The 222,716-nt window shown below is 61.0% G+C and carries 218 protein-coding genes, 1 tRNA gene, 1 rRNA gene and 5 pseudogenes (1 of these 225 running past the window's edge); 122 read left to right on the top strand and 103 right to left on the bottom strand.

Annotated elements, in window-relative coordinates; genetic code table 11:
• Positions 1 to 69: 69 nt before the first annotated feature.
• From rrf to CHEJ32_RS0105550, 5 genes are all read left to right on the top strand, one after another.
• Positions 70 to 184 (top strand): 5S ribosomal RNA (gene rrf / locus CHEJ32_RS0105525).
• Between the two features lie 142 nt (positions 185 to 326).
• Positions 327 to 403, top strand: a tRNA-Met gene (locus CHEJ32_RS0105530).
• Between the two features lie 318 nt (positions 404 to 721).
• A complete protein-coding gene (locus CHEJ32_RS27895; protein ID WP_028032972.1) occupies positions 722 to 1,141 on the top strand; it encodes a transposase in 420 nt (139 codons plus the stop codon).
• Complete coding sequence (tnpB, locus tag CHEJ32_RS0105545; protein WP_028032973.1) at positions 1,138 to 1,482, top strand: IS66 family insertion sequence element accessory protein TnpB; 345 nt, start codon at positions 1,138 to 1,140, stop codon at positions 1,480 to 1,482. The genes CHEJ32_RS27895 and tnpB overlap by 4 nt, the downstream gene beginning before the upstream one ends.
• A gap of 70 nt (positions 1,483 to 1,552) precedes the next feature.
• Positions 1,553 to 3,175 (top strand): IS66 family transposase, encoded by a 1,623-nt coding sequence (locus CHEJ32_RS0105550; RefSeq protein WP_028032974.1) that lies wholly within the window; start codon positions 1,553 to 1,555, stop codon positions 3,173 to 3,175.
• On the opposite strand, the gene CHEJ32_RS27665 is transcribed toward CHEJ32_RS0105550, so the two are convergent.
• The 8 genes from CHEJ32_RS27665 to CHEJ32_RS0105585 form a co-directional block, all read right to left on the bottom strand.
• Positions 3,163 to 3,549 carry a hypothetical protein gene (locus CHEJ32_RS27665; RefSeq protein ID WP_051469491.1) on the bottom strand — a complete coding sequence of 129 codons (387 nt, stop codon included), beginning with the start codon at positions 3,547 to 3,549 and terminating at the stop codon, positions 3,163 to 3,165. The two genes, CHEJ32_RS0105550 and CHEJ32_RS27665, sit on opposite strands and share 13 nt — an antisense overlap.
• A gap of 31 nt (positions 3,550 to 3,580) precedes the next feature.
• The gene (locus CHEJ32_RS23980) at positions 3,581 to 4,624 is read right to left on the bottom strand and encodes a recombinase family protein (protein WP_051469492.1); all 1,044 of its coding nucleotides are present in this window, start codon (positions 4,622 to 4,624) and stop codon (positions 3,581 to 3,583) included.
• A gap of 21 nt (positions 4,625 to 4,645) precedes the next feature.
• Positions 4,646 to 4,873: a hypothetical protein gene (locus tag CHEJ32_RS0105560; protein ID WP_028032975.1), complete on the bottom strand. Its 228-nt coding sequence runs from the start codon at positions 4,871 to 4,873 to the stop codon at positions 4,646 to 4,648.
• A 469-nt stretch (positions 4,874 to 5,342) separates the two neighbouring features.
• A complete protein-coding gene (locus CHEJ32_RS27040; protein ID WP_156936621.1) occupies positions 5,343 to 5,585 on the bottom strand; it encodes a hypothetical protein in 243 nt (80 codons plus the stop codon).
• A 273-nt stretch (positions 5,586 to 5,858) separates the two neighbouring features.
• Positions 5,859 to 7,379 carry an aldehyde dehydrogenase (NADP(+)) gene (locus CHEJ32_RS0105570; protein ID WP_028032976.1) on the bottom strand — a complete coding sequence of 507 codons (1,521 nt, stop codon included), beginning with the start codon at positions 7,377 to 7,379 and terminating at the stop codon, positions 5,859 to 5,861.
• A gap of 54 nt (positions 7,380 to 7,433) precedes the next feature.
• The gene (locus tag CHEJ32_RS0105575) at positions 7,434 to 8,336 is read right to left on the bottom strand and encodes a 2-hydroxyacid dehydrogenase (protein ID WP_051469493.1); all 903 of its coding nucleotides are present in this window, start codon (positions 8,334 to 8,336) and stop codon (positions 7,434 to 7,436) included.
• A gap of 87 nt (positions 8,337 to 8,423) precedes the next feature.
• Complete coding sequence (locus tag CHEJ32_RS0105580; RefSeq protein ID WP_305803854.1) at positions 8,424 to 10,208, bottom strand: IlvD/Edd family dehydratase; 1,785 nt, start codon at positions 10,206 to 10,208, stop codon at positions 8,424 to 8,426.
• A gap of 218 nt (positions 10,209 to 10,426) precedes the next feature.
• Entirely contained in the window at positions 10,427 to 11,218 is a 792-nt protein-coding gene (locus tag CHEJ32_RS0105585; RefSeq protein WP_028032979.1) for an IclR family transcriptional regulator, read from the bottom strand.
• A 216-nt stretch (positions 11,219 to 11,434) separates the two neighbouring features.
• On the opposite strand from CHEJ32_RS0105585, the gene CHEJ32_RS26600 reads away from it, so the two are divergent.
• From CHEJ32_RS26600 to araD1, 4 genes are all read left to right on the top strand, one after another.
• Positions 11,435 to 11,581 (top strand): DUF1330 domain-containing protein, encoded by a 147-nt coding sequence (locus tag CHEJ32_RS26600; RefSeq protein WP_084032690.1) that lies wholly within the window; start codon positions 11,435 to 11,437, stop codon positions 11,579 to 11,581.
• The gene (locus tag CHEJ32_RS27670) at positions 11,545 to 11,727 is read left to right on the top strand and encodes a hypothetical protein (RefSeq protein ID WP_051469495.1); all 183 of its coding nucleotides are present in this window, start codon (positions 11,545 to 11,547) and stop codon (positions 11,725 to 11,727) included. Before CHEJ32_RS26600 ends, CHEJ32_RS27670 begins: the two co-directional genes overlap by 37 nt.
• On the top strand, positions 11,724 to 12,236 hold the full coding sequence (dctP, locus tag CHEJ32_RS23985) for a TRAP transporter substrate-binding protein DctP (RefSeq protein ID WP_051469496.1): 513 nt from the start codon (positions 11,724 to 11,726) through the stop codon (positions 12,234 to 12,236). Before CHEJ32_RS27670 ends, dctP begins: the two co-directional genes overlap by 4 nt.
• A 109-nt stretch (positions 12,237 to 12,345) precedes the next feature.
• A complete protein-coding gene (gene araD1, locus CHEJ32_RS0105595) occupies positions 12,346 to 13,344 on the top strand; it encodes an AraD1 family protein (RefSeq protein WP_028032980.1) in 999 nt (332 codons plus the stop codon).
• 30 nt (positions 13,345 to 13,374) lie between these two features.
• Here araD1 and CHEJ32_RS0105600 read toward each other — a convergent pair whose 3' ends face one another.
• Positions 13,375 to 14,121, bottom strand: coding sequence for an SDR family oxidoreductase (locus CHEJ32_RS0105600; RefSeq protein WP_028032981.1), 747 nt, complete (start codon positions 14,119 to 14,121; stop codon positions 13,375 to 13,377).
• Positions 14,122 to 14,192: 71 nt separating this feature from the next.
• On the bottom strand, positions 14,193 to 15,317 hold the full coding sequence (locus CHEJ32_RS0105605; RefSeq protein ID WP_028032982.1) for an iron-containing alcohol dehydrogenase: 1,125 nt from the start codon (positions 15,315 to 15,317) through the stop codon (positions 14,193 to 14,195).
• 775 nt (positions 15,318 to 16,092) lie between these two features.
• Between CHEJ32_RS0105605 and CHEJ32_RS27050 the strand changes: the two genes are divergently transcribed.
• On the top strand, positions 16,093 to 16,269 hold the full coding sequence (locus CHEJ32_RS27050; RefSeq protein WP_156936622.1) for a hypothetical protein: 177 nt from the start codon (positions 16,093 to 16,095) through the stop codon (positions 16,267 to 16,269).
• Positions 16,270 to 16,577: 308 nt separating this feature from the next.
• Here the strand turns inward: CHEJ32_RS27050 and CHEJ32_RS26605 are convergent.
• The 6 genes and pseudogenes from CHEJ32_RS26605 to CHEJ32_RS0105635 form a co-directional block, all read right to left on the bottom strand.
• Positions 16,578 to 16,860: pseudogene (locus CHEJ32_RS26605) on the bottom strand (transposase); the annotation flags it as partial.
• Between the two features lie 134 nt (positions 16,861 to 16,994).
• Positions 16,995 to 18,488 carry a tripartite tricarboxylate transporter permease gene (locus CHEJ32_RS0105620; protein WP_028032984.1) on the bottom strand — a complete coding sequence of 498 codons (1,494 nt, stop codon included), beginning with the start codon at positions 18,486 to 18,488 and terminating at the stop codon, positions 16,995 to 16,997.
• 13 nt (positions 18,489 to 18,501) lie between these two features.
• Entirely contained in the window at positions 18,502 to 18,972 is a 471-nt protein-coding gene (locus CHEJ32_RS0105625) for a tripartite tricarboxylate transporter TctB family protein (RefSeq protein ID WP_028032985.1), read from the bottom strand.
• Positions 18,973 to 19,044: 72 nt separating this feature from the next.
• On the bottom strand, positions 19,045 to 20,010 hold the full coding sequence (locus CHEJ32_RS0105630; RefSeq protein ID WP_051469497.1) for a tripartite tricarboxylate transporter substrate binding protein: 966 nt from the start codon (positions 20,008 to 20,010) through the stop codon (positions 19,045 to 19,047).
• Positions 20,011 to 20,037: 27 nt separating this feature from the next.
• Entirely contained in the window at positions 20,038 to 20,328 is a 291-nt protein-coding gene (locus CHEJ32_RS27900; protein WP_084032691.1) for an SDR family oxidoreductase, read from the bottom strand.
• Positions 20,329 to 20,373: 45 nt separating this feature from the next.
• Positions 20,374 to 21,501, bottom strand: a complete 1,128-nt coding sequence (locus CHEJ32_RS0105635) for an iron-containing alcohol dehydrogenase (protein ID WP_028032987.1) — start codon at positions 21,499 to 21,501, stop codon at positions 20,374 to 20,376.
• 933 nt (positions 21,502 to 22,434) lie between these two features.
• On the opposite strand from CHEJ32_RS0105635, the gene CHEJ32_RS0105645 reads away from it, so the two are divergent.
• Positions 22,435 to 24,174 (top strand): FAD-dependent oxidoreductase, encoded by a 1,740-nt coding sequence (locus CHEJ32_RS0105645; RefSeq protein WP_034657938.1) that lies wholly within the window; start codon positions 22,435 to 22,437, stop codon positions 24,172 to 24,174.
• A gap of 170 nt (positions 24,175 to 24,344) precedes the next feature.
• Positions 24,345 to 24,530 (top strand): annotated as a pseudogene (locus tag CHEJ32_RS28000) (DUF1028 domain-containing protein); the annotation flags it as partial.
• Positions 24,531 to 24,623: 93 nt separating this feature from the next.
• Here the strand turns inward: CHEJ32_RS28000 and CHEJ32_RS23990 are convergent.
• The 5 genes and pseudogenes from CHEJ32_RS23990 to CHEJ32_RS0105690 all read right to left on the bottom strand — a co-directional run bounded on the left by CHEJ32_RS23990 (position 24,624) and on the right by CHEJ32_RS0105690 (position 29,892).
• Positions 24,624 to 26,050: pseudogene (locus CHEJ32_RS23990) on the bottom strand (aldehyde dehydrogenase family protein).
• Positions 26,051 to 26,064: 14 nt separating this feature from the next.
• Positions 26,065 to 26,313: a hypothetical protein gene (locus tag CHEJ32_RS27675; protein WP_245261016.1), complete on the bottom strand. Its 249-nt coding sequence runs from the start codon at positions 26,311 to 26,313 to the stop codon at positions 26,065 to 26,067.
• A pseudogene (locus tag CHEJ32_RS27680) lies at positions 26,226 to 26,942 on the bottom strand (iron-containing alcohol dehydrogenase). The gene CHEJ32_RS27675 and the pseudogene CHEJ32_RS27680 overlap by 88 nt, the downstream one beginning before the upstream one ends.
• A 379-nt stretch (positions 26,943 to 27,321) precedes the next feature.
• Positions 27,322 to 28,248, bottom strand: a complete 927-nt coding sequence (locus CHEJ32_RS0105685) for a LysR family transcriptional regulator (RefSeq protein ID WP_028032992.1) — start codon at positions 28,246 to 28,248, stop codon at positions 27,322 to 27,324.
• A gap of 516 nt (positions 28,249 to 28,764) precedes the next feature.
• Positions 28,765 to 29,892 carry an iron-containing alcohol dehydrogenase gene (locus tag CHEJ32_RS0105690; RefSeq protein WP_028032993.1) on the bottom strand — a complete coding sequence of 376 codons (1,128 nt, stop codon included), beginning with the start codon at positions 29,890 to 29,892 and terminating at the stop codon, positions 28,765 to 28,767.
• A gap of 682 nt (positions 29,893 to 30,574) precedes the next feature.
• Between CHEJ32_RS0105690 and CHEJ32_RS27685 the strand changes: the two genes are divergently transcribed.
• The 4 genes from CHEJ32_RS27685 (at position 30,575) to CHEJ32_RS0105710 (ending at position 34,032) form a co-directional block, all read left to right on the top strand.
• Positions 30,575 to 30,874: a hypothetical protein gene (locus CHEJ32_RS27685; protein WP_028032994.1), complete on the top strand. Its 300-nt coding sequence runs from the start codon at positions 30,575 to 30,577 to the stop codon at positions 30,872 to 30,874.
• A gap of 841 nt (positions 30,875 to 31,715) precedes the next feature.
• On the top strand, positions 31,716 to 32,705 hold the full coding sequence (locus CHEJ32_RS24005) for a cupin domain-containing protein (protein ID WP_156936623.1): 990 nt from the start codon (positions 31,716 to 31,718) through the stop codon (positions 32,703 to 32,705).
• A gap of 66 nt (positions 32,706 to 32,771) precedes the next feature.
• Positions 32,772 to 32,987: a hypothetical protein gene (locus CHEJ32_RS0105705; RefSeq protein WP_028032995.1), complete on the top strand. Its 216-nt coding sequence runs from the start codon at positions 32,772 to 32,774 to the stop codon at positions 32,985 to 32,987.
• A 49-nt stretch (positions 32,988 to 33,036) separates the two neighbouring features.
• Complete coding sequence (locus CHEJ32_RS0105710) at positions 33,037 to 34,032, top strand: TRAP transporter substrate-binding protein (RefSeq protein WP_028032996.1); 996 nt, start codon at positions 33,037 to 33,039, stop codon at positions 34,030 to 34,032.
• Between the two features lie 548 nt (positions 34,033 to 34,580).
• On the opposite strand, the gene CHEJ32_RS0105715 is transcribed toward CHEJ32_RS0105710, so the two are convergent.
• From CHEJ32_RS0105715 to CHEJ32_RS0105745, 7 genes are all read right to left on the bottom strand, one after another.
• Positions 34,581 to 35,480 (bottom strand): type II secretion system protein GspK, encoded by a 900-nt coding sequence (locus CHEJ32_RS0105715; protein ID WP_156936624.1) that lies wholly within the window; start codon positions 35,478 to 35,480, stop codon positions 34,581 to 34,583.
• Positions 35,481 to 35,550: 70 nt separating this feature from the next.
• The gene (locus tag CHEJ32_RS24010; RefSeq protein WP_084032692.1) at positions 35,551 to 36,111 is read right to left on the bottom strand and encodes an A24 family peptidase; all 561 of its coding nucleotides are present in this window, start codon (positions 36,109 to 36,111) and stop codon (positions 35,551 to 35,553) included.
• Positions 36,108 to 38,138 carry a type II secretion system secretin GspD gene (gspD, locus tag CHEJ32_RS24015; RefSeq protein ID WP_198023824.1) on the bottom strand — a complete coding sequence of 677 codons (2,031 nt, stop codon included), beginning with the start codon at positions 38,136 to 38,138 and terminating at the stop codon, positions 36,108 to 36,110. Before gspD ends, CHEJ32_RS24010 begins: the two co-directional genes overlap by 4 nt.
• 234 nt (positions 38,139 to 38,372) lie before the next feature.
• Positions 38,373 to 38,507, bottom strand: a complete 135-nt coding sequence (locus CHEJ32_RS27905) for a hypothetical protein (RefSeq protein WP_256375656.1) — start codon at positions 38,505 to 38,507, stop codon at positions 38,373 to 38,375.
• A gap of 104 nt (positions 38,508 to 38,611) precedes the next feature.
• Positions 38,612 to 39,889, bottom strand: a complete 1,278-nt coding sequence (locus CHEJ32_RS0105735) for a TRAP transporter large permease (RefSeq protein ID WP_028032998.1) — start codon at positions 39,887 to 39,889, stop codon at positions 38,612 to 38,614.
• On the bottom strand, positions 39,886 to 40,431 hold the full coding sequence (locus tag CHEJ32_RS24020; RefSeq protein ID WP_198023825.1) for a TRAP transporter small permease: 546 nt from the start codon (positions 40,429 to 40,431) through the stop codon (positions 39,886 to 39,888). The genes CHEJ32_RS0105735 and CHEJ32_RS24020 overlap by 4 nt, the downstream gene beginning before the upstream one ends.
• A gap of 223 nt (positions 40,432 to 40,654) precedes the next feature.
• A complete protein-coding gene (locus tag CHEJ32_RS0105745; protein ID WP_028032999.1) occupies positions 40,655 to 40,945 on the bottom strand; it encodes a DUF1330 domain-containing protein in 291 nt (96 codons plus the stop codon).
• Positions 40,946 to 41,156: 211 nt separating this feature from the next.
• Between CHEJ32_RS0105745 and CHEJ32_RS24025 the strand changes: the two genes are divergently transcribed.
• The 5 genes from CHEJ32_RS24025 (at position 41,157) to CHEJ32_RS0105770 (ending at position 45,341) form a co-directional block, all read left to right on the top strand.
• The gene (locus CHEJ32_RS24025; RefSeq protein ID WP_051469504.1) at positions 41,157 to 41,966 is read left to right on the top strand and encodes an IclR family transcriptional regulator; all 810 of its coding nucleotides are present in this window, start codon (positions 41,157 to 41,159) and stop codon (positions 41,964 to 41,966) included.
• Between the two features lie 91 nt (positions 41,967 to 42,057).
• The gene (locus CHEJ32_RS0105755) at positions 42,058 to 42,639 is read left to right on the top strand and encodes a DUF2796 domain-containing protein (RefSeq protein WP_051469505.1); all 582 of its coding nucleotides are present in this window, start codon (positions 42,058 to 42,060) and stop codon (positions 42,637 to 42,639) included.
• A 1-nt stretch (position 42,640) separates the two neighbouring features.
• Positions 42,641 to 43,363: an ATP-binding cassette domain-containing protein gene (locus CHEJ32_RS0105760; RefSeq protein ID WP_028033001.1), complete on the top strand. Its 723-nt coding sequence runs from the start codon at positions 42,641 to 42,643 to the stop codon at positions 43,361 to 43,363.
• Positions 43,360 to 44,616 (top strand): FtsX-like permease family protein, encoded by a 1,257-nt coding sequence (locus CHEJ32_RS0105765; protein ID WP_198023826.1) that lies wholly within the window; start codon positions 43,360 to 43,362, stop codon positions 44,614 to 44,616. Before CHEJ32_RS0105760 ends, CHEJ32_RS0105765 begins: the two co-directional genes overlap by 4 nt.
• The gene (locus CHEJ32_RS0105770; RefSeq protein ID WP_028033003.1) at positions 44,613 to 45,341 is read left to right on the top strand and encodes a DUF3299 domain-containing protein; all 729 of its coding nucleotides are present in this window, start codon (positions 44,613 to 44,615) and stop codon (positions 45,339 to 45,341) included. Before CHEJ32_RS0105765 ends, CHEJ32_RS0105770 begins: the two co-directional genes overlap by 4 nt.
• Before the next feature lie 277 nt (positions 45,342 to 45,618).
• Here the strand turns inward: CHEJ32_RS0105770 and CHEJ32_RS24030 are convergent, their stop codons facing one another.
• Positions 45,619 to 47,304 carry a GspE/PulE family protein gene (locus tag CHEJ32_RS24030; RefSeq protein ID WP_084032694.1) on the bottom strand — a complete coding sequence of 562 codons (1,686 nt, stop codon included), beginning with the start codon at positions 47,302 to 47,304 and terminating at the stop codon, positions 45,619 to 45,621.
• On the bottom strand, positions 47,301 to 47,522 hold the full coding sequence (locus tag CHEJ32_RS0105780; protein ID WP_034657939.1) for a hypothetical protein: 222 nt from the start codon (positions 47,520 to 47,522) through the stop codon (positions 47,301 to 47,303). The genes CHEJ32_RS24030 and CHEJ32_RS0105780 overlap by 4 nt, the downstream gene beginning before the upstream one ends.
• A gap of 197 nt (positions 47,523 to 47,719) precedes the next feature.
• Between CHEJ32_RS0105780 and CHEJ32_RS0105785 the strand changes: the two genes are divergently transcribed.
• The 8 genes from CHEJ32_RS0105785 to CHEJ32_RS0105820 all read left to right on the top strand — a co-directional run bounded on the left by CHEJ32_RS0105785 (position 47,720) and on the right by CHEJ32_RS0105820 (position 53,408).
• Entirely contained in the window at positions 47,720 to 48,787 is a 1,068-nt protein-coding gene (locus tag CHEJ32_RS0105785; RefSeq protein WP_028033005.1) for a PilN domain-containing protein, read from the top strand.
• Complete coding sequence (locus CHEJ32_RS0105790; protein ID WP_028033006.1) at positions 48,784 to 49,392, top strand: GspMb/PilO family protein; 609 nt, start codon at positions 48,784 to 48,786, stop codon at positions 49,390 to 49,392. Before CHEJ32_RS0105785 ends, CHEJ32_RS0105790 begins: the two co-directional genes overlap by 4 nt.
• Positions 49,389 to 49,922 (top strand): hypothetical protein, encoded by a 534-nt coding sequence (locus CHEJ32_RS24035; protein ID WP_034657941.1) that lies wholly within the window; start codon positions 49,389 to 49,391, stop codon positions 49,920 to 49,922. Before CHEJ32_RS0105790 ends, CHEJ32_RS24035 begins: the two co-directional genes overlap by 4 nt.
• 310 nt (positions 49,923 to 50,232) lie before the next feature.
• Entirely contained in the window at positions 50,233 to 51,492 is a 1,260-nt protein-coding gene (locus CHEJ32_RS24040) for a type II secretion system F family protein (protein ID WP_051469507.1), read from the top strand.
• A 9-nt stretch (positions 51,493 to 51,501) separates the two neighbouring features.
• Entirely contained in the window at positions 51,502 to 51,939 is a 438-nt protein-coding gene (gene gspG / locus CHEJ32_RS0105805; protein ID WP_371179788.1) for a type II secretion system major pseudopilin GspG, read from the top strand.
• Positions 51,920 to 52,396: a hypothetical protein gene (locus CHEJ32_RS0105810; protein WP_156936625.1), complete on the top strand. Its 477-nt coding sequence runs from the start codon at positions 51,920 to 51,922 to the stop codon at positions 52,394 to 52,396. The genes gspG and CHEJ32_RS0105810 overlap by 20 nt, the downstream gene beginning before the upstream one ends.
• Complete coding sequence (locus CHEJ32_RS0105815) at positions 52,393 to 52,761, top strand: type II secretion system protein J (RefSeq protein ID WP_028033009.1); 369 nt, start codon at positions 52,393 to 52,395, stop codon at positions 52,759 to 52,761. The genes CHEJ32_RS0105810 and CHEJ32_RS0105815 overlap by 4 nt, the downstream gene beginning before the upstream one ends.
• A complete protein-coding gene (locus CHEJ32_RS0105820; protein ID WP_028033010.1) occupies positions 52,758 to 53,408 on the top strand; it encodes a type II secretion system protein J in 651 nt (216 codons plus the stop codon). Before CHEJ32_RS0105815 ends, CHEJ32_RS0105820 begins: the two co-directional genes overlap by 4 nt.
• Before the next feature lie 387 nt (positions 53,409 to 53,795).
• Here the strand turns inward: CHEJ32_RS0105820 and CHEJ32_RS0105830 are convergent, their stop codons facing one another.
• Genes CHEJ32_RS0105830 through CHEJ32_RS0105850 form a run of 5 tightly spaced genes read right to left on the bottom strand, consistent with a single transcriptional unit; the run spans position 53,796 to position 59,230 of the window.
• Complete coding sequence (locus CHEJ32_RS0105830; protein ID WP_028033011.1) at positions 53,796 to 54,605, bottom strand: IclR family transcriptional regulator; 810 nt, start codon at positions 54,603 to 54,605, stop codon at positions 53,796 to 53,798.
• 12 nt (positions 54,606 to 54,617) lie between these two features.
• Positions 54,618 to 55,601 (bottom strand): NAD(P)H-quinone oxidoreductase, encoded by a 984-nt coding sequence (locus CHEJ32_RS0105835; RefSeq protein WP_028033012.1) that lies wholly within the window; start codon positions 55,599 to 55,601, stop codon positions 54,618 to 54,620.
• A 26-nt stretch (positions 55,602 to 55,627) separates the two neighbouring features.
• Positions 55,628 to 56,914, bottom strand: a complete 1,287-nt coding sequence (locus CHEJ32_RS0105840; protein ID WP_028033013.1) for a 2-hydroxyacyl-CoA dehydratase family protein — start codon at positions 56,912 to 56,914, stop codon at positions 55,628 to 55,630.
• Positions 56,907 to 58,046 carry a 2-hydroxyacyl-CoA dehydratase family protein gene (locus tag CHEJ32_RS0105845; RefSeq protein WP_028033014.1) on the bottom strand — a complete coding sequence of 380 codons (1,140 nt, stop codon included), beginning with the start codon at positions 58,044 to 58,046 and terminating at the stop codon, positions 56,907 to 56,909. The genes CHEJ32_RS0105840 and CHEJ32_RS0105845 overlap by 8 nt, the downstream gene beginning before the upstream one ends.
• Entirely contained in the window at positions 58,043 to 59,230 is a 1,188-nt protein-coding gene (locus CHEJ32_RS0105850) for a CaiB/BaiF CoA-transferase family protein (RefSeq protein WP_198023827.1), read from the bottom strand. The genes CHEJ32_RS0105845 and CHEJ32_RS0105850 overlap by 4 nt, the downstream gene beginning before the upstream one ends.
• 152 nt (positions 59,231 to 59,382) lie before the next feature.
• Here CHEJ32_RS0105850 and CHEJ32_RS24045 point away from each other — a divergent pair, with 152 nt between their 5' ends.
• The 3 genes from CHEJ32_RS24045 to CHEJ32_RS0105865 are packed head-to-tail and all read left to right on the top strand — an operon-like array spanning position 59,383 to position 63,268.
• Positions 59,383 to 60,483, top strand: a complete 1,101-nt coding sequence (locus CHEJ32_RS24045) for an ABC transporter ATP-binding protein (protein ID WP_084032695.1) — start codon at positions 59,383 to 59,385, stop codon at positions 60,481 to 60,483.
• 1 nt (position 60,484) lies between these two features.
• The gene (locus tag CHEJ32_RS0105860) at positions 60,485 to 62,218 is read left to right on the top strand and encodes an iron ABC transporter permease (protein ID WP_028033016.1); all 1,734 of its coding nucleotides are present in this window, start codon (positions 60,485 to 60,487) and stop codon (positions 62,216 to 62,218) included.
• A 45-nt stretch (positions 62,219 to 62,263) separates the two neighbouring features.
• Complete coding sequence (locus CHEJ32_RS0105865) at positions 62,264 to 63,268, top strand: ABC transporter substrate-binding protein (protein WP_084032696.1); 1,005 nt, start codon at positions 62,264 to 62,266, stop codon at positions 63,266 to 63,268.
• 453 nt (positions 63,269 to 63,721) lie between these two features.
• Here CHEJ32_RS0105865 and CHEJ32_RS26625 read toward each other — a convergent pair whose 3' ends face one another.
• Entirely contained in the window at positions 63,722 to 64,264 is a 543-nt protein-coding gene (locus CHEJ32_RS26625; protein ID WP_084032697.1) for a VirK family protein, read from the bottom strand.
• Positions 64,265 to 65,111: 847 nt separating this feature from the next.
• Between CHEJ32_RS26625 and CHEJ32_RS0105875 the strand changes: the two genes are divergently transcribed.
• From CHEJ32_RS0105875 to CHEJ32_RS27690, 9 genes are read left to right on the top strand one after another with little or no spacing between them, the layout of a single operon-like run.
• Positions 65,112 to 66,968: a methanol/ethanol family PQQ-dependent dehydrogenase gene (locus CHEJ32_RS0105875; protein WP_051469508.1), complete on the top strand. Its 1,857-nt coding sequence runs from the start codon at positions 65,112 to 65,114 to the stop codon at positions 66,966 to 66,968.
• Positions 66,931 to 67,815, top strand: a complete 885-nt coding sequence (locus CHEJ32_RS0105880; protein ID WP_245260996.1) for a substrate-binding domain-containing protein — start codon at positions 66,931 to 66,933, stop codon at positions 67,813 to 67,815. The genes CHEJ32_RS0105875 and CHEJ32_RS0105880 overlap by 38 nt, the downstream gene beginning before the upstream one ends.
• Positions 67,812 to 68,351 (top strand): c-type cytochrome, encoded by a 540-nt coding sequence (locus CHEJ32_RS0105885; protein WP_051469509.1) that lies wholly within the window; start codon positions 67,812 to 67,814, stop codon positions 68,349 to 68,351. Before CHEJ32_RS0105880 ends, CHEJ32_RS0105885 begins: the two co-directional genes overlap by 4 nt.
• On the top strand, positions 68,348 to 69,367 hold the full coding sequence (gene coxB, locus CHEJ32_RS0105890) for a cytochrome c oxidase subunit II (RefSeq protein ID WP_028033021.1): 1,020 nt from the start codon (positions 68,348 to 68,350) through the stop codon (positions 69,365 to 69,367). Before CHEJ32_RS0105885 ends, coxB begins: the two co-directional genes overlap by 4 nt.
• Positions 69,364 to 71,289 carry a cytochrome c oxidase subunit I gene (gene ctaD, locus CHEJ32_RS0105895; RefSeq protein WP_028033022.1) on the top strand — a complete coding sequence of 642 codons (1,926 nt, stop codon included), beginning with the start codon at positions 69,364 to 69,366 and terminating at the stop codon, positions 71,287 to 71,289. Before coxB ends, ctaD (CHEJ32_RS0105895) begins: the two co-directional genes overlap by 4 nt.
• Positions 71,286 to 71,888 (top strand): cytochrome c oxidase subunit 3, encoded by a 603-nt coding sequence (locus CHEJ32_RS0105900; protein WP_028033023.1) that lies wholly within the window; start codon positions 71,286 to 71,288, stop codon positions 71,886 to 71,888. Before ctaD (CHEJ32_RS0105895) ends, CHEJ32_RS0105900 begins: the two co-directional genes overlap by 4 nt.
• Positions 71,889 to 72,230 carry a hypothetical protein gene (locus CHEJ32_RS0105905; RefSeq protein WP_028033024.1) on the top strand — a complete coding sequence of 114 codons (342 nt, stop codon included), beginning with the start codon at positions 71,889 to 71,891 and terminating at the stop codon, positions 72,228 to 72,230.
• Positions 72,227 to 73,105: a cytochrome c oxidase assembly protein gene (locus CHEJ32_RS0105910; protein WP_028033025.1), complete on the top strand. Its 879-nt coding sequence runs from the start codon at positions 72,227 to 72,229 to the stop codon at positions 73,103 to 73,105. The genes CHEJ32_RS0105905 and CHEJ32_RS0105910 overlap by 4 nt, the downstream gene beginning before the upstream one ends.
• Complete coding sequence (locus CHEJ32_RS27690; RefSeq protein WP_245260997.1) at positions 73,086 to 73,733, top strand: cytochrome c family protein; 648 nt, start codon at positions 73,086 to 73,088, stop codon at positions 73,731 to 73,733. The genes CHEJ32_RS0105910 and CHEJ32_RS27690 overlap by 20 nt, the downstream gene beginning before the upstream one ends.
• 32 nt (positions 73,734 to 73,765) lie before the next feature.
• On the opposite strand, the gene CHEJ32_RS0105920 is transcribed toward CHEJ32_RS27690, so the two are convergent.
• Positions 73,766 to 74,962, bottom strand: a complete 1,197-nt coding sequence (locus tag CHEJ32_RS0105920; protein WP_028033027.1) for a pyridoxal phosphate-dependent aminotransferase — start codon at positions 74,960 to 74,962, stop codon at positions 73,766 to 73,768.
• A gap of 209 nt (positions 74,963 to 75,171) precedes the next feature.
• Here CHEJ32_RS0105920 and CHEJ32_RS24050 point away from each other — a divergent pair, with 209 nt between their 5' ends.
• From CHEJ32_RS24050 to CHEJ32_RS0105945, 5 genes are all read left to right on the top strand, one after another.
• The gene (locus CHEJ32_RS24050) at positions 75,172 to 75,828 is read left to right on the top strand and encodes a GntR family transcriptional regulator (protein WP_034657948.1); all 657 of its coding nucleotides are present in this window, start codon (positions 75,172 to 75,174) and stop codon (positions 75,826 to 75,828) included.
• 24 nt (positions 75,829 to 75,852) lie between these two features.
• Complete coding sequence (locus tag CHEJ32_RS0105930) at positions 75,853 to 76,956, top strand: LLM class flavin-dependent oxidoreductase (RefSeq protein ID WP_034657950.1); 1,104 nt, start codon at positions 75,853 to 75,855, stop codon at positions 76,954 to 76,956.
• 102 nt (positions 76,957 to 77,058) lie between these two features.
• A complete protein-coding gene (locus CHEJ32_RS0105935) occupies positions 77,059 to 77,754 on the top strand; it encodes an RNA polymerase sigma factor (protein WP_028033029.1) in 696 nt (231 codons plus the stop codon).
• An 86-nt stretch (positions 77,755 to 77,840) separates the two neighbouring features.
• The gene (locus CHEJ32_RS0105940; protein ID WP_028033030.1) at positions 77,841 to 78,365 is read left to right on the top strand and encodes a DUF4142 domain-containing protein; all 525 of its coding nucleotides are present in this window, start codon (positions 77,841 to 77,843) and stop codon (positions 78,363 to 78,365) included.
• Between the two features lie 10 nt (positions 78,366 to 78,375).
• Positions 78,376 to 78,696 (top strand): cupredoxin domain-containing protein, encoded by a 321-nt coding sequence (locus tag CHEJ32_RS0105945; RefSeq protein WP_371179789.1) that lies wholly within the window; start codon positions 78,376 to 78,378, stop codon positions 78,694 to 78,696.
• A 9-nt stretch (positions 78,697 to 78,705) separates the two neighbouring features.
• Here the strand turns inward: CHEJ32_RS0105945 and CHEJ32_RS0105950 are convergent, their stop codons facing one another.
• Positions 78,706 to 79,611 carry an EamA family transporter gene (locus tag CHEJ32_RS0105950; protein ID WP_028033032.1) on the bottom strand — a complete coding sequence of 302 codons (906 nt, stop codon included), beginning with the start codon at positions 79,609 to 79,611 and terminating at the stop codon, positions 78,706 to 78,708.
• A gap of 236 nt (positions 79,612 to 79,847) precedes the next feature.
• Positions 79,848 to 80,954 (bottom strand): 4-hydroxyphenylpyruvate dioxygenase, encoded by a 1,107-nt coding sequence (gene hppD / locus CHEJ32_RS0105955; protein WP_028033033.1) that lies wholly within the window; start codon positions 80,952 to 80,954, stop codon positions 79,848 to 79,850.
• A gap of 112 nt (positions 80,955 to 81,066) precedes the next feature.
• Here hppD and CHEJ32_RS0105960 point away from each other — a divergent pair, with 112 nt between their 5' ends.
• Positions 81,067 to 81,543, top strand: a complete 477-nt coding sequence (locus CHEJ32_RS0105960) for an Lrp/AsnC family transcriptional regulator (RefSeq protein ID WP_034658024.1) — start codon at positions 81,067 to 81,069, stop codon at positions 81,541 to 81,543.
• Between the two features lie 3 nt (positions 81,544 to 81,546).
• Here the strand turns inward: CHEJ32_RS0105960 and CHEJ32_RS0105965 are convergent, their stop codons facing one another.
• Positions 81,547 to 82,005 (bottom strand): MarR family winged helix-turn-helix transcriptional regulator, encoded by a 459-nt coding sequence (locus CHEJ32_RS0105965; RefSeq protein WP_028033035.1) that lies wholly within the window; start codon positions 82,003 to 82,005, stop codon positions 81,547 to 81,549.
• A gap of 71 nt (positions 82,006 to 82,076) precedes the next feature.
• On the opposite strand from CHEJ32_RS0105965, the gene hmgA reads away from it, so the two are divergent.
• Both hmgA and CHEJ32_RS0105975 read left to right on the top strand, forming a co-directional pair.
• Entirely contained in the window at positions 82,077 to 83,390 is a 1,314-nt protein-coding gene (gene hmgA, locus CHEJ32_RS0105970; protein ID WP_028033036.1) for a homogentisate 1,2-dioxygenase, read from the top strand.
• Between the two features lies 1 nt (position 83,391).
• A complete protein-coding gene (locus CHEJ32_RS0105975) occupies positions 83,392 to 84,408 on the top strand; it encodes a fumarylacetoacetate hydrolase family protein (protein WP_028033037.1) in 1,017 nt (338 codons plus the stop codon).
• A gap of 24 nt (positions 84,409 to 84,432) precedes the next feature.
• Here CHEJ32_RS0105975 and maiA read toward each other — a convergent pair whose 3' ends face one another.
• A complete protein-coding gene (gene maiA, locus CHEJ32_RS0105980) occupies positions 84,433 to 85,074 on the bottom strand; it encodes a maleylacetoacetate isomerase (protein ID WP_028033038.1) in 642 nt (213 codons plus the stop codon).
• Positions 85,075 to 85,301: 227 nt separating this feature from the next.
• Between maiA and asnB the strand changes: the two genes are divergently transcribed.
• From asnB to nadE, 4 genes are read left to right on the top strand one after another with little or no spacing between them, the layout of a single operon-like run.
• Entirely contained in the window at positions 85,302 to 87,248 is a 1,947-nt protein-coding gene (asnB, locus tag CHEJ32_RS0105985; RefSeq protein WP_028033039.1) for an asparagine synthase (glutamine-hydrolyzing), read from the top strand.
• 12 nt (positions 87,249 to 87,260) lie between these two features.
• On the top strand, positions 87,261 to 87,533 hold the full coding sequence (locus CHEJ32_RS0105990) for an acyl carrier protein (protein WP_028033040.1): 273 nt from the start codon (positions 87,261 to 87,263) through the stop codon (positions 87,531 to 87,533).
• 22 nt (positions 87,534 to 87,555) lie between these two features.
• On the top strand, positions 87,556 to 89,100 hold the full coding sequence (locus CHEJ32_RS0105995; RefSeq protein ID WP_028033041.1) for a class I adenylate-forming enzyme family protein: 1,545 nt from the start codon (positions 87,556 to 87,558) through the stop codon (positions 89,098 to 89,100).
• Positions 89,097 to 90,089: an NAD(+) synthase gene (nadE, locus tag CHEJ32_RS0106000; RefSeq protein ID WP_028033042.1), complete on the top strand. Its 993-nt coding sequence runs from the start codon at positions 89,097 to 89,099 to the stop codon at positions 90,087 to 90,089. The genes CHEJ32_RS0105995 and nadE overlap by 4 nt, the downstream gene beginning before the upstream one ends.
• Before the next feature lie 33 nt (positions 90,090 to 90,122).
• Here nadE and CHEJ32_RS0106005 read toward each other — a convergent pair whose 3' ends face one another.
• From CHEJ32_RS0106005 to CHEJ32_RS0106045, 9 genes are all read right to left on the bottom strand, one after another.
• A complete protein-coding gene (locus CHEJ32_RS0106005) occupies positions 90,123 to 91,118 on the bottom strand; it encodes a glycosyltransferase family 2 protein (protein ID WP_028033043.1) in 996 nt (331 codons plus the stop codon).
• Positions 91,115 to 91,540: a VanZ family protein gene (locus CHEJ32_RS0106010; protein WP_245260998.1), complete on the bottom strand. Its 426-nt coding sequence runs from the start codon at positions 91,538 to 91,540 to the stop codon at positions 91,115 to 91,117. The genes CHEJ32_RS0106005 and CHEJ32_RS0106010 overlap by 4 nt, the downstream gene beginning before the upstream one ends.
• Positions 91,541 to 91,557: 17 nt before the next feature.
• Positions 91,558 to 92,655, bottom strand: a complete 1,098-nt coding sequence (locus CHEJ32_RS0106015; RefSeq protein WP_028033045.1) for a glycosyltransferase family 4 protein — start codon at positions 92,653 to 92,655, stop codon at positions 91,558 to 91,560.
• A gap of 188 nt (positions 92,656 to 92,843) precedes the next feature.
• Positions 92,844 to 94,109, bottom strand: a complete 1,266-nt coding sequence (locus CHEJ32_RS0106020; RefSeq protein ID WP_034658025.1) for a glycosyltransferase family 4 protein — start codon at positions 94,107 to 94,109, stop codon at positions 92,844 to 92,846.
• A gap of 18 nt (positions 94,110 to 94,127) precedes the next feature.
• Complete coding sequence (locus CHEJ32_RS0106025; RefSeq protein ID WP_028033047.1) at positions 94,128 to 94,892, bottom strand: polysaccharide deacetylase family protein; 765 nt, start codon at positions 94,890 to 94,892, stop codon at positions 94,128 to 94,130.
• 3 nt (positions 94,893 to 94,895) lie between these two features.
• Positions 94,896 to 96,218 (bottom strand): O-antigen ligase, encoded by a 1,323-nt coding sequence (locus CHEJ32_RS0106030; RefSeq protein WP_084032699.1) that lies wholly within the window; start codon positions 96,216 to 96,218, stop codon positions 94,896 to 94,898.
• A 16-nt stretch (positions 96,219 to 96,234) separates the two neighbouring features.
• Positions 96,235 to 97,806, bottom strand: a complete 1,572-nt coding sequence (locus CHEJ32_RS0106035) for a GumC family protein (protein ID WP_028033049.1) — start codon at positions 97,804 to 97,806, stop codon at positions 96,235 to 96,237.
• A gap of 138 nt (positions 97,807 to 97,944) precedes the next feature.
• Positions 97,945 to 99,126 carry a GNAT family N-acetyltransferase gene (locus tag CHEJ32_RS0106040; protein ID WP_245260999.1) on the bottom strand — a complete coding sequence of 394 codons (1,182 nt, stop codon included), beginning with the start codon at positions 99,124 to 99,126 and terminating at the stop codon, positions 97,945 to 97,947.
• Positions 99,123 to 100,436 (bottom strand): lipopolysaccharide biosynthesis protein, encoded by a 1,314-nt coding sequence (locus CHEJ32_RS0106045; protein ID WP_034657961.1) that lies wholly within the window; start codon positions 100,434 to 100,436, stop codon positions 99,123 to 99,125. Before CHEJ32_RS0106045 ends, CHEJ32_RS0106040 begins: the two co-directional genes overlap by 4 nt.
• A 203-nt stretch (positions 100,437 to 100,639) precedes the next feature.
• Here CHEJ32_RS0106045 and CHEJ32_RS24055 point away from each other — a divergent pair, with 203 nt between their 5' ends.
• Positions 100,640 to 101,332 (top strand): HemK/PrmC family methyltransferase, encoded by a 693-nt coding sequence (locus CHEJ32_RS24055; RefSeq protein WP_034657964.1) that lies wholly within the window; start codon positions 100,640 to 100,642, stop codon positions 101,330 to 101,332.
• Entirely contained in the window at positions 101,329 to 102,444 is a 1,116-nt protein-coding gene (locus tag CHEJ32_RS0106055) for a hypothetical protein (protein WP_028033052.1), read from the top strand. Before CHEJ32_RS24055 ends, CHEJ32_RS0106055 begins: the two co-directional genes overlap by 4 nt.
• Before the next feature lie 177 nt (positions 102,445 to 102,621).
• Here the strand turns inward: CHEJ32_RS0106055 and CHEJ32_RS0106060 are convergent, their stop codons facing one another.
• The 4 genes from CHEJ32_RS0106060 to CHEJ32_RS0106075 all read right to left on the bottom strand — a co-directional run bounded on the left by CHEJ32_RS0106060 (position 102,622) and on the right by CHEJ32_RS0106075 (position 106,685).
• Positions 102,622 to 103,419, bottom strand: coding sequence for an ABC transporter ATP-binding protein (locus CHEJ32_RS0106060; RefSeq protein WP_028033053.1), 798 nt, complete (start codon positions 103,417 to 103,419; stop codon positions 102,622 to 102,624).
• On the bottom strand, positions 103,416 to 104,300 hold the full coding sequence (locus CHEJ32_RS0106065; protein WP_028033054.1) for an ABC transporter permease: 885 nt from the start codon (positions 104,298 to 104,300) through the stop codon (positions 103,416 to 103,418). The genes CHEJ32_RS0106060 and CHEJ32_RS0106065 overlap by 4 nt, the downstream gene beginning before the upstream one ends.
• 142 nt (positions 104,301 to 104,442) lie before the next feature.
• Positions 104,443 to 105,396, bottom strand: coding sequence for an ABC transporter substrate-binding protein (locus tag CHEJ32_RS0106070; protein ID WP_028033055.1), 954 nt, complete (start codon positions 105,394 to 105,396; stop codon positions 104,443 to 104,445).
• 155 nt (positions 105,397 to 105,551) lie between these two features.
• Positions 105,552 to 106,685, bottom strand: coding sequence for an anhydro-N-acetylmuramic acid kinase (locus CHEJ32_RS0106075; protein ID WP_028033056.1), 1,134 nt, complete (start codon positions 106,683 to 106,685; stop codon positions 105,552 to 105,554).
• A gap of 250 nt (positions 106,686 to 106,935) precedes the next feature.
• On the opposite strand from CHEJ32_RS0106075, the gene CHEJ32_RS0106080 reads away from it, so the two are divergent.
• The 4 genes from CHEJ32_RS0106080 to CHEJ32_RS0106095 all read left to right on the top strand — a co-directional run bounded on the left by CHEJ32_RS0106080 (position 106,936) and on the right by CHEJ32_RS0106095 (position 110,756).
• Entirely contained in the window at positions 106,936 to 107,826 is an 891-nt protein-coding gene (locus CHEJ32_RS0106080) for an N-acetylmuramic acid 6-phosphate etherase (RefSeq protein ID WP_034658027.1), read from the top strand.
• Between the two features lie 14 nt (positions 107,827 to 107,840).
• Positions 107,841 to 108,869, top strand: a complete 1,029-nt coding sequence (locus CHEJ32_RS0106085; protein ID WP_028033058.1) for an SIS domain-containing protein — start codon at positions 107,841 to 107,843, stop codon at positions 108,867 to 108,869.
• Positions 108,866 to 110,026 (top strand): N-acetylglucosamine-6-phosphate deacetylase, encoded by a 1,161-nt coding sequence (nagA, locus tag CHEJ32_RS0106090; protein ID WP_028033059.1) that lies wholly within the window; start codon positions 108,866 to 108,868, stop codon positions 110,024 to 110,026. Before CHEJ32_RS0106085 ends, nagA begins: the two co-directional genes overlap by 4 nt.
• A gap of 88 nt (positions 110,027 to 110,114) precedes the next feature.
• On the top strand, positions 110,115 to 110,756 hold the full coding sequence (locus tag CHEJ32_RS0106095) for a LysE family translocator (protein WP_028033060.1): 642 nt from the start codon (positions 110,115 to 110,117) through the stop codon (positions 110,754 to 110,756).
• A 15-nt stretch (positions 110,757 to 110,771) separates the two neighbouring features.
• On the opposite strand, the gene rlmN is transcribed toward CHEJ32_RS0106095, so the two are convergent.
• The 5 genes from rlmN to CHEJ32_RS0106120 all read right to left on the bottom strand — a co-directional run bounded on the left by rlmN (position 110,772) and on the right by CHEJ32_RS0106120 (position 117,045).
• Complete coding sequence (rlmN, locus tag CHEJ32_RS0106100; protein ID WP_034657966.1) at positions 110,772 to 112,001, bottom strand: 23S rRNA (adenine(2503)-C(2))-methyltransferase RlmN; 1,230 nt, start codon at positions 111,999 to 112,001, stop codon at positions 110,772 to 110,774.
• Between the two features lie 137 nt (positions 112,002 to 112,138).
• On the bottom strand, positions 112,139 to 113,227 hold the full coding sequence (locus CHEJ32_RS0106105) for an ABC transporter ATP-binding protein (RefSeq protein WP_028033062.1): 1,089 nt from the start codon (positions 113,225 to 113,227) through the stop codon (positions 112,139 to 112,141).
• A 57-nt stretch (positions 113,228 to 113,284) separates the two neighbouring features.
• Entirely contained in the window at positions 113,285 to 114,421 is a 1,137-nt protein-coding gene (locus tag CHEJ32_RS0106110; protein ID WP_028033063.1) for a carbohydrate ABC transporter permease, read from the bottom strand.
• Positions 114,418 to 115,380, bottom strand: a complete 963-nt coding sequence (locus CHEJ32_RS0106115; RefSeq protein WP_034658029.1) for a carbohydrate ABC transporter permease — start codon at positions 115,378 to 115,380, stop codon at positions 114,418 to 114,420. Before CHEJ32_RS0106115 ends, CHEJ32_RS0106110 begins: the two co-directional genes overlap by 4 nt.
• A gap of 306 nt (positions 115,381 to 115,686) precedes the next feature.
• On the bottom strand, positions 115,687 to 117,045 hold the full coding sequence (locus CHEJ32_RS0106120; protein WP_028033065.1) for an ABC transporter substrate-binding protein: 1,359 nt from the start codon (positions 117,043 to 117,045) through the stop codon (positions 115,687 to 115,689).
• 250 nt (positions 117,046 to 117,295) lie between these two features.
• On the opposite strand from CHEJ32_RS0106120, the gene CHEJ32_RS24060 reads away from it, so the two are divergent.
• The 5 genes from CHEJ32_RS24060 to CHEJ32_RS0106145 all read left to right on the top strand — a co-directional run bounded on the left by CHEJ32_RS24060 (position 117,296) and on the right by CHEJ32_RS0106145 (position 123,206).
• Positions 117,296 to 118,396: a LacI family DNA-binding transcriptional regulator gene (locus tag CHEJ32_RS24060; RefSeq protein ID WP_051469510.1), complete on the top strand. Its 1,101-nt coding sequence runs from the start codon at positions 117,296 to 117,298 to the stop codon at positions 118,394 to 118,396.
• An 869-nt stretch (positions 118,397 to 119,265) separates the two neighbouring features.
• On the top strand, positions 119,266 to 120,231 hold the full coding sequence (locus CHEJ32_RS0106130; protein ID WP_028033066.1) for a metal ABC transporter solute-binding protein, Zn/Mn family: 966 nt from the start codon (positions 119,266 to 119,268) through the stop codon (positions 120,229 to 120,231).
• A gap of 11 nt (positions 120,232 to 120,242) precedes the next feature.
• On the top strand, positions 120,243 to 121,064 hold the full coding sequence (locus CHEJ32_RS0106135) for a metal ABC transporter ATP-binding protein (protein ID WP_028033067.1): 822 nt from the start codon (positions 120,243 to 120,245) through the stop codon (positions 121,062 to 121,064).
• The gene (locus tag CHEJ32_RS0106140) at positions 121,061 to 122,290 is read left to right on the top strand and encodes a metal ABC transporter permease (RefSeq protein ID WP_028033068.1); all 1,230 of its coding nucleotides are present in this window, start codon (positions 121,061 to 121,063) and stop codon (positions 122,288 to 122,290) included. Before CHEJ32_RS0106135 ends, CHEJ32_RS0106140 begins: the two co-directional genes overlap by 4 nt.
• Positions 122,280 to 123,206: a metal ABC transporter permease gene (locus CHEJ32_RS0106145; protein WP_028033069.1), complete on the top strand. Its 927-nt coding sequence runs from the start codon at positions 122,280 to 122,282 to the stop codon at positions 123,204 to 123,206. The genes CHEJ32_RS0106140 and CHEJ32_RS0106145 overlap by 11 nt, the downstream gene beginning before the upstream one ends.
• Here the strand turns inward: CHEJ32_RS0106145 and CHEJ32_RS0106150 are convergent.
• On the bottom strand, positions 123,203 to 125,380 hold the full coding sequence (locus tag CHEJ32_RS0106150; RefSeq protein WP_028033070.1) for a heavy metal translocating P-type ATPase: 2,178 nt from the start codon (positions 125,378 to 125,380) through the stop codon (positions 123,203 to 123,205). The two genes, CHEJ32_RS0106145 and CHEJ32_RS0106150, sit on opposite strands and share 4 nt — an antisense overlap.
• 68 nt (positions 125,381 to 125,448) lie before the next feature.
• Between CHEJ32_RS0106150 and CHEJ32_RS0106155 the strand changes: the two genes are divergently transcribed.
• Positions 125,449 to 125,877: a helix-turn-helix domain-containing protein gene (locus tag CHEJ32_RS0106155; RefSeq protein WP_028033071.1), complete on the top strand. Its 429-nt coding sequence runs from the start codon at positions 125,449 to 125,451 to the stop codon at positions 125,875 to 125,877.
• Between the two features lie 535 nt (positions 125,878 to 126,412).
• A complete protein-coding gene (locus CHEJ32_RS0106160; RefSeq protein ID WP_028033072.1) occupies positions 126,413 to 127,321 on the top strand; it encodes a LysR family transcriptional regulator in 909 nt (302 codons plus the stop codon).
• Positions 127,322 to 127,394: 73 nt separating this feature from the next.
• On the opposite strand, the gene CHEJ32_RS0106165 is transcribed toward CHEJ32_RS0106160, so the two are convergent.
• The 3 genes from CHEJ32_RS0106165 to CHEJ32_RS0106175 all read right to left on the bottom strand — a co-directional run bounded on the left by CHEJ32_RS0106165 (position 127,395) and on the right by CHEJ32_RS0106175 (position 130,049).
• Positions 127,395 to 128,408, bottom strand: a complete 1,014-nt coding sequence (locus CHEJ32_RS0106165; RefSeq protein ID WP_028033073.1) for a LacI family DNA-binding transcriptional regulator — start codon at positions 128,406 to 128,408, stop codon at positions 127,395 to 127,397.
• A gap of 84 nt (positions 128,409 to 128,492) precedes the next feature.
• Positions 128,493 to 129,461 carry a DMT family transporter gene (locus tag CHEJ32_RS0106170; RefSeq protein WP_084032702.1) on the bottom strand — a complete coding sequence of 323 codons (969 nt, stop codon included), beginning with the start codon at positions 129,459 to 129,461 and terminating at the stop codon, positions 128,493 to 128,495.
• Positions 129,462 to 129,572: 111 nt separating this feature from the next.
• Positions 129,573 to 130,049, bottom strand: coding sequence for a MarR family winged helix-turn-helix transcriptional regulator (locus CHEJ32_RS0106175; RefSeq protein WP_028033075.1), 477 nt, complete (start codon positions 130,047 to 130,049; stop codon positions 129,573 to 129,575).
• A 172-nt stretch (positions 130,050 to 130,221) separates the two neighbouring features.
• Here CHEJ32_RS0106175 and CHEJ32_RS0106180 point away from each other — a divergent pair, with 172 nt between their 5' ends.
• The 4 genes from CHEJ32_RS0106180 (at position 130,222) to CHEJ32_RS0106195 (ending at position 133,760) form a co-directional block, all read left to right on the top strand.
• Positions 130,222 to 130,962 (top strand): creatininase family protein, encoded by a 741-nt coding sequence (locus CHEJ32_RS0106180; protein WP_028033076.1) that lies wholly within the window; start codon positions 130,222 to 130,224, stop codon positions 130,960 to 130,962.
• Between the two features lie 70 nt (positions 130,963 to 131,032).
• On the top strand, positions 131,033 to 132,097 hold the full coding sequence (locus CHEJ32_RS0106185) for a GTP-binding protein (RefSeq protein WP_028033077.1): 1,065 nt from the start codon (positions 131,033 to 131,035) through the stop codon (positions 132,095 to 132,097).
• A 1-nt stretch (position 132,098) separates the two neighbouring features.
• Complete coding sequence (locus CHEJ32_RS0106190; protein ID WP_028033078.1) at positions 132,099 to 133,073, top strand: WD40 repeat domain-containing protein; 975 nt, start codon at positions 132,099 to 132,101, stop codon at positions 133,071 to 133,073.
• A 66-nt stretch (positions 133,074 to 133,139) separates the two neighbouring features.
• Positions 133,140 to 133,760, top strand: coding sequence for a UdgX family uracil-DNA binding protein (locus tag CHEJ32_RS0106195; RefSeq protein ID WP_028033079.1), 621 nt, complete (start codon positions 133,140 to 133,142; stop codon positions 133,758 to 133,760).
• Between the two features lie 52 nt (positions 133,761 to 133,812).
• Here the strand turns inward: CHEJ32_RS0106195 and CHEJ32_RS0106200 are convergent, their stop codons facing one another.
• From CHEJ32_RS0106200 to CHEJ32_RS0106210, 3 genes are all read right to left on the bottom strand, one after another.
• Positions 133,813 to 135,078 carry a glycerate kinase gene (locus CHEJ32_RS0106200; protein ID WP_028033080.1) on the bottom strand — a complete coding sequence of 422 codons (1,266 nt, stop codon included), beginning with the start codon at positions 135,076 to 135,078 and terminating at the stop codon, positions 133,813 to 133,815.
• 188 nt (positions 135,079 to 135,266) lie between these two features.
• The gene (gene guaD / locus CHEJ32_RS0106205) at positions 135,267 to 136,571 is read right to left on the bottom strand and encodes a guanine deaminase (RefSeq protein ID WP_028033081.1); all 1,305 of its coding nucleotides are present in this window, start codon (positions 136,569 to 136,571) and stop codon (positions 135,267 to 135,269) included.
• A gap of 30 nt (positions 136,572 to 136,601) precedes the next feature.
• Entirely contained in the window at positions 136,602 to 137,816 is a 1,215-nt protein-coding gene (locus CHEJ32_RS0106210; protein WP_028033082.1) for a urate hydroxylase PuuD, read from the bottom strand.
• Between the two features lie 126 nt (positions 137,817 to 137,942).
• Here CHEJ32_RS0106210 and CHEJ32_RS0106215 point away from each other — a divergent pair, with 126 nt between their 5' ends.
• Positions 137,943 to 138,863 carry a LysR family transcriptional regulator gene (locus CHEJ32_RS0106215; RefSeq protein ID WP_028033083.1) on the top strand — a complete coding sequence of 307 codons (921 nt, stop codon included), beginning with the start codon at positions 137,943 to 137,945 and terminating at the stop codon, positions 138,861 to 138,863.
• A gap of 1 nt (position 138,864) precedes the next feature.
• Here CHEJ32_RS0106215 and xdhC read toward each other — a convergent pair whose 3' ends face one another.
• From xdhC to uraH, 4 genes are read right to left on the bottom strand one after another with little or no spacing between them, the layout of a single operon-like run.
• Positions 138,865 to 139,665 carry a xanthine dehydrogenase accessory protein XdhC gene (gene xdhC / locus CHEJ32_RS0106220; RefSeq protein WP_028033084.1) on the bottom strand — a complete coding sequence of 267 codons (801 nt, stop codon included), beginning with the start codon at positions 139,663 to 139,665 and terminating at the stop codon, positions 138,865 to 138,867.
• Between the two features lie 33 nt (positions 139,666 to 139,698).
• Positions 139,699 to 142,044 carry a xanthine dehydrogenase molybdopterin binding subunit gene (gene xdhB / locus CHEJ32_RS0106225; protein WP_028033085.1) on the bottom strand — a complete coding sequence of 782 codons (2,346 nt, stop codon included), beginning with the start codon at positions 142,042 to 142,044 and terminating at the stop codon, positions 139,699 to 139,701.
• A gap of 49 nt (positions 142,045 to 142,093) precedes the next feature.
• On the bottom strand, positions 142,094 to 143,572 hold the full coding sequence (xdhA, locus tag CHEJ32_RS0106230) for a xanthine dehydrogenase small subunit (RefSeq protein ID WP_028033086.1): 1,479 nt from the start codon (positions 143,570 to 143,572) through the stop codon (positions 142,094 to 142,096).
• Between the two features lie 2 nt (positions 143,573 to 143,574).
• Positions 143,575 to 143,940, bottom strand: coding sequence for a hydroxyisourate hydrolase (gene uraH / locus CHEJ32_RS0106235; RefSeq protein WP_028033087.1), 366 nt, complete (start codon positions 143,938 to 143,940; stop codon positions 143,575 to 143,577).
• 193 nt (positions 143,941 to 144,133) lie between these two features.
• Between uraH and puuE the strand changes: the two genes are divergently transcribed.
• From puuE to CHEJ32_RS24065, 6 genes are all read left to right on the top strand, one after another.
• Positions 144,134 to 145,549: an allantoinase PuuE gene (puuE, locus tag CHEJ32_RS0106240; RefSeq protein WP_034658035.1), complete on the top strand. Its 1,416-nt coding sequence runs from the start codon at positions 144,134 to 144,136 to the stop codon at positions 145,547 to 145,549.
• Positions 145,546 to 146,388, top strand: a complete 843-nt coding sequence (locus CHEJ32_RS0106245; protein WP_028033089.1) for a bifunctional allantoicase/(S)-ureidoglycine aminohydrolase — start codon at positions 145,546 to 145,548, stop codon at positions 146,386 to 146,388. The genes puuE and CHEJ32_RS0106245 overlap by 4 nt, the downstream gene beginning before the upstream one ends.
• Positions 146,385 to 146,885, top strand: a complete 501-nt coding sequence (locus CHEJ32_RS0106250; RefSeq protein ID WP_028033090.1) for an ureidoglycolate lyase — start codon at positions 146,385 to 146,387, stop codon at positions 146,883 to 146,885. Before CHEJ32_RS0106245 ends, CHEJ32_RS0106250 begins: the two co-directional genes overlap by 4 nt.
• The gene (locus CHEJ32_RS0106255) at positions 146,882 to 147,478 is read left to right on the top strand and encodes a nucleoside deaminase (protein ID WP_028033091.1); all 597 of its coding nucleotides are present in this window, start codon (positions 146,882 to 146,884) and stop codon (positions 147,476 to 147,478) included. The genes CHEJ32_RS0106250 and CHEJ32_RS0106255 overlap by 4 nt, the downstream gene beginning before the upstream one ends.
• Before the next feature lie 83 nt (positions 147,479 to 147,561).
• On the top strand, positions 147,562 to 147,777 hold the full coding sequence (locus tag CHEJ32_RS0106260) for an antitoxin (protein WP_051469511.1): 216 nt from the start codon (positions 147,562 to 147,564) through the stop codon (positions 147,775 to 147,777).
• A gap of 101 nt (positions 147,778 to 147,878) precedes the next feature.
• A complete protein-coding gene (locus CHEJ32_RS24065) occupies positions 147,879 to 148,202 on the top strand; it encodes a type II toxin-antitoxin system VapC family toxin (protein WP_156936626.1) in 324 nt (107 codons plus the stop codon).
• Here CHEJ32_RS24065 and pcaF read toward each other — a convergent pair.
• Genes pcaF through CHEJ32_RS0106280 form a run of 3 tightly spaced genes read right to left on the bottom strand, consistent with a single transcriptional unit; the run spans position 148,169 to position 151,015 of the window.
• The gene (gene pcaF, locus CHEJ32_RS0106270) at positions 148,169 to 149,374 is read right to left on the bottom strand and encodes a 3-oxoadipyl-CoA thiolase (protein ID WP_028033093.1); all 1,206 of its coding nucleotides are present in this window, start codon (positions 149,372 to 149,374) and stop codon (positions 148,169 to 148,171) included. The two genes, CHEJ32_RS24065 and pcaF, sit on opposite strands and share 34 nt — an antisense overlap.
• A gap of 16 nt (positions 149,375 to 149,390) precedes the next feature.
• Entirely contained in the window at positions 149,391 to 150,161 is a 771-nt protein-coding gene (locus CHEJ32_RS0106275; protein WP_028033094.1) for a CoA-transferase subunit beta, read from the bottom strand.
• Complete coding sequence (locus CHEJ32_RS0106280) at positions 150,158 to 151,015, bottom strand: CoA transferase subunit A (protein ID WP_028033095.1); 858 nt, start codon at positions 151,013 to 151,015, stop codon at positions 150,158 to 150,160. The genes CHEJ32_RS0106275 and CHEJ32_RS0106280 overlap by 4 nt, the downstream gene beginning before the upstream one ends.
• A gap of 79 nt (positions 151,016 to 151,094) precedes the next feature.
• Between CHEJ32_RS0106280 and CHEJ32_RS0106285 the strand changes: the two genes are divergently transcribed.
• Positions 151,095 to 151,868 carry an IclR family transcriptional regulator C-terminal domain-containing protein gene (locus CHEJ32_RS0106285; protein ID WP_028033096.1) on the top strand — a complete coding sequence of 258 codons (774 nt, stop codon included), beginning with the start codon at positions 151,095 to 151,097 and terminating at the stop codon, positions 151,866 to 151,868.
• A 14-nt stretch (positions 151,869 to 151,882) separates the two neighbouring features.
• Here the strand turns inward: CHEJ32_RS0106285 and CHEJ32_RS0106290 are convergent, their stop codons facing one another.
• From CHEJ32_RS0106290 to xylB, 3 genes are all read right to left on the bottom strand, one after another.
• Positions 151,883 to 152,107: a hypothetical protein gene (locus CHEJ32_RS0106290; RefSeq protein ID WP_028033097.1), complete on the bottom strand. Its 225-nt coding sequence runs from the start codon at positions 152,105 to 152,107 to the stop codon at positions 151,883 to 151,885.
• A 284-nt stretch (positions 152,108 to 152,391) separates the two neighbouring features.
• A complete protein-coding gene (gene xylA / locus CHEJ32_RS0106295) occupies positions 152,392 to 153,702 on the bottom strand; it encodes a xylose isomerase (RefSeq protein ID WP_028033098.1) in 1,311 nt (436 codons plus the stop codon).
• On the bottom strand, positions 153,699 to 155,153 hold the full coding sequence (gene xylB / locus CHEJ32_RS0106300; RefSeq protein ID WP_028033099.1) for a xylulokinase: 1,455 nt from the start codon (positions 155,151 to 155,153) through the stop codon (positions 153,699 to 153,701). The genes xylA and xylB overlap by 4 nt, the downstream gene beginning before the upstream one ends.
• A 186-nt stretch (positions 155,154 to 155,339) precedes the next feature.
• On the opposite strand from xylB, the gene CHEJ32_RS0106305 reads away from it, so the two are divergent.
• Entirely contained in the window at positions 155,340 to 156,323 is a 984-nt protein-coding gene (locus tag CHEJ32_RS0106305; RefSeq protein WP_028033100.1) for a 2-hydroxyacid dehydrogenase, read from the top strand.
• Between the two features lie 88 nt (positions 156,324 to 156,411).
• A complete protein-coding gene (locus tag CHEJ32_RS0106310; RefSeq protein ID WP_028033101.1) occupies positions 156,412 to 156,804 on the top strand; it encodes a hypothetical protein in 393 nt (130 codons plus the stop codon).
• 2 nt (positions 156,805 to 156,806) lie between these two features.
• On the opposite strand, the gene CHEJ32_RS0106315 is transcribed toward CHEJ32_RS0106310, so the two are convergent.
• On the bottom strand, positions 156,807 to 157,574 hold the full coding sequence (locus CHEJ32_RS0106315) for a gamma-glutamyl-gamma-aminobutyrate hydrolase family protein (RefSeq protein ID WP_028033102.1): 768 nt from the start codon (positions 157,572 to 157,574) through the stop codon (positions 156,807 to 156,809).
• A gap of 229 nt (positions 157,575 to 157,803) precedes the next feature.
• Between CHEJ32_RS0106315 and CHEJ32_RS0106320 the strand changes: the two genes are divergently transcribed.
• Complete coding sequence (locus tag CHEJ32_RS0106320; RefSeq protein WP_028033103.1) at positions 157,804 to 158,898, top strand: TRAP transporter substrate-binding protein; 1,095 nt, start codon at positions 157,804 to 157,806, stop codon at positions 158,896 to 158,898.
• A gap of 46 nt (positions 158,899 to 158,944) precedes the next feature.
• Here CHEJ32_RS0106320 and CHEJ32_RS0106325 read toward each other — a convergent pair whose 3' ends face one another.
• Genes CHEJ32_RS0106325 through CHEJ32_RS0106335 form a run of 3 tightly spaced genes read right to left on the bottom strand, consistent with a single transcriptional unit; the run spans position 158,945 to position 161,555 of the window.
• The gene (locus CHEJ32_RS0106325; protein ID WP_028033104.1) at positions 158,945 to 159,574 is read right to left on the bottom strand and encodes an exopolysaccharide biosynthesis protein; all 630 of its coding nucleotides are present in this window, start codon (positions 159,572 to 159,574) and stop codon (positions 158,945 to 158,947) included.
• Between the two features lie 32 nt (positions 159,575 to 159,606).
• Positions 159,607 to 160,998, bottom strand: a complete 1,392-nt coding sequence (locus tag CHEJ32_RS0106330) for a TRAP transporter large permease subunit (RefSeq protein ID WP_028033105.1) — start codon at positions 160,996 to 160,998, stop codon at positions 159,607 to 159,609.
• On the bottom strand, positions 160,998 to 161,555 hold the full coding sequence (locus CHEJ32_RS0106335) for a TRAP transporter small permease subunit (RefSeq protein ID WP_028033106.1): 558 nt from the start codon (positions 161,553 to 161,555) through the stop codon (positions 160,998 to 161,000). Before CHEJ32_RS0106335 ends, CHEJ32_RS0106330 begins: the two co-directional genes overlap by 1 nt.
• A gap of 424 nt (positions 161,556 to 161,979) precedes the next feature.
• On the opposite strand from CHEJ32_RS0106335, the gene CHEJ32_RS0106340 reads away from it, so the two are divergent.
• The 9 genes from CHEJ32_RS0106340 to CHEJ32_RS0106380 all read left to right on the top strand — a co-directional run bounded on the left by CHEJ32_RS0106340 (position 161,980) and on the right by CHEJ32_RS0106380 (position 172,938).
• Positions 161,980 to 165,453, top strand: a complete 3,474-nt coding sequence (locus CHEJ32_RS0106340; RefSeq protein ID WP_028033107.1) for an indolepyruvate ferredoxin oxidoreductase family protein — start codon at positions 161,980 to 161,982, stop codon at positions 165,451 to 165,453.
• A gap of 93 nt (positions 165,454 to 165,546) precedes the next feature.
• Entirely contained in the window at positions 165,547 to 167,856 is a 2,310-nt protein-coding gene (locus tag CHEJ32_RS0106345; RefSeq protein WP_028033108.1) for a bifunctional diguanylate cyclase/phosphodiesterase, read from the top strand.
• 265 nt (positions 167,857 to 168,121) lie between these two features.
• Entirely contained in the window at positions 168,122 to 168,751 is a 630-nt protein-coding gene (locus tag CHEJ32_RS0106350; RefSeq protein ID WP_256375659.1) for an acyl-homoserine-lactone synthase, read from the top strand.
• Between the two features lie 73 nt (positions 168,752 to 168,824).
• The gene (locus tag CHEJ32_RS26630) at positions 168,825 to 168,980 is read left to right on the top strand and encodes a DUF3096 domain-containing protein (protein ID WP_084032703.1); all 156 of its coding nucleotides are present in this window, start codon (positions 168,825 to 168,827) and stop codon (positions 168,978 to 168,980) included.
• 170 nt (positions 168,981 to 169,150) lie between these two features.
• On the top strand, positions 169,151 to 169,378 hold the full coding sequence (locus CHEJ32_RS0106360; RefSeq protein WP_028033110.1) for an aa3-type cytochrome c oxidase subunit IV: 228 nt from the start codon (positions 169,151 to 169,153) through the stop codon (positions 169,376 to 169,378).
• A 46-nt stretch (positions 169,379 to 169,424) separates the two neighbouring features.
• Entirely contained in the window at positions 169,425 to 170,744 is a 1,320-nt protein-coding gene (locus CHEJ32_RS0106365; RefSeq protein WP_028033111.1) for a Re/Si-specific NAD(P)(+) transhydrogenase subunit alpha, read from the top strand.
• A complete protein-coding gene (locus CHEJ32_RS0106370; RefSeq protein ID WP_028033112.1) occupies positions 170,744 to 171,169 on the top strand; it encodes an NAD(P) transhydrogenase subunit alpha in 426 nt (141 codons plus the stop codon). Before CHEJ32_RS0106365 ends, CHEJ32_RS0106370 begins: the two co-directional genes overlap by 1 nt.
• A 1-nt stretch (position 171,170) precedes the next feature.
• Entirely contained in the window at positions 171,171 to 172,568 is a 1,398-nt protein-coding gene (locus CHEJ32_RS0106375) for an NAD(P)(+) transhydrogenase (Re/Si-specific) subunit beta (RefSeq protein WP_028033113.1), read from the top strand.
• 130 nt (positions 172,569 to 172,698) lie between these two features.
• Positions 172,699 to 172,938, top strand: coding sequence for a hypothetical protein (locus CHEJ32_RS0106380; protein WP_028033114.1), 240 nt, complete (start codon positions 172,699 to 172,701; stop codon positions 172,936 to 172,938).
• A 25-nt stretch (positions 172,939 to 172,963) separates the two neighbouring features.
• Here CHEJ32_RS0106380 and CHEJ32_RS0106385 read toward each other — a convergent pair whose 3' ends face one another.
• The 4 genes from CHEJ32_RS0106385 to CHEJ32_RS0106400 all read right to left on the bottom strand — a co-directional run bounded on the left by CHEJ32_RS0106385 (position 172,964) and on the right by CHEJ32_RS0106400 (position 175,669).
• Complete coding sequence (locus CHEJ32_RS0106385) at positions 172,964 to 173,452, bottom strand: DUF992 domain-containing protein (RefSeq protein ID WP_028033115.1); 489 nt, start codon at positions 173,450 to 173,452, stop codon at positions 172,964 to 172,966.
• Positions 173,453 to 173,525: 73 nt separating this feature from the next.
• Positions 173,526 to 174,401 (bottom strand): tetratricopeptide repeat protein, encoded by an 876-nt coding sequence (locus CHEJ32_RS0106390; protein ID WP_028033116.1) that lies wholly within the window; start codon positions 174,399 to 174,401, stop codon positions 173,526 to 173,528.
• Between the two features lie 133 nt (positions 174,402 to 174,534).
• Positions 174,535 to 174,762, bottom strand: a complete 228-nt coding sequence (rpsU, locus tag CHEJ32_RS0106395) for a 30S ribosomal protein S21 (RefSeq protein WP_028033117.1) — start codon at positions 174,760 to 174,762, stop codon at positions 174,535 to 174,537.
• Between the two features lie 148 nt (positions 174,763 to 174,910).
• Positions 174,911 to 175,669, bottom strand: coding sequence for an SDR family oxidoreductase (locus tag CHEJ32_RS0106400; RefSeq protein WP_028033118.1), 759 nt, complete (start codon positions 175,667 to 175,669; stop codon positions 174,911 to 174,913).
• Between the two features lie 256 nt (positions 175,670 to 175,925).
• Between CHEJ32_RS0106400 and CHEJ32_RS0106405 the strand changes: the two genes are divergently transcribed.
• Positions 175,926 to 176,234 (top strand): hypothetical protein, encoded by a 309-nt coding sequence (locus tag CHEJ32_RS0106405; protein WP_028033119.1) that lies wholly within the window; start codon positions 175,926 to 175,928, stop codon positions 176,232 to 176,234.
• A 4-nt stretch (positions 176,235 to 176,238) separates the two neighbouring features.
• Here the strand turns inward: CHEJ32_RS0106405 and CHEJ32_RS0106410 are convergent, their stop codons facing one another.
• The 4 genes from CHEJ32_RS0106410 to CHEJ32_RS0106425 all read right to left on the bottom strand — a co-directional run bounded on the left by CHEJ32_RS0106410 (position 176,239) and on the right by CHEJ32_RS0106425 (position 182,095).
• The gene (locus CHEJ32_RS0106410; protein ID WP_028033120.1) at positions 176,239 to 177,015 is read right to left on the bottom strand and encodes an SDR family NAD(P)-dependent oxidoreductase; all 777 of its coding nucleotides are present in this window, start codon (positions 177,013 to 177,015) and stop codon (positions 176,239 to 176,241) included.
• 161 nt (positions 177,016 to 177,176) lie between these two features.
• A complete protein-coding gene (locus CHEJ32_RS0106415) occupies positions 177,177 to 177,635 on the bottom strand; it encodes a MaoC family dehydratase (protein ID WP_034658039.1) in 459 nt (152 codons plus the stop codon).
• 147 nt (positions 177,636 to 177,782) lie between these two features.
• Complete coding sequence (locus tag CHEJ32_RS0106420; protein ID WP_028033122.1) at positions 177,783 to 180,908, bottom strand: efflux RND transporter permease subunit; 3,126 nt, start codon at positions 180,906 to 180,908, stop codon at positions 177,783 to 177,785.
• Between the two features lie 20 nt (positions 180,909 to 180,928).
• On the bottom strand, positions 180,929 to 182,095 hold the full coding sequence (locus CHEJ32_RS0106425; protein WP_028033123.1) for an efflux RND transporter periplasmic adaptor subunit: 1,167 nt from the start codon (positions 182,093 to 182,095) through the stop codon (positions 180,929 to 180,931).
• Positions 182,096 to 182,339: 244 nt separating this feature from the next.
• Here CHEJ32_RS0106425 and CHEJ32_RS24070 point away from each other — a divergent pair, with 244 nt between their 5' ends.
• The 8 genes from CHEJ32_RS24070 (at position 182,340) to CHEJ32_RS24075 (ending at position 189,111) form a co-directional block, all read left to right on the top strand.
• Complete coding sequence (locus CHEJ32_RS24070; protein WP_245261001.1) at positions 182,340 to 182,894, top strand: cytochrome c oxidase assembly protein; 555 nt, start codon at positions 182,340 to 182,342, stop codon at positions 182,892 to 182,894.
• A gap of 2 nt (positions 182,895 to 182,896) precedes the next feature.
• Complete coding sequence (locus CHEJ32_RS0106435) at positions 182,897 to 184,033, top strand: c-type cytochrome (protein WP_034657974.1); 1,137 nt, start codon at positions 182,897 to 182,899, stop codon at positions 184,031 to 184,033.
• A complete protein-coding gene (locus CHEJ32_RS0106440; RefSeq protein WP_051469514.1) occupies positions 184,030 to 185,031 on the top strand; it encodes a cytochrome c oxidase subunit II in 1,002 nt (333 codons plus the stop codon). Before CHEJ32_RS0106435 ends, CHEJ32_RS0106440 begins: the two co-directional genes overlap by 4 nt.
• A gap of 3 nt (positions 185,032 to 185,034) precedes the next feature.
• A complete protein-coding gene (gene ctaD, locus CHEJ32_RS0106445; protein ID WP_028033126.1) occupies positions 185,035 to 187,572 on the top strand; it encodes a cytochrome c oxidase subunit I in 2,538 nt (845 codons plus the stop codon).
• Positions 187,573 to 187,575: 3 nt separating this feature from the next.
• Positions 187,576 to 187,956, top strand: a complete 381-nt coding sequence (locus CHEJ32_RS0106450; protein WP_028033127.1) for a hypothetical protein — start codon at positions 187,576 to 187,578, stop codon at positions 187,954 to 187,956.
• Positions 187,957 to 188,053: 97 nt separating this feature from the next.
• Entirely contained in the window at positions 188,054 to 188,233 is a 180-nt protein-coding gene (locus CHEJ32_RS0106455; protein ID WP_028033128.1) for a hypothetical protein, read from the top strand.
• Between the two features lie 130 nt (positions 188,234 to 188,363).
• Positions 188,364 to 188,801, top strand: a complete 438-nt coding sequence (locus CHEJ32_RS0106460) for a CBS domain-containing protein (protein WP_245261002.1) — start codon at positions 188,364 to 188,366, stop codon at positions 188,799 to 188,801.
• 19 nt (positions 188,802 to 188,820) lie between these two features.
• Positions 188,821 to 189,111, top strand: coding sequence for a hypothetical protein (locus CHEJ32_RS24075; protein WP_034657976.1), 291 nt, complete (start codon positions 188,821 to 188,823; stop codon positions 189,109 to 189,111).
• 2 nt (positions 189,112 to 189,113) lie between these two features.
• On the opposite strand, the gene CHEJ32_RS24080 is transcribed toward CHEJ32_RS24075, so the two are convergent.
• The 6 genes from CHEJ32_RS24080 to CHEJ32_RS0106495 all read right to left on the bottom strand — a co-directional run bounded on the left by CHEJ32_RS24080 (position 189,114) and on the right by CHEJ32_RS0106495 (position 193,863).
• Positions 189,114 to 189,413, bottom strand: a complete 300-nt coding sequence (locus CHEJ32_RS24080; RefSeq protein WP_156936629.1) for a hypothetical protein — start codon at positions 189,411 to 189,413, stop codon at positions 189,114 to 189,116.
• 5 nt (positions 189,414 to 189,418) lie between these two features.
• Positions 189,419 to 190,465: a Gfo/Idh/MocA family protein gene (locus CHEJ32_RS0106475; protein ID WP_028033130.1), complete on the bottom strand. Its 1,047-nt coding sequence runs from the start codon at positions 190,463 to 190,465 to the stop codon at positions 189,419 to 189,421.
• On the bottom strand, positions 190,462 to 191,475 hold the full coding sequence (locus tag CHEJ32_RS0106480; RefSeq protein WP_051469516.1) for a zinc-binding dehydrogenase: 1,014 nt from the start codon (positions 191,473 to 191,475) through the stop codon (positions 190,462 to 190,464). The genes CHEJ32_RS0106475 and CHEJ32_RS0106480 overlap by 4 nt, the downstream gene beginning before the upstream one ends.
• Positions 191,476 to 191,649: 174 nt before the next feature.
• Complete coding sequence (locus CHEJ32_RS0106485) at positions 191,650 to 191,943, bottom strand: hypothetical protein (protein WP_028033132.1); 294 nt, start codon at positions 191,941 to 191,943, stop codon at positions 191,650 to 191,652.
• A 105-nt stretch (positions 191,944 to 192,048) separates the two neighbouring features.
• Positions 192,049 to 193,425, bottom strand: a complete 1,377-nt coding sequence (locus tag CHEJ32_RS0106490) for a UDP-glucose/GDP-mannose dehydrogenase family protein (protein WP_028033133.1) — start codon at positions 193,423 to 193,425, stop codon at positions 192,049 to 192,051.
• Between the two features lie 177 nt (positions 193,426 to 193,602).
• Positions 193,603 to 193,863 (bottom strand): hypothetical protein, encoded by a 261-nt coding sequence (locus CHEJ32_RS0106495; RefSeq protein WP_028033134.1) that lies wholly within the window; start codon positions 193,861 to 193,863, stop codon positions 193,603 to 193,605.
• A 191-nt stretch (positions 193,864 to 194,054) separates the two neighbouring features.
• On the opposite strand from CHEJ32_RS0106495, the gene CHEJ32_RS0106500 reads away from it, so the two are divergent.
• The 7 genes and pseudogenes from CHEJ32_RS0106500 (at position 194,055) to CHEJ32_RS0106530 (ending at position 201,709) form a co-directional block, all read left to right on the top strand.
• Entirely contained in the window at positions 194,055 to 195,164 is a 1,110-nt protein-coding gene (locus CHEJ32_RS0106500; protein WP_028033135.1) for an NAD(P)-dependent oxidoreductase, read from the top strand.
• A gap of 23 nt (positions 195,165 to 195,187) precedes the next feature.
• Positions 195,188 to 196,258, top strand: a pseudogene (locus tag CHEJ32_RS0106505) (NAD-dependent epimerase/dehydratase family protein); the annotation flags it as partial.
• A gap of 2 nt (positions 196,259 to 196,260) precedes the next feature.
• Complete coding sequence (locus CHEJ32_RS0106510) at positions 196,261 to 197,376, top strand: glycosyltransferase family 4 protein (RefSeq protein WP_084032716.1); 1,116 nt, start codon at positions 196,261 to 196,263, stop codon at positions 197,374 to 197,376.
• Positions 197,376 to 198,506, top strand: coding sequence for a glycosyltransferase (locus tag CHEJ32_RS0106515; RefSeq protein ID WP_028033138.1), 1,131 nt, complete (start codon positions 197,376 to 197,378; stop codon positions 198,504 to 198,506). Before CHEJ32_RS0106510 ends, CHEJ32_RS0106515 begins: the two co-directional genes overlap by 1 nt.
• Entirely contained in the window at positions 198,506 to 199,600 is a 1,095-nt protein-coding gene (locus CHEJ32_RS0106520) for a glycosyltransferase (RefSeq protein WP_028033139.1), read from the top strand. Before CHEJ32_RS0106515 ends, CHEJ32_RS0106520 begins: the two co-directional genes overlap by 1 nt.
• On the top strand, positions 199,597 to 200,688 hold the full coding sequence (locus tag CHEJ32_RS0106525) for a glycosyltransferase (RefSeq protein ID WP_028033140.1): 1,092 nt from the start codon (positions 199,597 to 199,599) through the stop codon (positions 200,686 to 200,688). The genes CHEJ32_RS0106520 and CHEJ32_RS0106525 overlap by 4 nt, the downstream gene beginning before the upstream one ends.
• Positions 200,689 to 200,716: 28 nt before the next feature.
• On the top strand, positions 200,717 to 201,709 hold the full coding sequence (locus CHEJ32_RS0106530; RefSeq protein ID WP_028033141.1) for a UDP-glucuronic acid decarboxylase family protein: 993 nt from the start codon (positions 200,717 to 200,719) through the stop codon (positions 201,707 to 201,709).
• Here CHEJ32_RS0106530 and CHEJ32_RS0106535 read toward each other — a convergent pair.
• Positions 201,696 to 201,920, bottom strand: a complete 225-nt coding sequence (locus CHEJ32_RS0106535) for a hypothetical protein (RefSeq protein WP_156936630.1) — start codon at positions 201,918 to 201,920, stop codon at positions 201,696 to 201,698. The two genes, CHEJ32_RS0106530 and CHEJ32_RS0106535, sit on opposite strands and share 14 nt — an antisense overlap.
• A gap of 187 nt (positions 201,921 to 202,107) precedes the next feature.
• Here CHEJ32_RS0106535 and CHEJ32_RS0106545 point away from each other — a divergent pair, with 187 nt between their 5' ends.
• Both CHEJ32_RS0106545 and CHEJ32_RS27360 read left to right on the top strand, forming a co-directional pair.
• Positions 202,108 to 203,184, top strand: coding sequence for a DNA topoisomerase IB (locus tag CHEJ32_RS0106545; protein WP_028033143.1), 1,077 nt, complete (start codon positions 202,108 to 202,110; stop codon positions 203,182 to 203,184).
• Between the two features lie 242 nt (positions 203,185 to 203,426).
• On the top strand, positions 203,427 to 203,597 hold the full coding sequence (locus CHEJ32_RS27360) for a hypothetical protein (protein ID WP_198023829.1): 171 nt from the start codon (positions 203,427 to 203,429) through the stop codon (positions 203,595 to 203,597).
• Here the strand turns inward: CHEJ32_RS27360 and CHEJ32_RS27365 are convergent.
• The 3 genes from CHEJ32_RS27365 to CHEJ32_RS0106570 are packed head-to-tail and all read right to left on the bottom strand — an operon-like array spanning position 203,594 to position 204,477.
• Positions 203,594 to 203,770, bottom strand: coding sequence for a hypothetical protein (locus CHEJ32_RS27365; protein ID WP_198023830.1), 177 nt, complete (start codon positions 203,768 to 203,770; stop codon positions 203,594 to 203,596). The genes CHEJ32_RS27360 and CHEJ32_RS27365 overlap by 4 nt on opposite strands.
• Before the next feature lie 9 nt (positions 203,771 to 203,779).
• Positions 203,780 to 204,082: a hypothetical protein gene (locus tag CHEJ32_RS0106565; RefSeq protein ID WP_156936631.1), complete on the bottom strand. Its 303-nt coding sequence runs from the start codon at positions 204,080 to 204,082 to the stop codon at positions 203,780 to 203,782.
• 11 nt (positions 204,083 to 204,093) lie between these two features.
• A complete protein-coding gene (locus CHEJ32_RS0106570) occupies positions 204,094 to 204,477 on the bottom strand; it encodes a DUF427 domain-containing protein (protein ID WP_028033146.1) in 384 nt (127 codons plus the stop codon).
• Between the two features lie 146 nt (positions 204,478 to 204,623).
• On the opposite strand from CHEJ32_RS0106570, the gene CHEJ32_RS0106575 reads away from it, so the two are divergent.
• The 4 genes from CHEJ32_RS0106575 (at position 204,624) to CHEJ32_RS26150 (ending at position 208,481) form a co-directional block, all read left to right on the top strand.
• Positions 204,624 to 205,208, top strand: coding sequence for an HPF/RaiA family ribosome-associated protein (locus CHEJ32_RS0106575; protein WP_028033147.1), 585 nt, complete (start codon positions 204,624 to 204,626; stop codon positions 205,206 to 205,208).
• A gap of 164 nt (positions 205,209 to 205,372) precedes the next feature.
• Positions 205,373 to 206,173, top strand: a complete 801-nt coding sequence (locus CHEJ32_RS0106580; RefSeq protein ID WP_034658046.1) for a hypothetical protein — start codon at positions 205,373 to 205,375, stop codon at positions 206,171 to 206,173.
• Positions 206,166 to 206,888: a metallophosphoesterase gene (locus tag CHEJ32_RS0106585; protein WP_028033149.1), complete on the top strand. Its 723-nt coding sequence runs from the start codon at positions 206,166 to 206,168 to the stop codon at positions 206,886 to 206,888. The genes CHEJ32_RS0106580 and CHEJ32_RS0106585 overlap by 8 nt, the downstream gene beginning before the upstream one ends.
• Positions 206,889 to 207,122: 234 nt before the next feature.
• Positions 207,123 to 208,481, top strand: coding sequence for a DUF2793 domain-containing protein (locus CHEJ32_RS26150; RefSeq protein WP_051469518.1), 1,359 nt, complete (start codon positions 207,123 to 207,125; stop codon positions 208,479 to 208,481).
• A 119-nt stretch (positions 208,482 to 208,600) separates the two neighbouring features.
• On the opposite strand, the gene rfbD is transcribed toward CHEJ32_RS26150, so the two are convergent.
• From rfbD to rfbA, 4 genes are read right to left on the bottom strand one after another with little or no spacing between them, the layout of a single operon-like run.
• Positions 208,601 to 209,497: a dTDP-4-dehydrorhamnose reductase gene (rfbD, locus tag CHEJ32_RS0106595; protein ID WP_028033150.1), complete on the bottom strand. Its 897-nt coding sequence runs from the start codon at positions 209,495 to 209,497 to the stop codon at positions 208,601 to 208,603.
• Complete coding sequence (gene rfbB, locus CHEJ32_RS0106600) at positions 209,494 to 210,552, bottom strand: dTDP-glucose 4,6-dehydratase (protein WP_028033151.1); 1,059 nt, start codon at positions 210,550 to 210,552, stop codon at positions 209,494 to 209,496. The genes rfbD and rfbB overlap by 4 nt, the downstream gene beginning before the upstream one ends.
• Positions 210,549 to 211,121, bottom strand: a complete 573-nt coding sequence (rfbC, locus tag CHEJ32_RS0106605) for a dTDP-4-dehydrorhamnose 3,5-epimerase (protein WP_028033152.1) — start codon at positions 211,119 to 211,121, stop codon at positions 210,549 to 210,551. Before rfbC ends, rfbB begins: the two co-directional genes overlap by 4 nt.
• Positions 211,114 to 211,995: a glucose-1-phosphate thymidylyltransferase RfbA gene (gene rfbA / locus CHEJ32_RS0106610; RefSeq protein ID WP_028033153.1), complete on the bottom strand. Its 882-nt coding sequence runs from the start codon at positions 211,993 to 211,995 to the stop codon at positions 211,114 to 211,116. Before rfbA ends, rfbC begins: the two co-directional genes overlap by 8 nt.
• 610 nt (positions 211,996 to 212,605) lie before the next feature.
• On the opposite strand from rfbA, the gene CHEJ32_RS0106615 reads away from it, so the two are divergent.
• The 7 genes from CHEJ32_RS0106615 to CHEJ32_RS27055 all read left to right on the top strand — a co-directional run bounded on the left by CHEJ32_RS0106615 (position 212,606) and on the right by CHEJ32_RS27055 (position 218,577).
• On the top strand, positions 212,606 to 213,307 hold the full coding sequence (locus CHEJ32_RS0106615; RefSeq protein ID WP_028033154.1) for a polysaccharide deacetylase family protein: 702 nt from the start codon (positions 212,606 to 212,608) through the stop codon (positions 213,305 to 213,307).
• A complete protein-coding gene (locus CHEJ32_RS0106620; protein ID WP_084032707.1) occupies positions 213,304 to 214,311 on the top strand; it encodes a glycosyltransferase family 2 protein in 1,008 nt (335 codons plus the stop codon). The genes CHEJ32_RS0106615 and CHEJ32_RS0106620 overlap by 4 nt, the downstream gene beginning before the upstream one ends.
• Positions 214,312 to 215,881: 1,570 nt before the next feature.
• On the top strand, positions 215,882 to 216,190 hold the full coding sequence (locus CHEJ32_RS0106635) for a hypothetical protein (RefSeq protein ID WP_028033158.1): 309 nt from the start codon (positions 215,882 to 215,884) through the stop codon (positions 216,188 to 216,190).
• Positions 216,177 to 217,214, top strand: a complete 1,038-nt coding sequence (locus CHEJ32_RS24090) for a type IV secretion system protein (RefSeq protein WP_034657980.1) — start codon at positions 216,177 to 216,179, stop codon at positions 217,212 to 217,214. The genes CHEJ32_RS0106635 and CHEJ32_RS24090 overlap by 14 nt, the downstream gene beginning before the upstream one ends.
• A 358-nt stretch (positions 217,215 to 217,572) precedes the next feature.
• On the top strand, positions 217,573 to 217,941 hold the full coding sequence (locus tag CHEJ32_RS24095) for a mobilization protein (protein WP_034657982.1): 369 nt from the start codon (positions 217,573 to 217,575) through the stop codon (positions 217,939 to 217,941).
• Positions 217,934 to 218,305 carry a hypothetical protein gene (locus CHEJ32_RS0106650; protein ID WP_028033159.1) on the top strand — a complete coding sequence of 124 codons (372 nt, stop codon included), beginning with the start codon at positions 217,934 to 217,936 and terminating at the stop codon, positions 218,303 to 218,305. Before CHEJ32_RS24095 ends, CHEJ32_RS0106650 begins: the two co-directional genes overlap by 8 nt.
• A gap of 116 nt (positions 218,306 to 218,421) precedes the next feature.
• A complete protein-coding gene (locus tag CHEJ32_RS27055; RefSeq protein WP_156936632.1) occupies positions 218,422 to 218,577 on the top strand; it encodes a hypothetical protein in 156 nt (51 codons plus the stop codon).
• 53 nt (positions 218,578 to 218,630) lie between these two features.
• Here the strand turns inward: CHEJ32_RS27055 and CHEJ32_RS26635 are convergent, their stop codons facing one another.
• Positions 218,631 to 218,840, bottom strand: a complete 210-nt coding sequence (locus CHEJ32_RS26635; protein WP_245261003.1) for an antitoxin VbhA family protein — start codon at positions 218,838 to 218,840, stop codon at positions 218,631 to 218,633.
• A gap of 139 nt (positions 218,841 to 218,979) precedes the next feature.
• Here CHEJ32_RS26635 and CHEJ32_RS0106665 point away from each other — a divergent pair, with 139 nt between their 5' ends.
• The 3 genes in view from CHEJ32_RS0106665 to CHEJ32_RS28005 are tightly spaced (at most 20 nt apart) and all read left to right on the top strand, a layout consistent with a single transcriptional unit that may run on beyond the window.
• Positions 218,980 to 220,482 (top strand): DGQHR domain-containing protein, encoded by a 1,503-nt coding sequence (locus CHEJ32_RS0106665; protein WP_028033161.1) that lies wholly within the window; start codon positions 218,980 to 218,982, stop codon positions 220,480 to 220,482.
• A 1-nt stretch (position 220,483) separates the two neighbouring features.
• Complete coding sequence (locus CHEJ32_RS27060) at positions 220,484 to 221,827, top strand: hypothetical protein (protein WP_156936633.1); 1,344 nt, start codon at positions 220,484 to 220,486, stop codon at positions 221,825 to 221,827.
• A gap of 20 nt (positions 221,828 to 221,847) precedes the next feature.
• Positions 221,848 to 222,716 carry the 5' portion of a DNA adenine methylase gene (locus CHEJ32_RS28005; RefSeq protein ID WP_028033162.1) on the top strand. It continues 247 nt past the right edge of the window, so 869 of the gene's 1,116 nt are visible here — the first part of the coding sequence; the start codon lies at positions 221,848 to 221,850; the stop codon falls past the right edge of the window.

A 222,716-nucleotide genomic window follows, 5' to 3' on the forward strand; every position in this document is an offset into this window, starting at 1 on the left:
GACGGCAGAAAGAACTGCTGTTGCCGTACTCGCCAGAACCCAGCTTCTCGAAAACATGCGCTTCGCCGACCTGGTGGTCATGGCGGGGTGGCTGCACCCGTTCCCATTCCGAACACGGCCGTGAAACGCCCCAGCGCCGATGGTACTTCGTCTTAAGACGCGGGAGAGTAGGTCGCTGCCAGGTCTGCAAAACGCATGCTTCTCATCTTCTCTTCACGCTTCCTCCGCCCCGATCGCGGAGAACGGTCCCGGCCGACGCCGAAAACAAGCCAAAACAAGGCCCGTCGGCGCAAAACGCTTCCCGCAGGCAACGCCTGCCATGGTGACGCGGGGTGGAGCAGCCCGGTAGCTCGTCAGGCTCATAACCTGAAGGTCGTAGGTTCAAATCCTACCCCCGCAACCAAACGATTAAGACACTCCCGCGCGAAACCCGCCGGGAGTTTTTGTTTTTGCAGCCTTCTCAACACCTTCCGCACCGAGCCACGCCAGGATCGCGCCAAGCTCGCCGTGCAGCGTCACCTCCATCTCGCCCCACCTGGCACCGGGGATGAGCGTCACGCGCTCGATCAGGGCACGGATCGCCTCCGCCGCCTCGCGCCGATCCTCCGGGTGCCGCAGGGGCGTCCGCTAGCCGCTCGATCGTAAGCGCCAAGCTGACCCCGTGTTTCGCGGGTTGATGAAGGCAGCGACACTCTCGTGATGATTCTCGCGGGAGGTTTGTTTGCAGTCTGCACCCAAGTCCAGACACGGAACGTTTGCAGTCATCGAGGCGGTGCCGAACCGCCTTGATGCCAGCCCTGCTGTCCCTCGCCGTCGCTGGTCGGACGACGCGAAGGCTCGGATACTGGAAGAGGCGATGACGCCGGGAGCGAATGTCTCGGCGGTTGCCCGTGCGCATGACGTGAGCCCGCAGCAGGTGTTTGCATGGCGGCGCAAGGCGATCCGTTCAGGCGCCATTGCTATGTTGCCGGAACGGCCGCTGGCAGAGGCGCAAAGCTTTGCGACGGTGGAGGTGGCGCATGGCGAAGATGATCGCGTGGGCCGCCTGGAGATCGTCATCGGCGATGCGACCATCCGCGTGGTTGCCAATGTGTCGTCAAGCCTTCTGGTCGAGGCGATCCGTGCGTTGCGATCGGCATGATCCCAGCGGGAGCCAAGGTCTATGTGGCAACGCGCCCGGTCGACTTCAGGAAAGGCCCGGACGGCCTGGCGGCACTGGTGCGCGACACCGGCGCCGATCCGTTCTCCGGCGCGCTCTACGTCTTCCGGGCCAAGCGGGCCGACAGGGTGAAGATCGTGTGGTGGGATGGGTCCGGGCTTTGCCTGTTCGCCAAGCGTCTGGACGAGGACAAGTTCCGCTGGCCGCGAGTGGAGAACGGGGTGATCCGCCTAGCTCCGCCGCAACTGATGGCGCTGGTGGAGGGCATGGACTGGACGCGCGTGCGGGCTGAACGAAGACGCCGCCCGACCTCAGCAGGATAGCCCGTGGCGAAGTGACTCAGGCAGCAAAAACCGGTGCCGGAATAGGCCCGGATGTGCTTGTCTCGAGGTCATGACGCGCCATGCTTCGGCTCTTCCCGACGATATCGACACGCTGAAAGCGATGCTGATCGCTGCTGCGGCCCGGGAGGATGAGCTGCAATCACAGGCGGGGCAACTCCAGTCCGAAGCCGCCACCCTCAAAGCCGAGATCGTCCGCATGGCCGCGATCAACGAGCGCGCCGAGGAGCGGATTGCCAATCTGCACATGATCATCAAGCAGCTGGAGCGCGCCCGCTTCGGCCGCAGCTCCGAGAAGCTCGACGGCGACCAGCAGGCCTTCGCCTTCGACGAGGTCCAGACCGGTCTTGGCATGATCGAGGCCGAACTCGCGGCGACCGGGCCGGCTGGCGAGCGCAGGCAGCGCGAAGCTCGTCCGCGCAAGGCGTTCCCGGCGCATCTTGAGCGCGTGGAGATCGTCATCGAGCCCGAGACCGTCGCCTGCGCCTGCGGCGGCTGCCAACCGGTCAGGATCGGCGAGGACGTCTCGGAACGCCTCGACGTGACGCCGGCGAAGTTCCGCGTGATCGTCACCCGCCGCCCCAAATATGGCTGCGCCCAGTGCAAGGAGGGTGTCAGTCAGGCGCCGGCTCCCGCTCACATCGTCGAGGCCGGGATGCCGAGCGATGCGTTGCTCGCCCATGTCGCCGTCTCCAAATATGCCGATGGCCTGCCGCTCTATCGCCAGGAAGGCATCTATGCCCGCGATGGCGTCGAGATCAGCCGCAACACCATGGCCAACTGGATGGGGCATGTCGGCTTCCATCTCGCTCCGCTCGCCGAACGTGTCCTGGCGCTGATCAAGGAGGGCGAGCGGGTCTATGCCGACGAGACGACGCTGCCGACCTTGTCGCCGGGATCGGGCAAGACGAAGACGGCCTGGTTGTGGACCTATGCGCGCGACGATGGACCCTTCGGCGGCCAGGCGCCGCCTATGGTGGCCTATCGGTTCGAGGACAGCCGCGGCGGCGAGAACGTAGAGCGCCATCTCGCCGGCTACACCGGATTGCTCCAGGTCGATGGATGGGGAGCCTACAACCGTCTCGCCGATGCCAGGCGTGCCGATGGCCCACTGACGTTGGCTGCCTGCTGGTCGCATCTGAGGCGCAAGTTCTACGAACTGCACGTGTCCGGCGTCTCGCATGTGGCCAGCGAAACCGTTGAGCGGATGGCCGAGCTATGGAAGGTCGAGGAGCGCATTCGCGGGCAGAGACCTGCGGATCGCCGGGCCGCGCGACAGGAGCAGTCGGCCGCCATCATCGCCGATCTCTGGCCGTTCTGGGAAAAGGAATTGAGCCGCATCTCCGGCAAGTCGAAACTCGCCGAGGCGATCCGCTATGCCAGGAGCCGCCGCGAGGATCTCGAGCGCTTCCTGGACGATGGTCGCCTCGATATCGACTCCAATGCCGTCGAGCGGGCTATCCGGCTCCAGGCCATCACACGCAAGAACGCGCTGTTTGCCGGATCCGGCGGCGGCGGGAAGACATGGGCCACAATCGCGACCCTTCTGCAGACAGCCAAGATGAACGACGTCGATCCCTTCGCCTGGCTGACACTGACTCTCCAGCGCATCGCCGAAGGCTGGCCAAACCGCGATCTCGACCAACTCCTGCCGTTCAACCATCACCACGGCTGAACGGCCTCGGCTGGGCGCTTACGCTCGATCTTGCGCCGGTAGACCTGCGCCACATACGGGTGGATGTCGGGAAGGGGATGCCTGGCAGCCTCGATCTGCTCGCGCAGCATGTCTTGTTTGGCTTCAAGGTCGCGCAGGCGGTCCATCAGCGCGCGCAAGATGCCGCCGCCCTCCATGATGTCGACAATCTCCTTGATCGCACGGTCCACTTTGGTGAGTTCGGCGCGGTCGCGCTCCATGCCGGCGCGCCGCTCGCGGTTCAGCCGGTTGTTCTCCTCGGCATAGGCGCGCAGTGCCGCTTCGGCTGCCTCCGGCGCCATCATCCGCTCCTTCAGTCCCGTGAGCACGCGCTCCTCGAGTGTCTGGCGCGGCATCGTGCGGCCATTCGTGCAGGAGCCGTTGGCGTTATGCGCCGAGCAGACGAAACGGCTCTGGCCGCGCAGCGAGCATGGGCCTCCACCAGACGCCACAATAGACGAGGCCGGAGAGAAGGCTTTTGGCGCGTTGCAGCGCGCTCAGCGGATTGGTGCGGTGATGCTCGCGGACGGCGGCGATGGCGTTGGCGTGCTTCTCGGAGATCTCCTTCTGCTTCGCCTTCACCTTCCGCCAGAGTTCGTCATCGACGATCCTCAGCTCCGGGACCTCCGTCCTGATCCACTTCTCCGGCGGATTGAGGCGCGAAACGCGCTTGCCGGTCGCGGGATCCTTCACATAGCGCTGCCGGTTCCAGACCAGCCGGCCGATATAGAGCTCATTGTTGAGAAGGCCGGTGCCGCGCCGGACATGGCCGCGAATGGTGGTGTTGCTCCATAGCTTTCCGTCAGGGCCGGGGACGCCTTCATCGTTCAGCTTGCGGGCGATCTCGCGCGGCGACATGCCGCCTGCGAAGTCGCGGAAGATGCGGCGGACGATCTCTGCCTCTTCAGACACGATGGCACGGTCGCCACGGATCGGCTCGCCATTGGCATCGTGCCTGTGCACGACGCGATAGCCGTAGCAGATCCCGCCGCCGGACTTGCCGGCCTCGACCCTGCCACGCAGGCCGCGATGCGTCTTCATGGCGAGGTCCTTCAAAAACAGCGCGTTCATCGTGCCCTTGAGGCCGACATGCAGCTCCGAAATCTCACCTTCCGCCAGCGTGACTATGGTCACGCCGGCGAATTTGAGGTGCTTGAAGAGCGTGGCGACGTCCGCCTGGTCGCGGCTGATCCGGTCGAGCGCTTCGGCGACGACGATCTGGAACTGGCCGCATTGCGCGTCGCGCACCAGCTTCTGGATGCCCGGCCGCAGGATTGTGCTTGCTCCTGAGATCGCCGCGTCGTGATAGGATTCGGCGATCTGCCAGCCCTCGCGCGCTGCGTGCTCACGGCAGAGCCGTATCTGGTCCTCGATCGAAGCTTCACGCTGGTTGTCGGAGGAGCAGCGGGCGTAAAGGGCAGCGCGGGTCATGGTCGGGCTTCCTCTTCGTCGTCAACTCGTGTCGTGTGCGCGGTCGCCTGCGTTCATTCCTGGCGGACGCTCCTCCGCGTGCTGAGCCGCCCGGTTGTCATTCGTGGCGTCGAACTGCTCGCGCGCGATGCGGCGGCCGATCAGCCGCGCCAGCGACAGCACGACGCTCCTGATCTTCTCCGTGCGCGTGGCCTTGGTATTGTCGTCAGACCCACCTGTGTCACCTGCCGATTGTATCTCTCCTGCCATTGCGACCTCGCTTTCCGTTTCCCTGAACGGAAATGAAGCCGCCAAACCTGCGTAGGGAAAAGAGCGAAAATCCCGCCATCCCGCAGCGGCCCGCAATGACCTGCGCGTTGCGGTTCGCGGTGACCAGGAAGGGTAGGGCGGGTGAGGAGAGGAGCGCGCTGCTTGCACGGGTGGCCTTGTCTGCCTCCCAAGCCTTCGCCGAACCGGAGGTGGCCGGTCAAGGCTGGCGCGGCAGGCGCCACCGCGAAGCGGCACCGGCCTTGACGGGCCGGCGCCGGTCCGGCCTCCTGAAAGAAAAGCAGACGCTCCCTTGCCGAAACGCATCGCTGTCAGCCGGAAGAGCGCGACCGAACGACAGCGCTCGTCTTCCCCGGCGCATCGCATTGAGGCGCCTGAAGGTGCATAAACACTCGGAACCAGAAGCGGTACTCCTCCCTCCGCCCGTCACAGCGCGCCGACCATCCGTTGTTCACTGGAGCACACGATTACCTACAAGGGCATTCTCGCGGAGATCGACAAGATCCGCCTCCAAGGCTTTGCCGTTGGCCGCCAGCTCATGCATGACGGTCATATATCCATAGCTGCCCCGACCATCGGCAACTTTCCGGGCGCGCGGTTGCAGCCATCGACCTGTCGGCGTCCATGGAGCGCTGGGGCAGGGCGAGGTGATCGCGACGCTGGTTCCAGCAGTGGTGGACGCCGCAAACTTCATCAGCGCGATTTTGAGACACCAAGGCTAGATCCCCCTGTCGCAACCACGGCTTGGGCAGTTTGGAGCCAAAGGCGCTCGGTTGATGCCAGAATTCCTGGTGGCTTGACTCCTTCCAGACCTTCGGCAAGCGTCAATCATCTACTCATGCTGAAGGTCAACGTACCGAGCGCCCGATTGTGCAGGATGGCATAGGGGATCGATACGCTGAACTCGTCGTTCATGGGATCGAACATCGAGAGCCGGAGATCCGTGCGAGCATGGCAATGGACCGGTTCAGGCTCGTCTGAGATCAACCGGCAGCAATTCGTCGGGCATCTGCTGATAGCAGACAGGCCGCAGGAACCGCCGAATGGATAGCGTGCCGACGGATGTGGCGCCGAAGTTCGTCGAAGCGGGGTAGGGGCCCCCGTGCACCATCGCATCGGCCACTTCGACACCCGTCGGGAAACCGTTCGCCAGAACGCGCCCGGCCTTCCGTTCGAGGATCGGCATCAGCCTCCGGGCAAGTCCGAGGTCGCCGTCCGCAAGTTGCAGGGTGCAGGTCAGTTGTCCCACGAGAGACCTCGCCACGGCGATCATCTGTGCAGCGTCGCGCACCTTCAGAACCAGGCCAAGCGGCCCGAAGACTTCCTCGTGGAGATCGGGGTGCGCCAGCCAGGTGTCACCGTCAACCTCATAGAGACCGGGGGTAACGTCGCGCGCGACGCAGGCCGGGCGCAGCAACTCGTGCACGGCGTTCTTCCCGGCAATGTGGGCGAAACCAGCGTCAAAGGCCGCCGCGATGCCGCGGGTAAGCATGGTCTGCGGTCCGATTTCGCCGAGAAGCGAGGTGGCGGTGTTCACGAAGGCCTCGGCGTTGGCGTCTGCGATCATGACGGCAACGCCGGGATTCGTGCAGAACTGGCCTGCGCCTGTGGTCAACGAGGCAACCCAGCCCTTGGCGATCTCGTCTCCCCGCTTTTCCAGTGCGTCCGGGAGGAAGAAGACCGGATTGACGGAGCCCAGCTCACCGAAGAACGGAATGGGCTCGGGACGTGCGGCGCAAAGATCGAACAACGCCCGTCCTCCAGCGAGCGAGCCGGTGAAGCCAACGGCCTTCACAAACGGGTGCTGTACGAGCGCCTGTCCGACCTCGCGATTGCCGCCCTGAATCAATGAGAAGACGCCGGGGTGAAGACCAAGCCTGGTCCGTGCGGCCTGTACCGCATGGCCCACGATCTCGCTCGTGCCGGGATGGGCTGAATGGCCCTTGACGATGACCGGGCAGCCGGCGGCCAGCGCGGCTGCCGTATCGCCACCAGCCGTCGAGAATGCGAGCGGGAAGTTCGAGGCGCCGAAAACGGCCACTGGACCCAGCGGACGCTGGACGAGCTTCAGATCCGGCCGCGGTGCGGGCTGCCGGGAGGGCAGGGCCTCGTCATGGCGGCGATCCAGATATTCGCCATCCAGGATGTGCTTGGCGAAAAGGCGCAACTGGTTGGTCGTCCGCCCGCGCTCGGAGGCGATGCGAGCTGGCGGCAGGCCGGTTTCCTGATGCCCGATTTCAGTGATGTCGTCCGAACGGGCGTCAATCTCTTCGGCAATGGCATTCAGAAAGCGCGCCCGCTCGTCACGGGTCGAGTACCCGTAGGACCAGAAGGCTTCTTCCGCTGCTTCCGCAGCGCGGTTTACGAGCGTCACTGACCCGCTTTGAAACTCGTGCGCCGGACCCACTGCCGGGTCGGAACGGAACGTACCTTCCCCGTCGAGCCAGTCTCCGGAAATTAGGTGCTTTCCAGTCGGTATAAAAGCCATTGCTTGACTCCTCGGGTCATCGTTTTTCTCTAAGGGGGGCAAGCTCGCTGACAACTAGCGTACAGGGGTTATTGCGGCCCCGGTCTCGAACCAGGAGATGATGTTGTTGGCAACAAGCTCGGCCATCCTGGTGCGCGTGTGTTCTGACGCCGATCCGATGTGAGGCGTCAGGACGAGGTTATCGAGGGACAGAAGCTCGTAAGGGACATTCGGCTCGCTCTGGAGGACATCCAGTCCGGCTGCAGCTATCGTTCCCGTCCTCAGTGCGTCGGCCAGGGCGCGTTCATCCACAACAATGCCCCGGCCCATGTTGATGAGAACACCGTTTCCGCCCAGCGCCTTGAGGGTCTCGGCGTTTATGGTGTTCGCGGTGGTTGCTGTTCCCGGGACGATCGAGATGAGGGTGTCGACGGCCCGGGCAAGATCCACCAGCGTCTCGTAGTAGGGATACTGGATCCCCTCGACGGGCCTGCGGCTATGATAGGCGATCGGAAGGCCAAACGCTTCCAGCCTCCTGGCGATCGCGCGGCCGATACGGCCCATCCCATAGATGCCTATGCTGCGGTCGCGCAGCGTGAGGCGTGTCAGGGGGTAGGGTGCCGCCATCCACTTCCCCGACCTGAGATACTGCTCAGCCTTTGACAGCTCGCGAACGACGTTGAGCAGCAGGCCAACCGTGGTATCGGCCACTTCCTCGGTGAGCACGTCGGGTGTGTTGGTTACGACGACATTCTTCTTGTGGGCGTAGTCGGCATCGACCGCTTCGTATCCGACGCCGAAGTTTGCGATGATCTCGAGATTCGGCAACAAGTCTATGAAATGCGCGTCGATCCTGGCGTGGCTGGCCACACCGCGAACCGCCAACCGCTCGCTCTCGGTGAGCTCGGCCAGCCGGCCTTCCTCAATTTCAACGACCCGGAACTGCTGGGCGAGCATGGATTTGGCATGCTCGTGCATCCATCCAGGGATCAGAACTGTTACCGGCTGCCTCTGCACGGCGCCCTCCCCTTTGCGCGTGAACGAGCGGTGGCCCGTTTCCTTACCCTAGTGATTGTCCCTCGGGACGCCCCTGGTTTGCGCGATGCGCTGGTATTTGACGGCGGGCTTGAGCACCGCGCCATCCCCCAGCTGGTCCACCATGGAGCGCTGAATCTCCTGCCAGGGCGTCTGGTGGTCCGGATAGGGGTAGCCGCCATTGGCTTCGAGATCGGCGCGGCGGCGCGCCAGTTCCTCGTCCGAAACCAGCATGTTGGCCGTCCCGGCGCGCAGGTCGATCCGCACGCGGTCGCCCGTCCTCAAGAGCGCCAGCCCACCGCCGGCCGCCGCTTCCGGGGAGGCGTTAAGGATCGAAGGCGAGCCGGACGTGCCGGATTGCCGCCCGTCACCAATGCAGGGAAGCGAATGCACACCCTTCTTGATGAGATAGTCAGGCGGCCGCATGTTGACCACTTCAGCCGCGCCCGGATAGCCGATTGGCCCGGCCCCGCGCATGAAGAGCAGCGTGTGTTCATCTATTTCCAGCGAGGGATCGTCGATGCGGTGGTGGTAGTCCTCGGGGCCGTCGAACACCACCGCCCGGCCCTCGAAGGCATCCGGATCGTCAGGATTGGAGAGATAGCGCTCACGGAACTCGGGGCTGATGACCGAGGTCTTCATGATCGCGTTGTCAAACAGGTTGCCGCGAAGGATGAGGAAGCCTGCCCTCAGCTTCATCGGCGCGTCGAACGGACGGATGACGTCTGTGTCCTCAATGGCCGTCGCGCGGCAATTCTCGCCAATCGTCTTGCCGTTGACCGTGGGCGCGTTCTCGTGGATCAGCCCGTGCTTCATCAGCTCGTTGATGACCGCTGGCACGCCACCAGCGCGGTGATAGTCCTCGCCGAGATACTCGCCGGCGGGCTGGAGGTTGACGAGAAGCGGCACCTCGAAGCCGTGGGTCTGCCAATCGTCAATCGAGAGCTCCACACCCGCATGGCGCGCAATGGCATTGATGTGGATGGGGGCGTTCGTCGACCCGCCAATGGCAGAATTAACCACGATGGCATTGAGGAAATTTTCGCGCGTGAGGATGTCGGAGGGCTTAAGGTCCTCGTGCACCATCTCGACGATGCGCTTGCCGGTGCGCCAGGCCATTGCCGCGCGGTCCTTGTGGGGTGCGGGGATCGCCGCCGAGCCGGGTAGTTGCATGCCCAGCGCTTCGGCCAGCGAATTCATCGTGGTGGCCGTGCCCATAGTGTTGCAATAGCCGACCGAGGGCGCAGACGAGGCAACGAGATCAATGAACTGTTCATAGCCGATCTCGCCGGCCGCCATCATCTCGCGGGCCTTCCAGATGATCGTGCCAGAACCGGTACGCTTGCCGTTGTACCAGCCGTTGAGCATCGGCCCCACCGAAAGCGCAATGGCGGGGATATTGACGGTGGCCGCCGCCATCAGCTGCGCGGGCGTGGTCTTGTCGCAGCCAATCGTCAGCACCACGCCATCAATAGGATAGCCATGGAGCACCTCAACAAGGCCGAGATAGGCAAGGTTGCGATCCAGCCCCGCCGTGGGACGCTTGCCCGTCTCCTGGATCGGGTGGACCGGGAACTCAAAGGGGATGCCGCCGGCCTCGCGGATGCCCTCGCGCACGCGCTGGGCGAGCACCAGGTGGTGGCGATTGCAGGGGGAAAGGTCCGAGCCGGTCTGGGCAATGCCGATGATGGGCTTGCCCGATTGCAGCTCCTCCCGCGTGATGCCGTAGTTCATGTAGCGCTCGAGATAGAGTGCTGTCATGTCCGGGTTCTCGGGATTGTCAAACCAGGCGCGCGAGCGCAGTTTCGTTGCCATAGCCGCATCCATAACGTGGGCAAGTTGTCCACACTTTTAGTAGACGCGTTTGGATGTGCCGTCAAGCATGAGCCGGCCGAGCGGTGTTTTCTACCTGGCAGCAGACAAGCCTACTCCATGGCGCCGGCCGTGTCCGGGCGTAGGTGCTGCCACTTGGGGCTATTGGCAGTCCTCACGCCGACCGGTGCGTAGGGCGCCGCACCGATTGTCCGGGGTAGCTATGGAAGTAGAGAAAGTTCCTTCGAAATGGTGGCCGCAGTGTCCTTGACGAGCTTGGCAAACTGCCGGTGCCTTACCGAGTCATGGCGGTATGTGGGCATGCTCACGCTGACCGTGCCAACCGGCTCGCCATTCCTGTTGTATATCGGGCTGCCAATGCACAGGATATCCGGCTCGTTTTCCTCGTTATCGACCGCATAACCGCGTTCACGGCTCCGGCGAAGTTCTTCCAGCAGGGAGAATGGATCGGTAAACGTGTTGACGGTATGTTTTTTGAGATCAAGCGAGTGCAGGATTTCCTGCAGCTTGTCTTCGGGCAATCCTGATAGCCACGCCTTTCCTACGGAGGTGGAGTGCAGTTCCACCTGCGCGCCAATGCTCGTCTTCATCTGGACGCGGTTGGCGCCCTCGATCTTGTCGATATAGACCATCCGGTCGTTGTTGCTCGGCACCGCCAAGTGCACCACTTCATCTGTGGCATCCCGCAGCGCTACAAGATGACTGCGCGCAATGGTACGGAGATCCGAGCTTTCCCACGTTTTCGACGCGAGGGCCAGAAGGCGAGGCCCGGGCCGATACGTGCCGTCTTCCGCGTTCTGCGTCACGAGGCCCTCGGCCATAAGTGCGGCAACCAGACGATAAATCGTGGCGCGCGGATAGGGCGCCTGCTTTGTCAGCCGGGAAATATCAAGCTGCCCGGGGGCGTCTGCGATAAGCTGCAGTACCGCCATGAACTTCGAAAAAGAAGCTGCTCCCTGCACGTGAGGGGAGCGGTCCGTGGCTTCCTTCAAAACGCTCTTGGGTCGATTCATATCGCCTCTCCAGCCCTTGACAATGAACAGGACCTATCAGTAATCTATCTGTGGACTATTTGCCCACATTGTAGACGGTACTCGCGGGCGTCCGGGCACATGGGTGCGCCGGAATCACTGTGCCAGCGCGACACTAACGGATCGTAGTTGTTCCACAAGTGCTTCGCGTCGGATTGTGATATTTGAGGAGAGCATATGGCCAGGAAGGGCTATTGGGTCGCGATAGTCGATATCGACCACCAAGAGGGATACAAAGATTACATCGCGCTAAACCGCCATGCATTTGAGAAATACGGCGCTGGCCGATGTCGAACCTTGTGGGCGTTGTTCCCGAGTTCATGATCTACGACCTGCCGTTCTTCTACGACAGCTTCGAGGCAGCGGACGCGGTAATGGATGGCTCCGTTGGCGACCATCTGTTCGAGCGCCTCAAGGAGGGGCGGGTATCGTTGGACTGGCCTGGTGGGACAATGGCTTCCTCCACATGACCAACGCAATCCGGCCGATCAATACGATCGAGGACATGACGGGGCTGAATATCCGCATCATTCCGAGCCCGCTGTTCATCGCAACTTTTGAAGCACTTGGGACGAACCCCACGCCGTTTCGCTATCCCGAGCTCCCCGCCGCCCTGGAAAATGGTGAGGTTGACGCGCAGGAGGCGCCGGTTGGTCTCATTTGCACGAGCAGGTTCTACGAAGTTCAGGATCACCTCGCGCTGACGGGCCACGTCTATACTCCGTTCGTCCTGCTGGCGAGTGACCGGTGGTTCAACAGCCTGTCCGATGAAGACAAGGCGCTGGTGCTCGAGGCGGTCGCTGAGACCGAGGAATTCCAGCGCATCCTCTCCCGCAACGACGCAGACCAGCTGACCGGCTTGCTAAGCAGGAGGGGATGGAGATCACCCGTCCGATACCGAAAGCGCTCGCGGTGCTGCGTGAACGGGTCGCCCTGGTGGTCGAGCAGTTCAACGAAACGATTGGTGTCGACCTCGTGAACAAGGCGAGATCCGACATGGCTGCCGCCGCTCAGTAACGTCCTGGAACAAGCATCCCTGCCACGGCCATTCGCTGATTGGTCCTGGCATTTTTTACATGGAGAGTTCAATGCGACTGATACAGTTTGAAAGCCGCGACGCCGGTCGCGCCGTAGGAGTTGTGGAGGATTCCGGGGTTCGCCGGCTTTCCCGGTTTCGCACGGTGAGAGATCTGGCCCTGGCGGCTATCGAAGCGGGGCAGAGCATCGTGGAGCTGGTCAGCGCGCATGTCACGGAGGAGGTCCTGGATTATGAAGCCCTGCTGAGCGAGGGCCGCGTGCTGCCTCCGATGGATCATCCGGATCCTGCGCACTGCATCATTGCCGGCACAGGTCTCACGCATATCGGCAGCGCCGCGTCGCGCGGAAGCATGCACGAGGAAGGGGCCCCGAAGCCGTCGATCGACATGAATGACTCCATGCGGATGTTTGCCTGGGGGCTCAAGGGCGGCAAGCCGGCAGGTGGCGTTGTCGGCGTGCAGCCCGAGTGGTTCTACAAAGGCGACGGCTCAACCGCTGTGCGTCCGGGTGGGGTCATCCCCATTCCGGGTTTTGCGGAGGATACCGGCGATGAGCCGGAAGTTGTCGCGCTCTATGTGGTGGGCAACGATGGCCAGCCCTATCGCGTTGGCTTTGCCATCGGCAATGAGGTCACCGACCACAAGATGGAGAAGAAGAACTACCTGTACCTGGCGCACGCCAAGCTAAGGAACTGCTCCTTTGGCCCGGAGCTTCTGGTTGGCGACCTGCCGCGCGAGGTCAACGGCAGGGTGACCATCAGGCGCGATGGCAAGGTGCTTTGGACCAAGGAATTTGCCACGGGCGAAGAGAACATGTCCCATTCGCTCGACAACCTCGAATACCACCATTTCAAGTATGGGCAGTTCAGGCGGCCAGGGGACGTCCACGTGTTCTTCCTGGGCACCTCGGTGGCATCTTTTGCCGACGGCGTGGAGACCCGGAACGGTGACGTTTTCGAGGTGGACATCCCTGTCCTGGGACGGCCGTTGACCAACGAGATCCGCGAAACGGCCGACACCTTCACAATCGGCCAGGTGAGGGCGCTCTAGAAGAGCTCGCCAGCACGAAAAAAGGGAGGGCTATAGCCCTCCCGCAACCGTAATCAATGTGGCGGTCACGAAACCTGACCCGGGCGATGCCAACCACAGCGCCGCCTGGGCTATGTCGTCGGGCTCGGCAATTCTTCCCATCGGGGTAATCGCGGCAATCCTGGCCGGCCGCTCCGGATTGCCTTCGGTCGTGTGAATTCTGGTGTTGGTCGTGCCGACGCGAATGGCATTCACGCGAATGCCTTCTGGCGCCAGCTCTTTGCCAGCGCCAATTGAGATCGACTCGACCGCGCCCTTGGACGCCGCATAGTGAATGTATTCGTTTGGGCTTCCCAACACGGCCGCAAGGGACGACATGTTCACGATAGTGCCGCCGCTGCCCCCGTGCTTGGTCGACATGCGCCGTGCGGCTTCCTGGATGCAATAGAAGACGCTGAACACGTTGACGCGGAATGTTTTTTCCAGCGCCTCCGGGGAAAGTTCCTCAAGTCTCGAGGCCTTTCCGATTATGCCTGCATTGTTGATGAGGCAGGACAGGCGACCCAATTCTTCGTCGCAACGCCGGAAGAGGAAAGCTATTTCGTCCTTGTCACCAACGTCCGCCTTGACGGCAATCGCCCTCGCGCCGGCGGCCTCGCAGTCCGCTACGACCCCGGCGGCCGCCTCGTCGTCGGAGAGATAGTTTACACAGACATCGTACCCGTTTGCCGCGAAGAGGCACGCGGTTGTGGCTCCGATACCATGGCTTGCGCCCGTTATTAGAACGATAGGTCTCATGATATGCTTTGTCTAACCCCGCTTGATATTGCTGTCTCTAACCCCGCTGGTTGATGGTGGCCGGGAGAGCCCTAGAAAACCGCCTCCAGGATTTCTGCGTAATCCGACCTGCTGAGCGGGAGCGGGTTGGTCCCATGGCTGTGATCGGCGACCGCACGCTCACAGGTCCAGTCAAACACCTCCCTGGTCACGCCAAGTTCGGACAGCCGTGCAGTAATGCCTAGCGAACGGTTGAGCTCGTCGAGAGCGTCTGCCAACATTCCCGGCGCCAATCCGGCAAGCGCTTCGAGGTTCGCGATCTTCCGGCCCGCGGTAGGGTCCTGTGAATTCCAGCGTATCACCGTCGGCATCAAGATCGCATTCAGCGTCCCATGGTGCAACTTTAGGTCCTTGAGGCCGCCAAGCGCATGGCTCAGGGCGTGAACCGCCCCAAGACCCTTCTGGAAGGTCATGCCGCCTTCAAGTGCACCCATCATAAGGTCCGTTCTGGCATCGAGGTCCGCGCCGTTGTTGAACGCGCTGGGAAGCGCACCCCAGATGCGCTTGAACCCATCGAGGGCAATCGCCTCTGCAGGTGGGTTGTAGCGGGGCGACAGATAGGTCTCGATGCAGTGGGAAAGGGCATCCAGGCCGGTGGCAGCTGTGAGGAATGGCGGAAGCCCGAGCGTGAGTTCGGGATCGCAGATTGCCCGTTTTGGGATGAGATGAGGGCTGATGAAGCCCAGCTTCCGCCCATCGTTCAGCGTCAGCAGCGCGGCGCGCCCAACTTCCGACCCGGTCCCTGCCGTCGTTGGCACTGCCACGACCGGTGCGACCGATGGCTTGATCCGGGCGACACCGCCAAGGATCGCCGCATATTGCTCGAGTTCTCCCTCATGAGTGGCCAGCAACGCCACGCCCTTGGCCAGGTCTATTGGGGAGCCTCCCCCGATGGCGACAACGCCATCGCACCTCGCTTCCCGGAACAGGCGCAGCCCGTCCAGTACGGCGGCTTCCGTGGGATTGGAGGGGACGTCAAGGAACCGGGGCGCATGCCGGATCGGTTCCATGCCCCGATCGAGCAATTCCGCTGCCTGGACTCCGTAATCGCTGATGACCAGCGGGGCTCTGATGCCGAGGTCACGCAGCGCGTCCTCCAGTGAGTGGATGGATCCGGCACCGAAATGGATGGTGGTGAGATAATTGATGATGTCCATGGGAAAACTACGTGTTGGGTTTAGTCAGCAGCGAAGTCATCAGGTGAGGCGGGCCAAGCTCCTTCGGTGCGGCCTCCCGATGTCTATCCACAATATGGATATACTGTCCATACGTTCGCCCCTAGTGGAGTTCTTGTCAAGGCGCTCCTTGCCGAAAGAAGCCATCTGGCCCAAGCGAAATCCGCCTTACGGTCAAGATGCATCCCGGTCCTGCATTCCATAATATGGTCAGATTGAGTAAAGCCGCACTGGCACTCTTGGCTGCGGTTGCGATTGGTGTTGGTGCTTCCACTGTCGCCTGCGCACAGGAGCATCCTGTGCTGGCCTGGACGCCGAAGCCGGCTGAGCCAGCGCGCTATATTGCGTGCATCAGCCGCACACGAAGTTAAGCGCAGTGCTGGCGAGCCATGAGGGAGAGGCTACGGGCGGCGTCTCGCTCGTGCGATGGGCCTTTCGGGGTCTTCCGGCCCTTTTGCCATCCCCCGTAAAGTTCGACAGGGCACGACGACAACAGAAGCGCGACCGTGGTGATGTGATCGGCTGTGGCATCGCCTCGTCGTGAAAAACGCAATGCGATCAACGCAAAGCTGTCATTTTCCGGCTGTTTGGCAGATCACCACCAGCCCGACCGCGGAGGCTGCGCCGGCGATGTAGGGCATCGCCAGCCAGAGGTCTGTTCGGCTACAAGCTCGACTGACCGCGCCTTCGACCTCGACAGCACGTGCGGCCTCTTCGCCAGCGACAAGGGCACGGTCGTCGTCGCCTGCGCCGCAAGATGGGCGAACTGCTCTCGGACTACAGCGAGAGCAATTACGACATGTTCGGCGAGCGCCATTCGCTCACCCAGACCGATGGCGTCGTCTATACGCCCGACGCCATGTGGATGGTCGATTGGGGGCTTGAGATCGGCCGCGTGCGCGACGACACGGTGGACGAGGACATCGAACTGTAGCGGGAGGACTTCGACTGCTACGCCCCCGCTGGCCATCGGCTACAAGGACGAGGAGCGCGGCATCAACGCCCGCGTGCGAGGCGAGGTCAGGATCGAGCGCTCCGATGAGGAGACACGCGACCAGAACACCTTCTCTTCGCCGCCGGCCTCGGCTGTAGACCAGCCCCTACTGGCTGCTTCTCGTCTCCATATCGACGCGGTTGTCTCGGACACCGAATCCTGGGAGACCTCCTTTGCCGGCACTGATTATGTCGAGGCCTCGCTCGGCTATGCCTATGGGCCGGTCGACAATGAGCGCCTCAACGCGCTCTCTTCCGGTCAGGCCTCAGAGCTTTCGCTTGATGAGGTTCTGCAGCATCTCACAATCGAGCGTCAGGTCCGCCACGATCTACTTCAGCCGGATATTCTCCTGTTCAAGCTTGCGCAGCCGCTTCATCTCCGACGGCATCATGCCGGCCTTCTTCTTCTTCCAATTGGAGTAGGTCGCCCGGCTATCCCCGTCTTCCGGCAGATCTCCGCCACCCTCATCCCATCTTCACCCTGCTTGATGATGAACGCCTTCTGAGTATCCGTGAACTGCGATGCCTTCATCGCTTCTGCTCCTCTCAGTCAGCGCGACCTTATTCTGTCGACAGAGTTCCACGGTACTGTCCGGTGACGCCATTTGGCCGACATCGAAGTTCGTTGCAATCCTTCTTGAGGCTTCTTGGATCAAGCTTGGCGCATTACTCGCTTACTTCTTCATTTCGGGGTCGAATCCAGGAATATACGATTGATATCCATATGAGGCAGGACAACGCGAACAACGCCAGAGCGATCGGGCGATTGATGAAGTCAATCAGGCTTCCCTGGAATTTAATAAGCGTCGTAATCAGGTTTTCTTCCAAAATAGGCCCGATCACGATCCCCAGAACACATGGCGCTACAGGAAAGTCGTTCTCTTCCATCAGATAACCGACGATACCGAAGATCAGCATAATGGTGACGCCGTAAACAGAATTGTTAGATGCAAACGCTCCGACGATGCAAAAGATCAGGATCAATGGCATCAGCACGGATTTTGATACCCGCAGAATATTCTTTGCAAACTTGATAAGCACCCAGCCGAGCGGGATCATGATCAGGTTGGCCAGGATGAAGATCAGGAATACGGCGTAGATCGTCTGGGGATTGAACAGGAAGAGCGTCGGCCCGGGATTCATGCCCTTGACATACAGCACGCCGACCACGATGGCCGTGATCGTGTCGCCCGGAATGCCGAACACTAATGCCGGGACCCAGGCGCTTGAAAGCGACGCGTTATTCGACGAGGTGGCTTCCACGACGCCTTCCGCATGACCGGTCTCGTACTTTTCCGGTGTGCGGGAGAAGCGTCGACTGATCGCATAGCTGACATACGCGGCTACATCGGAGCCCGCGCCAGGCAAGATGCCGATTACGGTGCCGGTGAGATTGCCGCGCAACATCTGACGCCAATAGGTTTTCAGCATGAATCCCCAATGACGAAAAATATTGCCTACGGTTTTCGGAACCGCTTCCTTTTCACCACCGCCGTTCATCGCGGCCCGCAGCACCATGGAAATGGCAAAGATTCCGATCATAACGGGAATGAAATCGATGCCGCCCAACATGTCGGTCGAGCCAAAGGTAAGACGCGGCACGCCGGCGGGATTATCGAGGCCTACGCTACCAATCGTCAGGCCCATCAACAGGCTCAAAAAGCCTCTTTCTAAACTTCCGGACCCCATGAAGACCGCACAGGTCAGCCCGAGTAGAGCCATCCAGAAATATTCCTGCGAGGAAAAACTCATGGCGAATTCGGCCAGCGACGGCGCGGCGAAGATCAGGACCAGCGTCCCAAAAAGTCCGCCGATTGCTGAAAACAGAACGCAGGCTCCAAGCCCGAGTTCGGCCTGCCCTTTCTGCGTCAACTGGTACGTGTCTTCGACATAGGCAGCTGATGAGGGCGTGCCGGGGATGCGCAACAGCGCGCCGGGAATGTCTCCGGCAAAAATTGCCATGGCCGAGCACGCAACCATCGCGCCAACAGCCGCGACCGGCTCCATGAAAAATGTCAGCGGCACGAGCATGGCGGTGGCCATGGTCGCTGTGAGACCGGGAATCGCTCCCACGAAGAGCCCAAATATGGAAGCAGCGATTACCGCCAGCAACACGTTCCAAGTTGCGACGAGATTTAACGCTTGGATTAAGACGTCCATCGCGCTGTACTCCTTACCAAGGCAGTCGCGGCATGATGCCGATAGGCAGCGACACGAGAAGCATCGTCCTGAAAATGAAGTCACAGGCGAATGCTGCGATCACGGTGAGTATCAAAGCCTTCACCGGGTGAACTTTCAGAATCAGGAACATTGAAAAAATAATGATACTGGCGGTCGGGATAAAACCGAGGCGGCCCGCGAAGTAGATGTAAAAGACGATCAAAAGAACTGTAGCTGCCACGCTCAGCACCGCGCGAACGCTTTTCACCTCGGTTGCCAGATAGACGAACGGTACGCCGCGTTGCCGGATTCCAGTGTAAAGCAGCCTTGCCGAGCAACCGATAATGCCGACCGATATAAGCAGCGGAAATGTCGCCGCCCCATAGTTTTGGCCGGGTATCGAGGGCAGACTGTAGGAATACAAGGCTAGAGAAATGCCCGTCACAAGGAAAATTAGTCCAAGAGCCGCATCGCTAAACCGCATGAGATGAACCTCGATAGCGCCAGAGCTAAAACAGGCCGCAGCACTGCAACGGCCTGTCCAGGAGCCATATCGTTATTTCGCGAGCCCGATGGCTTTCATCGTCTCGCCGAAGCTGGCATCTGTCGTTTCAAGGAATGTTCCGAACTCTTCACCGCCGAGATAGCGCGTGCCGAACCCCTGTGAGCTCATGAACTCCTGGTACTCTTCGCTCTGGTAGACGGCATCGAGAGCGGCAATCAGACGATCCCTGACATCATCTGGAAGGTCTGCCGGCGCCACAATACCGCGCCATGCGCCAAACTGCCAATCCGAACCGGTCTCTTCTTTCAGTGTTGGCACGTCCGGAAACAGTTTCGAGCGTTCGCTGCTCATATAGGCCAGGGATTTCACCCGTCCGGCTTCAATCAGACCGCGCGCTTCAACAAGTGAGGATGGAACGATATGGGTTCCGCCCGACAGCAGTTCCTGAAGACCACTCGCCGCGCCGTCGCTGGGAACCCACGTAACTTTGGAGGGATCTATATCGGCATCATTAAGCAGTCCTGCGATGGCGACATGCCAGCTCGATCCCTGACCGCTTCCCGTTGCGCGGAACGTTCCCGGGGGCGAATCCTTGATTGCCTGAAGCAGGTCGTTGACATTATCAAATTCAGAGTTTGCCGCGACCTGAACGCCTGCCGGGTCCACGTTCATAAGAGCGAGCGGCGTGTAGACGGTGTAGTTCAGATCCGTCAGACCCAACCAATGCATCAAATTGACCTCGGTGGTGGCTAGCCCGATCGTGTATCCATCCGGTTCGGCATCTGCCATGGCCGAATGCCCCACCACGCCCGACCCGCCAGTGCGGTTCACGACGTTTACTGGTTGGCCCAGTTCCTTCTCAAGTCCTACGGCGATAATGCGCGCCACAGCATCCGTACCACCGCCGGCACCCCACGCGACGTATAAGGTGATTGGACGATCAGGAAAGTCGGCCATTGCTGGGAAGGCGGCAGTAGAAAGCAGAACCGCAGCGGCCAAGCTCTTAGCAAATCTCATCTTTTTCTCCTCCAGATAATTTTTAACCTAGACAAAAGCCTCGGGTGACGGTGACTTTTTTATCAGTTTCCCCAATTCTCCCACTTTTCGTTGCCGGCAACCCTGTAACCCGCCTGCGACAGTAATGATTGTACCCGTTGCGAACGCGGATCTTGGCGAGGCGAGCCACAAAGCAGCGCGGGCGATGTCATTCGGCCCGGCTATCTTCCCATAGGGGTATTGCGGCTTGATGCAGACGTCGTAACCCTCAGTAAAAAGCCGTGCGGTTGCGGCACCGATACCGTGGCCTGTCTCCCGTGATGACGGCGATTGGCTCATGAGAATTTTCCGTAAGAGAGTATGGTATGCAACTTGTTCTCTCCGCTACATCACGCTTTCAAGGATCGCGGCATAATCGTCCGCGTTAAGGCTGCGGGGGTTCGTTTGATGACTGTGATCGGCAAGCGCACGCTCGCATGTCAAAGGGAAGACGTTCCGTGTGACGCCCAGATCGGAAAGTTTCGCTGGAATTCCCAGCTCACGGTTCAGCCTATCGAGCGCATCAGCCAATGACGTCCCGGACAGCGAGGCCAGCGCCTCCAGGTGCGCAATCTTTTTCGCGGCAGCAGGCACGTTGGCATTCAGGCGCAGGACCGGCGGCATCAGGATCGCGTTGAGCGTTCCATGATGCAGTTTGAGTTCTTTCAATCCGCCAAGCGCATGACTTAGCGCATGGACCGCGCCGAGCCCTTTCTGGAATGTCAGCCCGCCCTGGAGCGCGCCCATCATCAACTCGGTTCGCGCATGGATATCCGACCCGTTCGAGAATGCCACGGGCAACGCGTTCCAGATGCGAACGAAGCCATCGGTTGCGATCGCCTCCGCAGGCGAGTTGAAGCGCGGTGAAAGATAGGTCTCAATGCAGTGCGACAAGGCATCGAGACCGGTCGCGGCCGTCAGGCTCGGAGGCAGACCGAGCGTCAGCTCCGGGTCACAGATGGCGCGACGGGGAATGATATATGGGCTGATGAAACCCAGCTTGCGGCCGTCGTCCAGCGTAATGAGGGCGGCGCGCCCCACTTCGGATCCGGTTCCGGCCGTCGTAGGCACCGCCACCAACGGTGCCACCGCGCTGGTAATCTTCGGAATGCCACCGAGGATGGCGGCATATTGCTCAAGCCTGCCATTGTGGGTCGCGAGAAGCGCGACACCTTTGGCAAGATCGATCGGTGAGCCGCCTCCGATTGCGACGACACCGTTGCATCCAAACCGGCGATAGACATCCACCGCTGCCATAACGGCGCTTTCGGTGGGGTTTGTCGGAACATCGAGGAAGGTCGGAGCGGAACCGAGAAACTGTATGCTCGGCGTGTCAAGCAGCCCAGCGGCCCTGATGCCATGGTCGCTGATCACCAATGGTCGCGTTACGCCAAGCTCGCCAAGGGCATCCGGTAAGGAACTGAGAGCTCCCGGTCCAAAATTGATCGTGGTGAGATAGTTGATGATGTGCATGTATATTTCCACGTGATGTAATCATTTTGCAGACGTGACGGCCGTTCGAAGCATCCGCTACTGCCGCGGAATCTATCCACAACGACCGCATAGCAACTTCTTCATGGCATTAGATGCAGCCTGCCGCTGAATGTTCGCGGCCAAAGGCACCCGCCACAGCGGAACGTGGCATTTCAAAGCCCACAAGATTTCCTCCCTTTTCGACCACGGCCAACTGAGCACTCGCCCGGTGATTTCCTCCTAACCGCACGAAGATGATCGTTATTGTTCAGCATGTGGTCTATATGTCCATATATGATGGTTGCCTGTCGTGGACGGCTTGTCAACCCGTCCGCGATCAGCAGCCCCATGGCTGGATATCGCGATGCGGCGTTTGCGCGAGCGATCCGAAGGGATTGCGCTTGAAGATGAGCAGCCGTCGCACGTTCGAAGGAACAACATACCGCCATTCGCGCTATCGCATCCTGCATCAATCCATAATGTGAACAGTGTGAGGCCGTTTGCGTAGACAACGCCTGCACGGTTCGGCGAGCCTGCTAAGGGGAGACATTGCGATGAAGGAACGATGCCCTCGGTGACGCCAGGTCGTCTCGATTTCCTGCAATGCCTTGCTCGCCCGGTTGCGTCAACGCGACCTGCTGCGAGGCCTTCAGGATGAGAGCCCGCGCTCGCCCAGCGCGACTAGGAGCGCAGCCGTTTCAGGTGGAGCCTGGAAATGATCGCGTGGAGCGGTCGGTAATGCTTGGGTTGCGTAAATGTTATACCGAGATCACATCTTCTCAGTTGTCGCGCGAGCGAATACCGCAATACTGCGGTCGACCAAGTCTCTACGGCGATCACGATTAATAAGTTTTGCTGTTCAGGCCCAGATCCACAAGCCCGAATGATTGGCCAGGGCTGGGCGTGCGCTGATTTAAACGGGAGGAGAACGTAATGACAGTCAGCCGACGCTCGTTGTTGAAGGCCGGTGCCGGAATCGCCGCCGCAGGGGTGGCCAGCAGCATGTTGCAGCCGAGCATCGCCAATGCCGCCGACCCGCGTGTAGCCGATGTCGTCGTTTTGGGTTGCGGCTCGGCGGGCCTCGCCGCCGCAGTCGCCGCCGCAGAGGCAGGCGCGTCGGTTATTGTCCTCGAGGCGCAACCGCACATTGGGGGACGTGGCATCGTCAGCTCAGGCAACATTCCCCTGGGAGGCGGAACCGCTGCCCAGATGGCGGCCGGCATCGTGGATACGCCAGATCTCCTGTTTCGCGACCTTACCGACTGGTCCATCGTCCAGGCGAACGGCTTTCCGAGCTACCGCTATAACGATCGCGAGGTCATCCGGGCATTTGCCGACATCAACGTCACCATTTACAACTTTCTGGTTCGCCATGGCGTCGTGTGGACGAGAAGCACGCCCGACAATGTCGGCGGCAATGAGGTCGGCAACTCCGTCAACCGCATGATGCACACGGCGATCATGGACTACCCCTCGGTCCGGACCGGCTTGCAGGTACCCGAGAACCAACGGCGCACGACGTCTCAAGGGCCCGGCTTCATATATCCGCTGGAGGCCGCAGCAAAAGCGCGTGGCGTGAGGATCCTGCTGAATCACCGTTTGGAGTCGCTGCACCGTATGCGACAGGGCGTGACCGGGGTCAAAGCCACTTATCAAGGCCGCACCGTTAACATTCAGGCACGCAAGGGCATAGTGATCGCGACCGGCGGCGGAAACGGGAATGTGGAATACCGCCGAATGTTCGACCCACGGCTCACCGCTGAGTACTGCGGCGTCGCTGGCGAGCCCTATTCCTTCCAAGACGCCAGCGGCATACTCGCAGGGCTGAATGTGGGCGCGGCCCTCGCGGGAATGTACAACCAGACCGGAGAGTTCGGCACTAACATCACCAAGCCAACCGCCATCGGAACGCGGTACAACTACTCGTTCCTGCAGTGGGGGCCCAATAGCCCTGTCTTCCACCTTGCGAAAGCTACGGGACTTTCCAACGTCAACTTCCAGAACATTATCCATGTAAACATGATCGGGAAGCGGTTTTACGACGAAACGGGAGGTCAGTTCGGGACGAACAGCGCTCGCTCGGTCAACCCGTACACTCCCAACAGCTACCTGAACGCCAAGAACATCACATACAACCCACAAAACTGGATCAACGCCGCTATGGCTGGAATCGGCGACGGCCACAACGGCGGTGGCCCGATCTGGGCCATCTTCGATGCAGATGCCGTGGCGCGCCAGAGGTGGAATCCGGCGCCCCCCAATGTCGATCCTGACGGATTCTTCTTCCAGGCAAACTCGCTGGAGGAACTCGCACAGAAGATCGTCATGCCGTATCAGCGGGTTCCCATGCCGCCAAGCAACCTGGTCGAGACGGTGGCGCGGTACAACAGCTTTGTTGACGCGGGTGCCGACGCCGACTTCGGCAAACCGACACCTCAATACAAGATCCAGAAGGCGCCCTTCTATGCCGCATGGTCGACGCCGGTGCTCCACGACCCCCGGTCCGGCCTGCGCATCAACGCCGCAAGCCAGGTCCTCGACTTTGCCGGCCAGGTAATTCCCGGCCTCTACGCCGCCGGCGAAGCTGCTGGCGGGTTCAGTCAGCACGGGAACGGTCGAGCTCTCGCTCAGGGCTACATTGCAGGAAGGCACGCAGCTCTCCGTTCCGTATAGCTAGGACTGCAACTCTCTACAACGATCCCGCCAGGCCTCTCGGTCCGGCGGGATTATCTGTTCCTCGGGCCCGAGGCCGTTGATTCCAGCGCGTGCGGCCGGCCATCAGCGCCGTCCAATCACACGGTCATGATTGCGCGTCACCTAGGCACGCACCGGAGTAGCTTCCAGTGCACCCACTCCGACCGCTTCTATCGGCAACATCAGGTTCTCGTATCCCCGGGTGGTCCGGCCACCGCGAGGGCGAGGACCCGGTGGCGCAGGGCAACCGCCTGGTGGGCCCGGAAACCCTGGATGCCACCATGGCCGCATTCGCCAACCATACCGACCGTGACCTGGCCGAGCGGCTGCTGCTCGCCCTGAGGGCCGTGAGTCCACGGGCGCGGACGCCGAGGGCGCCTTGTCGGGCGCCAAGGAGCCTTTTGCTCCACTACTGCGCGCGGAGCAGATCAGGCGGCCGTAAACGCCGTCTTGACCGTCGTGTAGTACTCCGCGGCGTACCGGCCCTGCTCGCGCGGCCCGTAGCTGGAGCCTTTGCGATCGCCGAGGGGCACGTGGTAGTCCACGCCCGCGGTCGGCAGCTTCACCATCACCACACCGGCCTCTACGTGGCGCTTGAAATGCGTCGCGTACTTGTGGGAGGTCGTGGGTAATGCCGGAGCAGAGACCGAACTCGGAGTTATTGGCCACGGCCAGTGCCTCCTCGTCGTTCTTTGCGCGGATGACGCTCACCACGGGGCCGAACACTTCTTCGCGGCTGATGCGCATCGCCGCCGTCGTCTCCGCGAACAGGGCGGGACGCATGTAGTAGCCGAGTGCCCCATCGCCATTTCTGTGGATCGCCTCGCCGCCGTCACCAGCTTGGCGCCTTCGGCCGTGGCGATCGCCACGTATTGGAGGTTCTACGCGAGCTGCTTATCGTCGACCACGGGACCGATGTAGGTGCCCTTCTTGCGCCCGTCGTCGAGCTTCAGCGCCTTCATCTTTTCCGCCATTGCAGCGATGAAGCGGTCGTAGATGCCTTCAGTGACGATCAGCCGCGAGGAGGCCGCCGCGCTGGCCGGTGGAGAAGAAGCCGCTGTTCAACGCCCCGTTCACCGCGACGTCCAGGCAGGCGTTGTCGAGCACCACCATCGGATTCTTGCCGCCCATCTCCAGCTGGAACTTGGCCCCCGCGCGACACAGGCCTGCGGGATGCGATAGCCGGTGGCCACCAAGCCGGTGAAGCTGATCGCGTTGGCGCGTTTGTCGTCCAGCGACATCTGGCCCACTTCGGAGCCGGCGGCCCATCACCGGTTGAACACTTCCGCGGGCAGGCCCACGCGGCGCAGGATATCGGCGATGGTCCAGGCGCTGCCGGGCACGAGATCGGTCGGCGAGCCGGCTTGAGTACCACGGCGTTGCCGCAGGCCAGGGCCGGGGCGGTCTTCCAGGCGAGGAGCGCGATGGGGAAGTTCCAGGGCGTGATCAGGCCCGCGGCGCCTGTAGGCCCGCGGGTGACTTCCACGCCGACGCCTGGGCGCGCGGAAGGCACCACGTCGCACCCGACAGGCAGGGCTTCGCCGGCAAAGAACTCGAAGATGTTGCCGGCCATGCTACCTCGTCGATGGCCTCGGGCATGGTCTTGCCTTCCTTGCGGGCGAGCAGGTCGCCCAGTTCGGCCTTGCGCGCCAGGATCTCGGCGCCGGCGGCGTCGAGGATGTCGAAGCGCTGTTGCGGGTTGGACAGGTCCTAGGCGCTGCGGCGGTGGCCTGCCTGGCCGGGGCCGCGTCGGCTTGTGCGAACTCGCCATTGACGTGCGCGTGTTCAAGGGATTGATGTCGCGGGAGACGCGAGGGCCTTCGACCCACCCGCCGCCGATCAGGTTGTTGAACATAGTGTGCTTGCTTCTTACAGGCTTGCTTCGAGCATCGCTTCGTAATCGGTGTCGATGCAACGCGCGGGTTGGTCCGGTGGCTGTGGTCCTTCAGGGCGCCCCGGACGATGCCGGGGAACATCGCGCGCGTCACGCCCAGTTGGGCCAAGCCTGTCGGCAAGCCGAGCCCGTTCAGTCATGGCGCGCGCGGACGGCCCCACCTGGGCACCCGCAGGCCAGGTCCATCGCCTTGCCATGCGGTCGAGCTTGTCCTCCTCGCGCACCGACGCGGCCGCCTCGTTGAGACGATCACAGTCGGCAGGAACATCGCGTTCAGCGTGCCGTGATACAGCCGCGGATCGATGCCGCCGAGCGATTGGCTCAGGTTGCGCACGCACCCGAGCCCCTTCTGGAACGCCAGCGCGCCTTGCATCGACGCGCTCATCATGTTCAGCCGCGCGTCGCGGTTGCCGGGCTGCCGCGTTGCGCGCTCGATGTGGCGCCAGGCGCGCCGCAGCCCATCGAGAGCGATGCCGTCCGCGGGCGGTTTTGAAGGCGGGCGACAGGAAGGTCTCGATGCAGTGTGCGATCGCATCCATCCCCGTGGCCGCCGTCAGCGGGGCGGTAGGCCCACGGTCAGTGCCGGGGCGCAGATCGCGACCTTGGGCACGACGAAAGGCGAGATCACACCGACCTCGCGGCCATTGTCGAGGATGAGGATCGCCTCCCGGCCCACTTCACTGCCGGTGCCGGCGGTCGTCGGGACGGCGATGACGGGGCCGTGCGGGAGGTGATGCGATCGGCCTCGCCTTCGATCACGGCAAAGCTTTGCAGCGGGGCGTCGTGTGCCGCGCAGACGGGACGCCTTTGACGAGATCGATGGACGAGCCGCCGCCCAAGGCAACGATGCCATTGCGATCGCCCTCCTTGTACGCGCGCGCACCGCCCGCGCACGGCAGCCTCGTTCGGGTTCGGCGGAGTGCCGTCATAGAGGGCAACGGTGTCCGCGTGCGCGAGCGCGTCGAGGGTGTCGATGATGCCGGCCGCCTTCACGCCTGGTCCGTCACGATCAGCGGACGGCGGATGCCTGCCCCTTCGCATTGCTGCCTAGGTGATGGCGCCGAACTCGAACTGGATCTGGGTAATGTCGTTGAGAGAGCCATGGCAATAAGCACTGATTATTGCACACGCGCCGGCCGAGATCACCGCCACAGGGCCGCTTCCGATGCTTTTTTAGGGCGACGCCCTGGCGGGATACAGCGCTGACCGGCGCGGTCGCGCCGACCTGATGCTCAGGACTGGCGATGGACCAATTCGTCGATCAGCAGTTTGGCGGCCGGCGGGACCTGCGCCCCCTTGCGGGTGACGAGCTCATAGGGCTCGCTTCGCGACGTCAGGGCCAGGGGCAGGATGCGCGTCATCTGCCGGTGCGCGAAGAACTGCGCGACTTCGATCGATACCAGGGCTACGAAGGACGGGTTGGCCTGCAGCAGCGCCAGCGTCGCAAAAGCGGAGGTCGTCTCGAGCAGGTGCTGCGGGAACCGGATCCCGCAATCGCGGTATTCGCGTTCGAGCAAGAGCCGCATCGGCATGTTCGCGCGGTATACCACCCATCTGTATGGCGCCAGCTCCTGCAGGGTGAGCTTCTTCGCGTGCCGCAGCGGATGGCCGACGTTCGCGATCACCGCGAGCGTTTCATCCTGCAGCTTCACGCTGTCGTAGACCTGCGGCGCCTGGCTGATGGTCGTGCGGCAGATCGCCAGGTCGAGCCGGCCGGCGTCGAGCTGGGCCAGGAGCGCGGCGCTGGTGTCCTCGACGATCTCGACGGACAAGTCCGCCTGCCGCGCAACGAGCGCGGAGACGGCATCGGTGAGCAGCGGCACCGCGCCCATGATGACGCCGGCCGCCACCCGCCCGCCCTGGCCGCGCATGATTCCGACGATCTCGTCGCGCAAGTGCGCGAGATCCGTCTGGATCAGGCGCGCATAGCGGATCACGCAATGGCCGACGGCATTGGGCTCCAGGCCTCGGTTGGTGCGAACGAACAGCGGCGTGCCGAAGGTCGTCTCGATCTCCTGCAATGCCTTGCTCGCGCCTGGTTGCGTCAACGCGACCTGCTGCGAGGCCTTCAGGAGCGAGCCATGCTCGCCCAGCGCGACTAGGAGCCGCAGCTGTTTCAGGTGGAGCCTGGAAATGATCGAGTGGAGCGGTGGGGTCATGCCTGGGTTGCGTAAGTGTTATACCGAGGTCACATCGACCGCAAGGATTTCAAATGAAGATCATTGGCGGTCCTCCGCCAGATTGGGTCCCACACTACAGAGAGATCGCGGCTGCTGCCGATGAGGCCAGGACAGCGATAACCACCTAGAGCCATAACTCATCTAAGGCCGCTCCGTTCAGATACGGCGACGAATGACCGGGAATCGTGAATATGACTCTCTGCGGTGGATAACGCGACCGGCGTTGCGCTAAGTTGGCCACAACGACAGGAGGGATCACATCTTTGGTCGAACTAGTGCGGGTTGTCATCACCGCGGCGCCGGTCACCGGTTGCATGCGGAGGGACCCGAGGCTATCGCCGGTTGCGAGGAACTTTCGCTTGGATTGCAAGGCTTTTTCGAGAAAACCACTGCAGCTGAGCCGTTGCGGCACCGATGCCGTGGCTTGCGCTCGTTACGATCACATTCGGTCTCACTGAATTGCCTCCTCGCTCCTTATCTGAGGGCGTTTGCAGCTTAGAAAACGGTCTCAAGGATCGCGGCGTAGTCTTCCTTGCTCAGCGAACGTGGATTTGTGGGATGACTGTGGTCTGCGATGGCTCGCTCACACACCCAATCGATGACGTGCCGGGGGACCCCCAGTTCGGACAATCTGGGCGTGATGCCCAGACTACGATTCAACCCGTCCAGCGCATCTGCGAGCGTTGTATGTTCAAGCCCCGCCAGGCGCTCGAGGTGGCCGACCTTCTGAGCCACGGCTTCAACTTCCACGTTCCACCGAAGGACGGTCGGCATCAAAATGGCGTTGAGCGTCCCATGATGGAGCTTAGCCTCCTTGAGGCCGCCCAATGCATGGCTAAGCGCATGGACGGCTCCAAGCCCCTTCTGGAATGTCATGCCCCCTTCGAGGGCACCCATCATGAGTTCGGTCCGCGCCTCTGCGTTCGCGCCATCTGCGTAGGCGACAGGCAAAGCCTTCCAGATGCGTTGGAAGCCGTCGGTGGCAATTGCCTCTGCAGGCGGATTATAACGGGGGGAAAGGTACGTCTCGATACAATGCGACAGTGCGTCGAGTCCTGTCGAGGCCGTCAGAGCCGGGGGGAGCCCCATTGTCAACCCTGGGTCGCAGATCGCCCTGCGCGGGATGAGGTAGGGGCTGATAAATCCGAGCTTGCGGCCGTCATCCAGTGTGATCAGTGCCGCGCGCCCAACTTCGGACCCGGTGCCGGCCGTGGTCGGGATGGCCACGAGCGGCGCCACCGCGCTAGTGATGCGTGCCACCCCGCCCAGGATCGCTGCATAGTGCTCAAGTGCACCATCATGCGTGGCGAGCAGCGCCACGCCCTTGGCCAAGTCGATCGGAGAGCCCCCGCCAATCGCCACCACCCCATCGCAGTCGCCTTGCCTGTAGAGCTCGAGACCAGCAGCAACCGCGCTCTCAGTCGGGTTGGAGGGAACGTCCAGAAAGACTGGCGCCGTTTTCAGAAACTGGAAATCCAGGCGTTCAAGCAGACCAGCAGATTTGATACCGTGATCACTGATCACAAGAGGGCGCGATACGCCGAGTTCGCGCAAAATTCCCGCTAATGACCCGGCCGCTCCAAACCCGAAAGTGATGTTTGTAAGGTAGTTTATATTGTTCACGCTGGTACGCTCCTTGATATTCGCCCACATGCATCGCTGCAACCACCGGCTGTCATCAGGCACGTTCGCGCCGCCGGTGGGTACCAACGAGCGAGCTCCTTGGAACCATTGAGTCCATAATATGGACATTTTGCCCAAGCATTAGGCGGAACTCCGCAATTGTCAAGCTCCGCCTTGTGATTGCGGCAAGGTCATTCGATTCATCGCAAGCCGATTTGATTGTGGCTTTGCTGCATCTGCAGACTGGAACGTACGGATGGGAAATTGTGGGGCGACCTGGTCGCCGTCTTGACAACGACACTGCAGGCGGCCTTCCTGGATTTGGACGAGTTGACCCCTTTACGGCCACTTAGACGACCGCCCTGGAAGAGATGGTACTGGAACCACCGACATGCTGATTTCGTCGAAGGCCAGCTGACGCCGCGAACTCGGGACATGGGGGATCTTCCTCTCCCCGCACCAAACGCCTTGGCAGGAGATCCATCGCGCGACCGTCGACCAGTCCGGGAAGAGCCGCATCAAGTCGGCGGTTCACTATAGCGCATTGCCCAATTCAAAGGCCTCCCGCGCGGCAACCATGATGGTTGCAGCAATTCGCGCCGGCAGTGACACCCCGAACCGGAAGGAAAACCGTTGTCGAAACCCGCTCCCATCGTGCTGATATCAGGCTGGATGCACGAGCATGCCGGGTGCATGCTCAGAACATTTCAACCTGGTCGAAACTCCTGACTGTGACATTCATGCCCATCTGTCGCCGGAGGTACGAACTTCGATTCGTGGCGTGGCCTGTCGTGCCAGAATCGATCGGCAGTTCATCGACTCCCTTCCCAAGTTCGAGATCATCGCTAGCTACGGCGTCGGCTACGACGCCGTGGATGCTGCCTACGCACGCAGCAAGAATATCATCGTCACAAACACGCCTGATGTCCTGAATGAGGAGGTCGCCGATCTCACCTGGGCTCCTTATCAGCGTCGTGCGTGAGATACCCAAGGCGGAAGCCTTCGTGCGCGAGGGCCGGTGGAAAGCCTCGGACTACCCGCCGTCTGACGCTACGGAACCGCAGGGTCGGCATCTACGGAATGGGGCGGATCGGTCGCTGCATCGCCTGACGAATTGAAGCATTTGGGCTTCCGTTGCCTATGACAGCCGGCACCCGGCGGACGGAGTCGCGTACGACTACTTTCCTTCGCTGCTGCAACTTGCCAGCGCCGTCGATGTGCTCTCTCCATCGTGCCGGGGGATCGGCCGACCGCAAACAGCGTGAATGCTGAGGTGCAGCGTGTTCATCAATGTGGGCCGCGGAAGCGTCGTGGACGAGGATGCGCCGTCAGCGTCCTGCGCGCAGAGGCCATTGCGGCGGCCGGCCTCGACGTGCTCGCGGACGAACCCAATGTCTCCGACGACCGCTGGCGCTCGATAACCTGACGATCCTGCCCCATATCGGACCCGCGTCGGTCAGTACGCGCACCGCCATGGCGGACCTCGTGGCGCAGAACGTGATCGCCTGGTTCTAGGTTGGAGCGGCGCTCACACCCGTGACCTGGGGGCTGAACCCTCGACAGCATCCGATCGGCTGCCGAGGCGCATCCTCCCAATCAGAATGCAGCGATGCCACCATCAAAGCCAATCGGCGATGCGGTGAATCGAGTCCCTGTCTCTGGGCTCTGAAGCGCGGCGGCGAGGCGTTGACAATCTGCCAATAGTCTGCCCATTATGAGTTGTTGGACATCGTGTCTATATTATGGACGCTCTCTCAGTTCGGTGCTTGGGGGGTTGAGCGGTTGGCGATGTCGGCAACGGTCAAGTAGATAAGGAGGAGAGCGTGAGAAATTTATGGAAAGGCGGATTGGCTATCGCGGGTGCGATAGCGATAAGCGCGATGGGGATGACGGGGGCTCTTGCACAAACCGTGAATGCTTGGACGCCAAAGCCGTTAGAACCGGCGCCATACGTGAAAGGGCATAAGCCGCATACGAAGCTGAGTGAGGTACTCGCCGATAAAGACCCCTTCAAAAGTTGGACCCACAAAGTTGTCGATGATAAACACCTGAGAGCTGAATATGTGGGTTTGAAGGTAGGCGATGCGACGAGGCCCGTACTGGTCGCGGATCACCAAACCGCCTTTATTGTCTGGGAGGGTGAGATTGAAGTCACCATCCAGGGTGTGGAACCGTTTGTAGCCACCAAGGGTTTCATGGTGCGGGTTCCCTTCCGCCGGGAGTTCTCACTGAAGAACGTGGGTTCGACGCCGTCGCTGCACTTTGCAATCTGGAATGCAAACGCTACCATTCTTTACCCGCAAGCATCAGCAACTTTGCCAAAGCCACCGAAGGCTCAAGGGTGGTACCTGAGTCGACTTGATGCCCCCGATAGCTTAACCCGACAGCCTGAGCCTATTTTCTACGACTTCCTTGCTCAGCCCGCAGCCGGTGCATTCGTAAGCGATGATCGCATGTTCGTTAACCGCATCCGCGGCCAAGCGCGCAATTGTGACCCTCAGCCCGCCACGAACATCGGACATTTCCACGTCGATTATGCTGAGTTCTGGTTCATCATGGAAGGTCAGATCAGCTACAACATCGAAGGCTTGCCCTTCTTTGTCGCAGAGCCCGGCGATATCGTCTATGTCCCGGCCGGCCGCTGGCACTCGGCGGCGAACCATTGTCCGGGGTTCGACACGCGGATTGCCATCAACGGCTATCCGAGGGGTTCGCATCACTGGCCTGTTGCCGCCCAACCGCCAGTACCCCCAATCGAAGGAGGGCGTCCTCCCCACGCAGGTCGTCCTCCCCAGCACGCCCAAAACCCCTGATCTCAAACTGGTCTAGTGGTGGCCCGCCCGCATCGCGAGAGCGGGCCGCTCAGGTGTCGCACACCTTTGGTGAAGACGGCAGGCATCGACCCGGTGTTTTGGGGTTCTGTTCATCCTGACTGCAACGATCGGCATGATCACACACCGCCAGTGGGCGCCGTCCTCGACACGATGATCAGTACAGGCAACATGCCCTTCGCTTCAGTGGACAGGGGTGCGATGCAGTTCCTCTTGGCCGAACCGGCCATTCTCGTACTGCCGGTCCTGTTTCCTCATTCGTGACAGGACCGGTGTCCTGGTTCCCGTGAACCGATTTCTGGGAGGTTAAACTATGAAAGTATTGCTTCTAACGGCGGCAGTTCTAGGAGGGCTTCTGGCTGCCGCTCCGGCCATGGCTCAGAATGCGCGCTTGGGCTACGTGCCTACGGAAGACCATCCGGTCGGACAGGCTTCGCGCCATTTTGCGGAGCTGGTGGAAGAAAAGACGGGCGGGCGCATCAAGATCGACACGTTCGGCAATGGCGTGCTCGGCAGCGAGCCCGAGATGCAGGCGTCGGTTCAGGCCGGCTTCATCGATATCATGGTTGGCCCCACGCCCAACCTGGTCGGCGTCGTTCCGCAATTCATGATCTTCGACCTTCCGTTCTTCTATAAGGACTTCGCTGCGGCCGATGCCGTCATGGACGGCGAGGTCGGCGAGCAGCTGTTTGCGCAGCTCAAGGAAAAGACCGGCATCGTCGGACTGGCTTGGTGGGATAACGGCTTCCGCCACATGACCAACAAGATTCGCCCCGTCAACACCGTGGAGGATATGGCTGGGCTCAACATCCGGGTTATACCTAACCCGTTGTTCATTGCGACCTGGACGGCCTTGGGCACCAATCCGACGCCGCTCCCTTGGCCTGAGCTTTACAGTGCCCTCGAAAACGGCGCCGTCGACGGCCAAGAGACGCCGTACGCCCTTATCTACACCGCCAGGTTCTATGAGGTGCAGTCCCATTTGGCTAAGACAGGGCACGTCTATACGCCCTTTGTTCTTCTTGCCAGCCAGAAATGGTTTGGAAGCCTCTCCGAGGAAGACAAGGCAGCCGTCATGGAAGCTGCGAAGGAATCGGCAGCCTTCCAACGGGAGCTTTCTCGCAAGGACGCAGAGAATTTGGAGGCGGAGCTTGAGGCGAAGGGTTTCAAGATTACCCGACCCACGCCTGAAGCGCTCGCAGCCATGAGCGAACGCGTTGCGCCTGTCGTGAAAGAGTTCAGCGAAAAGATCGGGGTCGATCTGGTCGAGAAGGCGCGCGCCGATATGGCCGCGGTTGCCAAGCCGTAAAGGTCTTGTCGCGCCGGAGCCGTTTGCCTGCTCCGGCGTCCATTGGCAGAAGCATGATGCATCTGGTTCAGTTTGAAGTGGCAGGCAGTGTGTGCGGTGGACGGGCCGTCGCAGACACCAAGTAGTTGGGGAGCAAGAGGATTTGTGTGGCAGCTAGTCGCCTGTGATCAATTTGCAGGCGGTTGAGATTGCGGTGTTTTCGGCGGGCTTTCGAAGTCTCGGTTTGCAGGCTTGTGACGATCTGGCGGCAATTCCTTGCGTTCGTGGGTATACGCGAAGGGACTTGGCATTCCGGGCACGCTCTGCGGAGATCGAAGACGGAGCTTCGCCTTTGCGCCCCGAAAGCCCGAACCGACGCCGGACATAGTTGCGGACGGAGCAGCACCGGGCGGCGGATCTCGTTCAGCAGGGCCGCCGGCCCGGCGATCCAGTCGGCCTGGCGCGCTCCGCGGCGGCGAAAGTGGAAGCGATGCTCAGGTCCTCAGGCCCAGGCCGTATTTACGATCGTTCAGCCCTGACCGGTGCGATGACAATGCATCCCCGGGCATTCATTCCAGCTCGATTGCCGCGCGGCGCCAGTCAAGCACCCGGTAGGGTGCCTCGTCCGCGTTCGACACAAGCATCAATACCTCGAAAGATTCGCTGTAGCCCGATTGCAGGGTCGTCCTGAGATCGACACGCCAGCTCGGTGCCTGCTCCAGCGTGTTGAAGGTGACCCCCGCCAGCGACTGGTCGAGCTGCTCGCGCGACAGCCTGCCGGCGTGGAAATCCCTGATCGCCTTTCGAATCGAAGGCGGCAGGCCGGGAATGTCGCCCAGCAGTCCATCGTCGAGCGCTTCCAGGCGAACGCCGGCCAAGCCGGAGGAGACGGTGACATAGGGTTCGATGGCGATGGCCATGGCGGGCGTTATTCCCGGGAAGGCGGCAAGTTCGGAGACGGTCTGAAACAGCTTTGTGTCGCTTCCGGCCTGCTGCGGAGCGGAACCGGCCGGCTGTCCGCCCGGCGAAGGCGGCGCGGCGCGGAGGCCGATGATCTTCGTCGCCAGATCGTCCGCGGTTGCGGGAGCAGCGCCGGCGGCTCGCAACGCGCCAACGATCAGCGGCCGCTCGGCGGTGTTGAGATCGATCCGCAAGGCTTCGTTCCTCGCAGAGACGGAGGCGACCCCGGCCGGCAGGGTGATCGTGGACGATATCTGATCGCTCAGCGCGTCCATACCGTCAGGCGGGCCCGCGCGGATCTCGGCCGCCGCCTGCGACAGCCCGGCTTCCGCCAGAATGCGAGCCGACGCCTTGTCTTCCGTGACGCGCACGCTGGCCACGACCCCGGTCATCTGCATGCGAAGGATGACGGCAAGGAATCCCAGGAAAACGATGATCCACAGGACGCTGACGAGGATTGTACCCCGCCGGCGCCTTGTCGAGTTCATGCCCACTGCCGCACCAGCCATTTCCGCCCCATGCTTCGCCACGATCCCGGCGAAATCAAGACTTGACCTCCCCCGGCTCAAGCAATGCGGATCACCATGCGGCGGGCAGCCACGCCCAGACGATGACCAGTGCCGGCGCGAGGAACGTTCCGAACGGAACTCGCGCCGCGGCCCGGAGAGGGCGGCGTAAGCGAACCGCGCGGATGACGCTGAAGATGAAAGCCGCGACCGAAGCAAGTACGATCTGGGTGCCGACGCCGGCCAGCCCGACCAGGACGGCGGACACAGCGATCAGCTTGATGTCGCCGAAGCCGATGCCGTCGCGGCCGCGCAGCCTCCCATACGCGGTGTCGAACAGACACAGCAGGAGCATCAGCGTGACCCCCGACCCGATGCGCCAGACCAGCGCGGCGAAATCGCCCGCCTCGAACCACCAGTCGGCGAGCGCGACGACCAGGATGCCGGCCGTGTAGCGGTCAGGAATGAGCAAAGACGCAAGATCATGGACCGCGATTGCCGCCGCCAGAAGGCATAGCGCAAGCGTCGAGGCGGCGAAGAATGCGGGGCTTCCCATGACAGCGGGCAGGGTACCGACGGCGAGCGCGAATGCGGCGGCGGCAGCAGACCGGTGCCGCGCCCTCATAAGCTTCATTCGATCACCGTCTTGGCCGGCCGCCGCAGCGGGACGTTCGGGGACGGTTCGTTCATCAGCCGCAATTGCGACCGCATCTGCTCAGCCACATATTGCGCATCCAGGCTGTCGCGGATGACCTGCGGCCGGATCAGGATGATGAGTTCGGTGCGCGTCGCGGAATTCTGGTTGGACCGGAACGCCTCGCCGATCAGCGGAAGCTCGCCGAGAACCGGAACGCCGTCGCGGCCGCGTTGCTGGCGTTCGCTGATCAGGCCGCCGAGCATCACGGTCTGGCCGCTGGTCACAGACACGGTCGAGCTGACGCGCCTCTGGGAGATCGTCGGCGTCAGCGACTGGGCCTGGCTGCGCTGGACCGAGCTGATCTCCTGCTCGATGGCCAGGCTGATCGTGCCGTTACCCGTGATGCGCGGGAGGACGTTCAGGATGACGCCGGTATTGCGGAACTCGACATTGTTGACGATCGGCGCCTGTGGGTCGGTCACCGACTGCGCCGTGCGCGTCACGATGGGGATCTCGTCGCCGACCTGTAGCACGGCCGGCTTGTTGTCGAGCACCACCACCGACGGCGAGGAAAGCACCTTGACCTCGGTAACGCCGCGCAGGGCGTCAATGACGACGCGCGGCTCGGTGTCAGGGCCGAGCAGCAGGTTGAAGCCCGGAAGCGTTTGCGACAGCACGGCCCTGCTGGCTTCCTTGAACAGACCGGCCGATCCATTGTTATCGCCCAGGCCGATATCGCTGGATTTCAGGAAGAACTGCACGCCATAGCGCAGCTCGTTGGTCAGGGTGACCTCGGCTATCATCGCCTCGATAGCGACCTGCTCTTGCGGCCGGTCGAGTGCCGTGATCGCCTGTTCGATCAGCCGTTGCTGGTCGGGCCGCGCAAAGATGAGAATGGTGTTGTTTTCCGGGTTCGCGGTGATGCGCACGCCGCTTTGCGACCCACCACCGCCCGCGATGGGCATTTCATCCGTCATGGGCTGATCCGGCGCCGCACTGGCCGACTGCGAACCATCTGCGCCCTGACTCTGGTCGTCGACCAACGAGTCGGGCGGAAACTGCGAGGCCGGGTCTTCCGAAGCCGACGATGCCGAGGCGCCGTTGAACAACTCGTTGACCATCGATGCAAGGCGCCGTGCCTGCAGGTGCTGGACCTTGTACACCCGCAAATTGGAGGCAGACGCTTGGATCCGGTCGAGACGCTCGATCCAGCTCGCCGCGCGCTGCAACTGGTTGCGCGTCTTCGCCACCACCAGAATCGCATTGCTGCGCTCGATCGGCTGGACCCTGATCGTGTTGCGTCCGCGACCGCCCTCACCGAGGTCGAGCACGCGCGTAAGCTCGGGCATCATGGTGGCCGCACTGGAATTGTTGACGGGGAAAATACCGACCGACTGGTCCGCCAGCCAATCCTGGTCGAACGAGCGCGCTGCTTCGATGGCCGTGGTCCGCTCCGCCGCCGTCCCCTGGAAGATCAGCGCGTTGCGGCTGGGATCCTCGCGCACCATGCCGGGACGGGCGACGAAGTTTTCGAGCAGCGGCAGGATCGTGCTGGCGGAAACGTTTTTCAGGGGAAACACCGTGACGGCGTAGCCGGGCTGGATGGTGGTGCCCTGATCGAGTTGGGCGGTTCCGAACACTTCGCCCGCAGGCACCAGCCGCAGACGGTCGCTCTCGCGCGCCATGGCCACGCCGTTACTGCGCAGCGCGGACTCGAACATGGTGAGGATTTCCGCGGCCGGCGTAGGCCTCGACGTCGTGATCGAAACCCTGCCCGTGACCCGCGGGTCGATCGAGTAGCTGATACCCAATACCTCCCCCAGCACCGTGCGGGCTGCGACCTTGATCTCGGCCTCCTCGAGGTTGACCTCGAATTCTTCGCTGCTCAGTCGCTCGAGCGAGCGGCGCTCGCCGGCAGTCAGCTGCTGTTCGTAGCCGTAGTATACTTCACCCTGCCGGTTGCTCTGCGAGCGGCCGAAGCCGCTCGACAGAAAACCGCCGCCGGCAGGCCTGCGCGCGCTCAAATCTGCGTTCGCGACCTTGTCCAGTGGATCCGGCCGCGCGGCAACGTCCCCAAGATAATCACCAGTGGAGGTACACGCGGCCACTAACGACAAGGCGCAGGCCGTGGAGGCTCTGCGAAGCCACAGGATGTAGGCAGTTGCAGCGCCGCCTTGCCGACCTACCCTCACTTACACACCCCACCCAAGCTTGCATCCGGCGCCCTATACTCGGAAAAGTACTGGTCTAAGAGGCGCTTACCAACCATAAAGCACTGCTTTCTGCTGCCCGCTTTGGGGACCGTACACCTCGTCGACGTCGGTCAGCCCGAGGAAGGTGAAGAACTCGAACGTGTGCAGCGATTCGACATTGACCTGCGCCAGCGGCTGCAACTCCCCCGCGTCAGGGCCCCGCCGACATCGTCGTCGAGGCCCTGCTCGCATGCGCGGAAAAGCCATCGCCGAATGTTCGGTCTAACTACTCCACAGTTCGGATCTCAATGGAACCAGCCCGCCGGCACGGTCACCAATGCCGGGAACAGAACCAGCAGCAAAATGAGGATCATCTGGGCCACAAGGTACGGCATGGCACCCTTTGTGGCCGCCTCCATTGAAACCCCGCTGATTCCGCACACTGTGTTGAGGACCGTCCCGACAGGGGGCGTGATCATGCCGACCGCGTTGACCATCATGAAAATGACCCCGAAATAAACCGGGTCGATCCCGGCCGCATTGACGAGCGGGATGAGGATGGGCACGAGAATGGTGATGCAGGGCGCGAAATCGAGCGCCGTGCCGACGACGAAGACTGCCAGAACGATCATACTCATCAACAGAATCGGCGAGTCGATGAATGGATCGAGGAGACTGACGAGTTGGGCGGGCATATTGGAGATCGTCAGCATGAAGCCGGAGATCATGGAAGCCGCGACCAACAGCATGATCACTGCTGTCAAGCGCCCGGCGGCGAGTAGCGCGTCGTAGAGCAGCCGCGGTGTCAGCTCGCGATAGACGAACACCCCCACGAACAGTGCATAGGCGGCGGCAACGACGCCGGCCTCCGTGGGGGTGAAGATGCCGAACCGCAGTCCTGCCAGGATAATCACTGGCATCATCAACGCCCAGCCCGCGGTCATGATGGTTTTCGGGAGGTCCCTGCGCGGCAGTTTGGGCCGGACCGTCGCCGTTTCCTTTTTGGCGAGGAACCACCAGGCGATCATGAGGCTCAACCCCATCATGAACCCTGGCACGATTCCGGCGAAGAACAGGCCGACGATGGAAATGTTTGCGGTGACGCCCAGAATGATGAACCCGACAGACGGCGGGATCACAGGAGCGATAATGCCTGTCGCTGCCATCAAGCCCGAAGCTCGACCCATGTGGTGGCCCGCTTCCCGCATCAGGGGGACCAGCATGACCGCTAGTGTCGCAGTGTCCGCAATTGCGGATCCGGAGACGCTGGCAAGCACCAGGCCCGTGCCGATGACCACGTAACCGAGGCCGCCACGTACGTGCCCGACGATCGCTAGGGCCACGTTCACGATGCGGCGGGAAAGGCCGCCGGCGTTCATGAGCTCGCCCGCAATGAGAAAGAACGGGATCGCCATCAGCGGATAGCTGTCCGCGCCATTGACCAGCCGCTGCGCGAGGATCTGAGCATCCAGATTTCCCATCAGCAACATCATCGCAACGCCTGACAGCATCAGAGCGAAGGCAATGGGAATCCCGATGCTCATTGCGCCGAGGAGGGAACCTATGAAGACCAAGCCGCTCACGGTGCTTTCTCCGAAATGAGCTCGGGGGAAACGACCGGTAGCGGCTCGACGTGCTCTACTCCCGACCAGGGTGCCGGCAGGACGCCACGCAGCGAGCGCCACAGATCAAGAAGGAGAACCAGAGCCATCAGGATGGCAGCGGCGAGCCCCGCGGCGTAGATGGCGCCGACGGGAATTCCCGACAGTGCTTGGACGTTGTCCCATTCGATCACGGTGAGTGACCAGCTGCCTTGTGCCAGGAGCCAGCAGCACCAAAGCATCAGGCCGTATGAGACAAGAAAGCAGGCGAAGCGCGCCGTGCGGGGCAGTCGGACAACCAGCGCCTCGACGCCGAGATGCGCGCCCTTGGCCAAGGCCACCACCGATCCCAGAAAGATGACCCAGACAAGGACCACTCGCGAGACTTCAACGGCAAAGGGGATGCCTGAACTGAAGCCATACCGCAGCACGACATTTGTGAAGACCAGTAGGCTCATGACGGCCATGCCGACGACTACGAAGATGTCAAAAGCCTTGAAAAGCCACTGCAACGGTGTGGTCATAACCGCTCCCAAAAAGGCTATGCGCGCATGCAACAACCCGCGCCCCATTTTGACGAGGATTCTGAGGCCGTGAGCGGGGCGCTTCCAGTATGCTGGCCGCGCATAAACACCCAATCGCTTGATGAATGCCTGTTTTGCTCAGCCGGTCGAACAGCACGCAAGGGATGAACGTAATGATCCCTCCGATCAGTTTGATAGGAGGTCTCAAGCGATGCTTTCGGCGTCAGATACCTTCCACCACGGCCAGATGTGCCTTGGAATACTTCTCTCGGACTTTGATCGCCTTCTGATACTCGGGAGAGTTGTAGCAGGCGAGGGCAGTCTCGTAGTCCTTGAACTCGATTACCGCCAGGCGGTTCGCGTCAGGGCCCTCCATAACCTGGCTCGTTCCCGCGCGAACGACAAAGGTCGCCCCATATTTGTCGAACGCCGCCTTGTTCAAGGCAATGTACTCCTTGTACCCCTCCTGGTCTGCAATATCGACCATCGCAACCCAGTATCCCTTTTTGGTCATTTGCTTCCTCTCCCTACATAAATTCCCGCGCCCTCTCGCGGAGGATACGGGAGGTCCTTTCGTTCACCTTCGGTGCACGAGCGTTGCCGTTGATCCTGCTCGATCACACGACTAGGACCGAAACAAGAACGCCTGACTACAATATGGACAACTTGTCCAAGGACGTGTAATCCCACCATGTCCCGTTGTCAAGCTTGCAAGGAGATGTGCCATGAGCCTGAGCGACCTCCAGGACGGAGCCGATGCAAGGGCTCCTATTCACGTACAGGGAGCCGCCTCGTTCTCGAAGTTCATGACGGTGCTGCGGATCATCGCGGATGCCCCCGGAACACTGGACATCGCCCAACTGACAAAGCGCGCGCCATTTCCCCGAGGGACGGTCTACCGCCTCGTTTCGGCGCTCATCGCGGAGGGACTCGTCACGCAATCAGGAGAGGGCGGAACGTTTCGCCTGGGGCCGAGCCTCCTCCAGCTTGCTTCCAAGACCTGGGAGGACTTCGACTTGCGGACGATCGCGAGGGATTTTCTGGTATCGCTCCGCGACGCAACGGATGAAGCCGTGCACCTTGCGGTGCCCAGCCACAACCGGATGGTCTACATAGACAAGTTGGTGGGCACCAGCAGGGTTCAGATGAAAACCAGTATCGGCGGCCAGGTTGAACTTCACTCCACATCCGTGGGTAAGGCGTGGCTGTCGGGACTGCCGGACCAGCGGCTGTTGGAAGTCATCAAAAGCCTGGATATGACGCGCCACACGGCCAAGACGTTCACGACCCTCGAAACGCTGTTCGATGAATTGAAGCGGACGCGCGAACAAGGGTTCGCATTCGATGACGAGGAGAACGAGCCGGATATCCGCTGTCTAGGCAGCCCGATCTTCAATCGTTCGGGGGAACCGATTGGAGCGGTAAGCATCAGTATGCCCGTGTATCGGCACGACGAGCGGCGCCACGAGCTCTGCGGAAGGCTGGTGCGTCAAACGGCGAAACTGATCAGTGCCGAATTGTCCAGGATGGTGTAGCGCCCGCGCGCGCCACCGCGTACGGCGGGTCGCGCCACGCGCCGGCACTATTCGATGACGGTACCGAGCAAATCGATTTGGAGAGACAGAGATGGGATTGCATCAGCACGCCGGGCGATTGTTTGCCGCTGGCATGTTTATTGTTGTTTCGGCGGCGCACGCAGAGGAAGGTCGGCGAGAACTTGGTCCACATGTCCATGGACACGGCACATTGGCGATCGCTTTCGAGGGCGACAATGTTCAGATGGAGCTCGTTGCCCCTGGCATGGATATTGTCGGGTTTGAACACGAAGCTGAAACCGCCAGGCAGAAGAACGCTGTCGAGACCGCGCTCGCCGACCTGAAGGACCCGCTGAAACTCTTCATATTGCCCGAGTCCGCAGGTTGCACTGTGACCTCAGCAGACGTCAGAGTCATCGCCGAAGACCACGAGCACCATGATGCTGTGGCAGAGGCCGACGATACCGCGGGTTCTGAAGAGCACGAGGATAATCACACCGAGTTCCGAGCGACCTACGTTCTCGCCTGCGCGGATGCGGCCAAGGTCACTTCGATCGGCTTCCCTTTCTTCGACCGCTTCGCCGGGCCCAGGGCACTCGCCGTGACGGTCATCGATGCCAATGGGCAGACCTCCTCAGACGTGACCCGCGAGTACCGTGTGCTGGAAAGATGAGATGAACGCGGAAGCAGCGACGGACGCCGTGCGCTTGCACGGCGTCGAATACAAATGGAGAGCGCGGGACGCGTTTGGCCTCTCAATCGGCGAATTTGAGGTTTCCCGTGGGGAGCGCCTCCTGCTGCTTGGCGCATCCGGTAGCGGAAAATCGACACTGCTCAGCCTGCTGACCGGCCTCGTTTCGTCGCAATCTGGAACCCTCGAGATCCTGGGGACGCGCCTCGACAAGTTAAGCGGCGGTGCACGCGATCAGTTCCGCGCCGAGCACTTCGGCATCATCTTCCAGATGTTCAATCTTCTTCCCTACGGCGCCGTCATCGACAATGTGATGTTGCCGCTCAGCTTCGCGCCGGAACGTCGCGCCCGCGCTATGGCTGCGGGCGGCACGGAGAACGAGGCCCGGCGCCTCTTGTCGGCCCTTGGGCTTCCGGCGGATATCGGGCGGCAAACGGCGGCCACGTTGAGCGTCGGTCAGCAGCAACGCGTCGCGACGGCGCGGGCGCTCATCGGCTCTCCCGAGATTGTTGTCGCCGACGAGCCGACATCGGCTCTCGACGACGGCCGGCAGCAGGATTTCCTCGACCTGCTGTTCGGTCAGATCGATGCCACGAAGGCAACCCTGATCATGGTAAGTCACGACCGGCGATTGGCGCAGCATTTCACGCGGGTGATCGAGCTCAACGACATCCTGGCAACGTCGAAAAGCGGAGCCCCGGCATGATCGTCGCACGCCTTGCCTTGCAATCCCTGCGCAACCGCTGGGCCACGGTGCTGCTGACGATCCTTGCGATCTCCGTCAGCGTCATGCTGCTGCTCGGTGTCGAAAAGGTGCGCAGCGGGGCAAGAGACAGCTTTGCCGGCACGGTGTCGGGCGCGGATCTGGTCATTGGCGCCCGGTCGGGTGCCATGCAGCTCCTCCTCTACTCGGTGTTCCGCATCGGCAACGCGTCCAACAATGTCACCTGGCGCAGCTACGAGGATATTGTTTCGCGCCCGGAAGTAGCCTGGGCAATACCGCTCTCCCTCGGAGACAGTCACCGTGGCTTTCGCGTCATCGGGACGACTCCGGATTACTTCGAGCACTTACGATATCGCGGCGGCCAAGCCTTAAAGTTTGCTGCAGGCGCACCCTTTGATGACCTCTTCGATGTCGTCCTGGGCTCGGACGTTGCGAGCCGGCTTGGCTATGCCATCGGGGACAAGATCATCATCGCGCACGGTGCGGGGTCCCTTGGGCCACGGCATGACGATCTTCCGTTTCGCGTCTCCGGCATTTTGGCGCGTACCGGCACGCCGGTGGACAAATCCCTCCATGTCAGTCTCAAGGCTATCGAGGCCATTCATGTCGACTGGCGGTCCGGTTCACGGATCCCGGGTCAAGTTACGCCGGCCGATCGTCTGCGGCAGATGTCCCTTCCGCCGAGGGCGATAACCGCGGCCATCATCGGCTTGAAGTCGCGCCTGCAAGTCATCGGATTTCAGCGCGTGGTGAACGAATACAGGGCCGAGCCCCTTTCAGCCGTCCTGCCCGGCGTAGCTTTACAGGAGATGTGGGGCCTGGTCGGCACCGCCGAGACCGCGTTGCTGGGCGTTTCTGCCATGGTCGTGGTGACATCGATGCTCGGATTGTCGGCAATGATATTGTCAACGCTCAACGAGCGACGTCGTGAGATCGCGATATTGCGCTCGCTAGGGGCGAGACCCGGCACGGTTGCGGGCCTTCTTGTCGGAGAGGCGACGCTGCTGACCGTGGCGGGAATTGTGATCGGCTCGGCCTCGCTTTATGCGGTCCTGGTGGTGGCCCGCCCTCTGATTGACAGACGATTCGGCATCGACATCGGTGTTCAACCCCCTTCCACGACCGATGCGCTGCTACTCCTGGCAATTTTTATCGGCGGAATGGCAGCAGGATTCCTGCCGGCCTATCGGGCCTACAGAATGTCCCTCGCAAATGGAATGATGGTGAGAACATGAAGACTCCCGGATTCTCCTTCGGCAACGCGAGATCAGTGTTCCACTGCATCACTCTCGCTCTGACTGTTTTGGGCCTTGGCTGCGGCGCGGCATTCAGTGAGCGCGCCACCCAGCTAACTTGGGAAATGCTGATCCCGCCGACAGAACCGCTGGCAAATTTCCTGGAAGATGTTCCCCTGGAGCAGCAGGAGGCGTTGCGAGATTTCAGTTACTGGAAAGGTTACCTGGCGCACGAGGCGGCCGAACAGCTTGCTGATCAGATCGACGAAGCCAAAAGGAGAGTCGACGCCAACAGGGAGAAATTTTCAAAGCAAGGCGTCGACATTGACGCGCTTTACGAACGATACCTGGACTGGGTTGGAGAGATTGAGAGGCGTGGAACCCTCACCGAGAAGAAGTTGGACGGCAAGCAGGTAGCCATCGCCGGTTATCTGCTGCCCCTGGATTTCAATCCAGGCGGGACGACCGAGTTCCTGCTTGTCCCCTATTTCGGTGCGTGCATCCACGAGCCGCCACCGCCGCCGAACCAGATAGTCTATGTAAAATCATCCGCTCCATTCGCGCTTACGAGTCTGTTTGAGGGCGTTATGATAACGGGCACAATGCGAGTACAGTCTGAAAAGAAAGACCTCTCCTTCGTAGACGGTTCGAGCGAGATTGCATTGGGCTACGTTTTGGAGGACGGAAACATCGAGCCCTATCAATACGGGGAAGCCGGGCAATAGGCCAAGTCGTGCAGAGGGGGATTCTGGATCATTTCACTATTTCACGGAAACACTGAAATGATCTAAGCCTTGTTCCTACGCATTCCCGACGGAAACCGGTCCCCACTTTTCCTGGAATTGCTCTAACCGCCTGGCCGCGGGTCAGAGGCTCGCACGAGCGGCGAACTGATGGTGTATCCACTTTCGACGTCTCTGCGCCGTCACCATCACGAGCTGCACCTTCCGGTCGCCAGCAAAAAGCATTCCGGTTACGCTTGCCGACTGACAGATGATGCGCTCAGCGAAACCCGGTGACCCTGAGCACCTCCGCCGGGGAGGTGAGACCTTGCCCTGCCTTCCTGGCGCCGTCATGCGACATCGTGCTCATGCCCCGCTGCAGCGCGAGCGCTTCGATCCTGGAGTGGTCTGCCCCTTGTGAAGCGAGCTCGGTGATAGCCTCATCGAAGACCAGGATCTCGAACACTGCGATGCGGCCTCGATACCCCGTGCCGTTGCAACGGCCGCAGCCAACTGCGTTGAACACTTTCTGGCCTGGGGAGAACCCCACGGCCTGGTAGCGCAGGTCGGAGGAGAACGTCTCGGCCGAAAGAATTCCTTCCTGCTTGCAGTGATCGCAGAGCCTACGCAACAGGCGCTGGGAGATGATGCCGCGTACTGCGCCGACCAGCAGATAGGTCTCGACACCCAGGTCGCGCATACGGGTGAAGGCTGCCGCCGCGGTGTTCGCGTGGACGGTGGTGAGGACGAGGTGTCCGGTGAGCGCTGCCTGGACGGCGGCCCGCGCCGTCTCGCCGTCGCGTATCTCACCGACCAGAATCACGTCGGGATCCTGGCGCACGAACGTCCGGATCGCGGACGAGAAGGTGATGCCGATCGCCGGGTTGATCTGCGACTGCACGATGCCGGGAATCTGGTATTCGACGGGATCCTCGATGGTCACGATCTTGCGGCCGGGATCGTTGAGCTTCGAGAGGGCGGCCGCGAGCGTCGTCGTCTTGCCGCTGCCAGTCGGGCCAGCGACGGCGATCATTCCGTGGGTGTGCTCAAGGAGCCGGTTCAGCGTCCGCCGTTCTTCCTCATCCAGGCCCACGCCCGCGAAATCCAGCAGGACGCTGTCGCGGTGCAGGATGCGCATGACGACGGTCTCGCCATGGATGGAGGAGAGAGTGGCAACGCGCAGTTCGACTTCGCGGTCCCCGATGGGAAGGCGCATAGCACCATCCTGAGGCTTGCGGCGCTCGGTGATGTCGAGGCCGGCGAGAACCTTGATGCGCGACACGATCGCATCGGCTATTTCGTGCGGCGGCGCAGGCATGATCCGCAAGACGCCGTCGATGCGGAACCGCATCACGAGTCTTCCGCGCATCGGTTCCAGGTGGATGTCGGTCGCCCTCAGGTCGAGCGCGCGCCTGAAGATGTCGTCTACGACAACCACGACCGGCGCGCCGCTCGCGAGATCCCTAAGGCTTGCGATAGCCGCTTCGGAGGTTGCTCCTTCGCCGGTGGCCTGGGCAACGTCCTGGGTGCCGGAAAGGCGTTCCAGGCAGGATTCCAGATCGGGTGCGGGAACCACGCAGACCTCAGCGTCACCGTCGAGAACGGATCGCAGCGCCTCTATCGGGTCCGCATCTCCGGGGTGGAGAACCCCTATGACCGCGCTCCCGTCCGGTGCCGTGAGCGGCGCGATCCAGTTCTCCGCAAGAAATCGGTTTGAGAGATTCTGCGCGACGGGCCTGTAGTCCGCGAGCTGCTGCCGGTCCAGAAGTCGCACGCCATAATAGGACGACAGGAAGCCTGCGAGAGCATCGGCGTCGACGATCTGCGCTTCGATCAGGCGGTGCAGGTCGGAGGCTCGCGAGGCCGTAGCTTCACCGAAAAGGCTCCGTATAGCCTCGCGGCTCGCCAGACCGGCATCCGCCATGGACGACAAGAGTGAGTGAATTTCTGTATGCTGTAGGTTCATCGAATGTATCTGTCGGAGTTGACCCTGAGCACAATGGATGCCGGCTTGCGTATGCCAACTCCGGCTATGGGTTCAACGCGCAAAGCGGTCTGCCTGATGTGACGTTCAGCCACCGGCGGTTCCTTCGAAAGCTGCTCCAGAGCAGAAGGCAGTGCTGTATAGTTGTCAAGCGCCACTGCCCTTCTCTTGGCGTCGCCGAGCAGCATCATCTGGCTCACGCTCGGCTCCCCCACCCCCGCACGCGGCGCATCTGCGTGCCTGCCGTATCGTTCAGATCCTGCTATAATCCACAAAATGGGCAATTTGTCCACATTTCTAACTGAGGGACTTGTCCGACAATTGCCGATGTGATTTGTTTTCACGCGGCAACGGACTCCGGACCCTGTGCCGGCTTCCGCTCTAAGGTTTGACCGGAATGGCTTCTCATTTCACCGCGGCGATCCGCGGCATGGATGACTGGATCGCGGGACCGGCCTCCCTGCTGGATGAATTCGTGCGCGCCAAATCCAGCGGCGTGGTTGCGCGGGTCGCGGACGACGACGGGAGCGCGCTTGAAATCGAGCAGGCGACCGGCCGAAAGCCGTCAGCACCCCTGTTGGTACCGATTTCTCCGGACATGCAGGCGTCGGGCGCACTGCGCACCGCGTTGAATGGAAAGACGGTCCTTCTCGGCATCCCGGCGCGCTGGGTTATCGCGCGCCGGATCGAAATGCCGATAGAGGCTGCCAGCCACCTCGAAGGCATCGTCGCGTCGCGGATGGGCGCGCTTTCGCCATTGCCTGCTTCCGATATCTATTTCGGCCACAGGGTCCTCGGGATCAGCCGTGAGGCGCGGCAGATCACCGTCGCCGTCGCGATCGTTGCGAAGTCGCGTGTCGCTGCTGCCTTGGCCTGCCTGAACGCGGCCGAGGCCCGCCAGGTCGTGATCTCGGCGCCGTTTCCGGAAGGGGAGGCCGTGCAAGTATCGACACAGCGGCAGCGGGTCGCCAGCACGCGCGGCCGTATAAAGTTCGTCCTTGCCGGAGTTCTGGGCGTAAGCCTGGTCGCTGCAGTCACGGCTCTGGCGGCGCGGCCGATGGTCCAGAACAGCTATGCCGAGCGCCGCGCCGCCGTGGAGATCCGGGCCGAGAAGGCGCGCCAGGCAATCGCGCTGGCGGCGACTCCGGACAAGGCTGATACAGCGCCGGAGCAGGAGGCTCTGAATATCAAGGACGACGCGATAAGCGCGCTGGGAGCATTGGACGACCTGGCTGAGGCTTTGCCGACGCATTCCTATGCCATCGAGGTGTCCTTCGCCAATGGCCGCATGCGTCTCTCGGGCCGGACCATGGATTTACCCGAAGTGCTGACTGCGCTGGAATCGTCGGGTCGCTTCGAAGACAGCAAGCTTGTCGGACCGGCCCTCCGCGGGGAGGATGGCGTTACCTCGGAGTTCGAGATCGACACCCGCCCGCTCATCCGCACGGGAGGTTCGCTGCGATGAGGACGACACCGCTGTGGCGCGACACGCGGCTTCAATCGCTGGTCGTCATGGCCCTGCTGGTCGTCGGAGCGCTTGTACTCGTTGCTGATACGCTGCTGTCCTGGCGCGCGGAGGTGAGGGCGCTGGCGCTCTATGAGGAACGTACCGCCTTGCTCGAAAGCAGGGCGTCCACTTCCCCGGTTCCCCAAGGGACGGACCAGGCTCTGGCCGGCGAGGGCAAGATTCTTCTCGATGCGCAAACCAGCGGGCTCGTCTCGGCTGAATTCCAGCGTCTGCTCTCCAATCGCGTGGAAAGCGTGGGTGCCGTTATCCAGCGCGTCGATGTTCCCGCAGACGGTCAGGGCGCCGATATAGGCGATCCTCAGTTGGAGTCTTTAGAGCGCATTCGTTTGACTGCCGATATCGAGGTTATGGAGCAATCGCTGCCCGATCTCATGTATGCCATCGAGGCAGGTTCGCCCGTCATGGTGGTCGATAGCTTCAGGCTTCGGTTGAACCGAAAGGTCGATCTGTTGTGGGGAGATCAGACCTCGAGTTCCATGGATCGACCGCTGTCGCTGAACGTCACGTTGTCGGCCTTCTGGGAGAAGGGGCCACAGTCATGATGACCACGCTGCGCGTGACAATGATGCTCGCCGCCATCGCGGCCTCTTCGAGCCTGTCTTTTGGCATGGAAACGCTATCGGTCAGAGAACGCCCGCTGAGCGACTATGCGGCGCTTCGGGATCGGCCCCTGTTCTCGCCGGACCGGAGTGCTCCGGTCGCGTTCGTTGCCGCCGAGCCGGAACCTGTCGTCGTGCAGCCCGAGCCGGAACCTGAGCCGCCGCCGCCTGCCGCGGCGCCCGATTGGCAATTGGTTGGCATCGTGCGGTCGTCGAAGCTCAACAGCGCGACCTTCACAGCCCCGACCGAGATAGCGGCATTCACGCTGCGCACGGGGGAGAGCCGCGAAGGTTGGACCCTGACGGCAGTCGGCCAGTTTGAAGTCAAGCTCGATGGAGCGGGAGGACGCGCCTCGCTGCGTTTTTCCGATCAGGGAGGCGGTGAACAAATGTTTCCGCCGGAGCAGCCGATGAACATGGATTCCGGGGTTGATCCATATGAAGCAGGCAATGATTATTTGCCCGGGGGTTGAACAAATCGAGCGGTCGCACCTTCCGAGGCACCGGCAGAGATTTTGATGGAGGGATTTCCTCACAGACGCAGATCGGGAACGAACTCTCCAGTGGATCGGCCTCGCCCGTTTCGGGAGTGTGAACTGCTCACGAACATGACAAACGATCCATGCGTTGATGTTTCCGATCTGGCATTTGCGTGCGCGAGTCTGCATCGTTACGCCAGGGTGGACACCCATTTCGGATATGATTTCGCCAAGGAACCGCTAGGGGTAAAGATCCGACCTCGCGATTGGCGCATGTTCGGACGCAGAACGTTGCAACAACGCGATGTCGCGCTTGCATCCGAACGACGGGCGTACAGATAGAAAGTTCGGCTCCATGGGCTCAACGGCATTCGCATACAAGGCTTTGAACGGCGAGGGGCGTATCGAACTCGGGCGGATAGATGCGTCTGATTCCGACGATGCCGTCCAGAAGCTCGGGGCGCGCGGGCTGATCCCGGTAAGTGTCGAAGAGAGCGGGCAGTCCGCATCGCGCGCACCGCTGTTTTCGACACGTATACCGGCGGCGCAGGTCACGCGGCTGCTCTCCGACCTGTCGATCATGCTGAATGCGGGGATCCGGATCGACGAAGCGCTGGCGATCATGGAAAAGGAATTCGACAGCGGCAGGCTTCAGCCCGTCGTTGCCGGCATTCGCACCGACCTGGCGTCGGGCGAGTCATTCTCCAGCGCGCTGGAAGCCTGGCCTGCTCTGTTCCCGACGTTCCAGGTCGCCATGGTTCGTGTCGCGGAGAGCTCCGGCAAGTTGCCCACCCTCCTGTCGCGCATCGTCCAGGAGCGCCAGCATTTCGAGGCATTGCAGACCAAGGTCAGCGAGGCGCTGCGGTATCCGGCAGTCCTGTTTGCCGGCACGGTCTGCGTACTGGTCTTCTTCCTGGTGGGGGTCGTTCCTCAGTTCGAACCGATGATCATGCAGAGCGGCAAGGAGGACACGCTTATGGTGGTGATGTTCGCGGTCTCGAATTTCCTGCGCGCCCACGGACTGGTCCTTTTGCTTGCGGCTTCGCTACTCGTTTTGCTGGGATTGGTGGCGGCGCGGCGAGGCCTTCTTTCGGCATGGCTCTGGGGTTTCGCCAAAAAACTTCCGCTTCTGTCGGAGATACCGGGAAGCTATCGGACGGGGCGCTTTGCCCGTCTCCTGGGCATCATGGTCGAAACGGGCGTGGCGGTTCCTGTGGCCTTCAAGCTCATCAGCGATACCATCGACCACGGCGAGGTTGCCCGGGCACGCGCGCAGCAGGCCTCCGACGCGCTGAGGCAGGGAAATAGGCTTGGCCATGCGCTCGAGATTCTTCAGCTTCCCCCGCTGGCGGTGCGCATGTTGAGGCTCGGCGAGCAAAGTGGCGAACTCGCGGGGCTGGCCTATCGTGTCGCCGACTTCTATGAAGTGCGGCTGGAGCGTTCGCTGGCCCGTATCGTCGGGCTTGTCGGCCCTGCGGCGGTCGCAACGATCAGTGTCTTGATCGGTGGTATGATCGTGTCTATCATGTCTACTCTTATGTCCTTCAACGACATGGTCCGATAGGAGCGCTGGTTGCAGAGCGTACATTTCGCATCCGGTCCCGACCTCATGCAGCGCAAGCGTACCCGGCGCCGCAGGGCGGGCTTTACGCTGATCGAGATGCTGGTCGTGCTGGCCATCATCGGCCTGATCTCGGCGCTCGTCGGTCCTCGTGTTCTCGCGCAATTGTCCGACTCGCGCGAGCGCGCGGCGAAGCTTCAGATCGAGGCGTTTTCGAGCGCGCTCGACATCTTCTACATCGATGTCGGCCGTTATCCGGTGCAGGCCGAGGGCCTGGGAGCCCTCGTGCGTAAGCCTTCGACCATCCAAGTCTGGAACGGGCCATACCTTCGCGGCGAGAACGTCCCGCTCGATCCGTGGGGCAATGAATACAAATATGTGAGCGACGGAAAGACGTTCAGCATTACCACCGAAGGGCCTGGTGGTTCCAATGTGTCGGGCCAGCCCTAGGGGCAACAGCATTCGAAAGAAGGCGCAGCGCGGTGTCGTGCTGCTCGACGTGGTCGCCGCGCTTGCAATCGTCGCGCTCGCGGCCTTCGTGCTGATGCCACGCCCGCGTTCCAGCATCGGGGCTGCCGAGCTTTCTGCCGCGGCGGTTCGCGTCAGCGGGGAATTCCGCAAAGGCAGGGCGAAGGCGCTGACCACGGGGAGCGTCGCCGACGTGACGGTCGATCCGGGAAGCAAACGCATCCAGGTGGATGGCGCCGATCCGATCTCGATCAGGGACGGGGTGGCCATGAACTGGGTCACATCGGACCGGTGTCCCATACGAGGCGGAACCAGAGCCCTGCGCTTCCTTGCCGACGGACGGTCCTGCGGGGGCGTCATGACGCTGTCCGCCAGCGGCCGGGAGATCGAACTGCGCGTCGACTGGTTGACCGGCCGCGTGGAAATGAGCCCGAAATGACAGCGCGGCGCAGACGCGGCTTCACGCTGATCGAGGTTCTGGCCTCGCTTGCCGTCGCCGTGCTGCTGATCATTCCGATCGCGCGCATCATCACGGGCACCGCAGGCGCATTCGCGGGTCTGGAACGGTCGACCGAACGCCGTGTCGGCATGCAGGCTGCCATGGCGGCCGCGATGACCCTCAACCCGTTGCGAACGGGCCGGAGCGTGATCGGGGATTTCACGGTCACCGTGGAGCCGTACCGCTTCGAACGCGACGCTGCGTTGGCGCAGACCGGATGGCAGCTTTACTCCGTCACCGTTCGCAGCACCGACAGATCGGACGACGACGTGATGCAGACGGTGCGCCTCGGCAAGCTGCAATGACGAGGAAACGCAGCGTTCGGGACGGCTTCACGCTGATCGAGGCATTGGCTTCGCTGGTGCTCGCGACGATGCTGTTTGGTGGGCTGTCACTCTACACCGGAACCTGGCTGCGCCACTGGCAGGGGATGATCGCCAGAGGCGGGCAGGAGGATACGGTGGCAGTGATTCTCGACCGGATGGTCGAGGACCTGGAGGCGGCGCAGCCCGGCTATTCCAACTCGGGAGGGGCCACTGAAGTCCGCTTCACCGGCCATGCCGACAAGGTCACCTTCGTACGTCCGGCGCTCGGCTACGAGCGGCGTGCGGGACTCGATGACATCACCTATTCGATGGGTCGGGCCGGAGCTGACGCGGCCCTTATCCGTGCCCGCCGCGATCACATGATGGGCGAGGGCGGGGAGGATCTTCCACTGGTGCGCGGCGATCTGAAGCTTTCGTTCAGCTATGCCGGGCCGGACGGCGCGCTCAATCCCGAATGGACAAGCACCAACCGCATGCCGTCCCTCGTCCGCATCGAAATATCCGGCAGTTCTCCCCGTCCGTGGCGGCAATGGGCCTATGCGCGGTTGCGCGTCGAGCTGCCCGCGCGTTGCGGCGCGGCTCAAGCGCTCGCGCCGTGTCTGCAGCGCTACGGCAACGGCTTCTGAACTCCGCAGGGTTGTACGATTGGCGCCGGTAATAGGCTTGCAAAACAGTGTGGCATGCAGACGGCGCAGGACTGCCGCTGATTATCGACATTCACGCCTCCATGATATCGACGATTTCCTTGATCGCACGGTCCATTTTGGTGCGTTCGCACGGTCGCGCTCCATGCCGGCGCGGCGCTCGCGGTTCAGCCGATTGCTCTCCTCCGCATAGGGGGCGCGCAGTGCGGCCTCGGCTGCCTCCGGCGCCATCACCCGTTCCTTGTCGTGCAGGAGCCGTTGGCGTATGTGCCGAGCAGACGAAACGGCTCTGGCCGCGCAGTGAGCATGGCCCGCCGACACTGCGACAGGCCGCCGGATATGATCGGACTAGAGAGGCAGTGCTCTAAATTAGCTCCCGTGCATCCGCCGGGAGACTTCTTCGGCCGCCGCAAGGACCGCCGGCAGTAAAGACGAGCGCAGCTCTTCTGTAAAACGGAAGCGCGGGACCGATACGCCAAGAGCGGCAATAATCTCGCCGCGGAGCCCGCAAACCGGCGCTACGATTCCGTATCCGCTATCAGGATATTGCTCCTGCGTGCCTTCGGCATACCCATCCTTTCGGATCTGCATGATCGAGGATCGAAGCGCTGCAGGTTCCGTGATCGTCTGCGGTGCGAGCGGTTCTAGCTCGACGCGCTTGAGGTAATTCTCAAGCTCGGCCTCGGAAAAACCTGATAGCAACAGCCTGCCGGCAGCACCGGCATAAAGCGGCTTTTCTACCCCGAGTGCCACGACGCGGCGGATGGATTGGCGGCCGACCACTTGTTCTAGGTCGACTCGATAGTCGCCCGAGACCACGCTGAGAACGACCGTCTCGTTGAAGGCCCGGCAAAGATCGCGCATCACTGGGCGGGCGACCTCGACGAGACCGGCATTACCGCGAGCGTCTTCTGCCAGCGCAACCAGGCGATAGCCGAGGCGATAGCGCCCGCTGTCCTCGTCCTTGGTGACGAAACCATGATGGCGGAGATTGACGAGGAGCCGCATGCACGTGCTGACATGCAATCCGGTGAGCTTGGCCAGCTCGGTCTGGGTCAGGCTCGGACCATAGCGCGAGAGCGCATCGAGGATCGAAACCGCACGGTCGAGGACGTTGACCCGATATTGCCGTGCACCGGCCTCTACACCTTCTTCCTCCTCGACGTCCCCGGTCATCATCGGCCCCGTCGCCTATTCCAGCGTCAGGATGATCTTACCGATGTGCGCGCCACTTTCCATCCGCTGATGGGCGGCAGTGGCATGGGCCAACGGGAAAACCTGATCGATAACGGGCCGGAACCGGTCGGTGCGGATCAGCGGCCACACCTTGTCGCGAACCTCCGCCACCAGCCGCGCCTTTTCTGCCAGCGGTCGGCTTCGCAAGGTCGAGCCCGTAACGGTCAGGCCGTTCATCATTACGCGGGCGATGTCGAGTTGACCCATGCGGCCATGGTTGAAGGCGATGAAGACCAGTCGGCCTTTGGGAGCCATGGCGCGAATATTGCCCTCCAGATATGGGCCACCGACAATGTCGAGAACGACGTTGGCCCCGCCGTGGCGCTCACGCAGGATCGACGCAAAATTCTCGCTGCGATAGTTGATCGTGGTTTCTGCGCCGAGTTTGCGGCACATCTCCGCCTTCTCCTCGCTGCCGCAGGTGGCCGCCACACGGGCACCGAATGCCTTGGCAAGCTGGATCGCGGTCGTACCGATACCACTTGTTCCACCATGCACCAGAAGCGTTTCGCCTTCCGCCAGTCCGGCAATGTCGAAGACATTTGTCCAGACTGTGACGATGGTCTCCATGAGGCCGGCACCTTCGACAAAGGAAAGATGCACGGGCAGCGGGAGCACCTGGCTGGCGGGCACGGCGCAGTATGAAGCATAGCCGCCCCCGGCCAGAAGAGCGACGACGCGGTCACCGACGGCGAAGTTCTCGACGCCCTCGCCAAGGGCTTCGATCGTTCCCGAAACTTCAAGCCCCGGAATGTCGGATGCGCCCTTTGGCGGGGGGTAGACGCCACGGCGCTGGGCGAGGTCGGCTCCGTTCAGGCCGGCCGCGGCGACCCTGATTAGGACTTCGCCGGCGCCGGCCTGCGGCGCGGGCCGCTCTACAAGCCGCAAGACCTCCGGTCCACCTGCTTCGGCGATCTCGATTGCCCTCATCATCGACATTTCGTTCTCCTTGCGCCGGACCGGGATCAGGCTTTTATTCTCCGGTCGATGAAGTCGCCCACCTTGGCAATCATCGCATCGTTGTCCCACAAGCGCGCATCAACCATGCTTGCGCTCACCTCGAGCACTGGCAGGCCCGCCCGCTCTAGCATGTCGATGCACGCGCGCGTGCCGTAAGAGGAGAGCCGGTCGCCGATTGGCGTCAGCATCACCGCGCCCGATGCGCGAAAATCCTCTGCCTGCTTGAGAATCCATCCCGCCATCCATGGCGGCAGATGCAGCTGCTCATTCATGGAGATCGAGCGCGCAGCAAGCGCGCGCAGTGGATCGTCCTTAAAATACTTACGGTAGCCGTCCGAGAAATAATTCGAGTACATCGACCAGACGAACACCGCATTGTGGCTTTCCTCGAAAGCCCGGTAAAAGCCCGTGTTGAACCACAGACCGGTGTTGAGCCACAGAAGCCGGGTCTTCTCACCAGGGCAGATCGCCTGTCGTTCCGCAATGCGGGCCTCTATACAATCGGCATAGGCTGCCGTGTGATCGACGGACCATTGCGAGCCGCGGTTCCATGTCGCCGCCATCACGTTTGTCAGCTGGTCGGGAAGGCTGACCGGGCATTTTTCGGCCGAAGCGATCGCATCTCGCGCGCGTGCGACGTTTTCTCCGGCTTTGTTTATGCGATGCATCTCGCCTTCGAACTCGTCCATGTCGAAGCGGCGCCCACAGGTGCGTTCTGCAACCTCGATAAGAGCCTTGAGCTGCTCGACCTGGTAATCAAGACGGTGGCTCTCGTAGAGCGTTTCCCAATCGTGCTGGGCCAGTTCCCACCAATTGGGGATCAGCTTTTTCTGCGCCGGAACGTCGAGAAAGAAGGTTTCGGCATCGAAGGCCTTCGCCCACTTCGATGAGATGCGCTGTGCATAATCCCCGCGCAGCCGGTCTAGGATCAGCGCCGGTTTCGGCAACCCGCCATAGGGGGCACGCTCTGGATCATTGTCGAGCGTCGTCATCATCGGCAAGCTGAGGTAGCGAGGCAGGTCGGCGTGGAAGCCGAGCTTCTCCATCAGGTCGAAATAGTAGGGCGACTGGCGCTTCGCGGAAATGATCGACGAGTACCAGGTGTTGGTTACGACCGGTACGTCCATCGTATGGAATATCTCGTGCGGGCTCACCGCAGCCGCGATCACATAGGGCTCGCCCTGTTCCATCGAGCGGGTCCTAAAATCGACGAACCAGCCTTTCTGCTTTTCTTTGGCCAGCGCCGTCGTCGCCAACGGCTCGTTGGCTACCGATGTGAAAATCTCACCCATGAGCCGTTCCCCCGTTCTGCAGACGCGCCGCAAGATCGGCGATGCCACCCAGACAGGCTTCGCCGTTGACCGGACCACGCAGCATGGGTGCGGCTATTCCGAGCCTTTCGAGGCGCACCCTCTCGTCCGGGTACTCCCAGCCGAGCGTGTCGTCGTTCTCCTCGAAATAGAAAGCGACAGCCTTTACGCGGGCCTCTTCACCATTGAGATCAAGCTCGGGATGCCGTCTCTGGAACTGGCGCATGCTGATGCCGTAAAGGCGGTAGCGGGTCTCCAGTGCCTCGATCGGCTCGGCCGCCTCGCTTACGTCATGCTCGTAGATCGCACCACCCCAATCGTGATCCTCGACCGCTACATCCAACCCATGAGCCGCCAAAGCTTCATAAAGCGATGCGTTCTCGTGCGGAGAACCTGAAAGTCCGATGCGGACCGCAGACGGGCAGGGTGGGAGTTCTGCCAGGCCCTCGATGATTGAGCAGAAGTCCTCGATAGGTTCATGCTGGCCGAAGGCCGCAAGCTTGAGCCGTTGCACGCCGTCAAGTTTCCCGCCAACGCTGATGTTTCGAAATGCCGCCCGTCCAGCGTTGTAGCGCACTATCTGCTGCGAGATCGAAGCCGAGTCGGGTCGTGTGCCGGTAACTTCCTCAAGGCGATTTGCGAACTCGCACAGCATCGAATGATTGTAACGGACGCTGTAGTCGTGTGGCGTCTGCAGAAAATCCAGCAAGTACACGGGTGGAAGGCGCTCGCCGTGCTCCAGGCTCTTGGCATAGTCCAGGAGATAGTAGAACTGCAGCAGGCCCTCGGACGTGCGAGGAATTACCAGAAGGTCGAGCCACTGAAATTCTCCCTTCAGCATGCGGTCGAAAAGATGCCGGAGGTAGGCTTCGCGAACCGGCTCCATCAGTCTATCGGCGAACTCGGTTGTCAGATCCTCCGTACCTGGCGCTGTTCCCTTGAGGCGAAAAGGATAAGCTCTGCTCGCCGCGATCATTTCCACCGGCGCAGTTGCGCCGAGAAAGCCCACAACGGGCTCACCCTCCGCCTTCTTTTGGCGCGCAGTCGCGTCCGGGGCCGACCAGGCGCCCCCAAGCCGGGCTAACGCCCGTGCTGCGTTGTTGCCCATGATCATTGCATTTGGGCCCCTGCCAAAAGGCTTTCTAGCTTGTCGCCATCGAAGCCCAGCGCGCGCAGCACATCCTCAGTATGCTCACCGAGGTCCGGCGACGTCGCAGTTGATTCCGGGGAATCCTCGTTCGCAAGGAAACCGCCATTAAGCACCTTCATCTCGCGCCCCCACGAGGGCACGTCGATCGTCTGGAAAGTCGGCCGATCATTAAAATGCGGGTGGGCCACGATGCCTTTGAGATCCCTAACCACCGCCGCTGGAACGCTCGCCTTGTTCAGGGCCACCTCAAGTTCTTCCGCTTCCCATTCGGCGATTCGGCTGCTGACCATCGGGCGAAGCGTAGCGGCATGCTCCCAGCGGCCTGACGCATCCTTGTAGCGCGGATCGTCAATCAGCTCCTCAACGCCGAGAACCTTGCACAGGGCGGCGAACTGCTTGTCAGTATTGGCTCCGATCGAGATCGGACGATCACGGGTCGGGAACATGTCTGCGGTGGCACTCAGGCTGAAGCCCTTGTTGCCCACCCGTTTGGGGACGACGCCAGTCGCATTGTATTTGAGTATCATCGACGACATCAGCACCATTGACGCGTCCAGCATCGAGACGTCGAGACGCTGGCCTTCGCCCGTCCGCTCGCGGCGTAGTACAGCCGAGACGATGGCGAAAGCGGCCATATGTCCGGAAAAGGTGTCGACCAGCGGAAATCCAACCTTCATGGGTGGATCCTGCTCGCTGCCCTGCAGCGACATCAGGCCCGACATGGCTTGTGCGATATGGTCATACGCGGGATTGTCGCGCAGGATCGATTCCTGGCCGTAGCCGGAGATCGAGCAATAGATGAGGTCCGGCTTTATGGCACGGCAGGCTTCGTAACCGAAGCCACGTGCTTCGAGCACCCCTGGCCGAAAGTTCTCCACCAGTACATCAGCTTCGGCAACGAGGCGGCGAAGGGCTTCGGCTCCCAGCTCGGTCGTCCAGTCTAGCGCGACCGACTTCTTACCGGCGTTGTAGCCGACGAAGTTGGGGGAGTTGCGGCCGAAACGCGGATCGTGTCCGTAGTACCGCATCACGTCGCCGTCGCCGGGTTTCTCAATCTTGATGACATCCGCCCCAAGCAGAACCAGCTGCCGCGTGCAAAAAGGGCCAGCCATGACATGCGTCAAATCAAGCACCTTCATGCCCTGCATTGCTTTCGCCATCAAACTCCTCCGGATCCCGGCGTAGACACGTCGGCTTTTTCACGATGTGATTTTCTATTGCATAACATGATACATTCTGAAAAACTTATGCAAGAGGAAATCTGGAACGGACCGCAAGGGCCGGGCGGGAGGGAGGGAGAATGGTATCTGCCCCACGAGTTTCGGTGCGCAACCTGACCAAGGTCTATCGGACCCGCCGGGGGGCACACGTGGCGTTGGACAATGTCTCGCTCGATATCGACCCCGCCGAATTCGTCGTACTTCTCGGTCCAAGCGGATGTGGAAAGACCACGCTTCTGCGCTGCATTGCCGGGCTTGAAGAGCCGGATTCGGGAGAAATCCTGATCGACGGCAAGGTGGTCTTTTCTTCAAAGGCGGGCATCTATGTGCCGCCGGAGAAGCGCCATTTGTCGATGGTGTTCCAGTCCTATGCGCTATGGCCGCATATGAGCGTGCTTGAGAACGTGATTTATCCGATCCGCAACTCCGGGAAGCCACAGCGGGAGGCTGCACGACGTGCCCAGGACGCTCTCGACAAAGTCGGTCTCGGAAAATATGCGGCGGCATATCCCGGGCAGCTCAGCGGCGGCCAGCAGCAGCGTGTCGCATTGGCGCGCGCCATCGTCTCCGGTGACGGCCTCGTCCTGTTCGACGAACCATTGTCGAACCTCGACGCCAAGGTTCGCGAACGGCTACGCCTTGAACTTCTTTCCCTTCAAAGCCAGATCGGCTTTGCCGCCGTCTATGTAACGCACGACCAAACCGAAGCATTGGCCTTGGCCAACCGCATCGCCGTGATGGACGTTGGTACCGTTGCGCAGATCGGCGCGCCGGAAGAGATCTATGATCATCCTGTCTCGCGCTATGTTGCCGATTTCGTAGGATCGGCAAACGAGCTTGAAGGAACGGTCGTCGGAACTGGCGACGCGCTGCGCGTTCGCACCGCTTTCGGAGAACTGAAATCAGCAAACTTTCCGAAATCGATCGCTGAAGGACAGAAGGTCTCGGTGATGATCCGTCCCGAGCACTGCGATGTCGCGGCCGATGCCAACATCGACAACCGCATCACCGGCCGCCTCGTGCGCTCGCTCTACCTGGGGGCGGTGCGCCAGCATTTCCTGGAAACGGAAGGCGGAGAACTGCTCATCACCACGCAAGCGCCTGTCACCGCAAACGCAGACGGAAACCTTACGGTGACCTGCCCGCCTTTGCGCGTCCACGTCTTTGCGCAGGGTACGTGACATGAGCGTTGACAGCGCCGCGCCGAGCCAGAGCGGCTTCACCTGGTGGTCGCGATCTGGGCTGACGCCATTTTCCTTCGTGCTGTGGCTGACGCTCGGCTTGATGGCTCTCCTGATCATCTACCCGCTCGGTCTCGCCATCGTCTATGAGTATGACAACATCGTCGCCAGTTTCCATTCGCTGGTCGACGGGCCGCTGTCGCGAACGGTGCCAACCGTCATTCTCAACACGTTGATCGTTGTCTTCGGCGCCACCGCCATTGCTCTCCTGATCGGGTCGATCCTCGCCTGGATCAATGAGCGCAGTGACGCGAGCCTCGGTTTTATCGGGCAATTGCTGCCGCTTTGCGCCCTGATCGTTCCGCCGGTAGCGGGCGTCATCGGCTGGGCAGTGCTGCTCGACCCGCGCGCCGGCCTCGCCAACTTTGCCCTGCGCAATTTGCTCGAGCACTTCGGCATCACGATGCGCACCGGCCCTTTTAACATCTATACGATGTGGGGCCTCGTGATCATCACCAGCCTCTACACGGTTCCGTACGTGTTTCTTGTCGTTTCCGCAGCCCTTCAGCGGGTCGATCCGGCGATGGAAGAAGCCTCGCGGACCGGCGGGGCGGGGCCGATCAAGACGATGATGCGTGTTACGCTGCCCGCCATCCGCCCAGCGCTTGCGGCATCGCTTCTCCTCGGCGTCATTTCCGGTCTCAGCCTTTTCTCTGTACCGGCCGTCCTTGGTGGCGGTGCACGCATCGACGTCATCTCGGTTTATATTTTCCGCCTGCTGCAGTCCTATCCGGCGCAGACCGGCCCCGCAATCACGCTGTCGATCGGCCTGCTGGCGTTGGTTCAGATCCTGCTGGTCCTGCAGAACCTCGTTACTCGTCCTGGCCGCAACGCTGCAATCTCGGGCAAGGGCTTTCGCGCAACGCCGGTGCGCCTGGGAAAGCTGCGCTGGATCGCCTACGCGGTCGCGGTACTCTATCTTTTAGCGACTGCGGTGCTGCCGATCCTGGGCCTGCTGCTCGTCTCGCTCCAGCCCTTCTGGACGCCGGCCGTTAATTTCTCGACCTTGACGCTTGCAAACTTCAGCTTCGTCCTGTTTGAGAACCGGCAGACGGTGAGCGCGCTGATCAACAGCGTCACGCTTGGCTTCATCGTGGCTTCGTTCAACATGCTGGTCACGGGGGCGTTCGCGCTTCACTTCGCGCGCAATGGCAAGGCGCGCAAGCTCGCCGACATTCTGACCGGCATTCCGGCGACGATCCCGCACACGGTTATTGGCGTTGCCTTCATTCTTGCCTTCAGCCGCGAGCCGCTTCGCATCTACGGGACAACGGCGATCCTGTTGCTGGCCTATATCGTCATGACGCTCAGCTACGCCGCCCGTGCTGCCGCATCGGCCGCTGCCTCGATCGGCGGCGAATTGTCGGAAGCATCGCGTGTCTCCAAGGCCTCGGACATGAAAACCCTTTGGAGAATCTCGCTTCCGCTGGCAATGCCCGGGCTTGTTGCCGGCTGGATCATGGTCTTCGTTCACACTGTCGGTGAAGTCACTGCCTCCGCATTCCTTTCCGGCACGCATAATCCGGTCATCGGCCGCGTCCTGCTCGACCTGTGGAATTTCGGAAACTTCCCGCAGGTCGCCTCGCTTGCACTGGTCATCACCGCCATCTCCGCCTCGCTCGTCGGCCTGATGCTGTTCATCACCCGCCGCAGCCAGCGTCTGACAACGTCATGATTCCGCCAGGAACCGATCATCCGCAACACTTCAAGGGAGGAAGCAATGAGTGAAATGAACACGTTCAGGACCCGCCTTGCCACGCTCGCTTCGGCGGCAGCGCTGATGATAGCCGCGACCTCGGGCGCGGCAGCACAGGCCGAAATGCCTGCAGACCTTGTTGCCGCTGCGAAGGCCGAGGGTTCGCTAACGGTCTACACAAACGTCGACCCCTCGTTGATGGAGAAGCTGTCGGCTGCATTTACCGCCGCTCATGGCATCAAGGTCGACATTCAGCGGCAGGCGTCATCGGCGCTTGCGCAACGTTTCGTGGCCGAGAACGACACCGACAATACCATTGCTGATGTCTACTATTCCACTGACCGCGCCTTCCACGATGACCTCTTTGCGAAGGGATTGTTCTCGTCGGTCGAGACCGTTCCTGGTTATGCGGAATGGCCGCAGGAAGCAAAGTCCGAGGGCACGATCACCATCGGCTACAATCCCTATTCCCTCGTATGGAACAAGGACCTTGTTCCGAACGGCCTGACGAGTTGGGAGCAACTGAACGATCCGGCCTATGAAGGACAGGTGATCCTCACCGACCCACGTTCCAGCGTAACGTCGAACCAGTTCTACAAGATGCTGCATGATCTCTACGGAGACGCGTTTCTCGAGAAGCTTGGCAGCCACGCAACCTACTCGCCGAGCGCGGTTCCGGGCATCCAGCAGGTTGCCGCAGGCGCTCAGGCGATCTATGCGCCTGGGATTCATCAGGTGGTGACGGGCCTCGTTGCGTCCGGCGCCCCGCTCGGCGAGAGTTTCCCCGAGCCGTCGATTTCTTCGAACAACGTAGCCAGCCTGGTCGCCAAGGCACCGCACGCCAATGCAGCCAAGCTTTTCGTAGCGTTCCTGATGACGAAGGAAGCGCAGGCAATCAATAATTTCGACGGCTTCTCTCCGATCGAGGGCATCGAAAACACTCGCACGATGCCGCAGATCGTCAATATCGAACCGACAGACGCCATGGCCGCGTCGGAAAAGATCTATCAGTTGATGGGACTGCAATAAGCTGCTTTCCCGAGCTCGACCAATTATGCCGATGCCGCGGTTCGCAGGAACCGCGGCTCTTTTCTTCCGCCATGAAGCAGTTTCCGCCCAAAGACGCTCAAGATTGATGAGCACGGCCGGGCGAAGGCCGTAGACGGGTGCCGTAGGCCGAAGCCGGACGGGTTCGCTCATCGACCCTCATCGGGCGAAAAGGGCGTGGGGGCGGCGTTCCCTAAGGCGCCTTATGCTTGCTGTTGCCGCCGGCTGGATGCGGCCACCCCTCAACCCGATCGAAGGCCTTCCAAAGATCAAACACTGGAAGCGGCGCGCCCACGGACGAGCGAGGGGGCTTTTGGCGCCACATCGGCCATCTTGTCTCAACAATCGAACCCGGCGGATGCGAAAACTACTTCGCGGACGCCGGACAGCTTCCATTTGAATGGATTATGGAAGCTTGCCTCATGGGCAAAGGTATTAATTTGCGGGCAGTAAGCCCTCTTCTGGAAGGAAACGCAGCCCATCCCCGATCTGACATTCAAAAACGATTGGTTCAGACAGAGGTTTGTAGGTGACCGGAGAAAGCCTTCTCACGGTCAAGGTTCCGATATTATTCGATGCGACCCTATATTGGAGAAACTCAATAACAGGCGCTCCATCAGGCGTTACGGTGAAATGCTCATCGGCATAAGCAATGTGAGCGTTAGGCTCTGGAAGGATTTGAAACGCATCAATCCAGAACCCGCCGACAGATCTAATATTGGTGATTATCGTTCCCGATTTTTGAGTACACTTCTTCAAATCAGAAATTGATACGGTTTCTTTCCCGCTAAGAAGCCTATCACGCAGCTGCTCATAAGGAGAGGGGGTTCCGCCAGAGCTAGTTGGGGGGCAACGATAGACACCGTTATTAGTCCAAACAAGTAACGCAACATATGTCGCCTCAAAGACTGTTTGTAAGAAATGAGCTAACAATAAACTTGGCGATTGCTGACGTGAAACTTGACATACAACTGTCATGGATATCACCAAGGGAATGGCATGGTCATTATAATGTTTGTTTACGTTTCTGCCGTCGCTCCTTAGCGGTTGGTTGGAACCCGGTCAGGCGTAAACGATATCAGGATGGCTTTCAATCCCACTTGATGGCTGGCAGTCCAATCGAGCGTGCGCAGAACAATGCAAAACTCAAAACTGCGCCGAGATTTCCGAGGTATCGGTTCCGGTGAGGGAAAGGCATCCTGGCAATCACTTCGCGATCTTCGACGGAGATTAAAATCTGGCGAGAGCTGTCGGCAGCGCTCGCCCGCTCTGGCACTCGTCAACGCCTTAAGATGCACCCGGCCAAACAGGTTTATCCGCATCATCTGGCTGTGTCGCGCGCACCGTTGCGGTCCGTTTAGCCACTGCAATAACGGCCTGCTTCTAGACTGCCCCGCTCAATCTTCCGGGCTGCGTCCTTCAGCGCTGCCATGAGATCAGTGGGATGACTGACCACTTTTACCTCACGACGGATATTGCGGTTCATCCCGATGCGAACGGTACTCCGGGGCTTTGGGGCCGCATTGTGCGACCATTCGTGCAGGAGCCGTTTGTGTTGTCTGCCGAGCAGGCGAAACGGCGCTGCAGCGAGCATGGCTGCTGCGGACGCCGCAATAGACGAGGTCGGAGAGCGGGCTTTTGGCGCGCCCTCAGCGTGCTCAGAGATTGGTCCGGTGATGCTCGCGCACCGCGGCGGCGACTTTGGCGCGTTCCTCCGCAATCTTCTGCTTCGCTTTCGAACGCGTCGTGTCGAGCAGCATCTTCATTGAAGGAACAAACGATTTGATCTGAGCATTTAGGGGAGGCTTCAACGAGAGCCTCAATCATGAGCCGCAGGTCTCCAGCCTTTGAAGGTGAACCCGTAATCGGCTTGAGATGCAAAGTGCTCGCCGCCTTCACGGCGGGACTGCTTTCTTTTGCAGTCCTTGGGCCCGCCCTTGGCCAGCAAAGCCCCGGCGCGAACATAGCGCCGCCACCAGCCGCCGCTCCGGCCGATGACGGGCAATGGACGATGCCCGCCAAGAATTACGCCTCCACGCGCTACAGCGAGCTGAGCGAGATCAATGAGAGCAATGTGGGCCGGCTGCAGGTGGCCTTCACCTTCTCAACCGGCGTGGCGAAAGGTCATGAGGCAGCGCCCTTGGTCGTCGGCGCCACAATGTATATCGTCACCCCCTTTCCCAACATCCTTTATGCGCTCGACCTCACCAAGCCGGGCGCTCCAATGAAATGGAAATTCGAGCCGAAGCCCGAACCTGCTGCGCAGGGCGTGGCCTGCTGCGACGTGGTGAATCGGGGCGCTGTCTTTTCGAACGGCCGCATATTCTTCGCCACGCTCGATGGTCATGCGGTCGCCGTCGATGCCGAGACCGGCGAGCAGGTCTGGAACACGAAGATCGGCAACATCAATATCGGCGAGACCATCACGATGGCGCCGCTGGTGGTGAAGGACAAGGTACTGGTCGGCAATTCCGGCGGCGAACTGGGCGTGCGCGGCTGGATCAAAGCGCTCGATGTCGATGATGGGCACGTTGTCTGGACCGCCTACAGCACCGGCCCGGACAATGAAGTGCTCATCGGGGCGGAGTTCAAGCCCTTCTACGAGATGGACCAAGGGAGGGATCTGGGCGTCACAAGCTGGCCGCCGGACGCGTGGAAGATCGGCGGCGGCAATGTGTGGGGCTGGATTTCCTACGATCCCGAACTCGACCTGATCTATCACGGCACTGGAAATCCGGGTCCGTGGAATCCGGATTTGCGCCCCGGCGACAACAAATGGACGGCCGGTATTTTTGCGCGCGATCCCGATACGGGGTCGGCGCATTGGTTCTATCAATGGACGCCGCACGACCAGCACGATTATGACGGGATCAACGAGCAGATCCTGCTCGACATGGACTGGCAAGGCCAGCCGCGAAAGGTTCTCGTCCGGCCCGAGCGAAACGGCTATGTCTACGTGCTGGACCGGACCACCGGCGAAGTGCTCTCGGCGAAGCCGTTCGGGGCCGTCAATTCGAGCAAAGGCGTCGACCTTGAAACCGGCAGGCTGATCGAGAATCCCGAGAAGAAGACAGGCACCGGCAAGGTCGTCCGCGATATCTGCCCGACGGCATCGGGCGCCAAGGATTGGCAGCCTTCCGCCTTCTCGCCCCGTACGGGGCTGCTCTATATTCCTCACAGCAATCTATGCATGGATGAGCAGGGCGTCGAGGTGAACTATATCGCCGGCACCCCTTATGTCGGCATGAATGTGCGCATGAAGCCGGGGCCAGGTGGGCATCGCGGCGAATTCACCGCCTGGGACATCGCCAACGAAAAACCTGCCTGGAAGCTCAAGGAGAATTTCCCCGTCTGGAGCGGAGCGCTCGTGACCGCCGGCGACGTGGTGTTCTACGGGACCATGGAAGGCTGGTTCAAGGCTGTGAGCGCCAGGACGGGCGAGCTGTTGTGGCAGTTCAAGACCTCGTCGGGGATCATCGGTCAGCCTATCGCCTATCGTGGCCCCGATGGGCATGAATATATCGCGGTGCTTTCCGGCGTGGGCGGTTGGGCCGGTGCCATCGTGACGGGTGATCTCGATCCGCGCGATGCGACCGCCGCGCTCGGCTTCGCCAACGCGATGAGGGACCTCAAGGATGCCACCAATGCCGGAGGGGCGCTCTATGTGTTCCGGCTGCCTTGATACGGTGGGTCCGGTTCTGAGGCGGGGCGGAGGTCGGCTTGTCCGGTGGTTCGTCCTCTCCCTGCCCATCATCGTCGGGCTTGCAGTGCCGGCGTCGGCGCGGGAATTGAGAGTGTGCGCCGATCCGAACAACCTTCCTTTCTCGAATGAACGCGGCGAGGGTTTCGAGAACAAGATCGTCGAGATCCTTGCAAAGGATCTCGGAGCGGAAGTCTCCTATGTCTGGTGGGCGCAGCGGCGCGGATTTGTCCGCAACACGCTTAAGGCCGGCCTTTGCGATCTCATTCCGGGCACGCCGGCTGATCTCGAAATGCTGAGCCCGACTGCGCCCTATTACCGGTCGAGCTATGTTTTCGTCACACGCGAGGATGGGCCGGATATTTCGTCCTTCGATGATCCGCGGCTTCGCGACCTTACGATCGGCGTGCAACTGATCGGCGACGATGGCGCAGACCCACCTCCCGTAACCGAACTGGCGCGCCGTGGCATCGTCGGCCGACTGCGCGGGTTTCCCGTCTATGGGGACTATTCGCTGCCAAACCCGCCGTCGAGAATTATCGAAGCGGTTGCCGAGGGCGAGATCGACGTGGCGATCGCCTGGGGGCCGCTCGCCGGTTATTTCGCGGAAAGACAGCCGGTGAGGCTGAAGGTCGCTCCGGTTTCGCCGCAGGCCGATCAGGCTACGATACCGATGGTCTACGACATCTCGATGGGCGTGCGCCGCGACGACGAGGGTTTGCGTGGCGAGATCGATGCTGCACTCGCCAAGCACAAGCCGGAGATAAAGGCGGTGCTGACCGAGTACAATGTGCCGCTGCTTGACCCGACTGGCAGTAGATCACCATGAAAACCCGCGTTCTCCTCCTGATGCTGCTGTGTGTCGCGATCCCGGTCGCCGGCTGCGAGCGGGAGGAGCGGAACACCCGGCCCGACCCGGCGCTCGGCAGCAGCGAGCAAGGCGTACCGGTAACCACATTGGCGCCTGGAGGGGAGCGGCCGTCGCTTTCCGATACGAAGGCAGCCGAGTTCGAGAACAACGCTTACCATCTCAGCGAGGGCAAGAGGCTGTTCGACTGGTTCAACTGCTCGGGCTGCCATGCCAATGGCGGCGGGGGCATGGGGCCGGCCCTGATGGATGACAAATGGATTTATGGCGGCTCCATCGAATCGATCCACGCGACGATCCGGGATGGCCGGCCGAACGGGATGCCGTCCTTCCGTGACCGGATACCCGACGATCAGATCTGGGAACTTGCCGCATTCGTGCGTGCTCTCTCGGGCAATGCTTCGAAGGCGGCCGCTCCCAGCCGCAACGACGATATGATGGCGCATCCGTCCGAAAACAGGCTGCCGAATGCGACCACCCTGGGGAAATCGCCATGACAAAGGCAGCGGGCCGGATCGCCGGCGCGGTGTTGCTGGCCTTCATCCTTTCCGGTTGCAGCGGCGTGCAGTCGGCCTTGGATCCGAAGGGGCCTGCGGCCGGCGAACTCGCGCGGCTCATCTGGTTCTTCACCGTTCTCTGCACGATCATCTGGGTGCTGGTAATGGGCGTGGTTGCCGGCATCCTGTTGCGTCGAAGGCAAAGGCGATTGCACGATCCGCTTCGTGTCGATCAGGACGAAGAGCGGACGATCTCGCGCGTGGTGATCTCGGCGGTCGGTGCCACTGCCCTGGTGCTGGTCGGGCTCACACTTCTCAGCTTCTTCGCCAACCGTACGCTTGCGGGAATCGGCGAAGACGCGGTCCTGACGATCCGTCTCACAGGGCATCAATGGTGGTGGGAGGTGCGTTATGAAAACGCGGAACCGAACCGGATCCTGACCACAGCCAACGAGATCCACATCCCGGCAGGCGAGGCGGTTCGCCTCCTTCTCGAGTCGGACGATGTCATCCACTCGTTCTGGGTTCCGTCGCTGCATGGGAAGCTCGATCTCGTTCCCGGCATGGTCAACACGCTGACCCTGCGGGCCGACAGGCCCGGCATTTATCGCGGCCAGTGTGCGGAGTTTTGCGGCGCCCAGCACGCCCATATGGCGACCCTTGTGGTCGCCCAGCCGCGGGCCGAGTTCGACGCCTGGTACGACGAGCAGCTGAAATCGGCCGTCGAACCTTCTTCGGAAGAGCAGCGGACCGGGCGCGACACCTTCCTCAACGGCCCTTGTGTCATGTGTCACAGGATCCAGGGCACGCCTGCCGGGGCGATCACCGGTCCCGATCTCACTCACGTCGCCAGCCGGCAGACGATCGCAGCGGGCACCTTGCGGTTCAGTCGCGGCAATCTTGCCGCCTGGATCGCCGATCCACAGGGTATCAAACCCGGCTCCAAGATGCCGGTCATGGATCTCGATGGTGACCAGCTCAATGCGATCGTAGCCTATCTCGAGAGCCTCAAATGAGCAGCGCCGACCTCGCGCCGAAGCCGGAAGGCATCCTGGATACGGAACTTGATGCAGAAAGCCTGCGGCGCCGGCTGGCGGAGACCTGGAAGACCAGGTCGGGATTGGTCGGTTTTCTTTCAAGCGTCGACCATAAGGTCATCGCACGAAGATACCTGATCACCGCCCTGATCTTTCTCTGTCTGGGCGGCCTCAGCGCCGTCGCCATGCGTGTCCAGCTTTCAGGCCCCGAACGCGGCCTAATCGGTCCGGACCTCTACAACCAGCTCTTCACGATGCACGGCGTGACGATGATGTTCCTGTTCGCCGTGCCTATCATGCAGGCCGTCGGCCTCTATCTCGTTCCACTGATGGTTGGGACGCGCAACATCGCTTTCCCGCGCCTCAGTGCCTTTTCCTATTGGGTTTATCTTTCCGGCGGCGTGTTTGTCTGGGTCTCGTTCTTCCTGAATATGGGGCCGGATATCGGCTGGTTCGCCTATGTGCCGTTATCGGGCCCCGAATTCGCGCCCGGCAAGCGCGCGGACGTATGGGCGCAGATGATCACCTATACGGAGGTCTCCTCCCTTGCCGTGGCGGTGGCCACCATAGTCACGGTGCTGAAACAGCGCGCCCCCGGCATGTCGCTCGACCGCATACCGCTGTTCGTCTGGGCAATTCTCGTCACCTCCTTCGTCATCGTCTTTGCCATGCCCTCGGTGATGATCGCCTCGAGCTTTCTCATCCTCGACAGGCTGGTGGGCACACACATATTCAATCCGGCAGAAGGCGGAGACGCACTGATCTTCCAGCATCTCTTCTGGTTCTTCGGGCATCCGGAGGTCTACATCATCTTCCTGCCGGCGACCGGAATGGTTTCCGCCATCGTCCCGACCTTCGCCAGGCGGCCGATCTTCGGCTATCTCGCCCTGGTTCTCTCCCTGATCGCCGTCGGTATCCTCTCCTTCGGGCTGTGGGTTCACCATATGTTCGCGACCGGCCTGCCCAAGCTCGGCGCCAGTTTCTTCACCGCCTCCAGCATGCTGATCGCCATCCCGAACGGCATACAGATCTTCTGCTGGCTGGCGACGCTATGGAGCGGCGGACCGCTTCGCCTGAAGACGCCGCTGCTCTTCGTGTTCGGCTTCTTCTTCATCTTCGTCGCGGGAGGCTTGACCGGCGTCATGCTCGCCTCGGTGCCGCTCGACCTGCAGGTGCACGACACCTATTTCGTGGTCGCACATTTCCATTACGTGCTGATCGGCGGGGCGGTTTTTCCGCTGCTCGGCGCGACCTATTACTGGTTTCCCAAGCTCACCGGCCGGATGATGAGCGAGCGCCTCGGCCGCTGGCATTTCTGGCTCGCCTTCATCGGCTTCAATGCGGCGTTCTTCCCGATGCACATTGTCGGGCTATGGGGCATGCCGCGCCGCGTCTACACCTATCCTGTCGAGCTCGGCTGGGGCGGCATCAACCTCTTCATCACCGCCGGTGCACTCTTGTTCTTCCTCAGCTTCGTGCTGTTCGTGATCAATCTCGCCCGGAGCGCCCGTAGTGGCGAGGCCGCAGGTGAAAACCCCTGGGACGCCGGCACGCTGGAATGGGCGGTCTCCTCACCACCGCCGAACTACAATTTTGCGCGCATACCCGTGGTCGCCCATTCGGAACCGCTCTGGGCCGAGCGCGGCTCGATGCCCGTCGCCGCAGGGCTTCGCGTCGATGCCCGCGAGGTGCTCATATCAACGGTCGCCGAGGCCAAACCGGACCTGAGAGAAAAATCGGCCAGACCGTCAATCTGGCCCTTCTTCTCGGCACTGTCCGTCGGGGGCACCTTTCTTGGCTCCATCTTCACGCCGTGGGCGGTGGTTTGGGGCGCGCTGCCGATCGCCGTCTCGCTGATCGGCTGGTTCTGGCCCAAGGGCGCGCCGGAGGACGAAGAATGAGGGAACGGACCGTCCTCGAATTGTCGAGCCTGCCTACATTCGGCTCAGGTCCGCGCAGCCCGACCTGGTGGGGAACGCTCGCTTTCATCGCGCTGGAAGGCACCGGCTTCGTGCTGGCCGCCGCCACCTATCTCTATCTGGCCTATATCGCGCCTGGCTGGCCGCTCAGCGCGGCTCCGCCCAATCATTGGCCGGGCACGATCGTCACGATCCTCTTGGTGGCAAGCCTTGTCCCCAACCACATTCTCAGCGGTTACGCGAAGAAATGCGAGATGCGCCCCGTCCGCATCGGCATGCTGGTCATGACCGCATTCGGCCTGGCACCCCTCATCGTGCGCGGATTTGAATTCCCTGCCCTTAATATCTACTGGGATACGAATGCCTATGGTTCGATGCTGTGGGTGCTGCTTGGCCTCCACACGCTCCATCTCCTGACCGATGTGGGCGACACGATCGTCCTTGCCGTCCTGATGTTCACCCATCACGGCAACAGCGGCAGGCGGTTCGCCGATGTCGAGGACAATATCTTCTACTGGTACTTCGTCGTCCTCACCTGGCTCCCGCTCTATTTCCTCATCTATTGGCTGCCGAGGTTTTAGATGCGCGCGCTGCAGGCAGGTACATCGTGGGGTGGATTGCTTGCCGGACCGCTGGCCTGGGGAATTTCCACGCAACTCAATTACGCGCTGGTGGAATGGCAGTGCCAGCATCAGGTTCCTGTGATCCCGTTTGCGGCACTCCTTCTTGTGCTTTTCGCAATCGCCGGCGGAGTGCTGTCGTGGCGCGCCTTCGAACAGGGCGGCGCTTCCTTCAAGCCGGAGCGTGAAGCTGGCACCGAGCGCTTCGTCGCAATGCTCGGCATGCTCACGGCAGCACTGTTCGCCCTTGTCACGCTGATGCAGGGCGCAGCTTCGCTCATCCTGGACGAGTGCACGCGATGAACTGGTTCTTCGACGCTTCGATCTGTTTCGGCGCGGGCGCGCCCCAGATCGGCTGGACTGTCGGCCCTGCGATCCTCCTGCCGCTGATCGCGGTTGCGTTGCTTTACGCGGGCGGTGCCTGGCGGCTGTTCCGGCGAAGCAGCAGAGCACAGGGATTGCGGTTGCAGCAAGCTTGGCTTTTCGCCGCCGGGTGGGCGGCGCTCGCCATCGCGCTTGTGACGCCGCTTCATGCCTGGAGCGAGCATCTTTTCACCGCGCATATGATCGAGCATGAGCTGATGATGATCGTGGCCGCACCGCTGATCGTAGCCTCCGGCCCCGGTGCGGCGATGATGTGGGGCCTGCCGCGCTCCTGGCGGCGTGGCCTTGGGCGGCTCTTCCGCTCCGGTGCTCTGTCTGGCCTGTGGAGGCATCTCACGCGGCCGGCGGTCGCGACGGTGCTGCACGGCATTGCAATCTGGGTGTGGCATGTGCCCGGCCTGTTTGAGGCCGCTCTGGAACGCGGCTTTCTGCATTATGCCCAGCATGCCAGCTTTTTCGGCACGGCCCTCCTGTTCTGGTGGGTAATGCTGCCGCGCAGAGGAGGAGAGCAGGGGCCGGGCGCTTCAGTCGCACATTTCTTCCTGACGTCCATGCACACGTCTTTGCTTGGAGTTCTGCTGCTGCTGTCGCCTCGTCTCTGGTATCCGGAAAACTCCGGCCTGTCGGAGCTGTGGGGGCTCTCGCCATTGGAGGACCAGCAGTTGGCCGGGCTGGTGATGTGGGTGCCGGGTGGCCTGGTCTATGGCGGTGCCGCGTTGCTGCTCGCCGGTTTGTGGATCAAATCCAGCAGCAAATCCGTCGAGGGAACGAGTCATGCGCTACCGGCGCGGTAATTGGCGCTTGTTGTCGGAAAGACGCTTCTTCTACACCGCCATAGCCACGGCCATCATGGGCGCGGGCGCGGCGGCGCTGGCCGTTTTCACTTTGCGCCATCGGCGCGAGGCTCCTGCAGCACCTGCGCGTCCGCGTCCGATCGCGACGTCCCGGGCCCTCGTGGTCCGTAAAGAGCTACCTCTGCCGGCAGTTCAAGGCGGCAACTCAGCGCCCGGCCGTCTTTCCCGGCCAAGAGCCTTCAGATGGGCGGCCGCTACGCTCGTGGCCGTGCTGATCATGGGCCTGGCAAGCGCCTGGGTCTATCGCGACCAGCGGGTGGAGCGTCAAACCGATCTTGCCACCGGCGGCGTAGCCGAACGCGCGATACCCATCATGTTGGCGAATGGTTGTGCAGGATGCCACACGATTTCCGGTGTTCCGGGGGCGCAGGGGCAGGCTGGCCCAAAACTCGATGCGACGCTTTCAAAACGGCTGTATCTCGCCGGCGTCATCCCCAATACGCGCGAGAACATGATCCGATGGCTGCGCTCCTCACGGGAGGTGGTTCCACACACGGTCATGCCTTCGACCGGGATATCCGAGCAGGAGGCGCGGGACGTGGCTGCCTATCTCTACGCGATCCGATAGGCAAGCGCGGTTCTAACCTCGCGTGGCCGCCCTCAGGATGTGAGCATGCGCGCGATGCGGTCGAACGCTTCGGCCAATTGCTTCTCCTCGCGGAATACGCAAACGCGCAGAAAGCGACGGGAGGCCTCGCCGAACAAGTGGCCGGGCGCCAATCCGACGCGTGCTCCTTCCAGGATCTGGCGGCAGGCGGATGAGGCGTCCTCATGGCCTTTGAGGGAAAAGAAGACATACATCCCGCCACGCGGTGGGGGGCCGAATTCCGTTTGCGGAAGGCCGGCGAGCCTTTCGTATGCGAGATCGCGCCCGACACGGCACCGCTCCCGGATTGTCGCTACCAGCGGTTCGCCTTGGGTGAGCGCCGCTGCCGCGCCAGCTTGAACAAATCCGGCAGTCCCGCTGTTCATATACTGGGTCATTGCTCCCAGCGGAGCGGCAAGATCGGAAGGATGGGTCAGCCAGCCAACGCGCCAGCCGGTCATCGCCCACGCCTTTGAGAAGCTGTTGACGGCCAGAACGCGGTCTCCGTCTTCGGCGATCTGCAGCAGGGATGGAGCGACATCGCCTTCGAAAAAGAGGCGGGCATACACTTCGTCCGCGATGATCCATATGCCGGTCTTGCGGCTGAATTCGAGCAGGATGCGGTTTTCTTCCGCGCTCGCCACCCATCCGGCGGGGTTGGAGGGTGTCGGCAGGAAGATCGCTTTGGTCTTGTTCGTGCAGCTGGCCAGAAGCCTTTCCATATCGAGCCGCCAGCCACTTTCATCGAAATCAAGCCCGAACGGGACCGGGACCCCGCCTACCAGCTGTATGGCGTTGCGGACGTTGGGCCATTGCGGCTCGATGAAAATAACCTCGTCGCCCGGATCCACGACGAGCTCCACGGCCAGCAGCACCGCCTGCATGCCACTCGGTGTGACGGTGGAGCGGGAGACCGGGATTTCCCGGCCATGGATGCGGGACTGATATTGCGATAGCGCCTCGGTCAGGGCCGGAAGGCCGCGCATATCAGGAATGTAAAAGGTCATCCCCCCGTCGAGGGCGGCCTTAGCGGCGTCGCGGATGAACTGCGGCGTTACCAGGTCGCCTTCACCATACCAGAGTGGAATGACATCGCTGAGCGAGGAGGCGCGAACGGCGAGTTCCGCAACATTCTCGGTAGACAGGTCACGGATGGCAGCCCGGATGCCGGCTGAGGAGTTTAATGAAACGCTTCCACGCCCCTGATCCATCCAGCTGAATCCTCTCCATACGAACTGTATTCCGTTGCAGCATAATTTTGATAGGCCGGCAAGGTGGTTCGGAGAAGCCGCAGCTTACTCAGTCGCCGGAGCTAGGGCCGTCCCATAATGCCCTGGATGCTCGCGAACATCGGCCAAATTATCAGGATTGCCGGAGAAACGGTATACTGTATCCTGTTCAGGAACGGAGGAGAGACGGCTTGGGAGCCCGAAGGAAAGCGGCGGCAAGTCTCAGCAGCCAAATTCATTCCGATCTGCTGCAGAAAATCCAGCGGGGCGAGATCGGCCCCGAAGACCGTTTGGTTGATATCGGCATCGCGCGGGAAATTGGCGTGTCCCGAATGCCGGTCCGGGAAGCGCTGCTGCGGCTGGCTAATGACGGCTATGTCGTGGGCACGACGCGCGGCTTTGTGCTTCCCACCCTTGATCGGCGGGATGTGGCTGACATTTTCGAGGTGCGCCGGCTGATCGAGCCGCGGGCTGCCGCCAATGCTGCGCGCGACATGTCGGACGCTGACCATGACCTGTTGCGACAAGCGGTGGCAAATGCGGAAGACGCTGTTCGGGCACATGACGCCGGCGGTCTGGCGCTTGCCAATGTCAGGTTCCGGCAAATCTGGATCGGGGCTCTGGCAAATCGGCGGCTTGCGGAGACAATCTCGCGCTTTGCGGATCAAGCTCAGGTCGTGCGTGCGGGAACGCTGTATCAGCCCGACACCCAGCAAATCGTCATTCAAGGGCTTCGCCGCCAGTATGATGCCTATGTGACGCGGGACTCCATGGCGGCCCACGATGCCATGAGCGATTTTCTGACGAGCGCCGAGCGAGCCTTCTTCTCGGAACTCCATCGGCCATAATGCGCAACCACAGGCGGTTCAAAGATGACAACCTCTATCAAAGCGCATCCATTGAAGGGACAGAACAAGTTCAAGCTTGGCGTTTTTTCCGCCAATGCCGATGGAGCGCTGGCGATCACGACGGTTCCGGAACGCTGGTCCGCGCGGTGGTCCGATTGCGTTACGTCGGCCCAGATCGCGGATCGTGCCGGGCTTGAATTCGTGCTGCCCATCGCCCGATGGCGCGGTTTCGGTGGCCAGACGCAGGTCCGCGAATGGTCGTTCGAAACCTTCACATGGGCGGCGGCGCTGGCAGCGCTTACCGAGCGTATCGGGCTGTTCATGACGGTCCATGTGCCTCTGGTGCATCCTGTCTATGCCGCCAAAGCGCTTGCAACGGTCGATCATGTGTCCGGGGGGAGGGCGGGGCTCAACATCGTCTGTGGGTGGAACCCCGAAGAGTTCGCCATGTTCGGCACCGCCCCGATGGATCGGCCCTATGAGCAGGCTCAGGAGTGGATCGACATCATCCTGCGCGCCTATGCCTCGAGCGAGCCGTTCGACTATGAGGGTGCCCATTATCAATTGAAGGGCGTGGTAAGCCGACCGGCCAGCTTGCAGCTTCCGCGCCCTGTGACGATGAACGCAGCCTTCGGCCCGCCCGGCCGTGACTATGCGGCACGCAATTGCGATTATCTGTTCTCCACTTTCTCCACTATCGAGGATGGGCGCCGCCACGTCGAAGACGTCAAGAGCCGAGCCTTCGCCTTCGGGCGGGACGTCGGCGTCTATACCGTCTTGCATGTGGTCTGCCGCGAGACGGAACAGGAGGCCCGCACCTATTACGACCGCTACGCCTTGGAGATGGCAGACCACGCGGCTGTCGACAATCACATGGCGAAGAAGAAGGAATTCGCCAATTCGCACGACAGCGAGGCATTCCGCATTTACAAGCAGCGGTTTGCCGGTGGAGCGGGAAGCTATCCGCTGGTCGGGACACCGGAGCAGATCGTTGATGAGATCGCGGCCATAAGCGCGCAGGGCTATGCCGGCGCAGCGCTCAGCTTCGTCAATTACACTTATGAGCTGCCCTTTTTCTGTGATCGCGTGCTGCCGCTCTTGCGCCAAGCCGGGCTGAGGGTCGAATAATGGCCTCCTTGGGACATCCCGCTGACCTTCTGCTGGCGAGGAACAGAAACGCGCCGGGAACCTTTTCTGCAAAGCGCCATCCAATGGTCAAAGGAGGCGGAGATGCGCGCGACGGAATCCAAGACCTCACCAGCCCCTGCAAGCCTCGGAGACATGGATTTGGTGGCCAGAGCCCTTGCCCATGACCGGCAAGCGTTTCAGGCGATCATGAAACAAAACAACCAGAGCCTCTATCGTATCGCCCGCGCGGTAATCCGTGACGACGCGGAAGCGGAGGATGTGGTGCAAGAAGCCTATACGCAGGCCTTCGCGCATCTGGAGGCTTTTCGCGGGGGCTCCAGTCTCTCGACCTGGCTTTCCCGCATCACGATCAACGAAGCCCTCGGCCGGTTGCGAAGAAAGCGCCGGGCGGAAGGAGCCGGTCTTGCGATTGCTGGTGCGGCGGAGGCCGAAATCATCCGCTTTCCACTGAACACGAGCGAAGGCGATCCGGAGCGAACCACGGCTCAGCGCCAGATACTGCATCTGATCGAGCAGGCGATCGATAACCTTCCCGAAGCGTTTCGCACCGTCTTCGTGGCAAGGGTGCTCGAAGGAATGTCGCTTGAGGAAACAGCGAAGTTGCTCGACCTGCGGCCTCAAACGGTGAAGACTAGGTTGCACCGCGCCCGCGCGTTGTTGCGCAGGGATATCGAAGCCAAAATCGGCCCCGTCCTGCTGGATGCATTCCCCTTTGCCGGCCGTCGCTGCGACCGGCTGACTGCAGCAGTGCTGAAGCGGCTCGGCTTTGATGATTGATTTGCGGGAACGTATTCCCCGACGCGGCATCCAATAGACGTCAACTGAAGGAAAGCCCGGCAACAATGCCGGGGAGAGGAAGCATCATGACCGCAAGATCTTTGGCGGCGCTCGCCGCATTCTGCCTTCTTGGAACGGCTGTTCTGGCCGATACGCAGGAAGGTCCGACCGATCCTCAGATCGCTCACATCGCTTATACGGCAGGTCTTATCGATATCGACGCGGCCAAGCTCGCAGTGGAGAAATCGAAGACCAAGGAGGTCGTCGACTTCGCGAAGGACATGATCCGCGACCATGAGGCGGTCAACAAGCAGGCGCTCGCGTTGGTCAAGAAACTCAATGTCACGCCCGAAGACAATGACACGAGCAAGACACTGACCAAGGCAGCTGCAGACAAGAAGACCGAGCTCTCCGGACTCGAAGGCGCTGCTTTCGACAAAGCCTATATCGATAACGAGGTCGCCTATCACAAGCAGGTGAATGAGGCGCTCAAGACGCAACTGATCCCTGCCGCCGACAATGCCGAACTGAAGAGCCTGCTCGAAACCGGTCTGAAGCTCTTCGCAGGCCATCAGGCTCATGCGGAGCACGTTGCCGCCGATCTGAAGTAGGATGCGGATTATGTCCATCGTGTACCGCCGATGGGTTTTCGTGGCATTGGGCCTGCTCCTGGGCGGGGGGCAGGCTCAAGCGGACGCGATCCGGGTCACCATCGACCAGCTTGTATTCTCACCCGACATCATCACAGCCAAGGTTGGCGATACGATCGAATGGATCAACAAGGATCCGATCGACCATACGGCGACGGTAAAGGGAGATTGGGAGGTGATGATACCCGCGGGCCAAACGGTGATCCAGCCCCTTGAAAAGGCCGAAGCGGTGGACTTCTATTGCCGCTTCCATCCCAACATGATGGGCAGGATCATCGTCGAGGAAAAATAGGCCTTGGCATTATTCCGGACTAGACAGCGAGCGTTTGGGCAACGTTCCAAGCAGGCGAGCACCGAAAAGGTTGAGGCAAAGCCCGGCTATAACCAGGCCGGAAGCGGCGAGCTTCCAGCCTTGAAGCGGCTCGCGCAGCACGATCGTCGATCCTAGAAATCCAAACACAGGCACCAGCAACGTGAACGGCGCAACGGTGTTGACCGGATAGCGCCCCAGCAGGCCGCTCCAAACGGCGTAGCCGAAAAGGGTGGAGAGATACACGATATAGGCGATGGACCCGGCTGAGATCCAGTCGAGGCCGATGAAGGAGTTCAGCAACTCCCGGCCTTCCAGCATCAAGCTCACGACGAACAGGGGCGGCAGCGCAAACAGGCTTCCCCATACGACGAGCCCTATCATGTTGACGCTGCCCGAGTGCTGCGAAATGCGTTTGGAAGCCACGTTTCCTCCGCCCCAGGAGGCCGCCGCGGCCACCAACAAAACAAGGCCGATCGCCGTCACGTCTCCGCCGATATGGGCCGCCACCAACGCGACCCCGGAAAACGCAAGCAGCGCTCCGCCGAGTTGCCAAGACGTGGGTTTTTCCTCCAGCACCAATACGGAAAGCGCGATGGTAAAGAAGACCTGGAGTTGCAGGATGAGGGAGGACAGGCCAGCGCTCATGCCGAGCTTCATTCCGGTGAAAAGAAAGCCGAACTGCATGGCGAAGATGAGCAGGCCGTAGATCGCGACCAGTCGCAGCGGAACTTTCGGCCGCTCGACGAAGAAGACCCAGGGAAAGGCGGCGAGGAAAAAACGCGCAACACCGAGCCCCAGCGGGGAGACCTGCCTGAGGCCGAGCTTGATGACGGCGAAATTGACGCCCCAGATGAACACGACGGTGAGGGCCAGAAGCAGGTCGCGCAGCCGCATTGGAAATCTTTCGAGCAAATCCATCTTGCGCCCGAGCAGGGTTCGAGAGGCGGGCCGTGGGTCGGGCATAACCGTTGCCACGGTCCGGCAAGATAGGCGAATGTCAGATCGGTCTTCTTAAAGCATCGGCGGGCAATGGGAAACGCTGCCTGGGGATGCGTCACGAGTTTCTGCAATGGATTTGTGCGCAGGCTGAGCCCCGCTTGATGGGCTCAGCCCCGGTATGACAGCAATGGTTATACGGCCGCTTTGAGCACTCCGCGGCGGATCTGGTCTTCCTCGATGGATTCGAAAAGGGCCCGGAAATTGCCTTCGCCGAAGCCTTCGTCACCCTTTCGTTGGATGAACTCGAAGAAGATCGGGCCGATGACCGTCTTGGAGAAGATCTGCAGCAGGATCTTCGTCATGCCGCCATTCACCACGCCTTCGCCGTCGATCAGGATGCCGTGCTTCTTCATCCGTTCGATCGGTTCCGAATGCCCGCTAACGCGTTGGAAGGACATCTCGTAATAGGTTTCCGGCGGGCCGGGCATGAATTGCAGGCCATTATCCGCAAGCCGGTCGGTGGCATCGTAGATGTTCTCCGTGCCCACCGCGATGTGCTGGATGCCTTCGCCCTTATACTTCTTCAGGTACTCGACGATCTGGCTCGTCTCGTCCTTAGATTCGTTGAGCGGGATACGGATCTTGCCGCAGGGGCTGGTGATGGCGCGGCTGACGAGGCCGGTGATGCGGCCGTCTATGTCGAAATAGTGGATCTGCTTGAAGCCGAAGAGCTCGCGGTAAAAGGCCCACCATTTGTCCATATTGCCGCGATAGACGTTGTGCGTGAGGTGGTCGAGATAATAGAAGCCGACGCCTTCCGGCTTGGGGTTGCGTTCGCCCAGCCACTCGAACTCAGCGTCATAGGCAGAGCCCTTCTCGCCATAGCGATCGATGAAATAGAGCAGCGACCCACCGATGCCGACGATTGCCGGCACATCCAGCGTCTTGTCATTGCCTTGATATGGCTCGGCACCCTTTGACACGGCATAGTCGAAGGCATGTTTTGCATCCACCACGCGCCAGGCCATAGAGGGCGCGCAGGGCCCATGCTCTTCCACGAACCGGGAAGCGTGGGAGCCAGGCTCCGCGTTCACGATGTAATTGATATCGCCCTGGCGCCAGACGGTGATGTCCCTGGTCCCGTGCTTGGCGACCGGCGCGAAGCCCATGCGGTTGAAAAGCTCGGCGAGTTTTTCCGGTTCCGGATGCGCGAATTCCACAAACTCGAAACCGTCCGTGCCTGCCGGATTTTCCGGGCTGATGGTGGCCGGCGGCGCATCATGCGGGAAGGGTCCCATGGTCTCCTCCTGTCTCATCCTCGTTGCCGTGATTTTAGCGGAACCGAGGCGCAGGGAGCTTGCATTCATAGGCTTTGAAGGTCTATTTTTGCACGATCCATGTGAGGCTGTCATGAAATCCGCTCAATCCGTGCATCTTGACAAGGCCGACCGCAAAATCCTGTCTCTCCTTCAGGAAGACGCTCGCCTCACCAACAACGACCTGTCGGAGCGAGTGAACCTCTCCGCATCGCAATGTTCCAGACGCCGGCAGAAGCTGGAAGAGGAGGGTGTGATAAAGGCCTATAGGGCGATCCTCGATCGGGACCGGTTGGGCCATTCCCTCGTGAACATGATCACCGTCACTCTTGCCACGCACAATCGGGACAATGCCCGCCGCTTCGCGGAACTCGTGTCTCGGTTGCCGGAGGTTCAAGAGGCTCACGCGCTCACCGGCGAGATGGACTACATCCTGAAGGTGGTCACACCCGACCTGAAATCCCTGTCCGATTTCGTCAACGAGGTCCTATTGCCTCACGAATCGGTGCAGCACGTGAAGACGGCGATCGTGTTGCAGACACTGAAGGAGCATAGCGGGCTGCCGCTCTGAGGACTACGGTCGCCGTTCGGAAAGTCCCGCCGCCCGTTCCAGAAGGGTGAGCGCTTGAAGAATACCTTGCTTCTCCTGTGTACTGAGGTCATCGAGAAACCGGCTTTCAAATACCCGGGCGATCGGCAGGAGATCCCGATAGGCCTTTATCCCCGACGGCGTGAGGCTGAGATGCTCAAGACGACGGTCGTTCGCATCGGGAGTCCGCTTCAGCCATTTGCGCCGCTCCAGCTCTGCCACCGCCCGGCTCACCTTGGTCTTGTGCATGGATGAGTGCTGAGCGATCTCCGTGGCGCTCATGACGCTGAACTGACCAAGGGTGGCAAGCGTCCGCCATTCCGGTCGGGTGAGTCCATATCTCGCTTTATAATTGGCGGAAAACTTGCGGCTGACCGCTTCGGCAAGCCTGTTCAGCCGGTAAGGCAGAAAGCTTTCGAGCGAGAGGATGTCGTCGTCCGGCATTGTCATTATTTGATAGTTACAAAAACAACAGTTACAAATGAAACGAACTCGCGTCAACATGGAGGAACGCCATGGGCCTCTCCTACATGCCCGGCTTCGGGAACGATTTTGAGACCGAAACGCTGCCTGGATCATTGCCGCAAGGCCGGAACTCGCCGCAGCGCCCTGTCTACGGCCTTTATGCCGAGCAATTCTCCGGCTCACCCTTCACCGCGCCACGCGGCATCAACGAGCGCTCCTGGCTTTACCGGATCAGGCCAAGCGTGAAGCATACGGGCCGTTTCAGGTCGACGGAGTACCCATTCTGGAAATCGGCGCCCAATATCGGCGATCACGAGCTACCGCTTGGCCAGCTGCGCTGGAATCCGGTACCGATCCCCAACGAACGCATCGATTTCCTCTCCGGCATCCGCACCATGACGACAGCCGGCGATGTCTTCACGCAAGCTGGCATGGCCGCCCATGTCTATGTGGCCACCTCGAACATGACCAATGATCATTTCTTCAACGCCGACGGCGAGATGCTCGTCGTGCCACAGCTTGGCGGCCTCCGCCTCCTCACGGAAATGGGCATCATCGAAATAAGACCGGGAGAAATCGCGGTTCTGCCCCGCGGCCTGGTGTTCAGGGTCGAGCTTATGGAGGATCACGCCCGCGGTTACATCTGCGAAAACTACGGCGCGAAGTTCACTCTGCCGGATCGGGGACCGATCGGCGCAAACTGCCTGGCCAACCCGCGCGATTTCAAGACGCCCTGCGCCTGGTTCGAGGATCGGGACGAACCCTGCCGGCTGATCGCAAAATGGTGCGGAAAGTTCTTTGCAACCGAAATCGATCATTCCCCGCTGGACGTGGTCGCCTGGCATGGCAATTACGCGCCATACAAATACGATCTCTCGACCTATTCGCCGGTCGGCTCGATCCTCTTCGACCATCCGGATCCATCGATCTTCACGGTCCTCACGGCGCCCTCTGGCGAGGAGGGGACAGCCAATGTGGACTTCGTCATCTTTCCGCCGCGCTGGCAGGTGGCGGAAAACACTTTTCGACCGCCCTGGTACCACCGCAATATCATGAGCGAGTTCATGGGGCTGATCGAGGGCAAGTATGACGCCAAGGAAGAAGGCTTCGTGCCGGGAGGCATCAGCCTGCACAATATGATGCTGGCGCACGGTCCGGATGCGGACGGCTATGAGAAAGCTTCGAGAACCGAACTCAAGCCGATGAAGCTCGAAAGCACCATGGCCTTCATGTTCGAGACACGCTACCCGCAGATGCTCACGCGTTTTGCCGCCGAAAGCGAAGTGCGGCAGGACAATTACATCGATTGCTGGAGCGGTCTGAAAAAGCGCTTCAATGGCACGCCGGAAGGCGACTGGAGCTAACATGAAGCTTGCCACACTCAGAAACGGCTCTCGCGACGGCAGGCTTGTGGTCGTCTCGCGCGATCTGACACGCTGTACGGACGCCTCGTTCCTCGCCCCGACGCTACAGGCAGCGCTTGATGACTGGCGGCGGATTTCGCCGCATCTGGCGGCGTTGGCGGAAACATTGGAGCACGGGGCAGTACCGTCAGAACGCTTTCACGAACACGAAGCCCTCTCGCCCCTGCCGCGCGCCTATCAATGGGCCGACGGCTCGGCCTATGTGAACCATGTCGAGCTCGTGCGGAAGGCGCGCAATGCGGAAATGCCGGAAAGCTTCTGGACCGACCCGCTGATCTATCAGGGCGGATCGGATTCCTTCCTCGCCCCGCGCGACCCGATCGCCATGGCCGACGAAGCCTGGGGCATAGACATGGAAGCCGAGATCGCCGTCATCATCGACGACGTGCCGATGGGGGGGAGCCGCGAGCAGGCCCAAGAGGCGATCAGGCTCCTCATGCTCGTCAACGACGTATCGTTGCGCGGATTGATCCCTGCCGAGCTTGCGAAAGGCTTCGGCTTCTTCCAATCGAAACCATCATCGGCCTTCTCGCCCGTGGCCGTCACGCCTGATGAGCTTGGCGAGGCATGGGACGGCGGGAAGGTTCATCTGCCCCTCCTAGTCGACCTCAACGGAGAGCGGTTCGGCCGCGCCAATGCGGGAATCGACATGACCTTCGATTTCCCGACGCTCATAGCGCATGCGGCGAAAACCCGGCCGCTTTCGGCTGGAACGATCATCGGCTCGGGCACGGTGTCGAACAAGCTCGAAGGCGGCCCCGGCAAGCCTGTCTCCGAAGGAGGAGCTGGCTATTCCTGCATCGCGGAGGTCCGGATGGTGGAGACCATCACCCGCGGCGAGCCGGCAACGCCTTTCCTGCGCTTCGGCGATGTCGTCCGCATCGAAATGCGCGACGCGGGCGCCCGGTCGATCTTCGGTGCCATCGAGCAGACCGTCGTCAAATACGAAGCTGCCTGAGCTGCCCGCTATTCGGCAGGAAATTCACATAGCTCCCGGATCTTTGGGATAGGCCCGCCGGAAGGCTTCCATCCTGCCGCATTCCTCCGCGATCGCGCGGATGCGAGGCATATCTATCAGATCCACACCCCAGCGCTTCGCGTTGTAGACCTGGGGTATGAGGCACAGATCGGCCATGGTCACCTTGTCGCCATGGCAGAACGTGCCGGTCGCCGGGTGATCGAGCAGCGTCTCGAAGGCCGTCAGTCCTTGGCCGATGAATTTCCGCATCCAGGCAGTGCGGACCTCATCACCGCCCGAAGTAAGCGCCAGGATGTGGTTAACGGTCCCGGTGTTGCAGATGGGGTGGATTTCCATTGCAATGGCGTAGGCCAGCATGCGCACCCTTGCGCGGCCTTCCGGGTCCTCGGGCAGAAGCGGGTGGGCACTGCGCGTCTCGCTCAGATATTCGATGATGGCCAGGGATTGGGTGAGCCGCGTGCCGTCGATATCGAGGACGGGGACAAGGCCTTGGGGGTTGCGCGCAAGGTGCTCGCCGCCCTTCTGCTCCCCCTTCAAGAGATCCACCGGGACGGCTTCATAGTCGATCCCGAGGAGGTTTAGCGCGATCCGAACCCGGTAGCTCGCCGAGGAACGCCAATAGTCGTAGAGAACAACCTTGCCCATGGAGCTGCGATCTCCCTGCCAGGAGCCTTGTCCTGATGGGCTACACTGTCCGCCTCGTTCCTGGCAAGCTGCCGCTTGGTTGCGCTTGGCCCTTCGGCCGCCGTTAACGTACAATTGAAGTTTTTCTTTACGATACATTTGCAGCGTGCATGTTATGCGCTATCGGGCAGAGAGGGTTTTGCGAGGCACCAGCCTTCGGCTCGGCTATGAAATAGGGGCGTTTCCGTTTGTGCGGCTTTGGAGGATATTTCGGCGCGGGTGTCGATCCGGCTGACGCCGGGCCGCTGCTCAAGCGCATGGGATCCGCCATCGCGCATCGCGGGCCGGACGAAAGCGGCATCGCCGTGCTCCACGACGCTGGCCTCTGTCATACGCGTCTCTCCATCGTCGGCCTTGCCGACGGCCAGCAGCCCATGTCGCTCGACGGCGGCAGGCTCACGATCGCCTTCAATGGCGAAATTTTCAATTATGTCGAGTTGCGCGAGGGGCTGATTGCGCGCGGACATGTTTTCCGCACGTCCAGCGATACGGAAGTCATCCTTCATCTCTTTGACGAGAAGGGGCCGGACTGCCTCGCCGACCTCAACGGCGATTTCGCCTTCGCCATCTGGGATGCGCCGCGCCGGCGCATGTTTATCGCCCGCGACCGCATGGGTGTGCGCCCGCTGTTTCACACGACTGTCGGAAACACGCTTTTCTTCGCCTCCGAGGTCAAGGCGCTCCTGGAGGTTCCGGGCGTCGAGGCGGAGATGGACCCCATCGCGCTCGACCAAATCTTCACGCTCTGGGCTCCCATTGCGCCACGCACGGCTTTCAAGGGCATCGAGGAACTCGAGCCCGGGCATATGATGATCGTTGAGGAGGGCGGGCGGACGATCCGCCCTTACTGGTCGCTTTCCTTTCCGGACTCGGGCGAGCCGAGCCGCCATACGGACGAGCGCGCCGCGGCGGAAGAGCTGCGCGCGCTTCTCACCGACGCCACGCGGCTTCGCATGCGCGCCGACGTGCCGGTCGGTTCCTATCTCTCCGGCGGGCTCGATTCCTCCGTCATCTCGGCGCTCGCTTCGGGCATGACGCCTGAAACGCTCCGCACCTTCTCGGTCGCCTTCGACAGCGCCGAACATGACGAGAGCGCCTTTCAGAACGAGGTCGCCGCTGCGCTCGGCACGCTCCACGCCACCGTGCGTTGCGGCGAGGGCGACATTGCTGCGGTCTTCCCCGACGTGATCCGCTTCACTGAGCGGCCGATCCTGCGCACCGCGCCCGCGCCGCTCTTCAAGCTCTCGGCGCTGGTGCGCGAGCGGGGACTGAAGGTGGTGCTTACGGGCGAGGGGGCCGACGAGGTCTTCGCCGGCTACGATATATTCAAGGAGGCGCGGGTGCGCCGCTTCTGCGCGCGCCAGCCGGGCTCGCGCATCCGCCCGCATCTTTTCCGCAAGCTCTATCCCTATCTTCCCGGGCTCAAGCAGCAGTCGGCCGAATATCTCGCCGCCTTCTTCGGCGCAGGCGCGGATTTGCCCGAGGACCCACTTTTTTCCCACAAGCCGCGCATCCGCGCGACGGGGGCCGCCAAGCTCTTCTTCTCCGGTGACCTGCGTGAACAGCTTGCCGGTTACGACGCGGCGGAGGATCTCGCCTCGTGCCTGCCGGAGACCTTCTCCCGCTGGCATCCACTCCATCAGGCTCAGTATCTGGAATCCCGCTTCCTGCTTCCGGGCTACATCCTGTCAAGCCAGGGCGACCGCATGGCGATGGCGCATGGCATCGAAGGGCGCTTCCCCTTCCTCGACCACCGGCTTGTCGAGTTCGCAGCGACGCTCCCGCCCGAGATGAAGCTGAAGGGTCTGGTTGAAAAGCACATTCTGCGCGAGGCGACGCGGGACCTTCTGCCGGAAACGATCCTGCGTCGCACCAAGCAGCCCTACCGCGCGCCCGACAGCCAGTCCTTCCGCGGCGCGGGCGAGAAGGATTATGTGCGCGACGCCATGAGCGTCGAAAAGCTGGCCGCCGGCGGCCTCTTCAACCCGGCCTCGGTCTCGAAACTCTTCGCCAAGAGCCGGCAGCAGCCGCTCTCCGGCTTCCGCGACAACGCCGCCTTCGTCGGCATCCTCTCGTCCCAGCTCTGGCTGGAGACCTTCACCGGTTCACGCCGACGCACGGTTAGGGCCGCATAACTGGAGATTGGAATGGCAGAGAGCATCAAGGATCAGGTCAGGGCCTTCATCATCGAGAATTTTCTTTTCGGCGACACATCGGCCCAAATTGATGACGACGCCTCGCTCATCGAGAACGACGTCATCGATTCAACCGGCGTGCTGGAGCTCGTTGCCTTCATCGAGGAGCGTTTCGGCGTGACGATGGCCGATTCCGAGATCGTCCCGGCGAATCTCGATTCGCTCGACCGGATCACTGCCTATGTCGGCTCGAAGACGGGCAAGGAAACATCGCTCAACGCCTGATCGGCGGAGCGGGGAGGCTGTCATGCGTTTCGAGGAATTCCTGCGGGGCAGCGCCTCGCGTCATGGCTCCAAGACGGCCCTGGTCAGCGGCTCCAAACGGCTCACCTATGCCGAGTTCGATGGGCTGACGGATCGCCTCGCCGCTGCGCTGGCCGCCAGGGGCGTGCGCCGCAACGATCGTGTCCTGGTCTTCATGGACAATTCCTGGGAGGCGGCGGTCTCGATCTTCGCGGTGCTGAAGGCTGGAGCCACCTTCAGCCCCATCAATGCTTCCACCAAGGCCGAGAAGCTCGCCTACATCATCGGCAATTGCGAGGCTGCGGCGGTGCTCACCCAGGCGAAGCTGATGCCGGTTGCCGCCGAAGCCCGCGATCTTCATGGGCGGCCGCTCTTGTTGATCTCCACGGAAGGGCGGGGCGGTTTGGTGCCGGAAAGCGCCATTTCCTTTTCGCAGTGCCTGCAAGCCGAGCCGTTGCCGGTCCCCCATCACGGCATCGATGTCGACCTCGCCATGCTCATCTACACCTCCGGCTCCACCGGACGCCCCAAGGGCGTGATGATGACGCATCGGAATATCGAGGCGGCGGCTACCTCCATCACCACCTATCTGCGCAACACGCCTGACGACATCATCCTGGGCGTGCTGCCGCTCGCCTTCGATTATGGCCTCTATCAGCTTCTGATGTCCGTCAAAATGGGCGCTACGCTGGTCCTGGAAAAGTCCTTTGCCTTCCCGCACGCGATCTTTGACCTGATGCGCAAGGAAAAGGTCACCGGGTTCCCGCTGGTGCCCACCATGGCAGCCATGATCTTGCAGATGCGCGATCTGGAGCCCGGTTTCCTGCCCACGCTGCGCTACGTCACCAACACCGCCGCCGCGCTTCCGCCGCCGCACATCGCGCGCCTGCGCGAGCTTTTCCCCGGGGTCGAGCTCTATTCCATGTACGGGCTCACCGAGTGCAAGCGCTGCACCTACCTCCCGCCGGAGGAACTCGACCGACGGCCGGATTCCGTAGGCATCGCCATCCCCAACACCGAAGCCTTCGTGGTGGATGACGAAGGCAAGCCGCTTCCTCCCGGCGAGGTGGGCGAGCTCGTCATCCGCGGCCCCCATGTCATGCAGGGCTACTGGCGCAATGACGAGGCGACCGCGAAAATGCTGCGCCCAGGCCTCAATCCTTGGGAAAAAGTGCTCTATACGGGGGACCTTTTCCGCACGGATGCTGACGGCTTCCTCTATTTCGTCGGCCGCAAGGACGACATCATCAAGACGCGTGGCGAGAAGGTCGCACCCAAGGAGGTGGAGGCGGTGCTGCACACCCATCCTTCCATCGCCGAGGCCGTCGTGGCCGGCGTGGCGGACCCGGTGCTGGGCCACGCCATTGCCGCCATGGTGGTCTCCAGGGACCCGGCCCTCACCGAGCGCGAGGTTATCCGCCACTGTTCGCAGCACCTGGAAGATTTCATGGTGCCCAAGGTCGTGAAATTCGTCTCAGAATTGCCTAAGACCGATACGGGCAAGGTCAGCCGCAGGCTTGCGGCGGAAAGCATAGAGCCAGCCGCATGAACGCACTTCCTTCCTTCTCTGCCGCCACGCTTACAATCGATCCCGCCGTCGAGACGGAGCGGATCGTCGCCGCGCTTCGCGGGCAGCTCCGCTCGCTGCGCAAGCGCGGGCTCGTGTTGGGCGTCTCGGGCGGTATCGATTCCAGCGTTTCCACCGCGCTCGCGGTGCGGGCCGTAGGCGCGCAGAATGTCTGCTGCCTCTTCATGCCCGAGAACGACTCAGATCCCGAGAGCCTTCGCCTTGGGCAGCTCTTGACGCAAACCTTCGGCGTCGAGGGCATTGTCGAGGATATCGGTCCAAGCCTGAAGGCGATGGGTTGCTACGAGCGGCGCGACAGCTTCATCCGCAAGCTCGTGCCGGATTATGGTCCGGGCTGGGCGTCCAAGATCGTCATTGCCAATGCGCTTGAAGGTGCTGCTTACAACATCTCCTGGCTTGTCGTGCAGGACCCGGAAGGAAACCAGAGCAGACACCGCATGACGCCCGAGGTCTATCTCGGCATCGTCGCCGCCACGAATATGAAGCAGCGCACGCGCAAGCAGATCGAGTATTATCACGCCGACCGGCTGAACTTCGCCGTCATAGGCACGCCGAACCGGCTGGAATACGACCAGGGCTTCTTCGTCAAGAATGGCGACGGCGCGGCTGATGTGAAGCCGATCGCCCACCTCTACAAGTCGCAGGTCTATCAGCTCGCCGAATATCTCGGTGTGCCGGAGGAGATCCGCCGCCGCCCGCCGACGACCGACACCTATTCGCTCGCCCACACGCAGGAGGAGTTCTACTTCTCGCTGCCTTACGACCGCATGGACCTCTGCCTCTACGGACTGAATCACGGCGTTCCGGCAAGCGCGGTTGCCGCGGCGGCCGCACTTACCGAGGAGCAGGTTCAGAGTGTGTGGGCCGACATCGCAGCCAAACGCAAAGCGACGCGCTATCTCCATCTCCCGCCGCTCCTGGTGGAAAAGGTGGAAGAAGCCGGCGCCTGAACGCTTTCTCTCAGGGATTGGCCGTAAGCGGATTCAGCCTTCGCCGAGCTTGCGGCTTTCCACCCATGCCTTCGGATCGACACGCGCGCGGAGAAAGCCGACGGGCAGCGCTGCCGCGTGGAAAAGCCAGGCGACCACCACGTAAAGGCCCATGGCGAGGCCGCCCTTGCGCAAGGACATGACCGCCACGGCGAAGACAAAGGTTGCAAGCACGATTATGAGCGCCATGAGCTTGTTGGGGAGAAAGATCAGGATCGCCAGGCAGAAGGCCATCCAAGCCAGCACAAGCGCCCAGAGGCGTAGCTCGGGCAGCTCCCTCAAGAGCCGTGTGAAGTGAGGCTTGCCCGCGGCGGCACGCAGCAACTCTCCAATGCCGAAAAGATATTTGCTCTTCCAGCGCCTCACGAGGAGGCGATAGGAATTTTCGACGTGGCCGTAATGCTGCACGAAGCGCCTGTCGAGGCGAACGAGACGCCATCCGGCGCTGCGCAGACGGATGCCGAGATCGAACTCCTCATAACCGTGCAGATTGCGGTCGGTAAGATAGCCCACACTTTCAATCGCCGCACGGCGGTAAAGCCCGCCGCCATTCATGCGGTCGATCTCGCCCACACGGTTTTCTGGCGCGTTCCTCGTCACCCGGCGGGAAAATTCCAGGTTCGAAAGGTTCATCTCCTGGACATGGCCAGTGACCCCAGCCACATCGGGATGGTCCTGCAGATATTTGATCGCCTCGGCAAGAAAGCCTGGGTCGAGATCCATGTCACCGTCGAGAAGGCAGACGAAATCATAATGGGCGTATTGGAATCCGAGCTGGCCGCCAATGCCGCAACTCGGCTTTGCGGGGTCGACGATCTGCACCATTGTGGCAGGATATTGCGAAACGATCTCGGCCGTCCGGTCGGTGGACCCGCTATCGGCGACGATCACCTCTCCCTGGCCAGCGGGCAGGCCGGCGAGCGCATGCTCGATGGTGGAGGCGATCCGCTTCTCCTCATTGAGGGTCTTGATGACGATACTGACCGTCAATTCCATCTCCGTGCCAGGCGTTGGTTAAGCAGGCGCAGGAGAAGCCATGTGCCGGTCACGCCGCCAATCCCGCCGGCAAGCTTTACGGCAAAGTCCGCAAACCGGGCATGGCGGTCGCTGAGCGTCAATTGCAGGAGTTCAAGGCCGGCGGCAGCCAAAACAACGGCCAGCAGAACGAGAAGAATGCGCCTGGGGAAAGCGATCGCATAAAGGGCCCCCAGCACCGCGAAAGCGGCGAAGTGCTCGAAATGAACCGGAAATTGCGTGCGCGGCCGCATGTTCAGCGGTGAGAGCGTGGCATAGAGGATGATCGCCAGGATCAGGAAAGGCGCTGCCATGCGTGCCCAATCGAGCAGTTTCGGCGCCAGCCGCCGACGCATGAAGCCGCCCGAGATGATCTGTGTTTCTTCCGTTACGCGCATTTCTACCTGATGTTGTGTCAGTGCGGGAGCAGCGAGCGATAGACGAGTGCCGTGCGCTCCGCAATGGACGGCCATCCATATTGCTCTTCGATTTCTCGCGCCTTCTCGCGTCGTTCCTCCGGCGAATGGGGATGGGCGAGTTTGCGGTCGATGGCGGCAGCCAGCGCGTCCGTATCGCCAAGGGGGAAATAGTCCTCGGGCGGAAGGCCCACTTCCAGATTGGCGGAGATATCGCTGGCAAGGACCGGCAGCCCATTGCCAAGCGCTTCCAGAAGAGCGATGGGCATCCCTTCGTGGCTGGATGGCAGGACAAAGAGAGCCGCATTTGCAAACAGGGCTGCAAGATTGTTCCCGGTTTGGAAACCGGTCATGATAACGCCGGGCACCTCGGCGGCTCTTTCCTTCAATCTCTTGGAATAAGGCGTCTCGAACTCGCTGCCGCCAACGATCACCAGCCTGTAGCCCGGCCGGTTCAGCTTGGAGAAGGCCTCGATCAGGTCGGTCTGGCGTTTCTCCGGCACTAGCCGGGCAACCGTCAGGATATAGCCCTGTTCGTTCAGACCGAATTGCGCAAGAGCGCCGGCCGCGTCTTCGGTGGTGTGGATCGCCACCCCATTCGGGATGAAGCTCACCGGTACGCCGTAGCGGCTTTGCATCGTGTCTGCGACACCGGCCGCGACGGCGATGCGCCTATTGGCGAATTTCATGCCGAGCGCTTCCCCAAGCTTCAGCATCTTTTTTGCGAAGCGGCCCCATTTCTGCCGATCATAATCGAACCCGTGATGGGTCACGACGATCCTGAGGCGCAAGAGTCGAGCAAGCGGTACCACAAGCGAGGGCCCGATTGCGTGAATATGCAGGATGTCGGGACGGCGGAAGGCTGAATAGAGGACGCCCAGGAAGGTATGGATGGCAGCTTCAAGCGCCTGCTTTCGCGGCGACCAGAGCGGCACCACCTTGATGCCATCCCAGACGACCGGTTTCTTCTCTTTCAGATACTGCCGGCGCCCTATGACGGTGACGTCCCATCCCAGGTGCAGCAGTTCCCGGCCCAATATCTCCACATGCCGTTCGACACCGCCCTGGACGTTCGGTATCCCGCGTAGCCCGAGCATCGTGACGCGGCCTGTGACCTCTGACGGGTTCCGCGCCGCCCCGTCATCGGCCGCGTGCTCCTGCCCATCGAGGCGGAGACTCGCGCCGGCGGCGGCATCTTTGCCACCAGCTTCTGTCCCACTTCGAAACGATGCCCCCAAACTATCCATGACCTATAATGAAGATATGACCGAAGCCGAATTAGAGCTTACGTTCCATAAGGCCTTACCGCCGCAAGGTCCAATGGTGTCAGCGTCGCATAGAGGTCGAGCATCCGCCGCTTATAAGCCTGGGGAGAGAATTCTTCCTGGATCCAAGCCCTGCCTAGCCGTCCCATAGCCGTGCGGTCAGCCGCCGAAAGCGATGCCAGTTCGTTCAAGGCCTGGGCGAGGTCGTCCGGCGAGCCAGCTTTTGCGATCCTCCCCGTCTCTCCCTCCTTGATCATTTCCGGAATGCCGCCGATCGCGGAGCCGATCACCGGGCGGCCGAGAGCATAGGCCTCCAGAATGCTGATCGGTGCGTTCTCATACCATTCGGACGGTAGAACCAGCGCCTTCGATTCGCCGATGAGCCTGTGGAGATTTTCTCCCGAAACATAGCCCGCGAACATGACGTCGGCATTCACCGTGCGAGCGAGATCCCGTAGCGCGTTCTCCTCGGGGCCCGTGCCGGCGATAACCAGCTTTTGCCCTGCAAGCGCTGCCGCGCGGATCAAGGTTGCGATGCCCTTTTCCGGCGCAAGCCGGCCAGCATAGACGAAATAGTCCTGCTCTATCCAGTCGGCCTTCATTTGCGAGGCGTCCACGAAATTCGGAATGTAAACCAGCTTTTCCGGCGGCCATCCCCATTCGATGAGCTTCTCGCGGTAGAAGCGGCTCGGCACGACGATACGGTCGATCTTGTCGCGGTAGAGACCGAGAAGCCGGTGGACCAGCGTTTCGATGAACACCACCCCGCTGACCGCAGCCGAATCCTTTACGCAGCGATTGAGCGCGACCTTGTAGATGTGGCCGCCTTTGCACTGCTCGCAAATCGAGCCCTGCCGCAGCATCTTGTAGGCGGGGCAGGCGAGCTTCAGGTCATGCGCCGTCATGACGACCGGAACGCCGGCGTTTTTTAAGGTGGAGAAGATCGCGGGCGACAGGTGGTGATAGACATTGTGGGCGTGGGCGATCATGGGCGGGGCAGCCGCGATCAGTTGCGCGAGCTTTCGCTGCGCCTCGAACGAATAGATGACCTTTGCAGCGTCCAACGCTTTTGTAACGAAGCCTTGTTGATTGCCGTATTCTATCTCCGAAACGAAGTAGTCAGACCATTTGGACGGTTCGTTTTTCTCGTGCTTCATCGCGAACGGCACGACGTCCCAGCCCATTTCGGCAAAGAGCGACATATGGTCGAAGAAGACCGCTTCGGCTCCGCCGCGGCGGTAGAAATAGTTGTTGATCGCCAGGAGGCGCGGCCCATCCGTCCGCATGATCGGTGGCGCCACGGTTCAGGCCTCCCAGCCAAGCAGTGAAACAGCTTCGCCCATGGTGACGATCCGGCAATTCTTCGACATTGCGTAGGAAACCAGATGATCGAAGGTCTCGGGCGTGCAGCCGAACGGCGTGGGGGTCTCCACGATGTCGTGGGTGAAGAAGATCAGCCACCCCGGCTCGACGGCCACATTGTCGATCCAGCCGGTGAGGGTCCGCGCATATTCCTCGGGCTGGCGGATTTCCACTCCCTTCAACATCAGGTGGTCCGCCCTGCCACGGTTGATCGCCTCGCCTGCCCCCCTGCAGGCGGCGTAGCGGGAGGAAAGCACCCGTCTTGCTGACGGCCAGGCGGCATTGAATGGATAGGAGAAGCTGCGGATCGGCTGCTCCACGCCAGCTCCTCGCAAATAAGCTTCGTTCCTGGCCAGGTCTTCCTCAAGCCCGCTTCCGATCGTCCTGAGCTTGCGGTGGGCAAAGGTGTGGCAGCCGATTTCATGGCCTCGCATCGAGAGTTCGCGGCAGCCTTCGGGCGAGATCAACCTGCGGCCGGGCTCTACATGCGAAGCTATGCCGCCGGAAATGTAGAATGTGCCGCGGGCGCCATATCGTTCCAGAATCCGAGCGCCATTGGTGAGTGCGGTCTCGGGCACGTCGTCGAAGGTGAACGTGACGAGCGGCGTGTCTGTCGCGACCTCCCGCTCCCGGCTGCCCATTTTCCAAAGAAAGCGATTGACCGCACGATCGATCAGCTCGCCCGTATCCGCGACGCCCCCCACCATTTCCTATGTTCCCCCCGTTGCCCGAGAATGGATTATCCGGGTAGAGGCCGAAGCCTGAAGCCGAAATCCGTAAAGCGCCAGCATGAAGGTGAACCAGAGCATGTTGCCACCTTCAAAGAACAGGCTTTCGAGACCGGCATTGAAAAGCGTGTACAGCCAAACGCGAAAATAAAGCCGCATCAGCGGCGAGTGCTGCTCTTCCGGCTTCACCCGAGCGATATCGCGAAGGGGAAGAAAGAGCACCCAGATCAGCGTCAGCAGCAAGCCCGGAACACCGGTCATAAGCGTGATGTCGAGAAACGAATTGTGCCCGTTGGCGGCCGCAACCGCCCATGTCTCGATCGAACCGCCGCTGTAGACAAGTTCTTCCGTCTGCCAGAACCCCTTAAAGCCGTAGCCCAGTATGGGGTTTTCCGCAATCGCGCCGAACGCAAAGCGCCAGATATCTGCGCGGTTCGTAAATGTCGCGTCAATCCCGAGATTGGTGAGAAACGCGCCGAAAGGCTCTATGACAGCCGCCCCGACAGCGAGCAAGTTGAACAGCGCGACGCCGCCAACCGCAATGGGCACGCGCAGAAAGCGGAAACGCTCGAACGCCCAGGCCACGATGAGAGTGGCCGGAAGCATTGCGCTGGATGTCTTTCCTCCCGTATGGATCAGGAAGAAGACCGCCATCACCACGATGAGGCCGCCCAGGAGGCGCGACCACGCGGCCATGACGAAAAGCCCGAAGAACGAAGCTATCACCATAGCCGCCGCGGCACTGTTCTTGTGCGGGAAGTGGCCGCGCCAAAGCCCGGCATTCATCGGCTCGCGCAATTCGGTGGCTTGGTGAATGGAGACATTAGGCTCGAAAAGCACACCGTAATAGGAAAGCAGAAGCGCTGCCAGGGTCCCCAGGGCAAGCATCACCGCAAAGTGCCGCTCCGATACCGGAATCAAGAGATATATGCTGGCATTCACCGTCATGATGACGGCCAGGACAACCCCCTTTATCCCGAGCATCGGTTCGTTCGAGAGGATCGAGACGAACAGAAACCATGCGAAGAGGGGAATGAGGACAAGACGCGGCTGGAGGATCTGATTTCGCAGCGCGTGGAACAATCCGAAGAGCAGGATCAGGCCTGACAGCCCGAGGGAGACGATCTGATTTAGCCTATTTGAATTTCCCGCCGAAGGATCGAGCACGGCCTCACCGGTCAGATCCACGAACGGGTTGAGAGAAATCCAGAAGAACAGGAACAGCGCCATGAACAGCACCGTACGTGCTGCTGTGTTGGCCGCCCTTTCCGGCAGATCGACGGCGCTCAGCTCGGCGGTCTGCATTGGAGGGGCCCCTGCGTCATGTGGCCGGCCTATGTGGTAGGCGCAGATAGTTCAGGAGGCCAAGAGCCAGCGCCAATCCAAGGCCAATAAAGAGCCCGCCGAAAGCGCCCGCAGCCATTAGGATCATGGTGCGGGGCGGCCAGCTTCGCGAGGTTGGCGGCACCGCCCGTGAGATCACGCGGATGTTGCTGGTGTCGATCTGCTGCCGCTCGGTGATTTCCTGGCTGCGCGAAAGGAAGGTTTCGTAGAGAGCAGCCTTGGCCCGCGCATCCCGCTCCAGTTCGCGAAGGGTCACCAGGGCGCTGTTGTCCTGGAAGACGACGTTTTCCTCGGCCTGGGCCTTTTGGCGCAACTCGTTCAGCACCATGGTTGCCTGATCGGCTTCCAATTTTGCGGCGTTGACGATGCGTTGTGCCTCGGAGGCGATCGCTCGTTCCACCGCTGCAATCTCGGTCCTGATCGCCTGCAGGCGCGGATGCCGGTCAAGATAGGTGAGCGACAGCGCCTGCAACTGCTGCTGAAGCTGGTTGTATTGGGCGCGCAGCGTGGTCAGAGTGTCCGATTGAAAGCCGGGCAACGTTGCCGAACTGCGTTCATTCAGCGCCCTCTGCAGTTCGCGATAGCGGCTATCCAGCTGGATCTGGCGCTGTTGAGCCGCGAGTACCTGAGTGTCCAATTCTCCGGAACGGCGGGCGCTCGCGAGATTGTCGCCGCTCGACTGCAGCCCGTGCTCCCGCTTGAATTCTTCAACCCGCGCTTCGGCCTGCGTGACGCTGGTCCGCAGTTCGTCGAGTCGCTGCGTGATGCTCGATACGACGCGTCCGGCACTCCGTGACGCGGATTCGAACAGCTCGGTCTCGAAAGCATCCACGATCGCATTGGAGATTTCGACCGACTTGTATGGATCGTCGGTCCACACGCTTAGAACGACGACATAGGATCGCTCCTCACGGCGCGCCTCCACGCGCTCGGAAAGCGCTCGCAACACGCCAAGCTTCCGATCCCCTTCGTCGGGCCGACCGGAAAAAAGCTCCTTGATGGGGTCAAGCAGGCCGGGCTTCACGAATTCAGGGTCTTCCGTCAGGCGCAGTTGATCGATGACGCGCTCGAGCACATTGCGTGAGGTGAGGACCCTCAGCTTGCTTTCCGCCTCGAGCAGCTGCGTATCGCGCTGGGGCGTGTTGGCGAACACGTCGTCATCGACCACCTGCAGGTTCGACGGGTCCACCATGATGTCTGTGTAGACGGTGTATCGAGGGCTGGCGGTGATGGCGTAGATGAAAGCGGCAGCCACGCCTGCGAGCACCATCAAGGCGATGAGATACTTCCCTCTGTTGAGCCAGGAGACCACATCGTCAGGCGTGAGCTGGTGCAGTCTTGCCATATAGTCGGAAACACGCGGCGCTTCGGCCGCTCGCTGAGGGGGCAGATCAGAGGGCCGTTGCGGTGGCGCGGGATCCTCAACCGGCTCGGTGACCGGTGCACTGCTGGGAAGCATGTTCAGGAGCGAGCCGCGCGTAGGCGTCTTTGCGGCCTCAGCTTCGCCTGGCCTCCTCGGTCCGCGAGGCGGTTTTGCTACTTCGTACATGCCTTACCTGCCCAGGGGCCCCTTACTCGGCCGGAAGCTGCAACTTCGGGTGAACTTCCGTAAAATTTATCACGGTATCGTTTATCACGTCTTAAACCATGTTTCGGAAGAGCGCATTCGCCTTCCTGGGCGACGTGATCAGAAGCCGGCCACCAGATTGCTCCACCGCTCCGAAGCGAGACCGCCGACATAGATATCGTCGTTAAGTGCGGCCGTCACGATTTCGGAATAACGCGTGGCGAAGCAGAAATACCCGGAATGTTTGAAGGTCAACTGCCTTTGACGCATGAGGGCCTTCATGAGGAAGGGCTGTGCGGTGCCTCTTGCCTCGCAATAGCCTTCGCTGTCGAAAAAGGCGAGCATTTGCTCGATGACTTGCCGCTCCCGTCCCTCCAGGCAGATCACATTGAGAACGCGTGCAATGCGCTTCGGTTGGCCAAAATAAAGCACCAGGCCAACGGTTTCGCCGTTACGGTCGAGGATCTTTCGGCAGTTCAGCGACCCGCAAGCGGTATTCTTTCCCGCAAGCGAGATTAGCCAGGAGAATTCCTCGGCGGACCAGACCGGGCGAACCGAAAAGCGCTTCAGGAGGATTTCCGCCTGCTGCCTGAACTCTTCGAAGCTTGCCGGCTCCACGCGATAGCCGCTCTCCGCCGTGGGCGTAAAGGAGGCGACGAGCCGCCGTGCCAGACCGTCCAAAGGGCCTGCGAACAGCTTGAAGGGGGTGGGCCGCAAAGCCGGCATGACGGCGCAGAGGCGTTCGGCTGCGCTGGCGAAAGGTCGCAAGACCCGACGCCACTCCAGGCTTTGGATCGGCAGGATGTGGCCGCCTCCGGCCTCCCAATGGTCGGCGCTCACGGGTGAAGCATTGTCGGAAAAAATGAAATCCTGGCGCTTGGCGCGCAGGGTCCGCGCAAGATGTGCAGCGCCGATCGCGCCGGGCTTTCCATCTGCCATGAAGGCGCAGAGCAGCCTTCCCGTCAGCTTGCGTTCGCCGACCCAGAACTGCATGGGTACGGAAAGGACCGCGCTGTCGATGCGGCCAGCCGAATTCTCATGGAGGATGCTGCCATATTCGGGCGCGTAGAGCGGGCTCGAGAAGAAGGCGGTGTCCAGATAACTGTGAAATTCCGGGCTGCCTTCCCGATCGTCGTTCCGGAAGATGCAGTTGAAGAGCTTGCTGATGGCGGCGATATCGGCGCGCTCCATCGGACGTACGCGTCCGCGCCGGTTGGTTGCATCTGCGTTTGCCTCCCCTCGATCCGAGGGAATGCTCGCATTTGGCACCGCGCCGTTTCCATGCAGCTCCAGTGCGTTCACGGCTGAGCCCCCTTCAGCAGCTGCGCTCCGGTGGAACCGCCCCTGCTTTTTCGTATGGCCCGCGCCAGGACGGCCCAGGAGGCGATGACCATGCCGAACTCGATGACATAGAACGAGATGATCGTGCCGGCCGGAGGATCGTACCAGGTGGCCCATGCTGTAATCGCGCATCCTAAGAGGCTGCCGAGCGACATCACCGTTCCGCGATAGGCATGGTTCCCGGCAGCGCCAAGGGCCTCCACCGCGACCGACCAGATCGCCAGCAAGATCACCACCCAGCTGAGTTTGCGCACGAATGAGACCAGGGAGACATAGTCGTGCCCGAAGAGGTAGGGCAGAACGGGTGCGATGATGAATACGGCGACAGCCGCCGCGACCGAGATCAATATCGCGGCGGCGAGCACCTTCTTCACGCGTTCGGCGATGTGGTGCAGTCCTTCCGCGCTGGCCCTCGCCGAACCGGGATAGATCAGGCGGTTGAGGGCTTCGACCGAAAGATAGCTGCTTTCGATCATGCGGCGGGCTACACTGTAGCTCGATACGATTTCCGGCGTCGAAACGAGGCTCAGAACCATGAGGTCGACGTTCTGCCGTGCCGCGCGCAATATGAAGGGCACGCAGAAATAGATGCCGTTCATGATCTCTTCCCGCACGATGCGGAACTCTGGAGAACCGAGCCGCAATAGCATGCGGAAACAGACGAGAGCGACAAGAACGTGGCAGGCGAACTGCCATATGGTCCATTCGGCCGTGGTCGACACGCCGAAGGCAAAGCAGGCCAGCACCGCGGCGATCGTCCGTGCGACGGCAAATCCAACCACGACCTTGTTGGCGGTCCCGAATTCACTGCGCCCGATGAATGTCTGCTCGGTCAGCACGATCAGGCGTACGAGAACGATGTTGGTGACCAGCATGGCGCCGATCAGGAGCGCGTTCAGGGCCGGATTTGCGGAAAGCTCGAACAGGAACGGGAGCGTGATCGCGCCAGCCGCGACGAGGATCGCCCCGGTGATCCCCGTCAGGATCAGGTTATGGCCGAGCAGGACCGGATAGGTGGACCCGTCGCGCGCCACGCGGCGAACGAGGCTTTCCATGGCTCCGAGGCCGCACAGGTGTAGCGCGACGCTGGAGATTGCGGTGATGCCTACGAAAAGGCTGAATTCGTGCACGCCAAGGGATCTGGCCAAGACGGCGAAGGTGATGAGCTGCGCGGCCGAGCTGATGATGAGGCTTCCGCCCGATGCCGCGTAGGCAACGAGCTTGTCAAAGGCGGATCTGAAATCGCCCGTGATCTGCCTGAAACCGAACATTAAACCCCGCACACAGGTGCCAGCCCGTCCTGGTCGCATTCGCAAGAGGGCAGGCTGCGGCCCTCATATACCTTATTTCTCGGCTTTGGTACCCAGCCGGATAACAGCAGGGTTAACGTGATTGGCGGCCCATCGCGAGGCTTCAAGCTCCATTTACCTCTGTGGGCTATATCCGCCAGCACGATACGGGGAGGCGCATTTACATGGCGAAACCAGCGAACACCGAAGCGGCTCGCGGATCTGCACGATCTGCACGCTTCATGGGACTGGATCTTGAAATTTCGCCCGATGTGCTGGTGCCGCGAGAGGAAACCGAGCTTTTGGGCCGGAACGCCGTCGAGCTGCTGCAGGAGATCGAGGGCAATCCCGTGGTCATCGATATGTGTTGCGGGTCGGGCAATCTGGCGCTCGCGATCGCGAGTGCTGTGCCCGATGCGCAGGTCTGGGCTTCGGACCTCACCGAAAGCACGGTGAGGCTTGCGCGGCGAAACGCCGAGCGCCTCGGTCTTCTCGAACGCGTGAAGGTGGTCCAGGGCGATCTGTTTTCCGGGCTGGCGGGCGAGGAACTGGAGGGCCGGGTGGATGTCATCGTCAGCAACCCGCCATACATTTCCACGTCGCGCCTGGAGACAGATCGCGCTCATCTTCTGGAGAACGAGCCGAGGGAAGCTTTCGACGGTGGCCCATATGGCCTCTCGATCCACCAGCGGCTGGTTCGCGAGGCGGCCGCTTTCCTCAAGCGCGGCGGTTGGCTCGCTTTCGAATTCGGTGAAGGGCAGGAGCGCCAGGTCGCAATCCTTCTGAAACGCGCCGGAATTTACGAAGAGCCCCGCTTCGCCAGCGACGAGGCAGGCAAGCCCCGCGTCGCGATCGCACGCAGGAAGCAGGAGCCATGACCGCAATCCGCCCGCTGGAGGACACCGATATTTCGGCGGTGGCGGGTCTGTTCCAGCGCATTTTCCGCGATCCCCGGCAGAAGCCCCCCGCTTCGCTCGCGGCCTATCTGAGGCGGCTCTATCTTGATTTTCCTGGGCGGGACCCGGAAATCAATCCGCTCGTTCACATAAGGAGTGATGGCAGCATCTCTGGCTTCGTGGGTGTGACGCCTCTGCCGATGGTGCTCGAAGGCAAGCCGTTGCGCGCGGCCATCTGCGGCTCGCTGATGGTAGAAGACCGGGACACCGATCCCATGGCAGGCGCGCGGCTCCTCAAGGCGTTCCTCGCCGGGCCGCAGGACCTTTCCTTCAGCGAGACCGCAAGCGAAGTCTCGGCCAATATGTGGACGAGGCTCCGCGGCATCCAGCTTCCGGCATACAGCCTGGACTGGATACGCGTCATCCAGCCGCTTTCCTTTGCGACCCAGCTCCTGTCCGGCAAGGTTGGTGCCGCGCGCTTGTTTTCGGCGCTGGCGCTTGCGGCGGATCGCCGGCTGAACAGTCGGATGGCGCCGGACGCGCTACGCTGGTCGGGTGTGCCCAGGGGCTGGAGGCGGGCTAGTGCGCTGAGCGTAACGGAAATCGAGCCGGACGAGTTCGCAGGTTTGGTTCCCGCCCTGACCACCCAATTCGACCTGCGACCGAATTGGGCCTCTCACCAGCTGGAAGAGATCCTGCGCGACGCGGAGCGCAAGGAGGAGTTCGGCCCCGCCCGCTTTTGCAGGGTGGATGCCAAGACAGGCAAGACGCTGGGGGCGTTTCTCTATCACGCTGCTCCCGGCGGGATCGGGCGCGTGTTGCAGGTGCTCCACTTGCCCGGCCATGCGGGCGCCGTGGTGGACGCGATGTTCGCACATTCGGCAGACAAGGGCTTGGCAGGACTGAGGGGACGTACCCAGCCGGCCCTCCTCGAAGCCATGCTGGGCCGGCGCGTCGCCTTCACGCATCTTGCCTCGACAGTGGTCCACGCACGGGATCCCGAGGTGCTCGCTGCGTTGCAGGAGGGAAGGGCCTTCCTGAACGGCATCGCGGGCGAACACTGGAGCCGCCTCATCGGCAGCCGCTTCGATTAACTTGGTCGGAGCTGAGCGCTCGGCGGGCCATCTTCAAAGGTTTTGTTGTGTTGAGCGGAAGCCTGTCGATGGCAGGCGGCCCCATGCCTCTGCAGTGGAGAAAACGTCGACCGGTAGGTCCGGAGCTCTTCGAACCTGGCTGATAGGCGGGCTAGACTGCCCGCTTGATCGCCTCCCTCAGCCGATGCGAAGGGAGTCGTCGTCCAACTCCGCGCCGCCGCGCACGCGGCGGAACATTTCAACGAGACCGTCGACCGTCATGTTCTTGCGGCGTTCGCCGGCGATATCGAGGACAACCCGGCCTTCATGCAGCATGATGGTGCGTGTCCCGAGATCGAGCGCCTGGCGCATGGAGTGGGTGACCATCAGCGTTGTCAGGCGATGGGATGTGACGAGACGCTGCGTCAGTTCGGCAACGAACTCGGCCATTCCCGGATCGAGAGCGGCCGTATGCTCATCGAGCAGCAGGACCTCGGCCTTTGCCAAAGTGGCCATCACGAGCGAAAGCGCCTGCCGTTGGCCGCCTGACAACAGCCCCATGCGGTCGGCCATCCGGTTCTCAAGGTTCAGGCCAAGCTCGGCCACCTTCTCGCGCAGTTCACCGCGCCGGTCCACCGTGAGCGCGGAACCCAGGCCGCGCCTCGCTCCGCGCATCCATGCAAGCGCGAGATTCTCCTCGATGGAAAGATCGGCACAAGAGCCGGCAAGGGGATCCTGGAACACGCGGGCAACGCGGCGCGCCCGCTTGGCAGGCTGCTCCCGGGTAACGTCGCGGCCACCGATCTCGATGTTGCCGCTGCGGGGGGCGACATCGCCCGCGATCGCCGCCAAAAGCGTCGATTTCCCTGCCCCGTTCGAGCCGATCACGGTCACGAACTCGGCCTCGTTGAGGGTGAGATCGATACCGGCGATCGCGCGCCTTTCAAGCGGAGTACCGGGGTTGAAGGTGACGTGCAGGTCCTTGACGGAGATCATCGCGCGACCCTCTTTCCAGCGCGCAGCTTGGGCAGGATGAGAGCGAGCGCCACCAGCACCGCCGTCACCAGATTAAGATCGGACGGATTGAGGTAGAGGAGATCCGCCGAGAGCGCGAGCTGCACCGCCACACGGTAAATGACCGAACCGATGACGCAGGCGAAAAGGGCGATCAGCATGGAGCGGCTGCGGAACAGGGTCTCGCCCACGATTACGGAAGCGAGGCCGACGACGATGGTGCCAACGCCGGAGGTCACGTCGGCAAAGCCCGAGATCTGGGCGAAGAGGGCGCCGCCGAGCCCCGTGAGCGCGTTGGAAAGCGCCATGCCCACGTAAATCTGACCACCGACATCGACGCCATTGGCGCGGGCCATGCGCGGGTTGGCGCCTGCCGCCCGCATCGCCAGCCCGAAATCGCTGCTGAGGAAACGCGCCAGCAAAAGGACCGCGATCAGGATGAGCACCGCGAGTATAGCCGGGCGGACAAGGTGATCCGGCAGGCCGAGATCATAGAAGGGCGTGATCACCGTATCCTGATTGAGAACCGCCATGTTCGGCCGCCCCATGACACGCAGATTGACCGAAAAGAGCGCAATCATGGTGAGGATCGAGGCAAGCAGGTTGAGGATGCCGAAACGGACGTTGAGGAAGGCCGTCACCAACCCGCAGGCGGCGCCGCTAAGGGCGGCGATCAGGCACGCCAGCCACGGATTCCAGCCGGCGGTGATAGCAACTGCCGCCGTTGCGGCACCGAGCGGGAACGATCCGTCGACGGTGAGGTCGGGAAAATCGAGAACACGGAAGGCTAGGAATACGCCGAGGGCGACGAAGCCATAGACCAGACCAAGCTCAACGGCTCCCCAGAAGGCGATGGCAGACATCAAGACGAGCAACCCTGATAAACAATCAGCACTTGTGGTTCCGGGTGGCGCGAAGCACCGGCAAGTGCAAGCAAAAAATGCGAAGCGCGAAAAAATACATGCAAAAACGGCCCCGCCTTGGAAGACGGGGCCGTTCGATCGGTTATTCGATGACCTTGGAGGCGCGGTCGATCACCGCCTGCGGCAGCTCCACGCCCATGCCTTCAGCCGCCTTGCGGTTGACGACGAGATTGGTGCCTGAAGCGAAGGTAACCGGGATCTTGGCCGGCTCCTCGCCTTTCAGGATGCGGACCACAACCTCCGCGGTTTCCTTGCCGACCTCGTAATAGTTGAAGCCGACGGAAGCGAGCGCGCCGCGCTCGACCGAATCCGTGTCGCCCGAGATCAGCGGGATGTCGTTTTCCTCGGCCACGCGGATCAGTGATTCAAGGGCCGAGACAATGGTGTTGTCAGTCGGCACATAGAGGGCCTGCACCTTGCCGACCGCGCTACGGGCTGCCGCCTGCACGTCCGCCGATTTGTTAGCGGGCGCCTCGACGACGGAGACCCCTTGTGCCTCGGCAGCTTCCTTGAAGAGATTGAGAAGCACCACGGAATTGGCTTCCCCGGGATTATAGACGAAGCCGATGCTCTTGACGTCCGGCACCAGTTCCTTGATCAGCGCGACATGATCGGCGATCGGAGAAAGGTCGGAAACGCCCGTGACATTGGCGCCCGGCTCATCATTCGATTTCACGAGGCCGGCTGCAACCGGATCGGTCACCGCCGAAAAAACGATCGGGATTTCGCGCGTGGCTGCCGCCACCGCCTGCGCCGACGGGGTGGAAATGGGAACGATCACATTCGGATTGTTGCCCACGAATTCACGGGCGATCTGCGCTGCCGTCGCGGTGTTGCCCTGAGCCGATTCATAGGTGAATTCGAGGTTTTCACCTTCCTTGTAGCCAGCCTCCCCCAGCCCGTCACGCACACCGTCGCGAACCGCGTCCAGCGCGGGATGCTCGACGATCGCCGTGACCGACACTTTCACGGTCTGAGCGTAGGCTGCAGTGGAAAGCGCGAGGCTTGCCGCTGCAAGCAGAAGGATTTTTCTCATAAGTCGCTCCCTAGATTGTTGTTGCCTGATCGTTGTTCCCGCCGGACAACCCTCCCGGCAGTCTCTATTGCCCGGAACTCCGCGGCCATAACGGATTCCTTTAAGGGATGAAACGATGGTTCGTCCAGATGGAGAAGGGCGCATCGGCACAAACTTCAGGCTGTACCTCCGGATGGAGGAGCCGCGAGCCTGCCGCCGGTCAGGGGCCTTGGTGCGCCGGTGGTCTGCGGAAAGCTGATGGGCAGCCCGCGCAAGCTCCGCATGGCGAGATAGGCGAAGCATTCGGCCTCGATCGCATCCCCACGCATGCCGGACTGGTCGACCTGCAGCACCTCCACGCCGGCGCGGTGGCGCAGCTCCGCCATGAGCGAGGGATTCCTGCGGCCGCCGCCGCAGACCAGGAGCCGGGTCGGACGCTTTGGCAAGCCGTCGAGTGCTCGCCCGACTGCCGCCGCCGCGAAGGCCGTCAGCGTTGCCGCTCCGTCTTCGATAGAAAGCCCTTCGGCCATATCGGCGGTGAACGAATTCCGGTCGAGCGATTTCGGATAGGGAGCGCCGAAATAGGGATGATCGAGGAGGCGGGAGAGCCGCGCCTCATCTACCGTTCCGGAGCGGGCGATCAGCCCGTCAATGTCGAAATCTCCCCGACCGTGGCGCTTGATCCAGTCGTTGACCGGTGCGTTGGCAGGGCCGGTATCGAAGGCGGCCATCTCATCGCCGTCGCACCAGGTTATGTTGCCGACGCCCCCGAGATTGAGCATGGCCGTTTCAGGGCCGCCACCGATCCTTTCGAGGAGCGCGCGATGATAGACCGGCACAAGGGGCGCGCCTTGCCCACCCGCTTCCACATCCGCAGAGCGGAAATCATAAATCACGTTGATGCCGGTGATCCCTGCCATGAGCGGACCATCGCCCAACTGGCGCGTGTGGCCTCGCCTGCCTCCGTCCGGCGGGATATGCAGCACGGTCTGTCCGTGAAAACCAATTCCCGCGATCTCCTCCGCCGAAAGGCCGTTCTCCCTCAGGAAGTCATTCACCGCGAAAGCCTGCGCGCGCGTCAGCGCGGCTTCGGCTTCACGGAAAATGGCTGGCTCCTCCCCCTGGAAACGCCACCTGCCGGCCTCCTCCAGCGTGCGGACAAGAAGGGGCGGCAGCTCCGGCGGGTATGGCGCAAGCTTGTACGGGCCAAACTCGTGCACCTTCTCCCCGTCGGTGCGGATCATGGCGATGTCAATATTTCCGTCGAGTACAGTGCCGGTCATCAGACCGACCGCCCACACAGGCTCCATATCGCCCTCTTTCGTTAGCGGAGAGGGCGCAGCATGCACATGGGCGTGGCGGACCTCAAGCCGCTTCACAGCCCTGTCACCAGCAAGGTGCATTGATCTTCGGGTGGGATAACGCGCACTTGATCAGCGGGGGCGCAAAAGCGCCTTTCTGCTGTTGAGGCTCGATGTTTTCGCTGCGTTATTTGACCGGAACATTTCGATGGTGCATTGGTATTATATTGGTTCTTATCCAGGTGAAAACCACTTGAGCATGCGCACGGAAAGCACGAGCGATCGGTACCGCGATCTGGGGCTTGCGCCCGATGACGAGATGCTGCGCGTCCTTTTGGAGGGACAGAAATCGGCATTCTCCGCCGTTTCATCCGCATTTCCGGCTTTGGAGGAAGCATTGGCGGGGATGGTCGGTCGTCTGCGCGGCCCCAACGGACGGCTTTTCTATGTGGGCGCCGGGACGTCGGGCAGGCTGGCGGTCCTCGACGGGCTAGAGCTCGGGCCCACCTTCAGTTGGCCGGAAGAGCGGCTGGTACTGGTTCTTGCCGGGGGCATGGGCTTTGCGAGTGGAGCGGAGGCTGCCGAGGACGACATTCACTCTGCAGCCAGCGCCATCGAGAAGGCCGATTGCGGGCCCGACGATGTGGTCCTTGCGCTTGCGGCGAGCGGGACGACGCCCTTCACGCTGGCTGCCGTGGAGGCTGCGCGCAAGCGCGGCGCCCTTACGATTGGCTTTGCCAACAATCCGGGTGCGCCGCTGCTTGGAAGAGCGGAAATCGGCGTCCTGCTCGACACAGGGCCGGAGGTGGTTGCCGGTTCGACCCGCCTTGCAGCCGGAACGAGCCAAAAAATCGCGCTGAACCTGCTCTCCACCGCTCTCATGATGCGGCTTGGCAAGGTTTTTCTTGGCCAAATGATCGATATGAGGGCTTCGAACGACAAGCTGCGGCGGCGCGCGGTGACGATCCTTACGGAGGTTTCCGGGGTCAGCAGGGAAGTCGCCGTGGCGGTTCTCGAAAAGACCGGCTATCGCCTCAAGCCAGCCGTGCTGGTCCTCAGGGGGATGGAACTATACGCGGCGGAAGCGGCGCTGGAGCAACATGGCGGCGATCTTCACGCAGTGCTCGGAATGAAGAATGACAAGACGTAAATGGAGACGAAGCAGTGAGTGAACGATCGCTGATGTTCCTGGAAACGGGCGAGGCGGCGGGGGCCGTGGACAGGCTTCTTCAGCGTGAGGAAAAGACCTTCGCCGAGATCGGGCGGCTTATCGGCGAGCGGCAGCCGCCTGTCGTCACCGTTGCGGCACGCGGCTCATCCGATCACGCCGTCAGTTTCTTCAAATATCTCTTCGAGATCTCCTGCGGCATCCCGGTGGCCTCCATCGGACCGTCCGTCGCTTCCGTCTACCGTGCTTCCCTCCGCATACCCGGCGGGCTGCACATCACGGTTTCCCAGTCGGGCGCGAGCCCGGACATCATTGCCGTGCAGGAAGAGGCCAAACGCGGTGGCGCTTTGACGGTGGCAATCGTCAATGTCGCAGAAAGCCCGCTTGCACGCGCCGCCGATATCGTGCTGCCGATCCATGCCGGCGAAGAGAAGAGCGTGGCCGCGACGAAAAGCTTCATCGCTTCGGCAGCAGCGCTGGCTGCGGTGACGCAGGCGGCCTCGGGGAGCAAGGCGCTCGCTTCGGGGCTTTCGCGGCTGCCGGAGGCGCTCGAGACCGCGGGTGGAGCGGATTACGAACCTGCCCTTCCGCTTCTCGTCAAGGCGCAGTCGCTCTTCACCGGCGGCCGCGGTCCGGGCTTTGCCATCGCGCTTGAGGCGGCGCTGAAAGCCAAGGAAACGGCCAAATTGCACGCCGAAGCGTTTTCCCTGGCTGAGCTTATGCACGGGCCGATGCAGCTTGTGGAGGAGGATTTCCCGATCCTCGCCTTTGCGCCCGAGGACGAGGCCTTGTCCTCGAGCATCGCCGTCATGGACAAGCTGCGGGGCATGGGTGCGCGGATCGTTGCTTTCTCTTCGCGGCCCCTCGGCCAGGATACGATCGCGGTGCCTTCCACCGGATATGGCCAGCTCGATCCGCTGGCGGCGCTTGCTTCCTACTACCGTCTCGTCGAGCGGCTTGCACGGGAGCGCGGGTTCAACCCGGATACGCCCGACAAGCTCAAGAAGGTGACGGAGACGATATGATGGAAGGCACCATCCTCACCGGAGCCCGCATCTTCGATGGAGAGCGGTTTTTTGATGGCCATGCACTGATAGCCGAGAACGGGCGTGTGAAGGCCATCGTGCCGGAGGCGGAGGTTTTCGGCGCAAGCGATGTTACGAAGCTCGACGGGGGGATTCTCGCGCCCGGCTTTATAGATGTTCAGGTAAATGGCGGCGGCGGGCGTCTTCTCAACCACGATCCCTCGCCGGAAACCTTCTTCGTCATCGCGCGGGCACACCGGAAGTACGGAACGACTGCACTGCTTCCGACGCTCATCACCGATACGAGTGAGGTTACACGATTGGCCGTCGAAGCGGCAATCGAGGCTGCCAAGGCGGATGAAGGCGTTCTCGGCATCCATCTTGAGGGTCCGCATCTTGCCCCCGCGCGGCGAGGTGCCCATCTGGCCGAACTCATGCGTCCGATGGATGAGGAGGATCTCGACCTGCTCTGCCGCGCTGCGGGCGAGATGCCCGTGCTGCACGTGACCGTGGCTGCCGAACAGGTCACGCCGATGCAGGTGGAGCGGCTCACAAAGGCGGGTGTGATCGTCAGCCTCGGGCATACGGATTGCACGAGCGATGAAGCAACGCGCCTGTTCAATGCCGGCGCGCGGGGAATCACCCATCTCTATAATGCCATGAGCGCGCTGTCTCACCGCGCCCCGGGGCTGGTGGGAGCGGCGCTCGACGCAGGCGATGTCTGGGGTGGGATCATTGCTGATGGACATCATGCCGACCCGACCGCACTGCGCGTTGCGCTGCGCGCCAAACGAGGGCCGGGCAGACTCTTCCACGTCACCGACGCCATGTCGCTGGTGGGGAGCGAGGACGACAGCTTTGAACTGAACGGACGTGTGGTGCACCGCGAACCCGGCGAGGTCTGCTCCAAGCTCGTGCTGGAGAACGGAACGCTGGCAGGTTCGGACCTCGACATGGCGTCCGGGGTCCGTTTTGGCGTGCAGAAGCTGGAACTCTCGGTCGAGGAGTCCCTCAGGATGGCCTCGGCCTATCCAGCGGCATATCTGGGGGGCGAGAAAGAGCGCGGTTTCCTGAAGCTCGGCTGCCTGGCCGATTGCGTGCATCTAAGTGACGATTTGCGCGCTCTTCGCGTCTGGATGGCTGGCCGGGTGAGATAATTCAACGCTGTTGGTCTAGCAATTTGGCCTTGGCTCGATCTTCAAGCTCGGGTTAGGTTCCGGCTACCAGTCAGCAGAGTGCCCACTCATGGATTTCGTCCCCGATCTCATCACCATCCTGCAATTTGCGGTGGCGGTTTTCGTACTCGCCATCACGCCCGGGCCGGATATGACGCTGTTCGTCAGCCGCGCTCTTTCGCAGGGCAGGGGCGCCGGTTTCGCCTGCATGTTGGGAGCGATGACGGGGATCGTAATCCATGCCACCCTGGTTGCGGTCGGCCTCTCCGCCTTGCTCGTGGCTTCACCGAAGATATTCTGGCTTCTGAAGATATTCGGAGCTGTCTATCTCGTCTGGCTTGCCTATCAAGCGATCCGCTATGGCTCGGCCTTCAATCCCGAGCTGAAGGCCAGCAAACAAGCGTCATTGTTCAGGAATTGGTTGACCGGTCTCGGTATCGATTTGCTCAACCCGAAGATCGTCATCTTCTTCATGACATTCCTGCCGCAATTCGTCTCGGCGAGCGACCCTCATGCGCCGGGCAAATTGTTTTTTCTCGGCGTTCTCTTCATCCCTCTGTCGCTACCGGTCACGGTGCCGATCGTGATCGCAGCGGACAAATTCGCGGGGATCCTGCAGAAAAATCCCCGCGTCACGCGGGTGGTGGATTACCTGTTCGCGGGCGTTTTTTCGGCCTTTGCGCTGAAGATCCTTACCGCGCAGGCGCGGTAGAGGGGTGGTGAGGCCTCAAGCCTCACCATGCCCCGCAATCATCATCGCTTCAAGCTTCAGCCGCTCGGTCTTCTTCATGCGTTCCGACTGCGACTTCAACTGCCCGCAGGCGGCGAGAATATCACGGCCGCGCGGCGTGCGGATAGGCGAGGCATAGCCGGCGCGGTTGACGAATTCGGCGAACTTCTCGATCTGCTCCCAGTCGGAGCACTCATAGCTGCTGCCGGGCCAGGGATTGAAGGGGATGAGATTGATCTTGGCCGGTATGCCCTTCAGAAGCCGCACCAGCTCGCGCGCGTCGTCGAGAGAGTCGTTGACGTCTTTGAGCATGACATATTCGAAGGTGATGCGGCGGGCGTTCGACAGCCCGGGATAGGCCCGGCAGGCGTCGAGCAGCTCCTTCAACGGGTATTTCTTGTTGATTGGAACAAGCTCGTTGCGGAGCTCGTCGCGCACCGCATGCAGCGAGATCGCCAGCATTACGCCGATCTCGGCGCCCGTTCGATAGATTTCGGGAACGACGCCGGATGTCGAAAGCGTGATGCGGCGCTTCGACAGCGATAATCCTTCGCCATCCGAGGCGACGAGGAGCGCCTGCTTCACGTTCTCGAAATTGTAGAGCGGCTCGCCCATTCCCATCATGACGATATTGGTGACCTTGCGGCCTTCCGCCGGAACGATGGCACCATCGGGCGTATCGGCATCGGGGAAGTCGCCCAGACGGTCGCGGGCGATAAGAAGCTGGTCGAGAATCTCGCCAGCCGTCAGGTTGCGCACCATCTTCTGCGTGCCGGTGTGGCAGAAGGAGCAGGTGAGCGTGCAGCCGACCTGCGAGGAAATGCAGAGCGTTCCGCGATCCTCCTCGGGGATGTAGACGGTTTCGACTTCCACCGGGCGCCCGGCGCCTCTTGGTGGAAAGCGCAGGAGCCATTTGCGCGTGCCATCCTGCGAGATCTGCTCTTCCACGATCTCCGGCCGGGCGATAGTGAAATGCTCGTCGAGCGCAGCTCGCAGATCCTTGGAGATGTTGAACATCTTCGAGAAATCGGAGACGCCGCGCACGTATAACCAGTGCCAAAGCTGGCGCACGCGCATGTTGACTTGCCGCTCCGGCACGCCGATCGAGATAAGCGCGTCTGCCAGCTCCTCACGCAAAAGGCCGATCAGCGGCTTCTTTTCCGGCTGAAGATCAGGGCGCAGAAGCGCGCGGCTTTCGGGGGTCGAGGTGTCGATTGTCAGGGTCATCGTGCATCAAATGCGTTTCGGGCGGCGCCTCGGCCGCCCGTTCATCTTTAGGCGCTCATAACATGGCCGCGCCGCGCCGTCACCCCGGCACAGCCACTTGCTCTAGATACGCATCGAAAAGCGCGTTTCAATGCGGCTCAGAGATAAAGAAGCGAGCGCCCGCTCTCGTTGAAGAGATGCATTTTGGCCGGTTGGGCCATCAGCGACACCGGTTCGCCTCGACTGAACCTCTGGACGCCCGGCAGCTTGACGACGATCGGTTCCGGCCCGTTCTCCACATCGACATAGACATTTGTGACTTCGCCGAGAGATTCCACGATGTTCACGCGGCCGTCGATGAGGCCGTCGCCATTGGAGGCGATCGTCAGATCCTCCGGCCGGACACCGACATGGATCTCCTGCCCGGCCATGCCTGCGGGGGAGGGGATGGGAAGATCGGCTCTGTGCCTGCCGAGCGCGATGGTGGTGTGTTCACCCGCTTTCTCGATCTTCGCGCGCTGAACGTTCATGGCTGGAGAACCGATGAATTGCGCGACAAAGAGATTGGCCGGCCTTTCGTAAAGCTCGATAGGAGCACCGACCTGCTCGATATTGCCGGCCGAAAGCACGACGATGCGATCGGCAAGCGTCATGGCCTCCACCTGGTCGTGCGTGACATAGACCATGGTGGTGTCGGGCATCGACTCCTTGAGCTTGGCGATCTCGATGCGAGTTGCCACGCGGAGCGCGGCATCGAGATTGGACAGCGGTTCGTCAAAAAGGAAGACTTTCGGGTCACGAACAATTGCCCGGCCGATGGCGACGCGCTGTCTTTGACCGCCGGAAAGCGCCTTGGGCAGACGTTCGAGATAGGGTGTCAGACGCAGGATCTCTGCCGCTTCCCGTACGCGCTTCTCGATTTCCGCCTTCGGTCTTTTGGCGATCTTGAGCCCGAAGGCCATGTTGTCGAACACGGTCATATGCGGATAGAGCGCATAGGACTGGAAGACCATTGCGATGCCGCGCTGCGACGGAGGAATGTCGTTCACCCGCTCGTCGCCGATATACATGTCGCCGCTGGTGATCGTCTCCAGACCCGCAATCATGCGCAGGAGCGTGGACTTACCGCAGCCCGAGGGGCCGACGAACACGACGAATTCGCCGGTCTTGATCTCCAGGTCGATGCCATGGATGACCTCGGTCGCTCCGTAACTTTTCTTGATGTTCTTCATCAAAACGCCGGCCACTGACTTTTCTCCCGCTTGTGTCACCGCATTTGGAACAGATCCTGAAGCGCTGCCCGGTCAGCCTCCCTTGACCGAACCCGCAAGCAGGCCGCGGACGAGATAACGCTGCAAAGCAAAGAACACAATGATCGGCACGACAATCGCCACAAAAGCGGAAGCGGAGAGGATTTCCCAATTGCCTCCGCGCGAGCCCAACAGTTCGCGAAGCCTGCCGGTCATTACGAGCTGCTGCTCGTTGTTTCCAAGGAAGACGGTTGCAACCAGCAGATCGTTCCAGACCCAAAGGAACTGGAAGATGGCGAACGACGCCAAGGCGGGGAAGGAGAGAGGGAGGATGATCTTGCGGAAGATCTCGAAATCCGATGCGCCGTCGACGCGGGCGCTTTCCAGGATCTCGCGCGGCAGGCCGGCGATATAATTGCGCAACAGGTAGATGGCGAGCGGCAGGCCGAAACCCGTATGTGCCAGCCAAATGCCGATGAAGGATTTGCCCACGCCGATATCGTTGTAGAGGCGCAGAAGCGGGATGAGCGCCATCTGCAGCGGCACCACGATCAGGCCCACGATTGTCGCCAAGAGCAGGGCTCGGCCGGGAAACTCCATCCAGGCGAGCGCATAGGCCGCATAGGCCGCAATCAGGATCGGTATGACGGTGGCTGGTATCGTCACCGTCAGCGTGTTGATGAAGCTCTGACCTATGCCCTCCGAGAAGAGGACGGTCTCGTAATTGTCGGTGGTGAATTTCGGCGGTTCTTGGGAGGTGACGAAAAGGCGCTGGCCCCGCGCACCTTCGGGACGTTCCGGATAACTGATGGCGTAGTCGCCGTTCTCGCCGATGGTGATCAGTTCGCCGTCGCGAGTTTCAGCAGTGTCGCCGGCACTGAATTCGGTTGGCCGCTGAATGGATACGCCGAAGGCGCTGACGCTCCCAGATATCTCGCCGAAAACGTTTCCGCGCAAAACCCAGCGGCCGTTTTCCTCTATGGCGTCATCCGGGGCGGCGGCACGGACCACGAGATTGCGTTCAGCCGGCGCCAAGGCGGTCCACCAGCCGCTGGTGACGATCTGATCCTTGTCGCGGAAAGAGGAGATGAGGATGCCGAGCGTGGGAATGGTCCAAATCGCCACCAATACGAATACCGCGATATGGACTGCCCAGGTTAGCGCCGGGCGCGCGCCTACGACGGTGCTCATCTTATGCCCTTTCGCGCTTCGCGGATGTTCCAGACCATGATCGGGGCCACCATCACCATGATGACCAGAGCGATCGTCGAGGCCCGCCCGAAATCCAGCCCACGGAACATCCAGTCGAACATGTAGTTGGCGAGCACTTGCGTGCCCCACTGGCCATTGGTCATGGCGAGCACGATATCGAAGACCTTCAGGACCAGGATCGTGATCGTGGTCCACACCACCGCAATCGTGCTCCAGATCTGAGGCACTTTTATCTTGTAGAAGATTTGGAAGGGGGAGGCCCCGTCGATGACGGCCGCCTCGATCGTTTCTTCCGGTATGCCGCGCAACGCCGCCGAAAGTATGACCATCGCGAAGCCGGTCTGGATCCAGATCAGCACCACCATGAGGAAGAAATTGTTCCAGAAGGGGACGGTGATCCACGCCTGTGGATTTCCGCCCAGTCCGGTGACGATGGCGTTCAGCAGACCGATTTGCGCCTCGCCCGCCGGCCGGTAATCATAAATGAATTTCCAGATCACACTGGCGCCGACGAAGGAGATCGCCATGGGCATGAAGATGAGGCTCTTGGCGATATTGCCCCAGGATATTCGGTCGGTCAGTGCGGCCGCGATGAGGCCGATGAATGTGGCTGCGGCCGGCACGACGATGAGCCAGAGGATGTTGTTGCGCACGCTTTCCCGGAAAGCGGGATCCTGCGCCAGCCATTCATAGTTGCGCGTACCCACCCAGGCTTCGCCATTCGGGCCATGGAAGCTCAAGATTACCGAGTTGACCACGGGATAAACGAGATAGATCCCGACGACGATCAGCGCGGGCCCGAGAAAAAGCCAGGGCCGGATAGCGTTCGCCTTTGTGATGTTGGACACGATCTGCGCACCCGAGGCCGGGTAGATGGTGTCGAGCAGCTTGTTCGAACTCCAGAAATAACCGAAGCACGCGGCCACCCCGAGCACCATGACCAGGAGCGCATTCAAAAGCTTGGTATAGGGAAGGACAAAGTCGAAAGCGGCATAAACGGCGACCGCAACGGCGATACTCGCAATAAGCCCAGCCGCCATTACCGCCAGGGCTGTGACAAAGGTCGTGAGGGCGGATGCAAATCCGCTCTCAGAGGCGGCGGGGGCCGCCGTTGTCTGCGATAGAGCCACCTTCCTCCCCTTCTTCCGGAGGAGCCGCCAGCATGTGCGTGCTGAGAGCGACCCCTCCTTTGCAAGTTTAACGCCGGGGCCGTCCTGAAGACAATCTGGCCGGCCGGACGAGCGCTACTTCTTGATTGCGTCCCACTCCCTCTGAATCCCATCGGCCACGTCCTTGGCCGATTTGCCGCCGACATAATCGACCATTCCGGTCCAGAACGCGCCGGCGCCAATGCGGCCCGGCATCAAGTCGGAGCCGTCGAAACGGAAGGTCGTCGCGCTCGTCAGGATCTCGCCCTGCTTCTTCAACGGATCATTGGCGTAGGCTTCGAGATTGGCGCCCTTGAAAGGGGTTAGGAAGCTCGACTGCGCCATCCATATCTCATGCGCGATCGGCGTCTTCAGGAACTCGATGAAGGCGCGCGCGGCTTCCGAATCCTTGGTGACGGCGAACAACGTGCCGCCGCCGAGGACCGGCGTTCCAAGATCCTTCTCCGCATAAGCGGGGAAGTAGAAGAAGTCGGCATCCACGCCGAGCTCCGTGCCTTCGGGGAAGAAGCTTGGGATGAAAGATGCCTGCCTGTGCAGATAGCAACGGGGAGGGGAGGAGAAGAGGCCCGTGGGGCTTTCGCGGAAATCGGTGGAGGTCACGGCTTCCGCCCCGCCCGCGACGAAGTCGCTGTTGCGCGCGAACCATCCGAACTCGTCTATGGCGGCAACGACGCGCTCGTCATTGAAGGGGATCTCGTTCGTGACCCACTGGTCGTAAACCTCCGGCGGCTGAGTTCGAAGCATCATATCTTCGACCCAGTCGGTCGCGGGCCAGCCCGTTGCGCCGCCATCGCCCAGACCTATACACCAGGGCGTGGCGCCATCCGCCACGATCTGCTCCGTGAGGGCCTTCAGATCCTCCATCGTCTCGGGGATTTCATATCCCGCATCCTCGAAATTGTCGGGAACGTACCAGACAAGGGACTTCAGATCTGCCTTGTAAGGAAAGCCGTAGAAGGCTTCCGTGCCATCCTTGCCCACATAGGTTCCAAAGCTCGCCCAGGAATCTCCCGCCGCGTAATTTTCCTTGACCCAGGTTTCCGTCTCCTCTCCGAGCGAAGTGAGATAACCCTGGGCGGCCAGGTTGGCGGCCAGCCCCGGCTGGGGAAAGATCGCGATATTGGGCGCGCTGCCCGATTGGGCATCGATGACGATTTGTTGTTCGAAGGAATCGGAGCCGGTGTAGTCGACGTCCGCCCCCGTGGCTTCCACAAAATAGGCGACAACGGACTCGAAAAGATCCTCATCGGAGGACAGCCACGGCCCGAATATGGTAAGGCGCTGACCCTGAAGATCGTATTTCGCCTTGAAATCCTCGAGACTTTGCCAGTTGAAGCGGCTGTCCTCGCCGGGCGCGAATTTCAAGTCCTGCGCCAGAGCGGTGCTGCACGAGAGCGCCAGCGTGGCCGCGCCGGCAATCGTCCACTTGTTCATCATGTCCTCCACATGGCCTTTCGGCGAGGCCTAAATCTGCCGTCAAAGCGCGGTGCATGAGGCCTCTTCCCATAAACCTCAAAGCGCTTTGAAGTTCTTCTAACATCCAGCCTTCGCCATGAGGAGTCAAGCCGAGCGGCAGCGACGGGTGTGGCCCTGTCTACCGGACAGACAGGGAAAGGCGTTCCGGCTTGATTTGCGCTAGCATTGCGCGAATAATCTCCAAAGCGCTTTGAAAAGGTGAGCGGCGTTGTCCCGCGAGACGGTCAATCTTCGAAAGCTGGCGGAGGCCTTGGGCCTTTCCCAGACCACGGTATCGCGGGCCCTGAACGGGTTTCCGGAAGTGAGCGAGGTGACGCGTGCGCGTGTCATCGAGGCCGCGCGCCGGCTGAACTATCGCCCCAGCGCCAGTGCCGCCAGCCTGGCGACAGGCAAAGCGCGCGCCATCGGTCATGTGGTGACGTTCGGCGACCATATGATGGTCAACCCGCATTTCACGGATTTCCTGGCCGGGGCAGGGGAAGTTTACGCCCGCTTCGGTTACGAGATGCTGCTTCGCCTTGCGCCTGCCGGCGGTGAGGAGGATGTCTATCGGGACATGATCAGCCGTGGGCGCGTCGATGGAGTCGTCGTCCATGGCCCTTTGACGGACGACCCCCGCATCCCCTTTCTCAGATCGCTCGGCATCCCCTTCGTGGTGCATGGCCGTTGCGGAGAAGATCCCGCCGGCTATAGCTGGATCGACGTCAACAACCGGCGCGCATTCATGCGCGCCTGCGACTTTCTCATGGATCTGGGCCATCGGCGCATTGCGCTCATTAACGGCATCGAACGCATGAATTTTGCCGATCGTCGCCGGCAGGGCTATGAAGCAGCGCTCATGGCGCGCGGCATTCGGCCAGATCCTGCAATCATGTTCAGCGAGGATATGGTCGAACCGTATGGGTATCGCGCCGCCATGGAGGTGCTTACCGGCCGAGATCCTCCTTCGGCTTTGTTGGTCTCCAGCGTCCTCCCCGCAATCGGTGTTATGCGTGCCGTCGCGGAACTGGGTTTGCGTGCGCCGGCCGATGTTTCGATCCTGGTCTTCGACGATTGCCTGTCCTTTCTGCAGCCGGGAAGCGCTGCGACGCCTCGCGGCATCCCCTTTTTTACGGCAATGCGGTCTTCCATCCGGCTTGCTGGACGACGGATTGCAGAACTGCTGATCGAGCAGATCGGGACGCCCGGGGGCGAGCCCAAGCACGAGCTGTGGGAGGCGGAACTGGTCGTAGGCCATACGACCGGCCCCTTACCAGTGACCGAGGCGGTCGGCTCGGTTTCAGGCCAATCTCTTAAGAGCCGCCGTTAGCCGCCGCAACACGGCGAGGTGGTCAGCTAAATCTAGATTTTCAGCCTTTTTGTCGCGGGCGCAATAAAGTCAAATAAAACTTTAATATTGCAAATATGTCCTATCATAGGGCATAAAGAAAGGGTTACGGCCCCTGGCTTGGCTGCCGTAACCCCTCTCTGGGCTAGATAAGCGGTAATATTTGCGTATTCAAAGCAGATCCCAGATCATTATCGCTTAGTGTAAGCAGGGGTGCCTCTGCGAGGCATCTCTGGCTTACCTATCCGTTGCATCGACGGTTCCACGGCCTCGCCGGTCGGAGAAAAAATTCTTAGCCGGCGGGCCTCCCCGTTGATGCGTTGATATGGTCACGTCATAAAAAATCGACTCGGTTCATTATTTACGTAAACAAAAGCCTTGCAACTCTGGCAGCGTAATTTTGCTGCCTTGTCGACAGAATGTGACAGGCACGTTGTTGCACTCGTTTGTGTCGACTTTGTGCATTGGTGGCTTCATATCATGCATAAGTATCTAATCAAGCGTTTATGTCCTTCATTGATGCATAATAAAATTGTCATTTGATCAGTGATACTTACATCGTGGCCCAGCTTTTGAGCGTACGCCGCTTCGCCACGTGGGCGGACAAACGCCCATTGTCGTCGTCTATTGGTCATCCGATATGGGGCTATTCGCTCCTTCTGGTCATCGCACCCCGCACTACACCGTGCTGCCTGATCAGCTTCCATCCCTCTGTAGTGAAAGCTAGACCTCTTTAACGTAGTTGCAAATGGTTTGCAATTGCATTATCTCTTGGAACGAATCATTTTCAAGCGCATTGCAGGCTTGATGTTGCAAATAATTTGCAAGTGCAGATAGGCTGAGGAACTCGGATGGCAGACAGGGCAAGGCGTTGGTTGCTGGTGATGGCTGGGCTGCTCGCCCTCGCGCCGGTGTTTCCTAGCATGGCGCAGGAGAAGTTGAAGGTTGTCGCGACCACCGGCATGATCGCCGATGCTGCTCGGCAGGTGGGTGGCGATCTGGTGGATGTCCAGGGGCTGATGGGGCCGGGCGTCGATCCGCACTCCTATCGGCAGACGCGGACGGATATCCTGGCCATGACAAAGGCCGATCTCGTGCTCTGGCACGGGCTCTATCTGGAAGCTCAGATGGAGGATTTCATGAAGACGCTCAGCTCCCGCCGCCGGGTTGTTGCCGTGGCGGACGATCTTCCGCACGACCTCCTCCTTTCCCATGATCAATATAAAAGCCGTTACGACCCCCATGTCTGGATGGACCCCGAGCTCTGGTCCCGGGTGGTCGCTGTGGTGCGGGATTCTCTGATAGAAGCGAGGCCGGAAGGCGAAGCGCAATTCAGGGCGAACGCGGAAAAACATCTCCAGGACATCGCAGCCCTTTCCGATTATTCGAAAGAGGTGCTCGCCTCCGTCCCCGCCGAGAGCCGCATACTGGTCACGGCGCACGATGCCTTCAAATATTTCGGCCGTGCCTATGGTTACGACGTCCTCGGCATTCAGGGGATCTCCACACAAAGCGAAGCCGGCCTGAGCCGCATCGCGGAACTGGTCGATGTTCTTGTTAAGCGGAAGATACGTGCGGTTTTCGTGGAGTCCTCCGTTTCGGACCGCAATGTGCGCGCCCTGGTGGAAGGAGCCGCATCCAAGGGCTGGAAAGTGGAGGTGGGCGGCCAGCTCTTCTCTGATGCGCTCGGCCCCGGCTGCACCTATGAAGGCACGTATATCGGCATGATCGACCACAACGTAACCACGATTACCAGAGCACTGGGTGGACATGCCGCCGGGTTCGGTGAGCCGGAAGTGCTCGTGGCCTGCAGTTGAATGGAAATCAGATGAACAGCGCCGTATTCGAACTCTACAGGGACGAGCCCCCACAGGCGGCTTCTCCGCTGGCTGCAGATGTGCCGCTCTCGATCCGTGAACTTACCGTCTCCTATGGCGAAAAGCCCGCGGTGCTGGCGGTAAGCGCCACCGTGCCGCCTGAATCGATGACGGCAATCGTCGGCCCAAATGGCGCAGGCAAATCGACGCTGCTCAAGGCGGCGCTTGGCATCGTGCCCAGCCTTTCCGGACAGGTGCTCGTCTATGGGAAGCCGCTTTCCCAGGCCATGCATCGCATCGCCTATGTGCCTCAGCGTGCCTCGGTCGATTGGGACTTCCCGACGCGCGTCATCGACGTGGTGCTGATGGGGCTTTATCGCGAGCTTGGTCTCCTGCGCTTTGTACGCCATCAACACAAGGAGAAGGCGCTTGCCTGCCTCCACCGCGTCGGCATGGCCGATTTCGCTTACCGTCAGATCGGCCAGCTTTCGGGTGGCCAGCAGCAGCGCGTGTTCCTCGCGCGCGCCCTGGCGCAGGATGCCGATCTCTATCTTCTGGACGAGCCTTTTGCGGGCGTGGATGCCGCGACGGAAAAGGCGATCATCGACGTGCTGAAGTCACTGAAGGCGGAGCATAAGACGGCGGTCTGCGTTCATCACGATCTTTCGACCGTGACCCAGTATTTCGATCATGTGCTACTTATAAACGTGCGCAAGATCGCGGAAGGCCCGGTCGCCTCGACCTTCACGGAAGAGAACCTGCAAAAGACCTATGGAGGGCGGCTCGCCACCGCCCATATCGATGAGCTCAAGCTCCCCGAGCCTCAGCGATGATCAGTACTTTCCTCAACGCATTGCTGTTCCAGGCCGGCTACAATGCCGCGCTTGTCGCTCTTGGGGCTGCGCTCTTAGGCATAGCTGCGGGCAGCGGCGGCACCTTCCTGTTCCTGCGCAAGCGTTCATTGCTGAGCGACGCGCTGGCGCATTCCACCCTGCCGGGTGTCGGCATCGCGTTCATGGTGATGGTGGCGTTCGGCGGCGAAGGGCGCAATCTGCTCGGCCTGCTTTTCGGCTCGACCGTTTCCGCGGCGCTCGGCCTGCTCGCGGTAGGCTGGATCACCAGCCGCACGCGTTTAACGGAAGATACGGCCATCGGAGCCGTTCTTTCCGTGTTTTTCGGCTTCGGGGTCGTCCTCCTCACCGTCATACAGACCATGTCCAGCGGATATCAGGCGGGGCTCGAAGGTTTCCTGCTCGGTTCCACCGCCGGAATGTTGTTCAGCGATGCGATCGTGATCGCCGTCGGGGGTGCGTTTGCCGTTGCGATCGTCTTCTTCCTCCGCCGGCCCATGACGCTTGTCTCCTTCGACCCTGAATTCGCAGCTGCATCGGGTATCAATGTGCAGCGCATAGACCTCGCGATGATGGGGCTGGTCATGGCCGTCACGATCGTTGGGCTGAAGCTTGTCGGGCTCATTCTCGTCGTGGCCCTGCTGATCATCCCGCCGGTTACGGCTCGCCTTTGGACCGACAGGACAGAGCATGTCGTCATGTCAGCCGGTCTCATCGGCGGCTTCTCGGGTTATGTCGGCGCCGCACTATCCGCCTCCGCGCCCCACGTACCAACGGGTCCGATCATTGTGCTCGTGAGCTTTGCGCTCTTCACCTTTTCGCTCCTCTTCGCACCGGCTCGGGGCGTTCTCGCAGCCATAATCCGACACCGCCGGTTCCGCACCCGACTGCACCGACGGCAGGGGCTGCTCGCACTTGCAAATGGCGAGGCAATCCGAGACAGGCCGACCTTGGCCGTGCTGAGGCGTGAAGGCTTCATCCGCCGCGATGGCGACGTGACGGACATGGGACGGCAGGCGGCGGCAAAGGTGTTGCGCGACGAGAGCCGCTGGGCGATGGCTCGCCGCCTGCATCAAGATAACGATCTTTCCGGCCGTTATGACGGATCGACGCCTATCGAAGCCGTTCTGACCCGCGACGAAATCGCGGAGATCGATCGCCGGATGGGCCGGCCCACCTTGCTCGATAGGAGCGGCGATGGGCGCTGAATTCGTACAACTTAGCCTTACGCCTCTTCTTATCGGCGTGCTTGCTGCGGTTGCCTGTGCGCTGCCCGGCAATTTCCTGATCCTGAGAAGGCAGGCGCTGGTTGGCGATGCGATCAGTCATGTCGTCCTGCCGGGAATCGTGGTTGCCTTCCTCATCACCGGGACGGTCTCCACCTGGCCGATGCTGCTCGGCGCATCTGGCGCCGCGGTTGTCGCAGTGGTCGTGATCGAAGCGATAAGGCGGGTGGGCCGCATCGATCCGGGCGCCGCGATGGGAGTCACGTTTACGTCGCTTTTCGCAGCCGGCGTGCTGCTGCTCGAGCAGAGCGACACCAGCGGCGTCCATCTCGACGTGGAGCATGCTCTCTACGGAAATTTGGAAAGTCTTATCTGGCTTTCTGCCGAAGGATGGGGCTCGCTCCTGGATCCCGTGGCCCTTGCCGATCTGCCGCCCGAACTCCTGCGCATGGCTGCCGTTGCGCTCCTCATCTCTGTCCTCATGATCATCTTCTGGCGCCCCTTGAAGCTTTCCACCTTCGACGAGGGGTTCGCAAATGCGGTCGGCTTGCCCACCGCTGTCATCAGCTTCAGCCTCGTGATCTGCGCGGCAGTGGCGGCAGTGGCCGCCTTCGATGCGGTGGGGTCCATCATTGTCATCGCGATGTTCATCTGCCCGCCAGCCGCCGCACGGCTGATGACCAACCGGCTGGAAATCCAGGTGCTCTGGAGCGTCGCATTCGCCGTTCTGTCCGCCGTGCTCGGCTATGTGCTGGCAGGGTATGGGCCGCTATGGCTTGGTGGCGCAAATGCCGTGAGCGCTGCCGGCATGATCGCCACCGTCTCCGGAGTGATCCTGGCCATCACCTGTCTCTTCGCTCCGCATCGCGCCAGGACTGGTACGCCAAAGGGTAATTAGGACCGCGGCCTCCAGCCGAGCAGCCGCATCGCGTTGGCAGTTACGAGAACTGTCGCCCCCGTATCGGCAAGGATTGCGGGCCACAGGCCCGTCACCCCGGCGATCGTGGTGATGAAGAACAGCGCCTTCAGCCCGATGGCGATGCTGATATTCTGCCGGATATTCGCCATGGCGCGCCGTGATAGCTCGACCATTGCTGCAATATCGTTCATCCTGCCATGCAGGATGGCGGCGTCGGCTGTCTCCAGGGCGACATCCGTGCCGCCGCCCATCGCGATCCCGATATCGGCTGCTGCGAGAGCCGGCGCATCATTGATCCCATCTCCGACCTTGCCGACCTTGAGCCCCTGTGCCCGAAGACCTTCCACGATGCGGCTCTTGTCGGCGGGAAGGAGTTCCGCCCTGGCCTCGATCCCGAGCGAGCGCGCCACCGCCTCTGCGGTGCGACGATTGTCACCGGTAAGCATAACTGTGCGGATTCCTTCGGCCTTAAGCCGGGTAAGGGCGGCGCGGGCGTCGCCGCGCGGCTCGTCGCGCATGGCGATCGCACCGAGAATGCGGTCATCTGCCAACAATACGGAGACTGTCTTGCCCTCGTCATAAAGGACTTCAATTTTGCGGCGCTGCTCCTCTGAGAGCGGCTGGCGTTCGTCTATCGCCTTGGCGGAGCCGAGCAGAACCTTCCGGCCTTCGATGAAGGCGGTTACGCCTTTGCCGCTCAATGCGGTGCTGTCTGCGCTTTCCGGGATCGAGATCCCCTCCTGCTCTGCGCGCTTCAGGATTGCGGTGGCCAGCGGATGGCTGGAGCCGCGCTCCAGACCTGCCGCCAAGCGCAGCACTTCCGACTGATCTTCGCCAAAGGCAACGATGTCCGTTACGGTCGGCTTGCCTTCGGTGAGCGTTCCAGTCTTGTCGAACGCAATAGCCTGCAATTGGCCGAAGCCCTCGAGCACGGCCCCGCCCTTCATGAGGAGCCCCCGACGAGCACCGGCTGCTAGAGCCGCCGCAATGGCGGCCGGAGTGGAGATGACCAGTGCGCAGGGGCAACCGATCAGAAGAATGGCCAGTCCCTTGTAGATCCATTCAGACCATGCGGCTCCCCCCAGGAGGGGCGGCAGGCAGGCAACCAACGCTGCAAGCACCATCACGCCTGGCGTGTAGTAGCGGGAAAAACGATTGATGAAGCGCTCCGTCGGCGCCTTCTTTTCCTGTGCTTCCTCCACGAGCTTGATGACGCGGGCGATGGTATTGTCCTCGGCCGTCGCAGTGACGCGAATGCGAAGAACGGCATCGCCGTTGATCGTCCCCGCGAAGACGGGGTCTCCCGCTTCCTTTGCCTTCGGGATGCTTTCGCCCGTAACGGGTGCCTCGTTGACGCTGCTCTCTCCCGAGACCACGGTGCCATCGGCAGCAATCCGGTCGCCGGGGCGCACAAGGATGGTATCTCCGACGGCCAGGCGATCGGCAGCGATTTCCTGCAAACCGCCGTCCCTTTCCACGCGCGCGATCTTCGGCACGAGGTCCGCCAACCCACGGATGCTTGCGCGGGAACGGTCCGCAGCCACCCCCTCCAGCAATTCGCCGACGAGGAAGAGGAAGATCACGACGGCTGCCTCTTCCACCGCTCCGAGGAAGAGGGCGCCTACGGCTGCGACCGTCATAAGCGTTTCAATCGAGAAAGGCGTTCCCGTTATGGCGCCTGCAAAAGCGCGCCTGGCAATCGGTATCAGCCCGACAAGCATGGCAGTGGCGTAGAGCCAGAATTCATACTGAGGCGCCAATGCCGCGACCGCGTATGCGACGAGGAACGCAAGCCCCGAAGCAAGCGTCAGGCGGACGGCGGGCCGATGCCACCATTTCCCTTCGGTGGGCGCATGCGAGGCATGAGAGTGCCCCTCGTGAGAGGCCTCGTTGCCATGGATCTCTTCGCGGGTGAGGGTATGGCCCTGAGCCGGAGGCTGGATCCGGTAGCCGAGCCTGGTCACCTGCTTCGTGATCTCAGGTTCCAGGTGTATGCCGGCAGAATGCTCCACCGTCATTGAACTGTTCATGACCGAGATGGCGACATTTTCGACGCCCGGAATGCGGCGCACCGCAGACTCGATCTTCTGTGCGCAGCTTGCGCAGTCCATGCCTTGGATCTGGAACCGGCTTTCGCGTGCGGATTCGACCATGAACCTACTCCTTGAATTCCTATGATCCCAGGCTTACTTCCTCTAGTGACTATAGGAGCAAGAGAAAAATGAACGCCCGCAGCATCACGATCGGTGAAGCCGCTCGGCAGAGCGGTGTAAAGGTCCCGACGATCCGCTTTTACGAGCAGATCGGGCTTCTTCCTGCTCCCTCGCGAAGCGAAGGCAACCGCCGGCAGTATGATGAGAAAGATCTAAGCCGCCTGGCCTTCATTCGCCATGCACGCGAACTGGGATTCGATGTTGCGGATATCCGCGAGCTTCTAACCTTGACAGAACAGCCCCAAAGCTCTTGCCATGAAGCGGATAGCATCGCGGCGCGGCATCTGCGGGAAATCGAGGAAAGAATCGCAAAGCTCCAGGCACTGCGAGGCGAGTTGAAGCGCATGGTCAATGAATGCGGCCACGGCAAAGTGTGCGAGTGTCGCGTTATTCAGGTCTTAGCGGATCATGGCCGCTGCCAGAGCGATATTCATTAAACGCGTTTAGCGCCGCGACACGAAATCGCCTCCGCTTTCGCTTATCCGTTGCATAAACGCAACGGTCCACACCCAGCGTGGTGTGCTTGCGATCGGTATATGCGACCATGGGTTGTGTATGGCAAAAATTCTCTCGCGATATCAAGGGTATAGCCGGAACGTAGTTTCCTGTTGTTAACTGTCGTCTGATAAGCTCGTTTAGGTTGTAATTGCACAACCCTTACGTTAATTATTCCCTAGGTTGAGGCGGTAGACCAGGGGCGGAGGGCGGTCGGAGTACAATTCCAGGTTGGATTTGCCCAGCCGCGGTCCGAGTTCAATGTGCACGTAGATTAGGTGCAGCCAGCAGACAGATCTCTGCTTGCGGGCGTGAGCGCGGTTGTTCCGGACACCCTGTTCGGCAGTTCAAGAAATGGACGAGTCGTATCGGCTCCGGCGGTCTCTATGCCTGTCGGAGAGCGAGGAAGCGTGAATCCGTTCAAGACAGGCAACACGAAGGTTGGATCCTTCGACCACTATGAAAGGGCGCGGGAGAATGAACGTAAACAAGCAGGAAGGACTGTCCTTTGCGACGCTTAGAGCCGCAGAAGCAGTTATAGAGACAAAAAGCCTGACGGGCGCGGCGATGAAGCTTGGTATCAGTCAACCTGCAATCAGCATGCATCTCGGCCGATTGGAGCGAGCGATCGGCACGTCCCTCATCAAGAAAGTCGGCAACAAGATCATCGTGAAGGAAGAGATCTCGCGTCTGATCCGGCAAATGCTCGATCTCGAGCGGCGGCTCAAGACGGTGGGTTATGAAAAGAACATCTCAAAGCTCAAGGTCGGCATCTGCACTTACTGCGCGCCGCTGCTTGTCGAACGCGCTGGGTCGCTCGGCAAGCTCAAGGACACGCTCACCTGGCGCATAGCCGATAGCCGCCGGCTGGAGGAAATGTACGAGCAGGGAGAGCTCGATGCCGTGTTCCGTGCGCTCTATCCTTCGGAAATCGCGCCCGACCTTACCACCGAGTTCACGCTCAAATGGATGGGCGAGAAGCATCTGCTGGACTTCATGAAGCACGACAGCCAAGGCTTGCCGGTTGTGCTCGCCTCGCCGAACTCGCCTCTCGGCGCGGTGGCGCGGGAATGGCTGCGCCGGCACGAAGTGACCTATGACGTGGTCGGCGAGGTCGACGACATCATGACAGCCATCCGCCTCGTCTCGAGCGGACTTGCCTTGTCGCCTCTGCCAGTGCACGTGCAGGACAATCTCGCTGAGGGGTTCAGCAACTGCGCGCAAATCCTGCCCGGGCATGTCGATGCCCGTTACGGCATGTTCTTCGATGAGAGGCGCTTCAGCCTGCGCGCGGCGCTGGACATCTTTGAATTGTTGAAAAGTGAGCTTACGCGTACGGTGCGTCCGGTGGAGGGTTCTCGGCCGGCGTTGGTGCATCCGATCTGATCGGATCGAACCGGACTCAGGCAACATAGTCCGAAGGGACCCGTCGTGTTCAAGCGCGGCGGGCTTTCACCTTTCAGACCGGTTTGGAAGTCGACTGGCGAATGTGGAGCTCAGGTTTTATGAGTTCCTGTACGGGATTCACCTCCGCGCCGTTCAAGCGGTCGAGCAGCACCCTGGCCGCCCGGCGCCCGACCTCGCGCTGGCCGTTCCATACTGTCGTAAGAGCCGGCGTCGCGATAGCCGCTTCTTCCAGGTCATCGTAGCCGGTGACCGAAATATCGACCCCGGGGACGAAGCCGGCGCGTGCGATGCCGTTCATCAGCCCTATGGCCACGAGATCGTTCCAGCAGACAGCCGCGGTGGGTTTATCCTTCAGCGCCAGGAAAGCGCCGGTCACCTCGAATCCGGCCTGCTTGGTGCGGGGGCCTGGGAAACGCCACTCGGGGCGCACTTCCAGTCCGGCCTTTTGCATCGCCACCACATAGCCTCGATATCGGTCGCGCCCAGTAGATGTCTGGTCCGTGCCGCCGACCATGGCGATGCGGGTGTGGCCGAGCGAGATCAAATGATTCGTGGCAAGGCCGATCCCGTACGCGTCGTCACCCCTGAAGACGGGCACATCGGCTCCCTCTACGCTTCGCGCGATCAGCACTGCGGGAAGCCCGTTGTCTTCGGCCATCCGAATATCTTCCGGTGGCGTGCCGATCGCTGGCGACATGATCACACCGTCAGCGCCGAGCTGCAGTAAGGTGTCGATGAAGGTGCGCTGCTTTTCCAGCTGCTCGTAATGGTTGGAGAGGAGAAATGTCTGCCGGGAACGGTCAAGCTCGCTCTCGATCGAACGCAGGATTTCCGCATAGAACGGGTTCATGATGTCGTGCACAACGACGCCGATGATCCCCGAGCGGGAGGTGCGGAGGCTCGCCGCGCGCCGATTATAGATATAGCCGATCGCCCGAGCGTGCTCTTTTATACGCTGCCGCGTGGCTTCGGCGACAAGCGGGCTGTCCCGCAGCGCAAGCGAAACGGTCGCCGTCGATACGCCCAGTGCATCGGCGATCGTGGAAAGCTTGATCTTCTGCGCCAGCGCTCCCCTCCATCACGGAATTTCCCGGCTCGGGACGGCCCATTAGCTCTTTTAGACGGGCTTATGCCATCCTCCTTGCGGAGTTCAAAGCTTTTTCGCCAGGGTCTCCGTCTCGGCGGTGGGCAGGCTGCGCGTCGCCAGACGGAGCCGGTGCTCGCGATGGACGATGTAGAGCCCACTGGCCACGATGATGGCTGCTCCCGTGAGGGTAAGCGCATCGGGCAACTGGTCGAAGAAGAGATAGCCGAATCCAATCATCCAGACGATCTGGAGATAGGGATAGGGAGCGAGTGCCGTGGTCGTTGCCTTGCGGTACGCCAGGATGAGCAACCAATGACCCATCCCCCCGAAGAAGCCTAGTGACAGAATGACCGCCCATTGCAGCGGTCCGGTCGGCATGGATGCGTATAGGGGCACGGCTGGCAGCATCAGGATGACGGGAAGAAGGGCGGAATAGAAGATCATGCTTTCCGCCGTTTCAGTCGTGCTCATCCGACGCGTCATGATCACGTAGGAGGCGTTGCAGGTCATCGAGCACAGCGCAAAGATGTGGCCAATGCCGAATGTGCCGAAGCCAGGCCGCGTGACAACCAGCACGCCCACGAGGCCCACCAGAATTGCTGCCCACCGGCGCCATCCAGCCCATTCCCCGAGAAGCGGACCTGCCAGGGCAGTGGTCAACATCGGAGCGAAGAAAGCTATGGAGACGGTTTCCGCAAGCTGCAAGGTCTGGAGTGCGATGAAGTTGAAGATCGTGGAGCCGAAAAGAAAAGCGCTACGCAGGATTTGCAGGGGAACGCTGCCGACTGCGAATACCCGGCGGTTGCTCCAGGCACGCAGCAGCAGAAGCACAAGCAGGAGATGCGTGAGATAGCGCACCCATGTAACGAATGGGGCCTCGATGCCTGATGTCACGAGAAACTTGGCGCCCGCGTCCAGGCATGAGAACAGGAGGCCCGAGCCGAAGATCAGTCCGATCGCCGACGCCGGTGCCGCCGATTCAGCGTTGCTTTGCCCGCGGCCGCTCGGTTGACGGTCAGTAGCAATCTTCATCTTCAGGAAAGTCGGTTTTTAAAGCACATCTAAAGGCGCATACGCCTTTGTTTTGGAAAAGCAAGCTCCGGGTGGCCTAGCGGTGGTTCGGCTAGGAAGCTCCTGGGAGGCTTAGGCTTCTTCCTCCAGTTCTGTTTCGTCTTCCACCAAAGCCGGACCTCTTCGGGAAAGATTGTCCTCGATCCGCGCGAGCAGTTTGATAAGCGCCTTCTGCTCCTTTTTGTCGAGGCTCTTGAGTGCCTGCTTTTCCGTCTTGCGTACGGAGCGCTCGATTGCGCGGATCGCTTCGGCTCCATTACCCGTCAGATAGATATGAGCGCGGCGGGCATCGGTGTCGGATGCTCGTTTCTCGACGAAGCCCTGGGCTGCCAGCCGGTTGATCGTTTTTGTGATGGTCGGCGGACGCACGCCAAGCCGTTCAGCAAGCTGGCTCGGGGTGAGCCCGTTTTCCTGGCTAAGGGCCAACATGATCTTGTCCTGTCCCGCATAAAGACCCTGGTCCAGAAGCCGTTCGGCCAATGCGGTGCGGGACAACCGGGCGGCCGATTGCAACCTTCCAATGATCGAGCCCCTGGAAATCCTCGCCATACGATCGCATCCTGTTCGCGCGGCCTTGAGGCCTCAAAAGATAGTCCGGCCGCCGGCGGCGGCAATGGTGAGCCGGCTTGTGGCCAGAGGCGCCAAAGGTTAATTTGATGCCGCCGGCTATCTTTCCGCCTATGCCAAACCGGCATTTCAATCGTGTGACAGCGGAGTTCCCGTGGCGCCTCGCGAGAAGATTGCCATCCTGCCCCTGGGGGCGACGGAGCAGCATGGTCCTCATCTGCCGCCCGAGACCGACTGGATCATCGCGGAGGCGATCGCCCGTCGCGCATGTGACGAGGCTGGGGGCAAGATGAACGTTGAAGTCCTTCCGGTCGAGAAGGTGGGCTATTCGATCGAACACTCGGACGATTCGCGCACGACGTCCCTCGGTTTCGCGGAGGCCGTGGGGCGGTGGATCGGGATAGGCGAGACGCTTTGCAGGAGAGGAATCCGCAAGCTTGTCCTGCTCAACGCGCATGGCGGCAACTCGCCGCTGATGACCGTCGCGGCTACGGAGCTGCGGGTGCGCTGCGGAATGCTGACTGTGGCCACGAGCTGGACTCGGTTCGGCTACCCGCCGGACCTTGTAAGCGAGGAGGAAAGGGCGCTTGGTATCCATGGCGGCTTGATCGAAACATCCGTGATGCTGGCGCTGAGGCCCGATCTGGTGAAGATGGATAAGGCGCGTGATTTTCCCTCCGAGCAGGCCAGATTCCAGCGCGAATTCAAGTATTTGCGGGCCTATGGACCGCATTCTTTCGGGTGGATGATGCGCGATCTCTCTCCTGAAAGGGTGGCAGGAAACGCAGCCGGTGCGACTCGCCAAGCCGGCGAACGAATCCTCCAACACGCCGTCACAGGCCTCGTCTCGCTGCTGGACGATGTCGACAGGTTCGATCTCACGCTTTTGAAATAAACTGCCGTGCAAAACGGGCTGCCAACTCTTATATGGCAGGGAAGACCAGCAAAGCCCGCGAGGGAAATCCATGTCCGAACAGAATTCGCAAATCCCGGTCACGGTGCTGACCGGCTATCTCGGTTCCGGCAAGACAACGCTCCTGAACCGCATCCTCTCCGAGGACCATGGCAAGCGCTATGCCGTGATCGTCAACGAATTCGGAGAGATCGGCATCGACAATGACCTCATCGTGGAATCCGATGAGGAAATCTACGAGATGAACAATGGCTGCGTGTGCTGCACCGTGCGTGGCGATCTGGTGCGGGTGGTAGAAGGTCTTACACGGCGTCCGGGCCGGTTCGATGCTATTATCGTCGAGACGACCGGTCTGGCGGACCCCGCCCCGGTGGCGCAGACCTTCTTCATGGACGACGACGTGCGCGCCAAGACGAAGCTCGACGCGGTGGTGGCGCTGGTCGATGCCAAGCACCTTCCGCTGCGGCTGAAGGACAGCCGCGAGGCGGCAGACCAGATCGCCTTTGCCGACGTGGTGGTGCTGAACAAAACCGACCTTGTCTCGCCTGAGGAGCTTGCCACGGTGGAAGCCGCCGTGCGCCAGATTAACCCCAGCGCGCGCATCCACAAGACCGAGCGTGCGGGTGTCGCTCTTTCCGATGTGCTCGACCGGGGCGCCTTCGACCTGAAGCGTGCGCTGGAAAACGACCCGCATTTCCTAGATCACGATCATCCCGACCATGTCTGCGGACCGGACTGTGATCACGATCACCACCACGGTCATGATCACGATCACGACCACCATCATCACCATGCGCATGGCGAGCTCTCGCCGATCCATGATGTCGGCGTGAGTTCGATCTCGCTACGCGCGGGCGAAATGGACCCGAAGAAGTTCTTTCCCTGGCTCAACAAGACAACACAGATGGACGGGCCAAATATCCTGAGGCTCAAGGGCATCATCGCTTTCAAGGACGATCCGGAGCGCTATGTGGTGCAAGGCGTGCATATGATTGTGGAAGGCGACCATCAGCGTGCATGGAAGGAGGGCGAAAAGCGGGAGAGCCGCCTCGTCTTCATCGGCCGCGAGCTCGATCGCGAGCGCTTGAAGCGCACCTTCGAGGCGTGCCAGGCCTGATATGCCGACAGTCGCGCCGCTTGATCTCGAAGGCCATTGCATCGCCGTCGCCTGGCTCAACAACACTCCTCATTTCGCGCTGGCCGATGGCGTTGTCCACCGCCTGGACAACGGCCAGAAGTCGGTGGAATTCCATGACGGGCTTCTTTGCGCCGTCCCGATGCAGGACGGTCGCCGGCTTCTGACCGGCGGCGAGGATGGGAAAATCTTCGCGCTTTCCTCGGACGGCTCGGTGGAGCTTCTCGCCGAGATCGGCCGAAAGTGGGTGACGAGCGTCGCCGCGGGCCCGCATGAAGCGACCGCATTCGCAAGCGGCCGCGTCGCCTATGTGCGTTTTTCCGATGGGCGAATCCGCGAGTTCCAGCATTCGCGGAGTGTTGAAGGCCTGGCCTTTGCACCCAAGGGCATGCGGCTCGGCGTCGCCCGGTACAATGGCGCGACGCTTCATTTCCCGGCCACGGAAGGAAAGCCGACCGAACTCGAATGGGCCGGCGCCCACACCGGCATCACCTTTTCGCCCGACGGGAATTTCCTCGTCACCACCATGCAGGAAAACGCCCTGCACGGCTGGAAGCTGGCCGATGGCAAACACATGCGGATGACCGGCTATCCAGCCAAGGTGAAGAGCTTTTCGTGGAGCGCGAAAGGACGCTGGCTTGCCACGTCCGGTGCGCCCGCCGCGATCGTCTGGCCTTTCCAGGGCAAGGACGGTCCCATGGGAAAGGCCCCGCTCGAACTCGGCACCCGCGGCAATGTTATGGTTACGCAGGTTTGCTGCCATCCCGCCGAGGATATCGTGGCGATCGGCTATTCCGACGGCATGATCCTCGCCGCTCGCTTTGCCGATGCGAAGGAAGTCCTGCTGCGCAGGCCGGGGAAGGGCGCAATCACCGCCATGAGCTGGGATGCCCAGGGAGGCCGGCTCGCCTTCGGCTCGGATGCGGGTGATTGCGGCCTGGTCGATATCTCGGCCTAGGCTACTCCCTTCGATAATCGGAACCTTTCAGCCTCGTTGCCGCTTGAGCGGGCAGCGAGGTTGCTCATGGTGCTGGAAAAGACGAAGGAGACGAGGCCAAAAACCCTTGATGCGCTAAGGGAAGATGCGCGCGACTGTACGCGCTGCGATCTCTACAAGAACGCCACGCAGACCGTCTTTGGCGAGGGCGGCAGCGAAGCGCGCGTGTTGTTCGTCGGCGAGCAGCCCGGAGACAAGGAGGACGTGGAAGGCAGACCCTTTGTCGGACCGGCCGGCCGGCTCTTCGATGGCATTCTGGAGGAGGTGGGGATTGATCGGAAAAAGACTTACGTCACGAATGCCGTCAAGCACTTCAAGTTCGAGCCGCGCGGCAAGCGCCGCATCCACTCCAAGCCTAATGCCGGCGAGATTCGCGCCTGCCGCTGGTGGCTCGATCAGGAGCTGACGCTGATCCAGCCGGATCTGGCCGTGGCGCTCGGCGCCACCGCGGCGCGGGCACTTGTTGGAAAGCCGGTGCCGATCACGAAGTTTCGTGGCACCCTATTGGAAAGTGCCGAAGGTGTGCCGGTCTTCATCACCGTCCACCCGTCTTACCTGCTGCGCATCCCCGACGAACTTGACAGGCGCCGCGAGCGCGAGCGTTTCGCAGAGGAGATGCGCAAGGTGAAGGCGATGATGAAGGGTTGATCCTTCGGAGGCGCTGGCGCCTTGTTCCATCCCTAACGAAGCCCGCCGTGGCTTACCTCACCAGCACTGCCCGAAGATCATTCACATTCGTTCCGGTGGGACCGGGCGTGAATAGATCGCCCAGTGCGTTGAACGCCCCCCAGGAATCATGAGCGGCCAGCAGAGCTTTCGGATCGAACCCGGCCTGGCGCAGGCGGGAGACCGTTGTGTGGTCGGCAAACGCGCCGGCATTGTTTTCCGAACCGTCGATGCCGTCGGTATCGGCTGCGAAGGCGGTGATGCCCGTGAGGTTCTCTATGCCCAAGGCGAGGGACAGAAGGAACTCGGTATTGCGTCCGCCGCGTCCGCCTCGCTCCCGGATCGTCACCGTGGTTTCACCGCCGGAAAGCATGAGAACGGGCTTCTGGAAGGGCCGATCACGCAAAGCCACTTCGCGGGCGATCGCCGCGTGGACACGACCCACTTCGCGTGCTTCGCCCTCGATCGCGTCGGAAAGGATCACCGTCTTCACGCCCTCCTTTTCCGCCGCAGCGGCGACCGCTTCCAGTGAGCGGGCCGCGGAGGCCACGATATGCACCTCGTTGCTGGCAAAGCGCGGGTCGTCGGGCTTGGGTGCATCGGCCAGATGCGAGTGGATATGGCGGATAGCTGCAGCAGGCAGGCGAATGCCATAGGCCTTCACCACAGCCATCGCATCCTGGCGCGTCGCCGTATCAGGCACCGTGGGGCCGGAGGAGACCAGCGCCGGATCGTCTCCCGGTATGTCGGAGACGATGAGGCTCACGACATGCGCCGGATAGGCGGCGAGGGCGAGCCTGCCGCCCTTGATGGTCGAAAGATGCTTACGCACCATGTTCATGGCCGAGATGGGTGCTCCGGAGGCGAGCAACGCCTCGTTGACGGCGATCTCATCTTCAAGGGCCATGCCCGGCGGGGGTGCTGGGAGAAGAGCCGAACCGCCGCCGCAGATGAGCGCCACCACCAAATCGTCTTCCGTGAGATTGCTGACCAGCCGCAGAATGTGGCGCGAGCCCTCGAGGCCGGCCGCATCCGGCACCGGGTGGGCGGCCTCGAAAACCTTGATGCGCTGCGTCGGCGCGCCATAGCCATAGCGGGTGACCACCGCGCCTTCGAGCGGCCCGTCCCACGCTTCCTCGAAGGCCTGCGCCATCTGTGCTGCGCCCTTGCCTGTGCCGACGACAATGGTGCGGCCTTTGGGCCGGGAAGGGAGGAAGGCGGGAAGCGCCTGGCGTGGGTCGGCGGCGGCAACGGCAGCACGAAACAGGTTTTCGAAGAATGGCTTAGGCGTGATTGTCATGAAAGCCTCCTTTCCAACCCGGCCCCGACGCGGCTGGCCCCTCCTGCAGGGGACGCGGCGTCCACAACCGCAGCTGATTCGCGGCGGTTCCGACGCCTATCTCGCCCTTGGTGGGCAAGAAAGCAAACCCCTTGGAGTGGACAGTGTCGGTTTTCCGGATTCTGCAGCGGAAGGTGGTCGACCTTGCTTCAGACCGTGCTCTTCGCGGGGTCGCCCGCAATATAGGTTTCCACGATGGAGCGATCGTCGCCGAGCGTCTGCAGCACAAAAAGTTCTTCGGCTAAAGTCTCCGCCCGTTCCATGCGCAGCCGCATGACCGGCGTCGCGCTGGCATCGAGCACGACGAAATCGGCATCGGTCCTCACGTCCAGCGTTCCGATGTGATCGGCAAGCGAGAGCGCCTCGGCGTTGCCGAGCGTCATCTGCCAGAAGGACGCGAAAGGATTGAGCTTCTCGCCATGAAAGGCAATGACCTTGTAACCCTCATCCATGGTGCGCAGCATGGAATAGCTGGTGCCACCGCCGGTATCCGTGGCAATTGCGGTACGCAGAGGCCTTGCGCGCCGGCGATAGCGGAAATAGTCGAAGAGGCCGGAGCCCAGGAAAAGGTTCGAGGTCGGGCAGAACACCGCCACGGAGCCGGTGTCCGAAAGAGCGTCGGCTTCGCGTTCCGATAGATGGATGCAGTGGCCGAGCAGCGTCCTCGGCCCGAGCAGGCCGTATTTCTCATAGATGCCGGTATAGTCAACGCAATCGGGATAGAGCTCGCAAGAAAGCGCGATCTCGGCACGGTTTTCCGAAAGATGGGTCTGGATGTGGAGATCAGGATGCTCGGAAGCGAGCGCCTGCGCCATCTCCATCTGCTTCGGACTTGAGGTGATCGCAAAGCGTGGCGTGATCGCATAGTGCAGGCGGCTGCGGCCATGCCACTTCGCAATCAGGGCCTTGGTGTCGTCATAGCCTGATTGCGGCGTATCGGTCAGGGTCACCGGGGCATTCCGATCCATCATGACCTTGCCGGCAATGATGCGCATCCCGCGTCTTTCCGCCTCGGCAAACAATGCTTCGGCCGATTGCGAGTGGACGCTGCAATAGACGGCTGACGTGGTGGTGCCCTGCCGGACCATTTCGTCCAGGAATGAGGAGGCGATGCGCGCGGCATGAGAGCCGTCGCCGAACTCCGATTCGGCGGGAAAAGTGTAGTTGTTCAGCCAGTCGAGCAGTTCAGCCCCGTAGCTCGCAATCACCTGCATTTGCGGGAAATGGGCATGAGGATCGACGAAGCCCGGCAGGAGGAGGTGAGGCCGATGGTCGACCAGCCTCGCCCCGGCCGCCTGGGGCTCGATCTCGGCATAGTTCCCGCTGGCACGTATGATGCCGCCTTCGACCAGGACGGCCCCATCTTCCTCGTACCTGTAGGAGGAATGGTCTTCCGCTGTCAGAGGCTCCCTGATGAACGTGAGCAAGCGCGCGCGGATCAGGGTCTTCGTCATTCAATCCTCTTGAATTCTCTTCAGCGCGCCTCAGCGTGCTTCCTCGAACCATGTAATGAGCAGTCGCCGCTCATCCTCCGTCATGCCCGAGACGTTTCCCGGCGGCATGGCGTGGCTGCGGCCGGCCTGAAGGTAGATTTCGCGAGCATGGCCTGCAATACCGGCTTCCGAATCCAGCAGCACGCCTTTTGGCGCGGCATGAATTCCGTCATAGCCGGGCTCGGCTGAATGACACATGGCGCAGCGCCCCATCACCGTATCGCGGACTGCGGGAAAATGCGCGGAGGCAACAAATCGCTCTTCGTTTTGCGATATCCGCCGTTCCCCGGTCAGGATCGCGGGCACGGTCGAAAGCCACATGATGATGACGAAAAGGATCGCCGCTGCGGCCCAGGTCCAGTGAGGATTGCCCTTCCGCGCGTGAAGGGTGTTGAAATAGTGCCGGATGAGCACGCCGATGATGAAGATCAGCGAAGCGATGACCCAGTTGAACTGCGTGCCGAACGCCAGCGGGTAATGGTTCGACAGCATCAGGAAGATCACCGGCAGCGTGAGATAGTTATTGTGCAGGGAACGCTGCTTCGCCTGGGCGCCGAGCTTCGGATCCGGCTTCCGGCCCGCCTTGAGGTCCGCCACCACGATCTTCTGGTTTGGAATGATAAGGAGGAAGACATTCGCCGACATGATGGTGGCCGTGAAGGCGCCCAGATGGAGAAACGCCGCGCGCCCGGTAAAGAGCTGTGTGTAGCCCCAGCTCATCGCCACCAGAATGGCGTACAGGATCAGCATCAGGCCTGTATCGCTCTTGCCAAGCCGCGACTTGCAAAGCGCATCGTAGAGAAGCCAGCCAAGGCCGATCGAGGCAAGCGAGATCAGAATCGCCACCGGTGCGGAGACATCGAGCACATTGCGGTCGACGAGGTAGAGGTCCGCGCCGGCATAGTAGACGATGGCGAGCAGCGCAAAGCCCGAGAGCCATGTGAAATAGGCTTCCCATTTGAACCAGGTAAGGTGTTCGGGAAGGGAGGCCGGTGCCACCATATATTTCTGGATATGGTAGAAGCCGCCGCCATGCACCTGCCATTCCTCGCCGGACACGCCTTCGGGCAAGCCGGGTCGCTTCACGAGCCCCAAATCCAGCGCGATGAAATAGAAGGACGAGCCGATCCAGGCGATCGCCGTCACCACATGCAGCCAGCGCACCGCGAAGGCCAGCCACTCCCACATCACAGCAAAATCGTTCAAGGCCCGCTCCCACTCCTGTTGCAGGCGGCAAGCTTACGGGTTCCGTCCTAAAGAAAAAGAGAGGGAGACCGCGATGACTTTCAAATTTTTCTGGAAAATCGCGAAGCCGTCGGTTTGATAGGCATCATGGCTTATCTCGATAATATCGCGGTTTTTGTACGCGTCGTGGAACTGGGCGGCCTGTCGGCGGCAGGCAGGGACCTGCGCGTCTCGCCGGCGGTCGCATCGAACCGCATCAAGGAGCTGGAAAAGCATCTGGGTGTGCGGCTGCTCAACCGAACCACCCGACAACTCACTCCGACGGAACATGGCCGCGTCTTTTATGAGGGCGCAAAGAAGGTGCTCGAAACGTTGCAGGAGGCCGAGGGAGCGGTGGCCGCGCTTTCCGGCCAGCCACGCGGCACGATCCGTGTCACCGCGCCGCTCGGGCTCGGCAAACGCCTCATCGCCAGCGCCATTCCGGAATTCCGCGAACGCTATCCGCAGATCGAGGTGCGACTGAGGCTTTCAGATCATGAAGTCGACATCATGCGCGAGGGGATCGACGTTGCCTTCAAGCTCGGGCTTCTGGAGAATTCGAGCCTGAGGATGCGCGGGATCATGGATTGCGAGCGCGTGCTTGCGGCTTCGCCAGCCTATCTCCAGCGGCGCGGGGAACCTGTGCGCCCGGAACAGCTCGTCGAAGACCGCCACGACTGCCTGATGCTCCGCTTTCCCGGCGTGCGCGAATATTTCTGGACATTGCAGACGCCGGAAGGCCCGAGAAAATTCGAGGTCCGTGGACCCTTTGATACCGATGACGGCGATGTGATCACGGGCTGGGCGATCGCGGGCCACGGCATCATCAACAAGCCTCGGTTCGAGATCGAGCCCTTCCTCCGGAACGGACAGCTGCGGGTGATCCTGCCCGATACACCGCCGACGCCGGTGCAGCTTGCCGCGGTCTATCCGCACAAAAAGCTTCAGGATCCCAAGATGCGGCTGTTGGTGGATTTCATGGTCGAACGCTGCCAGCGCATGATCGGTGAGATTTTGAGGGGCCGGTAAATCAGCTCAGCGCCTGCATCACCTCCGCTGCCGTGAGCGCAGCGATGACGGCGGGGCGCTTGTCACGAACGGCTGCTCCTCCGATTGGCGTGACGAGCCGCGAAAGGCGGGCTTCATCGCCGCCATTCTTCAAATACCAGCTTTTGAACGTCGCCTTCTTCGTTTTCGAGCCGATCATCCCGACATAGGCCGCATCGTCCCGAGCCAGGGCTTCGGCAGTAAGCAGGAAGTCCAAGGCATGATCATGGGTGAGGATGATGAAGGCGGAACGGGGAGGTGCTTCGCGGATGATGGCCTCCGGCACCGGCGTTAGCCGGGTTCCCACATCCGGCGGAAGATCCTGCAGGATCTCCACACGTGTTTCCACGAGGGTGGTCTTTACGGGAAGAAGGGCGAGGGCTTCGGCAAGCGCATGACCGACATGGCCGCCACCGAAGAGATAGATGTGGGGGAGGGCGCTGTCTTCCTCCTCGGCGCGTTTCAGAAGATCGGCGCGCTCTTTGGAGCCGATGATGCGGATATCCAGTGCCACGCGTCCTCCACAGCACTGGCCGATCTCCGGCCCCAAAGGGATATCCATCGCGCCGCTTGCGATGTTTTCAGCCACCAGTTCGCGCGCCCTGGCAATCGCCAGAAATTCGAGTTGACCGCCACCGATCGTGCCGAAGGTCTTGTCGGCTGAGGCGAGCATCCAGGCGCCTTTTTCGCGGGGCGTGGAGCCTTTCGCTTCGCTGACCGTGATGAGGGCGGTCGCCGGAGCTTGATCCAGGAATGCAGCAAGGCTTTTGGCGAGGGCAGTCATTTTCCTGATAATAACGGTAGGCGCACTCGCAATCTATCTGCTCGCCTCCCTCTTCAATCGCTCCACCGCCATCAGCACGCGTTCGGGCGTTGCGGGCGCATCGAGACACGGGAAGATCTTGTGATCCGCCACGCTTGCCACGGCATCTGACAATGCATGAAGCACGGAGATTCCGAGCATAAAGGGCGGCTCGCCGACAGCTTTCGACCGATGCACCGTAGGCTCGGCATTTTCCGCCCAGGTGGCAAGCTTCACATTGAAGATTTTGGGACGATCAGAGGCAAGGGGGATTTTGTAGGTCGAAGGCGCATGGGTGCGCAGCATGCCTTTCTCGTCCCAGACAAGCTCCTCCGTGGTGAGCCAGCCCATACCCTGGATGAACCCGCCTTCGATCTGGCCGATATCGATAACGGGATTGAGTGACCTTCCGGTATCGTGAAGGATATCCGCCCGCTCCACGACGTATTCGCCGGTAAGCGTATCGATGGATACTTCCGAGCAGGCTGCTCCATAGGCAAAGTAGTAAAAGGGATGCCCGCGGCCTTTTTCCCGGTCCCAGTGAATTTTGGGGGTCTTGTAGAAGCCGGCGGCCGAGAGTTGCACCCGCGCCATATAGGCTTGGCGCACCAGATCGGCGAAGGGGATTTCCTGATTTCCCACACGCACCCGGTTGGGAAGGAAGACTACCTGCTCGCGCGGCACGTCATAGTGGGTGACCGCGAAATCGATGAGACGATTCTTTATCTGGCGGGCAGCATTTTGAGCCGCCATGCCGTTCAGGTCCGAACCGGAAGAAGCTGCCGTTGCCGAGGTGTTCGGCACCTTGGCCGTCGTGGTGGCCGTGATCTTCACGCGGTCGATATCGATCTGGAACTCTTCCGCGACAACCTGGGCAACCTTCACGTAAAGGCCCTGGCCCATCTCCGTTCCACCATGGTTCAGGTGCACCGACCCGTCCGTATAGACATGCACCAGTGCGCCCGCCTGATTGTACTGGGTGGCAGTAAAGGAAATACCGAACTTGACGGGGGTGAGCGCTATACCGCGCTTCACGACCGCGCTTTGGGCGTTGAATTCAGCGATTTCCCGGCGGCGGGCGGCGTAACCGGCACTCTCTTCGAGCTCAGCCACGAGGCGGTGGATGATGTTGTCTTCCACCCTCTGGTGATAGGGCGTCACGTTGCGGTCCGTCTCGCCATAGAAGTTCCGCTTGCGGATCTCCAGAGGGTCCTTGCCCAAAGCGAAGGCGACCTCGTCTATGATCCGCTCCGCGCCAACCACGCCTTGCGGACCGCCGAAACCGCGAAACGCCGTATTCGAGACGGTGTTGGTATAGAGCGGTACGGATACCGCGCGTATCGCGGGGTAAAAATAAGCATTGTCGCAATGGAACAAGGCGCGGTCGGTCACCGCCCCTGAAAGATCCGCCGAAAAGCCGCAGCGGGCGGCATAGGTAAATTCGACGCCGAGAATATTCCCTTTCTCGTCGAACCCTACGTCGTAATCGATCAGGAAATCGTGGCGCTTGCCGGTGGCGATCATGTCGTCGTCGCGATCGGGACGCAGCTTCACCGGCCGGCCTGTGCGCTTTGCAGCGATCGCGGCAACGGCGGCGAAAAGGTTCGCCTGGGTTTCCTTGCCACCGAAGCCGCCACCCATCCGGCGCACTTCAATGGTAACCGCATGGGAGGGTATCCCCAGCGCATGCGCCACCATATGCTGCACTTCGCTCGGGTGCTGCGTAGAGGAATGGACGGTCACATCCATATCCTCGCCTGGAAGCGCCAGCGCGATCTGGCCTTCGAGATAGAAGTGGTCCTGGCCGCCCACGCGCATTTGGCCCTTGAGGCGGCGGGGTGCGGCCGCTATCGCCTTCTCCGCCTCCCCCCGCTCGAGTTTCATAGGCTTGGTGACGAGCCTCGGATTGTTCCGGTCCGCGTCGAGGATGTCGATGACGAAGGGTTTTTCGTCATATGTGATCTTCGCAAGCCGGCAGGCCCGCCGTGCAGCCTCACGCGTTTCCGCCACTACAGCGAAGATGGGCTGTCCCAGAAACTGCACTTCGCCTTCGGCAAAGATGGGGTCGTCGCGAGCTCCGGTAGGGCTGACATCGTTCTCGCCCGGAACATCGCCGGCCATCAGCACCGCCACCACGCCGGGCGCGGTTTCCACCTCGGAAAGATCCATGGATGTGATCGCTCCGTGCGGAACGGTGGAGAGGCCGAGATAGGCGTGAAGCGTACCTGCGGGCTCCGGCATGTCATCGATATAAACCGCCTCCCCGGTGACGTGCTTGTGCGCGGAATCGTGGCGGAGATTCACCGCCACGCCGCCCGTAATCTTCGTGGAAGTGAGGTCGGGAGCTGTATGCTTGTTCATTGGGAACCTCCGGCGGAGACGTGGAGGAATGCAGAATCGATCGGGAGGTTCATACGGCCTCCTCATATCTGCTTATCGTCACCGGTTTGCTCGTCCCCGACATTTCCAGGAAGAAGCGGCGCAGCAGGTTCTTCGCCGCCATCATCCGATACGCCGCGGATGCGCGCATGTCGCTGATCGGCGTGAAATCGCGTTCATAGGCAGGCAGCGCCTGTTCGACGGTGTCCATCGTCCATGGCTTGCCGATAAGCGCGGTCTCGACCGCCAGTGCCCGCTTTGGCGTGGCAGCCATGCCGCCATAGGCGATGCGGGCGGAAGCCACCGTGCCATCCGGTCCGACAGTCAGCGCAAAGGCGCCCAACACGGCGGTGATATCCTCGTCACGTCGCTTGCTGACCTTCCATACGGCAAAGCGCGTCTCGGGGGTGGGCAGAGGCACGTGCACGGCCTCGACGAACTCGCCCGGTTGCCGATCCTGTTTGCCATAAGCGATGAAGAAGTCCTCCAGTGGGATAGTGCGCCGCCCTTGACCCCGGCGCAGGGTGAGCGTTGCGCCAAGTGCGATCAGCGGCGGTGGCGTATCTCCAATGGGGGAGCCGTTGGCGATGTTCCCGCCGATCGTGCCCATATTGCGCACCTGGTCGCCGCCGATTCTGTCGATCAGCTGCCCAAGGGCCGGGAGGCGCCTGGAAAGGTGGGAGAAGGCGTCGGAATAGCTGACGCCCGCACCGATGGTTATGGTGCCGTTCGCCTCCGAAATGGTGCGCAGCTCTTCCAGGTTTCCGATGAAGATGGCGGGCGCAATGTTGCGCATGAATTTCGTGACCCACAAGCCGACGTCGGTCGACCCTGCCACAATGGTGGCATTTGGCTCCGCTTCGAGTATGGCAGCAAGGTCATCGAGGTTTGCGGGAATGACGAGACGCTCGCGACCGCCGCCAATCTCCACGCGGGTCCCATCTCTCATTGCCTTGAGCGCGGCAATGATCGTCTCTCGCTCAAGAGAGAGCGGATCCGTCGCTGGATTTCCATAGGAAGAAAGCGCACGGGCGGCACGCACGATGGGTTCGTAACCGGTGCAGCGGCAGAGATTGCCTTGCAACGCCTTTTCAACATCCCTGTCGGAGGGATGAGGAGTGCGCATCCACAGCGCGTAGAGCGACATGACGATGCCGGGCGTGCAGAACCCGCATTGGGAGCCGTGGAAATCCACCATGGCCTGCTGCACGGGATGGAGGCTGCCGTCGGGCCGCTTCAGATGCTCTATCGTGACGACGTGGCAGCCATCGAGCGAGGCGAGAAAACGAATGCAGGCGTTGACGCCCTCATAGAGGACAGTGTCTCCGGCGAGGCGGCCGACCAGCACCGTGCAGGCGCCGCAGTCACCCTCGGCGCAGCCTTCCTTGGTCCCCTTAAGGCGCCGTTCGAGCCGGAGATAATCGAGCAGGGTCTGGTCCGGGCGAACATCGTCCAGGTCCATCTTCAGCCCGTTGAGGAGAAATCGGATTTCATGGCGGATTGCCGTCATCGTCAGCTCCCCCGATAGGTGGAATAGCCATAGGGCGATACGAGCAGGGGTACATGATAGTGTGCGCGCTCTGCCATCCCGAAGCGGATCGGCACCTGGTCGAGGAAGGCTGGCGCCGGCAGTCCGGCGACTCTGCCACGCAGATATGAGCCGACCTCGAAGAGAAGCTCGTAAACGCCGGGCGTAAAGCTCTCCCCGTGCAAAAGCGGGGCGTCGCAGCGGCCATCCGCGTTGGTGCGCACGGTCTTCACGAGAGTGCGGCTTTCGCCGTCGAGCCGGTAGAGCTTGATCTCCATCCCGGCGGCTGGCCGCCCTATGGCCGTATCAAGAACATGGGTCGTCAGCCGACCTTCAGCTTGCTCACCCATGCGATCTCCCTCCTTCTCCTCTTGACTGATGATTGTGCGGCAAAATGGCGACGTGCATAAGGGGGGAACGGCGGAAAGGCTGCAAAAAGACTTTCAAATTTTTCGAGGGGAATGGGGCTGGAAACCATCGGCTATTCTTGAAAAAATAGCTCAACCTAGGGGTCGATAAGAAGTGACGCGTTACGTCCGCAACATGCGCGGCTACGGGCCAAACCCGCCGGATCCGAAATGGCCGGGCGGAGCGTTCGCCGCGGTGCAATTCGTCGTCAATTACGAAGAGGGTGGCGAAAACTGTGTCCTGCATGGGGATGCGGCGTCCGAAGCCTTTCTTTCTGAGGTCGTCGGAGCGCAACCCTGGCCCGGTATGCGCCACTGGAACATGGAATCCATCTATGAATACGGTGCGCGCGCCGGCTTCTGGCGGCTCCATCGCATGTTCACGGAAGCGCAAGTGCCGGTCACCGTCTATGGCGTTGCTACCGCTCTCGCCCGCTCGCCGGACCAGGTGGCAGCGATGAAGGAGGCAGGCTGGGAGATCGCCAGCCACGGGTTGCGCTGGATCGACTATCGGGCGCACTCGGAAGAGGACGAACGCAGGGATCTGCAGGAGGCGGTTCGGCTTCATACGGAAGTCGTGGGTGAGCCGCCGAAGGGGCTTTATCTCGGGCGCACCTCCGTGAACTCTGTCAAGCTTGCGATTGAGCAGGGCGGGTTCGACTGGATCTCCGATACCTATGACGACGATTTACCTTATTGGCTCGACCATGACGGGCATGGGAATGCGGCGCCGCCGCAGCTCGTGATCCCTTACACGCTCGATGCCAATGACATGCGGTTCGCCACGCCGCAGGGGTTCAATTCGGGCGACCAGTTCTTCAGCTATCTGAAGGACGCCTTCGATACGCTCTATGAGGAAGGCAGGCTCGGGCGGCCGGCTATGATGAGCGTGGGGCTGCATTGCCGTCTGATCGGCCGTCCGGGCAGGGCCGCTTCGCTCAGGCGCTTCATCGATTATGTGAAGGGCCATGAGAAGGTCTGGCTACCCCGGCGCATCGACATTGCCCGGCATTGGATGGAGCACCATCCTTACATGGCGCCGGCACTGAGGCCGAGCCGCATGGGCAGGGGTGAGTTCGTGGAGCGCTTCGGCTCCATCTTCGAGCATTCGCCATGGATTGCCGAGCGCGCCTTTGCCCTCGAACTCGGCCCCGCGCACGACAGCGCGGCTGGGCTGCATAACGCGCTGGCGCGGATCTTCCGTAGCGCGACCGAGGAAGAGCGCCTGGGTGTGCTCAAGGCGCATCCCGATTTGGCCGGAAAGCTCGCCGCGGCGAAGCGGCTGACGCCGGAATCAGCCAAGGAACAGGCTTCCGCGGGGCTTGATGCCTTGACGGACGAGGAGCGTGCTCGCTTCACCGATCTCAACACGCGCTACATGCAAAAATTTGGCTTTCCCTTCATCATCGCCGTCAAGGACAACACGAAGGAAAGCATCCTGCGCGCGTTCGAGAAGCGCATCGAAAATGGCCGTGAGGAGGAGTTCGCCACCGCGTGCGGCCAGGTGGAGCGCATCGCATATCTGAGGCTCAAGGAGATCCTGCCGTCATGATCAGAAGCTATTACGCGCCGACGGGCGGGCATCCGCCGCAAACAGATCTTCTCACCGGCAGGGCGGTTTTCACCGAAGCCTATGCGGTGATCCCGAAGGGCGTGATGCGCGACATCGTCACCAGTTGTCTGCCCTTCTGGGAGAGGACGCGGGCGTGGATCATCGCGCGCCCGCTCTCGGGCTTCGCCGAAACGTTTTCGCAATATATCATGGAAATCCAGCCGGGTGGTGGCAGCAAAAGGCCCGAGCTCGACCCGGAGGCGGAAGGTGTAATCTTCGTCGTCGAAGGAGAGTTGACGGTGGAGCTGGGCGGCATGACGCATCGGATGGAGCCGGGCGGCTACGCTTTCCTGCCGCCAGCGAGCCGGTGGAATGTGCGGAACGAAGGCTCTGCTCCAGTGCGCTTCCATTGGATCCGCAAGGCGTATGAGGCGGTGGACGGCATAGCTGTGCCGGAGGCTTTCTTCGTCAACGAGAAGGATATCGCGCCTACGGCCATGCCGGACACGGAAGGGAAATGGGCAACAACGCGCTTCGTCGACCCGCAGGACGTGCGGCATGACATGCATGTAACCATCGTGACGTTCGAGCCCGGCGCGGTGATCCCCTTCGCGGAGACGCATGTGATGGAGCACGGCCTTTACGTGCTCGAAGGCAAGGCGGTCTACCGGCTAAACCAGGACTGGGTAGAGGTCGAGGCGGGCGACTTCATGTGGTTGCGCGCCTTCTGCCCGCAGGCGTGCTATGCGGGTGGGCCGGGCAGGTTTCGCTATCTGCTCTACAAGGATGTAAACAGGCACGCAGCCCTTAGGCCGTTCTGGCGGAGAACAGGTGAATGAGGAAGATCGTCGCCGAACTTCTGACGAAAGATGCGTTTTCGCCTTTTGGGGACGTGATCGAAGCCGAAGAGGGAGCCAGCTTCCCGATCAACAACGGCAAGACGCAGCGCTTTCATGACCTGGCGAAGGTAGACGTGGTGGGGGAGAACGCGCGGGTGCTGGTCAGCATCGCGCGCGGGCAGCCATATGAATTCCCGCTTGCGCTGAAGATGGTAGAGCGGCACCCGCTCGGCAGCCAAGCCTTCGTGCCGCTTGTGGCGAGGCCGTTTCTGGTGGTCGTTTGCCCTGATGAGGGCGGCAGGCCGGGAGGGCCGCGTGCTTTCGTCACAAAGCCGGGGCAGGGGGTGAATTACGCCCGTAACACCTGGCACGGCGTACTGACGCCTATCGGCGAGGAACAAGATTTCCTGATCGTCGATCGCGGCGGGGATGGCCAGAATCTGGAAGAGTTTTTCTTTTCCGACCCGTATGAAATCCATCTGCCGGAACAGCGATGAAACCCGATACGGATCTCATAAACCGGCTGCTCGATGTCATCGAATATGACATTGTGCCCAAGACGAGGGCTGGCGTGACGGCAGGCAACAAGCTCTTTGGCGCGGCCATTTTGAGGAAAAGCGATCTGTCGCTCGTGATCGCGGAAACGAACAACGAGCTCGAGAATCCGCTCTGGCATGGCGAAATGCATGCGCTGAAGCGATTCTATGAAATGGACAAGGCGAGCCGGCCCGACACAAGGGACTGCATCTTCCTGTCCACGCACGAGCCCTGCTCGCTCTGCCTGTCGGCCATCACCTGGACCGGCTTCGACAATTTCTTCTATCTTTTCAGTCATGAGGATTCGCGGGATTCCTTTGCGATTCCGCACGACCTGAAGATCCTGAAGGAGATTTTCCGGCTGGAGCCCGGCGGCTATGCCGCGGAGAACGCGTTCTGGAAGAGCTATTCCGTACCGGCGCTCGCGCGAGAGTTGCCGGCATCGGAAAGAGGAAGGGCGGCGGCGCGAATTTCAAAGCTCGCCGAGATTTATGCGGGACTTTCCGACGCTTATCAGAAGAGCAAGGCAGAGAACGACATTCCGCTGAATTAGCCGCTCTTGCGGGGCTGGGCGGCGGTATATACCGATGCCATGCCCCGGACCGCAAGCTCTTCTGGAACGGCCGTGGCCAGGCCATGCGATTGCCCGCCGAATTCCGCTTCGAAGGTGAGGAGGTGGAAATCCGCCGCGATTCCGAGACTGGAGATGTGATCCTTTCTCAGAAGCTGCGGCAGGGCGCATCTTGGGGCGAGTTTTTCAGCAGGCGTGAGCGGATTCCTTCAGAGAAGCTGGAAGGCTTCATGGAGGATCGTGAGCAGGGCATCGATGAGCGGGATCATCCGCTGGCATGACCCGGCGCTTCATGCTTGATAACAATCGTGAGCACCTTCATGCACAGCCGCAGTACCGCGCTGGACAGGAGGATGTCCGCAGACGAAAGGCTGAACTTTGCGTGTCCGCAGTGAGCTCGGGCGAGACCAGATCTGGACTCGCTCAGGGGCCGGCAGCAAAGCGTCTGGCAGCTGCCGCTGACGTATTCTTCGATCTGGTCGAGATGTTGGACTGCGGATGTGGCACGCCGATATGGCGAGAATGCGAGCTCAGCTTCGACATGAGGGCGGATGTTCCCGCCACTCGAGATGCTGATCGCCGCTCATGCCTGGAAATTGGCGCGACGCTGGTGACCAGCGATCGCGCCTTCCGCTTTGTCCCGAGCCTTGCCGTCGAAAACTGGATCGAGGATCAGACCCGCTCGAGCGCCAATGCGATGCCCTGACCGACGCCGATGCACATGGTGGCGAGCGCCAGTTTTGCGCCGCGCTCCTTCAGCTCCAGCGCGGCGGTGCCGGAAATGCGCGCGCCGGACATGCCGAGCGGGTGGCCGAGCGCAATGGCGCCGCCATTGGGATTCACATGCGCCGCATCTTCCGGAATGCCAAGCTCGCGCAGCACGGCGATACCCTGCGAAGCGAAGGCCTCGTTAAGTTCGATCACATCGAAATCGGATGGCTTCAGGCCGAGGCGGGCACAGAGCTTTTTCGTCGCCGGTGCGGGGCCGATGCCCATGATGCGCGGGGGAACGCCGGCCGTGGCGCCGCCAAGCACGCGGGCAATGGGCGTCAGCCCGTATTTGCGCGCCGCGGCCTCCGAAGCGATGATGAGGGCAGCCGCGCCGTCATTGACACCCGATGCATTGCCAGCCGTGACGGAGCCATTCTCGCGAAACGGAGTGGGAAGCTTGCCCAGCTTTTCCACCGTCGTCCCGGGGCGGGGATGCTCGTCCTTGTCAACGATGATGGGATCAGCCTTGCGCTGGGGAATGGTGACCGGCACGATTTCCTTGGCCAGCCGTCCATTTTCCTGCGCGGCGACTGCTTTGTCCTGGCTGCGGACGGCGAAGGCATCCTGGTCGGCGCGGCTCACCTTGAAGTCTTCGGCGACGTTCTCGCCCGTTTCGGGCATCGAATCCACGCCGTACTGCTTCTTCATCAGCGGATTGACGAAGCGCCAGCCTATCGTCGTGTCGTGGATCTCCGCGTTGCGGGAAAAAGCCGTCTCGGCCTTTGGGAGAACGAACGGTGCGCGGCTCATGGATTCCACACCACCTGCAATCATCAGCTCGGCTTCGCCCGCCTTTATCGCGCGGGCGGCGGTCGCAACCGCATCCATGCCGGATCCGCAGAGACGGTTGATGGTCGACCCCGGCACATCGACGGGCAAGCCTGCAAGCAACACAGCCATGCGGGCGACGTTGCGGTTGTCCTCGCCGGCCTGATTGGCGCAGCCGTAGATCACATCGTCCACTGCAGCCCAATCAACCGCCGTATTGCGCTCGACCAATGCCCTTAGCGGGACGGCGGCAAGATCATCAGCGCGCACGGAAGAGAGCACACCGCCGAAGCGGCCGATCGGAGTACGGATGTAGTCGCAGATGAACGCTTCGGTCATATCGGTGCTCCTGTGGCTACTTGCCCTTATGTGCGGCGTCGGTGCGTGCCTTGAGATCGCGCAGGGTCTTCAGTTCCAATTCCGTCGGCGGTGGCGTCTCCTCGACATTGTCGGCAAATTTCACCTGCCAGCCACAGGTCTCCTGGACCATCTCGCGAGTGACGCCGGGATGCATGGAAACGACAGTGAATTCTTTCGTTTCCGGATCCGGCTTCCAGATGGCGAGATCGGTAATGAGAAGCGTGGGGCCTTTGGTTTCGATGCCGAGCCGTTTGCGGTGATCGCCGCCGTCGCCATGGCCGAAGGAGGTGTAGAAGTCAATCTTCTCGACCATCCCGCGCTTGGACTGCGCCATGGTGATGTAAACCTCTTGCGACGAGGTCGCGATCTCCGGCGCACCGCCGCCGCCCGGCAGGCGCGTCTTTGGCTTGTGATAGTCGCCGATGACTGTGGTGTTGATGTTGCCGTATTTGTCGAGCTGAGCGGCCCCCAGGAAGCCGATGGTGATCCGGCCGCCCTGCAGCCAGTAGCGGAACATCTCCGGGACCGAGACGGTGGTGAGCGCGGTGTCGCACAGTTCCCCATCGCCGATGGAGAGGGGCAGCACGTCCGGCGCGGTCCCGATCGTCCCCGACTCGTAGATCAGCGTGATATCGGGCGCATGGGTGAGCCGCGCCACATTGCAGGCCGCCGAGGGGGCGCCGATGCCGACGAAGCAGACGTCGCTGCTCGTTAGCGCCCGTGAGGCCGCGATGGTCATCATTTCATTGGGGGTAAAATCGCTCATTTCGCCACCCTCAGCTTTTCGACACGTGCGGCGAAATCCTCAGGCTTCGCCTTGATGACATTTTCTTCCATCCAAGCGCGGAACCGGTCACGGTCCGCCGCGACCTGATCCCACTCCAGATAGGAGGCATTGTCGCGAACGTAATAACCATGCGTGTAGGACGGATGGGCACCGCCAGGAACCACGGCGATGGCCGTGATCGTCCAATGCGGCAGAATGCAGAGATTGGGGTGAGCGTCGGAGAAATCGTCGACCACCTCTTCGACCGTGACGACCGCGCGCTTGGCCGCAAGCACAGCCTCTTTCTGAATACCGATGATGCCCTCGATGAGGACATTGCCCTTCTTGTCCGCCTTCTGAGCATGAATGAAGGTGACGTCCGGCCTGACGGCAGGCACGGCAGCAAGCTTCTCACCCGTGAAGGGGCAGGTGATGCTTTTGATGTTCGGGTTGACCTCGGCAAGTCCTGCGCCGCGATAACCGCGGAAGACGGCCAGCGGCAGGCCCGCAGCCCCCGCTTCATAGGCGTTTGCCATGGCAGCGTGAGAGTGTTCTTCGATCTCCACTTCGCGCGGCCAGCCGTTCTCGACGGAATCGCGCACGCGCCGCAGGAGGCCAACGCCGGGGTTGCCAACATAGGAGAAGATCATCTTCTTCACCATGCCCATCCCGACCATCTGGTCATAGATCAGGTCTGGAGTCATGCGGACCAGGGTAAGATCCTTGAAGCCTTGGCGAATGGCTTCATGAACCGCCGCAGTGGGGATAAGGTGGGTGAAGCCTTCAAAGGCAACGGTATCCCCATCCTTCAAATTCTCTCGTACCGCCTGCTCCAGCGGGATGAAGTGCGCCATCATCGCCCTCCAGATGTTCGTATTGCGAACAAAAGTTTTGTATGCGATACGTGATTAGATGAACGAGCCGATTGAGTCAATGGAGCAGCGGTCTGAGCAGCGCGATCTGGTGGGGTCGCTTGCGAAGGGGCTCGGCGTGCTCGAAATCTTGGCCGGAGCACCTGCCGGGTTAAGGCTGACCGAGGTCGCCGAAGCGGCGGGTTTGACGCGAGCGGGCGCCCGCCGGCTGCTGCTCACGCTTGTTTCGGAGGGATATGCGCGGCTGGAGGGGCGACAATTCGTTCTTTCCGCCAAGCTGCTATCCCTTGGCCGGGCCTGGCTGGGCGGAGGATCCATCTGGTCTCTCGCCGAGCCTATCCTGCGCGAAGTATCCCATGCCGTGGGGGAATCCTGTTCGGCAGCGGTGCTTGAAGGGGAGGATATTGTCTATGTCGCCCGTGTGGCAGGTAGGCGGATCGTTTCCGTCTCTCTTTCAGTTGGGACACGCCTACCAGCCTATTGCACCTCTATGGGCAGGGTGCTCCTCTCAAGCCTGGATGACGCCGAACTCGCCCGTTTTTTGAACAAGGCGACGATTCGCGCCAATACGCCCAAGACGATGACGGACCGGCAGGCCCTTGCGGCCTGCGTGGCGGACATCCGGCGGGCAGGTTATGCCATCGTCGACGAGGAACTCGAACTCGGGTTGCGCTCGATCGCCGTACCGGTGCGCTCGCGTTCCGGGGTCGTTGTGGCAGCCGTGAACATCTCGACCCAATCGGCGCGATTTTCCTGTGACGAGATGCGTGACGCTCTCCTGCCGCCCCTGCTTGAGGCCGCGGCAAGAATCGAGGAACTCATCGCGTTTCAATAGCGAGCCAAGCGTCCTCATGCGGCGCTCCTCGCGTTGTCTGGCTCCCTTGCGCCCTCCAGAACTTCACGCATCTTGCGAGCGAGGCGTTCCTGAAGCCGCGCATGCAGGATCTTTTCCCAATCAGCGTTATCGGCAGCCATCACGTGAGGCATCGACAGCAGCATGTCGATTACGGATGCCGAGTCATCGCGCGCCAGCAGCGCGTCGATTTCCGCTTCCACCTTTCTATCAACGCTCATCCTACGCCTCCGACGTTTGGAGCCTGAATCTAGGCCATCAATCCTGTCTGGATGAAGGCGGTCAGATGAAGATTTGGCGACAAGTTTATAGTGAAATAGCCATTTTGTTTATCGCAAGTTAATAAGCAGTCACAAAAGTTTAATAAACAGCTCCGCCTTTGGTATTGACAGTGCGGGAGCTTACGCGAAATCGCTTAGATTTCGTCGGAAAACGCCTCTTCCTGTAGCGGATAAGCTTTCTATTTCTGCTGCGTAACTAAAGCATTAGGTCGTGCTCGCTGCGGCTAAACGTAGCGATTTACGATATTTTCGAGTTTCTCCTGTCTGCCCGATATAGGGAGCGGATCGAGGTTTTCGCGCGCCACCCTATCTGCGATCGCCTCCAATGTGCGCTCACCCTTGAGCATGGCCTGCGCTTCGGGCTTGCTCCACCCGGCGTACCGCTCCTCCAATGGATTGCTCAGCGCATTGTCTTCAATCATGCGGGCTGCGGCCTTCAGCCCACGTGCACAGATATCCATTCCGCCGATATGGGCAGCGACAAGATCCTCCGGATCGAGCGACTGGCGCCGCAGCTTGGCATCGAAATTCGTCCCGCCGGTGGTGAAGCCGCCCGCCTGGAGGATATGGTAGTAGGCAAGCGCGGCCTCGGGCGCGTTGTTGGGGAACTGGTCCGTATCCCATCCCGACTGGTAGTCGTTCCGGTTCATGTCGATCGAGCCGAATATGCCCAGAGCAGCGGCAAGCGCGATCTCATGTTCGAAGGAGTGACCAGCAAGCAGAGCATGCCCTTGCTCGATATTCACCTTCACTTCGTTTTCGAGCCCATAGCGCTTCAGGAAGCCGTAAACCGTGCCGACATCGAAGTCATATTGATGCTTGGTTGGTTCCTGTGGCTTGGGCTCGATCAGGATCGTTCCTCTGAAGCCGATTCGGTGCTTGTAATCCACCACCATGGAGAGGAAGCGGCCGAGCTGGTCCAGCTCCCGGCCCATATCGGTGTTGAGGAGCGTCTCGTAGCCCTCGCGCCCGCCCCAGAGCACATAGTTCTCACCGCCCATGCCCTTCGTCACGTCGATGCAGGCCTTCACCGTCGCAGCCGCATAGGCGAAGACGTCCGGATCGGGATTGGTGGCAGCACCCGCCATGAAGCGCCGGTGAGAAAAGAGATTGGCGGTGCCCCAGAGCAGCTTGACGCCGGTTTTTTCCATTTTCCGGGCGAGGTAATCCGCGATCTCGTTCAGCCGGGAAACGCTCTCGGAATAAGAGGCGCCTTCCGGGCGCACATCGGCGTCATGGAAGGTGAAATAGGGAACGCCCAGGATTTCAAAAAGCTCGAAGGCAACGTCGGCCTTGAGCTTGGCCCTTTCCATGGTCTCGCCGAACCAGGGGCGTTCGAAGGTTTGGCCGCCAAAAGGGTCGCCGCCGGGCCATACGAATGTGTGCCAGTAACAGACGGCAAAGCGCAGATGGTCTTCAAGCCGCTTTCCGAGCACGATCTCGTCGGGATTATAATGGCGGAAGGCGAGCGGGTTGTCGCTTTCCGGCCCCTCATAAGCGATCGGCCGCAGGTCGCTGAAAAATCCGGTGCTCATAGTGAAACTCCTCGTATTGCGGGGTAGAGGCCGCGATAGCGGCAATAGGCATCCTCAAAAGCCGGCAGGAGCTTGGTATCTGGGTCGATCGCCGAGGAAATCTCAGGCGGGGTGCAAACGGCGATGGGATCGGCGTCTTCCGCCGCTATAAGGCCGAGGCGAGCAGCGCCGAAAGCCGCGCCGAAATCACCCTCCGCCGGAACTTCGACGGGCAGGTTCAGGGCGGTGGCGATGACCTTCAACCAATAGCCGGAGCGGGAACCGCCACCAATGGAGGTGACGCGGGAAAGCTCCGTTCCCGCCTGTCGCAGTGCTTCCAGGCTGTCACGAAAGGCGAACGCCACGCCCTCGAGAACCGCGCGGGTGAGGGCAGCGCGGTCGGTCTGGTGCGAGAGGCCGATGAAACCTCCGCGGATCACGGCGTCGTTATGCGGGGTGCGCTCGCCGGAAAGATAAGGAAGAAAGACGACGCCGGTCGGTGCTTTCAGTTCGTCGCCCAATTCGCCAGTGAGTTCGCCGGCCTTATGACCGGTGACGCCGGCCAGCCAATTGAGCGAATCAGTTGCAGACAGGATGACGCCCATCTGGTGCCATGTGCCCGGCAGGGCATGGCAAAAGGTGTGCACCGCGCTTTCGGGGTTCGGAAGATAAGCATCGTTCGAAGCAAAGAGTACGCCGGAGGTGCCAAGCGAGACGAAGGCGGCGCCCGGCTTGACCGTACCCACGCCACAGGCGGAAGCCGCGTTGTCGCCTGCACCACCTGCAATCACGACATCATGGTCCATGCCCCATTGACTGGCGAGCTCGGCGCGCAGCACGCCGGCGCGCTGGGTTCCTTCGACCAGAGCCGGCATATGCCCTTCTTCGAGCAAGGTGGCGGCCAGCAACTCCGCGGACCAGCGGCGGTTTTGCACGTCCAGCCAAGCGGTGCCTGCAGCATCCGACATTTCGGAGATATGCTCTCCGGTAAGCCATAGGCGCAGGAAATCCTTGGGCAGAAGCACCTTGGCGGTTCGAGCGAAGACTTCCGGCTCGTTGTTTCGGACCCAGTTCAGCTTCGGCGCGGTAAAGCCCGGGAAAACGATATTGCCGGTGATCCTACGAAATCGCGGATCGGCATCGAGCTCGGCTGCTTCTTTGTAGCTGCGCGTGTCGTTCCAAAGGATGGAGGGGCGAAGCGGCTTGTCGGATCTGTCGAGCAGCGTGGCGCCGTGCATCTGGCCGGAAAGCCCTATGCCTTTGACCGCGGCCATTTCGGCGGGATGGGCCACGTTCAGAGCAGCAACCGCCTCCTCCAAGGCGCGGATCCATTCCGCTGGATCCTGCTCGGACCAGCCTGGATGCGGCCGGGAAACGTCAAGAGGCGCGGTTGTGGTACCGACGATGTTCTGTTCGCCGTCGATCAACAGTGCCTTGACCCCGGAAGTGCCGAGGTCCAGCCCGAGATACATTCACTTCCTCCCGTAAGGCCGGCTGAGGATTGCCGTCGCCCTCATTTATTTCGAGTTCCGAAACAAATACGATAACAGCCGCCGCGCGGCAATCCGTCAAGTCTCCAAAGGGCGCACAGCTTTACTTTTAAGCTGCTCGTCCCATCAGATGATGAGGTATGATTCGGTTATTACTGGTCGGAGACGATGCGAATGCCTGAGGGAGCCGGTGAGGTCACCATCCTTGTTCCAGGAAAACTGCACCCCCATGCGGTCAGCCGCATTGGTGAGCACTTCAAGGTGGTAGAACTCGAGCGTGCGGATCCGGCGCTCCTGACCGAGGAGATGAAGCAAGATATAGTTGGCATAGCGTCTTCGGAGACGATCAGCGCAGACTTCATCGACGCTCTTCCCCGCCTTCAGATCATCGCCAATTTCGGCGTCGGCTATGACGCGGTGGATGCGGTCCACGCGGGAAAGAAGGGCGTGATGGTGACCAATACGCCCGACGTGCTGACGGAAGAGGTGGCGGACACGACCATCGGATTGCTGATCAACACAGTCCGCGAACTGCCCAAGGCAGAGGCGTATTTGCGTGCAGGCCGCTGGAGGAGCGAGGGGGCATACCCGTACACGCGCGCCACGTTGCGTGCGCGAAGTGTCGGCATATTCGGAATGGGGCGGATCGGCCGGGCAATCGCACGGCGCGTGGAGGCGTTCGGCTTGCCGGTGAGCTATCACAACAGGCGTGAAGTCGCAGACCTGCCCTACGCCTATTTCCCGAGCCTCCTCGCGTTGGCCGAAGCGGTGGATACGCTGATCTGCGTTGCTCCGGGAGGAGCGGGCACCGCGAAGGCTGTGAATGCCCAGGTGCTGCGGGCACTTGGGCCGAATGGTGTTTTCATAAATGTCGGGCGCGGTAGCAGCGTTGACGAGGAGGCGCTTGTGGCGGCGCTGCGCGATGGCGCGATCCTTGCTGCAGGGCTCGACGTCTTTGCGGATGAGCCCAATGTGCCGGAGGCGCTGCTGGGTTGCGAAAACGCTTGTCTGTTGCCGCATGTGGCTTCGGCCTCTGTCCATACGCGGCAGGCGATGGCGGAGCTGGTCGCTGAGAACCTCTTTGCGTGGTTCTCGCGCGGAGAGGCGCTGACCCCTGTGGCTGAGACGGTACATGTAAGAGCGAAGGCTTGATATCGCCGTTCGAGCCACATTACGGCCAATTAGATTTTATTAACCATTGGCATTAACAATGCGAAAACGAACTGGAAAGGAGCACAGGATGAAGCTGGGATTATCAGCATTTGCCCTCCTCGCTGTGCTCGGGGCCGTGCCTTTCGCCTTTCCGGACGGCGAAACCTCCGATGCGGCAGAGCGGGCAATTGAGAAGGCGAAGCAGAAAAACACGTATCAGCTGAGCGTTTCCGGAAGGGACGGCGACTGCACGGTGGTGAAGCGCGGCGAAACACAGCGCGCAGAGCTCGAACTGGAGCCCGAATGCGTGCGGATCATGCCGCGGCTTGCCGACGCACGTTACTGGCAGGAAGACGGAGCTGGCGAGGTGTCCTTCGTGGCGGCCGACGGAAGCTCGGTCATCGAGTTCTTTGCCGCGGATGGAGTGGCTTACGAATCGCTCAAGCCCATATCTCCGATCGTCGCACTGAAAGCGCAATAGCGCTATTCAGCCGCCAGTGGCCGCCGGCGCACCTCCTCATGGGCCCGCACTGCGTTGCCAAACGCTTCGAAGATCCGGCGGGAAGGGGCGTCGCTTGCCGCCCAAAATTCCGGATGCCACTGAACCCCGACGGCGAAAGCCGCGGATCCAACGACCGATACTGCCTCGATTGTTCCGTCTGGTGCCAGCGCTTCCACCTGAAGGTTGGGCCCGAGGCGTTCTATCCCCTGCCTGTGGACTGAATTCACCGCGATTTCCCCGCCGCCGACAATATCTGCGAGGCAACTGCCCGGCTTGATTTCCACCTTCTGGCGTATCGCGAAACGCTCTTGCTGCGTCTCGCCATGGCCGCGGTGGTCCAGCATCCCGGCGCGCTCCTGTATCTCATTTGCAAGCGTGCCGCCGAGCGCGACATTCAATTCCTGAATGCCACGGCAAATGGCAAGCAGCGGTACGCCCTGCTGGATGGCTTTGCGAATGAGAGGAATGGTTGTGCCGTCGCGACGCTGGTCATAGGGGCCGCTGCTCTCGTCCGCCAGGCCTCCGTAAAGAGGCGGGTAAACATTCGATTTCGCACCTGTAAGCAGGACCCCGTCAACGGAAGCAAGGAGCCCGTCCAAATCGATCCGCTCTCCGAAGGAGGGCAGAAGAAGGGGAGTAACGCCGGCAACCGAAAGAGCCGCTTCGAGATATTGTTCGGGGGCGGCATGCCAGGTGTAATTTTCGAACTCTTTTACGTCTGTGGAGACGGCAACGAGCGGCTGGCGCATTGAGCTTTCCTTGGGGGGCTGTTGGAGATTATGTAAGCTCCCTTTTCCCGCAGTTCAAACCGGTCGCGCTTGTTTTTCAACGGCGTGTTTACCAACCAAAGGAGCAGGTCTGAAAACTGGACACGCCGGCCATCGCGTGTATTGATAGCCGATCGGTAATCGGGGGGAGGCTCGGCTGCCATCGCGCTCGATATCCGTTCATTTCGATCCTCAATATGGGAGGTATTTCATGGATCGGCGTTCATTCATAAAAAAGGCCGGACTGGCAGGCGTCGGCGTTGGAGCCAGCGCGCTCGCCACACCCGCCATCTCTCAAGGCAACCAGACGTGGCGCATGGTTACGACCTGGCCAAAAAACTTTCCGGGCTTGGGGGTGGGGGCGCAGCGCCTTGCCGACCGCATCACCGCTGCGTCCGGAGGACGGCTTACGGTGCAGGTTTATGCGGCAGGCGAGCTTGTGCCGCCGCTCCAATCGCTGGATGCCGTAATCGACGGCTCGGCGGAGATGAGCCACGGGGCTGCCTATTACTGGCAGAACAAGAGCCAGGGTCTTTCCTTCTTCACCGGCGTTCCCTACGGCATGACGTCGCGCGAGCTCACCGGCTGGGTGCGCTATCTCGGCGGCCAGGAGATCTGGGACGAAATCTACGATCAGTTCGGCGTACAGGGCTTCCTATCGGGCGATACCGGAACTCAGGCCGGCGGATGGTTCCGCAACGAACTCACTGGACTTGACTCCATCAAGGGCCTGCGTTTCCGTACCCCCGGCCTTGGCGGCCAGGTATGGGAAAAGCTCGGCGCAACGGTCACCAACATGGCTGCGGGCGAAATTTTCCAGGCGCTGCAGTCGGGCACGCTCGATGCGGCAGAATTCGTCGGCCCGTATAACGATCTCGCTCTTGGCTTCTACCAGGTCTGCAAGAACTATTACTTCCCAAGTTTCGTGGAGCCGGGGCTTGCGACCGAACTGGTCGTATCCAAGGCAAAGTATCAGGAACTGCCGGCCGACCTACAGGCGATCATTCGAGATGCCTGCCAGGCCGAATATGACGCTGTGGCGGCGGATTTCGCGGCCAATGACCCGCGTGCGCTCCAGACGCTCGTAAATGACCATGGCGTGCAGGTTCGGACATTCCCCGAAGACATCATGGAAGCCGGTGCAAAAGCATCTCAGGAGATCATCCAGAGCATGCTTGATTCGAGCGATCCACTGACCAAGAAGACGGCGGAAAGCTTCGTATCCGCCCTCAAGATCGTGCGACAGAAGACCGAAGGCACCGACGCGCTCTTCATCCAGGCACGCGAGAAGTATTTCCAGCTTTGAATCGACTTTAGGCGTGAAAGCCCGGGCAACGCCCGGGCTTTTTCTTTCAGCCAAAAATGGAGGTGAGGCCGCGGCCGGCCACGAAAGCGGCATAAGCGAGTGCCGAAAAGTAGACGATCGTGGCGATCGTCATGCCATAGCCCGCCAGCACGAACAGGCCATCGCGTTGCGAAATGCCCACCGCAAGGAATAGGATTCCGAAGGCAGGCAGGGTGTTGGAGAAGGGCACGAGCCCGAGCGGAAACATCAAGAGCACCCCCCCAAGCAGAAGAACCAACCCGTTGAAACGGTTGATCGCCGCGCCGGCGGTAAGGCTCTCGACGCGCGGTTTGATCACCTTCTCCAGTCGAGCAACGATCTCCGATCCCTTCCGCAGGGTAGGGACGAGCTTTTCTGCGTCGATCGGCCGGTCGGTGATTTTCTTCGGCAGCCAGGGCGCACGGTTCAGCGTGATCCCGATCGAGATCAGGATGATGGCCAACCCGAACACAGTACTTACGCCAGGAATGGAGACCGGCAGGAGAAAGGGGAGGGTGAGAAGCGCGCACAGCAAGAGCAAACCCTGTTCGCCAGTCAGCTCCACGATTTCCCTGAGCGTTACCGTGCGCCCGTCGATTGCTTCAACTGTCGCGCCGATGGTCTCGCGCAGGGACTGCGACGTGTCGCCAAACCTCATCATCCAACTCCAATCCGAAACTCCGATTCGGCTTAGCTATAGATCCAACGCGGCAGCCAAGTGGCAATTTCCGGAAACGTGAACATGATGGCGATGGCAACGATCTGAAGGCAGACAAAGGGAATGATGCCTTTGTATATCATTCCGGTTGAAACGCTGGCGGGCGCCACGCCTCTTAGGTAGAAGAGCGAAAAGCCGAAAGGCGGCGTCAGGAAGCTCGTCTGCAGGTTCACGCCTACGAGGACGCCCAGCCAGAGCGGATCGACATCGAGCGCGAGCAGGATCGGCGCCGTGATCGGGATCACGATGAAGATGATCTCGAACGTATCCAGGATGAAGCCCAGCAGGAACATGATGAACATCACCACCGCCACGGCTGCAAGCTGACCGCCTGGAAGGCTGGTCAAGAATTCGTGGACGAGATTGTCGCCGCCCATCAGCCGGAACACGATCGAGAAGACGGACGCGCCGAGCAGGATGACAAAGACCATGGAGGTGATTGCCGCAGTGGAGATGACCGCTTCCCGGAGGACACGGAAGGAAAGGCGCCACCGGAATGCAGCCAGGACCATCGCTCCGACCGCGCCTACCGAGGCCGCTTCCGTGGCCGTCGCGACGCCGCCCAGGATCGAGCCGAGCACCGCAATGATCAGGATGAGCGGAGGCACGAGCGCGATGATGATTTCCTTGAAGAGATCCTTCTTCTCTTCAGGAGGAACGGGTGTGGCAGGGCAGGATTCAGGCTGAAAGATCGCCTTGAAGATCATCCAGGAAAGATAAAGCCCGACAAGCAGGAGACCGGGCAGGATCGCACCCGCGAAAAGGTCGCCGACCGAAACGGGTGAAGGCGCGAAATTGCCCTTCGCCATCTGCACCTGAGCATTGATGCCTGCCAGCATGTCTCCCATGAAGATGAGAACGGTGGACGGCGGAATGATCTGGCCCAGGGTTCCCGAGGCGCAGATCACGCCTGAAGCAAGCTTGGGATCGTAACCTGCCCGCAGCATCGCAGGAAGAGAAATGAGGCCCATGGTGACGACCGTGGCGCCGACGACGCCCGTGGAGGCGGCAAGGAGCGCGCCCACGACGATGACCGAGATGCCGAGGCCTCCGCGAAGGTTGCCGAAGAGCTTGCCCATGGTGAGCAGCAATTGCTCCGCAATCTTCGAACGCTCGAGGATGACGCCCATGAAGATGAAGAGCGGGACAGCAACCAGCACTTCATTGGTCATGAAGCCCGCATAACGCGGTGGCAGGCTGCCGAGATTCGAGGGATCGAACACGCCGAAGAACATGCCGACCACGCCGAAGAGGAGCGACACGCCGGCCAGCGTGAATGCCACCGGAAAGCCCAGCATGAGGAAGCCGATGATGCCGAAGAACATCAGGCCGGAGAGGATTTCGCCGATCAGCTTCGGGTCCATCAGTGCGCGCTCCCGTCACTTTCATAACGCAGCCTTTGTGGCAGCAATTGCTCGGCGCCGCCGAGAACCAGAATGCTCCGCAGGGCCATGGATATGCCCTGGAGCGCGACGAGCCCCGCGAAGACAAGAATGAAGCTCTTCAGGATAAAGAGGCCAGGCATTCCGCCGGGGTTCGCCGAGCCTTCATGGATGCGCCAGGACCGGGCGACGAAAGGCCAGCCATAGCGGTAAACGACCCAGCAGAAGGGAAGGAGGAAGACAACCACACCGATCAGGTCCACGATCGCCTTGTTTCGCGTGGAAGCGGGTCGATAGAAGATATCGACCCGGACATGGTCGTTGCGCAGCAACGCGAAGCCGGCAACCGCCGTAAACATTGCCCCGTTCAGCCAAACATACAGATCCTGCATCCACACGAAGCTGACGGAGAAAACATAGCGCTGCACCACCACAGTGAAGCAGACGAGCACGATGGCCAAGGATAGCCACGAGAATATCTGGCCGACCGCAGAGTTGAATGCGCTGATCGCGCGGACGACAAGGGCTATTATTCGCACGGTCGAACCTCCCCCTAAGACGCGCGGGCGCCTCGTTCGATCATTGATTCCATTGTCACTCCCGATGCCCTTCAAGGTTGAGGGCGGAAATTGCGGCGCTTCTGTCGCCGTTTTTGTTTTTCGAGGGGTTCTTAGCAGTTTTGCACCATCGAAAAAAGCCAGAGCGTTGTATTTACGGGAGGAAAGAAGGCGGTCCCGCGTCTCCGCGACCTGGAAGCGCCTTGAATTTGCTTATTAAATCGTGCGCCAAACGCCGCTCGTGCCTAATAAAATGTCGTGGGCAGAGGGGCCGCCGATATAGCTGTTGCTCTTTTCGCGGGGGTTTCGATTTTACTTGGTCAAACCGCAGGTGAAATCTATCTTACCGTGTAGCCGGGTTGGGTCTCAACCCCGGCTGGGGCTTGCCACAGCGGAGGAACTTGGCATGACGCTCCACGAGGTGTCGCTCGGCGACAAATACGATCTCACGAAGGAGCGGATCTTCGTATCCGGCGCGCAGGCGATCGTGCGCATGCTTCTGATGCAAAGGGAGCGGGATCGTCTGGCAGGTCTCAGCACTGCCGGCTTCGTCTCCGGATATCGCGGCTCGCCGGTGGCGGGTATAGACCACCAGATGTGGAAAGCAGCCAAGGAGCTCTCCGCCGCGAATATCGTCTTCCAACCCGGTCTCAACGAGGAGTTGGCTGCGACCGCTTGCTGGGGCTCTCAGCAGACGGAACTGCTGGGCGAAGGCAAATATGATGGCGTCTTTGCCCTCTGGTATGGCAAGGGCCCTGGCGTGGACCGCACCGGAGACGTGTTCCGGCACGCCAATATGGCTGGAACGTCGAAGCATGGCGGCGTGCTGGCATTGATGGGCGACGATCACGCGGCCGAATCCTCCACGGTCGCGCATCAGAGCGAATTCGCTTTCGTCGATACGATGATCCCGATCCTCAACCCGGCTGGCGTGCAGGAACTGATCGACTACGGCCTTTATGGCTACGCCTTGTCACGTTTCGCCGGGACTTGGGCCGCGATCAAGTGCGTGAAGGACAATATCGAGTCGACCGCTTCCGTCGATGTTGCGCTGGAGCGGATCAACGTCGTTGTTCCTGAATTCGAGATGCCGCCTACGGGGCTCAATATCCGACATGAGGTCAACCAGCTTGGGCAGGAAGAGCGGCTGCATGACTATAAACGCGCCGCGGCTGCGGCTTTCGTCCGGGCAAACGGGCTCAATCGAATCGTTTATTCCGGCGGTCCCAATGCCAAGCTCGGCATTGTCACCATCGGAACCAGCTATCTCGATACGAGGCAGGCGCTCGACGATCTCGGCATAGATGAGAGGCGCGCGGCGGCACTTGGCATTCGCCTGTATAAGGTGGCCTGCCCATGGCCTTTCGACTACGAGCACATGGCCGATTTCGTTCGTGGGCTCGAAATGGTGATGGTCGTCGAGGAGAAGCGCTCGCTGCTGGAACTGCAGTTGCGCGAGAATCTCTACGGAACGGCAAATCATCCGGTCATCATCGGCAAGAAGGACGAGCGGGGGCAGCAGCTTTTCCCGGTAAAGGGCGCGCTCGACCCCAACGAGATAGCGATTGCGATCGGTGAGAGAATCCTGCGGGTCGTTGGCCCTTCGGAGGAGATCTCCCGTCGGGTAGCCGATCTTCGCCAATTCCAGGCGAGGCTCGCCGACACCAAGGATGTGGCTACCCGCGTGCCGTATTTCTGCTCGGGATGTCCGCACAACAGTTCAACAAGGGTGCCCGAAGGCTCGATCGCGGGCGGAGGTATCGGCTGCCATTTCATGGCCCTATGGATGGACCGGGGCACGATCGGTTTCACAGCCATGGGCGGCGAGGGCGCACAGTGGATCGGCCAAGCGCCCTTCTCCAAGCGCGAGCACTTTTTCCAGAATCTTGGCGACGGCACTTTCAACCATTCCGGCTCGCTGGCGATCCGTTTCGCGATCGCGAGCGGCGCGAACATGACCTACAAGATCCTCTACAACGATGCGGTGGCCATGACGGGAGGCCAGCCGCACGAAGGCGGCCTCAACCTGGCGCAGATTGCCGACGAGGTGCGGGCGATGCGGGTGAGGCGCATCGCCGTCGTGAGCGACGATCCGGAAAAATATCGCGGGGTGGTCCGCTTCCCGGCCGGTACATCGGTGCACCATCGCGACGATCTAGACCAGGTGCAGCGCGACCTGCGTGAGGTGAAAGGCGTTTCCGTCCTCATTTATGACCAGACCTGCGCGGCCGAAAAGCGGCGGCGGCGTAAGCGGGGAGCCTATCCCGACCCGGACCGGCGGGTGATCATCAACGAGCTGGTCTGTGAAGGCTGCGGGGATTGCGGGGTGAAATCCAACTGCGTCTCCGTGCAGCCGGTGGAAACCGAGTTTGGGCGCAAGCGGCGCATCGATCAATCGAGCTGCAACAAGGATTTTTCGTGCCTCAATGGCTTCTGCCCCTCCTTTGTCACCGTTCACGGCGCAAAGCTGAAGAAGATCGAAGGCGTCGCCGGAGAGACGGATCCACTGGAAGGCCTTCCCGAACCTGAGCTTTTCCCGCTCGATCGCGGCTGGTCGGGAATCGTGGACGGCATCGGTGGCACGGGCGTGGTAACGATCGGAGCCATCCTCGGGATGGCTGCGCATCTGGAAGGGAAAGGTGCCGGCATCATCGATATGGCGGGCCTTGCCCAGAAGGGCGGAGCTGTATTCTCGCACCTGCGGATCGCCCGCACGCCGGCCGACATCAGTTCCATCCATGTCTCGGCAGGCCGCGCCGATCTGGTGCTGGGTTGCGATCTCGTCGTCTCCGGTTCGCGGAAGGTGCTCGCCACGGTGCGCGAGGGACACACGCTGTTTCTCGCCAATACGGCGGAGGTAATGCCAGGCGACTTCGCGCGCTCGGCCGATTTCTCTCTGCCCGTCGAACGATTGAAGCGCGCCGTCCGCAAGGCCACTGGCGAAGAGAGGGCCCATTTCTTCGACGCGACGCATACCGCCACGGCACTTTTCGGCAACTCGCTCGGCACCAATATGTTCATGCTCGGCATGGCCTACCAGAAGGGTGGGCTGCCGGTCTCTGCGGAGGCGATCGAGAAAGCGATTCGAATGAACGGGCAGGCGGTGGGCATGAATATCGCCGCATTCCGCTGGGGACGCCGCGCAGCACATCAACCGGATTTCGTTCGCGATCTGGTGGCACGCTCGGCGCAACCCGCGAGCCAGCCCATCTCGCGCACACTGGACGAGATCATAGAGCGCCGCGCACAGTTCCTCACCGCCTATCAGGACGAAGCCTATGCGGAACGCTACCGCAGCCGCATCGCCAGGCTTCGAGCAGCGGAGGAAAAGGTGGCTCCCGGTTCCACCGCGGTGACGGAAGCAGCCGCACGCAACCTGTTCAAGCTGATGGCCGTGAAGGATGAGTATGAAGTGGCGCGGCTATATACGGACGGTGCATTCCAGCGGCAGCTGGCCAACGAGTTCGAGAGTTTTGACAAGCTCGAATTCCATCTTGCCCCGCCCATGTTTGCGCGCCGCGATTCGCAGGGAAATTTGAAGAAGGCGCGTTATGGGCAGTGGATGCTGAAGGCTTTCGGTGTTCTCACGCGATTCAAGCGGCTGCGTGGCACGCCCTTCGACCCCTTCGGCCTCACGGCGGAAAGGCGGATGGAGCGCCGGCTTCTGAAGCAATATGAATCAGATCTCGACCGCATCGAGAACTCGCTTGCGCCAGATAGGATCGAGGCGGCTGCCGCGCTTGCGATGGTGCCCGCTCTGATGCGCGGTTTCGGCCATGTGAAAGAGGCCAATGTGGGCAAGGCGGAGGAAGAGCGTGCGAGGCTGATCGAAAGATTTGAGAAAACCGATCCTGACCCCCTCCTGCAGGCCGCCGAATGAGGTATATGAACTTAGTGTAAATATACGGTTTCGAGCGGATAATTTTTTTTTAAGCTCGCGTAGCCATAATCGTGTCGCGGAGCGGGAGAATTTATGGCCAAGCGTGCAAGTGACATCCCGGAGGACGTCTACGTCCAGTTCGTCCGGTCGTTGTTCGAGAGCAGAAACATGCTGCTCATCGGTGCCATCTGCCATATGCTCGTCGCGCTTATGGCCTATGTGCGGACCGGCCGTCTGCTCTTTGCTATCGTGGCCTTCATGTTGCTCGCGGTCGGGTTCTGGCGTTTCGCCGGGCTGAGGCCGGGTAAGGAAGAACTCGATAAGCTCGACCTTGAGAAGGCCCAGAAATGGGAGGCCACCTATGTGGCGAAGGGCGGCTTCCAGGGCCTCCTGCTTGGTTTTTTCGCTTTCGCCTCCATCTATCTCTACCCGGATCAGTTCGCCGAACTGGGCGCGCTTGCCATCAATCTTGCCTCACTGGTGACGGTTGTCGGCCGCAATTACGGCTCCGCGCGCATGGTGGCGGTGTTCACCACCACCATGATGGGACCGATCATGGCAGGTCTCGTGCTGCGTGCCGAACTGCCCTACGTCGTGCTCGGACTGCTTGTTCTACCATTCGGCTATATTGTAGTGAGGAGTGCGGACGAGGTTCGAAAAATCCTCGCACGGGCAGTGGAAGAAGGCCGGAAGGCCGACGAGCTCGCCCGGCGGTTCGACCGAGCACTGAACACGATGTCTCATGGCCTGGTGATGTTCAGCCCGCAAGGCCGCGTCGTGGTTGCCAACGCGCAAGCCGCGGAATTCCTGGGTTTCCAGTCCTCTCAGCAGTTTCTTGGTCGAACGCTCGACGCTCTTCTCAGGCGCGGTTTGGCCGGCAATCTCCTGAGCCGGAAGGACTTCGACTATGCGCGCGCCCAGCTGAAGCGGGCGCTCAGTAAAGGGCAGGGCAGGAAGGTTCTTCTAGAGCTTACGGATGGGCGCCACATCGAATTCTCCGCAAGAGAAGGGCGCGAAGAACTCCGCGTCCTTACTTTCGAAGAGGTGACGCAGCGCGTCGAGGCCGAGGCCAAGATCCGTCACATGGCGCGGTATGACAGCCTGACGAACCTTCCGAATCGCGCCTATTTCCAGGAACTGGTGCGTGAGTTCATGGCGACCGGCGATGAGAACCGGCTTTGCGGCCTCGCCGTGATGGATCTCGACGACTTCAAAACGATCAACGACACGCTCGGGCATCCCGTGGGCGACGGGCTGATCTATGCGGTGGCCGAACGGCTGGTGGAGTTCGAGACCGAAAGGGTGAAGATCGGCCGCTTTGGCGGCGACGAATTCATGGTCTATTTCGACCGCGTCGAAGACGAGGCGGACTTCGCCAACCAGTTCGGCGTGATCTTCAGCGCGCTGCAGGGTGAGGTAGACATTGCCGGGCACGTGTTGCGTATCCAGGCAAGCGGTGGCGCAGTGGTTATACCTGTCCGCGACGGCGATCTCGACATGATCACGGTCAAGGCAGACCTGGCACTTTATCACGCGAAGGAGCAGGGCAAGAACTGCTGGAAGCTTTTCGAAGCCGATATGGATGCTGCCTTCCGCAACAGGCAGGTCATGAAGTCGGAACTGCGCAGTGCTATCCAGGCAAAGAACCTGCGCGTGGTTTACCAGCCCATCGTGGATGTGAGCACGATGCGCATCTCCGATTGCGAAGCATTGTGCAGGTGGGACCACCCGGAACTCGGGCCGGTATCTCCCGCGGTGTTCATACCGCTCGCGGAAGAAATGGGCCTGATTTCGGAAATCAGTGCCTTCGTACTGGAAGCCGCGTGCCAGGAATGCATGAACTGGCCCGAGCATATCGGCGTGTCCGTCAATCTTTCGGCCAAGGATTTTCAGAGCGGGGCGGTGATCGACAAGGTTCGGGAAACGTTGGTCAACACGGGGATCGCCCCCGAACGCCTGGAAATCGAGGTCACCGAAACCGCGCTCCTATATGACCGGGATTCCACCCGCCTCTATATCGAGGGGCTGAAGGAACTCGGAATCCGCATAGCCCTTGATGATTTCGGCACCGGCTATTCAAGCTTGAGTTATCTGCACACTCTTCCGCTCGACCGCGTCAAGATCGACGGAAGCTTCCTGCATGACGTGACGACAAACCCGCGGTCGCACAAGCTGCTGAAGAGCGTCATACAGCTTTCCCGCGGCCTGGGGCTCGAGGTGACGGTGGAGGGGGTGGAGACGTTCGAACAACTCAAGCTGCTCGAGACCTCGGTCAAGCCTGACAGGGTGCAAGGCTTCCTTTTCGGTTCAGCTCTATCGGCTTCGGGCATCAAGACCATGTCCGATGCTGCATGGTCTGCCGAAGGCGGGAACTTTCGACGCGACAGAAGCTTGCAGCATTGAGCGGAACGTTTGAGGTCTAGAACCTCGCGTTAAGGTTAACAGAAGGTAAATATGAATCTTTCAATTTTTCACTTTCCCCGTATAGGATTGAAAGGTTACTCCTAATCTGGAGATGGGGGCTTTCATGCAGATGTACAGAAAAATATCCGTTGCTGAAGATCGTTTCGAAACACCGGATACTGATTCCCCCTTTAATAGAAGCGTTTTCTCGGTTCTTGAGGAAATCGAATACAGGCGTTGTGAAAAAGGGGAGGACCTCGAGGCGATATATCGTCTTCGATATGAATCCTACCGAAATGCCGGCATGGTGAAAGAAGACGCAGCGAGGACGGTAACCGACCAATATGATGATCTGCCGAATTCATATCGCTTCGGCATCTTCTATCGGGGAAATCTGGTCAGCACTCTGCGGCTACATTATATTGACAGGGCCAATCCTACGGGGCCTAGCAACACCGTTTTCAACGATATCCTCGAGCCTCGGATCAATGCCGGCGAAAGCTTCATCGATCCCAGCCGCTTTGCCGCCGATGGCGAGTGGTCCCGCACATTGAGGGTGCTTCCCTACGTTACGCTTCGCCTTGCGGTCGTCGCCTGCAAATATTTCGATCCCACTTGCTGCCTGACGGCGATCAAGGAGGAGCATTCAGCCTTTTATCACAAGGTGTTCAGGTCTGTTCCGACGACCGGCCCGCGCGAGTATCCCGGCCTCACCGTGCCGGTGCATCTGCTCGAATCCAATTGCGACAGGAACCTGGACAACATCATCAGCCAGTATCCCTTCTTCCGCTCCACGGCATTCGAGCAGCGGATGCTCTTTGAGCAGCCGGGGCGGGGCGAAGTCGGCCCTCTTACGGTGTTGCCGACGGCGAAGTATCTGAAGAACGCGGCCTAATCGCCACCGTTTTTGAACATAATGAAGCAAAGATGGTTGATTGGCAGCGTTCAACCATTCACGGGTTTAAACCATGCAAACGACAGTGCTCGGAATTTCCCTCGCACCACTGGTTTCATTGATTGCGGGCATTCTCATCCTGATCATGCCGCGGCTGCTGAACTATATCGTTGCCATCTATCTTATTCTTATCGGCCTTCTCGGCCTTTTCCCGCAACTTGCAAGCTGAGTTCTTCCATCCAGCTGGGATGACAGGCTAAAAGTCTCGGCTCGGGGGGCGGGAGCTTTACGCAATCTGCGGGTATCTCTGTAATGGCGCGGGCTGCGGCTATGCGCACCTTGCCCTCTTGCATCCTTTTCGCTATTCCCCTTCGCAGTCTTTTTCCAAGGGGTTTTGCAATGGCACATGATACGCCGGACCTGCCGGCCGAAATGGGTGCGGAAATGGATTACGCCGAGCATGAGCGCACCTATTCTCTGTTTCTGACCATCTCGAAATACACCGGCCTTGTTGTGGCAGCTGTGTTGATTGCGATGGCTTTCGGCTTCTTTACTCCTGCCGGCTTCATTTCCAGCACCATTCTTTTCATCCTCATCTGCGCGGTCGGCGCCTGGATCCTGCGGTAACCCAACCGTTTCGGCCGGGGGGACCGTCTAACAGAAGGAATTGACGGTGGGACAGACGATCTTTGTGCCCAGGGAGGCGGACGCGAACGAGCCGCGTGTCGCCGCATCGCCTGATACGGCGAAGCGACTGAAGGGCCTCGGCTTCGATGTCGTCGTGGAACAAGGGGCGGGGCGCGCCTCGCGCATACCCGACGAAGAGTTCGAGAAAGCCGGCGCCACGCTTGGAGGCGCGGCGGATGCCGCCAAGGCCGATGTGGTCCTGAAGGTCCGCAGGCCGACCGCTTCCGAGCTCAAATCCTATAAAAAAGGCGCCGTGGTGATTGCCACCATGGACCCTTATGGCAATGAGGCCGAAGTGGCCGCAATGGCCAATGCGGGCATTTCCGCTTTCGCCATGGAGTTCATGCCGCGGATCACGCGTGCGCAATCCATGGACGTGCTGTCCAGCCAGGCGAATCTCGCTGGCTATCGCGCAGTGGTCGACGCGGCAGCGGAATATGACCGCGCTCTGCCGATGATGATGACCGCAGCCGGTACCGTTCCGGCTGCGAAGGTATTCGTCATGGGCGCGGGCGTCGCCGGGCTGCAGGCGATCGCGACGGCGCGACGCTTGGGGGCCGTGGTCACGGCTACGGACGTGCGCGCGGCCGCTGGCGAGCAGGTGGCTTCGCTCGGTGCCAAGTTCATCATGACGGACGCGTTGAAGGATGCCTCCGGTCAGGGTGGCTATGCGCGTGAACTGACCGAGGAGGAGAAGCGTGCGCAGGCCGAACTCGTGGCTGAACACATCTCCAAGCAGGATATCGTGATTACCACGGCGCTCATTCCGGGCAGGCCCGCTCCGCGGCTTGTGACGGCGGAAATGATCGCTTCCATGCGTCCTGGATCAGTGATCGTGGACCTTGCAGTGGAACGCGGCGGCAATGTCGAAGGCGCAGTGGCCGGCAAAAGTGTTACCACTGCGAATGGCGTCAAGATTCTCGGGCATCTCAACATGCCGGGGCGCGTGGCTGCTTCCGCTTCTCTGCTTTATGCGCGAAACCTCTTTGCATTCCTGGAAACGATGGTCGACAAGCAGACCAAGACGCTGTCGATCAATTTCGAGGACGAATTGGTGAAAGCGACCGTTCTCACCCATGAAGGGGCGGTGGTGCATCCCAACTTCGCGGGCGCTGCCGCTGCTGCACCGAAGCCGTCGCCGGTCGATCCCGAGGTCGTGAAGGCGGCTCAGGGAACGGAGCCCGGCCTCGAGGTCGCGCCCAAGAAGGCATCGGGCCGCCGCAGCGCCGCCGAAAAACCGGCGGAGGCCGTCAAACCCCGCTCAACCAGAAAATCGGCCATGCCCAAGACGGGAGGGGATGCCTGATGGAGCCGAATGCAATTGAACAAGCGCTCGATCAACTCGAGCGCGCAACGGCGAGCGTTCGCGCCGCCTTCGAGAACATGCAAGCGGAAAGCGTGGCGGACGCCGCCGGCGCCCTGGCACACGGGGCGACAGGCGGGGCAATCGATCCGTTCATTTTCCGTTTCGCGATCTTCGTGCTGGCGATCTTCGTCGGCTATTATGTGGTCTGGTCGGTGACACCCGCGCTGCACACGCCGCTGATGTCCGTTACCAACGCGATCTCTTCGGTCATCGTTGTCGGTGCGCTGCTAGCGGTGGGCATCTCGGCCTCGGGCCTTGCAACAGGATTTGGTTTCGTGGCTCTGGTCCTTGCCTCGGTGAACATCTTCGGCGGGTTCCTCGTCACCCAGCGCATGCTGGCCATGTACAAGAAGAAGGAAAAGTGACGTGAGCGCCAATCTCGCCTCTTTCCTTTATCTTGTCTCCGGCATTCTCTTCATCCTGGCGCTTCGGGGGCTTTCGCACCCGACCACCAGCCGGCAGGGCAACTTCTACGGCATGCTGGGCATGGCGATTGCCATCGTCACCACGCTGCTGCTGACCATGCCCACGCCGGGGGGCTTCCTCCTCATCCTGATTGGTCTCGCGATCGGCGGCGGAGCGGGCGCGGTGATCGCCCGGCGCATCGCCATGACTGCGATGCCGCAGCTTGTCGCCGCCTTCCACAGCCTTGTCGGCCTTGCGGCCGTGATGGTGGCGGCCGCCGCCCTCTACGCGCCGGAAAGCTTCGGCATTGGCGAACTGGGTGCCATCCATGCCCAGGCTCTGGTCGAGATGTCCCTTGGCGTGGCGATCGGTGCTATCACCTTCACCGGTTCCGTTATCGCCTTCCTTAAGCTTGATGGGCGGATGTCGGGCAAGCCTATCCTGCTTCCGGGGCGCCATGTCCTCAACGCTGCCATAGGCATTGCGCTCGTCGTGCTGATCGTGATGCTCGTCATGACCCAGAGCCACACCGTGTTCTGGCTGATCGTGGCCCTGTCGCTGGTGCTTGGCGTGCTCATCATCGTGCCGATCGGCGGCGCCGACATGCCCGTGGTGGTGTCGATGCTCAACTCCTATTCGGGTTGGGCCGCGGCCGGCATTGGCTTCACGCTCGGCAATCTGGCCCTCATCATCACCGGCGCGCTGGTCGGCTCTTCGGGTGCGATCCTGTCCTATATCATGTGTAAGGGCATGAACCGCTCCTTCATCTCTGTCATTCTCGGCGGCTTTGGCGGCGAGACGGCGGCAGCGGTCGATGATGGCATCGAGCGCACCGTGAAGCAGGGCTCGGCCGACGATGCGGCCTATCTGATGATGAACGCGCAGAAGGTCATCATCGTGCCGGGTTATGGCATGGCGGTCGCCCAGGCGCAGCATGCACTGCGCGAAATGGCCGACAAGCTCAAGGCCAATGGCGTCGAGGTGAAATATGCCATTCACCCGGTGGCTGGCCGCATGCCCGGGCACATGAACGTGCTGTTGGCCGAGGCGAATGTGCCCTATGACGAGGTGTTCGAGCTGGAGGATATCAACTCCGAGTTCGCCCAAGCGGACGTCGCTTATGTCATCGGTGCGAATGACGTGACCAACCCGGCCGCGCGCGACGACAAGTCTTCGCCGATCTACGGCATGCCCATCCTTGATGTGGACAAGGCACGGACCTGCCTCTTTGTGAAGCGCTCGCTAGGCTCCGGCTATGCCGGCATCGACAATACGCTGTTCTACAAGGACGGCACGATGATGCTGCTCGGCGATGCCAAGAAAATGACCGAGGACATCGTCAAGGCGATGGACCACTAGGTGATGCGATAAGCACCGCAGCCTAGGTGGAAGTCATGCACCGAGAGCCCGGCCGTTGTGCCGGGCTTTCGCATTTCTAGCCGCCTCGTCTCGCCGCCCTACATATCTCGACGAGCGAGAGGAGGCGGAGATGATCGTCATATGGCTAGGCGCGCTGCTTGTCATTCTCGGCCTGTTGCAAATGGCCTACTCCACATTGTGGACCGGAAGGCTGAGCGATCCGCCGCGATCACGCCAAGGTACCCGTGACAGCACCTTAGAGCCGCCGCGACAGGACCTGCGATTCCTCGGGCTGGCAAGCAATTGGCCTGGCATAGTCCTGTTCGTGCTCGGGCTTTTGCTTCTCCTGTCGGGCGGTGCGTTCATATAGCCGGAGCGGCAGCGGAGAGTTTGGCTTATAATGCCGAGCGCAGCTGGAACTCGCTGACGCCGACTGCCACGTTGAGGCCTGTCTGCGCCTGAAGGCTGACAGGCTGGAGGATCAGATTCTTGTTGGTCTGGCTCACCAGTATGTTTGCGCCACCGCCGATACCTGCCGTTATCTCTGCGCTCGGGCCAACATAGTTATCGGCAAGAGATCCGGGTACATAGGGGTTTGTGGCGGTAGGAGCCATGACGACCCAGCGCATCACGCGTTCGCCGGTAACACCTGCCTCAAGCCCGAATTTCCTGACTACGCCTATATAGGTCTCGGGCGGCCTGGTGGAATCCGCGGGCTTAAACGTGCAGGAGAGGTCCTTCGAGGTTACAAACCCGATATCGGCGCCGCCCTGGATGATGCAATCAAGCGTGCCAAGCTCCGTTCGCTGCTGCGCAGCTGCCGGCAGGGTGGCAGAAGACAGGACGAGTGCCGCTCCAATTGCGGCAATCACGCTCCCTTTCATGATTGAAACTCCTTTCCGTTGCCGTCGTAAAACAGCAGCGGACAAGTGATGGTTCCAACCTAGAAAGTGGTACTCACGTCCGGGATGCGGTTGCTGCACCACCTGCGCCGCGGGTTCTTGAAACGCCGTCGCGAGCCGGTCCGTAATTCGCGTCAAGGCTCAGTGCGCGTGCGTAGGAGCGCGCGGCCTTATCCATTTCGCCACGCTTTTCATAAACGAGCGCCTGGTTCGCCCAGCTCTCCGCCAGATTTTCGTTCAGGCGGATCGCGGTGTTGAAATCCGAAAACGCGTTCTCGTCATCGCCCAGGGCAAGATAGGAAAGACCCCGGCCGTTGTAGCCATAAGGCTGATCGGGCGCGAGCGAGACGGCTTTGGCGAAGTCCTCGATCGCATATTGATGCTGGCCGCTTGCCTGATAGAGCAGGCCGCGGCGGTGATAGGCACGAGGGTCGGTGGTGTCGAGCTGGATCGCCCGCTCAAAATCCTGGAAGGCTTCGCTGGAGCGCCCGGCGAGACGGTAAAGTTCACCGCGGCCAATATAGGCGACGTCGTAATTGGGGTTCAGCGTGATCGCCTGGTTGTAATCCGCAAGCGCCTTCTGCTGGTCATTCATGTACCGGTAGATGAGTGCGCGGTTTGCATAGGCCCGGTAGGAACGCGGATCCAATTGTATCGCCTGGTCGAAATCTTTCAGTGCTTCGCGATAATTGCCGGCCCGGCCATAGGCAGAACCGCGGATATTATAGGCCTCGGGGTCGTTCGGCGTCCGCTGAATGACGGCGCTGAGGGACGCGATGTTCTCCTGCGATCCCTGTGCCGTATCGATGCGAGACAGGTCTGTCACGGGGTCGGTGGTGTTGCAGGCTGCCAGGGTCATCATTGCGAAGAGTGCCAGTGCGGTTCGCACTCGGGAATGGTTTGCATTCTCTGCGATTACTCCATCAGCCATCAACTGCCCGTCCTTTCGCATTTGCCGCATCTGACGGCGCATATTAACCAGTGCGCCGCAATAAAAAAGGTGGCTGCGATTCGAGATCGCGCCACCTTAATTTAAATCGTGGAAACGGACAAAAAATAGGCGCTCAGCGCGCCGCTGCCCGGCCGCCAACAATGCCTTCACGCTGGGCGCGTTTACGCGCCAGCTTGCGTGCGCGGCGCACAGCCTCGGCCTTTTCGCGAGCGCGCTTTTCCGACGGCTTCTCGTAATGTCCGCGCATCTTCATCTCACGGAAAATGCCTTCGCGCTGCATCTTTTTCTTCAGCGCGCGGAGCGCCTGATCAACATTGTTGTCGCGGACGAGTACCTGCACCTGGGTTTCCTGTCAAAGCGTTGATGATGGCAGCCTTGAGCCCTTGTCGCTCAACAGCCGATCCCCCGCGACGGACTTCCCTTCGCAGGATTGCGCGCTGATATCAGAAACTATGGCCTTTGTCGAGAGGCACGTGCCGTACCGTCCGTCAGGTTCGATTTATCGAAACGCCACCATCCGCCAGCAGGGCAGAACCGGTGACAAAACTTGCCGCGTCTGAGGCGAGGAAGAGAGCCGCGCGAGCGATCTCTTCCGGTCTCGCCACGCGTTTCAGCGCATGCAAACCCTCCACGAAAGCCCATTCCTCAGGAGTTTTGAAGGTAGCCGCGGGAGTATCCGTGCCGCCCGGCAGAAGCGCGTTCACTCGGATTCCCTTTGCTCCGAATTCTGCGGCAAGTGCCTGGGTGAGACCAACCAAGCCGGCTTTGGATGCGGCATAGGCCGACATGCCCGGCATGCCTATCGTGTTTCCGACGAAGCTGGAGGTGAAGACCAGTGTGCCTCCTCCTCGATCCAGCATCGCGGGTATCTGGTATTTTGCTGCAAGGAAGGCCGCGGTGAGATTGGTCGTCAGCGTGTCTTCCCAATCGCTCTGCTCAAGCTCCGGCAGAGGGGCCATGCGGCCGACCGTGCCGGCATTGTTGAAGGCGATGTCGAGCCCGCCGAACCGGGAGATGGCGCAGTCCACCAAAGCCTTTGCTTCTGCTTCTGCGCGTAGGTTGCCGGGAAAGGCCTCGGCCTCGCCGCCGCTTTGCCGGATCTCGACTACAAGATCCTCAAGTTCCTTTGCTCGACGTGCGCTTGCTACAACTCGCGCGCCATGTTCCGCGAATAATTTTGCTGCGGCCCGGCCGATACCCGAGCTTGCGCCGGTGACGATCGCCACCTTGCCGGAGAGTGAGAACATCGCTGTCATCCTTTCGATTTCAAGCCGCCCGTGCAGGGCATGACGGTTTGTTCTCAAAAGGAAGCTGCCCCGGCCACCCGAAACCTGACGAATGCTTCGATACAGGGGCGGCGGCTCTGTCGCGGTCCGGCGGGGCGCTTCTCGCGCCGCTGCGTGACCTCTTGCGACAAGAATGTCGGGTGCGACGAAAGACGGTGGGGGAGATCGGAACCGGCGCCTCCATCCGGCGTTTTCCTCGCACAGAAGGAGCCGAACCATGCTTCCCGATAAACGTAAACCTGATGAGCAGCCTGGGCCGAAAGACCTGGAAGAGGAGCTGGAAACGGGGCTGGAGGATACTTTCCCCGCCAGTGATCCTGTCTCCGCCGCGCAGACCACGCGAACCGGCGCGCCGAGCGAGGCCGCGAAGCCGAAGAGCAGTCAGAACGTGGACGAGGACGCGTGCGAAAAGGACGAGGAACTCGAGAAGGCGTTGGAGGATACGTTTCCCGCGAGCGATCCGCCCTCCATAACATCAAGCACCGTTGCCGGCGGTCCGAAGAAAGCGAAAGCTAAATCTTCCTGATGGCTTAGATGGCCAGGATGCCGCCATCGGCTGCCAAGGCCTGGCCGGTCATGAAGCTGTTGTTGGGGTTGGCGGCGAAGAGAATTACCTCCGCCACCTCCTCGATCTCCGCAAGCCGCCTCATGGGAACGCCGCGTGTGAGGCCCGCCTCCGCGCGGCTCGCCTTTGCTTGAGTCATCGCGAGGACGCCTGTCACCATTTCCGTGCGGGCATAGGATGGGCAAACCGCGTTGATCCGGATTCCACGAGTTGCGTATTCGGCGGCAGCGGTGCGCGTAAGACCAATGACGCCGTGCTTGGCCGCCGAATATATGGCCAGGCGTGGCGCGCCGGTGAGTCCGGCCACGGAAGCGACATTGACGATGGCAGCCCGGCGCTTTTCCCGGCGATATTGCCTTTCCATCAATGGCAGCTGGTGCTTCATTGCGTAGAAGATGCCGAGGAGATCGACGTCGATGACGCGGCGCGCCTCATCCGACGGGATGAGGTGTAGCTTCACGAAGGCTTGCGCGATTCCGGCATTGTTGATGGCGACATCGAGACCGCCGAAGCGTTCTTCCGCCAATGCGACGAGCCTTTCGGAAAGCTCCTCCTCGGCAACGTCGCCTGCGAGGAATGCAGTCTCGGTATCGAGTGAGCACGCAAGTTCCGCGAGCGGTTCTTCGCGCAGATCGGAGAGCACGAGGCGCGCGCCTTCGGTCGCCAATCTTTCCGCCAAACATCTTCCGAAACCGCCGGCGGCGCCAGTCAGTAGCACCGTCAGCCCTCTAAATGCCGCCATGCAACCTCTCGTCCAATCAACCTCCACGCCATGGAGCGCGGATCTTGCTGTTTTTATCCCCAAGGAGTTGGTGCGGCACCAGACTCGTCCCCGCGCGTCTTTTCACGGTTTGAGGCAGTGTCGTCAAGCGATTGCGGAATGGAAGAAGGTCGCAGTGTGGATCAGGCGGCAGACTGGCCTGGAAGTTCTGCGGGAAGCGCCAGGGTCAGCCAGCGGGCGGTGAGGGCAGGCTTCACTGAGTTTTCGACCTCGATCGTGACGTCGTAATGCGTTTCGACGATGCCCGAAGGGCGCACCTTCATATGCGCAAGAAGAAAGCGGCCACGGACGCGGCCTCCCGATTTGACGGGGCTCATGAACCGCACACGATCGAAACCGAAATTCATACCCATCGAAGTGCCTTCGAGAGTGGGCACGGCTTCGAAGATCAGAGTGGAGAGCAGCGAGAGGGTAAGGAACCCGTGGGCGATCGTGCCGCCATAAGGCGTTTCGCGTGCGGCACGATCCGGGTCGGTGTGGATGAACTGATGATCATCGGTCGCGGCAGCGAACTGGTCGATCATCTCCTGGGAGACGGTTCGCCATTCGGAGACGCCGACCTCCGTTCCAACCATTGCCATCGCATCTTCGATTCGCACCGCCCGCCTGGACAACGACCTGCACTCCCTGCTGGAAAGCCCGCCGCATCTTCGCGGCCGGCTGCAAAACGCGCGCACAGATATCGCGTTGCAGGCGCGATGTCATCCATATGCGGGCAAGCGCGATTTCTAAATCTTGGCGCTCGTCGTCGCTGCAGCCTGGGTCAGCTCGCGCTCCAGCCGTGCCTCCTCCTCGACCTTCGGCGTTATGAAACGACCAAGAAGCAGATAGGCGACGGGCGTCAGGTAGATCGTGGAAAGGGCGGACAAACCGAGGCCACCCACGATAACCCAGCCAAGGGCGATTCGCGCTTCCGCGCCGGCACCTGAAGCGAGGATCAGCGGCACGCCGCCGACCACCGTACAGATCATGGTCATCATCACTGGGCGCAGGCGAATGAGCGAGGCCTGTTCTACCGCTTCACGAACATTGAGCCCGCGGTCGCGCAGCTGGTTGGCAAATTCGACGACGAGGATGCCATTCTTCGCCATGATTCCCACGAGCAGGACCAGGCCGATCTGACTGTAGACATTGAGGCTCGTCCCGGTGAGCAGCAGCGCAAACACCGCGCAGGCGAGCCCCAGCGGCACGGTCACCATGATGATGATCGCACTGACGAAGCTTTCGAACTGCGCCGCCAGCACGAGCAATATGATGACCACCGCGAAACCAAAGGTCGTCAGCATGCTGTTGCCGGTTTCGCCGAGGGTCGCGGCCTCCGCCAACGGGATGATGCGGGCACCCGGCGGCAGATGCGGGGCTGCGATTTCCTCCGCCCGCTCGAGCGCTTCGCCCAAGGGAAAATCAGCGGCAAGATTGGAGGTGACACGCACCACGCGCAGCTGCTCCTCGCGATTGAGCGACGGCGGCACCGGTTCTTCCCGCAGCGAGGTGACGGTGGAGAGGGGCACGAAACGGCCGTCGCCCGTTTTGATGAAGATGTTTTCGAGGTCTGTCGGATCGTTGATCGGATTGGTGGTCGAGACGAGCTTCACATCATAGCTTTTGTCATCGATGAAGAGGTCCGCGATTTTGCGCCCGTCGAGTAGCGATTGTATCGCTTGGCCAAGGCCGTTGATGTCGATGCCCAGATCGGCTGCACGCTCGCGATCGACTTCCACCTTCAATTGCGGCTGGGTGGCATCCTGGCTGAGACGCGGCTGGTCGAAGCGGGGGTCCTTCTCCATATCGGCTATGATCGCCTGCGCCGCCTGGGTAAGCCGCTCGTAGTTGTTTCCTGCCACTGCGAATTGCAGGCCGCTGCCCGACCCGCGGATACCAAGGCTGTTGGGCTGGAACGCAAAGGCGCGGACGCCCGGGATTTCCGACGCGCGCGCGTTCACTTCCTGCAGGATCTCCTGCTGCGAACGTTCACGCTCGCCCCAGGGGGCAAGGCCGAGCATGAGAAAAGCGCTGTTTGAGCTTCCCTGGCCTGTGACGGAAAAGGTGGTGCGGATTTCGCCGCTCTCGCGCAGCGGCTGGATCGCGGCCTCGATCTCGCGCATTTTCCCGGCGAGGTAATCGACGCTCACACCTTGCGGAGCGGAAACGCGCATCATCGCGACGGCCCGATCTTCCGGAGGGGTAAGTTCGGATTTGATGTTGCCGAACGCGATATAGGCGGCCCCGGCAAAGAGCAGGGAAACGAGGATGACGATCAGCGGCGCGTTCAGGCAGAAGCGCAGAGTTCGCGCATAGAAGTTCGCCAGCGCCCCGCCAATGCGACCGAGGGGACCATCATTCTTCTCTCCGTGCAGTTCGCCCGACGACAAAATGCGCGACGCGACCATCGGGCAGAGCGATAGGGCGACGATCGAGGAGAGGAGCATCGAGAAGGCCAGGACGAAGCCGAATTCCTTGAAGAGACCGCCTGCCTGGCCCGGGAGGAAGGAAAGCGGCACGAAGACGGCAACCAGGGTGGCCGTCGTCGCGACGACGGCGAAGAACACTTCCTGCGTCCCGAGCACTGCGGCGGCGCGAGGACCCATGCCCTGGTTGCGCCGTCGCACGATGTTTTCGAGAACGACGATCGCATCATCCACGACCAGGCCGGTTGCAAGCACAAGTGCAAGCAGCGTCAGGATGTTCACCGAAAAGCCGACGAGATAGATAGCAGCGATCGTGCCGATCAGCGCCACCGGAATGGCAAGTCCGGGGATAATCGTGGCGCGCCAGTCGCGCAGAAAGAGATAGATGACACCAAGCACGATGGTGACCGAGAGGATGAGTGCGATCTCCACCTCGTGAATGGCACCGTTGATGAAGATGGCGTCGTCGCTCGTGATCTCGATCGACATGCCTTCCGGGATGGTTTTCTTGAGATCCTCGACGGCCTGCTTGACGCCTTCGGAAATATCCAAGGTGTTCGATTGGGCCTGGCGCACGATGCCGAGGCCTATTCCCAGGCGGCCATTGGTGCGCAGGCGGCTTTCGCCCTCGTCCGGGCCGAGCGTCACAGTGGCGACGTCACCAAGACGGACATTCGGCGAGAGCCTGATGTCTTCCATTTCCTCCGGTGTTGTGACGGAGGACGTGGCGCGGACGATGAGATCCTGCGAGTTGCTTGTAAGGGAGCCTGCAGGGCTGTCGAACGCGACGGTCGACAGGGCGGTCGCGATATCCCCGACCGTCATGCCGTGGCTTGCGAGGCGGGATTGATCGATGTCGACGCGGAAGATCTTGGTGCGGTCGCCATAGACCTGCACGTCGGCCACGCCGGGAACGGCTGCCAGCCTGTCGACGATCTCATCATCGACATAGAGGGTCATGTCCTCGATGTTCATCCTGTCCGAGGTGACGGCAAGCCGCATGATCGCATCGGCATTGTCATCGGCCTTGACCACGATGGGAGCGTCCGCATCCTCGGGCAGCTGGTTCTGCACGCGGCCGACCGCATCGCGCACATCGGAGGCTGCGGTGTTGATATCGACGCTTTCGCGGAACTCGATCGTAACGCGGCTTCTGCCGAAAGAGGAGGAGGACGAGATCGCAGAAACACCGGGCACTCGCGCCACGGCTCCCTCGACCGTAGCGGTGATCTCGCGATCGATGGTTTCGGCGGCCGCGCCGTCGAAACGCGTCGTCACGGAGATGACCGGCCGGTCCACGTCGGGCAGCTCGCGCACTTCCACGCCGAAAAAGGCGGCAAGTCCGGCCACCACGATAAGTATATTGATCACGAAGGCGAAGACCGGGCGGCGCACGAAGAGCGCTGTTACCCCTTCAGCGGCCTTGTCGATATCCTTCTGGCTCATCTCGCTCTCCGCCCCGCTCTTCAGGAGCCGCGTGCGGGGCGGTTCGAGCCCACGTCACCTGCGACGGCGATGGGTTGACCCTCGCGAACGGCGTGTACGCCTTCAACCACCACAAGGTCGCCATCGGCGAAATCGCCGTCGACCAGAACGCTGTCGGAGTTGCGCTGGATGATGCGCACGGGCAGACGCTGCGCGGTGCCGCCGCGCACAGCCCAGACATAGGCACCCTCGGTGCTCCATTGAACAGCGAGCGGATCCACGGCGGGGAAGCTTTCGCCGGGGAACTGCATCGTCACACGGAAGGCCATGCCCGAGCGCAGCGTATCGGCAGGGTTGGCGATGCGTCCCTGGATGTGCATCGTGCGGCTGGTGGTATCCACCTGATTGTCAATCGCACTGATCTCGCCCTGGTATTTCTCGGCGGGACGGGCGACGGATTCGGCCGTCAGCGGCATGCCGATCTTGATCATCCTCGCGAAACGCTCGGGTACCCAGAAATCGACAAGGATTTGCGACCGGTCGTCGATCGTGGCGATCTGGTCGGAAGAGGTGATGTAGTCGCCGGGAGAAACGGGCAGGATGCCGACGGTGCCGCCGATCGGCGCGACGATGTCGCGGCGCTCCAAAGCGAGCTTGGCCTCTCGCAACGCCAGCTCCGCATTGCGCACGGCGAGTTCCGCCTCGGTCTGCTGCACGGCAGTCGCCGTGTTCGACGACCGCAGCGCATTGATCCGCTCCAGCGCGGCGCGGGCATCGTCCAGGGTGATCTGTGCACGGTCGACGGCGATGCTCTCGGCTTCGGAATCCATGCGGGCGATCACGTCGCCCGCCTTTACCGTGGCGCCGGGCTCCACGAGTATTTCCGTCAGGCGCCCCGAGGTATAGGGGCGTACCGCGACCGTATGCAGCGCCTTTCCATTGCCAATGGCGGTGAGCCGGTCATTGATTGTGGCGCTCATGACCGGGGCGGAGACGATGGCTGCCGGTGTGCCGCCACTCGGTCCATTCCTGCGCTGCCGCACGGCGGAGGCCGCCCTTTCGTCAGAAGAAGGCGCTGCTTCCGCTGGTGCTTGGGCCAGGCCGAGATCGGCCACCGTCTGGCGGGCGCCTGGAAAAAAATGGTACCAGACCACCGCCGCTGCCGCGAGGATGAAGAGACATAAGAGGGCCTGCTTCCACCAAGACATTCGATTCTCCGGATCGTGGCCGTCCAAGCGGCCGAATCAAGCCCGTGCCCTCCTCCAAGCAGCGGGATGCCGTGTCTTATGTACACGTTCGTGCGGCTAGATTTAGCCTGGTTTCCCCAGTTATATCATTAAATTGCTGTAAGGATTAGTGGCTACCCACAAGGGATGCGAGTTCCGGGAACAAGTTCAAGCCTAGTCCGTTCATGCAATCATGCTGGCGCCCGGCGGGTTTCTTGCCCAACACATGGCAATCCATATTCTGGCGATGAACCTCGCAGCACCGCTCGTCGTGCTTGCATGGCAATTCTTCCGGTGTTCCGAACAAAAGCCCGAGCAGGTGCGTTGGATAGGGCCGGCCGCCGCGGTGCAGATCGCGCTTCTCTGGTTCTGGCATCTGCCAGCCCCCATGGCGTTTTCCTTTGCCGTACCGGGCGGGGAAGCGCTCATGCATGTCTCATTGTTTGCCGCTGCGCTCTGGTTCTGGAGTGCGATCCTGGATGAGGCGGAAGCTGCGCGCTGGCGGGCGCTGGGCGCGTTGCTGTTCACGGGAAAACTCTTCTGCCTGCTCGGGGTGATCCTGACCTTTGCTCCGCGGTCACTCTATGTCGCAGCCGCCGAACTGTGCCTGGGCGGCAGGGTAGATCCCAATACTCTTCTGCCAGACCAGCAGCTTGCCGGCTTGATGATGCTGATCGCCTGTCCGTTCGTCTATGTCCTCGCCGGGATCATCATTGCCGCCCGATGGCTCAGGGAGATCGATTCCCGGGTCCCGTCGTTCCAGCCCGACGGGAACGGGTGACCATGCGCAGATTTGACAGGCGCTGGTGGAGAGCGGTTGCCCTCGGGGCTGCGCTTGCAATCGCCGGAGCCGGGATCTTCGGCGGCTTATTCGCTCTGTCAGGGCTCTACAATGTCGCCGCCTCGCGAGAACATTTCGCCATCACCAATGCGATAATTCGCCTTACGCTGACGCGATCGGTGGAAACGCGCAGCATGGGAGTCGAGGTTCCGGATCTTTCCGATGAGCGTTTGGCCGCTCTCGGCGCCCGGCATTTCGCAGTAGGCTGTGTTCCCTGCCACGCTTCGCCCGGTTCGAAGCAGAACCCCATCGTGGCGGAGATGTACCCGGCACCGCCGCCGCTCACCGAGGCAGCCGAAAAGTGGGATTCCGAAGAACTCTTCTGGATCGTGAAACATGGCTTGAAATTCACCGGCATGCCTTCATGGCCCGCTTTGGAACGCGATGACGAGATCTGGGCCCTGGTGGCTTTTCTGGAACGGCTTCCGGCGAGCGATGCAGAAGACTACGCGGCACTGGCAGGCGGGCAAGGGGAAGGGGATGATACGAGCCTTGATTTTGGCGACGGCGAGGGCATGACGGAGGCGTTGTGCGAGAGTTGCCATGGAAACGCCGATGCTCGCCCTGTGCATCCCCTTGCGCCTGCTCTCGCGGGCCAGAAGCAAGCCTATCTGCTGCGCGCGCTGGAAGAGTATGCCGATGGGAAGCGGCCGAGCGGCATGATGCAAACGATCGCTACCGCCCTTGCTCACGACGAACTCGCAAGGCTCGCCGGGCATTATGCGCAGGCGACGAGCAGCGCGGCGCCGGTGGGAAATCCTGACGTCTTGGCGATAGCACGCGGAGAACAGATCGCACGAAATGGCGTGCGCGAGGATGATGTCCCGGCATGTCTTGCCTGTCATGGCGAAGGGACATCCGCCCAGTTTCCCCGATTGGACGGGCTGGCGCCTGAATATATCTCGACACAGCTTTCGCTCTTCCGCGACGGCGTGCGCCAGCGCTCCACCTATAGCGCGATCATGAAGCCGATTGCGGACCGTCTCACTGAACGCCAGATTTCGGATCTCGCCGCCTATTTCTCTTCCCTGCCGCGCCAACCAGGAACCGCCTTCCTGCGACCGGAGGGGGCGCGATGAGGTTCGGCAAGGGATGGGTTTTTCGGGCCATTGCCCTATCAGCCCTGCCGGGCATTGCCAGCTGTTCCGGCGTCCAGTCGGCTCTCTCGCCTAGGGGCGTGGAAGCCCTTCGGATCGATCCGCTTTTCTGGACGTCGGCGGCGGTCGGGCTCGCCGTGACCTTGATGGTGGTCATCCTGGTAGCCGCCGCTCTCTATGGGCCGCCACGCTGGCGCGAAAGGCTTTCAGGCGACCGGATGCTGATTGGCGGGGGGATCGTTCTGCCGATCATCGTGCTCACCGGCCTCTTCACCTATGGTCTTCTCGTCATGCAGGCAGGTGCGGTGCGAGGCGAACAGGAAACTGATGCGACAGTGACCATTACCGGCAAGCTCTGGTGGTGGGAGGTGGTCTATGAAGGGCCTGATGGCAAAGCGGTTCTGAGCGCCAACGAATTGCGCCTGCCGGTTGGCCGCCCGGTGCGTCTGCGGCTCGAATCGGACAATGTGATCCACAGCTTCTGGGCGCCGCAGATTGCCGGCAAGCTCGATATGATCCCCGGCCGAACCAATGAAGTGGTGGTCGAGGCGACGGAACCGGCGGTGAGCCGCGGCCAATGCGCCGAGTATTGCGGCGGAGCCCATGCACTGATGGCGTTCTATGTGGTCGCCATGGCGCAAGCCGAATATGACGCATGGCTGGCGCGCGAAGCCGGCCCAGCGGTTGAACCTGTTTCGGAAGAGGCGGCGCGCGGGCGCGAGATCTTTTTCGAGCATGGGTGCGGCGCCTGCCATCAGGTCCGGGGCACCGAGGCGCGTGGCGTGATCGGCCCCGATCTCACCCATGTCGGAAGCCGTAAGTCCCTGGCCGCAGGCATGATGTCCAATGATGCGCAGGCTTTCGCGCGCTGGATCGTCGACAACCAGCATATCAAGCCGGAGAACAAGATGCCGCCCTTCGGCCAGTTCTCCGAGGAGGAATTGTCGGCACTCGCCGCTTACCTGGACAGCCTGGAGTAAGGGATGAACGAGGTCAGAGAGCTGCCCAACGAAGCTCCACGCCCGGCGAACGAACTGGAGGAACTTGAGCGCGCCTGGAAGCTGCCCACCGGCTTCAGATTGATCACTGCCGTGAACAATCAGGTGATAGGCATCCTCTATATCGGCATAGCCTTCCTGTTTTTCCTGCTGGCCGGCGTGCTGGGCGTCATCATGCGCACGCAGCTTGCCGTCCCCGAGAACGACCTTGTCAGCCAGGATCTTTTCAACCAGATCTTCACGGTCCACGGCACGACGATGATGTTCCTCTTCGCCGTGCCGGCCATGGAGGCACTCGGCGTCCTGCTCCTGCCGCAGATGTTGGCCGCGCGCGATTTGCCCTTTCCGCGCCTCTCCGCCTTCGCGATCTGGGCCTATATCGTCGGTGGGCTCGTCTTCTTCTCCACGATATTCTACGACCTCGCGCCCAAAGGCGGCTGGTTCATGTACCCGCCGCTGACGCTCAAGGAGTATTCGCCCGGCGACAATGCCGATTTCTGGCTGCTCGGCATCGGCTTCATCGAGATCTCCGCAATTGCTGGTGCCATAGAGATCATCGTCGGCGTCCTGCGCACGCGGCCACCCGGCATGTCGCTCACGCGTATGCCGATCTTCGCCTGGGCGATGCTGATCTTCGCGGCGATGATCATGATCGCCTTTCCGGCGGTCATTCTCGCCACCATGCTGCTGGAGATCGAACGCTCCTTCGGCTGGCCCTTTTTCACTGCCGACAAAGGCGGGGATCCGCTTCTTTGGCAGCATCTGTTCTGGTTCTTCGGCCACCCGGAGGTCTACATCATCTTCCTGCCGGCAGCAGGGCTCGTCTCGATGATAGTGCCCGCCATGGCCCGTAGGCCGCTGGTTGGCTACCGTCTCATCGTCGTGGCGCTGATCGGGACAGGGTTCTTCTCCTTCGGCCTCTGGGTCCACCACATGTTTACCACTGGCATCCCCGCGCTAAGCCTCGGCTTCTTCTCGGCGGCCAGCATGGCGGTGGCGATCCCGTCGGGCATCCAGGTCTTCTCCTGGATCGCGACCATTGCCTCGAGCAAGGAGCGGTTCCGTATCACGACTCCCTCGCTCTTTGTTCTAGGCTTCCTCTTCATCTTCACCGTTGGCGGGGTGACGGGAGTGATGGTGGCGCTGGTGCCGCTCGATTTCCAGGTGCACGACACTTACTTCGTCGTAGCACATTTCCATTATGTGCTGATCGGCGGAATGGTCTTCCCGCTCTTTGCCACCTTCTATTACTGGATACCGATGGTGAGCCGGAAGATGCTGTCGGAACGGCTGGGGCGATGGGTCTTCTGGCTGATGTTCATCGGCTTCAACGTGACCTTCTTCCCCATGCACATTACCGGCCTCATCGGGATGCCGCGCCGCGTCTGGACCTATCCGGATGGCCTCGGCTGGAACACGCTCAACATGGTGTCCACCGTAGGCTCCTATATTCTGGCCGCCGGTGTTGCGCTTTTCGTCATCGATCTCTTCCTGCGCTTTCGCCCGACCATGGAGAACAATGCCGGTGACCCGTGGCGCGCGGGCACATTGGAATGGCTGCCTACAGGGGCCTATTCGGCGCGCAGCATACCCTTCGTGACAAGCCGCGAACCCCTATGGGACAACCCGAATCTCGGCACGGAGGTAGAGGAGGGGCGTCACTTCCTTCCCGGTGCACCGACAGGAGAGCGTGAGACGATCGTCACCAGTCCCGTCGACGCCAAGCCGCAATACATCATCCGCATGCCGGGTCCCGGCTGGGCCCATCTCGTCGCGGCCGTCTTCATGGCGGCTGCCTTCCTTCTATTGACGGTGAAGCTCGTCACCATCGCGCTCATATGCGCGGTGATCTCGATAGCAGCCTGCATCGTATGGGGTTGGCAACTCGACCATGGGCCGGGAAAGGGTGAGGTCGATATCGGGGCCGGTATCAAGCTGCCCACCTATATGGCCGGCCCGAGATCGCATGCCTGGTGGGCTATGGCGGTTCTCATCCTCGTCGCCTCCTCGCTCTACATCGCCTATGTCTTTTCCTACCTTTATCTGTGGGTCGTATCGCCGGAAGTATGGGCTCCGCATGGGTCGCCCGACCTGCCCGGGTTTGGCTGGCCGCTTGGAACGGCTCTTCTGCTGATCGCCGGGACCGGCTCCATGGTGCTTGTGCGGCGGATGCTGCCCGCGCCCGGCGGGAGGGAGCCGGCAATCCCCCCGATGCTTGCGCTCGCAGCAGGATGCCTGCTCGCCGCCTTTCTTGCCGAGGTCTGGGGCCACTGGATGACCGGCTTGCGGCCCGCCCAGAATTCCTACGGCGCGATGGTCTACATGGCGAGCGTCCTCAATTTTCAAGTCGTCTTCGCCTGTGTTGTCCTCGCCGGCTTTGCCATCGCGCGCTACCTCACCGGAAAACTCGATGCCGAGCGCCGCGTTGGGTACGAAAACGCGGCACTCCTCTACTATTATGCGGCAGGGCAGATGCTGCTCGGCCTTGTTTTGGTGCACGGTTTCCCACGTCTGGCGGGGTGAGAAATGACCAAGCTCGACGACATGCGCCGACCGGACCGAGGCAATATGCTTGCGGTGCTTCTGTTCATCACCGCAGGCCCGCTTCTCTGGGGTTTGCATCTCACCATCGTTTATATGGCGCACACGGCGGTTTGTGCGCTCGCCGCATCTCCCGGCGCGGCGACGGCCATCCTCGCGATCGTGACTGTGGCCCTCGCTGTGCTGTTGATGCTGATCCTTCTCGACCAACAACGTTTTGCCAGGCTTCTCAAGGTCAGCCAGGAGATTGCGGAACGCGGGAGCTATGACAGGATCGCGTTTTTCCTGACCCTGCTTTCGCTCGCCGGGATTCTGTGGTCCGGCCTTGCCGTAACCATTTTATCCTCCTGCGCTCCAGGCCGTTGAGGGCCTAAAAAACTCTTCCGCGGCTTCGGAACCAAGTATCTCCAAGGGGATTGGAAATCACACAAACAGGGGCGTTGAACCCGCAGGAGATCAAGGGATGCCCAACCGGGAGCGAAGAGTAGACCGCCTATCGCGGGAGCAGACGAACGAGTTTCTCCGGCGATCCTCCATCACCTATCTGGAATGCTGCGTGAGCCTGATGCTGACGCATCTGAGCCGTGAGGAGGTCGCCGAAATTCTCGAACAGGAAGCGCATATGGTACGCGAACTCGGGTGAGATCCGCCCAAAAACACCTGGAACATGAGGAACACCGATGCCGAGGCATCTGTTGGGAGGCTGGACGACGGCTAGCCCGGATCCAGGTTCAACCATCCAGATGGAGGCTAAAGTGAGAGTGAGCGAAGTAATGACGCGTGACGTTCGGCTGGCAAGTCCGGACGACACGATCCAGGATGCAGCTCGGATCATGGCTGAAATCGACGCAGGCTGTCTACCCGTCAGCGATGGGGACAGGCTTGTGGGCATGATCACGGATCGGGACATCGCCGTGCGGGCGGTGGCCGAAGGCCATGGGCCGGATTGCCGCGTCGGCGACGTGATGACACGGGAAATCAGGTACTGCTTCGAGGACGAAGATACCGACGAGATCGCACAGAACATGGCGGATCAGCAAATCCGCCGGTTGCCGGTGTTGAATCGCGAAAAGAGACTGGTGGGCATCCTTTCCCTCGGAGATATCGCTTTTACCGACGGCAAGGACCCCGCCGGAGAGGCGCTTACCGGCATTTCGCGGCCGGGCGGACTGCACAGCCAGACAGGCGGCGACGGCGCCGCACGCTTCTAGAAAACAAGGAGAACCGCAGATGGCGGAGAACAAGAAACGTCAGGCTCCCGACGACGTGCTCGATGAAGCGCCAAGACGCGCTGAAGGGGACTGGGAGTCGCTGAGGGGAACGGAAGACATCCCCGCTGGCAGCGAAGATGGGAAATCCGTACCGCTCGACCGGTCCGGCCGTGTGGACACCGACGAGCATTACGCCGAAGGAGAAGACAATCCTTATATGGAGAGCGATGACGCACTGCCGAGCGATGAAGAGGAAGAGGTCTTCCGGCGGAACAATGCGCGCGAGGGTGGCCGCTTCGACGAAGTGTGAAATCACGCGCCCGAGGGAGGCCGACGGGAAGTTTCCTGCAATAGGCTCCGGGCATCAGAAAGGATGCGGCGGAACTCGCCCTTCGCCGCAGCCTCGATAGCGAAGGCTCCGCCCGAGGGAACAGCGCCGGGATCTTCCTGGTGATCTTGAAAGAGGGCGTGGGCTTCCATCGAATCGAGAAGGCGACCGGCATCTGCCGCCCCGCTCGATTCCATGCTGGCGAGGCGGCCGATGAGGAAGGAGACCGCTTCACGCAGCGCGATGAGCCTTCCCTCAATCTCCTCATTCGGCAGTTGGGACATGATCGTCACTCCGCAGCCGCGCGCATCTCCCGTCGGCCATAGATGCGGTCAAGGACCTCCGCGACGTGCACGAATTCATGTGCCTGCGGGTCGAAACGCGCATTCGCGGCAAGGCGCACCGCCCAATCCACGGCGGCCCGCCCACCCCAGTCGTCAGGCGGCAGGGCCAGCGACTCCCGCGATGTCCCCCGATAGCGTTCCGCGACGAAGTCGTAGAACGAACCGTTCACATTGCGCAGCGCAGCGCCCCCCTCCGTGCCGTAGAAGGAGGCAGCGATTTCCGCATCCTTTCCGGCATTGAGCCGCCACGAGCAGGCAAGCCGCACGACCGTGCCGGTTTCCAGAGTGAGGGTTGCCACGGCAAAATCCTCAACCACGGAAGGGTTGGCGGGAAGTGGATCCCCTTTTGCAAAGAGATGGCTCGTTACCTCGATTACCTTGGGTGAATCGAGCGTCCATAGGGCCAGATCCACCAGATGCACGCCGAGGTCGATGACACAGCCGCCGCCTGAAAGCACCGGATCGTAAAACCAGGGTTTGTCCGGGCCGTAGGCATTGTGGAACACGAGATCGACGGCGTGGACCCGGCCAATACCGCCTTCCGCTATGATCGGCCGGATCTGCCGCATGGCCTGGGTGTGCCGGTAGGAGAGGTCCAGTCCCAGCAAACGGTCGGCTGCCCTGGCTGCCTCCACCACAGCAAGAGCCTCTTCCCGATTTCGGCCAAGCGGCTTCTGGCAGAAGACGGCAATACCCTGGCCGAGGGCTTGAAGCGCCTGCTCTGCGTGTTGGGCGCTGGGCGTGGCAATGACAACGCCATCCACGCCCTCGTCGATGATGCCTTGGAGATCGCCGGCGGGCTTGGCATCGGGCGCAAGCTTACGGGCTTCGTCAAGGCAATCAGCGGATGGATCGGCGATGACGGCCGCCTCCGCGACGCCGGCGTCGATCAATGCCTTCATGCGATGACGGCCGATCCAGCCGACGCCCAGAAAACCCAGGCGGAGCTTCCTCAGGGCGGTTTTACGGGGATGATCCACGACGGCGGTCATGGCATCCTCACAACGGCCTTCATGAAGCCATCCGGCCGATCGCGCGTGGTGTTAAGCGCGTCATCAAGCCGGGAGAGCGGAAACATGTCGGTGATCAGCGGCATGGGATCGAGGCGGCCGGACATCACCGCGTCAATGGCCTCGCGCATGCCCCTTATATAAATGGCAGGGTTGCGTTCGTGGGCATTGACGACGTCGATGCCCCTCCAGTTCCAGAGCTGCATGTTGATCTGACGCGGGCCGTCCTGATGATAGCCCGCAACGATCAGACGGCCGCCTTCGGCCGTAAGCTCGCCCGCAAGATCAAGAGGCCAGGCCTTGCCGGTGGCCTCGATCACCCGCTCGCAGAAGCTGCCGCCTGTCAGTGCGCTTACCTTGTCGATGATGGCGTGACGGTCGTCCATGGGAATGGTGTGAGCGGCGCCCATCTGGCGCGCCATATCCAAGGCATATGGGCGCCTGGAAACTGCGATCACATCGGCTCCCGCCTGGGTCGCAAGCCTCGTCAGGATTGCCCCCAGGAAACCGATGCCGACGATGACGACGGTCTGGCCGGCCTTGATATCGGCACGGCGGAAGATGTTCATGGCACAGCCGAGCGGCTCGCCGGGGAGCGGCATATGCGCGAGCTCCTGGGGGAGTGGCACCGCCTGTGTGGCATCCCCAACATCGAATTCCGCATAGCTGTTTTGGAAAAGCGCGGTCACCGCTTGCCCGGGCTCAAAGCCGGTGACGCCGGGTCCGACTGCATCCACCACGCCCCATCCCTCATGTCCAAGCCCGCCGGGTTCGGTCGGGAATTTCATCCACTCCGGGCCGGACCAGGGGCCAAGATTTGAAGCGCACACGCCGCAACCGGTCAGGCGCACCCGGATCTGACCCTCTCCGGGCTCTGGAACCTGGACCTCTTTGATCGCGATGGTTCCGGGGCCGGTCAGTACGGCTGCCTTCATTTTGGTCTGGTCGGAAAGGGAAACGGTCGCGCTGTCGCGCTGAAGAGGTGTGATCATTATTGCCGCCTAGGGTAGTCAGGAGAATTGCTCCTGATGAACAAGAAGGGGGCCTATTGGTTCCAATATGCGGGGTCACATCTGCCGTGCAGGCCTGAAGGGGCAGCCGCGACTGCGGTCTCCGTGCCCGGTTGGGGCCCGGCCTCGGTTTCGGTATTATGCGGATCTAAACGGCTAACGCTGCGTCCGGCCCACGGCGGTGGCGATATCCGTATAGGCCCTTTCAGCCCCTGGCGCGGCATCCTGGCGGTTTGCCTCGCGCAGAAAGCGGATGGGGAAGAGGGCGGCCTCGATATTCGCGCGCGAGATCTGCTCCGGTCGCCGCTCGTCGGAAGCCAGCGTTCTTTCTGCCTCTGCGAGGGCGTTCTCGATTTCGGCAGCATCCGCCACGCCCTTCTGGCGCAGCAGGCGACAGAGGGTCGCCATTGCCATCAGCACCCCCTCCATCTGCAGGTTCGCAGTGTTCATTGGCGCTTTCTCCGATTACACCAGAACATATCCTTGTCCTTCGTAGGGATACGCACAAGACAAGAGTGCGAGACGGTGATGTGCCCCGTCGGTTCGTGCCAAATGTCAGGCATGACCCGGCGCAGCCACGCGGCGGTCCCATCTGTCGATCGGAGAAATGCCACCTTTCTGACGGACGGAAGTTGCTGCCCGGCCGAGGCTGAAGTAACGCAGACCGTGCTGGCCCACTGAACGGGGATCGAACAGGTTTCGGAAATCGAACAAAGCATCGCCCGAGAGCGCGCGGGCTACCCGATCCAGGTTGAGCCGGCGATATTCATCCCACTCCGTCAGGATGACGACTGCCGAAGCGTCCGTACAGGCGGCGTAAGGACAGTCTGCCCAAGCCACGTCCTGGAGGTGTTCCTTGGCATTCGGCACCGCTTTCGGATCGTGCGCGACCACCCTGAGCCCAGCTTCCTGAAGTGCTGGGATAATCGAGAGGGCTGCGGCTTCCCGAACATCGTCCGTATTCGCCTTGAAGGCCAGACCCAGCACCGCCACGGTGCTCTCTGGGGCAAGACGGCCCTCCTTGAGAATGCGCCTGGCAAGAAGAAGCTTGCGCTGGTCGTTTCTGGCGATGAGCGTTTCCACGAGCTTCTGCGGCGCTCCGAATTGCCGCCCCGTAGCCGCGAAGGCCCTGGTGTCCTTCGGAAAGCAGGAGCCGCCGAAGCCGGGGCCGGGCAAGAGAAAGCTTTCGCCGATGCGCCGGTCAAGGCCTATTCCCCGCGTCACGTCTGCGATGTCGCCGCCGGTTTTCTCGCAAAGATCTGCGACATCGTTGATGAAGCCGATCTTGAGCGCCAGAAAGGCGTTCGCCGAGTATTTTATCAGCTCGGCATTGCCAGTCGTCGTGATGACCATGGGTACGCCGGCGCGCTCAAAGGGGCGGTAAATCGCCCGCAAGATATTGCGGGAGCGCGTATCGTCCGCGCCAAGCACGATGCGGTCCGGTTCCATGAAGTCTTTCATCGCGGAGCCCTCACGCAAGAACTCGGGGTTGGAAGCGACGCGGATATCGAATGCTCCACGTTCCCGTGCGATGATCTCCCGCACGCGGCGGGCTGTGCCGACCACGACGGTGGACTTGATGACGACGGTGGCACCGCGTCTCAGATGTGGTCCGATCTGCTTGGCCGCGGCAAGCACGTGGGACAGGTCGATGCTCCCATCGGCACCCGACGGAGTTCCGACCGCGATGAAAACGGCATCGGCTTCGGCAACGCTTTCCCTGAGGCGTGTCGAAAAGGAAAGGCGCCCTGCCTCGACGGCACTGCGCATCGCTTCTTCCAGCCCGGGTTCGTAAATGGGTATATCGAAATGCTCCAGCCGCACGATGCGCGCGGCGTTGATGTCGAAACAGCGGACGCTATGGCCCATATTCGCCAAGCAGGTGCCGGTTGCCAGACCGACATAGCCGGCGCCTATCATGGTGATCTGCATGCCGTTCTCCTGTGAGCGTATCACACCGGCCTAACACTGAAGGGTATGATGTTGTTCCCAAGTAGAAGAAGAAGGATTCCGGTAAGTGCTTCCGGGGAAACAATATTTTCTTCCCGCAAAGAGCGGGGAAGCTAAAAGGCCCCGCTCTCCGGCTGCAGGGGAGCCGATAAGTTTCGTTTATCGATCGACAAATTTGTTGAAGCGACTGGTTCCACCACCGCCAGCTTCTTCCTGATAGAGGAAGGCAAGCTTCCGCTCGTCGAATATGCGGAAGAACTCATCCCATTCGATCTCTTCCAGACTTTCGTCCGGTTCGCCGAAATCGATGCGGAGGATACCGCCCGGACCGCTTGTCTTCACACGTGCGGGGCGTCCGCCGCGGGATTCGGCCCATTTGCGGATCGTGTCATGATCGGTCGTTGTGTTCGCTTGCGACATCACGCCGTCCCATCAACTGGTTGCTTCAACCGGCTGTACTGAGTGCACCGCCTTGGGCCCGAACGTCGAGGCTCCCCAAAAGTTCCTGATTGGCTCGCTTTGCCGGCTCAGTTCCGCCAAACCGGGAACCAAAGTTCATGTTGATTGTTTGTAGCTCGCGACCCCTCTTCTTCATCACAGCAGGAGCAGCCGTGAGCAAGAATGCGCTTATTACCGGGGGCTGCGGCTTTATCGGCCGCCAAGTCACTGAAGAACTTCTTGAAAATGGATATTCGGTCACAGTTCTCGACAATCTAATCGAGCAGGTACATGGAGAAACGGCCCCGCCGAAGGACCCGCGCGCGGAGTACCTCATCGGGGATGTGCGTGACCCCGAATGCGTGAAAAAGGCATTGCGAGGCATCGATTTCGTGGTGCATCTGGCTGCCGAAGTTGGTGTCGGCCAGTCCATGTACGAGATTGCGCGCTATGTCGGCGTCAACGATCTCGGAACAGGCGTGCTTTTGGAGGCGATGATCAATCAGCCGGTCAAGCGGATCGTGGTGGCCTCTTCCATGAGTGTCTATGGTGAAGGCCTCTATGAAACTGTGGACGGCAGGCGTTTCGACCGCGCCCGCCGACGCAAGGACAGGCTCGGGGCAGGACAATGGGATCCCGCCGATGCCGATGGCAGGGCTCTCCGGCCGATTGCCACCGACGAGGAAAAGCCGGTTGAGCTAGCGTCGATTTACGCCCTTACAAAATATGCGCAGGAAAGGGCTGTACTGATCTTCGGCGAAGCCTATCCGGTAGAAGCGGTTGCGCTCCGGCTTTTCAACGTATTCGGGCCCGGTCAGGCGCTCTCCAATCCCTATACGGGCGTGCTTGCCAATTTCGCATCGCGGCTCGCCAATGATCAGCCACCCTTGATCTTCGAGGATGGGCAACAAAAGCGCGATTTCGTCCATGTTCGCGATGTGGCGCGAGCTTTTCGCCTTGCACTCGAAAGCAAGGATGCCGTCGGCCAGGTGATCAATATCGGCAGCGGCAATGCCTATACGATCCAGCAGGTGGCCGAAATCCTGGCGGACGCCATGGGGCTGCCGGAGATCCGGCCGGAGATCCTCAATAAAATACGCTCCGGCGACATCAGGCATTGCTTTGCGGATATCTCCAAGGCGCATGAGCTGCTCGGGTTCGAGCCGCTGCATCGGCTCGAGGATACCGTTGCGGAATTCGCCGAATGGGTGCGGGAGACCGGTGCAGTCGACAATGCAGCACAGATGCGCAAGCAACTGGAAGAGCGGGGGCTGGTATCATGACGGCGGCCAGTCCCAGCGAACCGCCTGCATTGGCAGGTGGCGGTAGGCCGGTGGTTATCACGGGCGGCAGCGGGTTCATCGGCTGCAACCTCGCCGAAAGTTTCCTCCGCGACGGATATGACGTGGTGGTGCTCGACAATCTAAGCCGGCCCGGTGTCGGCCAGAATCTTGAATGGCTGAAATTCGAGTTCGGCGAGCGTATCCGTCCGGTGATCGCAGACATCCGCGATCCGCAGGCTTGCCGGTCGATCTTTGAAGATGCGGGAGCGGTGTTCCATCTCGCCGCCCAGACCGCCGTCACGACCAGCCTCGACGACCCCCTGGGGGATTTCGCGGTAAATGCACAGGGCACATTGAACCTGCTGGAGGCGGTACGTGCTTCGGGACGCACCATACCGGTCATATTCGCAAGCACGAACAAGGTCTATGGCGCGCTCGAAGACCTCGAAATGATCGAGCTGGAGGACCGGTACGTCCCGGCCTCGCCGGAGATCCGGCAAGGCATTGGCGAGGATCGGAAGCTCGATTTCTGCACTCCCTATGGCTGTTCAAAGGGGGTTGCGGATCAATACGTGCTCGATTACGCAAAGTCCTTCGGGATCCCGACGGCCGTGCTGCGTATGAGCTGCATTTACGGTCCGCATCAATACGGCACGGAGGACCAGGGCTGGGTAGCCCATTTCCTCATCCGGGCTCTGCAGGGCGAGCCGATCTCAATATACGGAAACGGCAAGCAGGTGCGGGATGTCCTGCATGTGGCGGATGCCGTCGCGGCTTACCGTGCTGTGCTCGAAAATATCGACGCCGTCACCGGCCGGGTATTCAATCTCGGAGGGGGCGTTCAGAACGCGGTCAGCCTACGTCTTGTGCTCCAGGAGATCCGTCGCATTACCGGGGCGGAGCCCCTCATCGGTTGGGGCGACTGGCGTGCGGGCGATCAGTACTATTTCGTGGCGGATACGACGCGCCTGCAGCGTGAGCTTGGCTGGACTGCCAAGATCGGCTGGCGCGAGGGCTTGAGAGATCTTGCCGACTGGCTGCGCAGGGAGCGCGGACTGGGGCGGCCGCAACGAGAGGAAAGGCTGACTGCATGAACATGCTCCGCGTGCCGGCGCAGGAAGGCGCCCCGCTCGACCATCGCTGCGTTCTCATGACCGTCGATGCGGTGGGCGGGGTTTGGCGCTATGCCATGGAACTTGCCCGAGGGCTGCTGAACCATAACATCGCTGTGGTGTTTGCCGGGCTCGGTCCCCGACCGACAAGGCACCAGATCGACGAGGCGCAGCGACTGGGCAAGCTCGTCTGGCTGGACGAGCCGCTCGACTGGATCGCTCCGGATGAAGTCTCGGTGAAGGACCTCCCCGCGAAACTCGTGCGTCTGGCGCGGGAGGAGGGAGCAGACATCCTGCATCTGAATCTACCCTCCCAAGCCGCCGGCATCGAGACCGATCTGCCAGTGGTGGTGGTGTCGCACTCCTGTGTGGTCACCTGGTGGTACACGATGCGCGGCGGAACACTGCCGCAGGAATGGGAGTGGATGAAGCGGCAGAACGCGCAGGGGATGGCGCGGGCGGATGTGGTCGTGTCGCCGAGCGGTAGCCATGCCCAGGCGATCGGCGAATGTTATGGCGAGCAGCCTACCTTGAGGGTTGTGCATAATTCGATCAGCGCCTTTCTCCATGGTGCGGACAAGGAGCCGCTCGTCTTTGCCGCCGGGCGCTGGTGGGATGAAGGAAAGAACGGCCGCATTCTCGACGAAGCAGCCGCTCAGACCTTGTGGCCGGTGATCACTGCCGGCTCTACAAAGGGCCCGAACGGGCAGGAAATGACATTCTCCCATGCCCGGGATATGGGGGAAGTTCCGCATAGCCAGGTGCTGGCCGAGGTCAAACGAGCGGGTATTGTCGTATCGCCGTCGCTCTACGAGCCGTTCGGGCTTGCAGCACTGGAGGGTGCACGTGCCGGAGCGGCACTCGTGCTTTCGGATATTCCGACGTACCGGGAACTTTGGAGCGATGCGGCCATCTTCTTCGAGCCGCGAGACGCGAAAGCTCTTGCGCATGCGGTGAACCGGCTGGCTTCGGATTCGGGGCTTCGAAACGAATTCGCAGCCAGGGCGCTCGCGCGCTCGCGCCGCTTCACGCCGGATATCCAGGCGGGGCGAATGGCCGAGCTTTACCGTCAGCTGGTCGATCAACCGATGGCCGCGTGATGAAATTTCTCTTCTATACGCATTCGCTGGTCTCCGATTGGAACCACGGCAACGCCCATTTCCTGCGGGGTGTGATGCGCGAGCTCGTGGCGCGGGGGCATACGGCCCTGGCGCTGGAGCCTGAAGACGGCTGGAGTCGAGCCAATCTGCTGCGCGATCAAGGAGATGGGGCCATCGAGCGCTTCGGCCGGGATTTCCCGGAACTGGTTTCGCTCACCTATGACAGCAGCTTCGACCATGAAAAACTGCTGGACGATGCCGATGTGGTGATCGTGCATGAGTGGACCGATCCGGCGCTGGTCGCGCGGATCGGGCGCGCGCGGGCGCAAGGGGGCGCCTTCGCGCTCGTCTTCCACGACACCCATCACCGCGCCGTGTCCGCGCAACCGCAGATCGCCGAGCTTCAGCTCAAGGATTATGACCTTATCCTCGCATTCGGGGAGACGCTGCGGGAACGGTATCTGGCGGCAGGCTGGGGGCGCAATGTCGTCACTTGGCACGAAGCGGCCGATACGCGGCTTTTCCATCCGATCGCGGATCAGGAAAAGGATGGCGATCTCGTCTGGATCGGGAATTGGGGGGATGACGAGCGGACGGCAGAGATCAGCGAGTTCCTGATCAGGCCGGCCGCCGAACTCGGATTGAAGGGCACCGTGCGTGGAGTGCGCTACCCGCCCGAGGCGCTGCACGCATTGGCGCAAGCCGGACTCTCGTTTGAGGGGTGGATCGCCAATCGCGATGTGCCAAGCGCGTTTGCACGCCATCGCGTCACGATGCACATCCCGCGCCGGCCTTATGTGGAGGCCTTGCCGGGCATTCCCACCATTCGCGTGTTCGAGGCGCTTGCCTGCGGCATTCCCCTGATCTCGGCACCATGGAACGATGCCGAAGGCCTGTTCAGGCCGGGCACTGATTTCCTGTTCGTGAATAACGGGGAGGAAATGGCGGCCGAGCTCCGCCGCATCCTTTCGGACCCCGAGCTCGCCGCTAGCCTTTCGGCTGCAGGACTTGAGACCATCCGCGACAGGCATACCTGTGCACATCGCGTGGACGAGCTTTTCCGGGCTCTTATGCGTCACGGCACATCAAGGGTTCAGAGGCTTTTGGCACCCATGGAGGCTGCGGAATAATGAAGATCGCTTTTTATGGATCGAGTCTCGTTTCGTCATACTGGAACGGAGCGGCCACTTACTATCGAGGGCTCATCCGTCACCTGGCTCAACTCGGCTACGAGGTGACCTTTTACGAGCCCAATGTCTACGAACGCCAGCAGCACAGGGACATAGCGCCGCCGGAATGGTGCCGCGTGGTCGTCTATGACGGCACGCATGAGGCGTTGAAGCAGGTTACTGCAAAAGCGCGCGAGGCCGATGTGGTCGTCAAAGCGAGCGGTGTCGGATACGAAGACGACATGCTCATGGATCATGTGCTGGCGGCTGCCAGGCCGGACGCGCTCAAGATTTATTGGGACGTGGATGCGCCGGCGACGCTCGCCGAACTCAGGAGCAATCCCGAACATCCGCTGCAAAGGCAGCTCCGCGACGTGGATCTTGTGCTCACTTATGGTGGCGGAGAGCCGGTCGTCTATGGCTATCGCGCTTTCGGCGCGCGCGAATGCATACCGATCTATAACGCGCTCGATCCCGAAACACATCATCCTGTGCCGCCGGAAGGCCGCTTCACATGCGATCTCGCTTTCCTTGGGAACCGGCTCCCGGACCGGGAGGCGCGGGTCGACGAATTCTTCTTCAAAGCCGCCGCGCAGTCGCCGAAGCAGACGTTCCTCCTCGGCGGTTCAGGCTGGAGTGACAAGCCGATGAGCTCGAATGTCCGCTATATCGGGCATGTTTCAACCCGGGACCACAACGCGTTCAACGTTACGCCGAAGGCGGTGCTCAATATCAGCCGGGCCAGCATGGCGGAAAACGGGTTCTCACCGGCAACGCGCGTTTTCGAGGCGGCCGGCGCGGGTGCCTGCCTCATTACGGATGCATGGGTCGGGATCGACTTCTTCCTGAAGGAAGGGGAGGAAGTCCTGGTTGCCCGCGATGGCCAGGAGGTGGCGGAAATCCTTGCTGGCCTCGATTCGGAGTGGGCGAAGACCATCGGCGAGCGGGCGAGGGCCCGGATCTTGCGCGACCACACCTATGCGCATAGAGCCGCCGAAGTGGACCGCATCATCACCAATTTCTTCCGTTCTCGGCGTGTGGAGGCGGCAGAATGAGCCGGCCGCTCTCCATTGTCATCCTGGGTTTGACGCTTTCTTCTTCCTGGGGAAATGGACACGCGACGACCTTTCGCGCGTTGCTTCGCGGCCTCCATGCGGAAGGCCACAAGGTGCTGTTCCTGGAGCGCGATACGCCTTGGTATGCGGATAGCCGGGATTTGACTGACCCGGATTTCTGCCGGCTCGCCTATTACAACGAACTCTCGGATCTCGACCGTTTCACCCCCGCTATCCGCAACGCCGACGCCGTCATCATCGGCTCATATGTTCCGGAGGGCGTCGCAGTCATCGATCGTGTGGCCGAGATGAGCCCACGCCTTCTTTGCTTCTACGACATTGACACTCCCGTGACGCTCGCGGCACTGAAAAGCGGCAAGGAGGAGTATCTTGCCCGCAAGCAGGTATCGCTCTTCGACATCTACTTCTCCTTTTCCGGCGGCAAGGTGCTGGACCGGCTGGAAAGAGAGTTCGGCGCCCGGCGGGCCGAGGCGCTTTACTGCTCGGTGGATGCGGATGCCTATGCGCCGACGGGCGAGAACGTCCGCTGGGATCTCGGCTATCTCGGGACCTATAGCCCGGACCGCCAGCCCACGCTCGAACGATTGCTGATCGAGCCGGCGCGGCGGCTGCCGGAGAAACGCTTCGTCGTAGCCGGAGCGCAATATCCCGCCGAGATCGAATGGCCTGCTAATGTGGAGCTTATCCCGCATCTGCCCCCGGAGGCACATGCTTCCTTCTACAGCCGTCAGCGTTTCACCCTGAACGTCACGCGCGCCGATATGGTGGCCGCGGGCTGGTCTCCCAGCGTGCGGCTGTTCGAGGCGGGAGCATGCGCAACGCCTATCATCAGCGATCGGTGGCAGGGCCTTGAGGAGATATTCCCCGACCGGGAGTCCATCCTGATCTCGGATGATAGCGATGAGGTGGTCAGGCTCCTCACCAAATTGTCCGACCACGACCGACAGGCCATAGGGCTGGCGGCCAGGCAACGCGTCCTGAGCTGCCATACCGGAAAGGTGAGGGCAAGACAGCTTGCCGGCGTCCTTCGAGAGGCAGGCAGCGCCGTGCTCGCGAAGGCGGTCTAACAGGACCTTTTTAGCAGAGGGAACCCGGATGGACGTTCTGAACACCAAAGGGAGAGGAAAGCGCGTGCTCGTCGCGGGCGGTGCCGGCTTTGTCGGTTCCCATCTCTGCGATGCCCTGCTGGCGGAGGGATGTTCGGTCGTCTGCGTCGACAGTTTCCTCACGGGCGCTCACGCCAACATCGCCCCGCTGGAGAACCATCCCGGCTTTCAACTCATCCGGCATGATATCTGCGAGCCGCTTCAACTAAAGGGACCGCTCGACGAGATCTACAACCTGGCCTGCGCGGCCTCGCCACCACGCTATCAGGCAGATCCGGTCCATACGATGATGACGAGCGTTGTCGGCACGCGGAACCTTCTTTCGCTCGCGGAGCGCCATGGTGCGCGCTTTCTGCTTGCTTCCACGAGCGAGGTCTATGGTGATCCGGAAGTGCATCCGCAGCCGGAACACTACCGAGGCAACGTCAATTGCACCGGGCCTCGTGCCTGCTACGACGAGGGAAAGCGCGCAGCGGAAGCCTTGTGCTTCGACCTTCTTCGGCTTAATAGGGTGGATACGCGCGTGGCGCGGATCTTCAACACCTATGGACCGCGTATGCAGGCCGACGACGGCCGCATCATTTCCAATTTCATCAACCAAGCCCTGCGCGGCGAGCCTCTGACGGTCTACGGCACCGGTGAGCAGACGCGCTCCTTTTGCTACGTGTCGGACCTGGTGACAGGCCTTATCGCCCTTATGCGGCTGGATCCGAACCCTAAGACGCCGGTCAACCTCGGCAATCCCGGAGAGTTCACCATCAATGAACTCGCGGCGATCGTGCAAGAGATGATTCCGGAGGCGAAGGGTAAGATCCACCGTCCGTTGCCCCAGGACGACCCACAACGCCGCCGTCCCGACATCACCCGCGCAAAGGCGCTCCTTGGCTGGGAGCCGAAGATCGCGCTCCGCGAAGGACTTGAGGACACGATATCCTGGTTCCGGCTTGGCTACGAGGCGGAACAGCGCATTACGGCTGCTTGACCCAGTCCTGGCTCGGCTCTTTGGCGTGCGAGGCTTTCGCTGCGTCCCGACGGCGCTTTTCCACCAGTGCTTGCTGAAGCTTCTGCGCCAGCGCGAGCAGTCTCTCGGGGACCGGCTCGTTCTCGATCTCTTTCAGAAGAAGAGAGAGATCTGGCGGCAATCCATGCGCCGCCTCGGCATGGCCCTCGGGTGCTTCTTTTTTACGATCCATGGCAACCCCGCAACTCTTTTGCGAAAGGTTTGTCGTCATATCCCCCGTTTGGCAATCGCAATCCCCTCGATTCCGATGATTTTCTGAACGAAGCCTGCGTTTTTTGGATTGCTGGTGCCGAAGAGGAACAATCCCGCATCGCCGCTCATTAGGCCCTCGCGCCTCTGTTGGGCGGGCAAGGGACCTCATGTTGGATATTCTGGAACGTGCTAAATCCGCGCCTCGCGATGCCGTCGAGGATGCTCTGCGCGCTGAGCTGACCTATGTCAACGATAGTGAGCCGGGCATTGTGCGCCGACGGGCCGGCAAGGGCTTTTTCTATCTTGCACCAAACGGCGCCCGTGTCGAAGAGGCCGAGACGCTTGCGCGTATCCGCAAGCTCGCGATCCCTCCGGCCTGGACGGATGTATGGATCTGTGTGCGGGCCGACGGCCACATCCAGGCAACGGGGCGGGATCAGCGCGGACGCAAGCAATACCGCTATCACGAGGCTTGGTTTGCCTGCCGGGACGAGGTGAAGTTCTCCAGTCTCGTCGCGTTTGCGGAAGCGCTTCCAAAGCTTCGGGCACAGGTGGATACGGATCTCGCTAGGCGCGGCGTTCCGCTCGAGCGGGCGGTAGCCTCCATCGTCTGGTTGCTGGACCACACGATGATCCGCATCGGGAACGAGGCCTATACAAAGGAAAACAAGAGCTTCGGCCTGACCACGCTGCGAACGAAGCATGTAGAGGTACAGGGCTCGCGCCTGCGTTTCTCCTTCATAGGAAAGTCAGGCCAGGAATGGAAACTTGGCCTGTCGGATCGCAGGATCGCGCGTGTCGTGCGCACGATACAGGAACTGCCGGGCCAGCAACTGTTCCAATATATCGACGAGGATGGAAGCCGGCGTCCGGTAAGTTCGCAAGACGTGAATGCGTATATTCGTGCTTATGCCGGCGATGCTTTCACCTCAAAGCATTTTCGCACCTGGGGCGCGACACGAGCAGCGGCGATCCTGCTTGCGGTCGAGCCTCCGGAGACGAGCAAGCGGGGAAGAAACCGGCAGCTCAATGCCATCGTGGATCGCGTGGCGCGACGCCTGAACAACACCCGGGCGGTTTGCAGGCGCTGCTATATCCACCCGATCGTCATCAAGGCTTGGGAGGAGGGGCGCCTTGCCGGCGAGATGCTGGAAATACGCCGGCGCCACCGCAAGCCGCTGAAGGGCTTGAGCGAAGAGGAATCGCTGGTGCTCCGCTGGCTGCGCCAAGGCGAACGGAGCTGATCTCTGCCGGAACCAACCGCGAGCGATGGCGTTGCCAAGACATGACCACGCACAAGGCCAAGAAATTCCTTCGAAGCCTTCTGGCGGAGTTGCTGCCAGGTTGGATAACGCAAAAGCGGCTGGAAGATCCGCCCGGTAGCCAAGCCGGTAACGACGGTGCCGCATTTGGAGCGGAACTCCCGGATCCCGGAGAGGATCGGTCGTCGGTGCCGCGCAAGATCTAAAATCACTGGGAGTGCCTTATGGGAGATTACTTGTGGTTCTTCACGGTCGGAATAGCCCCTTTCCTCGTAGCGGCCGTCATGATCTACGCGTTGTTGCGCCGTAGGCGCCTCAGCCCGGAGGAAAAGATTGCTCGTGACGAGAAGACCCGGGAGCTTTACCAGGACCGTGACAAGGGTCGCTCGCTCTAGAGGCCGGCTGACAGGCGGAGCCGCTGCGGCGGCTCATCATTCTCATCCGGATTCGGCCAAGGCTCCTCGTCGGGAAGCCGCTCAGGATCGGGCTCGCGTACGGGCTGCGGATCGGGAAACGGCTCTGGCGGTAAAGGCGGAGTAGGCTCGGGGATCGGGCGTGGAGTGCTCATGGTCCCTCCTCAAGTGGCTATGAGGGCGAGAGCACCGATCACAACGAGAGCAATTCCTACGATGAGAAGTGCGTAAAGTGCGAGCGATCCGGGCTCGCGCCGATGCGGCGCTTCGTGCAGGGTCCGGTTCTCGTTTTCCTGTTGCCGCTGCTCGGCGGTTGGGGGTGTGCCGCCTGCTTCGTCATCGGCGCCCAGAGGAGCGGCAGCGGGATCCGGATATCTGACTTTTTCACCCGTGCGGCCCCGATCTATATCGGCGCGCAGGCGCTCGGTCGTAGGGGGATCGGCTTGCTGCTTGTTGGGCATGCTCATGGCAGTCTCCATCACGGAACATGGGGTTCGTGGATGATGTCCTCCTGCGGAACTGCCTCGACCCTCACCTTGGATCGATCGAAAGCGGCATGCTGCCGGATCGCATTCAATTCGGGTCCAGGCTGCTCGATAGCCCACATCACGTCGTCGGCGGATTCGCCGACCGCGCCGACGTTCCAGTAACGCGCGCGGCCTTTTCCCGGCACCTCGCGTTGGGTCGCGGATTCAGTGAGAAAGTCGAAATAGATATCCCGGAAGGGGATATAAAAGACCGGCTCCGCCCCAGCTTCCGCGAGGACCAGCGCCTCCTTGGTCGAGGCAATCATCGCGTCGGAGAACATCACGTTTACGGTGCCGCGGAAGGGTTCGATCTTGAGGTTCGGGTTCTCGTTCACGGTCGCTTTCTCCTTCTGTCCTTTTCCCTAACGTCCGCTCTACCCTCAGGTTCCGGTCTCCAGCGATGTGGGAACAACGGTCGCTGGCCGGCCGTTTGGATCTGGCGAGGGCCGCCCAGGGGCGGCCGGACAGACAAGAGGTGCCTATGCAAGTCCCGCTACAGATTGCGTTCCACAAGGCCGAGAAGTCGGATTGGGCGGAACAGGAAATCCGCGCAAGGGTGGACAAGCTGCAGACCTATCACGATCGCATCATCGGCTGCCGGGTGACAGTGGACCAACGCGCGCGAAACGTGGAAGGAACCTTGCCTCCGGTGGTGCGCATCGAAATCAGCCTGCCGGGCATTGCGCCGGTCGTTGTTGCGTACGAGCCTGACCGACTCCAGCAGAAGTACCAGACACCGGATCTCGGGAATGCCATCAACGACGCCTTCAGCCTGGCCGAGCGGCGGTTGGCGCAAATAAAGGAGGAGCGCGACGGCCGGAACAAGGACGCACACCATGACAGTCAGCGGCAATTTCTCGGCCAGGTGGCGCAGCTCTATCCTGATGAGGACCATGGATTCCTGCTAACCAATGAGGGAAGCAGTCTCTATTTCCACCGCAACGCAATGTTGCAGGGCGATTTCGACAAGCTGCGCGTCGGCGACGAAGTGCGTTATGTCGAGGAGGTTGGCGATACCGGCCCATTGGCAACGAAAGTGAGAGTGGTCCAGCCGGACCGCAATTGACGCTGAAGCCAGTCGATGGAGCTTCACCCCCAGGGGCGGCGGTGTCCTCCCGCCCCTGTTTCTTGCAAGCCTTGGCCGGTGCCTCAATCTGAAAAGCTCGTGAGGTCAGGGGAACCGCTTGCGGCGCCGGGAATTGTTCGGAGACGACCCACGGGATGACTGAGATGATCACTGAACCGGAACGGTTCCTCCTCTCCGCAGCTCCGCTTGAAGCAAGGGCTGAACCTATCCTGGATGCGGAGGCTGAGAGCTTCTACACCGAAGCCATTGGAGAATTGCGAGAAGCGGGCATTCCCTTCATGGTGGCAGGCACCTTCGCCGTGGCCGCTTATACGGGGATTTCGCGTCTGACGAAGGATTTCGATATCTTCTGCAAGGCAGGAGATTGGCCGCGACTGCTCTCCCACTTCAAGAGCCGCAACTACGACGTTTTCATCGAGGACGAGCGCTGGATCGGCAAGGTTACACGAGGGCCGGTCTTTTTCGACGTGATCTTCGCTTCTTCGAACGGCACGACACCTGTTTCGGACCTATGGTTCGAGCACTCCTGCGAAACAAGCCTGCTGGGACATTCCGTGCGGCTGGTGGGACCGACCGAGTTGATCTGGTCGAAGTTCTTTATCCAGAACCGCAACCGCTATGACGGCGCCGACGTGGCCCATCTCATCCTGCGTGCCCACGAGCGGATAGACTGGAAGCGGCTCCTGCAGCACATGGAGGTACATTGGGAGGTGCTCCTCATCCATCTGCTCAATTTCCGCTTCATCTATCCCAGCGAGCGCGAACGCGTGCCTGCCTGGCTGATGGACGAGCTTCTCGACCGCTTGGCGCACCAGCGGCAGCTTCCTCCACCACAGGCAAGAATCTGCCGCGGCCGCATGTTCTCCAGCCTGGATTACGAAATCGATGTGCGTGAATGGGGTTTCGCCGATAATGAGGAGATGGTGAGCGGTAGAAATGAGTGAAATAAATTCACACGTGCGTATCGCCGCGATCGGTGATCTCCACGTGAAGGAAGATGCGACCGTTTCCTATCGGCAGATGTTCAACGAGATCGCGCGGGATGCAGACATCCTCGTCCTGGCGGGCGATCTGACGGATCTTGGTAAGCCGCATGAGGCGGAACTCCTAGCCGAAGATCTGCGCGGCTGCGGTGTGCCTGTCGTTGGGGTGCTCGGCAACCATGATTATGAATGCGACGCGGTCGACGAGATTGCGCGGATATTGCGTGAAGCCGGCGTCCATCTTCTCGATGGACAGACCGTGGAGCTCAAAGGGGTGGGATTTGCTGGCGTGAAGGGCTTCGCCGGCGGTTTCGGCAAGCGCATGCTCGCTTCTTTTGGAGAGCCCGCCATCAAGGCGATGGTTGGGGAATCGATCAAGGAAGCCATGAAACTGGAGAATGCATTGCGGCAGGTGAGGGCGGACAAGTCCCTCGCTGTGCTCCACTACGCGCCGATCCTGAAAACGGTGGAAGGCGAGCCCCCCGAAATCTACCCCTTCCTGGGTTCCGCCCGACTGGGCGAAACGATCGATCGCTTCCAGGTGGGGGCGGTTGTGCATGGCCATGCGCACCACGGTACTTATGAAGGGCGAACGACGAGCGGCGTGCCGGTTTACAACGTGGCAAGGCATATCGAGAAGCCAAACGGGAAGCCCTATGCGGTCATAGAATTGTGATCGCGGTGGATCGCCCGGCGGGGATAAATTTGAAGCAGATGTTCCTGGGTATATTGCGGACGGGATTCAGCCTGCGCCGGGAAGCCATTGAGAATCCAATACGTTGAAGGACCACTAGCTCGGGGCAGGGGCAAACTTTCCTTTCCATTTTCACGCAGGATAAAGAGATTTATCCCCGCGTTTCGCCTTCATTGCAGAATGCCTCACAGACACGGCCGGCATGGAGGCGCAGCTATGAGCGAAGAGACCGAAAATCTGAAACTCCCCTACATCATGCCCTCCCAGGCGCAGAAACATGTAACGCATAATGAGGCCATAAGAGCGCTGGACGCGCTGGTGCAAATCGGGGTTCGGCAGCGCGGTCTGGAGCAGCCGCCGGCCACGCCCAAGGAGGGCGAACGATACATTGTGGGAGAAGCGCCAACGGAAGCTTGGGCCGGCCAGGCGGGACGTATCGCGGCATTTCAGGATGGGGCCTGGGCGTTCTACGCACCGCGCGCCGGCTGGCTGGCTTACGTGTCCTCCGAAGACCGGCTCGTGGTGCATGATGGGACGCGCTGGCAGGAGATGCACAACGGCTTTGCGGCCGAAGATCTTCAAAACCTGCAGGGCCTTGGCATCAACGCCGCTGCAGATCCGGCCAACCGGTTGTCGGTCGCTTCTTCGGCTTCGCTGTTCACCCATGAGGGCGCTGGCCACCAGGTGAAGGTGAACAAGAACGCGCCCTCCGATACCGCAAGTCTCCTTTTTCAGACCGGCTGGTCCGGACGTGCCGAGATGGGGCTTGCCGGGAATGACGATTTCTCGATCAAGGTCAGCGCTAACGGGACCATCTGGACCACGGGGCTTAGCCTGAACCGGACGAACGGGGCAATGGACGCGCCCGCCGGCCTTTCCGTGGCCGGCAAATCCGTGTGGCATGCCGGTAATTTTTCACCCGCATCCAAGCAGGATTCTTTCGCCACCACGCGCATCGTGGAAATGTACGAAGCCGGCGCAAACGGCACTGCGCCCACCTATATCGACCTTCATACCGAGCCCGGTACCGATTACGATGCGCGGATCATCCGCTGGAACAGCAGCCACGCCAGCAAGCCCGGCTGGTTCGAAATCGCCAATGCCAGTTCGGGAACCCTGTCGCTGACGCCCGCCGGACCGCTATGGAACAGCATCGCGATTGCTTATAACGGCACCTCCCCGCAGTTCGGGAATCAGGTGCGCCTTTCCGGAACCTCACCAACTCTCCTGCTGACCGAGACCGATACGAACATCTCAGGGCGAGTGCTCGTGGACTCGGGCTGCCTCTACATCCAGGCGACTGCACAATCGGGCAATGCCGGAGCGGTTCGCATTTCGGGGTGGTCGAACACGGATGTGGGAGCATTCCAAGTGCATTATGACGGCGCCTTTCGAGACGTCCATCATTCCGGCGCTCCCGCCGTTCTTCGCAGCTACAGCGTGGCAAGCCTGCCAAGTGCGAGCGCTGCCGGCGCGGGTGCTATGGTCTTCGTGACGGATGCATCCGGCGGCGCTGCTCCGGCGTTCTCGGATGGCACGAACTGGCGGAAGGTGACGAACGGAACGCTCATCTGAGTATCTACGCGCAGGGCTAACTCAGGGAGCCACCTGCCAAGCGTCCGTTTAAGCTGAAAGCCGTTTATCGGCCGTTTCTGGCCTCATTCTTTATTGAGGCCAGAACAGCAGCCGACGCATCACCGCACCGGGTCTGCGGCGGCAAGCTCTTCCAGGGTTTCCACGACTGACTCGCGCCAATGCGGCGCTCGATAGCCAAATGCCGTAGCGAAGCGCTCGCAGGAGAGACGGGAATTGCGTGGGCGGACAGCTTTCGTGGGGTAATCCGCCGTGGTAATCGGCACTACGCGCGCCGAAGGGCCGCCGCGGGCTGCGTTTTCGGAAAAGATATGTGCGGCGAACTCGTGCCAGCCGGCCTCACCGGAGCCCGCCAGATGGTAGGTGGCGCTCCAGCCTTCGGGCCCCCTGCGGCGGCGAGCGTCGATGGCTGTCAGTATGCCGTCCGCAATGTCGCGGGCTGCTGTGGGATTGCCAATCTGATCGGAAACGATGCGCAGCTCTTCGCGCGTTTCCGCAAGCTTCAGCATCGTCTTCAGGAAATTCCTTCCATGGGCGCTGTAGACCCATGCGGTGCGCAGGATCAGATGATCCGCATTTTCGCGACGGACCGCCTCCTCCCCGGCAAGCTTGCTCTTTCCATAGGCCGAGAGCGGATTGACCGTATCGTTCTCCTCGTATGGGCGGTCAAGCGCACCGTCGAAGACATAGTCGGTCGAAATCTGGATGAGCGGAATGCCACGCTCCGCGGTCAGCCGCGCAAGGAGGCGGGGTGCCTCGGCGTTTACGGCATGCGCCGTTTCCGGCTCGTCCTCCGCCTGATCCACGGCCGTATAGGCAGCAGCATTGACGACCAGATCTGGCGCGTGGCGAGCAAGCGCGGGCTCGAAGGTGCGCAGGTCGGCAAGGTCGAGCTCGGGCCGCCCGACGGCTATCAAGGTCAGGCCGGGATGCGCGCTTGCGCGTGCAAGCAGAGAGCGTACCACCTGGCCGTCCTTGCCTGTGACAAGTATCTTCATGCAGCGCCTAGTCTCTCGCCGGCATAGGTGCCTTCGCGGATCGGCCGCCACCACCAGGGATTGGCAAGGTACCAGTCGACCGTCCGTTCCAGCCCCTTCTCAAAGCTCACCGAGGGCTCCCAGCCGAGCTCGCGGCCGATCTTGCCGGCATCGATGGCGTAACGCCGGTCATGGCCCGGCCGATCGCGCACGAAGGCGATGAGATCGTGGTGCGATTTGCCGCCGCGGCGCGGGCGCCGTGCATCCAGCGCGTTGCAAATGGCCTCAACCACGGCGAGATTCGTGCGCTCGGCATTGCTGCCGATCGCATAGCTCTCGCCTACGCGCCCACGCCGGAAGACAAGCTCCAGCGCGTGGGCGTGATCTTCCACAAACAGCCAGTCGCGCACATTTTCGCCGCTTCCATAAACCGGCAGCGGCTTTTCTTCGAGCCCGTTCAGGATCGTGAGCGGGATGAGCTTTTCGGGGAAATGGAAGGGGCCGTAATTGTTGGAGCAATTGGAAAGCACCACCGGCAGACCATAAGTGGCGTGCCAGGCGCGCACGAGATGGTCCGATGCCGCCTTCGACGCCGAATAGGGGGAGGAGGGGGCGTAGGCCGTGGTCTCATCGAATTTCTGCGAGGGGTCGAAAGGCAGATCGCCAAACACCTCGTCGGTTGAAATATGATGGAAGCGGAAGCGCTCCTTGCGGTCGCCATTCAACGAACGCCAATATTCCAGCGCTGCTTCGAGAAGGCGGAAGGTACCGACGATGTTGGTCTCGATGAAGGCGGCAGGTCCGTCGATGGAGCGGTCCACATGGCTTTCGGCCGCCAGATGCATGATGCCATCGATGGAGAAGCGGGCGAAGATCTCGCGCATTGCTCGCCCATCGCAGATATCCGCGCGTATGAAGTGATAATTCGAGCGGTTTTCTATCTCCCGCAGCGAGGCGCGGTTGCCGGCATAGGTAAGCTTGTCGACATTGATGACGACATTGGCCGGATCGGAGGCCAGCCGGCGGCACACGGCCGATCCGATGAAGCCCGCGCCGCCTGTGACGAGAATCCTCATGTCGATGTCTCCTCATAGCGAAAGCCTGTTTCCACCTCGGCAAGAAGGGGAGCAGCACGATCCTTCGGTGAAAGAAGCGGTGTGAAACCTTCAGGCCAGGGGATGCCGATCGTGGGGTCGTCGAAGCGGATCGCCCGGTCGTGCTCGCGCGAATAAAGCGCGGTCACCTTGTAGACGACCTCGGTTTCGGGCTCGAGGGTCATGAAGCCGTGGGCAAAGCCCTTCGGCACCAGGAGTTGGTTCCATTCGCGCGCGGACAGCTCCACTCCCACCCAACGGCCGAAGGTGGGCGAGCCCACGCGAATATCCACGGCCACATCGAAGATTGCTCCCCGCACGACGCGCACGAGCTTGTCCTGCGCGAAGGGGGGTGTCTGGAAATGAAGGCCTCGGACGGTACCGGCCGGTACCGAGAGAGAGTGGTTGTCCTGCACGAAGTCGAGTGTGATTCCGGCCGCTGCAAACGCGGCTGCGTTGTAGGTCTCGGAGAAAAAGCCGCGCTCATCAGCGAATTTGGCCGGTACGATCTCCAGGACGCCATCGAGCTCGAGTTCGCGGACCTCAGGCATTCTCCAGCTCCTCGGCGCAGCGGATCACATAGGAAGCATAAGCGTCGTTCTTCATCGCGCGGGCCCGGGCGATGGCCATATCCGGTGTCAGCCAGCCCATGTGCAATGCGATTTCCTCGGGGCAGGCGATCTTTATGCCTTGGCGGTGCTCCATCGTCCGCACGAAAGAGGCGGCTTCGTGCAGGCTGTCCGGCGTACCGGTATCAAGCCAGGCATAGCCGCGGCCCAGCCGCTCTACCGTGAGATCGCCGCGTTCCAGATATACCCGGTTTACGTCGGTAATCTCCAGCTCACTGCGCGCGGAAGGCTTTACGTTCGCTGCGATATCGAGCACGTCATTGTCGTAGAAATAGAGGCCGGTGACGGCCCAGTCCGACTTGGGCTCGCGGGGCTTTTCCTCTATGTCGATCGCCAGCATCGTCTTAGGATCGAAGGTGACCACCCCATAGCGCTGCGGATCGGCGACGCGATAGGCAAAAATGCTTGCGCCGCTCGTCCGCGCGGCGGCGGCACGGCATATACCGCCCAGCCCGCCGCCATAAAAGACATTATCGCCCAAGATCAAAGCACAGGGACTCGAGCCGACGAAGGATCTGCCTATGATGAAGGCTTCCGCCAGCCCGTTGGGATTTGGTTGTTCGGCGTAGCTGAACTCCAGGCCGAAAGAGCTTCCATCCCCGAGCAGCATCTGGAAGCCAGGCAGGTCGCGAGGGGTGGAAATCACGAGAATTTCCCGTATACCCGCCAACATCAACACACTTAGCGGATAATAGATCATCGGTTTGTCATAGAGCGGTAGCATCTGCTTCGATACTGCCGCCGTTATGGGATGCAACCGCGTACCGCTTCCGCCTGCAAGTATGATACCCTTCATTCCCCCCGCGCCCAATATGCCTAGGTCATGGCCCGCTTTCGCGTGGGCCATGCGTCAACGTGACCAAATATGCTTCCCCCGCAACTTTGCAGCGCAGGTTCACATCTACAATTTTGTGGCGAATTCTCGCCCCCGATTTGGACCATCTAGTCAGTAATTTCCTGTGTGTAAAGATTGGAAAGTAATCCGAAGCATTTCTGCGTGCTTTCATGACTTGGGGTCTTTTCTCGCCGGGCTGAAATTGTGGACTACTAAATTGTTCTCGAGCCTAGATCCGCAACCTCCGGGCGGTGGTGATTCGCAGCCTGGCAAGCGACCGTAAAGCGGCGCTGATAAGGTTGGCTGCCCTATCATGATAGGATTGCCGATCACGTTTAGGTGGAGGCGCGCTGCCCAGCGCTCGCCTGCGCCTCCTTGCCTACTGCCAAGCAGTCCCCACATCCCGCAGCCTAGACGCACTCTTGCCGGGTATAAAGGAAGCCTATAACCCCGCCATTATTTGCCCTTAGCGGCGCCCGGCTGCTTGCAATCGTATACATTACTATTGCAGGTTGCAATGAGTGCGGCGGAACTGATCGGCGATCCAAAAATCGATAAATCCAGGATGGGTATGCCGATACCTATCCTCATGTATCACCAGATAGATGTGCTTCCGCCGCGCCCCGCGGCATATCGCTATCTGACGGTATCGCCAAAGAGCTTTGCTCGCCAGATGACCTGGCTAAAGCGGCTTGGCTTCCAAGGCTTATCCATTCGCGACCTGATGCCTTACCTCTTCGGAAGCAAGACCGGGCGTGTCGTGGGGATTACTTTCGACGACGGCTACAGGAATGTTTACGAGCATGCGCTGCCGGTTCTTCAGTCGGTCGGCTTCACTGCCACCAACTATTTCGTAAGCGGGCAGGTCGGCGGCTACAACGCCTGGGACGAGCATATCGGAATTCCCTACTCCTCATGCATGACCAAGACGGAAATGAGAGAGTGGGCCTCGCTCGGCCACGAGATCGGGGCGCATACGGTAGACCATCTGTGGTTGGCCCAAGTGGATCCGCCGATCGCCCGACGACAGATAAACGAAAGCAGGGACAGTCTTGTGGACATGCTGGGGCAGGCCGTCACGTCCTTCAGTTATCCTTATGGCGACCTCTCGCCCGTGGTCCGGGACCTGGTTTCCGAAGCCGGGTTCTCCACCGCGGTGACGACCAGGCGTGGGCGCGTCCGCGCCCACGACGACCGGCTTCTCCTTCCAAGGCGGATCATACGCGCCAGCGATAGTTCGCTCGGCCTTCTGCGGAAATGCGTGACAGGATGACAACCCGAATTTCTTTGAAGAGCAAGGGATATGGGAGGCGGAGCATTTGTCTGGCGACGGTGACGAGAAATCGTCCGGTAATGCTTCGTAATCTTCTTTTATCTTACGCAAATCTGCGCGTGCCCGCGGGAGTGACACTGCACTTCGTCATCGTTGAAAACAATCATCGGGCGTCTTTGACCGACATCGTCCGGGCTTTCCAGAGGCAGGTCCCGCGCTGGAATATCCAATATGTCGTTGAACCGGTCCTGGGCATCGCTTCTGCCCGCAATCGCGCCTTGCAGTGCGCGCTGGACGGAGGCCATGACCTGATGACATTTGCCGATGATGATGAAGTCGTTGATGAAAACTGGCTTACCTATCTGCTTGCAGAGCGGGATCGCCTTGATCTGGATATCGTCGGTTCGCCGGTTCGGCTCGCGCCTTATCACGGTAGGCTGACCTTTCTGCAGCGTGCGATCTGGTCGGGTGCCAACCGGATCAGAACGAATGCGGAAATGCGCTGCCTGAAAATATGGGACGAAGGCCAGGCGGACCAGATTAAGATCGCGACCGGAAGCTGGATGGGCAATCTTGATTTTTTCCGCCGGACGGGGCTGCGCTTCGATTCAACTCTAGGCCTCTCAGGAGGGGAAGATTGGCGGCTCTGGGCCGAAGCGAAAGCTCTGGGGGCGAGGACCGGCTGGACACCCTATGCCATCGTGTACGAGATTGTACCTACCGCCAGGTTGAGCCTGCGTTATTATTACAGGCGCACAAAGGATCACAACACCACGAGAGTCCAGGAGCAGCTTCGAAGGCACCCGCTGCGAACGCTGATTCGCTTTCCCGGATCGCTCTTGGGTCGTTTGTTGAAGCTCTGCATCGGGCTCTGCTCTATCCCGCCGATCACGGGAGGAACGGCCCTGGTATCCACCGCGTCCAATCTGGGCGGTATTGTCGGCCTCCTGCAGGGATGCGTCGGCAAGAAATCCGCGCATTACCGGAAGATAAGCGGCTATTGACCAAATGCGGTTCGTCTAAGGTCTTGGATGGTGGGCGTGACAGGGATTGAACCTGTGACCCCTACGATGTCAACGCAAAGACTTCCAAGCAAAATCAACGACAAACGGTAGCAGGCTTCCGCAAATGTGTGCACGCAACATCAATGGGTTAGCTGATGTTGCGTACCAACTGCGTTCTAGCAGAAAGCCACTTGAAAGGCCAGAGCGATCTCAAAGCCGATAAGACCGGAATATCTTCTGAGAGCGGGTCTGCCTCAGGAATTCGCATTCGTCGGAACTCCTTCAAAACCGGACGCTGTGAGGCGGTCTTCTGGCGGCGGACCTCGCGTCAGGATGTACAAACGATCGTCTTGGCGGCGAAACGCCTGGACCGGGCTCAGCGATCGCCGGGGAAGCGCAATGGCCCCCTGGGATCGGTGGCAATTGAGATACTGGAGCTTTTCGCGAACCTCGTAAATTTCAAAACCGGCCGTCTTGAGCCCTCGATAGAGACCATTATGCGCTATTTGAAGCGCTCCAGAGATGCGGTCGTCCGAGCTCTCAGGGCCTTGCGCGCATATGGTTTCCTTGACTGGTTGAGACGATATACACCCACTCTGCGGGAGGGGCGCGGCCCGCAGGTCCGGCAGGCAAGCAACGCATACCGTTTGATGCTTCCAGAACGCGCCAAGCGCTTTCTCGGGCGATTCGCAACACCCTGTCCGTTGCCAGAAGATGTGGAGTATCAGCTTCAGGTTCGTGAAGGTGAGGTTCGGGCGCACAGGGCTAGCCTCAACTTGGAGCGAAGGGTGCTGTTCGATATTGGCGACACGCCGTTGGGGCACTCCCTCGCTCGGCTTGGAAAACTGATCAGGGAACGTGAGTCCGCTCGGCAGAGAGAATGTCATTCTAAGTTTTAATTTAAAAATCCACCGTGCTGCTTATGGGCAATCAGCGGTACTGACGCATGCCATTCCCGGCGCTTCCCCTTCCCCCCGCCCTTCCCCGTGTGCGGGGAAGGGAGCCGTTCGCCACGTGGCAAGGGTGCAGACCGGCGGGCTTTGCCCTTGTTCTGCCCCCATGCCCGAGCGTCCAGCGCTCCATCCGCGTCAAGGATTCGCTACGCCGGCATCCTCGCCCGTTCGGTGCTCGCCTTCGGCTGTGCTCCGCATGCGGCCTGCGGTGTCGTCCTTGACCCGGATTCCGCTCTTGTCACCAATGGATTGTGCAATCCAATTACTCTCCCTGTTGCGTCAATAGCTGTCAAACATTCTTGGACAACTATTGACTAAACTATTGAATTTTAATGTCTTTCTTGACGTTTCTTCGTGGCATTTCCATAATCATGGCTACTCGTTGGACATCTACTTTGGGGGACGTTGATGGATATGCACTTTATCGTCATGGCCGCCTCTGCGGAGCTGCAGGGTTGGCTCTTTTACGCAGGCATGGACCAAGGCAAAGACCCAATTTGGGGTGAGCCGGACAGCGCTGTCCATTTTCCAACATTCCAGCAAGCTCGTCGCATCGCCCGTCGTGTGAGGGGTGCGCAGATTTGCGCGTCAGTTACCCACCTACAGGAGGCATTTCAGTGAAAGGCACGAAACACGTAGCCGCAGTCATATGCGTCGCAGCAGCCGTTCTGGCCGGCTGTAACGAAACCGCGACGGCAAAAGACCAGCAGGAGAGCAAGCGAGGGGCAGAAACCTCAACCGCCCATAGTGTGGAGTTCTACACCAAGAATTTCGCGGAGCGGCTGAATGCTGAGGCTCGATGCAAGAGAGAGCCTGGAATGGACAACACCAAAATGTGCATTAACGTTCGCAAGGCTGTGAACGCGATAAATGCAAAGCTCGGCATGCAGCCGACTTACCCGGAGGTGGGCAATGGCAGCAGGTAATTTTTCGATTGTCGAGCCCCTATTCAACAAGATCGACACTCTGACTCAGAGCTTCGTCACCGACATTTCTTCAAGGGCGATTGCTGAAATTACGCCAGTGGCATCGGTCGGCCTGACCCTCGGTTTCATTGCCTATGGGCTGCTCATCATCCGCGGCGCAGTCGATATGCCGGTGGCCGATTTCCTCGCGCGGTGTCTTCGCACCGGCATCATTGTCTCGATCGCCATGGCCGGCGGCCTTTACCAAACCAGCATCGCTGACGCGATCATGGCAACGCCGGATGCGCTTGCACGTGCGATCGCGGGCGGCGCGACCGGCGGAGCCTCCGCTGCAAACATCATCGATCAAGCTGCGCAGCAGGGGGCCTCTTATGTGTCCCAGGCGTGGGAACAAGCCGGCCTCCTGAGTAAGGACGGCCTGACCTATGCGTTCATCGGTGCCATAGGGGCACTTGCAACCGCCGCAGTCGTTGGAGTCGGCGCGGTTTTCGTGACAGTTGCCAAGGTCGCGCTTGCAATTCTCGCGGGGCTCGGGCCGATATTCATTGTCGCGCTGCTGTTTCAATCGACCGCGCGTTTCTTCGAGCAATGGGCGGCGCAAGTCCTCAACTATGCACTGACGATTGTCCTGTTCTCCGTGGTATTCACGCTGTTGATGGAGATCTTCGGCGGCTACATGGTCGATGCGAAATTCGATGGAGCGCAGAACGTCGGTTACACGCTCATCGGAATGCTCGTCATTTCGATTGTCTCGGTCGGCCTGCTGCTGCAATTGCCATCCATCGCAAGCGGTTTGGCAGGCGGCATTGGCATCAGCTACTGGTACGAGCTGCGGGCAATCCGGGGTGGCGTGGGTGGTGCCTATCGTGGTGGTCGTGCGGCAGCTCGCGGCGCAGTAGCGGCCCCGCGTGCCGCTCGCAACGTGGTAAGCGGCGCGGCCAACATGGCGACAAATGCTGCGTTGGGTACGGCCGGCGCTGCACGCGCTGCGGCAGGCTACTTCCGTGGTCGCAAGGCCGGATGATGCCAAAATGCACGATTTCTGCGTCATCCCTGCATCAAATCTGCACCAGCAAAGAATCGCGCAGCACCATCGGCGCATCAGATATGCATCACACCTGCATCATCTTTGCACCATGCCGATGAGCTGTGCTCATCGGAGCAAGGTCGGACCCTCTGGATGGCCTTAAATGGCCATCCCTTGGCCCTTAACAGGGCTATACACAATACGCACCTTGCGGTGCAGTGTAACCATTTGATTTATAAAACTTTTCACAAAGTGCATCATTTTCGGCTGTAGTGCTCGCGCACTACAAACCAGCCGGAAACCCGCAGAAATTCTGGCCTCGATGCACTACGTGACGCACTACAGGAGGCACCGTATGTTGGGGAACCCCCTGACGCTCCGGCTCAGCCCGGAAAAACACCTGCAATACGAGGATGAGGCCGCCCGGCGCGGCAAGCCCCTTGGCACCTATTTACGCGAACGCCTCGAAGCAGGCGATGCCGTACATGACGAGCTGGCCGCTATCCGCCGGGAGCTCTTCGGCCTGCATCGAGCAATTGATGACCTAGTCAACGAAGGGCTGAGGACGGTCGAAAAGAGAAGCGGCGATACAACACCGCTCATGCTGGAAATTCTCCTTTTGCTCCGTGCTGTCGCCGGCATGGACAAACTCACGATGGTCAAAGGAGAGTTGAGACGCCTCGGCTACATGCCGTGGAACAAGGAGGAGGATCAGAGTGCCTAAGCAAACCGTCATCATCAAGGCGGTCATCAGTCCATCTCTCAAGGCCGAATTCAAGGAAACAGTACAGCGGAAAGATCGGGTATTGAGTCAGGTCCTGCGTGATCTCATCCGTGAGTATGTCTGGCGGTCGTCGAAGCGGGGGTTACCAGTGCCGGGAAAGGAATATGCTCGCCCACATGGTGACCTCATCCGGGCGGTTATTGATCCGGCTTTGAAGGAGAATTTCGAGAACGCAGCAAAGCGAAATGGCCAGCTTCCGAGCCGTGCCCTCCGTGGCCTCATCCGAGAGTACGTGCAGCGCCATGCAAAGGGCGAAATCTGGGAGCCGGGGCAGGAAGTCAAGCGTCAGATGTGGGCGAAATAGGAGCACAGGATGTCTGATCGAGCCGAGCAAATAAAAGCAGCTTTCCGTGGTCTAAATCGATCGTTCCAGATCGGGTGCGCAGTGCTTTTTTTGCCTGCATGGGCGGGATGCTACTGGTGACCCTCATTCTGCAAGCGCCAGACCTGCTGAAAAGCTTGTTTTCCGGCGATAAGGCGGCCGCCCGGACCATCATCGGGGGCTTTGCCGGCGTGAAGCTGTGCTGGCTGCAATGGCGCTATCGGCATATCGCGTATCCGCAGCTCCGGCGGTAAGCGGCTGCCGTTACTAGGCTATTGCCAGTTTCACGTAGCGCGGAGGCGTGGCCTTAGCCCTCGCCTTGTACCTGACGGCGAACCCGCTCTTTATAGGCTTCGATCAGATCGCTGATTTCAATCTCGCCCACAATGACGCGCTCCATCCGGGCTACAACCCATGGGTCAGGTTCCAAGCCCTCAAGCCGCTGGCTGGCAAGCGCGTTTTCGGCGGCACGGCGGCGCTCTGCGATTTCCTGTCCCGTCACTGGCAGTTTATTCACGACTGATTCTCACGTTGTTAGATTGTTTTTGAACACTTTGTTAATACAGGTCATTTGGATACTCGCAATTAACCGGAAATAGCAATAGATGGGGCGGTTACGTCGCGCAGATCGCGCCAAGTTCGCGTTGGGGGGATAAATGGTAAATGAAAAGAAAAAAATACCGGCTCTGAAGGTACGGCAATGGTCCAAAGGATGGAATCACGTTGATTACTCGGATGAGTCTCACCGACGTAAACCTGAACCACATTTCTACCTATTTTCCCTATCGGCAGTTGAGCTTCGCAGCCTATGCGGCATCAATCGGCGGCAAGCCGCCGGCGTAGTGCCGCGAGCTACTGATCTCGGAATTCAAAGGCAACACGATCCCGAACGCTCAGAGGAAATTTCTCGGTTTGTCGAGTTTGGTTACCCCTGGTCAACTTTGAGCGAAAGCAAGCGGAAAACGGCGGAGTTCCACGATCTGCGAAAGCCGGGTTGGCTTCCCACGGCAATCGTCGTCAATATTCTGGGAAATGGAGAGACACGGGGTGGCGAGACTCTCTCCGAAGCAGATGAAATCACCGTATCTGAGGCAGGAAATATATGTGAGCTGAGACTGCCGTATCAGCGATGGCAGAAAGGTTGGAGACCTAGCGGAGCGGCGCCTATCGAAGTCATAGACGGCCAGCATCGTCTGTGGGCTTTCACCGAGAATGATGACCCAGAATTTGAGGTGCCAGTGGTTGCATTCCACAACTTGGATATCAGCTGGCAGGCGTATCTATTCTGGACGATTAATATCAAGCCAAAAAGGATTAACGTCAGCCTAGCGTTCGATCTATACCCACTCCTTCGCGGCGAGGATTGGTTGGATCGAGCTGAAGGCCACGCTGTCTATAGGGAAACGCGGTCTCAAGAACTTACAGAGGCCCTTTGGTCCAATCCGCGCAGCCCTTGGTACGATCGGATAAACATGCTCGGCGAACGGCAGGGGCGCGGCGTGTCACAAGCTGCATGGATTCGGTCGCTTATGGCGACATTTGTTAGGCCGTGGGCAGGGCGCGGAAAACGCACCGGCGGACTTTTCGGCTCGCGAATTGCCGATGATGAAGAAGTGCTCGGGTGGAGCCGAGCGCAACAGGCAGCGTTTCTCATTGCTGCATGGGAACAATTTCGTGTGGCGGTTACATCGACAACGGGCATTTCATGGATCGACGACCTTGCCGGCAGTAAGTCATCTGATGGAGACCACCCAGCATTTTATGGTTCTCATTCACTCATTCCAACGGATCAGGGCGTTCGGGGATTTCTTCATGTCTTGAATGACGTATTCATATTCCTAGCCGCTCGTTGGAATCTGCGGTCTTGGCGCTTTGCCGAAAAAGCTAGTGCTGGAGATGAAGGCGCCGTTAATGCTGCACTTGAATCACTTTTGAAAAGCGAGATCCACCCGCGCCTCGAGAAATTCGCGCAGGAGGTTGTGTCATTCGACTGGCGGAGCAGCTCGGCTCCGTCTCTTACTCCAGAACAGCGAAGAGCAAAGCTCGTATTCAAAGGAAGTGGAGGGTATACCGAACTTCGGACGCAAGTTCTGGAGCATCTTGCGAAAAGCGAGACCGATATTGGAGAAGCAGCGACGCGCATTTTAGGAGAAGCCTGAAATGGCGCTTCATCAAGATAACAGCGCGGCAATTACAGCCGCGAGCCCAGCTGCCGTGATTAAGACGCTTGCTGCGACAGGACGTTATTGCAGGCAGGGTCGTTGGCTCGGGAAAGGCAACAGATATGCTTCAGACACAGTACAAAAGCTGGCAAATGATATCGCGTCTAATACTATCAACAGACGACATTTAGCTCAATACATCGCGGTAAGCACTGTACTCCATGCGTCCGACGGATGGAGTTACCTCGGGCGTGCGATACAATCGCTTTTGCAAGGAGACCCACATCGAGCTTTACATCTCAGCTATTACGCTGAGTTGCGCGCCGCAATGTCACTGCTAGCAACGCAGGGAATAGGAGTCTTCAAGAACAAACATTTCATTGTTGACGCAAGCAACCAGGCGACTTCGCTGCCAAAAAATTCGCAGACTCATGAGTTCGCTTGGGACGCTTTGAACTTTTGGGCGCAATCCTCTTCCTCAGGTTCGGTTTTTGCGGCGATACTGCGTCCATATGGTCGGTCACTAGAGGATTGGCTCAGTCCGGTAGGTGGCGGAGCCGCTGTCTTACCTCAAGCGCAAGAATGGCTGAAGCAGTGGGGGATGGACCTCAGCTTGATTGGTGAGGACCGCGAATCTCGCAACGCACGTAGCTATCGTCCATCAGGATTGCCCGCACCGTGGAGTGTGAACCCCGAGCTGGTAGTGAAATTTGCATCAAATATCTGGGGGGTGCTGGAACCTGGCGTTTCGACCTTCGAGAAGCTTGATCGGCATGTTCTTCGACTTTCCGTTGAAAGTTTGTTTCGAGGAAGAACAGGATCGCCACCATCGCGTCATAACAACAACTTTATCACGCTTGTTAATTCCGTCGTTGATAACCAGGGAATGAGTGGGAGATTGGCAACAGAATGGGCAGAGTTTCTTTTTAGAATGACAGATCCCGACGACCCAGACCTTATGAAATATTCGAAAGTACCTCCGCAGGACGGTGAAGCTGATCCTTACGGCGTGATCTCACGATCAACTTTATTGTTGCGGATCGCAACAGGTGCAACCCACCAGCTATTCGAGAATGCGGGTGTCGCTTCGCAATCCATTGACTTCTGGCGCTCGGATCTGGGCCGTTCAAGAGGTTTTTGGGATGCAAACAGTAGACCAGAGGCAATGTCGGACCTCTGGTCCGACGTAGTAGACGCAGTTACAGAACTGGCTCCTTTCTACGATGAAATTCCTGCGGCCGATCGCACTTTAAGAAATCTTGCAGTCCAGTTCGGAGCATACATCGTTCCGTTCGGTGGATTTGAGCGCGTCGCTCTCTGGGGAGTTCTTTCATCGCAATGACCGGGCCGAGAATGAAATATATGGGCTCGAAGAGAGCTATGCTTCGCAATGGCTTGGGGCATTTGCTTGACGAGGAAGCTCCAAAACACAAGAGGTTCATAGATCTCTTTACCGGTTCTGGGTCGGTTGCCGGACACGTTGCCGTGAGGAACGCAATTCCTGTGATTGCCTATGATCTCCAAGAGTATAGCGTCGCAGTGGTGGGGGCAATCGTTGCGCGAACTCGGCCTCTCGACGCTGATACTCTCTGGAAGACGTGGCTGGAAGCTGCAGAGCCGTTAGTTCATGATGTCCAGCCACCCGTCGGTCCTTGGGATTCAGAAAAATCCGTATATGCCGCGCGTGAATGGTGCGCAGCACAGCTCATGCTCCCCATAACGCGCGCTTATGGTGGTCACTACTTCAGTCCTCTCCAGGCAGTTTGGATTGATGCCTTGAGGGCGACAATCCCAACTGCCGAGCCGCAGCGATCCGTCGCGCTTGCTGCCTTGGTGCACGCCGCCAGCCAGTGCGTCGCAGCTCCAGGTCACACCGCGCAACCGTTTCAGCCGAGCACAACGGCTTTGCCCTATTTGCGGGAAGCGTGGAATCGAAGTGTCGCGGCTAAAACCTCAGAGAGCTTGAACCGGGTTTCGGCTCAGCATGCTCTCAGGGTTGGGCAGTCGTGCAGGGAAGATGCAAATGTTGCGGCTGGAAAACTGCACGCTGACGATTTGGTATTTGTTGATCCGCCGTACTCTGGAGTGCACTACAGCCGCTTCTATCATGTCTTGGAGACCATAACGACTGGAGAATGTGGAGAGGTTTCGGGTAGCGGGCGATATCCAAGTGCTGAACGGCGGCCTAAGTCCCGCTTCAGCTTGAAAACGGAATCTGAACTCGCGATGAG

The sequence above is a fragment of the Chelativorans sp. J32 genome (assembly GCF_000518985.1).
Taxonomy (GTDB): domain Bacteria; phylum Pseudomonadota; class Alphaproteobacteria; order Rhizobiales; family Rhizobiaceae; genus Chelativorans.

Bases quoted from the DNA above. Each gene is read 5' to 3' on its own strand.
- tnpB (WP_028032973.1), top strand. From the start codon at position 1,138: ATGATCCCAGCGGGAGCCAAGGTCTATGTGGCAACGCGCCCGGTCGAC.
- CHEJ32_RS0105550 (WP_028032974.1), top strand. From the start codon at position 1,553: ATGACGCGCCATGCTTCGGCTCTTCCCGACGATATCGACACGCTGAAA.
- CHEJ32_RS27665 (WP_051469491.1), bottom strand. From the start codon at position 3,549: ATGCCGCGCCAGACACTCGAGGAGCGCGTGCTCACGGGACTGAAGGAG.
- CHEJ32_RS23980 (WP_051469492.1), bottom strand. From the start codon at position 4,624: ATGACCCGCGCTGCCCTTTACGCCCGCTGCTCCTCCGACAACCAGCGT.
- CHEJ32_RS0105560 (WP_028032975.1), bottom strand. From the start codon at position 4,873: ATGGCAGGAGAGATACAATCGGCAGGTGACACAGGTGGGTCTGACGAC.
- CHEJ32_RS27040 (WP_156936621.1), bottom strand. From the start codon at position 5,585: ATGAAGTTTGCGGCGTCCACCACTGCTGGAACCAGCGTCGCGATCACC.
- CHEJ32_RS0105570 (WP_028032976.1), bottom strand. From the start codon at position 7,379: ATGGCTTTTATACCGACTGGAAAGCACCTAATTTCCGGAGACTGGCTC.
- CHEJ32_RS0105575 (WP_051469493.1), bottom strand. From the start codon at position 8,336: ATGCACGAGCATGCCAAATCCATGCTCGCCCAGCAGTTCCGGGTCGTT.
- CHEJ32_RS0105580 (WP_305803854.1), bottom strand. From the start codon at position 10,208: ATGGCAACGAAACTGCGCTCGCGCGCCTGGTTTGACAATCCCGAGAAC.
- CHEJ32_RS26600 (WP_084032690.1), top strand. From the start codon at position 11,435: ATGGCCAGGAAGGGCTATTGGGTCGCGATAGTCGATATCGACCACCAA.
- CHEJ32_RS27670 (WP_051469495.1), top strand. From the start codon at position 11,545: ATGTCGAACCTTGTGGGCGTTGTTCCCGAGTTCATGATCTACGACCTG.
- dctP (WP_051469496.1), top strand. From the start codon at position 11,724: ATGACCAACGCAATCCGGCCGATCAATACGATCGAGGACATGACGGGG.
- araD1 (WP_028032980.1), top strand. From the start codon at position 12,346: ATGCGACTGATACAGTTTGAAAGCCGCGACGCCGGTCGCGCCGTAGGA.
- CHEJ32_RS0105600 (WP_028032981.1), bottom strand. From the start codon at position 14,121: ATGAGACCTATCGTTCTAATAACGGGCGCAAGCCATGGTATCGGAGCC.
- CHEJ32_RS0105605 (WP_028032982.1), bottom strand. From the start codon at position 15,317: ATGGACATCATCAATTATCTCACCACCATCCATTTCGGTGCCGGATCC.
- CHEJ32_RS27050 (WP_156936622.1), top strand. From the start codon at position 16,093: ATGGGCGAACTGCTCTCGGACTACAGCGAGAGCAATTACGACATGTTC.
- CHEJ32_RS0105620 (WP_028032984.1), bottom strand. From the start codon at position 18,488: ATGGACGTCTTAATCCAAGCGTTAAATCTCGTCGCAACTTGGAACGTG.
- CHEJ32_RS0105625 (WP_028032985.1), bottom strand. From the start codon at position 18,972: ATGCGGTTTAGCGATGCGGCTCTTGGACTAATTTTCCTTGTGACGGGC.
- CHEJ32_RS0105630 (WP_051469497.1), bottom strand. From the start codon at position 20,010: ATGAGATTTGCTAAGAGCTTGGCCGCTGCGGTTCTGCTTTCTACTGCC.
- CHEJ32_RS27900 (WP_084032691.1), bottom strand. From the start codon at position 20,328: ATGAGCCAATCGCCGTCATCACGGGAGACAGGCCACGGTATCGGTGCC.
- CHEJ32_RS0105635 (WP_028032987.1), bottom strand. From the start codon at position 21,501: ATGCACATCATCAACTATCTCACCACGATCAATTTTGGACCGGGAGCT.
- CHEJ32_RS0105645 (WP_034657938.1), top strand. From the start codon at position 22,435: ATGACAGTCAGCCGACGCTCGTTGTTGAAGGCCGGTGCCGGAATCGCC.
- CHEJ32_RS0105685 (WP_028032992.1), bottom strand. From the start codon at position 28,248: ATGACCCCACCGCTCCACTCGATCATTTCCAGGCTCCACCTGAAACAG.
- CHEJ32_RS27685 (WP_028032994.1), top strand. From the start codon at position 30,575: ATGCCGGGTGCATGCTCAGAACATTTCAACCTGGTCGAAACTCCTGAC.
- CHEJ32_RS0105710 (WP_028032996.1), top strand. From the start codon at position 33,037: ATGAAAGTATTGCTTCTAACGGCGGCAGTTCTAGGAGGGCTTCTGGCT.
- CHEJ32_RS0105715 (WP_156936624.1), bottom strand. From the start codon at position 35,480: ATGGCTGGTGCGGCAGTGGGCATGAACTCGACAAGGCGCCGGCGGGGT.
- CHEJ32_RS24010 (WP_084032692.1), bottom strand. From the start codon at position 36,111: ATGAAGCTTATGAGGGCGCGGCACCGGTCTGCTGCCGCCGCCGCATTC.
- CHEJ32_RS24020 (WP_198023825.1), bottom strand. From the start codon at position 40,431: ATGACCACACCGTTGCAGTGGCTTTTCAAGGCTTTTGACATCTTCGTA.
- CHEJ32_RS0105745 (WP_028032999.1), bottom strand. From the start codon at position 40,945: ATGACCAAAAAGGGATACTGGGTTGCGATGGTCGATATTGCAGACCAG.
- CHEJ32_RS24025 (WP_051469504.1), top strand. From the start codon at position 41,157: ATGAGCCTGAGCGACCTCCAGGACGGAGCCGATGCAAGGGCTCCTATT.
- CHEJ32_RS0105755 (WP_051469505.1), top strand. From the start codon at position 42,058: ATGGGATTGCATCAGCACGCCGGGCGATTGTTTGCCGCTGGCATGTTT.
- CHEJ32_RS0105760 (WP_028033001.1), top strand. From the start codon at position 42,641: ATGAACGCGGAAGCAGCGACGGACGCCGTGCGCTTGCACGGCGTCGAA.
- CHEJ32_RS0105765 (WP_198023826.1), top strand. From the start codon at position 43,360: ATGATCGTCGCACGCCTTGCCTTGCAATCCCTGCGCAACCGCTGGGCC.
- CHEJ32_RS0105770 (WP_028033003.1), top strand. From the start codon at position 44,613: ATGAAGACTCCCGGATTCTCCTTCGGCAACGCGAGATCAGTGTTCCAC.
- CHEJ32_RS24030 (WP_084032694.1), bottom strand. From the start codon at position 47,304: ATGAACCTACAGCATACAGAAATTCACTCACTCTTGTCGTCCATGGCG.
- CHEJ32_RS0105785 (WP_028033005.1), top strand. From the start codon at position 47,720: ATGGCTTCTCATTTCACCGCGGCGATCCGCGGCATGGATGACTGGATC.
- CHEJ32_RS0105790 (WP_028033006.1), top strand. From the start codon at position 48,784: ATGAGGACGACACCGCTGTGGCGCGACACGCGGCTTCAATCGCTGGTC.
- CHEJ32_RS24035 (WP_034657941.1), top strand. From the start codon at position 49,389: ATGATGACCACGCTGCGCGTGACAATGATGCTCGCCGCCATCGCGGCC.
- CHEJ32_RS24040 (WP_051469507.1), top strand. From the start codon at position 50,233: ATGTCGCGCTTGCATCCGAACGACGGGCGTACAGATAGAAAGTTCGGC.
- CHEJ32_RS0105810 (WP_156936625.1), top strand. From the start codon at position 51,920: ATGTGTCGGGCCAGCCCTAGGGGCAACAGCATTCGAAAGAAGGCGCAG.
- CHEJ32_RS0105815 (WP_028033009.1), top strand. From the start codon at position 52,393: ATGACAGCGCGGCGCAGACGCGGCTTCACGCTGATCGAGGTTCTGGCC.
- CHEJ32_RS0105820 (WP_028033010.1), top strand. From the start codon at position 52,758: ATGACGAGGAAACGCAGCGTTCGGGACGGCTTCACGCTGATCGAGGCA.
- CHEJ32_RS0105830 (WP_028033011.1), bottom strand. From the start codon at position 54,605: ATGATGACCGGGGACGTCGAGGAGGAAGAAGGTGTAGAGGCCGGTGCA.
- CHEJ32_RS0105835 (WP_028033012.1), bottom strand. From the start codon at position 55,601: ATGTCGATGATGAGGGCAATCGAGATCGCCGAAGCAGGTGGACCGGAG.
- CHEJ32_RS0105840 (WP_028033013.1), bottom strand. From the start codon at position 56,914: ATGGGTGAGATTTTCACATCGGTAGCCAACGAGCCGTTGGCGACGACG.
- CHEJ32_RS0105845 (WP_028033014.1), bottom strand. From the start codon at position 58,046: ATGATCATGGGCAACAACGCAGCACGGGCGTTAGCCCGGCTTGGGGGC.
- CHEJ32_RS0105850 (WP_198023827.1), bottom strand. From the start codon at position 59,230: ATGCAGGGCATGAAGGTGCTTGATTTGACGCATGTCATGGCTGGCCCT.
- CHEJ32_RS24045 (WP_084032695.1), top strand. From the start codon at position 59,383: ATGGTATCTGCCCCACGAGTTTCGGTGCGCAACCTGACCAAGGTCTAT.
- CHEJ32_RS0105860 (WP_028033016.1), top strand. From the start codon at position 60,485: ATGAGCGTTGACAGCGCCGCGCCGAGCCAGAGCGGCTTCACCTGGTGG.
- CHEJ32_RS0105865 (WP_084032696.1), top strand. From the start codon at position 62,264: ATGAGTGAAATGAACACGTTCAGGACCCGCCTTGCCACGCTCGCTTCG.
- CHEJ32_RS26625 (WP_084032697.1), bottom strand. From the start codon at position 64,264: ATGACAGTTGTATGTCAAGTTTCACGTCAGCAATCGCCAAGTTTATTG.
- CHEJ32_RS0105875 (WP_051469508.1), top strand. From the start codon at position 65,112: ATGAGCCGCAGGTCTCCAGCCTTTGAAGGTGAACCCGTAATCGGCTTG.
- CHEJ32_RS0105880 (WP_245260996.1), top strand. From the start codon at position 66,931: ATGCCGGAGGGGCGCTCTATGTGTTCCGGCTGCCTTGATACGGTGGGT.
- CHEJ32_RS0105885 (WP_051469509.1), top strand. From the start codon at position 67,812: ATGAAAACCCGCGTTCTCCTCCTGATGCTGCTGTGTGTCGCGATCCCG.
- coxB (WP_028033021.1), top strand. From the start codon at position 68,348: ATGACAAAGGCAGCGGGCCGGATCGCCGGCGCGGTGTTGCTGGCCTTC.
- ctaD (WP_028033022.1), top strand. From the start codon at position 69,364: ATGAGCAGCGCCGACCTCGCGCCGAAGCCGGAAGGCATCCTGGATACG.
- CHEJ32_RS0105900 (WP_028033023.1), top strand. From the start codon at position 71,286: ATGAGGGAACGGACCGTCCTCGAATTGTCGAGCCTGCCTACATTCGGC.
- CHEJ32_RS0105905 (WP_028033024.1), top strand. From the start codon at position 71,889: ATGCGCGCGCTGCAGGCAGGTACATCGTGGGGTGGATTGCTTGCCGGA.
- CHEJ32_RS0105910 (WP_028033025.1), top strand. From the start codon at position 72,227: ATGAACTGGTTCTTCGACGCTTCGATCTGTTTCGGCGCGGGCGCGCCC.
- CHEJ32_RS27690 (WP_245260997.1), top strand. From the start codon at position 73,086: ATGCGCTACCGGCGCGGTAATTGGCGCTTGTTGTCGGAAAGACGCTTC.
- CHEJ32_RS0105920 (WP_028033027.1), bottom strand. From the start codon at position 74,962: ATGGATCAGGGGCGTGGAAGCGTTTCATTAAACTCCTCAGCCGGCATC.
- CHEJ32_RS0105930 (WP_034657950.1), top strand. From the start codon at position 75,853: ATGACAACCTCTATCAAAGCGCATCCATTGAAGGGACAGAACAAGTTC.
- CHEJ32_RS0105935 (WP_028033029.1), top strand. From the start codon at position 77,059: ATGCGCGCGACGGAATCCAAGACCTCACCAGCCCCTGCAAGCCTCGGA.
- CHEJ32_RS0105940 (WP_028033030.1), top strand. From the start codon at position 77,841: ATGACCGCAAGATCTTTGGCGGCGCTCGCCGCATTCTGCCTTCTTGGA.
- CHEJ32_RS0105945 (WP_371179789.1), top strand. From the start codon at position 78,376: ATGTCCATCGTGTACCGCCGATGGGTTTTCGTGGCATTGGGCCTGCTC.
- CHEJ32_RS0105950 (WP_028033032.1), bottom strand. From the start codon at position 79,611: ATGCGGCTGCGCGACCTGCTTCTGGCCCTCACCGTCGTGTTCATCTGG.
- hppD (WP_028033033.1), bottom strand. From the start codon at position 80,954: ATGGGACCCTTCCCGCATGATGCGCCGCCGGCCACCATCAGCCCGGAA.
- CHEJ32_RS0105960 (WP_034658024.1), top strand. From the start codon at position 81,067: ATGAAATCCGCTCAATCCGTGCATCTTGACAAGGCCGACCGCAAAATC.
- CHEJ32_RS0105965 (WP_028033035.1), bottom strand. From the start codon at position 82,005: ATGCCGGACGACGACATCCTCTCGCTCGAAAGCTTTCTGCCTTACCGG.
- hmgA (WP_028033036.1), top strand. From the start codon at position 82,077: ATGGGCCTCTCCTACATGCCCGGCTTCGGGAACGATTTTGAGACCGAA.
- CHEJ32_RS0105975 (WP_028033037.1), top strand. From the start codon at position 83,392: ATGAAGCTTGCCACACTCAGAAACGGCTCTCGCGACGGCAGGCTTGTG.
- maiA (WP_028033038.1), bottom strand. From the start codon at position 85,074: ATGGGCAAGGTTGTTCTCTACGACTATTGGCGTTCCTCGGCGAGCTAC.
- CHEJ32_RS0105990 (WP_028033040.1), top strand. From the start codon at position 87,261: ATGGCAGAGAGCATCAAGGATCAGGTCAGGGCCTTCATCATCGAGAAT.
- CHEJ32_RS0105995 (WP_028033041.1), top strand. From the start codon at position 87,556: ATGCGTTTCGAGGAATTCCTGCGGGGCAGCGCCTCGCGTCATGGCTCC.
- nadE (WP_028033042.1), top strand. From the start codon at position 89,097: ATGAACGCACTTCCTTCCTTCTCTGCCGCCACGCTTACAATCGATCCC.
- CHEJ32_RS0106010 (WP_245260998.1), bottom strand. From the start codon at position 91,540: ATGCGCGTAACGGAAGAAACACAGATCATCTCGGGCGGCTTCATGCGT.
- CHEJ32_RS0106015 (WP_028033045.1), bottom strand. From the start codon at position 92,655: ATGCTCGGGCTACGCGGGATACCGAACGTCCAGGGCGGTGTCGAACGG.
- CHEJ32_RS0106020 (WP_034658025.1), bottom strand. From the start codon at position 94,109: ATGCGGACGGATGGGCCGCGCCTCCTGGCGATCAACAACTATTTCTAC.
- CHEJ32_RS0106025 (WP_028033047.1), bottom strand. From the start codon at position 94,892: ATGGTGGGGGGCGTCGCGGATACGGGCGAGCTGATCGATCGTGCGGTC.
- CHEJ32_RS0106030 (WP_084032699.1), bottom strand. From the start codon at position 96,218: ATGCAGACCGCCGAGCTGAGCGCCGTCGATCTGCCGGAAAGGGCGGCC.
- CHEJ32_RS0106035 (WP_028033049.1), bottom strand. From the start codon at position 97,806: ATGTACGAAGTAGCAAAACCGCCTCGCGGACCGAGGAGGCCAGGCGAA.
- CHEJ32_RS0106045 (WP_034657961.1), bottom strand. From the start codon at position 100,436: ATGTTCGGTTTCAGGCAGATCACGGGCGATTTCAGATCCGCCTTTGAC.
- CHEJ32_RS24055 (WP_034657964.1), top strand. From the start codon at position 100,640: ATGGCGAAACCAGCGAACACCGAAGCGGCTCGCGGATCTGCACGATCT.
- CHEJ32_RS0106055 (WP_028033052.1), top strand. From the start codon at position 101,329: ATGACCGCAATCCGCCCGCTGGAGGACACCGATATTTCGGCGGTGGCG.
- CHEJ32_RS0106060 (WP_028033053.1), bottom strand. From the start codon at position 103,419: ATGATCTCCGTCAAGGACCTGCACGTCACCTTCAACCCCGGTACTCCG.
- CHEJ32_RS0106065 (WP_028033054.1), bottom strand. From the start codon at position 104,300: ATGTCTGCCATCGCCTTCTGGGGAGCCGTTGAGCTTGGTCTGGTCTAT.
- CHEJ32_RS0106070 (WP_028033055.1), bottom strand. From the start codon at position 105,396: ATGAGAAAAATCCTTCTGCTTGCAGCGGCAAGCCTCGCGCTTTCCACT.
- CHEJ32_RS0106075 (WP_028033056.1), bottom strand. From the start codon at position 106,685: ATGGAGCCTGTGTGGGCGGTCGGTCTGATGACCGGCACTGTACTCGAC.
- CHEJ32_RS0106080 (WP_034658027.1), top strand. From the start codon at position 106,936: ATGCGCACGGAAAGCACGAGCGATCGGTACCGCGATCTGGGGCTTGCG.
- nagA (WP_028033059.1), top strand. From the start codon at position 108,866: ATGATGGAAGGCACCATCCTCACCGGAGCCCGCATCTTCGATGGAGAG.
- CHEJ32_RS0106095 (WP_028033060.1), top strand. From the start codon at position 110,115: ATGGATTTCGTCCCCGATCTCATCACCATCCTGCAATTTGCGGTGGCG.
- rlmN (WP_034657966.1), bottom strand. From the start codon at position 112,001: ATGACCCTGACAATCGACACCTCGACCCCCGAAAGCCGCGCGCTTCTG.
- CHEJ32_RS0106110 (WP_028033063.1), bottom strand. From the start codon at position 114,421: ATGAGCACCGTCGTAGGCGCGCGCCCGGCGCTAACCTGGGCAGTCCAT.
- CHEJ32_RS0106115 (WP_034658029.1), bottom strand. From the start codon at position 115,380: ATGGTGCTCGGGGTGGCCGCGTGCTTCGGTTATTTCTGGAGTTCGAAC.
- CHEJ32_RS0106120 (WP_028033065.1), bottom strand. From the start codon at position 117,045: ATGAACAAGTGGACGATTGCCGGCGCGGCCACGCTGGCGCTCTCGTGC.
- CHEJ32_RS0106130 (WP_028033066.1), top strand. From the start codon at position 119,266: ATGGCAGACAGGGCAAGGCGTTGGTTGCTGGTGATGGCTGGGCTGCTC.
- CHEJ32_RS0106135 (WP_028033067.1), top strand. From the start codon at position 120,243: ATGAACAGCGCCGTATTCGAACTCTACAGGGACGAGCCCCCACAGGCG.
- CHEJ32_RS0106140 (WP_028033068.1), top strand. From the start codon at position 121,061: ATGATCAGTACTTTCCTCAACGCATTGCTGTTCCAGGCCGGCTACAAT.
- CHEJ32_RS0106145 (WP_028033069.1), top strand. From the start codon at position 122,280: ATGGGCGCTGAATTCGTACAACTTAGCCTTACGCCTCTTCTTATCGGC.
- CHEJ32_RS0106150 (WP_028033070.1), bottom strand. From the start codon at position 125,380: ATGGTCGAATCCGCACGCGAAAGCCGGTTCCAGATCCAAGGCATGGAC.
- CHEJ32_RS0106155 (WP_028033071.1), top strand. From the start codon at position 125,449: ATGAACGCCCGCAGCATCACGATCGGTGAAGCCGCTCGGCAGAGCGGT.
- CHEJ32_RS0106160 (WP_028033072.1), top strand. From the start codon at position 126,413: ATGAACGTAAACAAGCAGGAAGGACTGTCCTTTGCGACGCTTAGAGCC.
- CHEJ32_RS0106170 (WP_084032702.1), bottom strand. From the start codon at position 129,461: ATGAAGATTGCTACTGACCGTCAACCGAGCGGCCGCGGGCAAAGCAAC.
- CHEJ32_RS0106175 (WP_028033075.1), bottom strand. From the start codon at position 130,049: ATGGCGAGGATTTCCAGGGGCTCGATCATTGGAAGGTTGCAATCGGCC.
- CHEJ32_RS0106185 (WP_028033077.1), top strand. From the start codon at position 131,033: ATGTCCGAACAGAATTCGCAAATCCCGGTCACGGTGCTGACCGGCTAT.
- CHEJ32_RS0106190 (WP_028033078.1), top strand. From the start codon at position 132,099: ATGCCGACAGTCGCGCCGCTTGATCTCGAAGGCCATTGCATCGCCGTC.
- CHEJ32_RS0106195 (WP_028033079.1), top strand. From the start codon at position 133,140: ATGGTGCTGGAAAAGACGAAGGAGACGAGGCCAAAAACCCTTGATGCG.
- CHEJ32_RS0106200 (WP_028033080.1), bottom strand. From the start codon at position 135,078: ATGACAATCACGCCTAAGCCATTCTTCGAAAACCTGTTTCGTGCTGCC.
- guaD (WP_028033081.1), bottom strand. From the start codon at position 136,571: ATGACGAAGACCCTGATCCGCGCGCGCTTGCTCACGTTCATCAGGGAG.
- CHEJ32_RS0106215 (WP_028033083.1), top strand. From the start codon at position 137,943: ATGGCTTATCTCGATAATATCGCGGTTTTTGTACGCGTCGTGGAACTG.
- xdhC (WP_028033084.1), bottom strand. From the start codon at position 139,665: ATGACTGCCCTCGCCAAAAGCCTTGCTGCATTCCTGGATCAAGCTCCG.
- xdhB (WP_028033085.1), bottom strand. From the start codon at position 142,044: ATGAACAAGCATACAGCTCCCGACCTCACTTCCACGAAGATTACGGGC.
- xdhA (WP_028033086.1), bottom strand. From the start codon at position 143,572: ATGACGGCAATCCGCCATGAAATCCGATTTCTCCTCAACGGGCTGAAG.
- uraH (WP_028033087.1), bottom strand. From the start codon at position 143,940: ATGGGTGAGCAAGCTGAAGGTCGGCTGACGACCCATGTTCTTGATACG.
- puuE (WP_034658035.1), top strand. From the start codon at position 144,134: ATGCGCGGCTACGGGCCAAACCCGCCGGATCCGAAATGGCCGGGCGGA.
- CHEJ32_RS0106245 (WP_028033089.1), top strand. From the start codon at position 145,546: ATGATCAGAAGCTATTACGCGCCGACGGGCGGGCATCCGCCGCAAACA.
- CHEJ32_RS0106250 (WP_028033090.1), top strand. From the start codon at position 146,385: ATGAGGAAGATCGTCGCCGAACTTCTGACGAAAGATGCGTTTTCGCCT.
- CHEJ32_RS0106255 (WP_028033091.1), top strand. From the start codon at position 146,882: ATGAAACCCGATACGGATCTCATAAACCGGCTGCTCGATGTCATCGAA.
- CHEJ32_RS0106260 (WP_051469511.1), top strand. From the start codon at position 147,562: ATGCGATTGCCCGCCGAATTCCGCTTCGAAGGTGAGGAGGTGGAAATC.
- pcaF (WP_028033093.1), bottom strand. From the start codon at position 149,374: ATGACCGAAGCGTTCATCTGCGACTACATCCGTACTCCGATCGGCCGC.
- CHEJ32_RS0106275 (WP_028033094.1), bottom strand. From the start codon at position 150,161: ATGAGCGATTTTACCCCCAATGAAATGATGACCATCGCGGCCTCACGG.
- CHEJ32_RS0106280 (WP_028033095.1), bottom strand. From the start codon at position 151,015: ATGGCGCACTTCATCCCGCTGGAGCAGGCGGTACGAGAGAATTTGAAG.
- CHEJ32_RS0106285 (WP_028033096.1), top strand. From the start codon at position 151,095: ATGGAGCAGCGGTCTGAGCAGCGCGATCTGGTGGGGTCGCTTGCGAAG.
- CHEJ32_RS0106290 (WP_028033097.1), bottom strand. From the start codon at position 152,107: ATGAGCGTTGATAGAAAGGTGGAAGCGGAAATCGACGCGCTGCTGGCG.
- xylA (WP_028033098.1), bottom strand. From the start codon at position 153,702: ATGAGCACCGGATTTTTCAGCGACCTGCGGCCGATCGCTTATGAGGGG.
- xylB (WP_028033099.1), bottom strand. From the start codon at position 155,153: ATGTATCTCGGGCTGGACCTCGGCACTTCCGGGGTCAAGGCACTGTTG.
- CHEJ32_RS0106305 (WP_028033100.1), top strand. From the start codon at position 155,340: ATGCGAATGCCTGAGGGAGCCGGTGAGGTCACCATCCTTGTTCCAGGA.
- CHEJ32_RS0106310 (WP_028033101.1), top strand. From the start codon at position 156,412: ATGAAGCTGGGATTATCAGCATTTGCCCTCCTCGCTGTGCTCGGGGCC.
- CHEJ32_RS0106315 (WP_028033102.1), bottom strand. From the start codon at position 157,574: ATGCGCCAGCCGCTCGTTGCCGTCTCCACAGACGTAAAAGAGTTCGAA.
- CHEJ32_RS0106320 (WP_028033103.1), top strand. From the start codon at position 157,804: ATGGATCGGCGTTCATTCATAAAAAAGGCCGGACTGGCAGGCGTCGGC.
- CHEJ32_RS0106325 (WP_028033104.1), bottom strand. From the start codon at position 159,574: ATGAGGTTTGGCGACACGTCGCAGTCCCTGCGCGAGACCATCGGCGCG.
- CHEJ32_RS0106330 (WP_028033105.1), bottom strand. From the start codon at position 160,998: ATGGACCCGAAGCTGATCGGCGAAATCCTCTCCGGCCTGATGTTCTTC.
- CHEJ32_RS0106340 (WP_028033107.1), top strand. From the start codon at position 161,980: ATGACGCTCCACGAGGTGTCGCTCGGCGACAAATACGATCTCACGAAG.
- CHEJ32_RS0106345 (WP_028033108.1), top strand. From the start codon at position 165,547: ATGGCCAAGCGTGCAAGTGACATCCCGGAGGACGTCTACGTCCAGTTC.
- CHEJ32_RS26630 (WP_084032703.1), top strand. From the start codon at position 168,825: ATGCAAACGACAGTGCTCGGAATTTCCCTCGCACCACTGGTTTCATTG.
- CHEJ32_RS0106360 (WP_028033110.1), top strand. From the start codon at position 169,151: ATGGCACATGATACGCCGGACCTGCCGGCCGAAATGGGTGCGGAAATG.
- CHEJ32_RS0106370 (WP_028033112.1), top strand. From the start codon at position 170,744: ATGGAGCCGAATGCAATTGAACAAGCGCTCGATCAACTCGAGCGCGCA.
- CHEJ32_RS0106380 (WP_028033114.1), top strand. From the start codon at position 172,699: ATGATCGTCATATGGCTAGGCGCGCTGCTTGTCATTCTCGGCCTGTTG.
- CHEJ32_RS0106385 (WP_028033115.1), bottom strand. From the start codon at position 173,452: ATGAAAGGGAGCGTGATTGCCGCAATTGGAGCGGCACTCGTCCTGTCT.
- CHEJ32_RS0106390 (WP_028033116.1), bottom strand. From the start codon at position 174,401: ATGGCTGATGGAGTAATCGCAGAGAATGCAAACCATTCCCGAGTGCGA.
- CHEJ32_RS0106400 (WP_028033118.1), bottom strand. From the start codon at position 175,669: ATGTTCTCACTCTCCGGCAAGGTGGCGATCGTCACCGGCGCAAGCTCG.
- CHEJ32_RS0106405 (WP_028033119.1), top strand. From the start codon at position 175,926: ATGCTTCCCGATAAACGTAAACCTGATGAGCAGCCTGGGCCGAAAGAC.
- CHEJ32_RS0106410 (WP_028033120.1), bottom strand. From the start codon at position 177,015: ATGGCGGCATTTAGAGGGCTGACGGTGCTACTGACTGGCGCCGCCGGC.
- CHEJ32_RS0106415 (WP_034658039.1), bottom strand. From the start codon at position 177,635: ATGGCAATGGTTGGAACGGAGGTCGGCGTCTCCGAATGGCGAACCGTC.
- CHEJ32_RS0106420 (WP_028033122.1), bottom strand. From the start codon at position 180,908: ATGAGCCAGAAGGATATCGACAAGGCCGCTGAAGGGGTAACAGCGCTC.
- CHEJ32_RS0106425 (WP_028033123.1), bottom strand. From the start codon at position 182,095: ATGTCTTGGTGGAAGCAGGCCCTCTTATGTCTCTTCATCCTCGCGGCA.
- CHEJ32_RS24070 (WP_245261001.1), top strand. From the start codon at position 182,340: ATGGCAATCCATATTCTGGCGATGAACCTCGCAGCACCGCTCGTCGTG.
- CHEJ32_RS0106435 (WP_034657974.1), top strand. From the start codon at position 182,897: ATGCGCAGATTTGACAGGCGCTGGTGGAGAGCGGTTGCCCTCGGGGCT.
- CHEJ32_RS0106440 (WP_051469514.1), top strand. From the start codon at position 184,030: ATGAGGTTCGGCAAGGGATGGGTTTTTCGGGCCATTGCCCTATCAGCC.
- ctaD (WP_028033126.1), top strand. From the start codon at position 185,035: ATGAACGAGGTCAGAGAGCTGCCCAACGAAGCTCCACGCCCGGCGAAC.
- CHEJ32_RS0106450 (WP_028033127.1), top strand. From the start codon at position 187,576: ATGACCAAGCTCGACGACATGCGCCGACCGGACCGAGGCAATATGCTT.
- CHEJ32_RS0106455 (WP_028033128.1), top strand. From the start codon at position 188,054: ATGCCCAACCGGGAGCGAAGAGTAGACCGCCTATCGCGGGAGCAGACG.
- CHEJ32_RS0106460 (WP_245261002.1), top strand. From the start codon at position 188,364: ATGACGCGTGACGTTCGGCTGGCAAGTCCGGACGACACGATCCAGGAT.
- CHEJ32_RS24075 (WP_034657976.1), top strand. From the start codon at position 188,821: ATGGCGGAGAACAAGAAACGTCAGGCTCCCGACGACGTGCTCGATGAA.
- CHEJ32_RS24080 (WP_156936629.1), bottom strand. From the start codon at position 189,413: ATGTCCCAACTGCCGAATGAGGAGATTGAGGGAAGGCTCATCGCGCTG.
- CHEJ32_RS0106475 (WP_028033130.1), bottom strand. From the start codon at position 190,465: ATGACCGCCGTCGTGGATCATCCCCGTAAAACCGCCCTGAGGAAGCTC.
- CHEJ32_RS0106480 (WP_051469516.1), bottom strand. From the start codon at position 191,475: ATGATCACACCTCTTCAGCGCGACAGCGCGACCGTTTCCCTTTCCGAC.
- CHEJ32_RS0106485 (WP_028033132.1), bottom strand. From the start codon at position 191,943: ATGAACACTGCGAACCTGCAGATGGAGGGGGTGCTGATGGCAATGGCG.
- CHEJ32_RS0106490 (WP_028033133.1), bottom strand. From the start codon at position 193,425: ATGCAGATCACCATGATAGGCGCCGGCTATGTCGGTCTGGCAACCGGC.
- CHEJ32_RS0106495 (WP_028033134.1), bottom strand. From the start codon at position 193,863: ATGTCGCAAGCGAACACAACGACCGATCATGACACGATCCGCAAATGG.
- CHEJ32_RS0106510 (WP_084032716.1), top strand. From the start codon at position 196,261: ATGCTCCGCGTGCCGGCGCAGGAAGGCGCCCCGCTCGACCATCGCTGC.
- CHEJ32_RS0106515 (WP_028033138.1), top strand. From the start codon at position 197,376: ATGAAATTTCTCTTCTATACGCATTCGCTGGTCTCCGATTGGAACCAC.
- CHEJ32_RS0106520 (WP_028033139.1), top strand. From the start codon at position 198,506: ATGAAGATCGCTTTTTATGGATCGAGTCTCGTTTCGTCATACTGGAAC.
- CHEJ32_RS0106525 (WP_028033140.1), top strand. From the start codon at position 199,597: ATGAGCCGGCCGCTCTCCATTGTCATCCTGGGTTTGACGCTTTCTTCT.
- CHEJ32_RS0106530 (WP_028033141.1), top strand. From the start codon at position 200,717: ATGGACGTTCTGAACACCAAAGGGAGAGGAAAGCGCGTGCTCGTCGCG.
- CHEJ32_RS0106535 (WP_156936630.1), bottom strand. From the start codon at position 201,920: ATGGATCGTAAAAAAGAAGCACCCGAGGGCCATGCCGAGGCGGCGCAT.
- CHEJ32_RS0106545 (WP_028033143.1), top strand. From the start codon at position 202,108: ATGTTGGATATTCTGGAACGTGCTAAATCCGCGCCTCGCGATGCCGTC.
- CHEJ32_RS27360 (WP_198023829.1), top strand. From the start codon at position 203,427: ATGGGAGATTACTTGTGGTTCTTCACGGTCGGAATAGCCCCTTTCCTC.
- CHEJ32_RS27365 (WP_198023830.1), bottom strand. From the start codon at position 203,770: ATGAGCACTCCACGCCCGATCCCCGAGCCTACTCCGCCTTTACCGCCA.
- CHEJ32_RS0106565 (WP_156936631.1), bottom strand. From the start codon at position 204,082: ATGAGCATGCCCAACAAGCAGCAAGCCGATCCCCCTACGACCGAGCGC.
- CHEJ32_RS0106575 (WP_028033147.1), top strand. From the start codon at position 204,624: ATGCAAGTCCCGCTACAGATTGCGTTCCACAAGGCCGAGAAGTCGGAT.
- CHEJ32_RS0106580 (WP_034658046.1), top strand. From the start codon at position 205,373: ATGATCACTGAACCGGAACGGTTCCTCCTCTCCGCAGCTCCGCTTGAA.
- CHEJ32_RS0106585 (WP_028033149.1), top strand. From the start codon at position 206,166: ATGAGTGAAATAAATTCACACGTGCGTATCGCCGCGATCGGTGATCTC.
- CHEJ32_RS26150 (WP_051469518.1), top strand. From the start codon at position 207,123: ATGAGCGAAGAGACCGAAAATCTGAAACTCCCCTACATCATGCCCTCC.
- rfbD (WP_028033150.1), bottom strand. From the start codon at position 209,497: ATGAAGATACTTGTCACAGGCAAGGACGGCCAGGTGGTACGCTCTCTG.
- rfbB (WP_028033151.1), bottom strand. From the start codon at position 210,552: ATGAGGATTCTCGTCACAGGCGGCGCGGGCTTCATCGGATCGGCCGTG.
- rfbC (WP_028033152.1), bottom strand. From the start codon at position 211,121: ATGCCTGAGGTCCGCGAACTCGAGCTCGATGGCGTCCTGGAGATCGTA.
- rfbA (WP_028033153.1), bottom strand. From the start codon at position 211,995: ATGAAGGGTATCATACTTGCAGGCGGAAGCGGTACGCGGTTGCATCCC.
- CHEJ32_RS0106615 (WP_028033154.1), top strand. From the start codon at position 212,606: ATGCCGATACCTATCCTCATGTATCACCAGATAGATGTGCTTCCGCCG.
- CHEJ32_RS0106620 (WP_084032707.1), top strand. From the start codon at position 213,304: ATGACAACCCGAATTTCTTTGAAGAGCAAGGGATATGGGAGGCGGAGC.
- CHEJ32_RS24090 (WP_034657980.1), top strand. From the start codon at position 216,177: ATGGCAGCAGGTAATTTTTCGATTGTCGAGCCCCTATTCAACAAGATC.
- CHEJ32_RS24095 (WP_034657982.1), top strand. From the start codon at position 217,573: ATGTTGGGGAACCCCCTGACGCTCCGGCTCAGCCCGGAAAAACACCTG.
- CHEJ32_RS0106665 (WP_028033161.1), top strand. From the start codon at position 218,980: ATGGTAAATGAAAAGAAAAAAATACCGGCTCTGAAGGTACGGCAATGG.
- CHEJ32_RS27060 (WP_156936633.1), top strand. From the start codon at position 220,484: ATGGCGCTTCATCAAGATAACAGCGCGGCAATTACAGCCGCGAGCCCA.